General features: G+C 73.7%; 157 protein-coding genes, 7 tRNA genes, 2 pseudogenes and 1 riboswitch (1 of these 167 only partly in view). Of the genes and pseudogenes, 122 read left to right on the forward strand and 44 right to left on the reverse strand.

Annotated elements, in window-relative coordinates:
• Positions 1–165: the beginning of a hypothetical protein gene (locus ACZ4K2_RS12520; RefSeq protein WP_467473205.1), read on the reverse strand. The gene continues 195 nt to the left of window position 1, outside the view; 165 of the gene's 360 nt are visible here — the first part of the coding sequence; the start codon lies at positions 163–165; its stop codon lies beyond the left edge, outside the window.
• A 69-nt stretch (positions 166–234) separates the two neighbouring features.
• Between ACZ4K2_RS12520 and ACZ4K2_RS12525 the strand changes: the two genes are divergently transcribed.
• From ACZ4K2_RS12525 to ACZ4K2_RS12565, 9 genes are all read left to right on the forward strand, one after another.
• On the forward strand, positions 235–885 hold the full coding sequence (locus tag ACZ4K2_RS12525; protein ID WP_467473206.1) for an HAD family hydrolase: 651 nt from the start codon (positions 235–237) through the stop codon (positions 883–885).
• Between the two features lie 397 nt (positions 886–1,282).
• Entirely contained in the window at positions 1,283–2,317 is a 1,035-nt protein-coding gene (locus ACZ4K2_RS12530) for a methionine ABC transporter ATP-binding protein (RefSeq protein WP_467473208.1), read from the forward strand.
• Complete coding sequence (locus ACZ4K2_RS12535) at positions 2,314–3,051, forward strand: methionine ABC transporter permease (protein ID WP_467473209.1); 738 nt, start codon at positions 2,314–2,316, stop codon at positions 3,049–3,051. Before ACZ4K2_RS12530 ends, ACZ4K2_RS12535 begins: the two co-directional genes overlap by 4 nt.
• Positions 3,052–3,117: 66 nt before the next feature.
• A complete protein-coding gene (locus ACZ4K2_RS12540) occupies positions 3,118–3,948 on the forward strand; it encodes a MetQ/NlpA family ABC transporter substrate-binding protein (RefSeq protein WP_467473211.1) in 831 nt (276 codons plus the stop codon).
• Positions 3,949–4,131: 183 nt separating this feature from the next.
• On the forward strand, positions 4,132–4,767 hold the full coding sequence (locus ACZ4K2_RS12545; protein ID WP_467473213.1) for a GNAT family N-acetyltransferase: 636 nt from the start codon (positions 4,132–4,134) through the stop codon (positions 4,765–4,767).
• Between the two features lie 160 nt (positions 4,768–4,927).
• Positions 4,928–6,151 carry a precorrin-6y C5,15-methyltransferase (decarboxylating) subunit CbiE gene (cbiE, locus tag ACZ4K2_RS12550; protein ID WP_467473215.1) on the forward strand — a complete coding sequence of 408 codons (1,224 nt, stop codon included), beginning with the start codon at positions 4,928–4,930 and terminating at the stop codon, positions 6,149–6,151.
• 345 nt (positions 6,152–6,496) lie between these two features.
• Positions 6,497–11,014, forward strand: coding sequence for a nicotinate-nucleotide--dimethylbenzimidazole phosphoribosyltransferase (cobT, locus tag ACZ4K2_RS12555; protein WP_467473216.1), 4,518 nt, complete (start codon positions 6,497–6,499; stop codon positions 11,012–11,014).
• A 142-nt stretch (positions 11,015–11,156) separates the two neighbouring features.
• A complete protein-coding gene (gene cobA, locus ACZ4K2_RS12560) occupies positions 11,157–12,389 on the forward strand; it encodes a uroporphyrinogen-III C-methyltransferase (RefSeq protein ID WP_467473218.1) in 1,233 nt (410 codons plus the stop codon).
• A 74-nt stretch (positions 12,390–12,463) separates the two neighbouring features.
• Entirely contained in the window at positions 12,464–13,282 is an 819-nt protein-coding gene (locus tag ACZ4K2_RS12565) for a TrmH family RNA methyltransferase (RefSeq protein WP_467473220.1), read from the forward strand.
• A 30-nt stretch (positions 13,283–13,312) separates the two neighbouring features.
• Here ACZ4K2_RS12565 and ACZ4K2_RS12570 read toward each other — a convergent pair whose 3' ends face one another.
• Positions 13,313–14,710, reverse strand: a complete 1,398-nt coding sequence (locus ACZ4K2_RS12570) for a serine/threonine-protein kinase (RefSeq protein ID WP_467473222.1) — start codon at positions 14,708–14,710, stop codon at positions 13,313–13,315.
• A 603-nt stretch (positions 14,711–15,313) separates the two neighbouring features.
• Here ACZ4K2_RS12570 and ACZ4K2_RS12575 point away from each other — a divergent pair.
• The 3 genes from ACZ4K2_RS12575 to ACZ4K2_RS12585 all read left to right on the forward strand — a co-directional run bounded on the left by ACZ4K2_RS12575 (position 15,314) and on the right by ACZ4K2_RS12585 (position 17,318).
• Positions 15,314–15,490 carry a hypothetical protein gene (locus tag ACZ4K2_RS12575; RefSeq protein WP_467473223.1) on the forward strand — a complete coding sequence of 59 codons (177 nt, stop codon included), beginning with the start codon at positions 15,314–15,316 and terminating at the stop codon, positions 15,488–15,490.
• A gap of 501 nt (positions 15,491–15,991) precedes the next feature.
• Complete coding sequence (locus tag ACZ4K2_RS12580) at positions 15,992–16,936, forward strand: phosphotransferase family protein (protein ID WP_467473483.1); 945 nt, start codon at positions 15,992–15,994, stop codon at positions 16,934–16,936.
• A gap of 82 nt (positions 16,937–17,018) precedes the next feature.
• Positions 17,019–17,318: a TFIIB-type zinc ribbon-containing protein gene (locus tag ACZ4K2_RS12585; protein ID WP_467473227.1), complete on the forward strand. Its 300-nt coding sequence runs from the start codon at positions 17,019–17,021 to the stop codon at positions 17,316–17,318.
• A 51-nt stretch (positions 17,319–17,369) separates the two neighbouring features.
• On the opposite strand, the gene ACZ4K2_RS12590 is transcribed toward ACZ4K2_RS12585, so the two are convergent.
• From ACZ4K2_RS12590 to ACZ4K2_RS12610, 5 genes are all read right to left on the reverse strand, one after another.
• Positions 17,370–17,441 (reverse strand) — tRNA-Val (locus tag ACZ4K2_RS12590).
• 29 nt (positions 17,442–17,470) lie between these two features.
• Positions 17,471–17,542 (reverse strand) — tRNA-Val (locus ACZ4K2_RS12595).
• Between the two features lie 41 nt (positions 17,543–17,583).
• A tRNA-Val gene (locus ACZ4K2_RS12600) sits at positions 17,584–17,655 on the reverse strand.
• A 1-nt stretch (position 17,656) separates the two neighbouring features.
• Positions 17,657–17,730, reverse strand: a tRNA-Cys gene (locus ACZ4K2_RS12605).
• Between the two features lie 38 nt (positions 17,731–17,768).
• Positions 17,769–17,841: transfer RNA gene (locus ACZ4K2_RS12610), tRNA-Gly, on the reverse strand.
• A gap of 178 nt (positions 17,842–18,019) precedes the next feature.
• Here ACZ4K2_RS12610 and ACZ4K2_RS12615 point away from each other — a divergent pair.
• The 3 genes from ACZ4K2_RS12615 to ACZ4K2_RS12625 all read left to right on the forward strand — a co-directional run bounded on the left by ACZ4K2_RS12615 (position 18,020) and on the right by ACZ4K2_RS12625 (position 20,786).
• Complete coding sequence (locus ACZ4K2_RS12615; protein ID WP_467473229.1) at positions 18,020–19,072, forward strand: chorismate-binding protein; 1,053 nt, start codon at positions 18,020–18,022, stop codon at positions 19,070–19,072.
• Entirely contained in the window at positions 19,069–19,890 is an 822-nt protein-coding gene (locus ACZ4K2_RS12620; RefSeq protein ID WP_467473231.1) for an aminotransferase class IV, read from the forward strand. Before ACZ4K2_RS12615 ends, ACZ4K2_RS12620 begins: the two co-directional genes overlap by 4 nt.
• A 71-nt stretch (positions 19,891–19,961) precedes the next feature.
• Positions 19,962–20,786 carry a GNAT family N-acetyltransferase gene (locus ACZ4K2_RS12625; protein WP_467473232.1) on the forward strand — a complete coding sequence of 275 codons (825 nt, stop codon included), beginning with the start codon at positions 19,962–19,964 and terminating at the stop codon, positions 20,784–20,786.
• Positions 20,787–20,830: 44 nt separating this feature from the next.
• Here ACZ4K2_RS12625 and ACZ4K2_RS12630 read toward each other — a convergent pair whose 3' ends face one another.
• Positions 20,831–21,355: a DsbA family protein gene (locus tag ACZ4K2_RS12630; RefSeq protein WP_467473233.1), complete on the reverse strand. Its 525-nt coding sequence runs from the start codon at positions 21,353–21,355 to the stop codon at positions 20,831–20,833.
• 196 nt (positions 21,356–21,551) lie between these two features.
• Between ACZ4K2_RS12630 and ACZ4K2_RS12635 the strand changes: the two genes are divergently transcribed.
• Both ACZ4K2_RS12635 and ACZ4K2_RS12640 read left to right on the forward strand, forming a co-directional pair.
• Positions 21,552–22,007, forward strand: a complete 456-nt coding sequence (locus tag ACZ4K2_RS12635; protein ID WP_467473234.1) for a hypothetical protein — start codon at positions 21,552–21,554, stop codon at positions 22,005–22,007.
• 156 nt (positions 22,008–22,163) lie between these two features.
• A complete protein-coding gene (locus ACZ4K2_RS12640; RefSeq protein ID WP_467473235.1) occupies positions 22,164–22,316 on the forward strand; it encodes a hypothetical protein in 153 nt (50 codons plus the stop codon).
• Positions 22,317–22,385: 69 nt separating this feature from the next.
• On the opposite strand, the gene ACZ4K2_RS12645 is transcribed toward ACZ4K2_RS12640, so the two are convergent.
• Complete coding sequence (locus tag ACZ4K2_RS12645; protein ID WP_467473237.1) at positions 22,386–22,946, reverse strand: CGNR zinc finger domain-containing protein; 561 nt, start codon at positions 22,944–22,946, stop codon at positions 22,386–22,388.
• A gap of 338 nt (positions 22,947–23,284) precedes the next feature.
• Positions 23,285–23,698 carry an SsgA family sporulation/cell division regulator gene (locus ACZ4K2_RS12650; RefSeq protein ID WP_004002642.1) on the reverse strand — a complete coding sequence of 138 codons (414 nt, stop codon included), beginning with the start codon at positions 23,696–23,698 and terminating at the stop codon, positions 23,285–23,287.
• Between the two features lie 191 nt (positions 23,699–23,889).
• Here ACZ4K2_RS12650 and ACZ4K2_RS12655 point away from each other — a divergent pair, with 191 nt between their 5' ends.
• The 4 genes from ACZ4K2_RS12655 to ACZ4K2_RS12670 all read left to right on the forward strand — a co-directional run bounded on the left by ACZ4K2_RS12655 (position 23,890) and on the right by ACZ4K2_RS12670 (position 25,647).
• Complete coding sequence (locus tag ACZ4K2_RS12655; RefSeq protein ID WP_467473238.1) at positions 23,890–24,354, forward strand: TIGR02611 family protein; 465 nt, start codon at positions 23,890–23,892, stop codon at positions 24,352–24,354.
• 85 nt (positions 24,355–24,439) lie between these two features.
• Positions 24,440–24,511: transfer RNA gene (locus ACZ4K2_RS12660), tRNA-Val, on the forward strand.
• Positions 24,512–25,089: 578 nt separating this feature from the next.
• Complete coding sequence (locus ACZ4K2_RS12665; RefSeq protein ID WP_467473240.1) at positions 25,090–25,536, forward strand: SRPBCC family protein; 447 nt, start codon at positions 25,090–25,092, stop codon at positions 25,534–25,536.
• Between the two features lie 39 nt (positions 25,537–25,575).
• Positions 25,576–25,647 (forward strand) — tRNA-Val (locus ACZ4K2_RS12670).
• Positions 25,648–25,701: 54 nt separating this feature from the next.
• Here the strand turns inward: ACZ4K2_RS12670 and ACZ4K2_RS12675 are convergent.
• A complete protein-coding gene (locus tag ACZ4K2_RS12675; protein ID WP_467473242.1) occupies positions 25,702–26,427 on the reverse strand; it encodes an exonuclease domain-containing protein in 726 nt (241 codons plus the stop codon).
• 167 nt (positions 26,428–26,594) lie between these two features.
• Between ACZ4K2_RS12675 and ACZ4K2_RS12680 the strand changes: the two genes are divergently transcribed.
• From ACZ4K2_RS12680 to thrS, 3 genes are all read left to right on the forward strand, one after another.
• On the forward strand, positions 26,595–27,161 hold the full coding sequence (locus ACZ4K2_RS12680; RefSeq protein ID WP_467473244.1) for a DUF4365 domain-containing protein: 567 nt from the start codon (positions 26,595–26,597) through the stop codon (positions 27,159–27,161).
• A complete protein-coding gene (locus ACZ4K2_RS12685) occupies positions 27,158–28,408 on the forward strand; it encodes a hypothetical protein (protein WP_467473246.1) in 1,251 nt (416 codons plus the stop codon). The genes ACZ4K2_RS12680 and ACZ4K2_RS12685 overlap by 4 nt, the downstream gene beginning before the upstream one ends.
• A 92-nt stretch (positions 28,409–28,500) precedes the next feature.
• Positions 28,501–30,477, forward strand: coding sequence for a threonine--tRNA ligase (thrS, locus tag ACZ4K2_RS12690; protein ID WP_467473247.1), 1,977 nt, complete (start codon positions 28,501–28,503; stop codon positions 30,475–30,477).
• Positions 30,478–30,507: 30 nt separating this feature from the next.
• Here the strand turns inward: thrS and ACZ4K2_RS12695 are convergent, their stop codons facing one another.
• Positions 30,508–31,164 (reverse strand): potassium channel family protein, encoded by a 657-nt coding sequence (locus tag ACZ4K2_RS12695; RefSeq protein WP_467473249.1) that lies wholly within the window; start codon positions 31,162–31,164, stop codon positions 30,508–30,510.
• Positions 31,165–31,231: 67 nt separating this feature from the next.
• On the opposite strand from ACZ4K2_RS12695, the gene ACZ4K2_RS12700 reads away from it, so the two are divergent.
• A complete protein-coding gene (locus ACZ4K2_RS12700) occupies positions 31,232–31,795 on the forward strand; it encodes an HIT family protein (RefSeq protein WP_467473251.1) in 564 nt (187 codons plus the stop codon).
• A 99-nt stretch (positions 31,796–31,894) separates the two neighbouring features.
• Here the strand turns inward: ACZ4K2_RS12700 and ACZ4K2_RS12705 are convergent, their stop codons facing one another.
• Entirely contained in the window at positions 31,895–33,541 is a 1,647-nt protein-coding gene (locus ACZ4K2_RS12705; protein ID WP_467473252.1) for a hypothetical protein, read from the reverse strand.
• A 209-nt stretch (positions 33,542–33,750) separates the two neighbouring features.
• A complete protein-coding gene (locus ACZ4K2_RS12710) occupies positions 33,751–35,952 on the reverse strand; it encodes an elongation factor G-like protein EF-G2 (protein ID WP_467473254.1) in 2,202 nt (733 codons plus the stop codon).
• Between the two features lie 244 nt (positions 35,953–36,196).
• On the opposite strand from ACZ4K2_RS12710, the gene pgsA reads away from it, so the two are divergent.
• The 15 genes from pgsA (at position 36,197) to ACZ4K2_RS12785 (ending at position 51,652) form a co-directional block, all read left to right on the forward strand.
• Complete coding sequence (gene pgsA, locus ACZ4K2_RS12715) at positions 36,197–36,925, forward strand: phosphatidylinositol phosphate synthase (RefSeq protein ID WP_467473485.1); 729 nt, start codon at positions 36,197–36,199, stop codon at positions 36,923–36,925.
• Positions 36,922–37,830 (forward strand): phosphatidylinositol mannoside acyltransferase, encoded by a 909-nt coding sequence (locus tag ACZ4K2_RS12720; protein ID WP_467473255.1) that lies wholly within the window; start codon positions 36,922–36,924, stop codon positions 37,828–37,830. Before pgsA ends, ACZ4K2_RS12720 begins: the two co-directional genes overlap by 4 nt.
• Complete coding sequence (locus ACZ4K2_RS12725; protein ID WP_467473257.1) at positions 37,827–38,993, forward strand: glycosyltransferase family 4 protein; 1,167 nt, start codon at positions 37,827–37,829, stop codon at positions 38,991–38,993. Before ACZ4K2_RS12720 ends, ACZ4K2_RS12725 begins: the two co-directional genes overlap by 4 nt.
• Before the next feature lie 218 nt (positions 38,994–39,211).
• Positions 39,212–39,754 carry a LemA family protein gene (locus ACZ4K2_RS12730; RefSeq protein WP_467473259.1) on the forward strand — a complete coding sequence of 181 codons (543 nt, stop codon included), beginning with the start codon at positions 39,212–39,214 and terminating at the stop codon, positions 39,752–39,754.
• A gap of 115 nt (positions 39,755–39,869) precedes the next feature.
• Complete coding sequence (gene pdxS / locus ACZ4K2_RS12735) at positions 39,870–40,775, forward strand: pyridoxal 5'-phosphate synthase lyase subunit PdxS (RefSeq protein ID WP_467473261.1); 906 nt, start codon at positions 39,870–39,872, stop codon at positions 40,773–40,775.
• 43 nt (positions 40,776–40,818) lie between these two features.
• Positions 40,819–41,424: a pyridoxal 5'-phosphate synthase glutaminase subunit PdxT gene (gene pdxT, locus ACZ4K2_RS12740; protein ID WP_467473262.1), complete on the forward strand. Its 606-nt coding sequence runs from the start codon at positions 40,819–40,821 to the stop codon at positions 41,422–41,424.
• Between the two features lie 50 nt (positions 41,425–41,474).
• On the forward strand, positions 41,475–42,227 hold the full coding sequence (locus ACZ4K2_RS12745; protein WP_467473264.1) for a YebC/PmpR family DNA-binding transcriptional regulator: 753 nt from the start codon (positions 41,475–41,477) through the stop codon (positions 42,225–42,227).
• 124 nt (positions 42,228–42,351) lie between these two features.
• Complete coding sequence (gene ruvC / locus ACZ4K2_RS12750; RefSeq protein ID WP_467473266.1) at positions 42,352–42,891, forward strand: crossover junction endodeoxyribonuclease RuvC; 540 nt, start codon at positions 42,352–42,354, stop codon at positions 42,889–42,891.
• A complete protein-coding gene (ruvA, locus tag ACZ4K2_RS12755) occupies positions 42,888–43,493 on the forward strand; it encodes a Holliday junction branch migration protein RuvA (RefSeq protein ID WP_467473267.1) in 606 nt (201 codons plus the stop codon). The genes ruvC and ruvA overlap by 4 nt, the downstream gene beginning before the upstream one ends.
• A gap of 25 nt (positions 43,494–43,518) precedes the next feature.
• Complete coding sequence (ruvB, locus tag ACZ4K2_RS12760) at positions 43,519–44,613, forward strand: Holliday junction branch migration DNA helicase RuvB (protein WP_467473269.1); 1,095 nt, start codon at positions 43,519–43,521, stop codon at positions 44,611–44,613.
• 180 nt (positions 44,614–44,793) lie between these two features.
• Positions 44,794–45,306 carry a preprotein translocase subunit YajC gene (gene yajC, locus ACZ4K2_RS12765; protein ID WP_467473271.1) on the forward strand — a complete coding sequence of 171 codons (513 nt, stop codon included), beginning with the start codon at positions 44,794–44,796 and terminating at the stop codon, positions 45,304–45,306.
• A gap of 139 nt (positions 45,307–45,445) precedes the next feature.
• Positions 45,446–47,233 (forward strand): protein translocase subunit SecD, encoded by a 1,788-nt coding sequence (gene secD, locus ACZ4K2_RS12770; protein WP_467473272.1) that lies wholly within the window; start codon positions 45,446–45,448, stop codon positions 47,231–47,233.
• A 3-nt stretch (positions 47,234–47,236) separates the two neighbouring features.
• Positions 47,237–48,343, forward strand: coding sequence for a protein translocase subunit SecF (secF, locus tag ACZ4K2_RS12775; protein WP_467473273.1), 1,107 nt, complete (start codon positions 47,237–47,239; stop codon positions 48,341–48,343).
• Positions 48,340–48,879 carry an adenine phosphoribosyltransferase gene (locus ACZ4K2_RS12780; RefSeq protein WP_467473275.1) on the forward strand — a complete coding sequence of 180 codons (540 nt, stop codon included), beginning with the start codon at positions 48,340–48,342 and terminating at the stop codon, positions 48,877–48,879. Before secF ends, ACZ4K2_RS12780 begins: the two co-directional genes overlap by 4 nt.
• 238 nt (positions 48,880–49,117) lie before the next feature.
• Entirely contained in the window at positions 49,118–51,652 is a 2,535-nt protein-coding gene (locus ACZ4K2_RS12785; protein ID WP_467473277.1) for a RelA/SpoT family protein, read from the forward strand.
• A 77-nt stretch (positions 51,653–51,729) separates the two neighbouring features.
• Here ACZ4K2_RS12785 and ACZ4K2_RS12790 read toward each other — a convergent pair whose 3' ends face one another.
• Both ACZ4K2_RS12790 and ACZ4K2_RS12795 read right to left on the reverse strand, forming a co-directional pair.
• Positions 51,730–52,959 carry a DUF349 domain-containing protein gene (locus tag ACZ4K2_RS12790; RefSeq protein ID WP_467473280.1) on the reverse strand — a complete coding sequence of 410 codons (1,230 nt, stop codon included), beginning with the start codon at positions 52,957–52,959 and terminating at the stop codon, positions 51,730–51,732.
• 188 nt (positions 52,960–53,147) lie between these two features.
• Positions 53,148–53,969 (reverse strand): peptidylprolyl isomerase, encoded by an 822-nt coding sequence (locus tag ACZ4K2_RS12795; RefSeq protein WP_467473281.1) that lies wholly within the window; start codon positions 53,967–53,969, stop codon positions 53,148–53,150.
• Positions 53,970–54,150: 181 nt separating this feature from the next.
• On the opposite strand from ACZ4K2_RS12795, the gene ACZ4K2_RS12800 reads away from it, so the two are divergent.
• The 5 genes from ACZ4K2_RS12800 to rpsD all read left to right on the forward strand — a co-directional run bounded on the left by ACZ4K2_RS12800 (position 54,151) and on the right by rpsD (position 59,594).
• A complete protein-coding gene (locus ACZ4K2_RS12800) occupies positions 54,151–54,858 on the forward strand; it encodes an MBL fold metallo-hydrolase (protein WP_467473284.1) in 708 nt (235 codons plus the stop codon).
• An 11-nt stretch (positions 54,859–54,869) separates the two neighbouring features.
• Positions 54,870–56,132, forward strand: coding sequence for a histidine--tRNA ligase (gene hisS, locus ACZ4K2_RS12805; RefSeq protein ID WP_467473285.1), 1,263 nt, complete (start codon positions 54,870–54,872; stop codon positions 56,130–56,132).
• Positions 56,133–56,620: 488 nt separating this feature from the next.
• Entirely contained in the window at positions 56,621–57,277 is a 657-nt protein-coding gene (locus ACZ4K2_RS12810; protein WP_467473286.1) for a vitamin K epoxide reductase family protein, read from the forward strand.
• Between the two features lie 42 nt (positions 57,278–57,319).
• The gene (locus tag ACZ4K2_RS12815; RefSeq protein ID WP_467473288.1) at positions 57,320–58,675 is read left to right on the forward strand and encodes a replication-associated recombination protein A; all 1,356 of its coding nucleotides are present in this window, start codon (positions 57,320–57,322) and stop codon (positions 58,673–58,675) included.
• A gap of 304 nt (positions 58,676–58,979) precedes the next feature.
• Positions 58,980–59,594, forward strand: a complete 615-nt coding sequence (gene rpsD / locus ACZ4K2_RS12820; protein ID WP_030343860.1) for a 30S ribosomal protein S4 — start codon at positions 58,980–58,982, stop codon at positions 59,592–59,594.
• Between the two features lie 21 nt (positions 59,595–59,615).
• Here rpsD and ACZ4K2_RS12825 read toward each other — a convergent pair whose 3' ends face one another.
• Complete coding sequence (locus ACZ4K2_RS12825; RefSeq protein WP_467473292.1) at positions 59,616–61,841, reverse strand: ATP-binding protein; 2,226 nt, start codon at positions 61,839–61,841, stop codon at positions 59,616–59,618.
• Positions 61,842–62,004: 163 nt separating this feature from the next.
• Here ACZ4K2_RS12825 and ACZ4K2_RS12830 point away from each other — a divergent pair, with 163 nt between their 5' ends.
• From ACZ4K2_RS12830 to nusB, 13 genes are all read left to right on the forward strand, one after another.
• Positions 62,005–62,442 carry a DUF948 domain-containing protein gene (locus ACZ4K2_RS12830; protein ID WP_467473293.1) on the forward strand — a complete coding sequence of 146 codons (438 nt, stop codon included), beginning with the start codon at positions 62,005–62,007 and terminating at the stop codon, positions 62,440–62,442.
• Positions 62,443–62,458: 16 nt separating this feature from the next.
• Complete coding sequence (locus ACZ4K2_RS12835) at positions 62,459–62,809, forward strand: hypothetical protein (protein WP_467473295.1); 351 nt, start codon at positions 62,459–62,461, stop codon at positions 62,807–62,809.
• Complete coding sequence (gene alaS / locus ACZ4K2_RS12840; RefSeq protein ID WP_467473297.1) at positions 62,809–65,481, forward strand: alanine--tRNA ligase; 2,673 nt, start codon at positions 62,809–62,811, stop codon at positions 65,479–65,481. The genes ACZ4K2_RS12835 and alaS overlap by 1 nt, the downstream gene beginning before the upstream one ends.
• A 32-nt stretch (positions 65,482–65,513) precedes the next feature.
• Positions 65,514–65,978, forward strand: coding sequence for a Holliday junction resolvase RuvX (ruvX, locus tag ACZ4K2_RS12845; protein WP_467473299.1), 465 nt, complete (start codon positions 65,514–65,516; stop codon positions 65,976–65,978).
• Positions 65,979–66,100: 122 nt separating this feature from the next.
• Positions 66,101–67,741, forward strand: coding sequence for an endolytic transglycosylase MltG (gene mltG, locus ACZ4K2_RS12850; protein WP_467473301.1), 1,641 nt, complete (start codon positions 66,101–66,103; stop codon positions 67,739–67,741).
• Positions 67,722–68,561 (forward strand): shikimate dehydrogenase, encoded by an 840-nt coding sequence (locus tag ACZ4K2_RS12855; RefSeq protein ID WP_467473303.1) that lies wholly within the window; start codon positions 67,722–67,724, stop codon positions 68,559–68,561. Before mltG ends, ACZ4K2_RS12855 begins: the two co-directional genes overlap by 20 nt.
• A 165-nt stretch (positions 68,562–68,726) precedes the next feature.
• Positions 68,727–69,911: a chorismate synthase gene (gene aroC, locus ACZ4K2_RS12860; RefSeq protein WP_467473305.1), complete on the forward strand. Its 1,185-nt coding sequence runs from the start codon at positions 68,727–68,729 to the stop codon at positions 69,909–69,911.
• A 32-nt stretch (positions 69,912–69,943) separates the two neighbouring features.
• A complete protein-coding gene (locus ACZ4K2_RS12865) occupies positions 69,944–70,426 on the forward strand; it encodes a shikimate kinase (protein ID WP_467473487.1) in 483 nt (160 codons plus the stop codon).
• Positions 70,423–71,514, forward strand: a complete 1,092-nt coding sequence (gene aroB / locus ACZ4K2_RS12870; RefSeq protein WP_467473307.1) for a 3-dehydroquinate synthase — start codon at positions 70,423–70,425, stop codon at positions 71,512–71,514. The genes ACZ4K2_RS12865 and aroB overlap by 4 nt, the downstream gene beginning before the upstream one ends.
• A gap of 167 nt (positions 71,515–71,681) precedes the next feature.
• A complete protein-coding gene (locus tag ACZ4K2_RS12875; protein WP_467473309.1) occupies positions 71,682–72,563 on the forward strand; it encodes a Pro-rich N-terminal domain-containing protein in 882 nt (293 codons plus the stop codon).
• Positions 72,564–72,687: 124 nt separating this feature from the next.
• Positions 72,688–73,794 carry an aminopeptidase P family protein gene (locus ACZ4K2_RS12880; RefSeq protein ID WP_467473311.1) on the forward strand — a complete coding sequence of 369 codons (1,107 nt, stop codon included), beginning with the start codon at positions 72,688–72,690 and terminating at the stop codon, positions 73,792–73,794.
• 56 nt (positions 73,795–73,850) lie between these two features.
• Entirely contained in the window at positions 73,851–74,417 is a 567-nt protein-coding gene (gene efp / locus ACZ4K2_RS12885; RefSeq protein WP_365796417.1) for an elongation factor P, read from the forward strand.
• 2 nt (positions 74,418–74,419) lie between these two features.
• On the forward strand, positions 74,420–74,851 hold the full coding sequence (gene nusB, locus ACZ4K2_RS12890; RefSeq protein WP_467473313.1) for a transcription antitermination factor NusB: 432 nt from the start codon (positions 74,420–74,422) through the stop codon (positions 74,849–74,851).
• Between the two features lie 231 nt (positions 74,852–75,082).
• Here the strand turns inward: nusB and bldD are convergent, their stop codons facing one another.
• A complete protein-coding gene (gene bldD / locus ACZ4K2_RS12895) occupies positions 75,083–75,586 on the reverse strand; it encodes a transcriptional regulator BldD (RefSeq protein WP_014671524.1) in 504 nt (167 codons plus the stop codon).
• A 275-nt stretch (positions 75,587–75,861) separates the two neighbouring features.
• Between bldD and pyrR the strand changes: the two genes are divergently transcribed.
• The 14 genes from pyrR to ACZ4K2_RS12965 all read left to right on the forward strand — a co-directional run bounded on the left by pyrR (position 75,862) and on the right by ACZ4K2_RS12965 (position 92,490).
• On the forward strand, positions 75,862–76,443 hold the full coding sequence (pyrR, locus tag ACZ4K2_RS12900; RefSeq protein ID WP_467473315.1) for a bifunctional pyr operon transcriptional regulator/uracil phosphoribosyltransferase PyrR: 582 nt from the start codon (positions 75,862–75,864) through the stop codon (positions 76,441–76,443).
• Positions 76,444–76,532: 89 nt separating this feature from the next.
• Positions 76,533–77,513: an aspartate carbamoyltransferase catalytic subunit gene (locus ACZ4K2_RS12905; protein ID WP_467473317.1), complete on the forward strand. Its 981-nt coding sequence runs from the start codon at positions 76,533–76,535 to the stop codon at positions 77,511–77,513.
• Between the two features lie 5 nt (positions 77,514–77,518).
• Entirely contained in the window at positions 77,519–78,805 is a 1,287-nt protein-coding gene (locus ACZ4K2_RS12910) for a dihydroorotase (RefSeq protein WP_467473318.1), read from the forward strand.
• Positions 78,802–79,362, forward strand: coding sequence for a PH-like domain-containing protein (locus ACZ4K2_RS12915; RefSeq protein WP_467473320.1), 561 nt, complete (start codon positions 78,802–78,804; stop codon positions 79,360–79,362). The genes ACZ4K2_RS12910 and ACZ4K2_RS12915 overlap by 4 nt, the downstream gene beginning before the upstream one ends.
• A complete protein-coding gene (gene carA, locus ACZ4K2_RS12920; protein ID WP_467473323.1) occupies positions 79,359–80,516 on the forward strand; it encodes a glutamine-hydrolyzing carbamoyl-phosphate synthase small subunit in 1,158 nt (385 codons plus the stop codon). The genes ACZ4K2_RS12915 and carA overlap by 4 nt, the downstream gene beginning before the upstream one ends.
• Positions 80,509–83,817: a carbamoyl-phosphate synthase large subunit gene (gene carB / locus ACZ4K2_RS12925; protein WP_467473325.1), complete on the forward strand. Its 3,309-nt coding sequence runs from the start codon at positions 80,509–80,511 to the stop codon at positions 83,815–83,817. Before carA ends, carB begins: the two co-directional genes overlap by 8 nt.
• A 71-nt stretch (positions 83,818–83,888) precedes the next feature.
• Positions 83,889–84,995 carry a quinone-dependent dihydroorotate dehydrogenase gene (locus tag ACZ4K2_RS12930; RefSeq protein ID WP_467473326.1) on the forward strand — a complete coding sequence of 369 codons (1,107 nt, stop codon included), beginning with the start codon at positions 83,889–83,891 and terminating at the stop codon, positions 84,993–84,995.
• Positions 84,992–85,837, forward strand: a complete 846-nt coding sequence (gene pyrF, locus ACZ4K2_RS12935) for an orotidine-5'-phosphate decarboxylase (RefSeq protein ID WP_467473327.1) — start codon at positions 84,992–84,994, stop codon at positions 85,835–85,837. Before ACZ4K2_RS12930 ends, pyrF begins: the two co-directional genes overlap by 4 nt.
• Before the next feature lie 266 nt (positions 85,838–86,103).
• Positions 86,104–86,427 carry an integration host factor gene (locus ACZ4K2_RS12940; RefSeq protein ID WP_003977346.1) on the forward strand — a complete coding sequence of 108 codons (324 nt, stop codon included), beginning with the start codon at positions 86,104–86,106 and terminating at the stop codon, positions 86,425–86,427.
• Between the two features lie 73 nt (positions 86,428–86,500).
• Positions 86,501–87,058: a guanylate kinase gene (gene gmk, locus ACZ4K2_RS12945; protein WP_467473329.1), complete on the forward strand. Its 558-nt coding sequence runs from the start codon at positions 86,501–86,503 to the stop codon at positions 87,056–87,058.
• 53 nt (positions 87,059–87,111) lie between these two features.
• Positions 87,112–87,384 carry a DNA-directed RNA polymerase subunit omega gene (rpoZ, locus tag ACZ4K2_RS12950; RefSeq protein ID WP_003982715.1) on the forward strand — a complete coding sequence of 91 codons (273 nt, stop codon included), beginning with the start codon at positions 87,112–87,114 and terminating at the stop codon, positions 87,382–87,384.
• 126 nt (positions 87,385–87,510) lie between these two features.
• Positions 87,511–88,713, forward strand: a complete 1,203-nt coding sequence (gene coaBC / locus ACZ4K2_RS12955; RefSeq protein ID WP_467473330.1) for a bifunctional phosphopantothenoylcysteine decarboxylase/phosphopantothenate--cysteine ligase CoaBC — start codon at positions 87,511–87,513, stop codon at positions 88,711–88,713.
• 248 nt (positions 88,714–88,961) lie between these two features.
• Positions 88,962–90,170: a methionine adenosyltransferase gene (gene metK / locus ACZ4K2_RS12960; RefSeq protein ID WP_467473332.1), complete on the forward strand. Its 1,209-nt coding sequence runs from the start codon at positions 88,962–88,964 to the stop codon at positions 90,168–90,170.
• 160 nt (positions 90,171–90,330) lie between these two features.
• A complete protein-coding gene (locus ACZ4K2_RS12965) occupies positions 90,331–92,490 on the forward strand; it encodes a primosomal protein N' (RefSeq protein WP_467473333.1) in 2,160 nt (719 codons plus the stop codon).
• Positions 92,491–93,355: 865 nt separating this feature from the next.
• Here the strand turns inward: ACZ4K2_RS12965 and ACZ4K2_RS12970 are convergent.
• A complete protein-coding gene (locus ACZ4K2_RS12970; RefSeq protein WP_467473334.1) occupies positions 93,356–93,898 on the reverse strand; it encodes a hypothetical protein in 543 nt (180 codons plus the stop codon).
• 320 nt (positions 93,899–94,218) lie between these two features.
• Here ACZ4K2_RS12970 and fmt point away from each other — a divergent pair, with 320 nt between their 5' ends.
• From fmt to ACZ4K2_RS13015, 9 genes are all read left to right on the forward strand, one after another.
• Positions 94,219–95,151: a methionyl-tRNA formyltransferase gene (gene fmt / locus ACZ4K2_RS12975; RefSeq protein WP_467473336.1), complete on the forward strand. Its 933-nt coding sequence runs from the start codon at positions 94,219–94,221 to the stop codon at positions 95,149–95,151.
• 80 nt (positions 95,152–95,231) lie between these two features.
• Positions 95,232–96,650: an RsmB/NOP family class I SAM-dependent RNA methyltransferase gene (locus ACZ4K2_RS12980; RefSeq protein WP_467473337.1), complete on the forward strand. Its 1,419-nt coding sequence runs from the start codon at positions 95,232–95,234 to the stop codon at positions 96,648–96,650.
• A 127-nt stretch (positions 96,651–96,777) separates the two neighbouring features.
• A complete protein-coding gene (gene rpe, locus ACZ4K2_RS12985) occupies positions 96,778–97,464 on the forward strand; it encodes a ribulose-phosphate 3-epimerase (protein ID WP_467473338.1) in 687 nt (228 codons plus the stop codon).
• A 90-nt stretch (positions 97,465–97,554) separates the two neighbouring features.
• A complete protein-coding gene (locus tag ACZ4K2_RS12990; RefSeq protein ID WP_467473339.1) occupies positions 97,555–98,598 on the forward strand; it encodes a sugar-binding transcriptional regulator in 1,044 nt (347 codons plus the stop codon).
• A gap of 51 nt (positions 98,599–98,649) precedes the next feature.
• A complete protein-coding gene (locus tag ACZ4K2_RS12995) occupies positions 98,650–99,090 on the forward strand; it encodes a guanyl-specific ribonuclease (RefSeq protein ID WP_467473341.1) in 441 nt (146 codons plus the stop codon).
• Positions 99,087–99,416 carry a barstar family protein gene (locus ACZ4K2_RS13000; protein ID WP_467473342.1) on the forward strand — a complete coding sequence of 110 codons (330 nt, stop codon included), beginning with the start codon at positions 99,087–99,089 and terminating at the stop codon, positions 99,414–99,416. Before ACZ4K2_RS12995 ends, ACZ4K2_RS13000 begins: the two co-directional genes overlap by 4 nt.
• A gap of 132 nt (positions 99,417–99,548) precedes the next feature.
• Entirely contained in the window at positions 99,549–100,991 is a 1,443-nt protein-coding gene (locus ACZ4K2_RS13005) for a GuaB1 family IMP dehydrogenase-related protein (RefSeq protein ID WP_467473343.1), read from the forward strand.
• Positions 100,992–101,413: 422 nt separating this feature from the next.
• Positions 101,414–102,901 carry an amino acid permease gene (locus ACZ4K2_RS13010; protein ID WP_467473345.1) on the forward strand — a complete coding sequence of 496 codons (1,488 nt, stop codon included), beginning with the start codon at positions 101,414–101,416 and terminating at the stop codon, positions 102,899–102,901.
• Positions 102,902–102,928: 27 nt separating this feature from the next.
• Positions 102,929–103,381 (forward strand): Lrp/AsnC family transcriptional regulator, encoded by a 453-nt coding sequence (locus ACZ4K2_RS13015; protein WP_467473347.1) that lies wholly within the window; start codon positions 102,929–102,931, stop codon positions 103,379–103,381.
• A gap of 22 nt (positions 103,382–103,403) precedes the next feature.
• On the opposite strand, the gene ACZ4K2_RS13020 is transcribed toward ACZ4K2_RS13015, so the two are convergent.
• Complete coding sequence (locus tag ACZ4K2_RS13020) at positions 103,404–104,144, reverse strand: GntR family transcriptional regulator (RefSeq protein WP_467473349.1); 741 nt, start codon at positions 104,142–104,144, stop codon at positions 103,404–103,406.
• Positions 104,145–104,371: 227 nt separating this feature from the next.
• Here ACZ4K2_RS13020 and ACZ4K2_RS13025 point away from each other — a divergent pair.
• From ACZ4K2_RS13025 to ACZ4K2_RS13035, 3 genes and pseudogenes are all read left to right on the forward strand, one after another.
• Positions 104,372–104,773, forward strand: a pseudogene (locus tag ACZ4K2_RS13025) (hypothetical protein); the annotation flags it as partial.
• 99 nt (positions 104,774–104,872) lie between these two features.
• Positions 104,873–105,661: a carbon-nitrogen hydrolase family protein gene (locus ACZ4K2_RS13030; protein ID WP_467473351.1), complete on the forward strand. Its 789-nt coding sequence runs from the start codon at positions 104,873–104,875 to the stop codon at positions 105,659–105,661.
• Between the two features lie 49 nt (positions 105,662–105,710).
• On the forward strand, positions 105,711–107,423 hold the full coding sequence (locus ACZ4K2_RS13035; RefSeq protein WP_467473353.1) for a flavin monoamine oxidase family protein: 1,713 nt from the start codon (positions 105,711–105,713) through the stop codon (positions 107,421–107,423).
• Positions 107,424–107,459: 36 nt separating this feature from the next.
• Here ACZ4K2_RS13035 and ACZ4K2_RS13040 read toward each other — a convergent pair whose 3' ends face one another.
• The 3 genes from ACZ4K2_RS13040 to ACZ4K2_RS13050 all read right to left on the reverse strand — a co-directional run bounded on the left by ACZ4K2_RS13040 (position 107,460) and on the right by ACZ4K2_RS13050 (position 110,706).
• Positions 107,460–108,356 carry an LLM class F420-dependent oxidoreductase gene (locus tag ACZ4K2_RS13040; protein ID WP_467473355.1) on the reverse strand — a complete coding sequence of 299 codons (897 nt, stop codon included), beginning with the start codon at positions 108,354–108,356 and terminating at the stop codon, positions 107,460–107,462.
• A 133-nt stretch (positions 108,357–108,489) separates the two neighbouring features.
• Positions 108,490–109,227: a DUF5995 family protein gene (locus ACZ4K2_RS13045; RefSeq protein WP_467473357.1), complete on the reverse strand. Its 738-nt coding sequence runs from the start codon at positions 109,225–109,227 to the stop codon at positions 108,490–108,492.
• A gap of 75 nt (positions 109,228–109,302) precedes the next feature.
• Positions 109,303–110,706 (reverse strand): uracil-xanthine permease family protein, encoded by a 1,404-nt coding sequence (locus ACZ4K2_RS13050; protein ID WP_467473359.1) that lies wholly within the window; start codon positions 110,704–110,706, stop codon positions 109,303–109,305.
• A 157-nt stretch (positions 110,707–110,863) separates the two neighbouring features.
• Between ACZ4K2_RS13050 and ACZ4K2_RS13055 the strand changes: the two genes are divergently transcribed.
• Complete coding sequence (locus tag ACZ4K2_RS13055; RefSeq protein ID WP_467473361.1) at positions 110,864–111,322, forward strand: acyl-CoA thioesterase; 459 nt, start codon at positions 110,864–110,866, stop codon at positions 111,320–111,322.
• On the opposite strand, the gene ACZ4K2_RS13060 is transcribed toward ACZ4K2_RS13055, so the two are convergent.
• The gene (locus ACZ4K2_RS13060) at positions 111,282–112,496 is read right to left on the reverse strand and encodes an MFS transporter (RefSeq protein ID WP_467473363.1); all 1,215 of its coding nucleotides are present in this window, start codon (positions 112,494–112,496) and stop codon (positions 111,282–111,284) included. The genes ACZ4K2_RS13055 and ACZ4K2_RS13060 overlap by 41 nt on opposite strands.
• Positions 112,497–112,636: 140 nt before the next feature.
• Here ACZ4K2_RS13060 and ACZ4K2_RS13065 point away from each other — a divergent pair, with 140 nt between their 5' ends.
• The 10 genes from ACZ4K2_RS13065 to ACZ4K2_RS13110 all read left to right on the forward strand — a co-directional run bounded on the left by ACZ4K2_RS13065 (position 112,637) and on the right by ACZ4K2_RS13110 (position 122,459).
• Complete coding sequence (locus ACZ4K2_RS13065) at positions 112,637–113,953, forward strand: ROK family transcriptional regulator (RefSeq protein ID WP_467473365.1); 1,317 nt, start codon at positions 112,637–112,639, stop codon at positions 113,951–113,953.
• A gap of 829 nt (positions 113,954–114,782) precedes the next feature.
• Positions 114,783–114,913, forward strand: a riboswitch (FMN riboswitch).
• 163 nt (positions 114,914–115,076) lie between these two features.
• Positions 115,077–115,682 (forward strand): riboflavin synthase, encoded by a 606-nt coding sequence (locus tag ACZ4K2_RS13070; protein ID WP_467473366.1) that lies wholly within the window; start codon positions 115,077–115,079, stop codon positions 115,680–115,682.
• Entirely contained in the window at positions 115,679–116,320 is a 642-nt protein-coding gene (locus ACZ4K2_RS13075; RefSeq protein ID WP_467473368.1) for a nicotinamide mononucleotide transporter family protein, read from the forward strand. Before ACZ4K2_RS13070 ends, ACZ4K2_RS13075 begins: the two co-directional genes overlap by 4 nt.
• Positions 116,317–117,651, forward strand: a complete 1,335-nt coding sequence (locus ACZ4K2_RS13080) for a bifunctional 3,4-dihydroxy-2-butanone-4-phosphate synthase/GTP cyclohydrolase II (RefSeq protein WP_467473370.1) — start codon at positions 116,317–116,319, stop codon at positions 117,649–117,651. The genes ACZ4K2_RS13075 and ACZ4K2_RS13080 overlap by 4 nt, the downstream gene beginning before the upstream one ends.
• A gap of 48 nt (positions 117,652–117,699) precedes the next feature.
• Positions 117,700–118,185 (forward strand): 6,7-dimethyl-8-ribityllumazine synthase, encoded by a 486-nt coding sequence (gene ribH, locus ACZ4K2_RS13085; protein ID WP_467473372.1) that lies wholly within the window; start codon positions 117,700–117,702, stop codon positions 118,183–118,185.
• 34 nt (positions 118,186–118,219) lie between these two features.
• Positions 118,220–118,492, forward strand: a complete 273-nt coding sequence (locus ACZ4K2_RS13090; RefSeq protein ID WP_451648136.1) for a phosphoribosyl-ATP diphosphatase — start codon at positions 118,220–118,222, stop codon at positions 118,490–118,492.
• Positions 118,493–118,548: 56 nt separating this feature from the next.
• The gene (hisG, locus tag ACZ4K2_RS13095; protein WP_467473375.1) at positions 118,549–119,397 is read left to right on the forward strand and encodes an ATP phosphoribosyltransferase; all 849 of its coding nucleotides are present in this window, start codon (positions 118,549–118,551) and stop codon (positions 119,395–119,397) included.
• 17 nt (positions 119,398–119,414) lie between these two features.
• Positions 119,415–119,885 carry a PH domain-containing protein gene (locus ACZ4K2_RS13100; protein ID WP_467473377.1) on the forward strand — a complete coding sequence of 157 codons (471 nt, stop codon included), beginning with the start codon at positions 119,415–119,417 and terminating at the stop codon, positions 119,883–119,885.
• Positions 119,886–120,048: 163 nt separating this feature from the next.
• Positions 120,049–121,392 (forward strand): hemolysin family protein, encoded by a 1,344-nt coding sequence (locus tag ACZ4K2_RS13105; RefSeq protein ID WP_467473378.1) that lies wholly within the window; start codon positions 120,049–120,051, stop codon positions 121,390–121,392.
• Positions 121,389–122,459 carry a hemolysin family protein gene (locus ACZ4K2_RS13110; RefSeq protein ID WP_467473379.1) on the forward strand — a complete coding sequence of 357 codons (1,071 nt, stop codon included), beginning with the start codon at positions 121,389–121,391 and terminating at the stop codon, positions 122,457–122,459. The genes ACZ4K2_RS13105 and ACZ4K2_RS13110 overlap by 4 nt, the downstream gene beginning before the upstream one ends.
• A gap of 33 nt (positions 122,460–122,492) precedes the next feature.
• Here the strand turns inward: ACZ4K2_RS13110 and ACZ4K2_RS13115 are convergent, their stop codons facing one another.
• Both ACZ4K2_RS13115 and ACZ4K2_RS13120 read right to left on the reverse strand, forming a co-directional pair.
• A complete protein-coding gene (locus tag ACZ4K2_RS13115) occupies positions 122,493–124,364 on the reverse strand; it encodes an AAA family ATPase (protein ID WP_467473381.1) in 1,872 nt (623 codons plus the stop codon).
• A 458-nt stretch (positions 124,365–124,822) separates the two neighbouring features.
• Positions 124,823–125,470 carry a uridine kinase family protein gene (locus tag ACZ4K2_RS13120; RefSeq protein ID WP_467473382.1) on the reverse strand — a complete coding sequence of 216 codons (648 nt, stop codon included), beginning with the start codon at positions 125,468–125,470 and terminating at the stop codon, positions 124,823–124,825.
• Between the two features lie 230 nt (positions 125,471–125,700).
• Here ACZ4K2_RS13120 and ACZ4K2_RS13125 point away from each other — a divergent pair, with 230 nt between their 5' ends.
• The 4 genes from ACZ4K2_RS13125 to ACZ4K2_RS13140 all read left to right on the forward strand — a co-directional run bounded on the left by ACZ4K2_RS13125 (position 125,701) and on the right by ACZ4K2_RS13140 (position 130,064).
• Positions 125,701–126,657 carry a hypothetical protein gene (locus tag ACZ4K2_RS13125; protein WP_467473384.1) on the forward strand — a complete coding sequence of 319 codons (957 nt, stop codon included), beginning with the start codon at positions 125,701–125,703 and terminating at the stop codon, positions 126,655–126,657.
• A 41-nt stretch (positions 126,658–126,698) separates the two neighbouring features.
• The gene (locus tag ACZ4K2_RS13130; protein ID WP_467473385.1) at positions 126,699–128,237 is read left to right on the forward strand and encodes an amino acid permease; all 1,539 of its coding nucleotides are present in this window, start codon (positions 126,699–126,701) and stop codon (positions 128,235–128,237) included.
• Between the two features lie 208 nt (positions 128,238–128,445).
• Positions 128,446–129,810 carry a peptidase C39 family protein gene (locus ACZ4K2_RS13135; protein ID WP_467473386.1) on the forward strand — a complete coding sequence of 455 codons (1,365 nt, stop codon included), beginning with the start codon at positions 128,446–128,448 and terminating at the stop codon, positions 129,808–129,810.
• Between the two features lie 113 nt (positions 129,811–129,923).
• Positions 129,924–130,064, forward strand: coding sequence for an SCO1431 family membrane protein (locus ACZ4K2_RS13140; protein WP_467473388.1), 141 nt, complete (start codon positions 129,924–129,926; stop codon positions 130,062–130,064).
• Between the two features lie 93 nt (positions 130,065–130,157).
• On the opposite strand, the gene ACZ4K2_RS13145 is transcribed toward ACZ4K2_RS13140, so the two are convergent.
• The gene (locus tag ACZ4K2_RS13145) at positions 130,158–131,390 is read right to left on the reverse strand and encodes a glycoside hydrolase family 18 protein (RefSeq protein WP_467473389.1); all 1,233 of its coding nucleotides are present in this window, start codon (positions 131,388–131,390) and stop codon (positions 130,158–130,160) included.
• Between the two features lie 327 nt (positions 131,391–131,717).
• Here ACZ4K2_RS13145 and ACZ4K2_RS13150 point away from each other — a divergent pair, with 327 nt between their 5' ends.
• The gene (locus ACZ4K2_RS13150) at positions 131,718–132,890 is read left to right on the forward strand and encodes an acyl-CoA dehydrogenase family protein (protein ID WP_467473391.1); all 1,173 of its coding nucleotides are present in this window, start codon (positions 131,718–131,720) and stop codon (positions 132,888–132,890) included.
• Positions 132,891–133,413: 523 nt separating this feature from the next.
• On the opposite strand, the gene ACZ4K2_RS13155 is transcribed toward ACZ4K2_RS13150, so the two are convergent.
• On the reverse strand, positions 133,414–133,848 hold the full coding sequence (locus ACZ4K2_RS13155; protein WP_467473392.1) for a hypothetical protein: 435 nt from the start codon (positions 133,846–133,848) through the stop codon (positions 133,414–133,416).
• A gap of 238 nt (positions 133,849–134,086) precedes the next feature.
• Here ACZ4K2_RS13155 and ACZ4K2_RS13160 point away from each other — a divergent pair, with 238 nt between their 5' ends.
• The 4 genes from ACZ4K2_RS13160 (at position 134,087) to fxsA (ending at position 138,182) form a co-directional block, all read left to right on the forward strand.
• Complete coding sequence (locus tag ACZ4K2_RS13160; RefSeq protein ID WP_467473394.1) at positions 134,087–134,527, forward strand: Lrp/AsnC family transcriptional regulator; 441 nt, start codon at positions 134,087–134,089, stop codon at positions 134,525–134,527.
• 52 nt (positions 134,528–134,579) lie between these two features.
• Positions 134,580–136,184, forward strand: coding sequence for an amidohydrolase (locus tag ACZ4K2_RS13165; RefSeq protein WP_467473395.1), 1,605 nt, complete (start codon positions 134,580–134,582; stop codon positions 136,182–136,184).
• 556 nt (positions 136,185–136,740) lie between these two features.
• Complete coding sequence (locus tag ACZ4K2_RS13170; protein ID WP_467473397.1) at positions 136,741–137,535, forward strand: polyprenol monophosphomannose synthase; 795 nt, start codon at positions 136,741–136,743, stop codon at positions 137,533–137,535.
• 98 nt (positions 137,536–137,633) lie between these two features.
• Positions 137,634–138,182 (forward strand): FxsA family membrane protein, encoded by a 549-nt coding sequence (gene fxsA, locus ACZ4K2_RS13175; protein WP_467473399.1) that lies wholly within the window; start codon positions 137,634–137,636, stop codon positions 138,180–138,182.
• A 133-nt stretch (positions 138,183–138,315) separates the two neighbouring features.
• On the opposite strand, the gene ACZ4K2_RS13180 is transcribed toward fxsA, so the two are convergent.
• From ACZ4K2_RS13180 to yczE, 4 genes are all read right to left on the reverse strand, one after another.
• Complete coding sequence (locus ACZ4K2_RS13180) at positions 138,316–138,690, reverse strand: RNA polymerase-binding protein RbpA (RefSeq protein ID WP_003977404.1); 375 nt, start codon at positions 138,688–138,690, stop codon at positions 138,316–138,318.
• Between the two features lie 266 nt (positions 138,691–138,956).
• On the reverse strand, positions 138,957–140,303 hold the full coding sequence (locus ACZ4K2_RS13185) for an MFS transporter (protein ID WP_467473401.1): 1,347 nt from the start codon (positions 140,301–140,303) through the stop codon (positions 138,957–138,959).
• A gap of 56 nt (positions 140,304–140,359) precedes the next feature.
• The gene (locus tag ACZ4K2_RS13190) at positions 140,360–141,136 is read right to left on the reverse strand and encodes a glycerophosphodiester phosphodiesterase (RefSeq protein ID WP_467473403.1); all 777 of its coding nucleotides are present in this window, start codon (positions 141,134–141,136) and stop codon (positions 140,360–140,362) included.
• Positions 141,133–141,804, reverse strand: coding sequence for a membrane protein YczE (gene yczE / locus ACZ4K2_RS13195; protein WP_467473404.1), 672 nt, complete (start codon positions 141,802–141,804; stop codon positions 141,133–141,135). Before yczE ends, ACZ4K2_RS13190 begins: the two co-directional genes overlap by 4 nt.
• A gap of 102 nt (positions 141,805–141,906) precedes the next feature.
• Between yczE and ACZ4K2_RS13200 the strand changes: the two genes are divergently transcribed.
• Positions 141,907–143,415: an SCO1417 family PLP biosynthesis transcription factor gene (locus tag ACZ4K2_RS13200; protein ID WP_467473405.1), complete on the forward strand. Its 1,509-nt coding sequence runs from the start codon at positions 141,907–141,909 to the stop codon at positions 143,413–143,415.
• A 380-nt stretch (positions 143,416–143,795) separates the two neighbouring features.
• Here ACZ4K2_RS13200 and ACZ4K2_RS13205 read toward each other — a convergent pair whose 3' ends face one another.
• Positions 143,796–145,397: a P-loop NTPase family protein gene (locus ACZ4K2_RS13205; RefSeq protein WP_467473407.1), complete on the reverse strand. Its 1,602-nt coding sequence runs from the start codon at positions 145,395–145,397 to the stop codon at positions 143,796–143,798.
• Positions 145,398–145,437: 40 nt separating this feature from the next.
• Positions 145,438–145,632: a hypothetical protein gene (locus ACZ4K2_RS13210; RefSeq protein WP_467473409.1), complete on the reverse strand. Its 195-nt coding sequence runs from the start codon at positions 145,630–145,632 to the stop codon at positions 145,438–145,440.
• Positions 145,633–145,953: 321 nt separating this feature from the next.
• Between ACZ4K2_RS13210 and ACZ4K2_RS13215 the strand changes: the two genes are divergently transcribed.
• From ACZ4K2_RS13215 to ACZ4K2_RS13235, 5 genes and pseudogenes are all read left to right on the forward strand, one after another.
• Positions 145,954–146,346, forward strand: coding sequence for an ankyrin repeat domain-containing protein (locus ACZ4K2_RS13215; RefSeq protein ID WP_467473410.1), 393 nt, complete (start codon positions 145,954–145,956; stop codon positions 146,344–146,346).
• A gap of 300 nt (positions 146,347–146,646) precedes the next feature.
• Positions 146,647–148,065 (forward strand): HEAT repeat domain-containing protein, encoded by a 1,419-nt coding sequence (locus tag ACZ4K2_RS13220; RefSeq protein ID WP_467473412.1) that lies wholly within the window; start codon positions 146,647–146,649, stop codon positions 148,063–148,065.
• Positions 148,066–148,281: 216 nt separating this feature from the next.
• Positions 148,282–149,442, forward strand: a complete 1,161-nt coding sequence (locus tag ACZ4K2_RS13225) for a glycosyltransferase family 4 protein (protein ID WP_467473414.1) — start codon at positions 148,282–148,284, stop codon at positions 149,440–149,442.
• A complete protein-coding gene (locus ACZ4K2_RS13230; protein ID WP_467473416.1) occupies positions 149,439–150,614 on the forward strand; it encodes a glycosyltransferase in 1,176 nt (391 codons plus the stop codon). The genes ACZ4K2_RS13225 and ACZ4K2_RS13230 overlap by 4 nt, the downstream gene beginning before the upstream one ends.
• Positions 150,611–151,435: pseudogene (locus ACZ4K2_RS13235) on the forward strand (SGNH/GDSL hydrolase family protein); the annotation flags it as partial. The gene ACZ4K2_RS13230 and the pseudogene ACZ4K2_RS13235, both read left to right, overlap by 4 nt.
• A gap of 337 nt (positions 151,436–151,772) precedes the next feature.
• Here the strand turns inward: ACZ4K2_RS13235 and ACZ4K2_RS13240 are convergent.
• The 4 genes from ACZ4K2_RS13240 to ACZ4K2_RS13255 form a co-directional block, all read right to left on the reverse strand.
• Positions 151,773–152,642: a 5-oxoprolinase subunit C family protein gene (locus ACZ4K2_RS13240; RefSeq protein WP_467473418.1), complete on the reverse strand. Its 870-nt coding sequence runs from the start codon at positions 152,640–152,642 to the stop codon at positions 151,773–151,775.
• Positions 152,639–153,304 carry a 5-oxoprolinase subunit B family protein gene (locus ACZ4K2_RS13245; protein ID WP_467473419.1) on the reverse strand — a complete coding sequence of 222 codons (666 nt, stop codon included), beginning with the start codon at positions 153,302–153,304 and terminating at the stop codon, positions 152,639–152,641. The genes ACZ4K2_RS13240 and ACZ4K2_RS13245 overlap by 4 nt, the downstream gene beginning before the upstream one ends.
• Complete coding sequence (locus tag ACZ4K2_RS13250) at positions 153,301–154,059, reverse strand: LamB/YcsF family protein (RefSeq protein WP_467473421.1); 759 nt, start codon at positions 154,057–154,059, stop codon at positions 153,301–153,303. Before ACZ4K2_RS13250 ends, ACZ4K2_RS13245 begins: the two co-directional genes overlap by 4 nt.
• Before the next feature lie 193 nt (positions 154,060–154,252).
• Positions 154,253–155,575, reverse strand: a complete 1,323-nt coding sequence (locus ACZ4K2_RS13255; RefSeq protein WP_467473423.1) for an MFS transporter — start codon at positions 155,573–155,575, stop codon at positions 154,253–154,255.
• 123 nt (positions 155,576–155,698) lie between these two features.
• Here ACZ4K2_RS13255 and ACZ4K2_RS13260 point away from each other — a divergent pair, with 123 nt between their 5' ends.
• The 4 genes from ACZ4K2_RS13260 to ACZ4K2_RS13275 all read left to right on the forward strand — a co-directional run bounded on the left by ACZ4K2_RS13260 (position 155,699) and on the right by ACZ4K2_RS13275 (position 164,030).
• The gene (locus tag ACZ4K2_RS13260; protein WP_467473425.1) at positions 155,699–156,406 is read left to right on the forward strand and encodes a GntR family transcriptional regulator; all 708 of its coding nucleotides are present in this window, start codon (positions 155,699–155,701) and stop codon (positions 156,404–156,406) included.
• A 69-nt stretch (positions 156,407–156,475) separates the two neighbouring features.
• Positions 156,476–158,005, forward strand: coding sequence for a hypothetical protein (locus ACZ4K2_RS13265; protein ID WP_467473426.1), 1,530 nt, complete (start codon positions 156,476–156,478; stop codon positions 158,003–158,005).
• A 418-nt stretch (positions 158,006–158,423) separates the two neighbouring features.
• Positions 158,424–159,302 (forward strand): hypothetical protein, encoded by an 879-nt coding sequence (locus ACZ4K2_RS13270; RefSeq protein ID WP_467473428.1) that lies wholly within the window; start codon positions 158,424–158,426, stop codon positions 159,300–159,302.
• A gap of 66 nt (positions 159,303–159,368) precedes the next feature.
• The gene (locus ACZ4K2_RS13275) at positions 159,369–164,030 is read left to right on the forward strand and encodes a hypothetical protein (RefSeq protein ID WP_467473430.1); all 4,662 of its coding nucleotides are present in this window, start codon (positions 159,369–159,371) and stop codon (positions 164,028–164,030) included.
• A gap of 135 nt (positions 164,031–164,165) precedes the next feature.
• Here ACZ4K2_RS13275 and ACZ4K2_RS13280 read toward each other — a convergent pair whose 3' ends face one another.
• Together ACZ4K2_RS13280 and ACZ4K2_RS13285 are read right to left on the reverse strand one after the other, a co-directional pair.
• Complete coding sequence (locus ACZ4K2_RS13280; protein WP_467473432.1) at positions 164,166–165,002, reverse strand: IclR family transcriptional regulator; 837 nt, start codon at positions 165,000–165,002, stop codon at positions 164,166–164,168.
• A 170-nt stretch (positions 165,003–165,172) separates the two neighbouring features.
• Positions 165,173–165,709 (reverse strand): hypothetical protein, encoded by a 537-nt coding sequence (locus tag ACZ4K2_RS13285; RefSeq protein ID WP_467473434.1) that lies wholly within the window; start codon positions 165,707–165,709, stop codon positions 165,173–165,175.
• Positions 165,710–166,138: 429 nt separating this feature from the next.
• Here ACZ4K2_RS13285 and ACZ4K2_RS13290 point away from each other — a divergent pair, with 429 nt between their 5' ends.
• Genes ACZ4K2_RS13290 through ACZ4K2_RS13310 form a run of 5 tightly spaced genes read left to right on the forward strand, consistent with a single transcriptional unit; the run spans position 166,139 to position 174,037 of the window.
• A complete protein-coding gene (locus tag ACZ4K2_RS13290; protein ID WP_467473436.1) occupies positions 166,139–168,952 on the forward strand; it encodes a nitrate- and nitrite sensing domain-containing protein in 2,814 nt (937 codons plus the stop codon).
• The gene (locus ACZ4K2_RS13295; RefSeq protein WP_467473438.1) at positions 168,949–169,383 is read left to right on the forward strand and encodes a roadblock/LC7 domain-containing protein; all 435 of its coding nucleotides are present in this window, start codon (positions 168,949–168,951) and stop codon (positions 169,381–169,383) included. The genes ACZ4K2_RS13290 and ACZ4K2_RS13295 overlap by 4 nt, the downstream gene beginning before the upstream one ends.
• A 9-nt stretch (positions 169,384–169,392) precedes the next feature.
• Entirely contained in the window at positions 169,393–169,788 is a 396-nt protein-coding gene (locus ACZ4K2_RS13300; RefSeq protein WP_467473440.1) for a DUF742 domain-containing protein, read from the forward strand.
• A gap of 24 nt (positions 169,789–169,812) precedes the next feature.
• Positions 169,813–173,451, forward strand: coding sequence for a hydantoinase B/oxoprolinase family protein (locus ACZ4K2_RS13305; protein ID WP_467473442.1), 3,639 nt, complete (start codon positions 169,813–169,815; stop codon positions 173,449–173,451).
• Positions 173,432–174,037, forward strand: coding sequence for a GTP-binding protein (locus tag ACZ4K2_RS13310; RefSeq protein WP_467473444.1), 606 nt, complete (start codon positions 173,432–173,434; stop codon positions 174,035–174,037). The genes ACZ4K2_RS13305 and ACZ4K2_RS13310 overlap by 20 nt, the downstream gene beginning before the upstream one ends.
• A 117-nt stretch (positions 174,038–174,154) precedes the next feature.
• On the opposite strand, the gene ACZ4K2_RS13315 is transcribed toward ACZ4K2_RS13310, so the two are convergent.
• Complete coding sequence (locus tag ACZ4K2_RS13315) at positions 174,155–175,807, reverse strand: EAL domain-containing protein (protein ID WP_467473445.1); 1,653 nt, start codon at positions 175,805–175,807, stop codon at positions 174,155–174,157.
• A 371-nt stretch (positions 175,808–176,178) separates the two neighbouring features.
• On the opposite strand from ACZ4K2_RS13315, the gene ACZ4K2_RS13320 reads away from it, so the two are divergent.
• Positions 176,179–176,715 carry an NUDIX domain-containing protein gene (locus ACZ4K2_RS13320; protein WP_467473447.1) on the forward strand — a complete coding sequence of 179 codons (537 nt, stop codon included), beginning with the start codon at positions 176,179–176,181 and terminating at the stop codon, positions 176,713–176,715.
• A gap of 10 nt (positions 176,716–176,725) precedes the next feature.
• Here ACZ4K2_RS13320 and ACZ4K2_RS13325 read toward each other — a convergent pair whose 3' ends face one another.
• The gene (locus ACZ4K2_RS13325) at positions 176,726–179,062 is read right to left on the reverse strand and encodes a glycoside hydrolase family 31 protein (protein WP_467473449.1); all 2,337 of its coding nucleotides are present in this window, start codon (positions 179,060–179,062) and stop codon (positions 176,726–176,728) included.
• A gap of 212 nt (positions 179,063–179,274) precedes the next feature.
• Here ACZ4K2_RS13325 and ACZ4K2_RS13330 point away from each other — a divergent pair, with 212 nt between their 5' ends.
• Both ACZ4K2_RS13330 and ACZ4K2_RS13335 read left to right on the forward strand, forming a co-directional pair.
• On the forward strand, positions 179,275–181,242 hold the full coding sequence (locus tag ACZ4K2_RS13330) for an acetoacetate--CoA ligase (RefSeq protein ID WP_467473451.1): 1,968 nt from the start codon (positions 179,275–179,277) through the stop codon (positions 181,240–181,242).
• Positions 181,243–181,447: 205 nt separating this feature from the next.
• Complete coding sequence (locus tag ACZ4K2_RS13335) at positions 181,448–182,341, forward strand: hypothetical protein (protein ID WP_467473452.1); 894 nt, start codon at positions 181,448–181,450, stop codon at positions 182,339–182,341.
• Between the two features lie 99 nt (positions 182,342–182,440).
• Here ACZ4K2_RS13335 and ptsP read toward each other — a convergent pair whose 3' ends face one another.
• A complete protein-coding gene (ptsP, locus tag ACZ4K2_RS13340) occupies positions 182,441–184,111 on the reverse strand; it encodes a phosphoenolpyruvate--protein phosphotransferase (RefSeq protein ID WP_467473454.1) in 1,671 nt (556 codons plus the stop codon).
• 75 nt (positions 184,112–184,186) lie between these two features.
• The gene (locus ACZ4K2_RS13345) at positions 184,187–184,636 is read right to left on the reverse strand and encodes a PTS sugar transporter subunit IIA (RefSeq protein ID WP_467473456.1); all 450 of its coding nucleotides are present in this window, start codon (positions 184,634–184,636) and stop codon (positions 184,187–184,189) included.
• Positions 184,637–185,047 lie beyond the last annotated feature (411 nt).

Below are 185,047 nucleotides of genomic sequence, written 5' to 3' on the forward strand. Positions count from 1 at the left end.
CTGCACGAACCCGGTCACCAGCTGGACGAGGGCCAGCAGCGACACCACGGCCATGCCGATGAAGTGCCAGTCCTTCGTCGGCTGGTCACGGTGGGCGGCCCAGCCGCACCAGGCGGCGAGCAGCAGCGCGGCGACACCGGTCACCAGCGTCAGGGCATTGAGCATGCGGTGACCCTATTACGGCCGAAACGGGCGGCGGCCGCCGCCCCCGGCGTACCCCGTAGGGTCGGGAGCATGACGATCCACGCGCACGCCCTCCTGTTCGACAACGACGGCACCCTCGTCTCCTCCCTCGACTCCGTCGAGCGCTGCTGGACCCGCTGGGCCGGGGAGTACGGGATCACCGCCGAGGCGTTCGCCCGCGTGGAGCTGCACGGACGCACCGCCGTCGGGATAGTCGGCGACCTGCTGCCGGCCCGCCTGGTGCCGGAGGCGGTCGCCCGGGTCGAGCAGCTCGAGGTCGAGGACGTGGCGAACGGGGGCGTGCGCCTGCTGCCGGGCACCCGGGAGTTCCTGGACGCGCTGCCGGCCGACCGCTGGGCCGTGGTCACCTCCGCCACCCGGCGCCTGGCCGAGGCCCGTCTCGGCGCCGTCGGCATCACCCCCAAGTCGCTGGTCACGGCGGACGACGTCACCCGCGGCAAGCCCGACCCCGAGCCCTATCTGCTCGCCGCTCGCCGGCTCGGCGTGGACCCGGCCCACTGCGTGGTCTTCGAGGACGCCCCCGCCGGACTGCGCGCGGGCCGCGCGGCCGGCATGACGACCGTGGCGTTGGCCACAACCCACCCGGCGGCCGAGCTGGACGCCGACCTGGTGGTGAGGGACCTGTCGGCCTTGTCCGTACTGGCCACCGACGCCGGAGTGGAGATCGCCGTCCGGGACTGAGACCCGGACACCGTTGTCCGCGGCCGTCCAGTATGCGGACGGCGGCGTCGGGGCGGGAGCGCCGGTCTGCTTTACTGAGCGCATGACCACGACGAGCAGCCGCACCCTTGCGACCGAGGCGACCCGCACGCCCGGTGCTCGTTGTATGTGTCCGTGTCGAATGTGCGCCTTCTAGAGGGCCCCCGCACCAACCGAGCCTCGCGCCCCGAAGCGAGAGCCGCGGCCCGTCCGGCGTCCGAGTCCGGCCGTACGCGACCGAAGGCCGCCGCGCGCACACGACGTTCTCCCCGGTACCACCGCCACCCCGAGAACCGTGCCGCGTCCCTGAACGAACGCACGAAACGCACCGTGCCCGGGCACACCCACGCCCGCGCACTCGACAGTGACGGAAACCCACGTGATCACCACCTCGGGCCTGACCAAGGTCTACCGCTCCCGCGGCCGTGAGGTCACCGCCCTCGACGGCGTCGACCTCCACGTCCGCGAAGGCGAGGTCTTCGGTGTCATCGGCCAGTCCGGTGCCGGCAAGTCCTCCCTCATCCGCTGCGTCAACCTGCTGGAGCGCCCCACCTCCGGCACCGTGACCGTCGCCGGGCAGGACCTCACCGCCCTGGTCGGCCGCGGCCCGCGCGCCGGCCGGGAGCTGCGCCGGGCCCGCAGCCGGATCGGCATGGTCTTCCAGCACTTCAACCTGCTGTCCTCGCGCACCGTCCAGGACAACGTCGAGCTGCCCCTGGAGATCCTCGGCACGTCCGGCAAGGAGCGCTCCCGCAAGGCGCTGGAGCTGCTCGACCTCGTCGGCCTCGCCGACAAGGCCAAGGCCTACCCGGCCCAGCTCTCCGGCGGCCAGAAGCAGCGCGTCGGCATCGCCCGCGCCCTCGCCGGCGACCCCAAGGTGCTGCTCTCCGACGAGGCCACGAGCGCCCTCGACCCGGAGACCACCCGCTCGATCCTCCAGCTGCTGCGCGACCTGAACCGCCAGCTCGGCCTGACCGTCCTGCTCATCACCCACGAGATGGACGTCGTGAAGTCGATCTGCGACTCCGCCGCCCTCATGGAGCGGGGCCGGATCGTGGAGTCCGGCACGGTCAGCGAGCTGCTGGCCACCCCCGGCTCGGAACTGGCCGCCGCGCTGTTCCCGGTGGGCGGCGAGGCCGCCGACGCCGACCGGACCGTCGTCGACGTCACCTTCCACGGCGAGGCGGCCACCCAGCCGGTGATCTCCCAGCTCGCCCGCACCTACAACATCGACATCTCGATCCTCGGCGCCGCCATCGACACCGTCGGCGGGCTCCAGGTCGGCCGGATGCGCATCGAGCTGCCCGGCCGCTACGAGGACAACGTGGTGCCGGTCGGGTTCCTGCGCGAGCAGGGCCTGCAGATCGACGTGGTGGGCCAGGAGGCCCCGCTGGTGAAAGAAGGTGCCAAGTGACCTGGTCGGAGATGCAGCCGCTGCTGTCGCAGGCGTGTTCCGAGACGTTCAGCATGGTGCTCTGGTCCACCCTGATCGCCGTCGTCGCCGGCCTTCCGCTCGGCGTCCTCCTCGTCCTCACGGACCGGGGCGGCCTGCTCCAGAACGTGGTCGCCAACAAGGTGATCGGCCAGATCGTGAACGTCGGCCGGTCCATGCCGTTCATCATCCTGATGGTCGCCCTGATGAGCTTCACCCGCTGGGTGACCGGGACCACGATCGGCACCACCGCCGCGATCGTGCCGCTCGCCATCGGCGGCATCCCCTTCTTCGCCCGCCTGGTCGAGACGGCCGTCCGCGAGGTGGACCACGGGCTCGTCGAGGCCGTGCAGTCCATGGGCGGCAACACCTGGACGATCGTCCGCAAGGTCCTCGTCCCCGAGGCCCTGCCCTCGCTGATCGCCAGCACCACCACGACGATCATCGCCCTCATCGGCTACTCCGCCATGGCCGGCACGGTCGGCGGCGGCGGCCTCGGCGACCTCGCCGTCCGCTACGGCTACCAGCGCTTCGAGACCCAGCTGATGTGGATCACCGTGGCGATCCTCGCCGTCGTCATCTCCCTCATCCAGTTCGCCGGCGACTTCGCCGCCCGCTCCCTGCACAGCCGCGGCGGCCGGTCCGGCCCCGCCCCGAAGCTCCGCCTGCTGAAGGCGAAGGAGCCGGCGGCGGGCGACATCGGCAAGCTCGCCTGAGCACTCCCCGGATTCCCCGTTCACCCGTACACGGGGTCGCACCACCCATAAGGAAAGGCACTTTTCGTGCGTAACACCGCCAAGCTCACCACCGCCGTCCTCGCCGCCGGAGCCCTCGCCCTCGGGCTGACCGCCTGCGGCTCCGACAAGGACTCCGCCTCCACCGACACCAGCGGTCCCCTGGTCGTCGCCGCGAGCCCCACCCCGCACGCCGAGATCCTGAACTTCGTCAAGGACAAGCTGGCGAAGAAGGCGGGCCTCGACCTGGAGGTCAAGGAGTTCACCGACTACATCACGCCCAACACGGCGACCGAGGACGGCTCGGTCGGTGCGAACTACTTCCAGAACCAGCCGTACCTCGACGACTTCAACAGCAAGCGCGGCACCCACATCGTGCCCGTCGTCACGGTGCACCTGGAGCCGCTCGGCCTCTACTCCCACAAGGTCAAGAAGGCCGACGCCCTCAAGAACGGGGCGACCGTCGCCGTCCCGAACGACGCCGTCAACGAGGCCCGCGCCCTGAAGCTGCTCGCCGCCAACGGGCTCATCACCCTCAAGGACGGTGTCGGCAACGAGGCCACCCCGCAGGACATCACCAAGAACCCCAAGGACCTCAAGTTCAAGGAGGTCGAGGCGGCCCAGACCCCGCGCTCCCTGGACGACGTGGACGCGGCCGTGGTCAACGGCAACTACGCCATCTCCGCCGGTCTGAAGCCCGCCGCGGACGCCCTCGTCCTGGAGTCCCCGCAGAACAACCCCTACGGCAACTTCCTCGCCGTGAAGAAGGGCAACGAGAACGACCCGCGGGTCAAGAAGCTCGCCAAGCTCCTCACCTCGCCCGAGGTCAAGAAGTTCATCGAGGACAAGTACCAGGGCTCGGTCATCCCCTCCTTCTGATCGCACCCGGCCGGACGCACCCGGCCGGAACGCAGGACGCCCGGTGACGCACGGGGTCCGCACCCTCACGGGGCGCGGACCCCGTTGTGCGGTCGGGGGGTCCCATGCTGCATGCTGGGCAGTTCGGCAGGCCCGACGGTCCTGACGGTCTCCCAAGACATTCCGAAGGTTACGGAGCGGCGCATGACGAGCACCTTCCCCAACGTCTCCATCAGCACGGAGCGGTTGGTGCTGCGTCCCCTCGACGAGGACGACGGGCCCGCGCTGGCCGACATGATGAACGACGAGCAGGTCGTCGCCTGGACCACCGTGCCCCACCCCTACACCGGGGCCGACGCCCGCGAGTGGATCACCGGGTTCGCCCCGGCCGAACGCGCGGGGGGCCGCGGCATCGTCCTCGCGGTCACCGAGTTCCTCACCCAGCGGCTCGTGGGCGTCGTGCACCTGAAGAACACGGACTGGCGGGTCCGCTCCAGCGAGATCGCCTACGTCACCGCACCCTGGGCGCGCGGCGAGGGCTACGCCTCCGAAGCCGCCCTGGCCATCGCCCAGTGGCTCTTCCACCACCGGGGGTTCGAGCGGCTCGAACTGCGCACCGCCGCCGGCAACACCGCCTCCCAGCAGGTGGCCCAGAAGATCGGCTGCATCAGCGAGGGCGTCCTGCGCAACGCCTGGATAGCCCGCACCAGGACCGACGGCGGGACCTGGACCGAGACGCGCACGGACGTCATCGTCTGGAGCCTGCTGCCGGAGGACCTGGCCGGAGCCGGCGAGTCGCCGGCCGACACGGGTCTCAGCGCGTACTCGGACTGGAACTGAGCGAGCGGGCGAGGAACACCCGGCCGCACCAGGTACCCTCACGGAGCCCGCCCGGGCGCCTTGCCCCACCGCGCGCCCCTCCCCGCCCTCCTCCCGAAGAACCCTCCCCGCAGACCTCTTCGGCCGAGGACCCGAGCAGAACCCCAGGAGACTGACGACGATGGCCGACCGGGTCACGGTGATCGGCTGGGACGGCTCGCCGCTGACCGAAGCGGCACGATCCGCCCTGGGAGCCGCCACCCTCGTGGCCGGCGCCGCCCACCACCTGACGCTGCCCGAAGTGCCCCCGGCGGCCGAGCGCATCCGCCTCGGCAGCCTCGCCCTGGCCGCCCGGCGCATCGCCGCCCACCGCGGCACCGCCGTCGTGCTCGCCGACGGGGACCCCGGATTCTTCGGCGTCGTACGGAGCCTGCGGGCCCCCGAGTTCGGCCTGGAGGTCGAGGTCGTCCCCGCCGTCTCCGCCGTGGCCGCCGCCTTCGCCCGCGCTGGCATGCCCTGGGACGACGCCCAGGTCGTCGTCGCCCACCCGCGCACCCTGCGCCGGGCCGTGAACGTCTGCCGCGCCCACCCCAAGGTCGCCGTCCTCACCGCGCCGGGCGCCGGCCCCGCCGAGCTGGGCCTGCTGCTGGAGGGCGTCCACCGCACCTTCGTCATCTGCGAGGAACTCGGCACCGAGCGCGAGCAGGTGAGCGTCGTCACCTCCGAGAAGGCCGCCGACCACACCTGGCGCGACCCCAACGTGGTGATCGTCATCGGCGGCCCGGCCGGCCCGGCGGAGGACGGCGGCTGGTTCGCCGGGCGCGACCCCGCCGCCGGCCCGCGCGGCTGGGTGCAGCCCGACGAGACCTACGGCGCCGGACCGGACGGCGGCCTCGGCGAGGGCGAGACGGAACTGCTGCGCTCCGCCCAACTGGCCCGCCTCGGGCCCCGGGTCGGGGACCTGGTGTGGGACATCGGCTGCGGCTCCGGCGCGTTCGCCGCCGAGGCCGCGCGGGCCGGCGCGGCCGTCATCGCCGTCGACCACGACCCGGCCGCCTGCGCCCGCGCCGAAGGAGCCGCGCGCCGCTCCGGCGTCCAGCTCCAGGTCGTCCGCGGCAGCGCCCCGCACGTCCTCGAATACCTGCCCGAGCCCGACGTCGTACGGGTCGGCGGCGGGGGACCGGCCGTCGTCTCCGCGGTCGCCGACCGGCGCCCGCAGCGCATCGTCACGCACGCGATGACCCGGGACGCGGCCGAACGCGTCGGCCGCGACCTCACCGAGCACGGCTACCGCGTCCAGTGCGCCCTGCTCCAGGCCGTCGAACTCGACACCCGGGCCTGGACGGAGACCGAGCGGAGCGTCGCGTTCCTGCTCAGCGGCGTCCTTCCCGATCGCGCCCCGTGATCCGGTTGTCGTACCGCGCGCGGTAGGCTGGCCGATCGTTGCACCGCACCGGCGGCCCGAACTTCGTTCGCCAATGTCCGGAACGCGCGCCCGTTTTGGCGCGGGTGTGGTACGGCGGTGAACCGGAGGACGCGCAACGTGGCGCAGTCCACAGCGGACTGTCGCGGATCATGCTGTCGCGACGGCGGAACGGCCGGGACAATGCCACTGAATGGCTTTGTCGCCTTTTCCGGCGGGTCGTTCGTGCCGCTGGGCACGGACGCTCGTTCTTCACGGCGGGGCGGTCGGTGCGCCGTTCCGGGCGAGCTGGTCGTAGGAGCATCAACCGATGGGCGAGGGGTACGCATGACGGACACCGGCCAGGTCCCGGGCGAGGGGCAGCCGGAGAGCGCAGGCATGGTGGAGCAGCCGGGCGCCCCCGCGCACGGTGCGTACGCCTACCTCTCCGAGGCGCCCGCCGAGGACGAAGACCTGCTGCTGCCGGGTGCCCAGGGCGCGTGGGGCAACGAGGTGCCGCCACCCGCCCCGGAACCGGTGGTGGAAGCCGTGCACCAGCCCGGCCCGCACGAGACGTCCGGCCGCGACACCGGGTCCGTCGACCTCGGCGGCGTCCGCCTGCCCGACTCCGGCCCGGCCTCGGTGCCGCCGTCCCCCATCCTCTCGGCGCCGCACGACCCGACGGCCGCCGCGCAGGCACCGCGCCGCCCGCTGCACCCCGGCCCGCCGATCCCGAACGCCGCCGCGAGCCCGGTCCGCTCCCTCGCCGACCGCGGCCCCGCCGGAGCGCCGGTACGCCAGCCCGCGGTGCCCGCCCCCGCCCCCGTGCCCGAGTACCTCGACGCCCAGCCGCTGCGCGAGATGACCCCGCAGAGCGCGGCGCCCTGGGGCGCTGCCCCGGCGGTGGCTCCGGCCCCGGCTGCCGAAACGGTTGGTCCGGCCCCGGTCGCCGAGCCGGCCGACGCCGCCCAGGCCGCGATGGCGCGCCTCGCGCACCAGGCGGCGGCCGGGAGCGGGTCCGGCGACACCGGTGAGGTGCCCGTCGTGCACGGCCACGACGGGATGCAGCCGCTCCACGGCCACGACGGCGTGTACACCGCGCCCGCGGGTCAGGGCGCCGACGCCGTCCGGGAAGGACGGGTCGAGACCCCGCAGGACCAGGGCGGTACGGACACGGGCGACGCCGCCGGCGTGACGGAGGCGCCGCAGGCCGGCGAGGCCGTGACCGAGGGCGGGACCGTGTCCGAGGCATCGCGGCCCGAGGTGGCCGTGACGGAGGGCGTCGCGGTGGCCGCGGGCGAGGAGGCCGGGCAGGCGGAGGCCGAGGCCGCCCCGGTCGCGGAGTCGTCCGGCGAGGCCGGGACCGCGGCGGACGCCGAGGAGCCCGCCGCCGTGCAGGGCCCCGAGCAGCAGGCCGAGGCGGTGCCGGACGCGACCGTGACCGAGCAGACCACGGACGGCGCGCAGGCGGTACAGGTGGCGCAGGCGGCTCCGGGCACGGAGACCGCCGCCGACGCTCCGGTGGTGGTCGAGACCGCCCCGGTGGTGGCCGAAGCGGCGCAGCAGGCGACCGAGGTGGCCCAGCCGGTGGCCGAAGCGGTTCAGCCGGTGACCGAGGCCGATCAGCCGGTGCCGGTCACCGAGCCGGTTCCGGCCGCCGAGCCCGCCCCGGCCGCCGAGCCTGCCTCCGCCGCCGAGTCCGTCGAGGCGAGCGCGCCGGTCGAGGCGACTCAGCCGGTCGAGCCCGCCGTGCCCGCGGAAGTCGTGCAGCCCGCGACGGCCGTGCAGCCCGCGGAGGGCACGCAGCCCGTGGTGGCCGCGCCGCCCGCGGAAGGCGCCCAGCCCGCCCAGCCCGCGGAACAGGCGCAGGTCGCGGCAGCCGTCCACCCGGAAGGCGCCGCCCCGGCCGCCGGGCCCGGCCACCCCGCGGAGCCCGTGCAGGCCCCCGGTGCCGCCCCGGCGCAGGCGGCCGACGTGACCCCGGCCGCCGTCGCCGTCCAGGGCCCGGTCGCGTCCCCCGGGCCGGCTGCCGGCCAGGACCAGGCCCCGCCCGCCCCGGTTGCCGAGCAGCCCGCCCCTGCCGTGGAGCCCGTCCCGCAGGACACCGGCCAGGTCGCCGACGCCGCTGTCCCGGCTCACCCGGGGCAGCACGCCCCGGGCGTCGACGGTGCCGTACCGGCCGCCCGGCCCGCCGCGCAGGACCAGGAGGCCGCCGCCCCCGAGGCACCCCAGCCGCCCGCCCCCGAGGCGCCGCGGGCCGTACCGGCGGCCGTCGCCGAGGCACCGCAGGCCGAGGCCGCCGTCGGCGGCGTGGCCCAGGACACCGTGCCGGCCCAGCCCGCCGGTGCCGAGACCGGGACCGCAACCGTGGCGGCGCCCGAGCCCGCCGCGCTCCAGCCGCAGGGCCCGCAGCTCGCCGCCGCGAACGCGCCGCAGCCCGCCGATGCCCAGGCCGCGCCCGCCGTGGCCCAGCCGCAGCCCCAGCCGGCCGGCACCGACGCCCCGGCCGTCCCCGCACCGACCGCTGCTGACACCGCCCCCGCACCCGCACCGTCCCCTGACACCGCCCCCGCACCCGGCCCCGAGCCCGCCACCGAGGCGGCACCGGTCACCACCGAAGCGGCGCCGCCCGCCGGTGCGCAGCTCCCGCCGCAGGCACCGGCCGCCGCCGGTCCGGAACCCGTGACGGAGCCCGCGCAGGCCGCCGCCGAACCGCAGCCCGTGGCGGACGCGCCCCAGCCGGAGCAGGCCGTGCCCTCCGGCCCCGGCCCCCAGGCCGTGCCGCTCCAGGAGCAGCCGCTCGGGCGGTTCGTGCCGGTCGAGGGCCAGGTGCCCACCACCCCGCACCTGGCGCCCACCCCGCCGCAGCCGCTCGTGCTGCCCGCGGAGGTGTTCCCGGCGCGGGCGACGGAGGACGGGACGGTGCCGGAAACGCCCCGGGCGGAGGGTCCGCAGGGCCCGCAGGCGCAGCCGGTGCCGGTCGCCCCGGTGCCCGCGCCCCGCGAGGGCGAGCCGGCCGCCGCGCCGGACGCGGAGCCCGGTCCCGGCGTCGTCCAGCACGCGGAGGACCTCCCGACCACCGCCGCCGACCAGGAGGAGACGGCCGCCGCGCCGGAACCGCCGCGGCCCGCGGGACCGGCCGCCCCCGGGTACGCCGACGCGGAGCGCGAGGCCGTCCTGAAGGTGATGCGCGAGCGCCGGGACATCCGCAACGGCTTCCGCGCCGACCCCATCCCGCACGAGGTGCTGCTCAGGGTCCTGGAGGCGGCGCACACCGCGCCGTCCGTGGGCCACTCGCAGCCCTGGGACTTCGTCGTCATCCGGTCCGCCGAGACCCGGCGGACGATGCACGAACTGGCGGTGCGGCAGCGCGAGGCGTACGCCAAGTCGCTGCCGAAGGGCCGGGCGAAGCAGTTCAAGGAACTGAAGATCGAGGCCATCCTCGACACCCCGGTCAACATCGTCGTCACCGCCGACCCCACCCGCGGCGGCCGCCACACCCTCGGCCGTCACACCCAGCCGCAGATGGCGCCCTACTCCTCGGCGCTCGCGGTGGAGAACCTCTGGCTGGCCGCCCGCGCCGAAGGGCTCGGCGTCGGCTGGGTCAGCTTCTTCGACGAGCGGGAGATGGTCCGCGCGCTCGGCCTGCCCGAGCACCTGGAGGTCGTCGCCTACCTGTGTGTCGGGTACGTCGACGAGTTCCCGGACGAGCCCGAGCTGATGCAGGCCGGCTGGTCCAAGCGGCGCCCCCTGTCCTGGGTGGTGCACGAGGAGACGTACGGCCGCCGCGCCCTGCCCGGAGAGGAACCCCACGACCTGCTCGCCGAGACCGTCGCCCAGATCCGCCCACTCGACGCCAAGGCCCTCGGCGAAGCCTGGGAACGCCAGAAGCGCATGACCAAGCCGGCCGGTGCGCTCGGCATGCTGGAGATCATCTCCGCACAGCTGTCCGGGCTGTCCCGGCAGTGCCCGCCGCCGATCCCGGAGCCCGCGGCCGTCGCCATCTTCGCCGGCGACCACGGCGTGCACGCCCAGGGCGTCACCCCCTGGCCGCAGGAGGTCACCGCCCAGATGGTGGCCAACTTCCTCGGCGGGGGAGCCGTCTGCAACGCCTTCGCCAACCAGGTCGGCGCCGAGGTGTGCGTCGTGGACGTCGGTGTCGTCGCCGACCTCCCGGCCACCCCGGGCCTGCTGCCGCGCAAGATCCGCGGCGGCACGTCCGACATGACCGCCGGGCCCGCGATGTCCCGCGAGGAGGCCAAGGCGGCCATCGAGGTGGGCATCGAGACCGCCCGCGACCTGGTGGCGGCCGGCAACAAGGCGCTGCTCACCGGTGAGATGGGCATCGCCAACACCACCGCCTCCGCCGCGCTGATCTCCGTCTTCACCGGCGCCGACCCGGCGGAGGTGACCGGCCGCGGCACGGGCATCAACGACGAGACGCTGGCCCGCAAGACCGAGGTGGTCCGCCGCGCCCTGGAGCTCCACCAGCCGGACCCGGCCGATCCGATCGGCGTGCTCTCGGCCATCGGCGGCTTCGAGCACGCGGCCATGGTCGGCCTGCTGCTCGGCGGGGCCTCGCTGCGGACCCCGGTGATCCTGGACGGCGTCAGCGCCGGTGCCGCTGCGCTCGTCGCCCGCGCCATCGCGCCCGAGGTGCTCGCGGCCTGCATCGCCGGTCACCGCAGCGCCGAGCCCGGCCACGTGGCGGCCCTGAACAAGCTGGGCCTGCGCCCGCTGGTCGACCTCGACCTGCGCCTCGGCGAGGGCACCGGCGCGCTGCTCGCGCTGCCGCTCGTGCAGAGCGCGGCCCGGGCCATGCACGAGGTGGCGACGTTCGATTCGGCGGGAGTCACCGAGAAGTAGCCGCCGCCCGCGGGGCGGTCCGGTGCCCAGGTGCCGGACCCCCCTGCCGCCTGCTGCGTCCGCGGCATAAAATCCGCACGTCAGGGCCGCTCCGAAGGTGCGGCGCGCCCTTCTCCCACCGCTGCCCGAGGAGCCGTACCGCATGGCCGAACACCCCGCCTACCCCGTAGGCCTCCGCCTCTCCGGCCGCCGCGTGGTCGTCCTCGGCGGCGGTCAGGTGGCGCAGCGGCGTCTGCCGGCGCTCATCGCGGCGGGTGCGGACATCGTGCTCGTCTCGCCCGAGGCCACCCCGTCCGTCGAGGCCATGGCGGACACGGGTGAGATCACCTGGGTGCGGCGCGGGTACGAGGACGGCGACCTCGCCGACGCCTGGTACGCCCTCGTCGCCACCAGCGACCCCGAGGCCAACGCCCGGGCCTCCGCCGAGAGCGAGCGGCACCGCGTCTGGTGCGTCCGCGCCGACGACGCCGACCGGGCGACGGCCTGGACCCCGGCGACCGGCCACAGCGAGGGCGTCACCGTCGCCGTGCTCACCACGAACGCGCGGGGCCGCGACCCGCGCCACACCGCCGCCATCCGCGACGCGGTCGTGGCGGGCCTGCGCGACGGCACCCTGGTCGCCCCGCACCACCGCACCCGCACGCCGGGCGTGGCCCTGGTCGGCGGCGGCCCCGGCGACCCCGACCTGATCACGGTCCGCGGCCGGCGCCTCCTCGCCGAGGCGGACGTCGTCATCGCCGACCGCCTCGGCCCGCGCGACCTGCTGGCCGAACTCCCGCCGCACGTCGAGGTGATCGACGCGGCGAAGATCCCGTACGGCCGGTACATGGCCCAGGAGGCCATCAACAACGCGCTCATCGAGCACGCCAAGCAGGGCAAGGCGGTCGTCCGGCTCAAGGGCGGCGACCCGTACGTCTTCGGGCGGGGCATGGAGGAACTCCAGGCGCTCACCGAAGCCGGCATCCCGTGCACGGTCGTCCCCGGCATCTCCAGCTCCATCTCGGTGCCGGGCGCGGCCGGCATCCCGGTCACCCACCGCGGGGTCGCCCACGAGTTCACCGTGGTCAGCGGGCACGTGGCCCCTGACGACGAACGGTCCCTGGTCGACTGGCGCGCGCTGGCCGGGCTCACCGGCACCCTGGTGATCCTCATGGGCGTCGACAAGATCGGCAAGATCGCCGACACGCTCGTCGCGCACGGCAGACCGCCGCAGACCCCGGTGGCCCTGGTCCAGGAGGGGACCACCGCCGCCCAGCGCCGCGTGGACGCCACCCTGGCCACGGTCGCCGAGACGGTACGGGCCGAGGACGTGCGGCCGCCGGCGGTCATCGTCGTCGGCGAGGTCGTCCGGGTAGGCCCCGAACCCACCGCCTGATCACGCGTGACCCGGGGTGACGCGACCCCTTCCGAGCCGTTGGCACCACACCCAGGACGAGGCAGTAGCACCCCGTGGCCGATCTCATCACCGTCGAGGATCCCGACGACCCGCGCCTGAGCGACTACACCGGTCTGACCGACGTCGAACTGCGCCGCAGGCGGGAACCCGCCGAGGGCCTGTTCATCGCCGAGGGCGAGAAGGTCATCCGCAGAGCCGGGGAAGCCGGCTACGAGATGCGGTCGATGCTGCTCTCGGCCAAGTGGGTCGACGCCATGCGCGACGTCATCGACGAGAGCCCGGCCCCGGTGTACGCCGTCAGCCCCGAGCTCGCCGAACGGGTCACCGGCTACCACGTGCACCGCGGCGCCCTCGCCTCCATGCGGCGCAAGCCGCTGCCGGCGGCCGGCGAACTGCTCCGCACCGCCCGCCGGGTGGTGGTCATGGAGGCGGTGAACGACCACACCAACATCGGCGCGATCTTCCGCTCGGCGGCGGCCCTCGGCATGGACGCCGTACTCCTGTCGCCCGACTGCGCCGACCCGCTCTACCGGCGGAGCGTCAAGGTCTCCATGGGAGCGGTCTTCTCGGTGCCGTACGCCCGGCTGGAGAGCTGGCCGCGGGATCTGGAGACCGTCCGCGAGGCCGGTTTCACCCTGCTCGCGCTCACCCCGGACGACCAGGCCGTCACCCTGGACGACGCGGCCCCGCACCGGATGGACCGGGTGGCGCTGATGCTGGGCGCGGAGGGCGACGGGCTGTCCGCCCGGGCGCTGGCCGCCGCCGACGAACGGGTCCGCATCCCGATGGCCCACGGCGTCGACTCGCTCAACGTGGGGGCGGCGGCCGCGGTCGCGTTCTACGCGGTGGCCACGGGCCGGCCGGGAGCCTGACCGGCGGCCGACCCGGCGAAGGGCCGGCGCTCAGGAGCCGGTGTCGTGACCCGGCGTCGACGGCGCCTGGGCCGACGGCAGGGCGGCGCCGTCCCGCGAGGCCTCGACCGGCTGCGCCTGCCGCTGCCGCCGGACGTCGTCCCCGAGCCCGCGCGCCGGGCCCTGGCAGCCCTGGGCCAGCGCGATGCCGAGCGCCACCAGCAGCGTCACCACCACGAACACGAACAGCCGCTGCCGCAGCAGCCGGGGATTGGCCGGCCGCGGCACGCGCCCCGCCGGCCGCCGCCCGGAACCGCCGCGCGGAGCGGGCCGGCCACCACCGGAGCGCGGGCCGCCGCGCGGCACCGGAGTGGGACGCGCCCTGCCCGGCCGTGCGGCTGCGCCGCCGCGCGGGGCGGAGCCGCCACGGGACGGCACGTCGCCGCGCCCGCCCCTGGACGGCACCCCGCCCCGGGCCGGCGTGCCCCGACGCGGCGGCGGCGTACCGGGTGCGGTACGCCGCTGGGTGCGCTGCTGCTCGGGGTAGGTGTCGACGAGCCGTCCGGTGGGCCGGTCCGCCTCCGCGGCACGCGGCGCGGGCGGCCGTACGCCGTCCAGGCCCTGCGCCTCCCGGGCGGCGATCTCCTTCAGCCGCAGCGAGAGCTGCAACGTGCTGGGCCGCTCCTCGGGGTCCTTGGCCAGGCAGGCCCGGATCAGCGGGGCCAGCGCGTCCGGCACGCCGAAGAGCTGCGCCTCCTCGTGCACCACCCGGTACAGCATGACCTCGGAACTGCCGTGCCCGAAGGGCGAGTCGCCAGTCGAGGCGTACGCCAGGGTCGCGCCCAGGGAGAAGACGTCGGTGGCCGGGGTGACGGCCGCGCCGCGGACCTGCTCGGGAGCGAGGAAGCCGGGGGAGCCGACCGCGGTCCCGACGTGGGTGAGCGTGGAGGCACCGGTGGCCCAGGCGATGCCGAAGTCGATGATCCGCGGCCCCTTGGGGGACAGCAGGATGTTGGAGGGCTTCAGGTCGCGGTGGACGACACCGGCCTCGTGGACGGCGACCAGTCCCTCGGACAGGGCCGCGCCGATCGCCGCCGTGTCCGCCGCGCAGAGCGCGCCCTCGTCGGCGATCTTGTCGTGCAGGGAGGGGCCGGGCACGTACTGGGTGGCGAACCAGGGACGCTCGGCCTCCAGGTCGGCCGCGACCAGCCGGGCCGTGCAGCCGCCCCGGATGCGCCGGGCGGCGGACACCTCGCGCGCGAACCGCGAACGGAACTCCTGGTCCTCCGCCAGGTCCGGCCGGATGACCTTCAGCGCGACCCGCTGCCCCTTCTTGTCGGAGCCGAGGTAGACCACGCCCATCCCGCCCGCGCCGAGCCGTCGGTGAAGCCTGAACGAGCCGACGACGCGCGGGTCCTCGCGCCTCAGGCGCATCATCGCCATGTTCATCCCCGCTGCCCGGTCCCTTTGACGTGCCACAGCTTACGTTTCCACGGCCGCCCGCGCGCAGAGGCCGCGCCCTCTCGCCCGGTCGGATTGTGCGGGCCGCCGCACCGAGGTGAACCGCGGTCAGCAGGCCGTGCCCGACGGCGACTTCACGCCAGTGCCCACCCCAACCGGCTGGATCCGAAGGGGAATTGCACCTGGGCGGGAAGGCGGGACAGCAGGTGGCGGGTCCGGCGGCCGACCGCCGCCGACGGCCCGCGCGTGCGTCCGGCCCCCGGGCCGCGCCGCGTCCACGGGCCCCTCCCGGGCCCCCTTCCCAGTGATCGAAGTCACTCCTTCCGGTCCGCCGGACGCTTCCGAAATGACGGACACGGCGGGCGGCCCCTCCGGGATGTCCCCGATCCTCGTGTACACGTCTCCACCCAGGGGAGTAGTCCGCAGGTGGCGGCTCATCCTCCCGGAGGCCCGGCAATCGGTACGAGGGCATGACGCCGCGTGGGTGCCGCGCGCCTAGATTTGTGGTCAAGCGGCGGGTGCGCGCACTCGTCCCCCGAGCTCAGACACCCGCCGCTGCCAACGACAACCGAATCGGTCAGGAGAGGAGCCATGGCCCGGACGGCACCGGAACGCACCGCGTCCGCCACCCGTCACACGGGCCGTCGCCACCCGCTGGTGGCGACACTCATGGCCCTCCCCCTGGCGGCCCTGCTCCTGCTCGTCTTCGACGGCTGGGAGACGGTGGCCACACAAGCGTCGTCCGTGGGTGCGATGCTGGGGCGCTGAGCGGCGACCCCAGGCCCGGAAGAGCGGTCCGGGCAGGGACATCGATCCATGAAACCCCGTGGGGACGGGGGTGCGGCGGACGGCAACGATGCCGGCGCAGCTGGGGAGCTGCGCCGGCATCAGCCTTTCCGGCACCCGGGGGAGAAACCGCTGCCCGGCCGGCACCTCCGGGGCGCCCGTACACCCGCGCGGCGGCCGTCCGTCCCGTACGCCCCGCCCCGGCCGCAGGACCGCTGCACCCGCACCGCGCCACCGCCCGCACGCGCCCCCGCGTCGGCGCGAGCGGCGCGCCCACCCCCGTCCCCCGTCTCGGTCCCTGTCCCGCTCCCGTGCCCGTGGCCCCGCCTCAGTCCCCGCCCCGTACGCTCGGCCCATCACCCCACCGCTCCCGAGGCCCCCTTGACCGCAGACCCGAACGCCGACGCACCGGCACCCGCAGCCGCGCGCACCCGCCCCCGTACAGCCACCGCGACGGCAGCCACCGCGGACGCCGCGCCCCTCATCGCCGCCCTGGCCGAGGAGGCCAGGGCCGCCGCCCACCCGCACGCACCCGCCGCGCCCTGCGCCTGCCCCGGCGACGTCCTCGCCGACCGCGCCGACGCCACCGTCGTACGGCACGCCGGCGGCGTCGCCAAGGCCCATGCCCCGGGCACCGGCCCCGCGGCCCTCGCCCGCCGCGTCGCCACGGCGGCCGGCCTCCCGGACGTGTTCCTGCCCCCGCTCGCCCCCGCCCCGGCCCACCTGCTCGACCGGCTGGTGACGCGCTGGCCGTACGGCGTCCCCGTGGACCCCGGCGACCCGGACGCGGCCCCCTGGGAGTGCGCCGCCACCCTCCTCGCCCGGCTGCACCGCACCCCCGTACCGGCGGGCCTCCCCCCGATGCGCGGCCCCGAGAAGGCCGCCCGCGCGGTCGGCCGGCTCCGGGCGGCCCTGCGCGCCACCCCCCGGACGGCCGCCCGCGCGGCCGCCGGCCCCGTCCTGGCCGCCTGGGCCGCCCTCCCCGCCTGGGCGCGGGCCGCGGCGCCGATGCCCGGCCCGGCGGCCCTCTGCCACGGGGATCTGCACCTCGGCCAGCTCGTCCGGCATCCGGCCCCGGACGGGCCCTGGCGGCTGATCGACGTGGACGACCTCGGCACCGGCGCCCCGGCCTGGGACCTCGCCCGCCCCGCCGCCTGGTACGCCTGCGGACTCCTGCCGCCCGGCGAGTGGACGCGTTTCCTGACCGCGTACCGGCGGGCCGGCGGCCCCGCCGTGCCCCGGGACGGTGACCCCTGGCCCGCCCTGGACGTCCCGGCCCGCGCGCTCACCGTGCAGACGGCGGCCCGGGCGCTGGCCGGGGCGCTCGACGCCGGCCGCCGGTTGGACGAGGTGGAACAGGCCCTGGCCGACGCCTGCGCACGCATGCCCGCCGTCCCCGCCGGGAGGACGCCCGCGGATCCTGGCTAGGCTGCAACCGCCCGGGGCCGGACGGAGTCCGTATCCGGGGGAAACACGAAGCAGGACCGAACGGCGAGGAGTTGAGCCGACCATGCAGTGTCCGAAGTGCCATGCGCCGATGCACACCTACAACCGCAACGGCGTCCAGATCGAGCAGTGCAGCGGCTGCCGCGGCATCTTCCTCGACTACGGCGAGCTGGAGGCGCTGACCCGCCTGGAGAGCCAGTGGGCCCAGCCCGCCCCGCCGCCGCCCGCGCCGCCGCAGGCCTACCCGGCCGCGCCGCCCGCCCCCGCGTGGGGCGCTCCGTACGGCGGCGGGCACCACGGCGACCACGGTCACTACGGCCACCACCGCCACAAGAGTTTCGGCCGCATGCTGTTCTCCAGCTGAGCACGCGAAAGCCCCCGGCCGTTCGAGACGGCCGGGGGCTTTCCGGTGGTGTGGACGATACTGGGATTGAACCAGTGACCTCTTCCGTGTCAGGGAAGCGCTCTCCCGCTGAGCTAATCGTCCGCGGACCGTGACCCGCGAGTCACGGACAGTGCGCGATACTGGGATTGAACCAGTGACCTCTTCCGTGTCAGGGAAGCGCTCTCCCGCTGAGCTAATCGCGCGGGGTGGGACCTTCTAGAAGATCCGGGATCCGAGGATCCAGTGGACGATACTGGGATTGAACCAGTGACCTCTTCCGTGTCAGGGAAGCGCTCTCCCGCTGAGCTAATCGTCCTTGGAGGTGGAGACGGGATTTGAACCCGTGTAGACGGCTTTGCAGGCCGTTGCCTCGCCTCTCGGCCACTCCACCAGGAGTGTAGGGGATCGGGACGACCCCTTCTTCCTACGAGCGGACGACGAGGCTCGAACTCGCGACCTCAACCTTGGCAAGGTTGCGCTCTACCAACTGAGCTACGTCCGCCTGTCGTTTCGGTCCGCTTCCGCGTCCCGGCGACGTGTTGAACTCTAGCGGATTCCCGGGCCAGTACAAAAACGCGTTTGCGCAGCGTGCTGCGGTGCGTCCGGCGGACCCGGTGGTCAGGGCCCCCTCCGGGACATCACGGAGCCACCTCTCGGACACCCGACCTAGACTCGACCGTGTGCTCCACCACCCTCCCCTCGCCCGGTTCGACGACCGTGTCGCCACCGGCCTCCTCGACGTGACCAGTGATCCGGCCGCCCTGGATTCCACCGGCTTCTGGGCCGTCTGCGCGGACTTCGAGGGCCGCCTGACCTGCGCCCGCTTCGCGGACGTACGCACGGAGCCGGTGCCCGCGCCGGCGCCCGGCCGGTGGCGGGGGCCGCGGCCGGGGGACTGGACCTCCTCCCTGGACCGCGCCGCCTACACGGCGGCCGTGCGCCGCATCCGCGAGCACATCGCGGCCGGCGAGGTCTACCAGGCCAACCTCTGCCGGGTGCTCGCCGCGCCCGTCGCCGCCGACGCCGACGTGGACGCCCTGACCGCCCTGCTGGCCCGCGGCAACCCGGCGCCGTACGCCGGGACGGTCCGGCTGCCGGGGCACGGCGTGGAGATCGCCACCGCCTCGCCCGAGCTGTTCCTGCGCCGGGACGGCCGCACGGTCGAGTCGGGACCCATCAAGGGCACCGGGCGCACCGAGGCGGACCTGCTGGAGAAGGACCACGCCGAGAACGTGATGATCGTCGACCTGGTCCGCAACGACATCGGGCGGGTCTGCGCCACCGGCAGCGTGAGCGTCCCCGACCTGTGCGTCGTGGAGAAGCACCCGGGACTCGTCCACCTCGTCTCCACGGTGCGCGGGGAACTGCGCGAGGCGGCCGGCTGGCCGGAGCTGCTGGCCGCGGCCTTCCCGCCCGGCTCGGTCACCGGCGCCCCCAAGACGAGCGCCCTGCGGATCATCGGCGCGCTGGAGACGGCGCCGCGCGGACCGTACTGCGGCGGCATCGGCTGGGTGGACGCCGACCGGGGCACCGCCGAGCTGGCGGTCGGCATCCGCACCTTCTGGATCGACCGCTCCGCCGGGGGCGCGGCGACGCTGCGCTTCGGCACCGGGGCCGGCATCACCTGGGGCTCCGACCCGGCGGGGGAGTGGCGGGAGACCGAGCTGAAGGCGTCCCGGCTGCTCGCGATAGCGTCGGGGGCGTACGAGGACACCGAGGAGACGCGCACATGAGGATCTGGCTGGACGGCGGACTGCGGGACCTGGACTCCGCCCGGGTCTCCGTGCTCGACCACGGACTGACGGTCGGCGACGGGGTCTTCGAGACCGTGAAGACGACCGGCGGCGAGCCGTTCGCGCTCACCCGGCACCTGGACCGGCTGACCCGCTCGGCCCGCGGCCTCGGCCTGCCCGACCCCGACCACGACGAGGTGCGCCGGGCCTGCGCGGCCGTCCTCGCGGCCAACCCGATGCCGCTCGGCCGGCTGCGGATCACCTACACCGGCGGGCACGGCCCCCTCGGCTCCGACCGCGGCGAGCACGGCCCGACCCTCGTGGTCGCCCTCGGCGAGGCGGCCCGCCGCCCGGACTCGACCGCGGTGATCACCGTCCCGTGGACCCGCAACGAACGCGGCGCCCTCGCCGGCGTGAAGAGCACCTCGTACGCGGAGAACGTCGTCTCCCTCGCCCGCGCCCACCAACACGGCGCCTCCGAGGCGCTGTTCGGCAACACCGTCGGACGGCTCTGCGAGGGGACCGGGTCGAACGTCTTCGTCGTCCTGGACGGCGAGATCCACACCCCGCCGGTCTCCTCCGGCTGCCTGCCCGGCATCACCCGGGCCCTGGTCGTCGAGTGGACCGGCGCCAGGGAGACGGACCTCCCGCTGGACGTCCTGCGCCGCGCCGACGAGGTCTTCCTCACCTCCACCCTGCGCGACGTGCAGGCCGTCCACCGGGTCGACGACCGCGAACTGCCCGGCACCGCGGGCCCGGTGACCACCAAGGCCATGCGCGTCTTCGCCGAGCGGGCCGGGCAGGACCTCGAACCCTGAACCGGACCCGGCGCGCGGACGGGGCGGAAAAGGTGCTGACGCGACCGGCCGACGCGGGTAGAACACCTGTGATGACCACGACCCTGCGGCCGGCCGAGCCGCTCCAGCAGCACCCCGACGGGACCCGCTCCCGGCGCTTCGCGGTGTGTGTGAACAGCCGTCCCGTCGGTGAGATCCACCTCGGCACCTCGCCGAACCTCGGCGCCTCGGTGGCCCGGGTCCTCGACCTGCGGATCGCCGAGCCCGACCGGCGGCGCGGGCGCGGCACGGTGGCGGCGCTCGCCGCGGAGGAGGTCGCCCGCGGCTGGGGCTGCGCCGGCATGGAGGCCGTGGTGCCCGCCGCGGCGGCCGACGCGCTGCGGCTGTTCACCGCCCTCGGCTACACCGAGCGCAACCGCGGCATGGAGAAGCGCCTCGGCGGCACCCCGCCCGAGCTGCCCCCGGACAGCCGGGCGCGCCCCATGACCGCGGCCGAGTTCGAGGCGTGGCGGGAAGCGGAGGGCGAGCGGTACGCGCGCATGTGGATCGACCGGGGCGTCCCCGAGGCCGCGGCCCGTGCCAAGGCCCGCGCCGACCACGCGCGCCTGCTCCCGCACGGGCTCGACACCGACGGCGTGCTCTTCAGCGTGCTGGAGCACGCGGGCGACCCGGTGGGCACCCTGTGGGTGGCCCTGGAGGAGACCAGGGCCTACGTGTTCGACGTGGCGACCGACGAGGCCCGGCGCGGCCGGGGGCACGGCCGGACGCTCATGCTGCTGGCCGAACGCCAGGCCGTCGAGGCCGGCCGGCCGGTCCTCGGGCTCAACGTGTTCGCGGGCAACACCGCGGCCGAGCGGCTGTACGACTCGCTCGGCTACGAGACGGTGACCCGCTCCCTGAGCAAGCCCCTGCTCTAGGGGGTTTCGTTTGGCTCGGACCGGCCCGATCCGGACGGAAGACCCTAGGCGTCCCGGTCGGCCAGCAGCCGGTCGGCGATCTCCTCGACGCGCTCGCGCAGCCCCTCCTGGCTCTTGCCGCCGTCGAGGCGCTCACCGCCGATGACGTACGTCGGGGTGCCGGTCACGCCGATCGCCTTGCCCTCGGCCTGGTCGGCGTCGACGACCAGGATGTGCCGGCCGTCGATCAGCGCGGTGTCGAACTCCTCGGCGTCGAGGCCCAGTTCCCGGGCCACCTCGATCAGCAGGGCCTCGCCCCGGCCGTCCAGCTCCGCCACCCGCTCCAGCACGGCCTCCACGTACGGCCAGCCCGCGCCCTGCTCCAGCGCCTCCTCGGCGGCCTGCGCGGCGGCGAAGGCGTGCCGGTGCTTCTCCAGCGGGAAGTGCCGCAGCCGCAGCTCCAGCCGGTCGCCGTAGCGGGCGCGCAGGGCACGGACGTCGTCCAGGGCGGTACGGCAGTCGGGGCACTGGAGCTCGCACCAGACGTCGAGGACGGGGACGGCGGCGGGTGCGGGGGAGGAGTCGCTCATGCCCACCAGTCTTCCAGGCCGGGGACGGGCCACCCAATCGGGACCCCGCCGCCCGCCCGGAACCGGGTACGCCGCGACCCGGACCCCAGGAGGAGGCGACCCGGAGATGTCCCTGATCCGCGGGCGGGAGCGTGGCCCCGCGGGGAGCCGAGGGTGCACGATGGACACGAACGGACCGAGTCGCCAGGAGGACCGGATGATCGCCGAGACAGTCTGCTCCGCCGTGTCCGCGGCGGGCCTGGGCATCGCCGTGGTCACGGCCTACCGCCGGCGCTTCCTGGCGGCGGCCCGCATCGCGGCCTACTCGCTCGTGCCGGTCGGCCTGGTGATGACCGGGGTGGTCGGCTGGCTCTCCGACACCGCCCTGAGCCCCGTCGCCTGGGCGGGCTTCGGGGTGCTGGGCGCGGCCTGGCTCCTGTTCGCGGGTACGCGGGCGGTGGAACGCCGGCGCGCGGGGGCCGGCGGGGGGAGCAGTGCGGCCGGACGGGACGCGGTGGCGCCCGCGGCTCCGGCGCCGTCCCTCGGCGGGACCGGCCGGCCCGCGGCCCGGCCCTCCGGAGCCGCCGCACCCCAGGCCGGGGGCCGTCGGGCCGCCGGCCCGGCGGAGGACTTCAGCGACATCGAGGCCATCCTCAAGAAGCACGGCATATGACAGTCACATGACTCACTGAACCGACAGAGGTGGGCCCGCGAGCGTCCGGAATCGTTCACCGAGCGGACGAGACCTCACGGTATTCGGCGAAGTCCCGCAAGATCCGTGTGTGCCGATCGCGCGCGGAGCGCCGCGTGCGACATCATCTGCCGCGAGATGCTGGACACGACACAGAGCGAGGCCGCGCCGCCGAAGGACGAGCCGCGCGGGTGCCTCTTCGCCCTTTCCCAGCCACCGCTGATGATCTTCCTGACGGTGATCGGGTGTCTGTTCCTCATGGCTGCGCTGCACGATCTGCTGTTGCTGTGAGCCGTACACGTCCGTCCCGGCGTCACCCGCCGGGACCGACGTCGCACCGGGGCGTCTCGCGGCCGGGCCTCAGCCGGTCGCCTCCTTGCGCCGGGCCCGGTAGGCGGCGACGTGCAGCCGGTTCCCGCAGGTGCGGCTGTCGCAGTAGCGGCGCGAGCGGTTGCGGGACAGGTCCACGAAGGCGCGCCGGCAGTCCGGTGCCTCACAGCGCCGCAGCCGCTCCTGCTCCCCGGCCACCACGAAGAACGCCAGCGCCATCCCGCAGTCGGCGGCGAGGTGGTCGGCCACGGAGGCGCCCGGCGCGAAGTAGTGCACGTGCCAGTCGTAGCCGTCGTGGTCCGTGAGCCGGGGGGTGGTGCCCGCGGCGGCGATCAGCTCGTTGATCATCGTGGCGGCGGCCCGGGCGTCCGGCGCCGCGAAGATCGCGGCGAAACGCGCCCGGATCCGGCGCACCGCGGACAGGTCGAACTCCGACAGCGCGCCGACGTCGCTGATCTGGTGGTTGCGCACGAAATCCACGAGGGCCGGGAGATCGGACAGTCCGTCCGCCGCCGCGTCGTCCTCCGGCGCGGAGTTCACCAGATCCACCACGGTGTCGAGGGCGCACCGGGTGTCGTGGGTGATCAGCACGTTTCACTCCCTGGCCTGGGGGTCGGGCGGGCGCCCGCCGATGCTGGCCGATGGTAGCGACAACCGTGCCGGGCGCACCCGCCCTTGCCCCGACCTCGTCCACCCTGGAAAACGCCCCGCCGGCCCCGGCGGTTCCCGCCCCGGTGCGCCGCGCGCTGGCCGCGCGCCCGGCGGACACCCGGCGCACCCGGTCGTGCGCGCACCGCGACCGCGGAGCGCGGCACCGCGCCGCCCCGTGAGCGCTCACGGTGACGGCGTCGGCTCGTGCCGTATGCGGTTGTCTTGGCCCGAGCCGTCTCCCCGAGTGGACGGCGCCGGGCTGCTCGGGTGGCGGCGACCTAGCTCTCCGCCAGGATGTGCGAGAGCTCCTGATCCAGGTCGAAGTGCCGGTGCTCCGTGCCGGGCGGCACGGCGGCGTCGGTCCGCTTCAGGAAGGACTCCAGGGCCCGCGCCGGGGCCTCCAGCAGTGCTTCCCCCTCCGGGGAGCTGAGGGCGATGCACACGACGCCCTGGCCATGACTGCGGGATGGCCAGACGCGGACGTCGCCGGTGCCGGTGGGCCGGTGCAGCCCTTCGGCGAGGAGGTCGCGGGCGAACACCCACTCGACGGTCTCCTCGGCTCCGGTGTGGAAGGTGGCGTGCACGGCGTAGGGGTCGGCCGTGTCGTACCGCAGGCCTGCGGGGACAGGCAGGGAGGACTCGCTCGACACAACGAGGCGCAGGTGCAGCTCGCAGCTGACCGTGGTGTTCATAAGCGCCAGGGCCTTTCGCTCAGTGTGCGCTCGGGGATTCGCACGTCGGCGAAATCGACATGCCACCTACGGTGCCGTTGTAAACCCCTCTGAGGGTTTTGCGTGTGTTTACGTAACCCTTCCGGCCGAGAACTCGTACCGGATCTGAGACCATTCCGGTGACCGGATTCACTCGGGTAGGGTTTGTGCGCATGAATACGGGGAGTGACGAAGCGGGCGAGGCCGCCGTGCCGACGGACAGTGCGAAGACGAACGGGCCGGAGCCGGACCGGGAGGCCGGGCAGGGGCTCGGCTCGCGGGCGCCGGAGTTCATCAAGGCCCGCCGGGCCCTGCACGTGAGCTGGCAGGTCGGGGTCTTCGTGGTCGGCCTCGCGGTGGTGGTGGCGGGCATCATCATGCTGCCGCTGCCCGGGCCCGGCTGGGTGGTGATCTTCGGCGGCATGGCGATCTGGGCGACCGAGTTCGTCTGGGCCCAGCTCGTGCTCCGCTGGACCAAACGCAAGGTCACCGAGGCGGCCCAGCGTGCCCTCGACCCCCGGGTGCGCCGTCGCAACATCGCCCTGACCGTGACCGGACTGGTGATCATCGGCGTGCTCGCCGGGATCTACCTGTGGAAGTTCGGGCTCGTCGCGCCCTGGGGGATCAAGGACCAGTGAGGCCGCCGCGGGGCGGGCGGGCACGGACCGTCCCGCCCCTGGTCGGAGGCACCCCCTGACATGGGGTAATGTTCTTCCTGCGTCCGGGCGATTAGCTCAGTGGGAGAGCGCTTCGTTCACACCGAAGAGGTCACTGGTTCGAACCCAGTATCGCCCACCCGGACCGACGGCCCACCTGCGACCAGCAGGTGGGCCGTCGGCGTTCCCGCACCTCCCTCGGCGGTGCGCCGGAGCCCGGCCGGTGCCGGCCGGGCGCGGCGGACGCGTGGGGCGGGACCGCGCCGGTGAGCGGGGGCCGGTGGCGGTGCGTGAGCCCCGGCCGGCCGCGACGGGGGAGATCACGCCGGTGCCGGCCGGGCGCCCCGCGACCCGCCCGGTCCGGTGGCCGACAGCCGCCCGAGCCGCTCCGCGGACCCTCCGCTTCCCCTCGCCCCGCGACCCCGGGCCCGCCTCCCGAGTGCCGGAACGCCTCGCGCGACGGACGGTGACCATTGCGCACCGGAGTTCCGGACCCGGACCGCCGCCGGGGGAATCCAGGACTTTCCCCAAAGGCCCGTCACTTTCCTTTGTAAATAAGACAAGCAACCGGAATTCGCTGTCCCTTCGCGGCGCCGGCGCGGGGCCGTGGAACTGATTGCCGGTCAGTTCCGCACAAACGGAGCGCGGCCCCCCGCGCCCACCGCCGCCGGGAACCCGCCCCGGGACGCCCGCGCGCCCGCGCGGCACACTCGTCCCATGGACTGGAACCACTACCGCTTCCGCACCCTGTGGTCCCTGCCGGCCCCGCCCGCCCGGGTCTACGCGGCGCTGGAGCGGGCCGAGGACTACCCCCGGTGGTGGCCGCAGGTGCGGTCGGTGACCCGCCTCGACGCGGACACCGGCGTGATCACCATCCGGTCCGCGCTGCCCTACGGCCTCACGTCCACCGTGCGGGAGACCCGCCGGGACCCGGCCGCGGGCGTCCTGGAGGTCACCCTGTCCGGCGACATCGAGGGCTGGGCGCGCTGGACGGTCACCGCCGCCGGGCCCGGCACCCTCGCGCGCTACGACCAGGAGGTCCGCGTCAGGAAGGCACTGCTCAGACGGCTCGCCGTACCCGGACGCCCCCTCTTCCGGCTCAACCACCGCCTGATGATGCGGGCCGGACGGCGCGGACTGCGCCGCCGGCTGCGGGCGGTTTGAACGAAGGGCGCCCGGGCCTGTATTGTTCAGTGCGTTCCCGGGCGATTAGCTCAGTGGGAGAGCGCTTCGTTCACACCGAAGAGGTCACTGGTTCGAACCCAGTATCGCCCACCCGGGAGAGGCCGGTCCGCAGCAGCGGGCCGGCCTTTCGCATGCCGCCGGAGGTCACGCGGCGGCGGGCAGCTCCGGCCGCACCGGCCACTCCGTGCTGACGACCTCGTCCGAGCCGCTGCGCGCGAACCAGGCCTGGAGCCCGCGCGCCTGCGCCGCGTGCCAGTTCGCCTGGAGCGTGTGCAACTCGCCGGGCGACAGCCGCTCCAGCCGGGTCGCGAAGCGGCGGCCCAGCGCCCGTACGACATCGAGCGCGGCCAGCGCGTCCGCCCCCGCGTCATGGGCGCCGTCCAGCGCCACGCCGTAGTGCGCGCACAGGTCGGTCAGCGTGCGGCGGCCCTTGCGGTACCGGTCCAGGTGCTTGTCCAGCACCCGCGGGTCCAGCACCCGCAGCGGCACCGACTCGAACCAGCGCTCCAGCGACGACGCCCGGTGCCGGCGCAACTCCCGGTCCAGCAGCGTCAGATCGAACGGCGCGTTCATCACCACCAGGGGACGGCCCAGCGCCGCGTGCTCCGCGAGCTGCTCGGCTATCTCGTACACCACCGGAGCCGGCCAGCGCCCGTGGTGCTGGAGGTGCTCCTCCGTCAGACCGTGCACCGCCGTCGCCGCCTCCGGGACCGGCACGCCCGGGTTCACCAGCCAGCGGCTGACCCGGGGCCGGACCCCCGGGGCGTCCTGGACGACGACGGCGGCCGACACGATCCGGTCGGTCTCGACGTCCACGCCCGTCGTCTCCGTGTCGAAGGCCGCCAGCGGCCCCTCGTACCAGGTCGTCATGCCAACCCAACTCCTCGCTCACCCACGGCAGCTGACGTTCCGCCCACTGCCTGTTCGGTGATACCCGGGCCGTTTGCACGGTACGCCGGGAGGAGACAACAGGTATACGGGTCTTTGCAGTTCAGCGGCCCGCAGCGGAAGACCCCCGGTTGGGGAGGCTGTTGCCCATGGTCATCGCGCAGCCCGAGCGGGGCGGGCTGCCGCCCGGCCGTCCGGGCATCCTCCGCGGCACGCTCGCCATCACCGCCTGCATGGAGACGCTCCAGGTCGGCTATCTGCACGCGGTCGCCGCCGCGGCCGGCTGCTCGCTGTCCCAGCCCTTCCCGGACAACGGGATCGACTGGCACGTCAGCCACAGCGCGCCCGCGCACACCGTCGACGACGAGGTGACCGTCAAGGTGCAGCTGAAGGCCACCTACCAGGTCGCGCCCGCCCCGCCCGGGCGCGCCTTCTCCTTCACGCTCGACAACGAGCACCTGCGCAAGCTCGCCCGCACCCCCGTCTCGGTGCACAAGATCCTGGTCGTCATGCTCGTCCCGCGCTCCCGGGACGACTGGCTGCGGGCCGGCCACGACCGGCTCGACCTCAGGCACTGCTGCTACTGGGTCAACCTCGCCGGCCACCCCGTGACCGGCCGGCACCGGACCACCGTACGGATACCGACCGCACGCATCTTCGACGACCGGGCCCTGTGCGAGATCATGACGCGGGTCGGGACGGGAGGCACGCCATGACGAACCGTCCCCACGGCGAACCGGCCGGACCGCTCCGGCCGCGCCCCGACGGCCCGCCCTGGCCCCGGCCCCCGCTGCCCGCCCAGGTCGACCCCGCCGTGCTCGGCGCCCTGCTGCACCGGCACGGCTGGCAGCGCCGCGGGGGAGCGGCCGGACGGTACGGCCGCTGGACCCCGCCCGGCCCGGGCGGCGGCGGGACCAGCCTGCTCGTCCCCGAGAGCCGCGCCTTCCCCGACAGCGACGACCTGCTCGGCGAGGCACTCGACGCCCTCGCCCGCAGCGGCACCCCCTGCGCGCGCGAGGTGCTGATCTCCCTCGCCGTGCCCAGCGACGAGATCCGCTGGTGGCGCGACACCCCGGACGGCCCCGCCGACGCCGCCCCCTGGACCGCCGGCGACCGGCTGCGCGGCGCCGCCCGGCAGATGCTGCTCGCCGCCGCGCTCGCCACCCGCGCGCGGGCCGGCTACCACGGCGCCCGGCACCGCCGCCCCGCCGCCGCGCTGCTGGAGGACGTCCTGGTCGGCCCCGCCACCGGCGGCCGCACCGTCACCGCCTTCGCGCCCGTGCCCACCGGCCGGCCCCTCGCCGTCCGCCTCCACCAGGCCCTGCACGCCGCCCGCGAGGCCGTCGACTACCGGCGGGCCACCGGAAGGCTGGACGCCTTCGACGGCGCGGTCGAAGCCGGCGTCAGCCGCGAGCTGACCGAGGCGCTCGGCGCGCTCGTGCGCGGCACGGCGGGCGCCCGCGTCGGCGTCGCCTGGGCGCCCGCGGCCGGCGTCCCCGAGGGCTGCACGCCCTCCGCCGAACCCGTCGAGTTCTCCCCCGGCGACCTGCCCGCCCTCCGTGAGGCCGCCGCCCGCTACCTGCGGACCGAACCCTCCGTGCCGGTCCGCGTCACCGGCGCCGTCGTCCGGCTGCGCCGCTCCGGACCCGGCGGCGAGGGCACCGTGCGCCTGCGCGTCCTGGCCGGCGCGGACGTCCCGCACCTGCGCGTCACCCTCGACGAGGAGGACTACCGGGTCGCCGGCCACGCCCACCTCGTCGGCCTGCCCGTCTGCGTCCGCGGCCGGCTGGAGCGCCGGGGCGGCTTCCGCACGCTCACCGACGCCCACGGGGTGGTCCCCGTCCAGGTGGACGAGGGGGAGCGGGACCGGCTGCGCAAGGCCCTCCAGGAGAACCTCGACTTCCCCGGGGAGGCGTGCGGGGACGGGGAGCCGGCCGGGTACGGGGAGGGTGCCGGGGGATAACCGTTTCGCGGTCGGCGCCGTCGGGTCGGTACGATCGCCTGTGCGCGCGCTCCTGGTATGGCGCCGCATCCCCCTTCAGTCAGGAGAGACCGGTGTCAGACGTCCGTGTGATCATCCAGCGCGATTCCGAGCGGGAAGAACGCGTGGTGACGACGGGCACTACGGCCGCCGACCTCTTCGCGGGCGAGCGCTCGATCATCGCCGCGCGCGTGGCCGGCGAGCTGAAGGACCTCGCGTACGAGCTGTCCGACGGCGACGAGGTCGAGGGCGTCGAGATCTCGTCCGAGGACGGCCTGAACATCCTGCGCCACTCCACCGCGCACGTCATGGCGCAGGCCGTGCAGGAGCTGTTCCCCGAGGCCAAGCTCGGTATCGGCCCGCCCGTCAAGGACGGCTTCTACTACGACTTCGACGTCGAGAAGCCGTTCACGCCCGAGGATCTCAAGGCCGTCGAGAAGAAGATGCAGGAGATCCAGAAGCGCGGGCAGAAGTTCGCCCGCCGCGTGGTCACCGACGAGGCGGCCCGCGAGGAGCTGGCGGACGAGCCGTACAAGCTGGAGCTGATCGGCCTCAAGGGCTCGGCCTCCCACGACGACGGCGCGGACGTCGAGGTCGGCGCGGGCGAGCTGACCATCTACGACAACCTGGACGCCAAGACCGGCGAGCTGTGCTGGAAGGACCTCTGCCGCGGTCCGCACCTGCCCTCGACCCGGCTCATCCCGGCGTTCAAGCTGATGCGCAACGCGGCCGCCTACTGGCGCGGCAGCGAGAAGAACCCGATGCTCCAGCGCATCTACGGCACCGCCTGGCCGTCCAAGGACGAGCTGAAGGCGTACCTGGACTTCCTCGCCGAGGCCGAGAAGCGCGACCACCGCAAGCTCGGCAGCGAGCTGGACCTCTTCTCCATCCCCGAGCAGATCGGCTCCGGCCTCGCCGTCTTCCACCCCAAGGGCGGCATCGTCCGCCGGACCATGGAGGACTACTCGCGCCGCCGCCACGAGGAGGAGGGCTACGAGTTCGTCTACACCCCGCACGCCACGAAGGGGAAGCTCTTCGAGACGTCCGGGCACCTGGACTGGTACGCCGACGGCATGTACCCGCCCATGCAGCTCGACGAGGGCGTGGACTACTACCTCAAGCCCATGAACTGCCCGATGCACAACCTGATCTTCGACGCGCGCGGCCGGTCCTACCGTGAACTGCCGCTGCGCCTCTTCGAGTTCGGGACCGTGTACCGGTACGAGAAGTCGGGCGTCGTGCACGGCCTGACCCGGGCCCGCGGCTTCACGCAGGACGACGCGCACATCTACTGCACCCGTGAGCAGATGTCCGAGGAGCTGGACAAGACGCTCACCTTCGTCCTCGGCCTGCTGCGCGACTACGGCCTGACCGACTTCTACCTGGAGCTGTCCACCAAGGACCCGGAGAAGTTCGTCGGCTCCGACGAGGTCTGGGAGGAGGCGACCGAGACCCTGCGCGAGGTCGCCGAGAAGCAGGGCCTGCCCCTGGTCCCGGACCCGGGCGGCGCCGCCTTCTACGGTCCGAAGATCTCCGTCCAGGCGAAGGACGCGATCGGCCGGACCTGGCAGATGTCGACCATCCAGCTCGACTTCAACCTGCCCGAGCGCTTCAACCTGGAGTACACCGGCCCCGACGGCTCCAAGCAGCGCCCGGTCATGATCCACCGCGCGCTGTTCGGCTCCATCGAGCGGTTCTTCGCCGTCCTACTGGAGCACTACGCGGGCGCCTTCCCGGCCTGGCTGGCCCCCGTGCAGGCGATCGGCATCCCGATCGGCGACGCGCACGTGGAGTACCTGGAGAAGTTCGCGGCCGCGGCCCGCAGGCAGGGCCTGCGCGTCGAGGTGGACTCCTCCTCGGACCGCATGCAGAAGAAGATCCGCAACGCGCAGAAGCAGAAGGTGCCGTTCATGGTCATCGCCGGCGACGAGGACATGTCGAACGGCTCGGTGTCCTTCCGCTACCGCGACGGCTCCCAGGAGAACGGCATCCCGTTCGACGAGGCCATCGCCAAGATCGCGAAGGTCGTCGAGGAGCGCGCCCAGGTCTGATCCCGCCCGGACACGAGGCCCCCGGGAGGCTCAGCCGCCCGGGGGCCTCTCGTCGCCCCCGCGGGTGAAGGTGCGCACCAGCCAGGCCGAGAACGAGCCCGTCACCGCGCCGAGCAGGGCGAGGCCGCAGGCCATCATCACGATCGCGATCGTCCGGCCGAGGGGGGTCACCGGCACGACGTCGCCGTAGCCGACCGTGCTGAGGGTCGAGGCGGCCCACCACACCGCGTCGCCGAACGTGTACATGGTGGTGTAGGGCGCCCCGCGCTCCACCTGGTAGACCGTGAGGGCGCCGGTGAAGCCGAGGAGCAGCGTGGACACGCCCGCGTAGACGATCACCCGCGCGTACAGCGAGACCCGGGGCTGCCCGCGCCGGCGCTGCACCTCGTCGTACAGCGGCACGATGCGCAAGGGGCGCAGCAGCGGCAGGACCACCACGAGCGTGAGCAGCACGTGACCGGCCACGAAGCGCGCGCCCTGCCCGCTGATCCGCCAGCGCACCAGGTAGTCCGCGACGAAGACCGCCCACAGGCCGAGCATGACGAACCAGCACAGGTCGCGCCAGAAGCCGGGCAGGCCCGTGGCCAGGACCCGGGTGGCGTAGGCGGCCAGGAAGAGCAGGGCCGCCACGAAGAGGGGGAGCTCCGTGTCCCGCCCCCAGCGCGCCGCGCGGTTGTCGTCGTCCACCGGTCAAGCTTGGCCGGAGAGCGCCGCCGGGCCGCCCCGCCGACACGCCGGGCGAGGGTGACGCCATATGCTGCGTAGCATGACGAGTGAGCCGGAGCAGCAGATCGGAGTGGGGACCCAGGACGCGTTCCAGCGTCTGTGGACGCCCCACCGGATGGCCTACATCCAGGGCGAGAACAAGCCGACCGGTCCCGGGGCCGACGACGGCTGCCCCTTCTGCTCGATACCGGCCAAGTCCGACGAGGACGGCCTGGTCGTCCGGCGCGGCGAGCACGTGTACGCCGTGCTGAACCTGTACCCGTACAACGGCGGCCACCTGATGACCGTGCCGTACCGGCACGTGGCCGACTACACCGACCTGACCGCCGCGGAGACCACCGAGCTGGCGGAGCTGACGAAGCAGGCGATGACGGCCCTGCGCACCGCGTCCGGCGCGCACGGCTTCAACATCGGCATGAACCAGGGCACGGTCGCGGGCGCGGGCATCGCCGCCCACCTGCACCAGCACATCGTGCCGCGCTGGGGCGGGGACACGAACTTCATGCCGGTCGTGGGCCACACACGGGTGCTGCCGCAGTTGCTGGCGGACACCCGGAAGATGCTCGCGGAAGCCTGGCCGGCGGCGTCCTGAGCGGCTCCCCCGGCGGCCGGCGACGGGGCGGTGCCCGGCCGGCCGGGTCCCCGGCGAGCGGCAGCCCCACAGGAACCCGGGGCCGCCCGCGCCGGCCGCTCACGCGTCGTAGACGTCTGCCTTCCGCGGCGTCGGGTCCTGCACGTTGCCGCTGAGGAACGCCGAGCGGGCACCGAACTTCTCGGTGTTGACGCCGTTCTCCGCCAGCACCTTGATCGCCGCCGAGTGCACCGTGCGCAGCACCGGAGTGGCCGCGCGCAGCGCGTCGTCGGCCATGAAGCGGTGGCGCCACGGCTGGTCGGCCCAGGCGTGCCGCAGCCCGAACGGCTCGGGCAGGCCGAGCGAGCCGCCGAGCCACTTGAGCAGCGGCGGGTACCAGGTCAGCGGCGCCCGCACGGCGAGCCGGACGACCTCGTCCGCACCGACCAGCGGCAGCTTGATCGTGCGGGTCTCCCACGGCTTGAAGGACTTGGAGACCTCCTTGCTGGGCGCCGACGGCTTCGTCGTGAACAGCGGGTTCACCGGTCCCAGCGCGTGCCCGGTGACCTCGATGCGCAGGGTCTCGTGCAGCACGGTGACCGTGATCAGCATCGTGATGACCAGCTGCCCGTCCCACAGGGTCCACTGCACGCCCAGGTAGTGCCGGTCGCCGCTGCCGAACTGCTGCTTGTTGCAGATCTCCTGTATGGCGTGCGGCTTGACCTGGAACGCCTCGACGTCCGTGCCCTCGGGGCGGGACACGGATCCGGCCTTCTCACCGATCGGGGTGACGATCCAGTGCCGGATCGAGGGCTTCGGGAAGCCGCCGGTATTGAGCGGGCCGCGCTCCAGCAGGGCGAGCTGGTCGTGGATCGCGCGTATCACGTCCCAGCTGCGGAAGGGGTGGATCTCCCGGGCGGGGTCGGCGGGCACCAGGTCCTCGGCGAGCTGCCAGGAACCCCAGCGGGTGCCCATGCCGAGTATGCCCTTGGGGCCCGCGTAGAAGACGGAGTTGGACTGCTGCTCCGCGCTGAGCCGGGCCAGGGACTGGCGCAGGTCCTCGGCGGGGGTCTGGCCGGGCCCGCGCGGCACGGCCTCGGGGATCTTGGCGCCGACGCTGGTGCCGGACAGCAGCCCCTCCCAGCGGGTCCGCAGGTCCGCGGCGGCGCGCTCGCAGATCCGCTTGGCCCAGTACCAGCCGAGCACCGGGACGACGACGCTCGCCCGGGCGTACCAGGCCCAGAAGCCGCCGAACGGCATCTTGACCAGGAACAGCGCGGCGAGCAGGCCGACGCCCAGGAGGAGCACCGTGCCCAGCGTCCCCGCGCGCTTGTCGTCGCGTCTGGCCACGAAGGCGCGCAACTGGAAGACGAGCAGGAAGCAGAGCGTCCCGGGCAGGAAGAGCAGACCGCAGACGACGGTGATGGCGGTGAGGCGGTTGTCGCGCTCCCGGCGGATGTTGTTCGCGGCGAGCGCGTGCTCCACGACGACCCGCGGCTCGGTGCCGAAGGACTGGATCAGCGCGCCCCGGCCGGGGGCGAGCATCCGGTCGACCAGGGCACGGGAGAACGCCTCGCCCAGATTGGGCCGGAACAGCTTCAGCCGGCCGGCCTTCACGGTCGACTGGTGCCATTCGTTGTCGGCCTTCTTGATCTCCTCGATCGGGCTGTCCCGGTACGCCGCGGAGGCCAGCGCGGTCGTCGCCGCCTGCCCTTCGTCGCCCGAGACGGGCACCTGGGGCCCGTCCCACTCCGTTCCAACCGACATTCCCGCCCCCATCGCCGCCGGTGCCGTTCCTGCGGCCTTCCCGACTTCCCCGCTCCGCACACCTGTTGGACGGCCGCGGTGTCGACACCGGGCGGGAGCCCGGTGGTTGCGGCACGGCACGGCCAGGTGATCAGCGTATCCGCCGACACCGCCGGCATGCGGGCGGACGGCCGAACCCGCCTGCCCGCACGCCGTTGTGCGCCGGTGTACTACCCCTCGTCCCCGGCCTGTTCGCGGATGCGTTCGGCGATCTGCGCCGGCATCGCCTCGTGCCGGGCGTAGCTCCGGTCGAAGCGGGCCGTGCCGTGCGAGAGCGAGCGCAGGTCGACGGCGTACCGGCCGATCTCGAACTCGGGCACCTCGGCCCGGATCAGTGTCCGCCCGGTGCCCACCTGCTCGGTGCCGAGCAGCCGGCCGCGCCGGCTCGACAGGTCGCTCATCACCGCGCCCACGTAGTCGTCGCCGACCAGCACGGTCACCTCGGCGACCGGCTCCAGCAGGTGGATCCGCGCGTCCGCCGCGGCCTCGCGCAGGGCGAGCGCGCCCGCCGTTTGGAAGGCCGCGTCCGACGAGTCCACCGAGTGGGCCTTGCCGTCCAGCAGCGTGACCCGCACGTCCACCAGCGGATAGCCGGCCGCGACGCCCTTGGCGGCCTGCGCCCGTACGCCCTTCTCGACGGACGGGACGAACTGGCGGGGCACCGCGCCGCCGACCACCTTGTCCACGAACTCGATGCCCGAGCCGCCCGGCAGCGGCTCCACCTCGATCTCGCAGATGGCGTACTGGCCGTGACCGCCGGACTGCTTGACGTGCCGGCCGCGTCCCGTGGCGCTGTGCGCGAACGTCTCCCGCAGCGGGACCCGGTGCGGTACGACGTCGACCTGGACGCCGTACCGGCTGCGCAGCCGCTCCAGGGCGACGTCGGCGTGCGCCTCGCCGAGGCACCACAGCACCACCTGGTGGGTGTCCTGGTTCTGCTCCAGGCGCATCGTCGGGTCCTCGGCGACCAGCCGGGACAGGCCCTGGGACAGCTTGTCCTCGTCGGCCTTGCTGTGCGCGCGGATGGCCAGCGGCAGCAGCGGGTCGGGCATCCGCCAGGGCTCCATCAGGAGCGGGTCGTCCTTCGCGGACAGGGTGTCGCCGGTCTCGGCGCGGCCCAGCCTGGCCACGCACACCAGGTCGCCGGCGACGGCGTGGGGCACCGGGCGCTGCTGCTTGCCGAAGGGCATGGACAGGGCGCCGGCCTTCTCGTCGACGTCGTGGTCCTCGTGCCCGCGGTCGGCCAGGCCGTGCCCGGAGACGTGCACCGGGTGCTCCGGCCGCAGGGTGCCGGAGAAGACGCGGACCAGCGAGATCCGGCCGACGTAGGGGTCGGAGGAGGTCTTGACGACCTCGGCGACCAGCGGGCCGTCCGTGTCGCAGGGCTTCAGCTCGCGCCGCTCGCCGTCGATCGTGGTGACCCCCGGCAACGGATGCTCGAACGGGGTCGGGAAGCCGCCGGTGACCAGCTCCAGCAGCTCGACCGTGCCGAGGCCCTGCCGCGCGCCCTCGGCGGCGGGGGCGGCGGCCAGCACGGGGAAGAACGCCCCGCGCGCCACGGCCCGCTCCAGGTCCTCGACGAGGGTCCCGACGCCGACCGGTTCGCCGCCCAGGTAGCGGTCCATGAGGGTCTCGTCCTCGCTCTCCGCGATGATCCCCTCGATCAGCCGGTTGCGGGCCTCCTCGATGTCCGGCAGCTGGTCCGCGCCGGGCTCGGACTCCTTGCGCTCACCGGTCGAGTAGTCGAACAGCTTCCGCGACAGCAGTCCGACCAGCCCGGTCACGGGGGCGTGCCCGTCCGCTCCCTCGGGGCCGCGCAGCGGCAGGTACAGCGGCAGGACGGCGTCCGGGTCGTCCCCGCCGAAGGCCTCCGCGCAGATCCGGGTCATCTCCTCGAAGTCCGCGCGCGCGGCCTCCAGGTGTGTGACCACGATCGCGCGGGGCATGCCGACGGCCGCGCACTCCTCCCACACCATCCGGGTGGAGCCGTCGACGCCGTCCGCGGCCGAGACGACGAAGAGGGCCGCGTCCGCGGCCCGCAGCCCGGCCCGCAGCTCCCCGACGAAGTCGGCGTAGCCGGGGGTGTCCAGGAGGTTGACCTTGATGCCGTCCCAGGCCACCGGCACCAGGGAGAGCTGCACCGATCGCTGCTGCCGGTGCTCGATGTCGTCGTAGTCCGAGACGGTGCCGCCGTCCTCGACGCGGCCCGCCCGGTTCACCGCCCCGGCGGTCAGCGCGAGGGCCTCCACCAGGGTCGTCTTCCCCGAGCCGGAGTGGCCGACCAGCACCACGTTCCGTACGGACGCGGGACGGTCGGCCGCCAGAGCCCTGCCGGCGGCTCCGGGGTGGTGTGTCTGTGCCTTGTCGCCCATGATCCTGCCTCCCGTGCACGGTGAGGTCACTGCGGGCGCGGGACGCGCGGGACCCGCGTGCTGCGGCGGCTCCGACGACGCCCGCGGTCATTCGAGCTTTCCACTCCCGCCACGCCGCGTCCATACGAGGGGCCGCGGGCGGTGCGCACCGGATGCCGCCCGCGCCCCGCGCGCGGCGGTGCGCACCGGTGACCCGGCGCGGCCGCGGGTGCCCGCCCGTCACGCACACGCGCGCGTGGCTACGATGGGCCAGCCGGCGGCCACCAGGGCCGCGGCGACACCGACCGTCGGGAAGGCCATGCTGAACAAGTACGCGCGTGCATTCTTCACGCGTGTCCTCACACCGTTCGCCACGTTTCTGATCCGCCGGGGCGTGAGCCCCGACACGGTCACGCTGATCGGCACGGCCGGTGTGGTCGCGGGCGCTCTGGTCTTCTATCCCAGGGGCGAGTTCTTCTGGGGCACGGTGGTGATCACCCTCTTCGTCTTCTCCGACCTGGTCGACGGCAACATGGCCCGCCAGCTCGGCCGCTCCAGCCGCTGGGGCGCCTTCCTGGACTCGACCCTGGACCGGGTCGCCGACGCCGCGATCTTCGGCGGCTTCGCGCTGTGGTACGCGGGCCGGGGCGACGACGACGTCCTGTGCGCCGTCTCGATCTTCTGCCTGGCCAGCGGCCAGGTCGTGTCGTACACCAAGGCGCGCGGCGAGTCGATCGGGCTGCCGGTCGCCGTCAACGGGCTCGTCGAGCGTGCCGAGCGGCTGGTGGTCTCGCTGGTCGCGGCGGGTTTCGCGGGGCTGCACAAGTTCGGTGTGCCGGGCATCCAGTGGCTGCTGCCGATCGCGCTGTGGATCGTCGCCGCGGGCAGCCTCGTCACGCTGATCCAGCGGGTGGTCACCGTCCGCCGCGAGTCCGCCGAGGCGGAGGCCGCGGCGGCGGCCGGCGCGGGCCGGGGGAGCGAGGCGGCGCAGTGAGCGCGGCGGACCGGCTGACCGACAGCCTGTACGGCCTCGGCTGGAGCACCGTCAGGAAGCTGCCCGAGCCCGCCGCCGTGCGGCTCGGCCAGGCCGTCGCCGACCTCGCCTGGAAGCGGCGCGGCAAGGGCGTCCTGCGCCTGGAGGCCAACTACGCGCGCGTGGTGCCCGGCGCCGGCCCGGAGCGCCTCGCCGAACTGTCCCGCGCGGGCATGCGCTCGTACCTGCGCTACTGGATGGAGTCCTTCCGGCTGCCGGCCTGGAGCGCCGAACGCGTGCGGGCGGGCTTCGCCCCCAAGGACGTGCACCACCTGACGGACGGGCTGGCCGCCGGCCGGGGCGTGATCCTCGCCCTGCCGCACCTGGCCAACTGGGACCTGGCCGGCGCCTGGGTCACCACCGAGCTGCGGACGCCGTTCACGACCGTCGCCGAGCGACTGAGGCCCGAGACGCTCTACGACCGCTTCGTCGCCTACCGCGAGGGCCTCGGCATGGAGGTCCTGCCGCACAGCGGCGGCTCCGCCTTCGGCACCCTGGCACGCAGGCTGCGCGACGGCGGTCTGGTCTGCCTGGTCGCCGACCGCGACCTGTCCGCGTCCGGCGTCGAGGTCGGCTTCTTCGGCGAGACGGCCCGGATGCCGGCCGGACCGGCCCTGCTGGCGCAGCACACGGGCGCGCTGCTGCTGCCCGTCACCCTCTGGTACGACGACTCGCCCGTGATGCAGGGCCGCGTGCACCCCCCGGTCGAGGTGCCGGAGACGGGCACGCGCGCGGAGAGGACGTCCGTCATGACGCAGGCGCTGGCCGACGCCTTCGCCACCGGGATCGCCGACCACCCCGAGGACTGGCACATGCTCCAGCGCCTGTGGCTCGCCGACCTCGACCCCGCGAAGGGACCCTCGTGAGGATCGGGATCGTCTGCCCGTACTCCTGGGACGTGCCCGGCGGCGTCCAGTTCCACATCCGCGACCTCGCCGAGTACTTCATCCGGCTCGGCCACGAGGTGTCCGTCCTCGCCCCGGCCGACGACGACACGCCCCTGCCGCCGTACGTCGTCTCGGCGGGCCGCGCGGTCCCGGTGCCGTACAACGGCTCGGTGGCCCGCCTCAACTTCGGCTTCCTGTCGGCCGCGCGGGTGCGGCGCTGGCTGCACGAGGGCGGGTTCGACGTCGTCCACATCCACGAGCCGACCTCGCCCTCGCTGGGCCTGCTGACCTGCTGGGCGGCGCAGGGGCCCATCGTGGCGACCTTCCACACGTCCAACCCGCGCTCCCGGGCCATGATCGCCGCGTACGCCATCCTCCAGGCCGCGCTGGAGAAGATCAGCGCGCGGATCGCGGTCAGCGAGTACGCCCGCCGGACGCTGGTCGAGCACCTCGGCGGGGACGCGGTGGTCATCCCCAACGGCGTCGACGTGGACTTCTTCGCCAGGGCCGAGCCCAAGCCGCAGTGGCAGGGCGGCACCATCGGCTTCATCGGCCGGATCGACGAGCCCCGCAAGGGCCTGCCGGTGCTGATGAAGGCCCTGCCGGCGATCCTGGCCGCCCGGCCGGACACCCGGCTGCTGGTGGCGGGCCGCGGGGACGAGGAGGCGGCCGTGGCGGAACTCCCGGCGGCCCTGCGCGCGCGCGTGGAGTTCCTCGGCATGATCAGCGACGAGGACAAGGCCCGCCTCCTGCGCAGCGTCGACCTGTACGTCGCGCCCAACACGGGCGGGGAGAGCTTCGGCATCATCCTGGTCGAGGCGATGTCGGCGGGCGCCCCCGTGCTCGCCTCCGACCTGGACGCCTTCGTGCAGGTGCTGGACCAGGGCGGGGCCGGAGAGGTGTTCGCCAACGAGGACGCCGACGCGCTGGCCGGGGCGGCCGTGCGGCTGCTGGCGCACCCGGAGCGCCGGGCCGAGCTGCGCGAGCGCGGCAGCGCGCACGTACGGCGGTTCGACTGGTCGACGGTCGGCGCCGACATCCTGTCCGTCTACGAGACGGTGACGGCCGGCGCGGCGGCGGTCGGCGCGGACGAACGCGCGACCGGTCTTCGGGCCCGCTTCGGCCTGGCGGCCCGGGACTGACGGGTCGCCGTCCCGGCCGGAGCGCCGGGCGGCGGGCCGGTTCCGGTCAGGCGGGGGCGTTCCCGTACGGGTGATTGCGGGGCAGGCCCGCGGCAGCCGGGGCCCGGGGACGGTCGGGCCCGCCCCGCCCCACCCGTCTCCGCACGGTGGGCCGGCCGCCCCGGGACGGCCCGTGACCGGCGCCGGGGGCGTGGGCCGGCAGCCGATAGCCTTCGGCGGTGACCGCAACCCTCATCTGGATCCTCGTCGCGCTCCTGGCCGTCGGCGTGTACCTGAGCTGGACGGCCGGGCGGCTGGACCGGCTGCACGTGCGGATGGACGCCGCCCGGGCCGCGCTCGACGCCCAGTTGCTGCGGCGGGCCTCCGTGGCGCAGGAACTGGCGACCTCGGGGGTGCTGGACCCGGCCGCCTCGATAGTGCTGTACGAGGCCGCGCACGCGGCCCGGCAGGCCGAGGAGGAGCACCGGGAGGTCGCCGAGAGCGAGCTGAGCCAGGCGCTGCGGGTGGTGTTCGAGGACGCCGCGCAGGTGGAGGTCGTGCGCGAGGCCCCCGGCGGCGAGGGGGCGGCCCGCGAACTGGCCGAGGCCGTCCGCCGGGTGCCGATGGCCCGCCGCTTCCACAACGACGCCGTGGGAGCCGCCCGCAGGCTCCGTGAGCACCGCAAGGTCCGCTGGTTCCGGCTGGCCGGCCACGCCCCCTTCCCGCTGGCCTTCGAGATGGACGACGAGCCGCCGGCGGCCCTGGTGGAGAGGGCCGCCTGAACGGCGGGCGAAGCAAAACGATCCACCGGCTTTCCATTGGCCCTTGCTGTGGACTGGTCGACTCGCGTTTCCTCGGCGGTGCACCAAACCCTCTTCCCTTTCAGTGAGGTCACCCGTGTCCACCATCGACAACCAGGCTCCCGAGACCGGCACCGCGCGCGTGAAGCGCGGCATGGCCGAACAGCTCAAGGGCGGCGTGATCATGGACGTCGTCACGCCGGAGCAGGCGAAGATCGCCGAGGACGCGGGCGCCGTCGCCGTCATGGCCCTGGAGCGGGTCCCGGCGGACATCCGCAAGGACGGCGGGGTGGCCCGCATGTCCGACCCGGACATGATCGAGGGCATCATCGAGGCCGTCTCCATCCCGGTCATGGCCAAGTCCCGCATCGGCCACTTCGTCGAGGCCCAGGTGCTCCAGTCCCTCGGCGTCGACTACATCGACGAGTCCGAGGTGCTCACCCCGGCCGACGAGGTCAACCACTCCGACAAGTGGTCCTTCACCACCCCCTTCGTCTGCGGTGCGACCAACCTGGGCGAGGCCCTGCGCCGCATCGCCGAGGGCGCCGCGATGATCCGCTCCAAGGGCGAGGCCGGCACCGGCAACGTCGTCGAGGCCGTCCGCCACCTGCGCCAGATCAAGAACGAGATCGCCAGGCTGCGCGGCTTCGACAACCACGAGCTGTACGCCGCCGCCAAGGAGCTGCGCGCCCCGTACGAGCTGGTCAAGGAGGTCGCCGAGCTGGGCAAGCTCCCGGTGGTCCTCTTCTCCGCCGGTGGCGTGGCCACCCCGGCCGACGCCGCCCTGATGCGCCAGCTCGGCGCCGAGGGCGTGTTCGTCGGCTCCGGCATCTTCAAGTCCGGCGACCCGGCCAAGCGCGCCGCCGCCATCGTGAAGGCCACCACCTTCTACGACGACCCGAAGATCATCGCGGACGCGTCCCGCAACCTCGGCGAGGCCATGGTCGGCATCAACTGCGACACCCTCCCGGAGACCGAGCGCTACGCGAACCGCGGCTGGTGAACCGGCACGTCCGGCACCCCTCACCTAGGACTGCACGAAAAACATGACTGACGCACCCGTCATAGGCGTCCTGGCCCTCCAGGGCGACGTACGGGAGCACCTCATCGCCCTGGCCGCGGCGGACGCCGTGGCCAGGCCGGTGCGGCGCCCCGAGGAACTCGCCGCGGTCGACGGCCTCGTCCTGCCCGGCGGCGAGTCCACCACCATCTCCAAGCTGGCCGTCCTCTTCGGAGTGATGGAACCCCTCCGCGCGCGCGTGCGCGCCGGCATGCCCGTCTACGGCACCTGCGCCGGCATGATCATGCTCGCCGACAAGATCCTCGACCCGCGCTCGGGCCAGGAGACCATCGGCGGCATCGACATGATCGTGCGCCGCAACGCCTTCGGCCGGCAGAACGAGTCCTTCGAGGCCGCGGTCGACGTGACGGGCGTACCGGGCGATCCTGTGGAGGGCGTCTTCATCCGCGCCCCCTGGGTGGAGTCCGTGGGCGCCGGGACCGACGTGCTCGCCGAGCACGACGGCCACATCGTCGCCGTCCGCCAGGGCAACGCGCTCGCCACGTCGTTCCACCCGGAACTGACCGGCGACCACCGCGTGCACTCCCTGTTCGTCGACATGGTGCGCACCAACGGGACACGCGAGTCCTAGTAGGATCTCTGCGTTCGTTCATAGATGGGTTACGCGAAGGAGACAGGCAGATGTCCGGCCACTCTAAATGGGCCACGACGAAGCACAAGAAGGCCGTGATCGACGCCAAGCGCGGCAAACTCTTCGCGAAGCTGATCAAGAACATCGAGGTCGCTGCGCGTATGGGTGGTGTCGATCTCGAAGGCAACCCGACGCTCTACGACGCCGTCCAGAAGGCCAAGAAGCAGTCGGTTCCGAACAAGAACATCGACTCGGCCATCAAGCGCGGCGGCGGCCTCGAAGCCGGTGGTGCCGACTACGAGACGATCATGTACGAGGGCTACGGCCCCAACGGCGTCGCCGTGCTCATCGAGTGCCTCACCGACAACCGCAACCGCGCCGCCTCCGACGTCCGTGTCGCCATGACCCGCAACGGCGGCTCCATGGCCGACCCCGGCTCGGTGTCGTACCTGTTCCACCGCAAGGGCGTCGTCATCGTCCCCAAGGGCGAGCTGGCCGAGGACGACGTGCTCGGCGCCGTCCTGGACGCGGGCGCCGAGGAGGTCAACGACCTCGGCGAGTCCTTCGAGGTGCTCAGCGAGGCCACCGACCTGGTCGCGGTCCGCACCGCCCTCCAGGAGGCCGGCATCGACTACGACTCCGCCGAGGCCAACTTCGTCCCGACCATGCAGGTCGAGCTGGACGAGGAGGGCGCCAAGAAGATCTTCAAGCTCATCGACGCGCTCGAGGACAGCGACGACGTGCAGAACGTCTTCGCCAACTTCGACGTCAGCGACGAGGTCATGGAGAAGGTCGACGCGTAACGCGGACGGCTGCCGACCGGGCCGACGGGACACCCCCGTCGGCCCGTCGCGTTGTACGGCGTTGTCAGTGGCAGCCGATAGCCTGCACGAACCGGTGGACGAGCCGCCGGAGGGAGGGGCGCGCGTGCGTGTACTCGGGGTGGACCCCGGACTGACCCGGTGCGGTGTCGGCGTCGTGGAGGGGGTCGCGGGCCGTCCGCTCACCATGGTCGGCGTCGGTGTCGTGCGGACGCCCGCCGACGCGGAACTCAGCCTCCGCCTCCTCGCCGTCGAGCGGGGCATCGAGCAGTGGCTGGACGAGCACCGGCCCGAGTTCGTCGCCGTCGAGCGCGTCTTCAGCCAGCACAACGTGCGCACGGTGATGGGCACCGCCCAGGCCAGCGCCGTGGCGATGCTGTGCGCCGCCCGGCGCGGCATCCCCGTCGCCCTGCACACCCCGAGCGAGGTCAAGGCGGCCGTCACCGGCAGCGGACGCGCCGACAAGGCCCAGGTGGGCGCCATGGTGACCCGGCTGCTGCGGCTCGCCGCGCCGCCCAGGCCCGCCGACGCCGCCGACGCCCTCGCGCTCGCCATCTGCCACATCTGGCGCGCCCCCGCCCAGAACCGACTCCAGCAGGCCGTCGCCCGGCACGCAGTCCACGCAACGAAAGGCCGTACGGCATGATCGCCTTCGTCAGCGGCACGGTCGCCGCACTCGCCCCCGACGCCGCGGTCGTCGAGGTCGGCGGCGTCGGCATGGCCGTCCAGTGCACGCCGAACACGCTCTCGACGCTGCGCACCGGCCGGCCCGCCAAGCTGCACACCTCCCTCGTCGTGCGCGAGGACTCGCTCACCCTGTACGGCTTCGCCGACGACGACGAGCGCCAGGTGTTCGAGCTGCTGCAGACCGCGAGCGGCGTCGGCCCCCGCCTCGCCCAGGCCATGCTCGCCGTGCACACCCCGGACGCGCTGCGCCGCGCGGTCGCCACCGCCGACGAGAAGGCCCTCACCGCCGTCCCCGGGATCGGCAAGAAGGGCGCGCAGAAGCTGCTGCTGGAGCTGAAGGACCGGCTCGGCGAGCCCCTCGGCGCCCCCGCCGTCGGCGCACCCGTCAGCCAGGGCTGGCGCGACCAGCTGCACGCGGCCCTGATCGGCCTCGGCTACGCCACCCGCGAGGCCGACGAGGCCGTCACCGCCGTGGCCCCCCAGGCCGAGGCCGCCGGCGGCACCCCGCAGGTGGGGCAGCTGCTGAAGGCGGCCCTGCAGACCCTGAACCGCGCCCGCTGACCCCCGACACCGACGAGGCACCATCATGAACTGGGACGACACGACCGGCGCCGCGGCCGAGGAGTGGGCCGCCGACCCCGCGGGGGAGCGGCTCGTGGGCTCCGTCGCGGACCGGGAGGACCAGGCCGTCGAGGCCGCCCTGCGCCCCAAGGACCTCGGCGAGTTCATCGGCCAGGAGAAGGTCCGCGAACAGCTCGACCTGGTCCTGCGCGCCGCGCGCGCCCGGGGCGCCACCGCCGACCACGTGCTGCTCTCCGGCGCCCCCGGCCTCGGCAAGACCACCCTGTCGATGATCATCGCGGCCGAGATGGGCGCCCCCATCCGCATCACCTCGGGCCCCGCCATCCAGCACGCCGGCGACCTCGCCGCGATCCTCTCCTCCCTCCAGGAGGGCGAGGTGCTCTTCCTCGACGAGATCCACCGGATGTCCCGGCCCGCCGAGGAAATGCTGTACATGGCGATGGAGGACTTCCGCGTCGACGTCATCGTCGGCAAGGGCCCCGGCGCCACCGCGATCCCGCTGGAACTGCCGCCCTTCACCCTCGTCGGCGCCACCACCCGCGCGGGCCTCCTGCCGCCGCCGCTGCGCGACCGTTTCGGCTTCACCGCGCACATGGAGTTCTACGAGCCGCGCGAGCTGCAGCGCGTCGTGCACCGCTCGGCGGCCCTGCTCGACGTCGAGATAGCGCCGGACGGCGCCGCCGAGATCGCCGGCCGCTCCCGCGGCACGCCCCGCATCGCCAACCGCCTGCTGCGCCGCGTCCGCGACTACGCGCAGGTCAAGGCGGACGGCGTGGTCACCCGGGAGATCGCCGCCGCCGCCCTCGCCGTCTACGAGGTCGACGAGCGCGGCCTCGACCGGCTCGACCGCGCGGTCCTGAAGGCGCTGCTGAAGCTGTTCGGCGGCGGACCGGTCGGACTGTCCACCCTCGCCGTCGCGGTGGGGGAGGAGCGCGAGACGGTGGAGGAGGTCGCCGAGCCGTTCCTGGTCAGGGAGGGTCTGCTCGCCCGCACCCCGCGCGGCCGGGTCGCCACCCCCGCGGCCTGGGCGCACCTCGGCCTGACCCCGCCGGGCGCCGCGTCGGGCGGAAACGGACAACAGGACCTGTTCGGGGCGTGACGGCCGCCGCGCGGCGAGGGCGGTGGCCCGGCAGGAACGCAGGTGCCATGCTGAGCGTTGTTCCATACAAGCGGACTCGCTTAGACTCCGCCGATGCCGCCCTTCCGGGCGGCGCAGACCCGCACCCCCATACCGACAGGCCGCTCACCCGCGCGGTCGCGCGAAGGAATACTCCGTCCCGTGAATGCCTATACCCTCCTCCCGTTCATCGTTCTCATCGCGGCCATGTTCCTGATGACGCGTTCGGCCAAGAAGAAGCAGCAGCAGGCCGCCCAGATGCGGAACGAGATGCAGCCCGGTTCCGGCGTCCGCACGATCGGGGGCATGTACGCGACGGTCAAGGAGGTCAACGAGGACACGGTCCTCCTCGACGCCGGGCCGGGCGTCGACCTCCTCTTCGCCAAGAACTCCATCGGCGCCGTCCTCACCGACGACGAGTACAACCGGATCGTCCACGGCATCGAGCACGACCTGAAGTCCGACGCCGGCCTGGTCCCGGACGACGCCGCCTCCCTCACCGGGACCGACGGGCCCGCGGGCACCGCCTCCGACGACAGGATCGACCTCGGCAAGAAGGACACCGCCGAGCACGGCGAGGACGCGATCCGGGCCGCCGAGGACAAGGCCGACGCCGCCGAGGCCAAGGCGGAGGACGAGGCCAAGAGGACCGACGGCGACTCCGACACGAAGTAGCCACGCCCCGGGACGTGCGACGGCGGCATGACGGCGCCCGCGCATCCCGGGCGCGTCTGTTTCCCGCACGGGAACCCGACACCATGCCATGGCCGACCGCGCCGTCCGCGCGGGGCGGCCCGAGAGGGAGTACGAGAAGGTGGCTGCACCTAAGAGGGGCCGAAGCGCGAGCGCCCAGAGCAAGCCAGGGCGCTCGCTGGCCCTCATCCTGATCGCCATCGTGGCGCTCACCGGAGGCATGTTCCTCTCCGGGCACAAGACTCCGCGTCTCGGCATCGACCTCGCCGGTGGTACGAGCATCACGCTCAAGGCGAAGGCCGACCAGGGGTCAGCGATCAACAAGGCCAACATGGACACCGCGGTCGACATCATGAACCGCCGCGTCAACGGCCTTGGTGTCTCCGAGGCGGAGGTGCAGACCCAGGGTAACGACAACATCATCGTCAACATCCCCAAGGGCACCAACTCCAAGGAGGCCCAGGAACAGGTCGGCACCACCGCCAAGCTGTACTTCCGGCCGGTCCTGGCCCAGGAGGCCAGCATCCCCGCCGGCAGCCCCTCGCCGAGCGCGTCGCCCAGCGGCGGCTCGTCGCCGAAGCCCGGCGCGAGCCCGTCGTCCAGCGCCTCCGCCAAGGAGAAGGCGTCCTCGCCCGGCTCCTCGTCCCCCTCGGCCTCGGCCACCTCCCAGGGCCGCCCGGTCACGGACGCGCTGAAGGCCGGCTCCAGCCCCTCGCCGAGCACCTCCGCCTCCGGCAGCGGCAAGCCGTCCGCCAGCCCCTCGGCCTCCGCCGGCGGCGGCTCGGGCGCCGACGCCAAGCTCCAGGCGCAGTACGCCGCGCTGGACTGCACCAAGCCCGCGGTCCGCGCCAACGCCGGCAAGAAGGTCAAGCCCGGTGACCCGACCGTGGCCTGCGGCCAGGTCGACGGCAACTGGTACAAGTACCTGCTGGGCCCGGCCGCCGTGGACGGCACCGAGGTGAAGAAGGCCCAGGCGGTCTACGACACCCAGGGCGCCTCCGGCTGGCAGGTCCAGATGACCTTCACCAAGACCGGCGCGAACAAGTTCGCCGACATCACCGGTGAGCTGGCCCAGAAGGCGCAGCCGCAGAACGAGTTCGGCATCGTCCTGGACGGCGAGGTCGTCTCCAGCCCGTACGTGAGGCAGTCGATCACCGGCGGCCAGGCCGAGATCTCCGGCAGCTTCAAGCAGGAGGAGGCGCAGAACCTCGCCAACATGCTGTCGTACGGCGCCCTGCCGCTGTCCTTCCAGGAGCAGTCCGTCACCACCGTCACCGCCGCGCTCGGCGGCGAGCAGCTGCACGCCGGTCTGGTCGCGGGCGCGATCGGCCTCGTGCTGGTCGTGATCTACCTGGTGGTCTACTACCGCGGCCTGTCGCTCGTCGCCATGGCCTCGCTGCTGATCTCCGCCATGCTCACCTACCTGATCATGACGCTGCTCGGCCCGGCCATCGGCTTCGCGCTGAACCTGCCGGCCGTCTGCGGTGCCATCGTCGCCATCGGCATCACCGCGGACTCGTTCATCGTGTACTTCGAACGCATCCGGGACGAGATCCGCGAGGGCCGCTCGCTGCGTCCCGCCGTCGAGCGGGCCTGGCCGCGTGCCCGGCGCACCATCCTGGTCTCCGACTTCGTGTCGTTCCTCGCCGCCGCGGTGCTCTTCATCGTCACCGTGGGCAAGGTGCAGGGCTTCGCGTTCACGCTGGGTCTGACCACCCTGCTCGACGTGGTCGTCGTCTTCTTCTTCACCAAGCCGCTGATGACGCTGCTGGGCCGCCGCAGGTTCTTCGCCGACGGCCACAAGTGGTCCGGGCTCGACCCGAAGGGCCTGGGCGCCAAGCCGCCGCTGCGCCGCACCCGCCGTCCCGCCGGTCCCGCCGCCGGCCCCGTCGACCCGAAGGAGGCGTGAGCGATGACGAAACTCGGCAACCTCGGCGCCCGACTGCACCGCGGCGAGATCTCCTACGACTTCATCGGCAAGCGCAAGATCTGGTACGGCATCTCGATCCTGATCACCATCACGGCCATCGTCGGCCTGGCGGTGCGCGGCCTGAACATGGGCATCGAGTTCCAGGGCGGCGCGGTCTTCACGACGCCGACGAAGATGAGCACGTCGGTGGCCCAGGCGGAGGACTACGCCACCGAGGCCTCCGGCCACGAGGCGATCGTGCAGAAGCTGGGCAACGGCAGCCTGCGCATCCAGATCGCCGGCATCGACACCGGCCAGTCCGACCGGATCAAGCAGGAGCTGGCCAAGGACCTGAACCTCGACCCCGAGAAGCTCGCCGCCGACCTGGTCGGCCCGAGCTGGGGCGAGCAGATCGCCAACAAGGCCTGGGAGGGCCTGGCGATCTTCATGGTCCTCGTCGTGATCTACCTGGCGATCGCCTTCGAGTGGCGCATGGCCATCGCGGCCCTGATCGCGCTGATCCACGACATCACGATCACGACCGGTATCTACGCGCTGGTCGGCTTCGAGGTCACCCCGGGCACCGTCATCGGTCTGCTGACCATCCTCGGTTACTCGCTCTACGACACGGTCGTCGTCTTCGACAGCCTCAAGGAGTCGACGAAGGACATCACCAAGCAGACCCGCTTCACCTACAGCGACATCGCCAACCGGTCGATCAACGGCACCCTGGTCCGCTCCATCAACACCACGGTCGTCGCGCTGCTGCCGGTCGCCGGTCTCCTCTTCATCGGTGGCGGCTTCCTCGGCGCGGGCACCCTCAACGACATCTCGCTGTCGCTGTTCGTCGGCCTCGCGGCCGGTGCCTACTCGTCGATCTTCATCGCCACGCCGCTCGTCGCCGACCTCAAGGAGCAGGAGCCGGCGATGAAGGCCCTCACCAAGCGGGTCATGGCCAAGCGCGCCCAGGCCACCGCCAGCGAGGACCCGGCGCAGGCCCGCACCGCCGACGACGGCGACGACGACGCGGCCCCCGCCGTGGTGGGCCCGCGCGACCAGAGCGCGTCCCGCGGCCGGGGCCGCGGCCGGACCTCGGGGAAGCGCCGATGACCGACATCCAGGAGCTGCTGCTCAGCCGCATCCGCGACGTCGCCGACTACCCGGAGCCGGGCGTGACGTTCAAGGACATCACCCCGCTGCTGGCCGACCCGGTGGCCTTCACCGCCCTGACGGACGCCCTGGCGGGCATCGCGGTGAGCGCCGGGGCCACCAAGGTCGTCGGCCTGGAGGCCCGGGGCTTCATCCTGGGCGCGCCGGTCGCCGTGCGCGCCGGGATCGGCTTCATCCCGGTGCGGAAGGCCGGCAAGCTGCCGGGCGCGACGCTCGGCCAGGCGTACGAGCTGGAGTACGGATCGGCGGAGATCGAGGTGCACGCCGAGGACCTGACCTCCGGCGACCGGGTGCTGGTCGTCGACGACGTCCTCGCCACCGGGGGCACCGCGGAGGCGTCCGTGCAGCTCATCCGCAGGGCCGGCGCGGAGGTGGCCGGGGTCGCGGTCCTGATGGAGCTCGGGTTCCTGGCAGGACGGCGCAAGCTGGAGCCGGTGCTCGGCGGCGCGCCCCTGGAGGCGCTGATCACCGTCTGACCGACGGCGGGACACGGAGAACGGGCACCTGGGGAAGCTCCCCACGTGCCCGTTCTCCGTGTCCTGGCGGCCGACGACCACGTGATCGGAAGGCGGGCCCGGGAATCCCGGACCCGCCCTCCGTGTTCTGGGTACACGGTCCCCACAGCCGCCCGCAGGCGATGACCGGGCGCAGGATCGCTACCATGGGGTGCCCGGAGCCTGACCGGGGGACCCGGATCGCGCACGAGGAGCCCTCTTGCCAGACGAGGCCCAGCCACTGACCGCCGCCAAGCCCGAGCCCGCCTCGGCCGCAGCGGCGAAGCCCGCGCCGAGCGCTTCCCACGTGAAGAACGACTCCCGTGGGGCGGTCGAGCGCGCCCAGTCCGCGCCCGTCGAGAAGAGCGCCGAGTCCACGCGGCCCAAGCCCGCCCCCGCCGAGCGCCCGGCGCAGCCCCCGGTGGTGCGCCAGCCCGCGCAGCCCGCCCGCGCGGGTTCATCCAACCGCGTCCGGGCCCGCCTCGCCCGCCTCGGGGTCCAGCGCGCGAACCCGTACAACCCGGTCCTGGAGCCGCTGCTGCGGATAGTGCGCAGCAACGACCCCAAGATCGAGAACTCCACGCTGCGCCAGATCGAGCGCGCCTACCAGGTCGCCGAGCGCTGGCACCGCGGCCAGAAGCGCAAGAGCGGCGACCCGTACATCACGCATCCGCTCGCCGTCACCACCATCCTCGCCGAGCTGGGCATGGACCCGGCCACCCTGATGGCGGGGCTGCTGCACGACACCGTCGAGGACACCGAGTACGGCCTCGACCAGCTCCGCCGCGACTTCGGTGACACCGTCGCCCTCCTCGTCGACGGCGTGACCAAGCTGGACAAGGTCAAGTTCGGCGAGGCCGCGCAGGCCGAGACCGTGCGCAAGATGGTCGTCGCCATGGCCAAGGACCCCCGCGTCCTGGTCATCAAGCTCGCCGACCGCCTGCACAACATGCGCACCATGCGCTACCTCAAGCGCGAGAAGCAGGAGAAGAAGGCGCGCGAGACGCTGGAGATCTACGCCCCGCTCGCCCACCGCCTCGGCATGAACACCATCAAGTGGGAGCTTGAGGACCTCGCGTTCGCGATCCTCTACCCCAAGATGTACGACGAGATCGTACGGCTGGTGGCCGAGCGGGCGCCGAAGCGCGACGAGTACCTGGCCATAGTGACCGACGAGGTGCAGACGGACCTGCGGGCCGCCCGTATCAAGGCGACCGTCACCGGCCGCCCGAAGCACTACTACAGCGTCTACCAGAAGATGATCGTGCGGGGCCGCGACTTCGCCGAGATCTACGACCTGGTGGGCATCCGCGTCCTCGTCGACACGGTCCGCGACTGCTACGCCGCCCTCGGCACGGTGCACGCGCGATGGAACCCGGTCCCCGGCCGGTTCAAGGACTACATCGCGATGCCCAAGTTCAACATGTACCAGTCGCTGCACACGACGGTCATCGGGCCCAACGGCAAGCCGGTCGAGCTGCAGATCCGCACCTTCGACATGCACCGCCGCGCCGAGTACGGCATCGCCGCGCACTGGAAGTACAAGCAGGAGGCCGTCGCCGGTGCCTCCAAGGTGCGCACCGACGTGCCGAAGGCGTCCGGCAAGGACAAGGACGCCATCAACGACATGGCGTGGCTGCGCCAGTTGCTGGACTGGCAGAAGGAGACGGAGGACCCCGGCGAGTTCCTGGAGTCCCTGCGCTTCGACCTGTCCCGCAACGAGGTCTTCGTCTTCACCCCCAAGGGCGACGTCATAGCGCTGCCGGCCGGCGCGACCCCGGTCGACTTCGCGTACGCCGTCCACACCGAGGTCGGCCACCGCACCATAGGGGCCCGGGTCAACGGGCGGCTGGTTCCGCTCGAATCCACCCTCGACAACGGCGATCTGGTGGAGGTGTTCACCTCCAAGGCGGCCGGCGCCGGCCCGTCCCGGGACTGGCTCGGCTTCGTCAAGTCGCCGCGGGCGCGCAACAAGATCCGGGCCTGGTTCTCCAAGGAGCGCCGGGACGAGGCGATCGAGCAGGGCAAGGACGCGATCGTCCGCGCGATGCGCAAGCAGAACCTGCCGATCCAGCGGATCCTCACCGGCGACTCCCTCGTCACGCTCGCCCACGAGATGCGCTACTCGGACATCTCCGCGCTGTACGCGGCGATCGGCGAGGGGCACGTCTCCGCGCAGAACATCGTGCAGAAGCTCGTCCAGGCACTCGGCGGCGAGGAGGCCGCCACCGAGGAGATCGACGAGGAGGTCCCGCCGTCCCGCAGCCGCGGCCGCAAGCGGCGCTCCAGCGCCGACCCGGGCGTCGTCGTCAAGGGCGTCGACGACGTGTGGGTCAAGCTGGCCCGCTGCTGCACCCCGGTGCCCGGCGACCCGATCATCGGGTTCGTGACGCGCGGCAGTGGCGTGTCGGTTCACCGCCACGACTGCGTCAACGTCGACTCGCTCTCCCGCGAGCCCGAGCGCATCCTCGACGTGGAGTGGGCGCCCACCCAGTCCTCGGTCTTCCTCGTCGCCATCCAGGTGGAGGCCCTCGACCGCTCCCGGCTGCTGTCGGACGTCACCCGCGTCCTGTCCGACCAGCACGTCAACATCCTCTCGGCGGCCGTCCAGACCTCCCGCGACCGGGTCGCCACCTCCCGGTTCACCTTCGAGATGGGCGACCCCAAGCACCTCGGCCACGTCCTGAAGGCCGTGCGGGGCGTGGAGGGCGTGTACGACGTGTACCGCGTGACCTCGGGCCGCAGCAGGTCGTAGCCGCCGGGCGCGTGGGCGCGCGCGAGAGGGCCCCGTACACGCGTACGGGGCCCTCTCGCATCCGCGGGCGGGGGATCTCAGCCGCCGAACTCCTGGAGGCCCTTCAGAGCCTGGTCCAGGAGCGCCTGGCGGCCCTCGAGCTCCCGCTCCAGCTTGTCGGCCTTGGCGTTGTTGCCCTGGGCGCGCGCCTGCTCGATCTGGCCCCGCAGCTTGTCCACGGCGGCCTGGAGCTGGCCCGTCAGACCCGCGGCACGCGCGCGTGCCTCCGGGTTCGTCCGGCGCCACTCGGCCTCCTCGGCCTCCTGGAGCGCCCGCTCGACGGTCTGCATCCGGCCCTCGACCTTCGGCCGGGCGTCCCGCGGCACGTGGCCGATGGCCTCCCAGCGCTCGTTGATCGAGCGGAACGCGGCCCGCGCGGACTTCAGGTCGCCGATCGGCAGGAGCTTCTCGGCCTCCTCGGCCAGCTCCTCCTTCAGCTTCAGGTTCTCCGACTGCTCGGCGTCCCGTTCGGCGAACACCGAGCTGCGGGCGGCGAAGAACACGTCCTGGGCACCGCGGAAGCGGTTCCACAGCTCGTCCTCGTGCTCGCGCTGGGCGCGCCCCGCGGCCTTCCAGTCCGCCATCAGCTCGCGGTAACGGGCGGCCGTCGGCCCCCAGTCCGTGGAGCCCGACAGCGACTCCGCCTCCGCGACCAGCCGCTCCTTGATCCGGCGGGCGTCCTCGCGCTGCGCGTCCAGCTGCGCGAAGTGCGCCTTGCGGCGCTTGGAGAACGCCGAGCGGGCGTGCGAGAAGCGGTGCCACAGCTCGTCGTCGGACTTGCGGTCCAGGCGCGGCAGCCCCTTCCAGGTGTCCACCAGCGCCCGCAGCCGCTCACCGGCGGCCCGCCACTGGTCCGACTGCGCCAGCTGCTCGGCCTCGGTGACCAGGTCCTCCTTGGCCTTGCGGGCCTCGTCGGACTGCTTGGCCCGCTGGGCCTTGCGCTCCTCGCGGCGGGCCTCCACGGTCGCCACGAGCTTGTCCAGCCGGCCCCGCAGCGCGTCCAGGTCGCCGACCGCGTGGTGCGCCTCCACCTGCTCGCGCAGGTGGCCGATGGCGGTCTGGGCGTCCTTGGCCGACAGATCGGTCGTCCGCACGCGCTTCTCGAGGAGGCCGATCTCGACAACCAGGCCCTCGTACTTGCGCTCGAAGTAGGCAAGCGCCTCCTCGGGGGAGCCGGCCTGCCAGGAACCGACGACCTGCTCGCCGTCGGCCGTACGCACGTACACGGTCCCCGTCTCGTCGACGCGGCCCCACGGGTCGCTGCTCACAGCGCCTCCTCCACATGATGCCTGCGGGGAGCCTCAGCGCCCCCGGGCATCGTCCACAGTTTCGTCACGGCCAACATAGGCGACCAGCGGGTGACCTGTCCGCATCCAGCGCCACCGAAATTCCGCTACCCGCGGTGTTGACGTCCACGTGCGGATAGCGGCCCGGCGGGGCGGGGTCTTCGGGGACTTCAGGACTTGGTGACGGTGGCCTTGTCGATCACGACCGTCGCGTTCGGCGCACCGTCGCCGGCACCGGTGCTCTCACCGGCCGCGGCGATCTTGTCCAGCACCTTCAGGCCGGCCGCGTCGATGGTCCCGAACGGGGTGTAGCTGGGCGGGAGCTGGCTGTCCTTGAAGACGAGGAAGAACTGGCTGCCGCCGGTGTGCTTCTGGCCCGTGTTGGCCATCGCCACCGTGCCCGCCGGGTAGGTGTTGTTCTTCAGGCTCGCGTCCTTGAGGTTCTCGTCCGGGAGCGTGTAGCCGGGGCCGCCCGTGCCGGTGCCCTGGGGGTCACCGCACTGCAGGACGTAGATGCCCTGGGTGGTCAGGCGGTGGCACTTGGTGTGGTCGAAGTAGCCCTCGCGCGCGAGGAAGTCGAAGGAGTTGACCGTGTGCGGCGCCGCGGCCGTCTTCAGCGCGATGCCGATGTCCCCGCACGTCGTCGCGAGCTTCAGCGTGTACTTCGCCGACGTGTCGATCGACATCGCCGGCTCCTTCTTCCAGCTCAGCTTCTTCACCGAGCCGGCCGCCGGCTTCGCGCACGGGTCCTCGGGCTTGCTCGTCGGCGCGGCGCTCGGCGTCGTCTCCGCGTTCGCGTTCGTCTTCTTGTCGTCGTCCTTGAGCACACCGGTCGTGTACAGGGCGACACTGCCGATCACGACGACGCCGAGCACCGACGCGATCACGGAGTTGCGCAGACGGGACTTGCGCCGCGACTCGGTACGCCGCTGCTGCTGCCGCAAGAACTTCTCCCGGGCGAGCTGACGCCGCCGCTGCTCCTGGCTGACCACCGGGTTGTCTCCTATGCGTGTCGTGAGTCGGCCGGGACGCGTACGCCCTCGTGAGCCGACCGCTGCGTGTAGCCCCGTACCGTATATGGGATCGCTGAGGAAACGGCAGCGCCGGTAGGCTCTGAGAGCAGCTTGCGGCCGTCAGCAGTCCGCCACGTAGTCGACACAACGAAGGACGATCGTGCTCATTGCCGGGTTCCCCGCCGGGGCCTGGGGGACGAACTGTTATCTCGTCGCCCCCGCCGCCGGTGAGGAGTGCGTGATCATCGACCCCGGCCACCAGGCCGCCCAAGGCGTCGAGGAAGCGCTGCGGAAACATCGTCTCAAGCCCGTCGCCGTCGTCCTGACCCACGGCCACATCGACCACGTGGCCTCGGTCGTCCCCGTCTGCGGGGCGCACGGTGTACCGGCGTGGATCCACCCCGACGACCGGTACATGCTGAGCGATCCCGAGAAGGCGCTCGGCCGCTCCATCGGCATGCCGCTGATGGGCGAGCTGACCGTGGGGGAGCCGGACGACGTCAGGGAGCTGACGCACGGCGCGGGTCTGGAGCTGGCCGGACTGGAGTTCTCCGTCGCGCACGCGCCGGGCCATACCAAGGGGTCGGTGACCTTCCGGATGCCCGAGACCGCCGACGTCCCGTCGGTGTTCTTCTCGGGGGACCTGCTGTTCGCCGGCTCCATCGGACGCACCGACCTGCCGGGCGGATCCATGGAGGACATGTTGCGGTCGCTGGCCCGTGTGTGCCTGCCGCTCGACGACTCCACCGTGGTGCTGTCCGGCCACGGCCCCCAGACGACCATCGGCCAGGAGCGCGCCACCAATCCCTACCTGCGGCAGGTGGCGGCCGGCCAGGGAGCCGCCGAGGCTCCCCGACGAGGAATGTGACGAGAATTTCCGTGAGCACTTTCAAGGCCCCCAAGGGCACGTACGACCTCCTGCCGCCGGACAGCGCCAAGTTCCTCGCCGTCCGCGAGGCGATCGCCGCGCCGCTGCGCAACTCGGGCTACGGCTACATCGAGACGCCCGGTTTCGAGAACGTCGAGCTGTTCGCGCGCGGTGTCGGCGAGTCCACGGACATCGTGACCAAGGAGATGTACGTCTTCGAGACCAAGGGCGGCGACCGGCTCGCCCTGCGCCCGGAGACCACGGCACCCGTCCTGCGGGCGGTGCTGGAGGCCAACCTCCACAAGGCCGGCAACCTCCCGGTGAAGGTCTGGTACTCGGGCTCGCAGTACCGCTACGAGCGCCCCCAGAAGGGCCGTTACCGGCACTTCTCCCAGGTCGGCGCCGAGGCGATCGGCGCGGAGGACCCGGCGCTGGACGCCGAGCTGATCATCCTGGCCGACCAGGCGTACCGCGCGCTGGGCCTGCGGAACTTCCGCATCCTGCTCAACAGCCTGGGCGACAAGGAGTGCCGCCCGGTGTACCGGGCCGCGCTCCAGGACTTCCTGCGCGACCTGGACCTCGACGAGGACACCCGCGGGCGCATCGACATCAACCCGCTGCGCGTCCTGGACGACAAGCGCGAGTCGGTGCAGAAGCAGCTCACCGGCGTGCCGCTCCTGCGCGACTACCTGTGCGACGCGTGCAAGGCGTACCACGAGGAGGTGCGCGAACTGATCACCGCGGCGGGCGTGGTCTACGAGGACGACCCGAAGCTGGTGCGCGGCCTGGACTACTACACCCGCACCACTTTCGAGTTCGTGCACGACGGCCTCGGCTCGCAGTCCGCGGTGGGCGGCGGCGGCCGGTACGACGGCCTGTCCGAGATGATCGGCGGCCCCGCGCTGCCGTCCGTCGGCTGGGCCCTCGGCGTCGACCGCACGGTGCTGGCGCTGGAGGCGGAGGGCGTCGAGCTGGACCTGCCCTCGGCGACCAGCGTCTTCGCGGTCCCGCTGAGCGAGGAGGCCCGGCGCGTGCTGTTCGGCAAGGTCACCGAGCTGCGCAAGGTCGGGATCGCGGCGGACTACTCCTACGGCGCCAAGGGCCTGAAGGGCGCCATGAAGAACGCCAACCGCAGCGGGGCCCGGTACGCGCTCATCGCCGGCGAGCGCGACCTCGCCGAGGGCGTCGTCCAGCTCAAGGACATGGAGTCCGGCGAGCAGACCGCGATCGGCGTCAACGAGATCGTGGCGGAACTCGAGTCCAGGCTCGGCTGACGCACCGTACGGGCGCCGGAGTCCCCGGCGCCCCTCCCGGTGCCGGGACCGGCCCGACCCGCACCGGCTCGCGGGCCGTCAACGCGGCGGACGCCCGTTCGCCCCGCCGGGTGATCCGCGCGCGGGATCTCCACGCGCGCGTGCCCGCGCCGGACACGCGCCCTGGGACGGCGGCCTGCTCCCTCCCGTCACCTGAGGCCCGCGCCGGGGGCCCCGGCCCCCGTGGTCCCCGAGCAGGCCGGACGCCCGGCCGGGCCCGGCCGCCCCGCCCCGGCGCCGCCCGGGGCGGCCGCCCGCGCGGCCCCCGCGCACCCGTCGTACGTTCGCCCGTGCGTGCTGTCCGGAACGCGGTCCGCAGCCGGAACCCGGCGATCGGGGCCCGTCGGCGCCCTTCCCTTTATGTCCTCCGAACGGTGGACGGACGGGTCCGTGCGGCACAATGACCTCTGCCCGAAGTGGTCCAGGACTCAAGTGACGGAATCGGCGTGATGAGCAAGACGACAGTGAACGACGTCTCCGCGGAACCCGGTCCGGAGCGCGCCGCCGACGCCCCGCGCGCGGTGGGCGGCAGCCGTGCCCTCGCCATCCTGCTGGTGATCACCGGAGCGGCCGGACTGCTGGCCGCCTGGGTCATCACGATCGACAAGTTCAAGATCCTCGAGGCCAAGGTCGCGGGCACGACGTTCACCCCCGGGTGCAGCCTCAACCCGGTGGTCTCCTGCGGCAGCGTCATGCAGAGCAAGCAGGCCGCCGCCTTCGGCTTCCCGAACCCGATGCTCGGCCTGGTCTGCTACGGCATCGTGATCTGCGTCGGCATGAGCCTGCTGGCCCGCGCCCGGTTCCCGCGCTGGTACTGGCTGACCTTCAACTTCGGCTGCCTCTTCGGCGTCGCCTTCTGCACCTGGCTCCAGTTCCAGTCCCTGTACCGGATCAACGCGCTGTGCCTGTGGTGCTCGCTGGCCTGGGTCGCGACGATCACCATGTTCTGGTACGTCACCTCGTTCAACATCCGCAACGACCTCCTGCCGGCCCCGCGCTTGCTCAAGGGCTTCTTCGGCGAGTTCACCTGGGTCGTGCCCGTCCTGCACGTCGGCGTCATCGGCATGCTGGTGCTGACCCGCTGGTGGGACTTCTGGACCAGCTGACGCCCGGAAGGGATTGTCGGCGCGGTGTTCTAGGGTTTCAGGGTGGAACCCGACCTCTTCACCGCCGCAGCAGAAGAACGCCAGGAGAAGGACCCGGCAGGAAGTCCCCTGGCCGTGCGCATGCGCCCGCGCACACTCGACGAGGTCGTGGGCCAGCAGCACCTGCTGAAGCCCGGCTCGCCCCTGCGCCGCCTGGTCGGCGAGGGCTCCGGCGGCCCCGCCGGGCCCTCCTCGGTGATCCTGTGGGGCCCGCCCGGCACCGGCAAGACCACCCTGGCGTACGTCGTGTCGAAGGCGACGAACAAGCGGTTCGTGGAACTGTCCGCGATCACCGCGGGCGTCAAGGAGGTCCGCGCGGTCATCGACGGAGCCCGCCGCGCCACCGGCGGCTTCGGCAAGGAGACCGTCCTCTTCCTGGACGAGATCCACCGCTTCTCCAAGGCCCAGCAGGACTCCCTGCTGCCGGCCGTGGAGAACCGCTGGGTCACCCTGATCGCGGCCACCACGGAGAACCCGTACTTCTCGGTGATCTCCCCGCTGCTCTCCCGCTCCCTCCTGCTCACCCTCGAACCCCTCACCGACGACGACCTCCGGGGCCTGCTGAAGCGCGCCCTCGCCGACGAGCGCGGCCTGAGGAACACCGTGACCCTCCCCGAGGACACCGAGGACCACCTGCTGCGGATCGCCGGCGGCGACGCCCGCCGCGCCCTGACCGCGCTGGAGGCGGCCGCCGGAGCCGCCCTGGACCAGGGCGAGAGCGAGATCGCCCTCGGCACCCTGGAGCAGACCGTCGACCGGGCCGCGGTGAAGTACGACCGGGACGGCGACCAGCACTACGACGTCGCCAGCGCCCTCATCAAGTCCATCCGCGGCTCCGACGTCGACGCGGCCCTGCACTACCTGGCCCGCATGATCGAGGCCGGCGAGGACCCCCGCTTCATCGCCCGCCGGCTGATGATCTCCGCGAGCGAGGACATCGGCCTCGCCGACCCGAACGCGCTGCCCGTCGCCGTCGCCGCCGCCCAGGCCGTCGCCATGATCGGCTTTCCCGAGGCCGCCCTAACGCTCAGCCACGCCACCATCGCCCTGGCCCTCGCCCCCAAGTCCAACTCGGCCACCACCGCGATCGGCGCCGCCCTGGAGGACGTGCGCAAGGGCCTGGCCGGCCCGGTGCCCGCGCACCTGCGCGACGGGCACTACCAGGGCGCGGCCAAGCTCGGCCACGCCCAGGGGTACGTGTACCCGCACGACCTGCCCGAGGGCATCGCGGCCCAGCAGTACGCCCCGGACGCCCTGAAGGACCGCGAGTACTACGCGCCGGGCCGGCACGGCGCCGAGGCCAGGTACGCCGACGCCGTGGAGTGGACCCGAAGGCACCTCGGTCGCAAGCGCTCCTGAGCGCCCTGTAGACTGCTGCGCAGCGCCGAGTCCCGTGCCGTCAGAGCGGGACACATGGCCGGAAGCCCGGTCCCTCGCGGACCGGCTCCAGGAGCGTCGCGCACCGTCGAACGGTGTCGCGGGCAGCCCACCACCACCCGGGCCACCGGGACCGGTCGGTGGGCCACTCGCGTGCTGCACGTATGTGCCCAGACCAGGGAAGCGGCTGCCCGGCGGATCCCCTGCGGACCCCGACGGGTTTTCCCGGCTGCGGATGCGACCTCCCTAACCCTGGCAAGCCGGACACTACGAAAGAGAAGAAGACGTGGCGAACCAGTCCCGCCCCAAGGTCAAGAAGTCGCGTGCCCTCGGCATCGCGCTGACGCCGAAGGCCGTCAAGTACTTCGAGGCCCGCCCCTACCCGCCGGGTGAGCACGGCCGTGGCCGCAAGCAGAACTCGGATTACAAGGTCCGTCTGCTGGAGAAGCAGCGCCTGCGCGCCCAGTACGACATCTCCGAGCGCCAGCTCGTCCGCGCCTACGAGCGTGCCTCCAAGGTCCAGGGCAAGACCGGTGAGGCCCTGATCGTGGAGCTGGAGCGCCGCCTCGACGCCCTGGTCCTGCGCTCGGGCATCGCCCGCACGATCTACCAGGCCCGCCAGATGGTCGTCCACGGCCACATCCAGGTCAACGGCCAGAAGGTCGACAAGCCGTCCTTCCGCGTCCGCCCGGACGACGTCGTGCAGGTCCGCGACCGCTCCAAGGAGAAGACCCTCTTCACGATCGCCCGTGAAGGCGGCTTCGCCCCCGACGGTGAGACCCCGCGCTACCTCCAGGTGAACCTCAAGGCCCTGGCGTTCCGTCTGGACCGCGAGCCGAACCGCAAGGAGATCCCGGTGATCTGCGACGAGCAGCTCGTCGTCGAGTACTACGCCCGCTGATCCCAGCCCCGGCGCAGCACCTCAGCCCGCCGTCTCCCCGCCCTTCCGGGTGGGCGAGGCGGCGGGCTCGCATCTGCCCGCGGGCTCCCGCCGCCCCGGCTCGCCCCGCGGCCCCGCCTCCCCGCCGCCCCGGCCCACCGGGCCGCGCGGCGCCGGCGGCGCGGCCGGCCCGCCCGGCTCCCCCCGCCGCAGCGCCCGGGCCACCGCCGCGTCCCGGTCCAGCGCGGCGCCCGCCCGCACGCACTCCGCGTACCGGACGTCACCGAGCGCCCGCCGGGCCGCGCTCTCGCACCGCTCGTGCGGGGCGTTGTAGTACGCGGAACCGAACAGCGGCAGCCCCACCGAGGGCCACAGCCGCCCGGCGGCGCCCTGGAGGACCGCCGCCTCGGCCGGATCGCCCTGCGCCACCGTCACCAGGGCCAGCAGCTCGATCGACAGCACCGAGCCCAGCAGGTCGTCGAAGGCGTGCGCGTCGTCCAGGCAGTCCGCGAGCAGCACCCGCGCGCCGGCTGGGTCCCCGTCCAGCCAGGCCGCGTAGGCCAGCACGTACAGCGCGTACGACCGCGCCCACCGCTCGCCGTGCTCCTCGCACACCCGGCGCACGTCCTCGCACAGCCGCACCGCCTCCGGCACGTCCCCCCGGAACGCCCGCGCCATGGCCAGCTCCACCCGGCCCATCAGCACGTTGCTGTTCAGTTCGCCGATCTCCCGGTAGCGGTCCAGCGCCGAGCGCAGCAGCGTCTCCGCGCGGGCCACGTCGTCCGTGACCAGGGCCAGGCAGCCGGAGCGGTGCTCGGCGTACGCCAGCGCCGCCGGGTCGGCCGACCGCTCCGCCTGCTCCCGGCACGCCCGCAGCGCCCGCAGGGCCGGCACGGTGTCGCCCTGGAGGGCCGCCACGTAGCCGAGCACCCACAGCGCCTTCAGCCGGGCCCGCTCGTACTCCGAGTCCAGCGCCACGCTGCGCTCCAGCCAGCGCCGCCCCTCCGAGAGCCGGCCGCACCCCACCCAGCAGAACCACAGCGCACCCGCCAGGTGCTGCCCGAGATGCGCCTCGTCCGGCTCCGTCAGGCAGAACTCCAGCGCCGCCCGCAGGTTCGGCAGCTCCGCGTCCACGAGCGCGGCGACCTCCCGCTGCCGCGGCGAGAACCACTCCAGCTCACACCAGGTCGCCAGGCCCAGGTACCAGTCCCGGTGCCGTCTGCGCAGCCGGTCCGCGTCCCCGGTCGCCTCCAGCCAGTCGGCGCCGTAGGCCCGGACGGTGTCCAGCATCCGGTAGCGGGAGCCGGCCGCCGACTCCTCGCGGGTGAGGACCGACTGGGCGAGCAGCTCCGCCAGCACGCCCAGCGCGTCCTCGGCGGGCAGCCCCTCCCCGCCACACACGTACTCGGCCGCCTCCAGGTCGAAGCTCCCCGCGAACACCGAGAGCCGGGCCCACAGCAGCCGTTCCGCCGGCGTGCACAGCTCGTGGCTCCAGCCGATCGCCGTGCGCAGCGCCCGGTGCCGGGGGAGGGCGTCCCGGCCGCCGCCGGTCAGCAGCCGGAACCGGTCGTCGAGGCGCCGCAGCAGCTCGGCCGGGGACAGCGCCGGCAGCCGCCCGGCCGCCAGCTCCAGCGCCAGCGGGACGCCCTCCAGCCGGCGGCACACCTCGCGCACCTCGGGGCAGTCCGCCACCGGTGCCCCGTGCGCCCGGGCCCGGTCCCCGAACAGCTCCACGGCCTCGTCGGCACCGAGCGGCGCCAGCGCGAACAGCCGCTCTCCCGCCAGGCCCAGCGGGCGCCGGCCGGTGGCCAGCACGCGCAGCTCCGGCAGCTTCCGCAGCAGCTTCGCCACCAGGTCCGCGCAGGCCGCCACCAGGTGCTCGAAGCCGTCCAGCACCAGCAGGACCCGGCGGCCGGCCAGTCGCTCCAGCAGGACCTCCCGCGGCAGGCGGGCGGTGTGGTCGGTCAGCCCCAGCGCCTCCACCACCGCGTAGTCCACGAACTGCGGGTCGCGCACGCACGCCAGCTCCGCCCAGCCCCGGTCCGCCGCGGGCACGCCCCGCGCCGGGTCGCCGGCCGCCCACCGCGCGGCCACCCGCCCGGCCAGCCGGGACTTGCCGACCCCGCCCGCCCCGGTCACGGTCACCAGCCGGGCCCGGCCGAGCGCCGCGGTCAGCTCGGCCAGCTCCGCCGAGCGCCCGACGAAGGCGGTGAGTTCGAGGGGCGGATCGCCGTCCGCCCGGGAGCCGGCGCTGTGAGGACCTCGCATGGGACACGGAGCGTACTGAAGCGTGTTCGGTCCGTACAAACGCCGCCCGCGGCTCCACCGCACCTCCACCCGCGCCGGGCGGTAATCGGTACGGAGCCTCGGCCCTGGCGCGATAGGCTCGGGGCACGACTTTTCCGATGCTCAGACACGTTTCAGGGAGCGGGTGCGCACAGTGTCCGGTGGAGAGGTGGCCGGGATCCTGGTGGCCGTCTTCTGGGCGATTCTGGTCTCCTTCCTCGCCGTCGCGCTGGCGAGGCTGGCCCAGACGCTCAAGGCGACGACCAAGCTCGTCGCGGACGTGACCGACCAGGCGGTCCCGCTGCTCGCCGACGCGTCCCAGGCCGTGCGCTCCGCGCAGACCCAGATCGACCGGGTCGACGCGATCGCCACCGACGTCCAGGAGGTCACGTCGAACGCCTCCGCGCTGTCGAGCACCGTCGCCTCCACCTTCGGCGGCCCGCTGGTCAAGGTCGCCGCCTTCGGCTACGGCGTCCGCCGGGCGCTCGGCGGACGCAAGGGGGAGGACGTGCCCGTGAAGTCGCCCCGCCGTAACGTGATCGTGGGCCGCGCGGTCCCCGCCGCACGCCGCAAGCGCAAGTGAGGACTGAGACCGAGCGATGTTCCGTCGTAGCTTCTGGTTCACCTCCGGTGTCGCCGCCGGTGTCTGGGCCACCACCAAGGTCAACCGCAAGCTCAGGCAGCTCACTCCGGACAGCCTGGCCGCCACCGCGGCGAACAAGGCACTGGAGACCGGCCACCGGCTGAAGGACCGCGCGGTCGGCTTCGCGCTCGACGTCCGCGCCAACATGGCCCAGCGGGAGGCCGAGCTGGAGGAGGCCCTCGGCATCCACGAGGACCCCGGCCCCGGGCTCCCGGCGCCCCGGCGGCACGCCGCCATCGAGAACAACCGCAGCCCCCAGTACATCGAGAACACGACGTACACGTACAACCGGAATGAGGACCACTGATGGAGTCGGCCGAGATTCGCCGCCGCTGGCTGAGCTTCTTCGAGGAGCGCGGGCACACCGTCGTCCCTTCGGCGTCGCTCATCGCGGACGACCCGACTCTGCTCCTCGTCCCCGCCGGCATGGTGCCCTTCAAGCCCTACTTCCTGGGCGAGGTCAAGGCGCCGTTCCCGCGCGCCACCAGCGTGCAGAAGTGCGTGCGCACGCCCGACATCGAAGAAGTCGGCAAGACCACGCGGCACGGCACGTTCTTCCAGATGTGCGGCAACTTCTCCTTCGGCGACTACTTCAAGGAAGGCGCCATCACGTACGCCTGGGAGCTGCTCACCGCGCCCCAGGACCAGGGCGGTTACGGCCTGGAGCCGGAGCGGCTGTGGATCACCGTCTACCAGGACGACGACGAGGCCGAGCGCATCTGGCACGAGGTCGTCGGCGTGCCGAAGGAGCGCATCCAGCGCCTCGGCATGAAGGACAACTACTGGTCCATGGGCGTCCCCGGCCCGTGCGGCCCCTGCTCCGAGATCAACTACGACCGCGGCCCCGAGTTCGGCGCCGAGGGCGGTCCCGCCGTCAACGACGAGCGGTACGTGGAGATCTGGAACCTCGTCTTCATGCAGTACGAGCGGGGCGAGGGCATCGGCAAGGACAACTTCGAGATCCTCGGGGACCTGCCGAGCAAGAACATCGACACGGGCCTCGGCCTGGAGCGGCTCGCCATGATTCTGCAGGGCGTGCAGAACATGTACGAGATCGACACCTCCATGGCCGTCATCGAGAAGGCCACCGAGCTGACCGGCGTGCGCTACGGCGACGCCCACACCTCGGACGTGTCCCTCCGCGTGGTCACCGACCACATGCGCACGGCCACCATGCTCATCGGCGACGGCGTCACCCCCGGCAACGAGGGCCGCGGCTACGTGCTGCGCCGCATCATGCGCCGCGCCATCCGTAACATGCGCCTGCTCGGCGCCACCGGCCCGGTCGTCCAGGACCTGATCGACACCGTGATCGGCATGATGGGGCAGCAGTACCCGGAGCTGATCACCGAGCGCGAGCGCATCGAGAAGGTCGCCCTCGCCGAGGAGAACGCCTTCCTCAAGACGCTCAAGGCCGGCACCAACATCCTCGACACCGCCGTCACCGAGACCAAGCAGTCCGGCGGCCGGATCCTCTCCGGTGACAAGGCGTTCCTGCTCCACGACACCTGGGGCTTCCCGATCGACCTCACCCTGGAGATGGCCGCCGAGCAGGGGCTGTCCGTGGACGAGGACGGCTTCCGCCGCCTGATGAAGGAGCAGCGGGAGCGGGCCAAGGCCGACGCCCGGGCCAAGAAGACCGGCCACGCCGACATGGGCGCCTACCGCGAGATCGCCGACTCCGCCGGTGCCACCGACTTCATCGGCTACACCGACACCGAGGGCGAGTCCACCATCGTCGGCATGCTCGTCGACGGCGTCTCCTCGCCGGCCGCGTCCGAGGGCGACGAGGTCGAGGTCGTCCTCGACCGCACCCCCTTCTACGCCGAGGGCGGCGGCCAGATCGGCGACACCGGCCGGATCAAGGTCGACTCCGGTGCCGTCATCGAGATCCGCGACTGCCAGAAGCCGGTCCCGGGCGTCTACGTGCACAAGGGCGTCGTCCAGGTCGGCGAGGTCACCGTCGGCGCCAAGGCCCACGCCTCGATCGACGCCCGCCGCCGCACCGCCATCGCCCGCGCCCACTCGGCCACCCACCTGACGCACCAGGCGCTGCGCGACGCCCTCGGCCCGACGGCCGCCCAGGCCGGTTCGGAGAACCAGCCCGGCCGCTTCCGCTTCGACTTCGGCTCCCCGTCCGCCGTCCCGACGGCCGTGATGACCGACGTCGAGCAGAAGATCAACGAGGTGCTCGCCCGCGACCTGGACGTCACCGCCGAGGTCATGGGCATCGACGACGCCAGGAAGCAGGGCGCCATCGCCGAGTTCGGCGAGAAGTACGGCGAGCGGGTCCGCGTGGTCACCATCGGCGACTTCTCCAAGGAGCTGTGCGGCGGCACGCACGTGCACAACACCGCCCAGCTCGGCCTGGTGAAGCTGCTCGGCGAGTCCTCCATCGGCTCGGGTGTCCGCCGTATCGAGGCCCTCGTCGGTGTGGACGCCTACAACTTCCTCGCCCGCGAGCACACGGTCGTCGCCCAGCTCCAAGAGCTGATCAAGGGCCGGCCGGAGGAGCTGCCGGAGAAGGTCTCCGCCATGCTCGGCAAGCTGAAGGACGCCGAGAAGGAGATCGAGCGGTTCCGCGCCGAGAAGGTGCTCCAGGCCGCCGCCGGTCTCGCCGAGTCCGCCCGGGACGTGCACGGCGTGGCCGTGGTCACCGGGCAGGTCCCGGACGGCACCACGCCGGACGACCTGCGCAAGCTCGTCCTCGACGTGCGCGGCCGCATCCGCGGCGGCCGGGCCGCCGTGGTGGCGCTGTTCACCGTCAACAACGGCAAGCCGCTGACGGTCATCGCCACCAACGACGCGGCCCGCGAGCGCGGCCTCAAGGCCGGCGACCTGGTCCGGGCCGCCGCCAAGACCCTCGGCGGCGGCGGTGGCGGCAAGCCGGACGTCGCCCAGGGCGGCGGCCAGAACCCGGCCGCCGTCGGCGAGGCCGTCGAGGCCGTCGAGCGGCTCGTCGCCGAGACCGCGAAGTAGGGCGGGCGGACGGGCAGGAAGCGGCCGAGAAGATGCGCAGAGGACGCCGGCTCGCGATCGACGTCGGGGACGCCCGGATCGGGGTCGCCTCGTGCGACCCCGACGGGATCCTCGCCACCCCGGTGGAGACCGTCCCCGGCCGGGACGTCCCCGCCGCCCACCGCCGGCTGCGGCACCTGGTCGAGGAGTACGAGCCGATCGAGGTCGTCGTCGGGCTCCCCCGCTCCCTCAAGGGGAGCGAGGGCCCGGCGGCGGTCAAGGTCCGTGCCTTCGCGCAGGAGTTGGCCCGGGGCATCGCCCCGGTGCCGGTGCGCCTGGTGGACGAGCGGATGACGACCGTGACGGCCAGTCAGGGACTGCGCGCCTCGGGCGTGCGGTCGAAGAAGGGCCGCGCGGTCATCGACCAGGCGGCGGCCGTCGTCATCCTCCAGCAGGCCCTGGAATCCGAACGGGTGTCAGGTGAAGCACCCGGTGAGGGCGTCGAAGTGGTCATCTGATCGCGATACGGTAACGTTCCGCGCGATGCGCCGGTGTTCGAACAGCCGGGGCACAGCAAGAGGCGGAACGGAAGCAGGCCCACCGGCCGCGTGACCGTCGGCCTCGCGGCTCTAGGGGATCGATGACTGAGTATGGCCGGGGCCCTGGCCCCGAACCGTGGCATCCGGAGGACCCGTTGTACGGGGACGGCGGATGGGGTGGGCAGCAGGCCCCGACGGGCCCGCAGTCCCCCTACGACGGCCGGCCTCAGCAGCATCCCCACGCACCGCAGTACGGCGACTGGAACCAGGAGCAGCAGCCCGGATACGGCGCCCACCAGCAGCACCAGCAGTACGACCCGCAGTTCGCGGGCCACGCCACGCAGCAGCACCAGGGCGCCTGGGACGCGTCCGGCGGCCACGGCCAGGTGCCGTACGCCGCGGACCCCGGCGACCCGTACGGCCACCAGCCCGCCGCCTACGGCGGGGAGCAGCCCGACCTCTACGGCACCGAGGACGCCTACCCGCCGCCGGAGCCGCCCGGCCGCAGGCGCCCCGAACCGGAACCGGAACCCGCGGACGAGGAGGAGCACGCCTTCTTCGCGGGGGGCGGCGCGGACACCGGGGACGACGAGGACGGGGAGCACGAGCTCCAGAGCCGGCGCGAGCGGCGCGGCAAGGGCCGCAAGCCGGTCAAGAGCAAGAAGCGGCGCACCGGCTGCGCCTGCATGGTGGTCGTCCTGGTGTTCGGCGGCGGCCTCGGCGGCGTCGGGTACTTCGGCTACCAGTTCTACCAAAATCGTTTCGGCACGGCTCCGGACTACGCGGGCGACGGCACGAACCAGACGGTGACCGTCGAGATCCCCAAGGGCGCGGGCGGCTGGGAGATCGGCCGCCGGCTCAAGGAGGCCGGGGTCGTCAAGAGCGCCGAGGCCTTCGTCCACGCCCAGGGCCAGACGCCCGGCGGCGACGGGATCCAGGCCGGCGCCTACCTCCTGAAGAAGGAGATGTCCTCCGCCAGCGCCGTCAAGCTGATGCTGGACCCGCGCAGCCAGAACAACGTCGTGGTCACCGAGGGCGAGCGCAACTCCGGTGTCTACGCGGCCATCGACAAGCAGCTCGAACTGCCCGCGGGCACCACCAAGCAGATCGCCCGGAAGCAGTACAAGAGCCTCGGCCTGCCCGCCTGGGCGCAGAACAACAGCGACATCATGGACCCGCTGGAGGGCTTCCTCTGGCCGGCCACCTACCCGGCCGCCAAGGGCATGAAGCCCGAGGCGGTCCTGCGGCAGATGGTGACCCAGGCCAAGCAGAAGTACGCCGTCTACGGCCTCGACGACAAGGCCAGGGCGCTCGGTCTCGGCAACCCGTTCGAGCTGGTCACGGTCGCCAGCCTGGTCCAGGCCGAGGGCAAGACGCACGACGACTTCCGCAAGATGGCCGAGGTGGTCTACAACCGCCTCAAGCCCACCAACACCGAGACCAACCGCCTGCTGCAGTTCGACTCGACCTACAACTACCTGCTCGGCAAGAGCAACATCCACATCTCCGAGAAGGAGATCAACGGGAACCACAGCCCGTACAACACCTACACCCACAAGGGACTTCCGCCCGGCCCGATCGGCAACCCCGGCGAGGACGCGCTGAAGGCGACACTCAATCCGACGCACGACGGCTGGATCTACTTCGTGGCGACCGACGGCACGAACAACACCGAGTTCGCCAAGACCTATGCCGAATTCCTCCAGCTCAAGGAAAAGTTCGATGCCAGCTCGGGCAACTGACGGCCGCCGTGCCGCCGTGCTCGGTTCGCCGATCGCCCACTCCCTCTCCCCGGTGCTGCACCGTGCCGCGTACGACACGGCCGGGCTCACCGGCTGGTCGTACGACAGCTTCGACGTCGACGAGGCGGCCCTGCCCGGCTTCCTGGACGGGCTCGGCCCGGAGTGGGCCGGGCTGTCGCTGACCATGCCGCTGAAGCGGGCCGTCCTCCCGCTGCTGGACGAGGTCAGCGACACCGCCGCCGCGGTCGACGCGGTCAACACCCTGGTCTTCACCGAGGACGGACGCCGGCTCGGTGACAACACCGACGTCCCCGGCATGGTGGCCGCCCTGCGCGAGCACGGCGTCGACCAGGTGGAGAGCGCCGCCGTGCTCGGCGCCGGCGCCACCGCCTCCTCCGCGCTCGCCGCGCTCGCCCGGGTCTGCACCGGGGAGGTCGTCGCCTACGTGCGCAGCGAGACCCGCGCCGCCGAGATGCGGCGGTGGGGCGAGCGGCTCGACGTCGAGGTCCGCACCGAGGACTGGTCGCGGGCCGCCGAGGCGCTGCGCGCCCCGCTGGTGATCGCCACGACGCCGGCCGGCACGACCGACGCCCTCGCCACCGCCGTCCCCGAGCGCCCGGCCACCCTCTTCGACGTGCTCTACGACCCCTGGCCCACCGAGCTGGCGGCCCGCTGGTCCATGTTCGGCGGGGCCGTCGTGAGCGGCCTCGACCTGCTGGTCCACCAGGCCGTGCTCCAGTTCGAGCAGATGACCGGGCACGTCCCCGGCCCCCTGGACGCCATGCGGCACGCCGGCGAGAAGGCGCTCGCCGCCCGCTGACCCTCCCGCGCGCGTCCGCCTGCTGGACCGGCGGCCGGGCCCCGCCGCCGGACGTGGGAGGATCGGAGGTGGCGTAACCGGGATCGCGCACCCGGCGGCGCCGTCGCCGTACGCGAGGACGCGCGTGCGCCGGGCAGTACCGGGCGCGAGCACTGAGGAGCACCGTTGAGCAGGCTGCGTTGGCTGACCGCGGGGGAGTCCCACGGTCCCGCACTCGTCGCGACGCTGGAGGGTCTTCCCGCCGGCGTGCCGATCACCACGGAGATGGTGGCCGACCACCTGGCGCGGCGGCGGCTCGGCTACGGCCGCGGTGCGCGGATGAAGTTCGAGCGCGACGAGGTCACGTTCCTGGGCGGAGTCCGGCACGGCCTGACCCTCGGCTCCCCGGTGGCGGTCATGGTGGGCAACACCGAGTGGCCCAAGTGGGAGCAGGTCATGGCGGCCGACCCGGTCGACCCGGAGGTGCTGGCGGGTCTCGCCCGCAACGCGCCGCTGACCCGGCCCCGGCCCGGCCACGCGGACCTCGCCGGCATGCAGAAGTACGACTTCGACGAGGCCCGCCCGATCCTGGAGCGCGCCTCCGCCCGGGAGACCGCCGCCCGCGTGGCGCTGGGCGCGGTGGCCCGGTCGTACCTGAAGGAGACGACCGGCGTCGAGATCGTCTCGCACGTCGTCGAACTGTGCTCGGTGCGGGCCCCGCGGGGCGTGTACCCCACGCCGGCCGACGTGGCGAAGCTGGACGCCGACCCGCTGCGCTGCCTGGACGCGGCCGCGTCCGAGGCGATGGTCGCGGAGGTCGACCAGGCCCACAAGGACGGCGACACGCTCGGTGGCGTGGTCGAGGTGCTTGCCTACGGCGTTCCGGTCGGCCTCGGCTCGCACGTGCACTGGGACCGCAAGCTGGACGCCCGTCTCGCCGGTGCCCTGATGGGCATTCAGGCCATCAAGGGCGTCGAGATCGGTGACGGCTTCGAGCTGGCCCGGGTGCCCGGCTCCCAGGCGCACGACGAGATCGTGGGCACGCCCGAGGGTATCCGCCGCGTCTCCGGCCGCGCCGGCGGCACCGAGGGCGGCCTGTCCACCGGCGAGCTGCTGCGGGTGCGGGCCGCGATGAAGCCGATCGCGACCGTGCCGCGGGCCCTGCGGACGGTCGACGTGGCCACCGGTGAGGCCACGCAGGCCCACCACCAGCGCTCGGACGTCTCCGCGGTGCCGGCCGCCGGCATCGTCGCCGAGGCGATGGTCGCGCTGGTGCTGGCGGACGCGGTGGCGGAGAAGTTCGGCGGCGACAGCGTGGCCGAGACCCGCCGCAACGTGCGGTCGTACCTCGACAACCTGCGGATCAGGTGAGCGCGGTGCCAGCGGTCGTACTCGTCGGCCCGATGGGCGTGGGCAAGTCCACCGTGGGCCGGCTGCTGGCCGAGCGGCTGGGTGTCGGGTACCGCGACACCGACGAGGACATCGAGGCCGCCGCGGGCCGCGCCATCGCCGACATCTTCGTGGACGAGGGCGAGCCCGCCTTCCGCGCGATGGAGAAGCGGGCGGTGCGCACCGCGCTCGACGGGCACGCGGGCGTCCTCGCGCTCGGCGGCGGCGCCGTCCTCGACGCCGACACCCGGGCGCTGCTCAGCGGGCACCGGGTGGTCTACCTCTCGATGGACGTGGAGGAGGCGGTCCGGCGCACCGGCCTCAACGTGGCCCGTCCGCTGCTCGCGGTCAACCCGCGCAAGCAGTGGCGCGAGCTGATGGACGCCCGGCGGCACCTGTACGAGGCGGTCGCCACCGCCGTCGTGCCGACGGACGGCCGCAGCCCCGAAGAGGTCACCCGAGCAGTCCTGGACGCAGTGGAGTTGAAGGAAGCATGAGCGAGTCAGTCACCCGGATCCGGGTCGGCGGCACGGCGGGCACGGACGCGTACGAGGTGCTGGTCGGCCGGCAGCTCCTGGGCGAGCTGGGCGGGCTGATCGGGGAGCGGGCCAAGCGCGTCGCGGTCGTCCACCCGGAGGCCCTCGCCGAGACCGGGGAGGCGCTCCGCGCGGACCTGGCCGGGCAGGGGTACGAGGCCGTCGCCATCCAGGTGCCGAACGCGGAGGAGGCCAAGACGGCCGAGGTCGCCGCGTACTGCTGGAAGGCGCTGGGCCAGTGCGGGTTCACCCGCACCGACGTCATCGTCGGCGTCGGCGGCGGCGCCACCACGGACCTGGCCGGTTTCGTCGCCGCGACCTGGCTGCGCGGGGTCCGCTGGATCGCCGTCCCCACCACCGTGCTGGCCATGGTGGACGCGGCCGTCGGCGGCAAGACCGGGATCAACACCGCGGAGGGCAAGAACCTGGTCGGCGCCTTCCACCCGCCGGTCGGCGTCCTGTGCGACCTGGCCGCGCTGGACTCCCTGCCGGTGCACGACTACGTCTCGGGCCTGGCCGAGGTCATCAAGGCGGGGTTCATCGCCGACCCGGCGATCCTGGACCTGATCGAGGCCGACCCCGAGGCCGCCCGGACGCCGGGCGGACCGCACACGGCCGAGCTGATCGAGCGTTCGATCCGGGTCAAGGCCGAGGTCGTCTCCGCGGACCTGACGGAGTCCGGCCCGCGGGAGATCCTCAACTACGGCCACACGCTGGGCCACGCCATCGAGAAGAACGAGCGGTACAAGTGGCGGCACGGCGCCGCGGTGGCGGTCGGCATGCACTTCGCCGCCGAACTGGGCAGGCTGGCGGGCCGGCTGGACGACGCGACGGCCGACCGGCACCGCAGCGTCCTCGAAGCCGTGGGCCTGCCGCTGCACTACCGCTACGACCAGTGGCCCAAGCTGCTGGAGGCGATGCGGGTCGACAAGAAATCCCGCGGCGACCTGCTGCGCTTCGTCGTCCTGGACGGGCTGGCCAGGCCCACCGTCCTGGAGGGCCCCGACCCGGCGGTCCTGCTCGCCGCGTACGGCGAGGTCGGGCAGTAGGTTCCCGGCCGTTCCGTCCGTCCGGTTCCCCGCCCGGAACCGGGCACTCAGGGGCCGCCCCGGCCGTTTCACCGAACGACGACCGGGGACGGTACCGTTCGGTGGGCGGTGGGGGCACGCCCCCGCCGCCAGCACCACAGTGCCCGTACGAGACGGAGTGGCAACGGATGCAGCACGCAGCGGGGTCTCCGCTGCCGCCGCCCCACCAGGCGGGGCAGGGGCCGCACGCCGGCTGGGCGTCGGCGGCACACCAGCCGGGCCCGCCCCCGGGAACCCCGCGGGGGCCCGCCCCCGCACCCCCGCCGCCGGGCTTCCCGGCCCCGGCGGCCCCCGTGCCGCCGGCCCCGCAGCAGCCCCCGGCCCCCGCCGGCCCGGTGCCGCCGCCCGCGCGGTACGGCTCGGGCGCGTCCGTGCCCGACGGCACCGGGCACGTGCCGCTGCCGCCCGGCGGCCCGGTCGGCGCGCCCGCCGCCGCGGCGCCGGACCCGTCCGCCACCACCCTCGCCGTGCTCCTCATCGGCCCGGCCGGCGCGGGCAAGACCAGCGTGGCCAAGTACTGGGCGGACCACCGCCGGGTCTCCACGGCCCACATAAGCCTGGACGACGTCCGTGAATGGGTCCGCTCCGGCTTCGCCGACCCGCAGACGGGGTGGAACGACAACTCGGAGGCCCAGTACCGCCTGGCCCGCCGGACCTGCGGGTTCGCCGCCCGAAACTTCCTGGCCAACGGCATCTCCTGCATCCTGGACGACGCCGTCTTCCCGGACCGGCCGGTCGTGGGCCTCGGCGGCTGGAAGCGGCACGTGGGCCCGGGCCTGCTCCCGGTGGTGCTGCTCCCGGGCTTGGACGTCGTGCTGGAGCGCAACGCCGAACGGACCGGCAACCGCCGCCTCACCGACGAGGAGGTGGCCCGCATCCACGGCCGCATGGCCGGCTGGTACGGCTCGGGCCTGCCGATCATCGACAACTCCCAGCTCGACGTCCCGGCGACGGCCAGGGTGCTGGACGAGGTCCTGGCCAGGGCCATAGCGAGCCCGCCGAACTGGTGAGCCGGGGGAGGGCGGCCCCGCCGGGCACCGCGCCCGCCCCCGGACCCCGGCCGCAGGCCCGCCCCGGACCCCACTCGGACCCACCCAACCGGCACGAAGCGGACAAAACTCCTACGCTCGTCTCATGTCAGAGGTGTACGCGAACCGCCGATCCCGGCTGCGGGACCACGTCACCGCGGCCGGCACCGCGGCAGCGCTCGTCACCCGCCCGGCCAACGTCCGCTACCTCGCCGCCGCCGCTCCGCGGGGCTCCGTCCTGCTGCTCGGCAGCCGCGAGGACCTGCTGGTGTGCGCCGGCCCGCCGGGCGACCGCCCCCACGAAGGCAGGCCGGACGAAGGGCTGCGCCTGCACGTCCTCCCGGCGAACGACGGCGACCCCGTGGAGACGGCGGCCGGCCTCGCCGCCGCCCAGGGCGCCGACTCCCTGGCCGTCGAGGAGCACCACCTCACCGTGGCCCGGCACCGGGCCCTCGCCTCCGTCGCCCCGGGACTGCGCCTCGCCGACGTCGGCGGCGCCGTCGAGCAACTGCGGGTGGTCAAGGACGAGGAGGAGATCTCCTCCTTGCGCATCGGCGCCGAGATCGCCGACCAGGCCCTGGGCGAGCTGCTGGAGTCCATCCTGGTCGGCCGGACCGAGCGGCACCTGGCGCTGGAGCTGGAGCGGCGCCTGGTCGACCACGGCGCCGACGGCCCGGCGTTCCCCACCTCGGTGGCCACCGGGCCGCACGCCGGCCGCCGCGGGCACCGCCCCACCGACCGGCGGGTGGAGGAGGGCGACTTCCTCTCCGTCTGCCTCGGCGCCACCTACCGCGGCTACCGCTGCGAGATCGGCCGCACCTTCGTCATCGGGACCTCGCCCGCGGACTGGCAGATCGAGCTGTACGACCTGGTCTTCGCGGCCCAGCGCGCCGGCCGCGAGTTCCTCGCCCCCGGCGCCGCCTACCGGGACGTGGACCGCGTCACCCGGCACGTGCTGGACTCGGCCGGCTACGCGGAGGCGCTGCCGCCGCTGACCGGACACGGGGTCGGACTCGAAATCGACGAGGACCCTCGGCTGGCGCCCGCGGCCATGGGTAAACTGGACGCTTGCGTGCCGGTCACCGTCGAACCGGGGGTCCACCTCCCCGGCCGGGGCGGTGTCCGGATCGATGACACGCTCGTCGTGCGCCCCGAGGCGGACGGCGGACCCGAGCTACTCACCATCACGACCAAGGAGCTGCTCGCGCTCTAGCCTCGCGCTGTGCGCGTGACCCGGGGTCGTACGTCAGTCCAGGAGATTCCGCAACCGTGGCTTCCACGAACGACCTCAAGAACGGCCTGGTGCTCAAGCTCGAAGGCGGCCAGCTCTGGTCCGTCGTCGAGTTCCAGCACGTCAAGCCCGGCAAGGGCCCGGCCTTCGTGCGCACCAAGCTCAAGAACGTGCTGTCCGGCAAGGTGGTCGACAAGACCTTCAACGCCGGCGTCAAGGTCGAGACGGCCACCGTCGACAAGCGCGACATGCAGTACTCGTACAAGGACGGCGAGTACTTCGTCTTCATGGACATGGAGACGTACGACCAGCTGCACATCGACCCGAAGGCCGTCGGTGACGCCGCCAACTTCCTGATCGAGGGCTTCACCGCCGTCGTCGCCCAGCACGAGGGCGAGGTGCTCTTCGTCGAGCTGCCCGCCGCCGTCGAGCTGGTCATCGCCGAGACGGAGCCGGGCGTCCAGGGCGACCGCTCCACCGGCGGCACCAAGCCCGCCACCCTGGAGACCGGCCACCAGATCCAGGTCCCGCTCTTCATCACCACCGGTGAGAAGATCAAGGTCGACACCCGCACCAGCGACTACCTCGGCCGGGTGAACAGCTAACCGTGGCTGCCCGCAACACGGCCCGCAAGCGCGCCTTCCAGATCCTGTTCGAGGGCGACCAGCGCGGCGCCGACGTCCTGACGGTCCTCGCCGACTGGGTCCGGCTGTCCCGGTCCGACACCCGGCAGCCGCCGGTCAGCGAGTACACGATGCAGCTGGTCGAGGGGTACGCCGAGTACGCGAAGCGGATCGACGAGCTGATCGCGCAGTACGCGGTCGGCTGGACGCTCGACCGGATGCCGGTCGTGGACCGCAACCTCCTGCGGCTGGGCGCGTACGAGCTGATCTGGGTCGACGAGACCCCGGACGCCGTCGTCCTGGACGAGATGGTGCAGCTGGCCAAGGAGTTCTCGACGGACGAGTCGCCCTCGTTCGTCAACGGCCTGCTGGGGCGCCTGAAGGAGCTGAAGCCTTCGTTCCGCCGGGAGGCGTGACCGCGTCGCCGCAGGGGCGTGGGAGGAGCGGTGGGAGGGCGGCCGACGGCCGCGGCTCGCGCTGTTCCCCCCGCGCCCCTGCGGCATGTCCGTGTCCGCGGTCCGTGCCGCCTCCCGGGCCCCTGGGCCCGCGGATGTGCCGCCGGAGCCGTGGAACGCCGCCGGGGCGGCCGGAACCATACGGTTCCGGCCGCCCCGGCGGCACGTTTCTGCTGAGGCGTGAGAGGGCTGTTACGCCTCCTCGTGCGTGGCCACGGCACGGCGCGCGTCCGCGTCCAGCACACCCCAGCTGATGAGCTGCTCGGTGAGGACCGAGGGGGACTGGTCGTAGATGACGGCGAGGGTGCGCAGGTCGTCCTGGCGGATGGAGAGCACCTTGCCGTTGTAGTCACCGCGCTGCGACTGGATCGTCGCCGCGTAGCGCTGCAAGGGGCCCGCCTTCTCGGCCGGCACGGTGGCCAGCCGCTCCAGGTCCAGGACCAGCTTCGGCGGCGGCTCGGCGGCTCCGCCCGGCGTGGTGCCCGGCAGCAGCTCCTGCACCGGGACCCCATAGAAATCGGCCAGCTCGGCCAGGCGCTGCACGGTCACGGCACGGTCGCCGCGCTCGTACGAACCGACCACCACGGCCTTCCAGCGCCCCTGGGACTTCTCCTCGACACCGTGGAGGGAAAGGCCCTGCTGGGTGCGGATGGCCCGGAGCTTGGCCCCGAGCTGTTTGGCGTATTCGCTGGACATATGGCTCCCCGGACACTGTGTCGACGCGGCCGGCTGTCTTCCCGCCGCGCGGCTGGTAACTCACTGTGAGGTTACGCAGCGTGACTCTCGTGCGTCAAGCCGAATGGTCCACACCGACTCTTCCGTGCTGGACGTGGCCGGTTGGGCCAAGCGGGTGAAATAAACGGTGTCCGGGGGGTGACGGGGGGCCGTCCGGGGACCTGCTACGGTAGATGGCGCAATTCCGACGTCCTTTAAGGTCCGTCCCGTGAGGCGGAGAAGGAGGTCCGTTTCTTATGGACAAGCACGACACGACTGCGCATCCGCAGGCGTCCGACGCGCGGCCCGTTCTCGAGGGCCCCGACATCGCGCGGGTACTGACCCGCATCGCCCACGAGATCGTCGAACGCGCCAAGGGCGCCGACGACGTGGTGCTCCTCGGCATCCCGACCCGGGGCGTCTTCCTCGCCCGGCGGCTCGCCGACAAGCTGGAGCAGATCACCGACCGCAGGATCCCCGTCGGCTCGCTCGACATCACCATGTACCGCGACGACCTGCGCATGCACCCCCCGCGCGCGCTGGCCCGCACGGAGATCCCCGGAGACGGCATCGACGGCCGGCTGGTCGTCCTCGTCGACGACGTGCTCTTCTCCGGGCGCACCATCCGCGCGGCCCTGGACGCCCTGAACGACATCGGGCGCCCGCGCGCGGTGCAGCTCGCGGTCCTGGTCGACCGCGGCCACCGGGAACTGCCGATCCGCGCCGACTACGTCGGCAAGAACCTCCCCACGTCGTTGCGGGAGACGGTCAAGGTCCAGCTCGCCGAGGAGGACGGTCGCGACACCGTGCTGCTCGGCGCGAAGCCGGACGGCCACTAGCAAGCCGGGCGCCCGGCCGCTCCAGCGTGCCGTCCCGCGCCCCGGCTGCCCCAAATCTCCCGTTTGAACTGCCTTACGGAGCCTGACAGATGCAGCGTCATCTCATCTCGGCCGCCGACCTCACCCGCGACGACGCCGTCCTGATCCTCGACACCGCCGAGGAGATGGCCCGGGTGGCCGACCGGCCGATCAAGAAGCTGCCGACCCTGCGCGGCCGGACGATCGTCAACCTCTTCTTCGAGGACTCCACGCGGACGCGGATCTCCTTCGAGGCCGCCGAGAAGCGGCTGTCCGCGGACGTCATCAACTTCACCGCCAAGGGCTCGTCGGTGTCCAAGGGCGAGTCCCTGAAGGACACCGCCCAGACCCTGGAGGCCATGGGCGTCGACGCCGTCGTCATCCGGCACGGCGCCTCGGGGGCGCCGTACCGGCTCGCCAACTCCGGCTGGATCGACGCGGCCGTCATCAACGCGGGCGACGGCACCCACCAGCACCCCACCCAGGCGCTGCTGGACGCCTTCACCCTGCGCCGCCGGCTGACCGGCCGTGACGCCGGCCTCGGCCAGGACCTGTCCGGCAGGCGGGTCACCATCGTCGGGGACGTCCTGCACAGCCGGGTCGCCCGCTCCAACGTCGACCTGCTGCACACCCTCGGCGCCGAGGTCACCCTGGTCGCCCCGCCCACCCTCGTGCCCGTCGGCGTCGAGAACTGGCCCTGCTCGGTCTCGTACGACCTCGACAGCACCCTGGCCAAGTCCGACGCCGTGATGATGCTCCGCGTCCAGCGCGAGCGGATGAACGCCGCCTTCTTCCCGACCGAGCGCGAGTACTCCCGGCGCTACGGCCTCGACGGCGACCGCATGGCCCGGCTGCCCGAGCACGCCATCGTGATGCACCCCGGCCCGATGGTCCGCGGCATGGAGATCACCGCCGAGGTCGCCGACTCCGGCCGCTGCACCGCCGTCGAGCAGGTGGCCAACGGCGTGTCCATCCGGATGGCCGTCCTCTACCTCCTGCTCGGCGGCAACGAGCCCGCCCTGACCCACGCCCGCACCGACGAGGAGAAGTAAGAACCATGAGCAAGATCCTGATCCGTGGTGCGAAGGTGCTCGGCGGTGCGCCGCAGGACGTCCTGATCGACGGCGAGACCATCGCGGAGGTGGGTACCGGCCTGTCCGCCGAGGTCGTCGAGGTCGTCGAGGCCGAGGGCAGGGTGCTGCTGCCGGGCCTGGTCGACCTGCACACCCACCTGCGCGAGCCGGGCCGGGAGGACTCCGAGACCGTCCTCACCGGCACCCGCGCGGCGGCGAGCGGCGGCTACACGGCCGTCTTCGCCATGGCCAACACCTTCCCCGTCGCCGACACCGCGGGCGTGGTCGAGCAGGTCTACCGCCTCGGGCGGGAGCACGGCTACTGCGACGTGCAGCCCATCGGCGCCGTCACCGTCGGCCTGGAGGGCCGCAAGCTCGCCGAGCTGGGCGCGATGCACGAGTCCGCCGCCGGCGTCACCGTCTTCTCCGACGACGGCAAGTGCGTCGACGACGCGGTGATCATGCGTCGCGCGCTGGAGTACGTGAAGGCGTTCGGCGGAGTCGTCGCCCAGCACGCCCAGGAGCCCCGGCTCACCGAGGGCGCCCAGATGAACGAGGGCGTCGTCTCCGCCGAGCTGGGCCTGGGCGGCTGGCCGGCCGTCGCCGAGGAGTCGATCATCGCGCGGGACGTCCTGCTCGCCGAGCACGTGGACTCCCGCGTCCACATCTGCCACCTGTCCACCGCCGGCTCGGTGGAGATCGTCCGCTGGGCCAAGTCCCGCGGCATCCGGGTCACCGCCGAGGTCACCCCCCACCACCTGCTCCTCACCGACGAGCTGGTGCGCACGTACAACCCCGTCTACAAGGTCAACCCGCCGCTGCGCACCGAGCGCGACGTCATGGCGCTGCGCGAGGCGCTCGCCGACGGCACGATCGACATCGTCGCCACCGACCACGCCCCGCACCCGCACGAGGACAAGGACTGCGAGTGGGCCGCCGCCGCCATGGGGATGGTCGGCCTGGAGACGGCGCTGTCGGTGGTCCAGGAGACCATGGTCGACACGGGCCTGCTGGACTGGGCCGGCGTCGCCGACCGGATGTCCGCCCGGCCGGCGCGGATCGGGCAGGCCACCGGGCACGGACGTCCCGTCTCGGCAGGTGAGCCCGCCAACCTCACCCTGGTCGACACGGCATACCGTGGCCGGGTGGACCCCGCGGACTTCGCCTCGCGCAGCCGCAACACCCCCTACCAGGGGCGTGAGCTGCCGGGCCGTGTGACGCACACGTGGCTGCGGGGCAGGGCCACGCTCGTCGACGGGAAGCTCACGTGACACCTGTAATCCTGCTGGCCGAGGCGGAGAAGTCGGCCGAGGTCACCGACTGGGGGGCCCGGATCGGCTGGCTCGTCGGGCTGGCCCTGTTCATCGCGCTGGTCTACTGGCTGATGCGCGAGGGCTGGAAGTGGCGCGGCACCCTCCAGAGCGACCTGCCCGCGCTGCCCGCCGCGCCCGAGGAGAGCGGCCCGGTGAGACTGGGCATGAGCGGTCGCTACCACGGCTCCACCACGGCCGGGCAGTGGCTGGACCGCATCGTGGCCCACGGCCTGGGCACCCGCAGCCGGGCCGAGCTCACCCTGACCGACGAGGGCCTCCACGTCGAGCGCCCCGGAGCGGCCGACTTCTTCGTCCCCACGGCCGCCCTGCGCGGCGCCCGGCTGGACAAGGGCATCGCCGGCAAGGTCCTCACCGAGGACGGGCTGCTGGTGGTGACCTGGGCGCACGGCGGCAGACTGATCGACTCCGGCTTCCGCTCCGACCACGCGGCCGAGCACGCCGAGTGGGTCGACACCCTGAACAAGATGACCAACGACACGGAAGGCGCACGATGACGACCTCCACCAGGGGAAGCTCCTCGCAGAGGAAGACGGTGCTTCCCGCCGTACTCGTCCTGGAGGACGGCCGCACCTTCCGCGGCCGCGCCTACGGGGCCGTGGGGGAGACCTTCGGCGAGGCCGTGTTCTCCACCGGCATGACCGGCTACCAGGAGACCCTCACCGACCCGTCGTACGACCGCCAGATCGTCGTCGCGACCGCCCCGCAGATCGGCAACACCGGCTGGAACGACGAGGACGACGAGTCGGGCCGCATCTGGGTCTCCGGCTACGTCGTGCGCGACCCCGCGCGCGTGCCCTCCAACTGGCGCTCCCGGCGCTCCCTGGACGACGAGCTGGAGCGCCAGGGCGTGGTCGGCATCGCCGGCATAGACACCCGCGCCCTCACCCGCCACCTGCGCGAGCGCGGCTCGATGCGCGCCGGCATCTTCTCCGGCGAGGCGGTCGCCCCCGAGGCGGAGCTGCTGGCGCGGGTGCAGGCCCAGCCGCACATGAAGGGCGCGAGCCTCTACGAGGAGGTCGCGACCAAGGAGGCGTACGTCGTCCCCGCGGTCGGCGAGAAGCGCTTCACGGTCGCCGCCATCGACCTCGGCATCAAGGGCATGACCCCGCACCGCATGGCCGAGCGCGGCATAGAGGTCCACGTCCTGCCCGCCACCGCCACGGCCGACGAGGTCTACGCGGTGGAGCCGGACGGCGTGTTCTTCTCCAACGGCCCCGGCGACCCGGCCACCGCCGACGGCCCGGTCGCGCTGATGACCGCCGTCCTCGAGCGCCGGACCCCGCTGTTCGGCATCTGCTTCGGCAACCAGATCCTCGGCCGCGCGCTCGGTTTCGGCACCTACAAGCTGAAGTACGGCCACCGGGGCATCAACCAGCCGGTCCAGGACCGTACGACCGGCAAGGTCGAGGTCACCGCGCACAACCACGGCTTCGCCGTGGACGCGCCGCTCGACAAGGTCAGCGAGACGAAGTTCGGCCGCGCCGAGGTCTCGCACGTCTGCCTGAACGACGACGTCGTGGAGGGGCTCCAGCTGCTCGACCAGCCGGCCTTCTCCGTCCAGTACCACCCCGAAGCGGCAGCGGGCCCCCACGACGCCGCCTACCTGTTCGACCGCTTCGTTTCCCTGATGGAGGGCCAGCGTGCCTAAGCGCACCGATATCCAGTCCGTCCTGGTCATCGGCTCCGGCCCGATCGTCATCGGCCAGGCCGCCGAGTTCGACTACTCCGGCACCCAGGCGTGCCGCGTCCTCAAGGCCGAGGGCCTGCGCGTCGTCCTCGTCAACTCCAACCCGGCGACGATCATGACCGACCCGGAGATCGCCGACGCCACCTACGTCGAGCCGATCACCCCCGAGTTCGTCGAGAAGATCATCGCCAAGGAGCGCCCGGACGCCCTGCTGCCCACCCTGGGCGGCCAGACGGCCCTGAACACCGCGATCTCGCTGCACGAGAACGGCGTTCTGGAGAAGTACGGCGTCGAGCTGATCGGCGCCAAGCCCGAGGCGATCCACAAGGGCGAGGACCGCGACCTGTTCAAGGGCGTCGTGGAGGAGGTCCGCAGGAAGACCGGCCACGGCGAGTCCGCCCGCTCGGTCATCTGCCACTCCATGGACGACGTCCTCGCGGGCGTCGAGACCCTCGGCGGCTACCCGGTCGTCGTCCGCCCCTCCTTCACCATGGGCGGCGCCGGCTCCGGCTTCGCGCACGACGAGGAGGAGCTGCGCCGCATCGCCGGCCAGGGCCTGACGCTCTCCCCGACCACCGAGGTGCTCCTGGAGGAGTCCATCCTCGGCTGGAAGGAGTACGAGCTGGAGCTGATGCGCGACAAGAACGACAACGTCGTGGTCGTCTGCTCCATCGAGAACTTCGACCCGATGGGTGTGCACACCGGTGACTCGATCACCGTCGCGCCCGCGATGACGCTCACCGACCGCGAGTACCAGATCCTGCGCGACATCGGCATCGCCGTGATCCGCGAGGTCGGCGTCGACACCGGCGGCTGCAACATCCAGTTCGCGGTGGACCCCGAGGACGGCCGCGTGATCGTCATCGAGATGAACCCGCGCGTCTCCCGGTCCTCCGCGCTCGCCTCCAAGGCCACCGGCTTCCCGATCGCCAAGATCGCCGCCAAGCTGGCCGTCGGCTACACGCTGGACGAGATCCCGAACGACATCACGCAGGAGACCCCGGCCTCCTTCGAGCCCACGCTCGACTACGTGGTCGTCAAGGCCCCCCGGTTCGCCTTCGAGAAGTTCCCGCAGGCCGACTCCACGCTGACCACCACCATGAAGTCGGTCGGCGAGGCCATGGCCATCGGCCGCAACTTCCCCGAGGCCTTCCAGAAGGCGCTGCGCTCGCTGGAGAAGAAGGGCAGCCAGTTCACCTTCGTCGGCGAGCCCGGCGACAAGGAGGCGCTGCTGCGCGAGGCGGTCCGCCCCACCGACGGCCGGATCAACACCGTCATGCAGGCCATCCGGGCCGGCGCCACCCCCGAGGAGGTCTTCGCGTACACGAGGATCGACCCGTGGTTCGTGGACCAGCTCTTCCTGATCAAGGAGATCGCGGACGAGCTGGCCGAGGCGTCCGAGCTGACCGCCGGCCTGCTCGCCGAGGCCAAGCGGCACGGCTTCTCCGACCAGCAGATCGGCGAGATCCGCGGCCTGCGCGAGGACGTCGTCCGCGAGGTCCGGCACGCCCTCGGCATCCGCCCGGTCTACAAGACGGTCGACACCTGCGCCGCCGAGTTCGCCGCGAAGACGCCGTACTTCTACTCGGCCTACGACGAGGAGACCGAGGTCGCGCGCCGCGAGAAGCCGGCCGTCATCATCCTCGGCTCCGGCCCCAACCGCATCGGCCAGGGCATCGAGTTCGACTACTCCTGCGTCCACGCCTCCTTCGCGCTGTCCGACGCCGGGTACGAGACCGTGATGGTCAACTGCAACCCGGAGACCGTCTCCACCGACTACGACACCTCCGACCGGCTGTACTTCGAGCCGCTCACGCTGGAGGACGTGCTGGAGATCGTCCACGCCGAGCAGCAGGCCGGCCCGGTCGCGGGCGTGATCGTCCAGCTCGGCGGCCAGACCCCGCTCGGCCTCTCGCAGGCCCTGAAGGACAACGGCGTACCGGTCGTCGGCACGTCCCCCGAGGCCATCCACGCGGCCGAGGACCGGGGCGCGTTCGGGCGGGTCCTCGCCGAGGCGGGCCTGCCCGCGCCCAAGCACGGCACGGCCACCACCTTCGCGGAGGCCAAGGCCATCGCCGACGAGATCGGCTACCCGGTCCTGGTCCGGCCCTCGTACGTGCTCGGCGGACGCGGCATGGAGATCGTCTACGACGAGACCCGCCTCGCCGCCTACATCGCCGAGTCGACCGAGATCAGCCCCTCCCGGCCGGTCCTCGTCGACCGCTTCCTCGACGACGCGATCGAGATCGACGTCGACGCCCTCTACGACGGCGAGGAGCTGTACCTCGGCGGTGTCATGGAGCACATCGAGGAGGCCGGCATCCACTCCGGTGACTCGGCGTGCGCCCTGCCCCCGATCACCCTCGGCGGCTTCGACATCAAGCGGCTGCGCGCCTCCACCGAGGCCATCGCCAAGGGCGTCGGCGTGCGCGGCCTGATCAACATCCAGTTCGCGATGGCCGGCGACATCCTCTACGTCCTGGAGGCCAACCCGCGCGCCTCCCGCACGGTCCCCTTCACCTCGAAGGCGACCGCGGTGCCGCTCGCCAAGGCCGCCGCCCGCATCTCGCTGGGCGCGACCGTCGCCGAACTGCGCGCCGAGGGCCTGCTGCCGAAGAACGGCGACGGCGGCGAGCTGCCGCTGGACGCGCCGATCTCCGTCAAGGAGGCGGTCATGCCGTGGTCGCGGTTCCGCGACATCCAGGGCCGCGGCGTCGACACGGTCCTCGGCCCGGAGATGCGCTCCACCGGCGAGGTCATGGGCATCGACTCGGTCTTCGGCACGGCCTACGCCAAGTCGCAGGCGGGTGCCTACGGCCCGCTGCCCACCAAGGGCCGCGCCTTCATCTCTGTCGCCAACCGCGACAAGCGCTCGATGATCTTCCCGGCGCGCGAGCTGGTCGCCCACGGCTTCGAGCTGCTCGCCACCTCCGGCACCGCCGAGGTCCTCAAGCGCAACGGCATCCACGCCACCGTCGTGCGCAAGCAGTCCGAGGGCACCGGCCCGAACGGCGAGCGGACCATCGTCCAGCTCATCCACGACGGCGAGGTCGACCTCATCGTCAACACCCCGTACGGCACCGGCGGCCGCCTCGACGGCTACGACATCCGTACGGCGGCGGTGGCCCGCTCCGTGCCGTGCCTGACGACCGTCCAGGCGCTCGCCGCGGCCGTCCAGGGCATCGACGCCCTCACCCACGGGGACGTGGGCGTCCGCTCGCTCCAGGAGCACGCCGAGCACCTGACCGCGGCCCGCGACTAGCAGCCGGCCACAGAGGGGGACACCGGAACCGGTGTCCCCCTCCGCATGAGGCTTGACGAGGACAGAGAGACATGTACGAGCTTTTCTTCCGCCTGGTGTTCCGGCGGATGGACCCGGAGAAGGCCCACCACCTCGCCTTCCGCTGGATCCGCCGGGCCGTCCGGATCCCCGTGCTGCGCACCTTCGCCGCCGCCGCGCTCGCCCCCCGCTACAAGGAGCTGCGCACCGAGGCGTTCGGGCTGCGGATGCACGGCCCGTTCGGGCTCGCCGCCGGCTTCGACAAGAACGCCGTCGCGATCGACGGGATGGCGATGCTGGGCTTCGACCACGTCGAGATCGGCACGGTCACCGGCGAACCCCAGCCGGGCAACCCCCGCAAGCGGCTGTTCCGGCTGGTCGCCGACCGGGCGCTGATCAACCGCATGGGCTTCAACAACGACGGCTCGCTCACCGTGGCGGCCCGGCTGGCCACCCGCGAGCCGGTCTTCCGGACCGTCGTCGGCGTCAACATCGGCAAGACCAAGGTGGTCCCGGAGGCGGAGGCCGTCGCCGACTACGTGAAGTCCGCCGAGCGGCTCGCGCCGTACGCCGACTACCTGGTCGTGAACGTCTCCTCGCCGAACACGCCCGGCCTGCGCAACCTCCAGGCGACCGAGGCGCTGCGGCCGCTGCTGACCGCCGTGCGCGAGGCCGCCGACCGCACGGTCGCCCACCGGCGCGTCCCGCTACTGGTGAAGATCGCCCCGGACCTCGCCGACGAGGACGTCGACGCCGTCGCCGACCTCGCCGTGGAGCTGGGCCTGGACGGCATCATCGCCACCAACACCACCATCGCGCGCGAGGGGCTCGGCCTGAGGTCGGCCTCCGCGCTGGTGGGGGAGACCGGCGGCCTGTCCGGCGCCCCGCTCAAGGAGCGGTCCCTGGAGGTCCTGCGCCGCCTGTACGCGCGCGTGGGCGACCGGATCACGCTCGTGGGCGTCGGCGGCGTCGAGACCGCCGAGGACGCCTGGCAGCGGATCCTGGCCGGTGCCACGCTGGTCCAGGGCTACAGCGCCTTCGTCTACGAGGGCCCGTTCTGGTGCCGCTCCGTCCACAAGGGACTGGCCGCGCGCCTGCGCACCAGCCCGTACGCCACCCTCGCCGACGCGGTCGGCGCCGACGTGAGGAAGCCCGCATGAGCCCGCTGGAGCCCTTCGGCGCCCGGCTGCGCCGCGCCATGGACGAGCGCGGCCCGCTGTGCGTCGGCATCGACCCGCACGCCGCCCTGCTCGCCGAGTGGGGCCTGGCCGACGACGTCGCCGGTCTGGAGCGGTTCAGCCGCACGGTCGTCGAGGCCGTGGCCGGCCGGGTCGCCGTCCTGAAGCCGCAGAGCGCCTTCTTCGAGCGGTTCGGCTCCCGGGGCCTGGCCGTGCTGGAGAAGTCGGTCCAGGAGGCGCGGGCGGCCGGCGCCCTGGTCGTGATGGACGCCAAGCGCGGCGACATCGGCTCGACCATGGCCGCCTACGCCGAGTCGTTCCTGCACCCCGACGCCCCGCTGTTCTCCGACGCCCTGACCGTCTCGCCGTACCTCGGCTACGGCTCGCTCCGCCCGGCCGTCGACCTGGCCCGGGAGAGCGGGGCCGGCCTGTTCGTGCTGGCGCTGACCTCGAACCCGGAGGGCGGCGAGGTGCAGCACGCCCTCCGCGCGGACGGCAGGACCGTCGGCGCGACCATGCTGGCCCACCTGGCGGCCGAGAACGCGGGGGAGGAGCCGCTGGGCTCCTTCGGCGCGGTGGTCGGCGCCACGCTCGGCGACCTGTCCTCCTACGACCTGGACGTCAACGGACCGCTCCTCGCCCCCGGCATCGGCGCCCAGGGCGCGACCCCCGCCGATCTCCCCGGGGTGTTCGGCGCGGCCGTGCGCAACGTGGTGCCCAACGTCAGCCGGGGTGTCCTGCGTCACGGTCCCGACGTCAGCGCGCTGCGCGGGGCGGCCGAGCGGTTCGCGGAGGAGATCCGGACGGCCGTCGCGGCCTCCTGAACGCCCATCGCCTGCTCGGCTGAGCGGTGCCGCGCCAATTTGAGCGCGCGGAGTGGTGCGCGTCCCGGGCGATATGCCTGAATTGTCCGGCCTGGCAGAGGCTGACCAGGACTTTTCCGCTGTTCTCGCTGACTCTGGAGGAGTAGCCCGCTAGTCTCCGAGCAGAGGGAACGGACGAGCGTGTTGCTCGTGGCTCCCCAGGTGTGGGGCGACTAGGTTCCTCACCGGTCCGTATCCGACAGTTCGACATCCGAGGTGACGTAGGCGTGGCTCTTCCGCCCCTTACCCCTGAACAGCGCGCAGCCGCGCTCGAAAAGGCCGCCGCGGCTCGCCGGGAGCGGGCCGAGGTCAAGAATCGACTCAAGCACTCCGGCGCCTCCCTGCACGAGGTCATCAAGCAGGGCCAGGAAAACGACGTCATCGGCAAGATGAAGGTCTCGGCGCTGCTCGAGTCCCTGCCGGGCGTGGGCAAGGTCCGCGCCAAGCAGATCATGGAGCGTCTGGGCATCTCCGAGAGCCGTCGTGTGCGCGGTCTCGGATCCAACCAGATCGCCTCCCTGGAGCGTGAGTTCGGCAGCACCGGCTCCTGACTCCGGCTCCCCGCGCGAGCGGGAATCGGACGGGGCGTCCCGGGCACTCCGGGATTGCTGGAATAATCGCTGCATGAGTGAACGTCCGCGGCTGACCGTGCTCTCCGGCCCCTCGGGGGTCGGCAAGAGCACGGTCGTCGCCCATATGCGCAAGGAACACCCCGACGTCTGGCTCTCGGTGTCGGCGACCACCCGCACGCCGCGCCCCGGTGAGCAGCACGGTGTCCACTACTTCTTCGTCACCGACGAGGAGATGGACAAGCTGATCGCCAACGGCGAGCTGCTGGAGTGGGCCGAGTTCGCCGGCAACCGGTACGGCACGCCCCGCGCGGCCGTGCTGGAGCGGCTGGAGAACGGCGAGCCCGTGCTGCTGGAGATCGACCTCCAGGGGGCCCGGCAGGTCCGCGAGTCGATGACGGACGCCCAGCTCGTGTTCCTGGCCCCGCCCTCCTGGGAGGAGCTGGTGCGCAGGCTGACCGGCCGGGGGACCGAGCCGCCCGAGGTCATCGAGCGCCGCCTGGAGGCTGCGACGACGGAACTGGCGGCCGAGCCGGAGTTCGACGTCACCCTGGTGAACACCTCCGTCGAGGACGTGGCCCGCGAGCTGCTAGCCTTGATGGACATGGTGTGATCGTGACTGTGATCACGATGATCGAATCTTTTCCATCCATCGGAAGGTAGAGCGTGTCCTCTTCCATCACCGCGCCCGAGGGCATCATCAACCCGCCGATCGACGAGCTTCTCGAGGCGACCGACTCGAAGTACAGCCTCGTGATCTACGCGGCCAAGCGTGCGCGCCAGATCAACGCGTACTACTCGCAGCTCGGTGAGGGCCTCCTGGAGTACGTCGGTCCGCTCGTCGACACCCACGTGCACGAGAAGCCGCTCTCCATCGCCCTGCGCGAGATCAACGCCGGTCTGCTGACCTCCGAGGCCGTCGAGGGCCCCGCGCAGTAGTCGTTCGGATCGCGGTCGACTCATCCACGGGCCCGGCAGTCACACTGCCGGGCCCGTGGTGTGTCATGGAGTCGTACGTTTCGAGTCGTACGGTTCGCGTCGAGGTTTCGAGTCCGGGGAGACACGGTGGACAAGCCGAGGGTCGTGCTGGGGGTCAGCGGTGGCATCGCCGCCTACAAGGCCTGTGAGCTGCTGCGGAGGTTCACGGAGTCGGGCCACGACGTCCGCGTCGTGCCCACCGCCTCCGCGCTGCATTTCGTCGGCGCCGCCACCTGGTCCGCGCTCTCGGGCAACCCGGTGTCCACCGAGGTCTGGGACGGCGTCCACGAGGTGCCGCACGTCCGCATCGGCCAGCACGCCGACCTGGTGGTCGTCGCCCCGGCCACCGCGGACATGCTCGCCAAGGCCGCCCACGGCCTCGCCGACGACCTCCTCACCAACACGCTCCTCACCGCCCGCTGCCCGGTGGTCTTCGCCCCGGCGATGCACACCGAGATGTGGGAGCACCCCGCCACCCAGGAGAACGTGGCCACGCTGCGCCGCCGCGGCGCCGTGGTCGTCGAGCCCGCCGTGGGCCGCCTCACCGGCGTCGACACCGGCAAGGGCCGGCTGCCGGACCCGGGGGAGATCTTCGAGGTCTGCCGCCGGGTGCTGGCCCGCGGCACCGGCGCGCCCGACCTGGCCGGACGGCACGTCGTCGTCTCCGCCGGCGGCACCCGCGAGCCGCTCGACCCGGTCCGCTTCCTCGGCAACCGCTCCTCCGGCAAGCAGGGCTACGCCCTCGCCCGCACCGCCGCGGCCCGCGGCGCCCGGGTGACCCTCGTCTCGGCCAACGCGGGCCTGCCCGACCCGGCGGGCGTGGACGTCGTCCGGGCCGGCACGGCCGTGCAGCTGCGCGAGGCCGTCCTGAAGGCCGCGGCGGACGCCGACGCCGTGGTCATGGCCGCCGCCGTCGCCGACTTCCGGCCGGCCGCCTACGCCACCGGGAAGATCAAGAAGAAGGACGGCCGGGACCCCGACCCGATCGTCCTGGTGCGAAATCCGGACATCCTCGCGGAGATCTCCGCCGATCGGGCCCGCGCCGGACAGGTGATCGTCGGCTTCGCCGCCGAGACCGACGACGTCCTCGCCAACGGCCGCGCCAAGCTCGCCCGCAAGGGCTGCGACCTTCTCGTGGTCAACGAGGTCGGCGAGCGCAAGACCTTCGGTTCCGAGGAGAACGAGGCCGTCGTGCTGGGTGCCGACGGCAGCGAGACCCCGGTGCCGTACGGCCCCAAGGAGGCCCTCGCCGACACGGTCTGGGACCTGGTCGTGGATCGGCTGGCCTAACGCCCGGCGCGTGATCGGGTGAACCCGGTGACGGCGCGCGCCCGGCTCAAATCGGGTGTGGCGGCTCTGGCCAAGGCCGCTCGCCATTGTGCAGAATGCCCGTGCCGCAGGTCACAGCGCTCCCGAGAGGCGAGACGGTGGCCCATCGGCCGAGTGCGACCGATAAACTGTTCACGGTCGACGCCGGGCGCAGCCCCGTGTCCTCCGCAAATGATCAGCCAGCAGCCGCTGCAACCACAGGGAGCGTTGTGTCCCGTCGCCTGTTCACCTCGGAGTCCGTGACCGAGGGTCACCCCGACAAGATCGCTGACCAGATCAGCGACACCATTCTCGACGCGCTTCTGCGCGAGGACCCGACCTCCCGGGTCGCCGTGGAGACGCTCATCACCACCGGCCTGGTGCACGTGGCCGGTGAGGTGACGACGAAGGCGTACGCGGACATCGCGACCCTCGTCCGCGGCAAGATCCTGGAGATCGGCTACGACTCCTCGAAGAAGGGCTTCGACGGTGCCTCCTGCGGCGTGTCGGTGTCCATCGGCGCGCAGTCCCCGGACATCGCGCAGGGTGTCGACACGGCGTACGAGAACCGGGTCGAGGGCGACGATGACGAGCTGGACCGGCAGGGTGCGGGCGACCAGGGCCTGATGTTCGGCTACGCGTCCGACGAGACGCCGACCCTGATGCCGCTGCCGGTCTTCCTCGCGCACCGCCTGTCCAAGCGGCTCTCCGAGGTCCGCAAGAACGGCACCATCCCCTACCTGCGCCCCGACGGCAAGACGCAGGTCACCATCGAGTACGACGGCGACAAGGCCGTCCGCCTCGACACGGTGGTCGTCTCCTCCCAGCACGCCTCCGACATCGACCTGGAGTCGCTGCTCGCGCCCGACATCCGCGAGTTCGTCGTGGAGCCGGAGCTGAAGGCGCTCCTGGACGAGGGCATCAAGCTGGACACCGAGGGCTACCGCCTGCTGGTCAACCCGACCGGCCGCTTCGAGATCGGCGGCCCGATGGGTGACGCCGGCCTGACCGGCCGCAAGATCATCATCGACACCTACGGCGGCATGGCCCGCCACGGCGGCGGCGCCTTCTCCGGCAAGGACCCGTCCAAGGTGGACCGCTCGGCTGCGTACGCGATGCGCTGGGTCGCCAAGAACGTCGTGGCGGCCGGCCTGGCCTCCCGCTGCGAGGTCCAGGTCGCCTACGCCATCGGCAAGGCCGAGCCGGTCGGTCTGTTCGTGGAGACCTTCGGCACCGCCAAGGTCGACTCCGAGCGGATCGAGAAGGCGATCGACGACGTCTTCGACCTCCGCCCGGCCGCGATCATCCGCGACCTCGACCTGCTCCGCCCGATCTACGCCCAGACGGCGGCGTACGGCCACTTCGGCCGCGAGCTGCCCGACTTCACCTGGGAGCGCACGGACCGCGTGGACGCCCTGCGCGCCGCCGCGGGCCTGTAGGCACCCGACCGCTCACCGAGGCCCGGCCCCCCCCGACGCGGGAGCCGGGCCTCGGCGTGTTCCGGGCCGGTCCCGGCCGGCCTCGCGTCCGATGCCGCTACGGTCCCGGAGGGTGCGGGCCGGACCGGCGTTGTCGGTCGCGTTTGGTAAGAATGCAAGCGTGAGCAGCGAGAACGGGGCGTCCCGAGGGGACGGGGACGGCGGGGCTGAGGGGGCGCCGCCGGAGCAGCTCGCGCTCATCCGGGAGAGCGTGCGCGAGGCCAAGGTGCCCCGCGCCAAGCCGCGCACCTGGCGGGGCGCTGCGCTCGCCGGGGAACTGCCCGTCGCCCGGGTCCTGGTCGACAAGGGCGTGCTGCACCTCGACCGGTACTTCGACTACGCCGTCCCCGAGGAACTGGACGCCGAGGCGCAGCCCGGTGTGCGGGTGCGGGTGCGGTTCGGGGCCGGGCGGCACCGGGTGCGCGAGGGACGCCGGGAAGGCGGCGGACTCGTCGACGGCTTCCTCGTCGAACGGCGGGCCGAGTCCGACTACTCCGGACCCCTGGCGGCGCTCGCCCAGGTCGTGTCGCCGGAGCGGGTGCTGAGCGAGGAACTGCTCGGCCTCGTCCGGGCCGTCGCCGACCGGTACGCGGGCAGCCTCGCCGACGTCCTGCAACTGGCCGTGCCCCCGCGCAGCGCCCGCGCCGAGCGGCGGACGTCCCCCGAACCGCTGCCACCGCCGAAGGCACCCGGACCCGGCTCCTGGACGCGCTACGAGCACGGTGGCGCCTTCCTCGACGCGCTGGCCGCCGGCGGGGCGCCCAGGGCCGTGTGGAACGCGCTGCCCGGGCCGCTGTGGAGCGAGGAGCTGGCCCGGGCCGTCGCCGCCACCCTCGCGTCCGGACGCGGCGCCCTCGTCGTCGTCCCGGACGGGCGGGCCGCCGCCCGCGTGGACGCCGCGCTGACCGCGCTGCTCGGGCCCGGCCGGCACGCGCTGCTCACCGCCGACGCCGGCCCCGAGAAGCGCTACGCGCAGTGGCTGGCCGTGCGGCGCGGCTCCGTGCACGCCGTCGTCGGGACCCGGGCGGCGATGTTCGCGCCGGTGCGCGACCTCGGGCTCGTCGCCGTCTGGGACGACGGGGACGACAGCCACAGCGAGCAGCACGCCCCGCAGCCGCACGCCCGGGACGTGCTCCTGCTGCGCGCCGCGCTGGACAAGTGCGCCTTCCTGCTGGGCGGCTGGAGCTGCACCGTGGAGGCCGCACAGCTCGTGGAGAGCGGCTGGGCCCGGCCCCTGCTCGCCGGGCGGGAGCAGGTGCGGCGCACCGCGCCCCTCGTCCGGACGGTCGGGGACGAGGACCTCGCGCGCGACGAGGCCGCCCGCGCCGCCCGGCTCCCCACGCTCGCCTGGCAGGCGGCCCGGGAGGGACTGCGGCACGGCCCGGTGCTGGTGCAGGTGCCCCGGCGGGGCTACGCGCCCCGCATGGCCTGCGCGCGGTGCCGGGAGCCCGCGCGGTGCCGGCACTGCTCGGGCCCGCTCGAAGGACAGGACGGGGGCGTCCTGCGCTGCGGGTGGTGCGGGCGCGAGGAGGGCGCCTGGCACTGCCCGGAGTGCGGCGGCTTCCGGCTGCGCGCCCAGGTCGTGGGGGCCCGCCGCACCGCCGAGGAGCTGGGGCGGGCCTTCCCCGCGGTGCCGGTGCGCACCTCGGGGCGCGAGCACGTGCTGGACACCGTCCCGGACGCGCCCGCGCTGGTGGTCAGCACACCGGGCGCGGAACCGGTCGCCGAGGGCGGCTACGCGGCGGCCCTGCTGCTGGACGGCTGGGCCATGCTCGTACGACCCGATCTGCGGGCCGGTGAGGACGCGCTGCGCCGGTGGATCGCGGCCGCCGCGCTGGTCCGGCCCCAGACCGAGGGGGGCACCGTGGTCGTGGTGGCCGAGCCGACCCTGCGGCCCGTACAGGCCCTGGTGCGCTGGGACCCCGTCGGGCACGCCGTGCGGGAACTGGCCGAGCGGGCCGAACTGGGCTTTCCGCCGGTGTCCCGGATGGCGGCCGTGTCCGGGCCGCCTGCGGCCGTCGCCGAGTTCCTGGAGGCGGTCGACCTGCCGCCGGACGCCGAACTGCTGGGGCCGGTACCGCTGCCACCCCCGCCACCGGGCCGGCCGCGCAGGCCCGGGGCGCCGCCGCCCGGTGAGCACTGGGAACGCGCGCTCATCCGGGTGCCGCCCGGCAGTGGCGCGGCGCTGGCCACCGCGCTGAAGACCGCGCAGGCCGCGCGGATGGCGCGGGGGAGCGGCGAGGCGGTACGGGTGCGGGTCGACCCACCGGACATCGGCTGAGCGCCGCCGGTCGCCGTCGCTATGGGCGCTGCGGGGGTGGGCGCGTGTCCGGGGCGCGGCCCGGCAGTGGGGTGGCGCTGGCTGTCGTGCTGAGGACCGTGCGGGGCGCGCGGGGCGCGGGGGAGTGGTGAGGCGGTGCGGGTGCGGGTTGGTCCGCTGGGCACCGGCTGAGCGCCGCCGGTCGCCGTCGCCGGGTCTGCCGGGTGTGTCCGGGTGCCGTCGCTCGGTGAGCTGCGGGGGTCCGGGGTGCGGCCCGGCAGTGGGGTGGCGCTGGCTGTCGTGCTGGGGACCGTGCGGGGCGCGGGGGGAGTGGTGAGGCGGTGCGAGTGCGCGGCGATCCGCTGGGCATCGGCTGGCCGTCGTCTGTCGCCGTCGCCGGGGCAGTCGCGCGGGTTCGGGGCGTGGCCCGGCAGCGGTGCGAGGCTGACCGCCGCGCGGATGGCGCGGAGTAGGTGCGGCTGTGAGGGCGCGGGTCGGTCCGCTGGACATCGGCTGAGCGCTGCCGGGCGCCGCTTGGGAGCGGGCGCCTGTCCGGGTGCCGTCCGGAAGTGGGGTGGCGCCGGCCGCCGTGGCCAAGACCGCCGCGCATCGAACCGCCGGACACGGCCGGCGAGCTGCTGGGGCTGGTACCGCCGCCGGGTCGGCAGCAGAGGACCGGGGCGCCGGCGGCCGGCGAGTACGGGGAGGGGGCGCTCGGCCGGGGGCCGCCCGGCAGCGGTGCCGTGCCGGCCGCGCATCGATCCGCCGGACGCGGCTGACCATGGTGCCGCCTCGTGGCCATGCGGGTCCGGGGGGCCGTTGCCCGGGCCCGGGTATGCGGCTGCCCTCCCGGGTACAGGCCGGGAGGGCGGCGGTGCGGGGGCCGTCAGCCGTTGCGCGGGCTCGGGAAGGCCGTCGGCCGGGGGTCCTCGCGCAGCGTCGGGCTGCCCGCGGTCGGCTGGGTGGGCATGGAGCGGGCCGCGGGGACCGTCGGCACGGCGGGGAGCCCCGCGTTCGCGCTGAGCGTGCGGGTGCCGGACGGTTCCGGGCTCCGCTCCGTCTCCGCGGCGGCCTGGGCCGCGGCGCGGCGGGCGCCGTAGCGGCGGTGCACCGCCTGTTTGGTGACCCCGAGGGCCGAGCCCACCGCGTCCCACGAGAAGCCCAGCGAGCGGTCGAAGTCCACGGCGGCCGTGACCAGGGTTTCGACGCTGTCCCGCAGTTCCTGGGCGAGGCGCACCGTCGGGGCGGGAGCGCGTCCGTAGACGACGAAGCCCGTGGAGGGGCCGGAGCGGCGCGGACGGTAGACGTTGCCCAGTTGGGCGGTGAGCGTGCGCAGCGCGTCCACCTGCCGGCGGACCCGCTCGATGTCCCGCACCAGCAAGTGCAGGCTGGCCCGGGCCTGGGCGTCGTGGGTTGCGTGGTCGGCCATGAACAAGCCTCTCGAACCGGCGTTGAAAGGAATCGGGCCGCGCGGGCGGTCCGGTGTGGTCAACTCTTTCTTGACCAACGCGCCTGTGCTCCGCTGGTCACGGGGTGGGGGCGTACGGAAATCCGCGTACGCCGGTCGCCCGGTCGCGCGCCGTGCCCGGTGCCGGAGGCGTCCCCCCGGTCCGCTCACCGCCCGTTCCCCGGCGGCCGTCGGCCCGGTCGGCCGGGCGGTCGGCGCGGGCGCTCGCCGTCGGCGTCCGCACGCCCGTGGTCATAGACTGGTGCGCCGCCCGCCCCCGCCCGAGAGGCCCGATCCCGCCCATGAAGCTCGTCTTCGCCGGCACCCCCGAGGTCGCCGTCCCCGCCCTGGACGCCCTGCTCGCCTCCGGGCGGCACGAGGTGGCCGCCGTCGTCACGCGGCCCGACGCACCGGCCGGGCGCGGGCGCAGGATGGTCGCCTCACCCGTGGCCCAGCGGGCGGAGGAGGCCGGCATCGAGATCCTCAAGCCCGTCAAGCCGCGCGACCCGGAGTTCCTGGCGCGGCTGCGGGAGATCGCCCCGGACTGCTGCCCCGTCGTCGCCTACGGCGCCCTGCTGCCGAAGGCCGCCCTGGACATCCCGGCCCACGGCTGGGTCAACCTGCACTTCTCCCTGCTGCCCGCCTGGCGCGGCGCCGCGCCCGTGCAGCACTCCCTGATGGCGGGCGACGAGATCACGGGTGCCTCCACCTTCCTCATCGAGGAGGGGCTCGACTCGGGGCCCGTCTACGGGACCGTGACCGAGGAGATCCGCCCCACCGACACCAGCGGCGACCTGCTGACCCGGCTCGCCCTCGCCGGCGCCGGGCTGCTCGCCGCCACCATGGACGGCATCGGGGACGGCACCCTGAAGGCCGTGCCGCAGCCCGCCGAGGGCGTCACCCTCGCGCCGAAGATCACCGTCGAGGACGCCCGGGTGGATTGGGCGGCGCCCGCGCTGCGCGTCGACCGGGTGGTGCGCGGCTGCACCCCGGCCCCCGGCGCCTGGACCACCTTCCGCGGCGAGCGGCTCAAGCTCATCCAGGTCAAGCCGGTGCCCGAGCGCACGGACCTCGCCCCCGGCGCGCTCGCGGCGGGCAAGAACAGCGTGCACGTGGGCACCGGTTCGTACGCCGTCGAGCTGCTGTGGGTGCAGGCCCAGGGCAAGAAGCCGATGCGGGCCGCCGACTGGGCGCGCGGGGTGCGCATCGCCGGGACCGAGACCCTCGGCGGCTGACGCCCCGGACGACGGGGGAGGGCCCGCGCCGACGTAGGCTGGAGGCGCATCCCCCTCTTCACACCCGGAGCACCTTTTTCGTGAGCGAGCAGTCCCGGCGGCCCCGCAAGCCCGCCAAGCCCTACCGCCGTCCTCAGAAGGACCCCGTCCGCATCCTGGCCTTCGAGGCGCTGCGCGCGGTGGACGAACGGGACGCGTACGCCAACCTCGTGCTGCCCCCGCTGCTGCGCAAGGCCCGCGAGAAGGGCGACTTCGACGCCCGGGACGCCGCCCTCGCCACCGAGCTGGTGTACGGCACGCTGCGCCGCCAGGGCACCTACGACGCCGTCATCGCCGCCTGCGTCGACCGGCCGCTGCGCGAGGTCGACCCGCCGGTGCTCGACGTGCTCGCCCTCGGCGCGCACCAACTGCTCGGCACGCGCATCCCCACCCACGCCGCCGTCTCCGCCTCCGTGGAACTGGCGCGCGTGGTGCTCGGCGACGGGCGCGCGAAGTTCGTCAACGCCGTCCTCCGCAAGATCGCCCAGGACGACCTCCAGGGCTGGCTGGAGAAGGTCGCGCCGCCCTACGACGAGGACCCCGAGGACCACCTCGCCGTCGTCCACTCGCACCCCCGCTGGGTCGTCTCGGCGCTCTGGGACTCCCTCGGCGGCGGCCGGGCCGGCATCGAGGAACTGCTGGCGGCGGACAACGAACGGCCCGAGGTGACGCTCGTCGCCCGGCCCGGCCGGGCCGGTACCGGGGAACTGCTGCGCGAGGACGCCGCCGTCCCCGGCCGCTGGTCGCCGTACGCCGTGCGGCTCGCCGAGGGCGGCGAACCCGGCGCGGTCGACGCCGTCCGCGAGGGACGGGCGGGCGTGCAGGACGAGGGCAGCCAGCTGGTCGCCCTTGCGCTCGCCAACGCCCCGCTGGACGGCCCGGACCGGACGTGGCTCGACGGATGCGCCGGACCCGGCGGCAAGGCCGCGCTGCTGGCCGCCCTCGCCGCCGAGCGCGGCGCCGCGCTGCTCGCCTCCGAGAAGCAGCCGCACCGGGCCGGGCTGGTCGCGAAGGCGCTGCACGGCAACCCGGGGCCGTACCAGGTCGTCGCGGCCGACGGCACCCGCCCGCCCTGGCGGCCCGGCTCCTTCGACCGGGTGCTGGTGGACGTCCCGTGCACCGGCCTCGGCGCGCTGCGCCGCCGCCCCGAGGCCCGCTGGCGCCGCCGCCCCGAGGACCTCGACAGCTTCGGCCCGCTCCAGCGCGCCCTGCTGGGCACGGCCCTGGACTCCGTGCGGGTCGGCGGGGTCGTCGGCTACGCCACCTGCTCCCCGCACCTGGCGGAGACCCGCGCCGTCGTGTCCGACGTCCTCGAGCAGCGCCCGGACACCGACCTGATCGACGCCCGCCCCCTCCTGCCCGGCGTACCGGACCTGGGCGAGGGACCCGACATCCAGCTCTGGCCCCACCTGCACGGCACGGACGCGATGTACCTGGCCCTGATCCGCCGGACCGCCTGACGCCGACCGGACAGCGCCCCCCCGCGGGGCGCGGGAACCCCGGCGGCCGGTCCCGCCGGGGCGCCCGCCGGGACCGGACCGTGGACCGCGGCTACAGCCCGGCGCGGCGGCATGGCAGGCTTGGGGCATGGCCGCGCAGATCAACCCCAGCATCCTGTCCGCCGACTTCGCCCGCCTCGCGGACGAGGCCGAGGCGGTCCGGGGCGCCGACTGGCTCCACGTCGACGTCATGGACAACCACTTCGTCCCGAACCTCACCCTCGGCGTGCCGGTGGTGGAGTCCCTGGCCCGTGCGACGGACACCCCGCTGGACTGCCACCTGATGATCGAGGACCCCGACCGGTGGGCCCCGCAGTACGTCGAGGCGGGGGCGTCGTCCGTCACCTTCCACGTGGAGGCCGCCGCCGCCCCGGTGCGGCTCGCCCGGGAGATCCGCGCGAAGGGCGCCCGCGCCTCCATGGCGCTGAAGCCCGCCACCCCGATCGAGCCGTTCGAGGACCTGCTGCCGGAACTCGACATGCTGCTGATCATGACGGTCGAGCCCGGCTTCGGCGGACAGGCGTTCCTCGACATCATGCTGCCGAAGATCCGCCGCACCCGCGAACTGATCGGCAAGCACGGCCTCCAGCTCTGGTTGCAGGTCGACGGCGGTGTCTCGGCCTCGACGATCGAGCGGTGCGCGGACGCCGGGGCGGACGTGTTCGTCGCCGGCTCGGCCGTCTACGGGGCGGAGGACCCGGCGGAGGCGGTGCGGGCCCTGCGCGGCCGGGCGGACGCGGCCACCACCAGGGCGAGCTGGGCATGCGACCACTGAGCCACAGGCAGGTGAACGGTTAAGAGAACGCCGCCCATCAGGGCGGATCAGCCGCGCCGGATCTGCAAGGATGAACGGCGAATCCAGAGTGTGAACAGCAGTGAGGAGATCGCCGTGTCGGGTATGTCGGCGGGCCGGTCAGCCATGCGGATGGGACCCGCTGAGCTGGTGCAGGCGGCGGCCATGGCCCGCCGCTTCTACCTCGAGGGCAAGTCCAAGATCCAGATCGCGGAGGAGTTCGGCGTCAGCCGCTTCAAGGTGGCCCGGGTCCTGGAGACGGCCCTCGAACGGGATCTCGTGCGCATCGAGATCCGTGTGCCGGCCGAACTGGACGCCGAGCGCTCCGACGCGCTGCGCGCCCGGTACGGCCTGAGGCACGCCGTCGTGGTCGAGTCCCCGGCCGAGGCCGAGGAGACGCCCGACCCCGAGAACCTCGGCGAGGTCGCCGCCGATCTGCTCGGCGAGCTCGTCAACGAGGGGGACGTGCTCGGACTGGCCTGGGGCCGGTCCACCATCCACATGGCGGCGGCGCTCGACCGGCTGCCGCCGTGCACGGTGGTGCAGCTCACGGGTGTGTACGACGCCGGGACCGCCGAGCGCGGTTCGGTGGAGGCGGTCCGCAGGGCCGCCCAGGTGTCCGGCGGTGACGCGCACCCCATCTACGCGCCGATGCTGCTGCCGGACACGGGCACCGCGGTGGCGCTGCGCAACCAGACCGGGATCGCCCGGGCCTTCGAGTACTTCGACAAGGTCACGGTCGCCTGCGTCTCCATCGGCTCCTGGGAGCCCGGCATCTCGACCGTGCACGACATGCTCAGCGACGAGGAGCGCGCGCACTACGCCTCGCTCGGCGTCGCCGCCGAGATGTCCGCGCACCTCTTCGACGCCGAGGGGCGCCGGATCGGGCGGGACCTGGGGGAGCGGTGCATCACGGTCAAGGCCGACCAGCTCCGCCGCGTCCCGGAGGTCGTGGCCATCGCGGGTGGCCAGCGCAAGGCCTCCGCGATCGACGCGGTGCTCCGCTCCGGACTGGTCACCAGCCTGGTGACCGACACCTCGGCGGCCGACTACCTGATGACGACGGGCCCGACGCCGAGGCCGGCGCTCAGCCGCGCGGACCCGGACGGGATCTGATCGCGGGAGGCGGTGTCGCCGGGCCGGGACGGCCGTGGCAGCATCGGCGCCATGCTGCTGCGGCCCGTTCCTCGTGCACCCGTCCGGTCCGTCGTCCCGCGGGTGCTCGCGGGGCTGCTGGTCTGCCTCTCCGTCCTGCTGGCGGGCTGCGCGTCGCCGGCGGACACCGGGACCGCTCCGGGCACCGCCCGGTCGACCCCGGCGTGGGCCGGGGGCCTGGCCGTGGTCCCGGAGTCCCGGCTGCCCGCCGAGGCCCGCAGGACCCTGGCCCTCGTCGACCGGGGCGGCCCCTTCCCGTACGCCAGGGACGGGGTGGTGTTCGGCAACCGCGAGCGGCACCTGCCCCGACAGCGGCGCGGCTACTACCACGAGTACACGGTGCCGACGCCCGGCTCGCGCGACCGCGGGGCCCGGCGCCTCGTCACCGGCGCGGGCGGGGAGACGTACTACACCGATGACCACTACGAATCGTTCCGGGCGGTGCTGAGATGAGCGAGGACCTGACCGGCCGCCTCGTGGTCGCGCTCGACCTGGGCGGTGTCACCGACAAGGCGGGGCTGATGGACCGCGCCGCCCGCGCCCTGGCGCTGCCCGACTGGTTCGGCCGCAACTGGGACGCGCTGGCCGACTCCCTGTCCGACCCCTCCGTCTGGCCCGGGGAGGCGGCGGAGCGGGGGCTGCTCCTCGTCGTGCGGGACTGGCAGGCGTACGCGCAGGCGCGGCCGGCGGAGTGGGAGACCGCCCGGGAGGTGTTCTCGGACGCCATGGACACCCTGCCGGCGCTGACCGTCGCCCTCGCACTCGGAGGATCCTCCTAAGGCCCGTCCGGCGGGCCTGGAGGATCTGTGGGGGCGGGACGGTCGCCCCGTCATGGGACAATGAAGTACGTGCTCTTTCCCCCTGGCACACCTGTCCGGGGGTCACCTCTGATCGACTGGGATGTGCGGCACGTGCGTTTCCTCAATGACATCCAGCCCGCGTACGACCTGACGTACGACGACGTGTTCATGGTGCCGAGCCGCTCCGCGGTGGGCTCGCGCCAGGGCGTGGACCTCGCTTCGCCGGACGGCACGGGCACCACGATCCCGCTCGTCGTCGCGAACATGACCGCCATCGCCGGCCGCCGCATGGCCGAGACGGTCGCCCGCCGCGGCGGGCTCGTGGTCATCCCGCAGGACATCCCGATCGAGGTCGTCACCGACGTGGTGTCCTGGGTGAAGAGCCGGCACCTGGTGCTGGACACCCCGATCGTGCTGGCACCGCACCAGACCGTCGCCGACGCCCTGGCGCTGCTGCCCAAGCGGGCGCACAACGCCGGTGTGGTCGTGGACGAGGACGGGCGGCCCGTCGGCGTCGTCACCGACGCCGACCTGTCCGGCGTCGACCGCTTCACCCAGCTCGAACTCGTCATGTCCAAGGACCTGCTCCTGCTGGACGCGGACATCGACCCGCGCGAGGCCTTCAACACCCTCGACCACCACAACCGCCGCTACGCCCCGGCCGTCGACCGGGACGGCAGGCTCGCCGGCATCCTGACCCGCAAGAGCGCCCTGCGCGCCACGCTGTACACCCCGGCGGTCGACGCCCGGGGCCGGCTGCGGATAGCCGCCGCCGTCGGCATCAACGGCGATGTGGCGGGCAAGGCCAAGCAGCTGCTCGACGCGGGCGTGGACACGCTCGTCATCGACACCGCGCACGGCCACCAGGAGTCGATGATCAACGCGGTCCGGGTGGTGCGGGCGCTCGACCCGCAGGTGCCGATCGCGGCCGGCAACATCGTCTCCGCCGAGGGCGTCAAGGACCTGATCGAGGCGGGCGCCGACATCGTCAAGGTCGGTGTCGGACCGGGCGCCATGTGCACCACCCGCATGATGACCGGCGTGGGGCGCCCGCAGTTCTCCGCCATCCTGGAGTGCGCCGCCGAGGCGCGGAAGTACGGCAAGCACGTCTGGGCCGACGGCGGTGTCCGGCACCCGCGCGACGTCGCCATGGCCCTCGCGGCCGGCGCGTCCAACGTGATGGTCGGCTCCTGGTTCGCGGGCACCTTCGAGTCGCCGGGCGACCTCCAGCACGACGCCAAGGGGCGGGCGTACAAGGAGTCCTTCGGCATGGCGTCCGCCCGCGCCGTGCGCAACCGCACCTCCGAGGAGTCGGCGTACGACCGCGCCCGCAAGGCGCTGTTCGAGGAGGGCATCTCCACCTCCCGCATGTTCCTCGACCCGGCCCGGCCGGGCGTCGAGGACCTGATCGACTCGATCATCGCGGGCGTGCGTTCGTCCTGCACCTACGCCGGTGCCGGCTCCCTGGAGGAGTTCGCCGAGAAGGCGATCGTCGGCGTCCAGAGCGCCGCCGGCTACGCCGAGGGCAAGCCGCTGCACGCCAGCTGGAACTGATCCCCCGCCGCCCGTACCGACGGCCCCCGTCCTCCCGCAGCCTGGGAGGACGGGGGCCGTCGGCGTGTGCGCCGGGCCGCGGCCGCCCGCAATCGCGTGGCGCATACACCTTTCCCGGCGGTGGACTGCGGACGACGGCCGCCGGACCGCCGCGCAACGGTCGACAGCTCCGGCGCAACGATTTCTCGTCCGGCACGGATGGACGCAACGAAGACGCGGGTATGCGCAAGGTTGCTGCATTCCGCCCGAGAAGGCCCGCCTCATAGGGTGCTGCGCTAGGGCCTGTCGGCCCTGATACGTGGTGTGGCGGGGACCCCGCTCGGCGGGTTCCTGCCCTCGCAGGCCCGTCGGTCCCCGCCGCGGCCCGGCCGTCGTGCCGGTCCGCCACCGCGACCCCACCGGCGGCGATAAGGAGCCCACGCGTGCTCGACCAAGGCGCATCCGCGCGAAACCAGATACCGGCCGCCCCCGCGTCCCCGGGCGTCGCCGCGCGCCTGTTGCGTCGCAAGCCCGTGGAAGCCCTGGTCGCGGAGGGCGGCCAGGGCGAGGGAGGGGAGCTGAGGCGCTCCCTCGGACTGTGGCAGCTCACCATGATCAGCATCGGTGCCACGCTCGGCACCGGCATCTTCGTGGTCCTCGGCGAGGCCGTGCCCAAGGCCGGTCCCGCGGTGACCCTGGCCTTCGTCATCGCCGGCCTCACGGCGCTGTTCTCGGCCCTGTCCTACGCCGAGCTGGCGGGCAGCATCCCCGTCGCCGGCTCGTCCTACTCCTACGCGTACGCGACGCTGGGCGAGCTGGTCGCCTGGGTCTGCGGCTGGTGCCTGGTGCTGGAGTACGGCGTGTCGGTGGCCGCCGTCGCCGTCGGCTGGGGCCAGTACCTCAACGAGCTGCTCGACGGCACCGTCGGGGTCACCATCCCCTCCGCGCTGGCGTCGGCGCCGGGCGAGGGCGGGGTCATCAACCTGCCCGCCCTGATCGTCGTCCTGCTGGCGATGATGTTCCTGCTCGGCGGCGCGCGGGAGTCCGCCCGGGCCAACACGATCATGGTCTGTGTGAAGATCGCCGCCCTCGTGCTCTTCTGCGCGATCGGCTTCACGGGCTTCAAGTCCGGCAACTACCGCGACTTCATGCCGCTCGGCATGTCCGGTGTCAGCGCCGCGGGCGCCACGCTGTTCTTCTCCTACATCGGCTTCGACGCCGCCTCCACCGCCGGCGAGGAGGCGAAGGACCCCAAGCGCGACCTGCCGCGGGCGATCATGCTGTCGCTGATCATCGTCACCGCGCTCTACGTCCTCGTCGCGGGCGTCGCCGTCGGCGCGTGGAACTGGAAGCGGTTCGACGGCTCGGAGGCCGCCCTCGCCGCGATCATGAACGATGTCACCGGCCAGTCCTTCTGGGGCACGATGCTCGCGCTGGGCGCGGTCATCTCCATCGCCAGCGTGGTGCTCACGGTGCTCTACGGCCAGACCCGCATCCTCTTCGCGATGTCCCGCGACGGCCTGGTGCCGAGGGCGCTCGGCCGGATCCACCCGAAGACCGGCGCCCCCCGCCTCAACACGGTGCTCGTCTCCCTCTTCTGCGGGGTGCTCGCCGCCCTGATCCCGCTGGGCAAGCTCGTCGACGCCACCAGCATCGGCACGCTGTTCGCCTTCGGGCTGGTCAACATCGCGGTGATCGTCCTGCGGTTCAGGCGGCCGGACATGGAGCGCACGTTCCGGGTGCCGTTCGGGCCGGTGCTGCCCATGCTGGGCTTCGGGTTCTGCGCCTACAACATGTTCAGCCTCGACACCGTGACCTGGGTGGTCTTCGGATGCTGGATGGCCGCCGGGCTCGTGTTCTACTTCCTGTACGGCTATCGCCGTTCCCGTCTCGCGACCGGTCAGGTGCTCGCGGCGGCGGCAGAGAAGTGACCGAACCGAAGAAGTGAACGACCCCCTGTGCTGAACGATCTCGACGAACGCATCGTGCACGCCCTCGCCGAGGACGCCCGCCGCTCCTACGCGGACATCGGGCAGACGGTCGGCCTGTCCGCGCCCGCGGTGAAGCGGCGCGTGGACCGGCTGCGGGCCACCGGAGCCATCACCGGGTTCACCGTCCGGGTGGACCCGGCCGCGCTCGGCTGGGAGACCGAGGGATACATCGAGATCCACTGCCGGCGCAACACCTCGCCGGAGACCATCCAGCGCGGGCTGGAGCGGTACCAGGAGGTCGTGGCCGCCTCGACCGTCACCGGCGACGCGGACGCGATCGCCCAGGTCTTCGCCTCGGACATGCGCCACTTCGAGCGCGTGCTGGAGCGGATCGCGGGCGAGCCGTTCGTCGAGCGCACCAAGTCGGTCCTGGTGCTGTCCCCCCTGCTCCGCCGCTTCTCCTCCGGGGCGCCGGGGTAGGGGGCGGGGGCGTGCGCCCCGGCTACTCCGCGGTCTTGCGCGCGAGCGGGTTGTTGCCGATCGAGTTGTGCACGCTGAAGCTGACCGCGTCCGAGCGGTAGCGGTCGTCCGACCACTCCACCGGGCGGCCCTCCAGCGTCGTCGTCACGCGCCGCACCCGCAGCAGCGGGCTGGTCCGGCGCACCCCGAGCAGCTCGGCGTCCAGCGCGCCGCAGGCGACCGCGTCGATGACGTGCTCGCCGTAGGCGAAGACCAGGCCCGTGTCGTCGTACAGCCGCTGGGTGACGGACGGGCAGTCGGGCTCGATGGACTCCACCGCGGGGGAGATCCAGCCGGCGTACACCGTGCGTTCCAGCAGTACCGGCTCACCGTCCAGGCCGCGAACCCGCAGGACGTGCAATACCGGTTCGCCCGCGCTCAGTTGGAGGCGCACCGCGTCCTCGGAGGTCGCCGGGCGGTACGCCTGGGACACCACCCGGCCGGTGGCCGTACGGCCCATGGCGCGGGCCCACTGGGCGAAGCTGCGCAGTTCCGCGAAGCTCTGGCTGCGACGGCTGGCGAGCACCACGCGGCGGGCACCCTGGCGGGAACCGATCAGCCCCTCGGCGGTGAGGGCCGCCACGGCCTGGCGGACCGTGCCGCGCGAGACGCGGTAGTGGGCCGCGAGCTCCGACTCGGAGGGCAGCCGGCTGCCGACCGCGTACTCCTCGTGGCCGATCGCGCGCCGCAGCTCGTCGGCGATCTCCTCGTGTCGCGCCGTCATGCTTCCCCTCTGTGTAGGCGTCTGTGCACAGCGTGAGCAGCCTAGTCGACAGCGCGGGGCCCACCGCTCCGGCCGCAACTATGCAGGGAAACAGGGGTCGAAGTTTCGCCGGCGTTCATGAACGCGTCACCGAGGGCGGGCGTACTGGGGCCAACTTGTTCAGACAAGTCTCCCCTCCCTCGTCATGTGTCCCCCTCCGCCCGCACCGTCCTGGTGGCCGAACGCGCCACCAGGAGGTGCGGCTCGCCCGGTTCCGGGACGCGTTGCACCGGATCGAGCGGGTGCCGGGCGCGGGCGTGCCGGTCGTCCTGACCGGCGACTTCAACTGACCCTCGCACCTGGACCGGACGGACACCGCCTGGCCGGTGACCAAGGCCGCCGAGGAAGCGGGCCTGCGCGACTCCTGCCGGGAGGCCCACCCCGACCCGGCCCTCTCGCCCGGCCACACCTGGTCGCCGGTCCACCCCGTGCACGAGGACGGCAGCGGGCGGCCCGAACCGCACGACCGGATCGACTGCGTGCTGCACCGGGGCCCGTGGCCCCGTGTGCGCGGGCGTCGTGGCCCCGTGTGTGGGTGCTCCGGGGTGGTGCGCAACGAATCGCCGTTCGGGGGGCGCTGCACGCAATGAACCGCGCACCCGCGCGCAACGGCTCCTTCTTGTCCGGCCGAGCGCGCCGACCGTACCGTCTTATCGGCCCCCAACCCCCCGTACCGGTGAGGATCCCGCATGCGCACCGCCCTGCTCCAGAGCTCCGGCCGACCCGGCTCGGTCGCCGGGAACCTCAAGGTCCTCGACGAGGCCGCGGGCCGTGCCGCCGCCGCGGGCGCCGGGCTGCTGGCCGCACCCGAGATGTTCCTCACCGGGTACGCGATCGGCGACGAGATCCGCCACCTCGCCGAGCCCGCCGACGGCGACTCCGCCGACGCGATCGCCGAGACCGCCACGCGGCACGGGATCGCCATCGCCTACGGCTACCCGGAGCGCGACGGCGAGACGGTGTACAACTCGGCCCAGCTCATCTCCGCCGACGGCACCCGGCTCGCGAACTACCGCAAGACCCACCTCTTCGGCTGCTTCGAGCGCGACCAGTTCACGCCCGGCGCGCAGCAGGTCGTCCAGGCCGAGCTGAACGGCCTCACCGTGGGCCTGCTGATCTGCTACGACGTCGAGTTCCCGGAGAACGTCCGGGCTCACGCCCTGGCCGGCACCGACCTCCTCGTCGTCCCGACCGCGCAGATGCACCCGTTCCAGTTCGTCGCCGAGTCGATGATCCCGGTGCGCGCCTTCGAGAACCAGATGTACGTCGCCTACGTCAACCGGGTGGGCCGGGAAGGGGAGTTCGAGTTCGTCGGCCTCTCCGTCCTCGCCGGTCCCGACGGCGTCGCCCGGACCCGCGCCGGCCGCGCCGAGCAACTGGTGCTCGCCGACGCCGACCCCGCCCTCCTGGCCGCGTCCCGGGCGGACAACCCGTACCTGGCGGACCGCCGCCCCGGGCTGTACGGGTCCCTGATCTGAACCCCCGCCCGCCTCACCCGAGTCACCCCGCGCAAGGAGTCCGTACCCCATGACGTCCACGGTGCCCAACGCCGTCGAGCACACCGACGAGCAGCAGCCGCCGATCACCATGTTCGGCCCGGACTTCCCCTACGCCTACGACGACTTCCTCGCCCACCCGGCGGGCCTCGGCCAGATCCCGGCGACCGAGCACGGCACCGAGGTGGCGATCATCGGCGGCGGTCTGTCCGGCATCGTGGCCGCCTACGAGCTGATGAAGATGGGCCTCAAGCCCGTCGTCTACGAGGCCGACCAGATCGGCGGCCGGCTGCGCACGGTCGGCTTCGACGGCTGCGACGAGGCGCTCAACTGCGAGCTGGGCGCGATGCGCTTCCCGCCGTCCTCCACCGCCCTGCAGCACTACATCGACATGGTGGGCCTGGAGACCAGGCCCTTCCCGAACCCGCTGGCCGAGGCCACCCCCTCGACCGTCGTCGACCTCAAGGGCGAGTCGCACTACGCCGAGACCATCGCCGACCTGCCCCAGGTCTACCGGGACGTCGCCGAGGCCTGGGGCAGGTGCCTCGAAGAGGGCGCCGACTTCTCCGACATGAACCGCGCGATGCGCGAGCGGGACGTCCCGCGCATCCGGGAGATCTGGGCGAAGCTCGTCGAGAAGCTCGACAACCAGACCTTCTACGGCTTCCTCTGCGACTCCGAGGCGTTCAAGTCCTTCCGGCACCGCGAGATCTTCGGCCAGGTCGGCTTCGGCACCGGCGGCTGGGACACCGACTTCCCGAACTCCATCCTGGAGATCCTCCGCGTCGTCTACACCGAGGCCGACGACCACCACCGCGGCATCGTCGGCGGCTCCCAGCAGCTTCCGCTGCGCCTGTGGGAGCGCGAGGCGGCGAAGATCGTCCACTGGCCGTACGGCACCTCGCTGAAGTCGCTGCACGCGGACGGCGCGCCCAGGCCGGCCGTGACCCGGCTGCACCGCACCGCGGGCAACCGGATCACCGTGACGGACGCGCACGGTGACATCCGCACCTACGCGGCGGTCGTCTTCACCGCCCAGTCCTGGATGCTGCTGTCCAAGATCGCCTGTGACGACTCGCTCTTCCCGATCGACCACTGGACCGCGATCGAGCGCACCCACTACATGGAGTCCTCGAAGCTCTTCGTGCCCGTGGACCGGCCGTTCTGGCTGGACAAGGCCGTCGACGACAGGGGAAATCCGACCGGCCGGGACGTCATGTCGATGACGCTCACCGACCGCATGACCCGCGGCACCTACCTGCTGGACGACGGCCCGGACAAGCCCGCCGTGATCTGCCTGTCCTACACCTGGTGCGACGACAGCCTGAAGTGGCTGCCGCTGTCCGCGAACGAGCGGATGGAGGTCATGCTGAAGTCGCTCGGCGAGATCTACCCGAAGGTCGACATCAGGAAGCACATCATCGGCAACCCGGTGACCGTCTCCTGGGAGAACGAGCCCTACTTCATGGGCGCGTTCAAGGCCAACCTGCCCGGCCACTACCGCTACCAGCGGCGCCTGTTCACCCACTTCATGCAGGACCGGCTGCCCGAGGACAAGCGGGGCGTCTTCCTCGCCGGCGACGACATCTCCTGGACCGCCGGCTGGGCCGAGGGCGCCGTGCAGACCGCGCTGAACGCGGTCTGGGGCGTCATGCGCCACTTCGGCGGCGAGACCGACGCGACGAACCCGGGTCCGGGCGACCTTTACGACGGGATCGCGCCGGTGGAGCTGCCCGAGGACTGACCCGGGGGCCCGTGACCGGGGCGCGGGCGGCCGGCCTCAGACTCCGGCCGCCCGCGCCTTCTCGAACACCTCGGCGGCGGCGTCCGTCAGTTCGAGCGCGTCCCGCGCGTTCGTCTGGAGGTCGACGAGGATCTCGTCCATGCCGATCCCGTCGTACGCGACGAGGTCCGCAACGATCTGGTCCACGTCGCCCTGGAAGGGCCTGCGGTCCACGCCGTCGTACGGCTTGGCCCGCTGGGCGGCGTTCACCCGCAGCACGGTGCGGATCGGCCGGGTGCGGCCCCGCTCCTCGGCCAGTTCCCGAAGCCGGCGCCAGTCGGCGGCGACCCGGGCGGCGTCGAAGCCCACCGGCAGCCAGCCGTCGGCGTGGTCGACCAGCCGCCGGAAGGCCCGCGTGCCGGTCGCCGCCAGCAGGACGGGGATCGGCCGGACGGGCTTGGGCCCGACCGCGGCGGAGGCGATCCGGGCGAGCCGCCCGTCGTGGACGACCGGATCCGGGCCCCACACCGCGCGGCAGACCTCGATGACCTCGTCCAGGACCGCGCCGCGCTCCTCGAACGGCCGGACGCCCGCGGCCGCGTACTCGTCCAGGGACCAGCCGGTCCCGAAGCCCGCGAGCACCCGGCCCCCGCTCGCCGCGTCCAGCGTGGCCAGCGTCTTCGCCAGCCGGAACGGCAGGTGCAGCGGCGCCACCAGGACGCTGGAGCCCAGCTCCGCCCGCTCCGTGGCCGCCGCGGCCAGGGTGAGCGTGACCAGCGGGTCGGCCACGTGCCGGTAGGTGTCCGGCCAGGGCAGGCCCTCGATGCCGTAGAGGCCCTGGGTGGCGGGCTCGGGGAACAGCGCCCGTTCGAACACCCACAGGCTGTCGTAGCCGATGCGCTCGGCGGCGCGGGCCACCGCGGGCACGTCCCTGCCGATCGAGTACTGCCGCATCTGGGGAAGACTCAGGCCGAGCCGGGTCGCCGTCCGGTGCTCCTCCGCGATCGGGGACTGGGGGCCGCCGGGGCAGGGTACGGCCGCCCGCGGGGAGCGGTGGGGAGGCGCGCGGGGGCGGCACCCGGCCGGCTCAACCGGCCAGCGGGGTCAGCAGCATCCGGCCCGCGAAGCCCACCGCGGCGTCCAGCCGTGCGGCGAACTCCTCGGCGACGTCGGCGCAGTGCCGCAGCGCCCACAGCGCGCGGGCCGTCGCCCACGTCGCGTCCCGGGCCCGCTCCAGGCTCCAGGAGCCCAGCAGATGGGTGAGCGGGTCGGCGATCTGGAGCAGGTCCGGGCCCGGCATCAGCTCCTCGCGGATGCGTTCCTCCAGCGAGACGAGGAGGTCGCCCACGCGGTCGAACTCGTCCTCCAGGTCGGCCGGCGCGCAGCCGAGCGTGCGGCAGGCGTCGACCACGGCCAGGGCCAGGTCGTGGCCGATGTGGGCGTTGATGCCGGCCAGCGCGAACTGGAGCGGCCGGATGCCGGGGTGGCGGCGGAGCTGGAAGAGGGGCCGCCAGCAGGCGGGCGGTCGGCGGTCCGCGGCGGCCGTGTCGACCGCCGCCAGGTAGCGCTCGGCGAACCGCACGTCCAGCGCGCTCGCCGCGCGCGGGTCCGGGAACGCGCCCACCGCCAGGCACCGGCCGACCTCCTCCGTGACGGCGAGGTAGACGCGGTTGAACACTGCGACGCCGTCCCGCGCGGGCAGGGCCGCGTCGAGCGCGCGCATCCGCGCGACGACGGAGTCGACTGAGTCGGTGTCGGTGTCGGTGTCGGTGTCGGTGTCGGTGTCGACGGAGAGGGTGAGGGTGAGCTGTGCCGGCTGCGCCATGGGGGAAGGGTGGCAGCCGGCGGCCGGCCGGGGGGCCGGCCACCGGGTGCTTCGCCGGAACGGGGGAACGCCGGGCTACGACTCGGTGCGCGGCGCCTGCGTGCCCGTCCCCGCGTCGTAGGAGGACGTGCCCTCGTCCAGCAGCGGCTCCTGCTTCTTCAGGTGGGGCGGGGCGAAGGCGCGCAGCGCGTGGTAGCCGGTGATGGCGACCAGGGTGCCGAGCGCGATGCCGCTGAGCGAGAAGGTATCGGTGAACTTCATGGAGACGTTGCCGACGCCGATGATGATGCCCGCGGCGGCCGGGACCAGGTTCAGCGGGTTGCGCAGGTCCACCTTGGCGTTGATCCAGATCTGGGCGCCGAGGAGGCCGATCATGCCGTAGAGGATGACGGTGATGCCGCCGAGGACGCCGCCCGGGATCGCGGCCACGATCGCGCCGAACTTCGGGCAGACGCCGAAGAGGAGCGCGAAGCCGGCGGCGGCCCAGTAGGCGGCCGTGGAGTAGACGCGGGTGGCGGCCATCACGCCGATGTTCTCGGAGTAGGTGGTGTTGGGCGGGCCGCCCACGGCGGTCGACAGCACGGAGGCGACGCCGTCCGCGGAGATCGCCGTGCCGAGCTTGTCGTCCAGCGGGTCGCCGGTCATCTCGCCGACCGCCTTGACGTGCCCCGCGTTCTCCGCGACCAGGGCGATGACCACCGGCAGCGCGACCAGGATCGCCGACCAGTGGAACGCCGGCCCGTGGAAGTGGGGCAGCCCGATCCAGTCGGCCTTGCCGACGCCGGAGAGGTCCAGGCGCCAGTGGTCGGTGACCTTGCCGCTGCCGTCGTTGGAGTGGATCTTGCCGAAGACCCGGTCGAAGACCCAGGAGATGCCGTAGCCGAAGAGCAGGCCCAGGAAGATCGCGATGCGCGACCAGAAGCCGCGCAGGCAGACGACGGCCAGACCGGTGAAGAGCATCACCAGCAGTGCGGTCCACTGGTCCTGCGGCCAGTAGGTGGACGCGGTCACCGGGGCCAGGTTGAAGCCGATCAGCATGACGACCGCGCCGGTCACGATCGGCGGCATCGCGGCGTGGATGATCCGCGCGCCGAAGCGCTGCACGGCGAGGCCCACCAGGAACAGCACGACGCCGACGACGAGGACGGCTCCGGTGACGGTCGCGCTCGTGCCGCCCTGGGCGCGGATCACGGCGGCCACGCCCACGAACGACAGGGAGCAGCCGAGGTAGCTGGGCACCCGGCCGCGGGTGGCGAGCAGGAAGATCACGGTCGCGACACCGGACATCATGATCGCGAGGTTGGGGTCCAGGCCCATCAGCACCGGGGCGACGAAGGACGCCCCGAACATCGCGACCACGTGCTGGGCGCCCAGGCCCACGGTACGGGGCCAGGAGAGCCGTTCGTCGGGGCGTACCACCGCTCCGGGCGCGGGCGTGCGCCCGTCACCGTGCAGTTTCCAGCGCACGCCGAGGTCCATGGTGGGGTTTCGCTTTCTTACGTACGAGAGGAGGTTCCGGACCATTGTCAGGGGTAATCGGCGTGCTCCTCGCCCGCACGGTCGCCTGAGCGGTCGCTTAGTATGGTCGGGTACGGGGGTGCCGCCACCCCGCCCGCCCTGCCCAGGAGCCCCGCCCGTGACCGCCGAAGCCCCGACAGTCCCCGCCGTCTCGTACGGCCGGCTGATCCCCGTCACCGTCCACTTCGACGACCTCGACGCGCTCGGGCTGCTGCACAACGCCCGCTACCCGCTGCTGGTGGAGCGCGCCTGGACCGAGATGTGGCACGCGCACGGCGTCCGTTTCGACGGTGACTGGACGGCGGCCGGCGACGCCTGCAACGCGGTCCGCGAACTGCGCATCGGCTACGAGGCGCCGGTCACCAGTCCCGGCGCCTACGCGGTCCACCTCTGGCTGGAGCGGCTCGGCACCACCGGGCTCACCTACGGCTTCCGGTTCTGCTCGGCCGACGGCGGCGAGACCTACGCCCGGGGCACCCGGGTGCTGGTCCGGCTGGACCCGGCGACCATGCGCCCGGCGCCCTGGAGCGAGACCTTCAGGGCCGTGGGTCGGACACTGCTGCGGCCCGCGGACTGACCTCCGCGCGGCCCCCGCGCTCCGCGCTGCGCAGCACCCCCGCGAACACCGCGAGCCCGCACGCCAGCGCCGTCACGACGCAGAACGACACCATCAGGCTGGTCGCCTGGGCCACTCCGCCGATCAGGCTCGGCGCGATCAGCCCCGAGGTGTAGGTGATGGTGGCCACACCCGCGATGGCCTGGCTCGGGTTGGGGCCGGCGTGCCCGGCCGCCGCGAAGCAGAGCGGCACGACGACCGCGATCCCGAGGCCCGTCAGCGCGAATCCGCCCATCGCCACCGCCGGATGCCCGGCGAGCACGATCAGCAGCCCGCCGAGCCCGGCCAGGACGCCGCCGGCCCGGACCGTACGGACCGCGCCGAACCGGTTCACCACCGCGTCCCCGGCGATCCGGGCGACCGCCATGGTCAGCATGAACCCGGTGGTGCAGGCCGCGGCCACCCCGGCCGAGCTGTCCAGCCGGTCCCGCAGGAAGACGGCCGACCAGTCCAGGCTCGCCCCCTCGGCGAACACCGCGCAGAAGCCGACCGCGCCGATCAGCAGCGCGGAGCGCGGCGGCAGCGCGAACCGCGGGGGCGGCTCCTCGTCCTCGGCGGGCTGGAGGTCGAGCACCCCGCCGCAGGCCACCAGCCCGAGCAGGGTCAGGACGGCCGCGGCGAGGGAGAAGTGCACCCGGGCGTCCGCGCCGAGGTGTGCGGCCAGGGTCCCGGCCGCCGAGCCGACCAAGGCGCCGGCGCTCCACATGCCGTGCAGCCCCGACATGATCGACTTCCCGAGCAGCCGCTCGACCTCCACGCCGAGCGCGTTCATCGCGACGTCGGCCATGCCCGAGGTCGCGCCGTAGGCGAACATCGCCAGGCACAGGGTGAGGAGATTCGGCGCGAGGGACGGCAGCACCAGGGACAGCGTCCACAGGGCCAGCAGACCGCGCAGCGCCGTACGGCTGCCGAAACGGTGGCTGATCCGGCCCGCCAGCGGCATCGCGCACGAGGCGCCGAACGCGGTGAAGGCCAGTGCGAAGCCCAGTTGCCCGGCGCCCAGCGAGGTGTGGTCCTGGACCCACGGCACGCGCGTGGCGAACGAACCGGTCACGGCCCCGTGCACGGCGAACACGGCGGCCACCGCGTACCGGGCGCGCCGCACCCCACCGCCCGTGTGGTTCACGTCACTCATCTCCCTGTCCCTCCCCGAGGGGGTGCCCAGACCCACCTGCCCGACGCGGCCGTAAACTATCAGGAACCCTGCCTGATAGATAGACGTTCCACGCGACCGCGCGGGCCGGCCGGTCCCCGCCGATCTGGGAGGATTCCGTCATGCCCGCATCACCGAGCACCGCCCGGGCCATCAACGACCGGCTGGCCCTGCGGCTGCTGCAGCAGGAAGGCCCGCTCACGGCGGGGCGGCTGAAGCAGCTCACCGGACTGTCCCGGCCGACGATCGCCGACCTCATCGACCGGCTCACGGCCGCCGGGCTGATCACGGTGGTCGGCGAGAGCGGCGAGCAGCGCCGCGGCCCCAACGCCCGGCTCCACGGCATCGTCGCCGACCGCGCCCACCTCGCCGCGCTGGACGTGCGCACCGGGGGTGTCCTCGTCCTGGTCTCCGATCTGCTCGGCCGGGTGCTCGCCGAGGCGTCCGTGCCGATCGGCGGGGACACCGGCACCGAGGGCGCCGTGGAGCGGGCGGTGGCCGCGGTGGAGGGCGCCGTGAAGGAGGCCGGCGCCGTGGGGGCGCCCCCGCACGAGGGCGTCCGGGAGTGGGGGAGGCTGCACACCGTCGGCATCGGCGCGCCGGGCCTGATCGACCCGGCCACCGGCGACCTCAGGGACTCGGCCGGCCTGCCGGACTGGCACCGCAGTCTGGTCGCCGCGCTCCAGGACCGGCTGCCCGGCGCCCGGGTCACCGTCGAGAACGAGACCAACCTCGCCGCCCTGGCCGAGCAGCGCGAGGGCGCCGCCCGCGACCGGGACACCTTCGTGCTGCTCTGGCTGGACCACGGGGTCGGGGCCGCGGTCGTCCTTGACGGCCATCTGCGCCGGGGCGCCTCCGGCGGCACCGGCGAGATCGGCTTCCTGCCGGTCCCGGGGACGGCGGAGCTGCCCTCCGCGACCGACTGCGCCGGGGGCTTCCACTCGCTCACCGGGGCGGCGGCGGTCGTCGCGCTGGCGGCGGAGTGCGGCCTGCGGGCGCCGGGCCCGCCGGACGGGGCGGGAGCGGCGGAGGCGGTACGCCGGGCGGTGGCCGAGGCGACGGCATCGGAATCGGCACCGGGTGCGGAGCCCGGGGACGCGTCGACGGCGCGGGTGGCGGGCGCGGGGGCCGCGCTGGTGCCCGCGGTGTCCGGCGACGGTCCCGCCGCCCGCTTCCTGCGGACCCTGGCCGACCGGATCGCCGTCGGCGCGGCCTCGGTGGTGGCCGTCCTGGACCCTGGGTGCGTGGTGCTCGGCGGTGAGGTCGGCCAGGCCGGGGGAGAGGTGCTCGCCGGGCTGGTGCGCGAACGGCTGGGCCGGATGTCACCCCTGGTCACCGAGGTACGGGCGAGCAGCCTGGGCGGCACGGCGGTCCTGCGCGGCGCGTTGCTCACCGCCCGGGACCGCGCCCAGGACGAACTGTTCGCCCCGGAGCGCTGAACCCCCCGGACCCGTCGACCCCGGTCCCGGTTCCACTCCGCCCGGGTGGGGAGCGGCACGGAGCGGCCGCGCTCGGCGGGGGCCGCGCGGTCGCCGGTGTACGGACCCACCCCGGGCCACCGTTCCGGTGTCAGGGGCTTGGCGCTGGTCTTCGGCCCCGGTGGCGGCGAAGCTCCCGGCGTCCCGGTCGGGGTCACCGGTTCGGCGTCCGCGCTGCCTCGTCGGGGTCACCGGTTCGGCGTCCGCGCTGCCTCGTCGGGGTCACCGGTTCGGCGTCCGCGCTGCCTCGTCGGGGCCACCGGTCCGGCGTCCGGCAGCGGCCTTCGGGTCCCGGTGGTGGCCGTCGCCCCCGACGCGGCCGGGAGCCGGTGCGCACCGGACGCGCCGATGCCCGGTGTCGCCGTCGGCCGGTCGCGGGAGCGCGTGCATGGGGAGCCCCGGTCCGTCGCCGTCGGTCCAGCAGTGACGGCGGGGCACAGGCCGCCCGGTGTGACCCCGTACCCCCGGCGCCGGACGACGCCCCGGAAAACGTGACATCCCCCGGGGCGATCTGTTCCGGACACGCCGATCGGTGACACGGAGGACGCCATGCTGGCGACCCGGCGGCGGGCAAGGGCCGTCGTCACCGCCGCCGGGCCCGCCCGCACCCTAAAAGGACTAGACCATTGCGGTCAATGGGTGAGGCCGGTGGTCAACGCACCGGCCTGTGCCCCCGGTTGGCCCGGACCGCCGTGTGGCGCGAAATCGCCGGTACGGAGTGTGACCGAGCCCACACCGGCCGCTCGTATGGACCAGTGCCGGGCGTGGCACACTGACCCTGTACCAGAAGCAGCGCACTCCGGGGTCGGTGAAAGTCCGAACCGGCGGTTACAGTCCGCGACCCGGTCGCTTCCAGCGGCCGGTTGACCAGGTGAAATTCCTGGACCGACGGTTAAAGTCCGGATGGGAGGCAGTGCGCGGCGGGCGGGCATGCGTATTCCGTGTGCGCGCCGCCGTATCCAGGCTCGTCCGTATGCGGACGAGCCCGTTGCCGGCGACGCCTCCGGTGCGTGTCCATCCGTAGATTCTGTCGTCTTCGACAGGCCCCGGAGTCCGTGCCCCAAGAGGCAGGAGGACCCGGGAAGTGTTCACCGGAATCGTCGAAGAGCTGGGTGAGGTCACCGCCGTCGAGAACCTCGGCGACGCCTCCCGCTTCCGGCTCCGCGGCCCCGTCGTGACCGAGGGCGCGCAGCACGGCGACTCCATCGCCGTGAACGGGGTCTGTCTCACCGTCGTGGAGCACGAGGGCGACGAGTTCACCGCCGACGTCATGGCCGAGACCCTGAACCGCTCCAGCCTCGGCGCGCTGGCCGTCGGCTCCCGCGTCAACCTGGAGCGGCCCACCGCCGTCGGCGCCCGCCTCGGCGGCCACATCGTGCAGGGGCACGTGGACGGCACCGGCGAGATCCTGGCGCGCGAGCCCTCCGAGAACTGGGAGATCGTGAAGATCTCCCTGCCCGCGGCCCTCGCCCGCTACGTCGTCGAGAAGGGCTCCATCACCGTCGACGGCATCAGCCTGACCGTCGTGGACGCGAATTCCGACCACTTCACCGTCAGCCTCATCCCGACCACGCTCGCCCTCACCACGCTCGGCGTGAAGCAGGCCGGCGACCCGGTCAACCTCGAAGTGGACGTCATCGCCAAGTACGTCGAGCGGCTGCTCGGCGCCGGACGGGAGGCCGGCCGGTGAACTGGCTGAACTCCGAGGCGTTCACCCTCTTCGGCCAGCACATCATCTGGTCGGACATGGTCGGCAACACCCTCGGCCTCATCACCCTCGCCTTCGGTTGGCGCCGCTCCCTGTGGACCTGGCCGGTGCAGTTCCTCTCCGGTCTCGTCCTCTTCTCCGCCTTCTACGGCCACCTCACGGGCAGCGCCGGCAAGCAGACCGTCGTCATGGCCGTCGCCCTGTACGGCTGGTGGCAGTGGCAGCGCGGCCGGGGCGAGGCCGGCGACGGCCGGATCACCGTACGGTTCGCCAGCTGGCGCGAACGCGGCGCGATGGCCGCCGCCGCGGCCGCAGGCACCGTCGCCGTGGCCCTCCTCTTCACGGCCTACCCGAAGCTCTCCTGGGACCCCTGGCCCGACGCCTACATCTTCGTCGGCACCGTCGTCGCGATGTACGCGCAGGCCAAGGGCATGGTCGAGTTCTGGTTCGCCTGGCTGCTCGTCGACCTCGTCGGCGTCCCCCTGAACTTCGCCAACGGCTACGCCTTCTCCGGCTTCGTCTACGTCATCTACGGCGCACTCGTCCTGTGGGGCATGCGCGACTGGTGGCTGCGCTCCCGCAGGGGCCCGCAGCCCGCACTGGAAGGAGCGCCGGCATGACCTCGGCACCACCGCTGTACGGCACCCACGACACCCGACACGCCCGCGGCACCCAGGACGCCCGCGGCACCCACGACATCGGCGACCTCACCCTCGACCCGGTCGGGCGGGCCGTCGCCGACATCGCCGCGGGCCGCCCCGTGGTCGTCGTCGACGACGAGGACCGGGAGAACGAGGGCGACCTCGTCATCGCCGCCGAGAAGGCGACCCCCGAGATCGTCGCCTTCATGATGAGCGAGTGCCGCGGCCTGATCTGCGCCCCCATGGAGGGCGAGGAACTGGACCGGCTGCGGCTGCCGCAGATGGTCGAGGACAACACCGAGTCGATGGGGACCGCGTTCACGGTCTCCGTCGACGCCGCCGCCGCCCACGGCGTGAGCACCGGCATCTCGGCCGCCGACCGCGCCGCCACCCTCCGGCTCCTGGCGAGCGGCAGCGCCGCACCCGCCGACCTGGTCCGCCCCGGCCACGTCTTCCCGCTGCGGGCCCGGCCGGGCGGCGTCCTCGTCCGCAACGGACACACCGAGGCCGCCGTCGACCTCGCCCGGCTCGCGGGACTGCGCCCGGCCGGCGCCATCGTGGAGATCGCCGGCGAGGACGGGCGGATGCTCCGCCTGCCCGAGCTGGTCCCGTTCGCCCGCAGGCACGGTCTGACGATCATCTCCATCCAGGACCTGATCGCCTACCGCCGCGGCAGCGAGCCCGGCGTCCGCCGCGAGGCCGAGACCCGCCTGCCCACCCGGCACGGCACCTTCACCGCCTACGGCTACCGGTCCGCCGCCGACGGCGTCGAGCACGTCGCCCTGGTCCACGGCGACCTCGGCGACGGCGAGGACGTCCTGGTCCGCGTCCACTCCGAATGCCTCACCGGCGACGTCTTCGGCTCCCTGCGCTGCGACTGCGGCCCCCAGCTCGACACCGCGCTGCAACGCATCCAGGCCGAGGGCCGCGGTGTCGTCGTCTACCTGCGCGGCCACGAGGGACGCGGCATCGGCCTGCTGTCCAAGCTGCGCGCCTACCAGCTCCAGGAACAGGGCCACGACACCCTGGACGCCAACCTCGAACTCGGCCTGCCCGCCGACGCCCGCGACTACGGCGCCGCCGCGCGGATCCTCGCCGACCTCGGCGTGCACGGTGTACGGCTGATGACCAACAACCCCGACAAGACCGACGCCCTGCTGCGCCACGGACTGAAGGTCGCCGGCCGCGTGCCGATGCCCGTCCAGGCCGGCGAGCACAACCTCCGCTACCTGCGCACCAAGCGGGACCGGATGGGGCACGATCTGCCCTGGCTCGACACGCCCGCGGTGTCGGCCTGCGGCAACCAGTAAGCAGCCCGCGGCGACCGGCAAGCAAGCGAAGAAGCACTGAGGAGAGACGTGAGCGGCAAGGGTGCACCGGAACTGTCCGTACGCAACGTGAGCGACCTGCGGGTCGCCGTCGTCGCGGCCCAGTGGCACGAGAAGGTGATGGACGGCCTGGTGAACGGCGCCCTGCGCGCCCTGCACGACCTGGGCATCGACGAGCCCACGCTGATCCGGGTCCCCGGCAGCTTCGAACTCCCCGTGGCCGCCAAGGTCCTCGCGGGACGCGGCTACGACGCGGTCGTCGCCCTCGGCGTCGTCGTGCGCGGCGGCACCCCCCACTTCGACTACGTGTGCCAGGGCGTCACCCAGGGCCTCACCCAGGTCTCCGTGGAGACCGGCGTCCCCGTCGGCTTCGGCGTGCTCACCTGCGACACCGAGGAACAGGCCCTGGACCGCGCCGGCATCGAGGGCTCCCGCGAGGACAAGGGCCACGAGGCGGTGACGGCCGCGGTGGCGACCGCGGCCACGCTCCGCTCAGTATCTGAACCCTGGCACTGAGGGGCGGGGCGAACCGCGTAGGGTGGGCAGCACCATGTCCAAGAAGACGTTCGAGGAGCTGTTCACCGAGCTCCAGCACAAGGCCGCCCACGGCGACCCCGCCACCTCCCGCACCGCGGAACTGGTCGGCAAGGGTGTCCATGCCATCGGCAAGAAGGTCGTCGAAGAGGCCGCCGAGGTCTGGATGGCCGCCGAGTACGAGGGCACGGAAGCGGCCGCCGAGGAGATCTCGCAGCTGCTCTACCACGTCCAGGTGATGATGGTCGCCCGCGGGATCTCGCTGGACGACGTCTACGCCCACCTGTGACCCGCCCGCTGTAAGAAGCCGTACGAAACCCCCTTCACACAAAGGAAGCCGACCTCATGCTGCGCATCGCCGTGCCCAACAAGGGTTCACTGTCCGGCCCTGCGGCGGCGATGCTGCATGAGGCCGGCTACCAGCAGCGCCGCGAGTCCAAGGAACTGCGCGTCGTCGACCCGGAGAACGAGGTCGAGTTCTTCTACCTCCGCCCCCGCGACATCGCGATCTACGTCTCCTCCGGCCGCCTCGACATCGGCGTCACCGGCCGCGACCTGCTGATCGACTCCGCCGCCGACGCCGAGGAGATCCTGCCCCTCGGCTTCGCCCGCTCCACCTTCCGCTTCGCCGCCAAGCCGGGCACGGCGAACGGCATCGAGGACCTCAAGGGCCGGACGATCGCCACCTCCTACGAGGGCATCGTCGCCGGCCACCTCGCCGACAGCGGCATCGACGCCTCCGTCGTCCACCTCGACGGCGCCGTCGAGACCGCGATCGAGCTGGGCGTCGCCGAGGTCATCGCGGACGTCGTCGAGACCGGCACCAGCCTGCGCAACGCGGGCCTGGAGGTCTTCGGCGAGCCGATCATGAAGTCCGAGGCCGTCGTCGTCCGCCGCACCGGCGCCGACGCCGAGGACCCGAAGGTCCAGCAGTTCCTGCGCCGCCTCCAGGGCGTCCTGGTCGCCCGGACGTACGTGATGATGGACTACGACTGCCGGGTCGAGCAGCTGGAGAAGGCCGTCGCGCTCACCCCCGGCCTGGAGTCCCCGACCGTCTCCCCGCTGCACAACGAGGGCTGGGTCGCCGTCCGCGCCATGGTCCCGGCCAAGGAGGCGCAGCGGATCATGGACGACCTCTACGCCATCGGCGCCCGCGCCATCCTGACCACGGCCATCCACGCCTGCCGCCTGTAGAAGGGGTACGCTGCCCGATGACCGATCTGCCTGACCTGCCTGACCTGCCCGTCACCTTCCGGCCGGGACGCACCCGGGTGATCCTGCTCACCGCCGCCGTCGCGATCCTGGTGGCGATGACCGCGCTGGCGCTGCTGCTGGAGCGCATCGGCCCGGGGTCCCGGCTCAGCTTCTTCCTCACCGGAGTGGTCTGCTTCTGGGTCCTCGCCCGGCTGGCCCGGGTGAAGGTGGTCGCCGACGACTCCGGCGTCACCGTCGTCAACATCGCCGGGAAGCGGCGCCTGGCCTGGGCCGAGATCGTCCAGGTGAACCTCCGGCCGGGCGACCCCTGGGTGTTCCTCAACCTCACCGACGGCACCAGCCTGCCCGCGCTCGGCATCCAGCCGGGCATCGCCAAGGAGCGGGCCATCGCCGACGCCAAGGCCCTGCGCGCGCTCGCCGAGGCCCGTTCGGGCTCCTCCGGCCTGCCGCACGAGCCCGGAACTTGATTAATCTGGAGGCGGAGGCCGTTTCGCTGCGCCTCCGCCCCTGCGTGCCGCCCGGCGCACAGGGGCTCCTGCTACCCGAGGAGTGACTCCCTCCGGCGATGGACGGATCGTCCTGTAGTACCTGCGCCACCCCTGCCCGGCAGAGCGGGAAGCCGGTGGCAGCGTGACCCTCTCCCTGCTGCTCCTCGGAGCCGCGTTCCTGCTGATTCTCGCCAACGGATTCTTCGTGGCGGCCGAGTTCGGCCTGGTCACCGTCGAGCGCCCGGACGCCGAGAAGGCCGCCGCCGACGGCGACGCCCGCGCCCGCACGGTGGTGGAGTCGCTGAAGGAACTCTCCTTCCAGCTCTCCGGCACCCAGCTCGGCATCACCATCACCTCCCTGGTCGTCGGCATGCTCGCCGAACCGGCCCTGGCCGGGCTGCTGCGCGGCCCGTTCGCCGCACTCGGCGTCCCCGCGGGCGTCGCCTCCGGCGTCGCCGTGGTCGTCGGCATGCTGCTGGCCTCCGCGATCCAGATGGTGATCGGCGAACTCGTACCGAAGAACTGGGCGGTGTCCCGGCCGTTGCAGGTCGCGCGCTTCGTCGCCGGCCCCCAGCACCGCTTCGCGCTCCTGTTCCGGCCGGTGATCTCCGCCCTGAACACGGTCGCCAACCGGCTGGTCCGCGCGCTCGGCGTGGAACCCGCCGAGGAACTGGCCTCCGCCCGCACCCCCGGGGAGCTCGTCTCCCTGGCCCGCCACTCCGCGCTGGCCGGCGCCCTGGAGCAGGACACGGCCGACCTGTTCGTCCGCACCCTGTCCCTGGGCGAGCTGACCGCGCAGCACGTCATGACCCCGCGCGTGAAGGTCAGCGCCCTCCAGGACACGGCCACCGCCGAGGACGTCGTCAACCTCACCCGGGCCACCGGGCTGTCCCGCTTCCCCGTGTACCGGGAGAAGATCGACGAGATCGTCGGCATGGCCCACCTCAAGGACGCGCTGGCCGTCCCGGTCCACGACCGGCTGCGCACCCCGGCCGGCCGTATCGCCCGCAAGGCGCTGCTGGTCCCCGAGAGCCTGCCCGTGCAGCCCCTGCTCGCCCGGCTGCGCAGCGAGCAGCCCATCGCGGTCGTCGTCGACGAGTACGGCGGCACGGCCGGCGTCGTCACCCTGGAGGACATCGTCGAGGAACTGGTCGGCGAGGTCCGCGACGAGCACGACGCCAAGGACGTGCCCGAGCTGGCCCCCGCCCCGCCCGAGGACGGCAGGCCCGCCTGGGACGCGGACGGAAGCTGCCGCGTCGACATCCTGCAGCGGATAGGCCTCGACGTGCCCGAGGGGCCGTACGAGACCGTCGCCGGACTGGTCGCCGACCTGCTCGGCCGGATCCCGGCCCCCGGCGACCGGGCGGAACTGCCCGGCTGGCGGCTCTCGGTCCGCCAGGTCGGCCACTACCGCGCCGAACGCGTCCGCCTGGTGCGGACGGCCCCGGCGGCGAACCCGGCGAACGTGATGGAGGCCGCCCGATGAGCGTGGTCCAACTGGTCTTCGCCGCGCTGCTCGTGCTCGCCAACGGCTTCTTCGTCGGCGCCGAGTTCGCACTCGTCTCCGTCCGCCGTAGCCAGATCGAACCGCTCGGCACCGCCCGGGCCCGCCAGGTGCTGCACGGGCTCGAACGCCTCCCGCAGATGATGGCCGCCGCCCAGTTCGGCATCACCGTCTGCTCGCTGACGCTCGGCGCGGTCGCCGAGCCGACGGTCGCCCACATGCTGGAACCGGTGTTCGAGTGGGTTCACGTGCCGCAGGGCGTGGTCCACCCGCTCGGCTACGTCATCGCCCTGGCCGCCGTGGTCTTCTTCCACCTGGTCATCGGCGAGATGGTGCCGAAGAACCTCGCCATGGCCGCGCCCGAGAAGGCGGCGCTCTGGCTCAGCCCGGGACTGGTCTGGTTCGCCCGCCTGTGCCGGCCGATCACGGTGGCCCTCGGCGCCTGCGCCCAGGGCATCCTGCGGCTCTTCCGGGTCGACCCCAAGGACGAGGTGGAGGCGGTCGTCACCACCGAGCAGCTCAACCGGCTGCTGGAGGACTCCGGTGAGGCCGGCCTGCTCGGCCCCGAGGAGCGCGAGCGCCTTGAGGACGCCCTGGAACTGGGCTCCCGCCCGGTGACGGACGTCCTGCTGCGCCGGGAGTCCCTGGTCACGGTGGCCCCCTCGGTGACCCCGGGGGAGATCGTCGAGCTGACCGCCCGCACCGGCTACTCCCGCTTCCCGGTCTCCGCGACCGAGAAGGGCCCGTTCATGGGCTACCTGCACGTGAAGGACGTCCTCGACCTGGAGGACTCCGACCGGGCCGTCCCGCAGCACGTCTGGCACCCCATGGCCACGCTCCGCGCCGAACTGCCGCTCGACGACGCCCTCACCGTGATGCGCCGCGCGGCCACGCACCTGGCCCAGGTGGCGGACCCGTCCGGCCGGGTGCTCGGACTGGTGGCCCTGGAGGACGTCCTGGAGATGCTCGTAGGAGAGGTCCGGGACCCGGCGCACCGCGAGATGCCGGAGCCCAGGGTGAGCGGCGAGCCGGAGGGAGCGCTCGCCTGACCCCCGCCGGTGCGGGGGCCGCGGTCCCGCGGCCTACAGGCCCGGCGGATCCTGCGGCCCCCGCCCCGACAGCACCTCCCCGTACGCCTGCATCAGGTCGGGCAGCCGCAGGGTCGCCAGGTCCTCCCGGGACAGGGGCCCGGCGTACACCGACAGCCGCAGGTCGCGGTACGCGCAGCTCTTCTCGTACAGCGTCCGCAGGAACCGCCCGTTGCCCAGCTCGTCGATCCACCCCTGGTCGACCACGTGCCCGGCGATGGAGCGCAGCTCGTCCAGCGCCTCCTCGTCCCACAGGTCGCCGTTCTCCGCCGCCAGGACCCTGCCGATCTCGCTCAGCTCCTGCGGCCGGTACGACGGGAAGTCGACCCGGGTGGTGAAGCGGGAGGACAGGCCGGGGTTGGCGGCCAGCAGGCGGTCCATGCCCTCCGGATAGCCGGCCAGGATCACCACCAGGTGGTCCCGGTTGTCCTCGGCCCGCTTCAGCAGCACCTGGAGCGCCTCGTCGCCGTACGCGTCCCCCTTGCCGTACCCGGAGTTGGACAGCGCGTACGCCTCGTCCACGAACAGCACCCCGCCGATCGCGGAGTCGATCAGCTCGTTGGCCTTCACGGCCGTCTGCCCCAGGTACTCGCCGACCAGGTCGGCCCGCTGGGCCTCCACGAGGTGGTCGCCGCCGAGCAGGCCCAGGGCGTAGAACACCCGGCCGAGGATCCGCGCGACCGTGGTCTTGCCGGTGCCGGACGGCCCGGAGAAGACGAAGTGCCGCTTCGGCGGCTGCACGGGCAGGCCCTGCCCGGCCCGCAGCCGCGCCATGTTGAGCTGCGCCGACAACGCCTTGACCTGGCGCTTGACCGGTTCCAGCCCCACCATGCGCTCCAGTTCGGCGAGCGCCTCCGCCAGCAGGGCGGGGTCGGTCGGCCCCGCCGGGACCGGTGAGGACGGCGCCCCGGACACGCCGGTCTTGGTCCGCACCGCGGGGCCGGCCACCGACGGCAGCGGCCCGGCCGGCGGATCGGGCTCCGGCAGCCGCAGGTCCCGGCCCTCGGGACCGAACAGCGGGTCGGACCCGTCCGGGCCGTCCACCGCGTCCTGTCCCGCGCCGGCCAGGGTGATCGCGGCGAGGTCGGCCGTCTCGTCGTACCCGTCCCCCTCGGCGATGGCGGCGAGCCGGGCGGCGGTGTCCATGAAGGCCGGGTCGACCCGGTGCACCGCCCGGTACAGGGGGAGCGCGGCGGCGCTGCGGCCCGTGCCCTCGTGCGCCCGGGCCAGCCAGTAGCGCAGCTCCTTGCGCTGCGGCTGCTCGCTGCGGCACCGCATCAGCGCGGCCGCGAGCAGCGGCTCGGCCTGGCCGTACGTCTCCAGCCTGACCCGGGCCATCCCGCCGAACAGGCCGGCCTCGATGCCGAGCAGGGGATCGTTCAGCAGCGGGTCGGTGTGCCGGACCAGTTGCTCCCAGTCCTTGACCAGGTAGGCGCGGCAGGCGTGCAGGAAGCGGACCTGGGTGTCGGCGTCGACCGGGGGCAGCCCGGCCAGGGCGCGGTCCAGCTCGGGCACGTGCCGGCCGTCCAGCCAGTGCGAGGCGTGGGCCAGCAGCAGGTCACGCGGGCTCTCCAGCACCGGCTGCACCCACCAGCCGAGCCAGTACCAGGAGTTGAGGGCCCGGCGGTGCCGGGCGCGCTGTTCGCCGAAGCGCTCGCGGTGCCGGAACATCCGCAGCAGCGCGGTGGTCGTGTCGACCCTGAGCGCGTGCAGTCCGAGCCAGGCGTCGGCCATGCCCGGGTCCATCCGCACCGCGGTGCGGAACTCCTCCTCCGCCTGCGGATAGGCGCCCATCGTGTAGGCGTCCACCCCCCGCAGCCAGGCGAGGTCGGCCGGGGCCTCGGGGCCCTGCGTGCCGAAGTCCATCACGTCCCCCCACAGACCGTGTCCCCGTGGTTCACCACAGGGCAGTCGCCCGATGGCCGCCGCGGTCGAACCGCTGTGCCACCGACCGGAGTTGCCGGTGCGGAGCAGCCGCTCGAAGGTCGCGCCGAGGGCATCGTACCCGTGGGACCCGCGCGTGCCGAAGGGTGCCGCACAGGGCGTTCGGCGAGGTGGGAGCGGACGGCCTGGACGCCTGGGGACGGCTGGGGACGGCCGGGGACGGCGTTCCGTGACCCAGCGTGAGAGGTCCGGTGCGCGAAGCGCCCCGGAGCCGGGCCCGCGGGCAGAACGAAGCCCCCGGTCACGGGGGAACAACCGGGGGCTTCGGGTCGGCGGGCGGCTCCGAAAGCCGCACATTCAGAACGTAAATCCTGTACGGCCCCCCGGTCAAGCGTGGTTGGGGCGCCCGGGGGACGCGTCCCGCACGGCCCTTCACAACTTCACCACATTGCGGACGGTCCCTCACGGAGCGTCACGTCGTGCTCGGTCCCGGGGGTCGCGGCGGGCCCCGGCAGCACCTCGTACCCCTCCGGACGCTGGAGCACCAGGAGGTCGGCATGAGGGCGCGTGGGGTCCGCGGTGAAGTGCGCGCGCTCCGCCGGCACCCAGCCGTCCCAGAACTCCCGCTGCTCCGCCCCGTCCCGCCGGCGGCCCCGGGCCCACGCCTCCTCCCGGGGCAGCTCCATCCACAGCAGCCGGGCCAGGTGCGGCCGCAGCGCACGGCGGCCGGCCCCGACGCCCTCGATCAGGACGACCGGCGCGGCCGGCAGCGGGCGCGGCGGGCCGAAGGCGCGGGCCCCCCAGTCGTAGGGGGTGACGTGGGCGTTCTCGCCGCGCGCCAGCGGCTCGATCACCTGCGTGCGGAGCCGGGCGGTCCAGGCGAAGAGCTCCGCGTGGCCGGAGATGTCGTCGAGGTGGAGCACCGGGGCATCGCCCAGCGCCCGCGCCAGGTGCTCGGCGAAGGTGGACTTGCCGGAGCCCGCGTGCCCGTCGACGCCGACGAGCCGGACCGGCCCCAGCGACGGGGGGAGCCCGCGCAGCCGGGCGGCGAGGTCGTGAATGGTGATTCCCGGGGTGTGGTGACTCATGGGGGTTTCCCGCACATCAGTCTAGGGGCGGCCGTGGTGGCGGGTCCGGCGGGCGCCGCCGGATCCGAGAAAGTCGCGTATTGAATCACTTTCGGCGTCCGGCGGGGAGGGCTGTCGGACATTCCGAATCCGCTGACCGATATGTCGAATTCAGCGTTTCGGGTGTGCCCCACGCTGAGTAGGGTGCCTCTTGCGCTACGTGATGCGTCGCACGGGACTGGCAGGGGGACATGGACGCGGAGTTATTCGAAGGGCACTACGTGTGGCATCCGGCGGCCGACGACCGCGTCCTGGCGAGCGTGTGCGTCGACATACGCGCCGGGCGCTACCGGTCCGCCCGCGAGGCCCTGGCCGAGACCCGTGCCGACTCCGCCCTGCGCGCCCACCGCTCGCTGGTCCTCGCCTCCGAGGCGGCCGGCACCGACCTGGTGGAACGCTGGCTGGACGAGGAGCCCACCCCCGAGGCCGCGCTGATGTGGGCCCGGGTCGCCGTGCAGCGCGCCCTGCGGGCCGCCGACGCGCACGACGACCGCGCGGAGGCGCTGGAGCGGATAGCGCTGACCGCCTGCGACCGGGCCGCCGACGCGGCCCCCGCGGACCCCACCCCCTGGGTCGCCCGGCTCGCCATGGCCCGGCTGCACCGGTTGCGCGACCCGGCCCCGCACGGCCTGCTCACCGCCCCGCCGGGACCCTGGCGGCTGTTCGCGCACATCCTCTCCCTCGACCCCTGGCACCGCGAGGCCCACCACCGCTTCCTGTCCTGCTTCTTCACGCGGCACGGCGGCTCGGTCACCGCGGCCTGGGACGTCGCCGCCTTCCTCAGCCAGCGGGCGCCCGCCGACTCCGCCCTCCGGCTGCTGCCCCTGGTGGCCCTGGTGGAGAGCTACAACCCCACCCAACTGCTCGCCGACCGGGTCTGGGAGCAGCCGCAGTGGCGCTCCACCGCGCTGTCGATCTACCAGAACTGGCTGCCCGCCGCGGCCGGATACCGCTTCACCCCGGTGCTCGACCTCGCCTACCTCGCGCACGCGCTCGTCATGGGGCAGCGCGAGTTCGAGGCCCGGGCGGTCTTCACGGCGATGGGCCCCTACGCCTCGCGCATGCCGTGGAGCGCCTTCGGCGACCCCGCCGAGCAGCTCTCCCGGGCCCGGCGCGCCTGCGGCCTGCCCGTGCCGGGACCCGGCTGATCCCGTTCCTCCCCCCGTCCCATCGAGAGAAAGGCCGATCCGTGTCGGAACGGACGTCGACTTCCCGGGCCCACGCCCGGGCCGCGGCCCCCGTCGTGCTCGACGACGACGCCACCCTGCATGCGATGGGTTATCCGCGGAAGCTCACCCGGCGCTTCAAAACGTTCGACAATTTCGCCATCTCCTTCACCATCATCAATATCCTCTCGGGCATCTTCTCGTCCTTCGGATTCGGCCTGAACGCGGGCGGCCCCCGCATTCTCGTGTTCGGCTGGATCGGTGTGTCGGTGATGGTCCTGCTCATCGGCGCGGCCATGGCGGAAGTCGCCTCGGCCTATCCGACGAGCGGCGCCCTGTACTTCTCCGCGGGCAAACTCGCCAAGCGGCACAAAGGGGCCTGGTCCTGGTTCACGGGCTGGCTGAACTTCGTCGGCCAGATCGGCGGCACGGCCGCCACCGGATACGCGGCCGCCACGTTCATCCAGGTGTTCGTGCAGATGCAGTGGCCGGCCTACCGGCCGACCGCGCACCAGACGGTCCTGATCACGGCCCTGATCATCGTGTTGCAGGGACTCGCCAACACCTACACCGTCCAGCTCGTCGCCGTCCTGAACCGCATTTCCGTCTGGTGGCTGCTGGTGGGACTCGTCGTGATCGTGGGGGCCCTCGTGGTGATGCCCGACCAGCACCAGTCGGCGTCCTTCGTAGCGCATTTCGAGAACAACACCGGCTTCACGAACGGCCTTTACGGCGGCATGCTCGGGCTGCTGGTGACCAGTTGGACCTTCACCGGGTTCGACGGCAGCTTCCACATGTCCGAGGAAACGGTCCACGCCACGGTGAGCGCGCCCAAGGGCATCACCCGCGCCATCGGCTGGTCGGCGCTGACCGGCCTGATCCTGATGCTGGCGCTGGTCTACAGCATCGGCGACTACGCGGAGGTCGCCGGGGCCGCCGCGCCGCCCGTGCAGATCCTCATCGACGGCCTCGGCCTGCGCACCGCGAAGGTGATGCTCCTCATCGTCATCGGCGCGATGCTCTTCTGCGGGCTCGCCAACCTCACCAGCAACACCCGGCAGATCTTCGCCTTCTCGCGTGACGGCGCCATGCCCGGCTCCCGCTGGTGGCGCTCGGTGTCGCTGCGCACCCGCACGCCGGTCAAGGCGGTGTGGCTCGCGGTCGCCTGCTCGCTGGCCCTGATCGTGCCGGGCTGGTGGTCGCACACGGCGTTCACCGCCATCGTCAGCGTCAACGTGGTCGGCCTCTTCCTCGCCTACGCCGTGCCCATCTTCCTGCGGCTGCGGCTCGGCGACGCGTTCCAGCCCGGCCCCTGGCACCTCGGCCGCTGGGGCAGGCCCATCGGCTGCCTCGCGATCGTCTGGATCCTGCTCAGCAGCGTCCTGTTCATGCTGCCGCAGGCGTCGCCCATCACCGTCGACTCCTTCAACTACGCGCCGATCGCGCTCGCCGTCGTCCTGCTGATCGCCACGGTGTGGTGGTTCGCCACCGCCCGCCGGCGCTTCCAGGGCCCGGTCAGCTACGGCCGCCCGGACGAGGTCGCCGCGATGGACCTCGTCTGAGCCGGCCGCCCGGACGCGGGTGCGGGGCCGGGCACGGGTGCGGGGGAGGAGCCCCGCACCCGCGTCAGGGCCCCGCGCCCCCTTTTCAGTGGCCGAGACCAATATTCCTGGCGTGGCATGCGCCGAAGTGCTGGCAGCCAAAACCGGCCTGCTCCATAGTTGGCGCACCGGACCAGCCCACTCGGACACCCTGGGGGTCATCGCGCCCATGAGCAGAGCCCAACAGCCGTCCCGCAGAACCGTCCTGGCCGTGGCCGTCGCCGCCGCGGTGACCGGCACCGCGGCCCCCGCGGCCGCCGCCGCCCCGCATCCCGGCGCCGCCGTCCCGGGCCGGACGCAGGCCCGCCCGATCGACCAGCACGCCTGGACCACGTACCGGGACTGGCGCGGTGGGTCCGTACAGGGCGCCCGTGCCGTCTCCGGGCAGCGGCCCGGCGTCGTGATCGGCGCCCCCGCCGGCCGCACCGACTACACCGACCCGCACACCGGGACCACCGCGACCTGGGAGTACGCGACCTGGACCTCCCCCGTGCACCGGCTCGCCGTGCTCGCCACCGAGGTCGTCGCCTCCTGGAACGCGCACACCCCCGACGGCACCTGGATCCAGGTCGAGCTGACCGGCACGTACTCCGACGGCACCGCGACCCCCTGGTACGTGCTGGGCCGCTGGGCGTCCGGCGACCAGGACATCAAGCGGACCTCGGTGGACGGCCAGACCGACGGCCGGAGCACCGTCTGGACCGACACCTTCTCCGTGGACGACGCCAGCACCGGCCTGCGGCTGACGTCGTACCGGCTGCGCCTGACCCTGTACCGCCGGCCGGGCACGCACCGCACGCCGACCGTGTGGCGGCTCGGCGCGATGGGCTCCGACATCCCCGACCGGTTCACCGTCCCGGCCTCCACCCCCGGCCTCGCCCAGGAACTGGCCGTCCCGCGCTACTCGCAGGAGATCCACAAGGGCCAGTACCCCGAGTACGACGGCGGGGGCGAGGCGTGGTGCAGCCCCACCTCCTCGCAGATGGTCGTCGAGTACTGGGGCGGCCGGCTCACCCCCGGCCAACTGGCCTGGGTCGACCCCGCCTACGCCGACCCGCAGGTCTGCCACGCGGCCCGGTCCACCTACGACCACCAGTACCAGGGCTGCGGCAACTGGCCCTTCAACGCGGCCTACGCGGCGACCTTCGAGGGCCTCCAGGGCGTGGTCACCCGGCTGGCCTCCCTCACCGAGCTGGAGACGCTGATCGCGGCGGGCATCCCGGCCATAACGTCCCAGTCCTTCCTCAAGAGCGAGCTGACCGGCGCCGGGTACGGCACCTCCGGGCACCTGATGGCCGTGATCGGCTTCACCGCGGACGGCGACGTCATCGCCAACGATCCGGCCTCCCCGGGCGACGACGCGGTGCGACGGGTCTACCTGCGCCGGGAGTTCGAGAACATCTGGCTCAGGACGAAGTGGTACAACGCCTCGGGGAAGGTCGCCTCCGGCTCCGGGGGGATCTGCTACCTGTACTTCCCGGCGCGTCCGACCGCCCACCAGCGCAAGGCGCTGGCCGCCGTGGGGGTGTACTGAGCCGTTCCGCGGGTATGTGACGGAGTTCATCGCCCGCAGGACCGTCGCGGATGGCAAGGTGGACGGGTGAATGGGGGGATTCGCCTCCACGTCCTACCTTTGCGAGTAACAGTATGAGCGCACACTCGGCCACCGCCATCCGCGTCCGTACCGGCGGCCCCAAGGACGACGGCCCCGACCTCGTCGAGCACCTCATGGGCTGGGTCCTGGTCGTGGTGCTCGCGATGCTCGTGACGCAGCTCGGCCTGCTCTGACGCCCCGCGGGGGCCGGTGCGGCGCCGGCCGCACCACCACCACGCGAAGGAGCGGAGGCCGCCGGCCTCCGCTCCGTTCCGTTCCGTCAGGGGTCAGCTGATGGCCTTGATCAGCTCACCGTTCGCGGTGTCGCCGCTCAGCTCCCAGAAGAAGGTGCCGCCGAGGCCCTGCTGGTTCTTGTACGTCATCTTCGAGGCGATGGTCGCCGGGGTGTCGTAACTCCACCAGTCGCTGCCGCACTTGGCGTAGGCCGTGCCGCCCACCGTGCCGGTCGCCGGGCACTTGGCCTTGAGCACCTTGTAGTCGTCGATGCCCTGCTCGTAGGTGCCGGCCGCCGGGCCGGTGGCCGTGCCGCCGGGCGCCGCCTGCGTGACGCCGGTCCAGCCGCGGCCGTAGAAGCCGATGCCGAGCAGCAGCTTCGAGGCGGGCACGCCGAGGCCCTTGAGCTTGGCGATGGTCGCCGAGGTGTTGAAGTCCGCCTTCGGGATGCCCGCGTAGGAGGTCAGCGGCGAGTGCGGGGCGGTCGGGCCCTTGGCGTCCCAGGCACCGAAGTAGTCGTACGTCATCGGGTTGTACCAGTCGACGTACTGGGCGGCGCCCGCGTAGTCCGCCGCGTCGATCTTGCCGCCGCTGGTGGCGTCCGCCGTGATCGCGGCGGTCACCAGGTTGCCGGAGCCGAACTTGGACCGCAGGGCGGCCATCAGGTTCCGGAACGCGTCCCGCCCGCTGCTGTCGCAGGTGTTGCCGCAGGCGTTCGGGTACTCCCAGTCGATGTCGATGCCGTCGAAGACACCCGCCCACTTGGAGTTCTTCACCAGGTCGTAGCAGGACTGGGCGAAGGCCGCGGGGTTCTTCGCGGCCTCGCCGAAGCCGCCGGACCAGGTCCAGCCGCCGAAGGACCACAGGATCTTCAGGTTGGGGTGCTTCTTCTTCAGCTTGAGCAGCTGGTTGAAGTTGCCGCGCAGCGGCTGGTCCCAGGTGTCGGCGACGCCGTCGACCGACTCGGCGGCGGTGTAGGCGCGGTCGGTGGCCGCGTAGGCGTCGCCCATCGCGCACTTGCCGCCGGTGACGTTGCCGAAGGCGTAGTTGATGTGGGTCAGCTTGGCGCCGGAGCCCGAGGTCTCGACGTTCTTGGCGTAGTACTTGCGGTCGTAGGTGCCCCATTCGGTGAAGTAGCCGACGACCTTGGAACCGGCCTGGAGCTGCGGGGCGCTCGGGGCCGCCGCGGTCGCCGTGCCCGTGCCGGCCAGCAGACCGGCGCCGAGGGCGGCGGTACACGCGGCCGAGACGAGGGCCCGGACGAGGGAGCGGTGGGGAGAGTGCATGCGGGTGTCTCCTCGTGGGGGGAAGAGGGAACGCGCGCCGAATGGCATGAACGCGGTAAAGCGCTGGTCATGCACAGTAGGGAGGACTGGATCACTAGGTCAATGGTTCGGACCAATAACCGACCCGGCGGACGCCCGGCAGGATTCCTGAAGTGAGCGGTCGTTAACTGGTGACGAGAGGTCGACGATCGGGCATACTCACAGCGCATGCCGCTGGTCAGCAGCTTCCGAGACCCGGGAGCGGACGCCCTCGGCACAGCGATCAGGCGGCGCCGCCCCCACCACGGGCCAGGCCGCCGGTGTCCGAACAGGGAGGAGACCGACGCCATGTCCGACCGCGACCCGCAGCCGGTGGAGCGTCAACTGCCGACGGAGGAGGCGAGGGATCTGCTCGCCCTCGTCCGGGAGATCGCCCAGCGTGAGATCGCGCCCGGGGCCGCCGAGGAGGAGGACGCGGGGCGCTTCCCGCGCGAGGTCTTCACCCTGCTCTCCGAGTCCGGTCTGCTCGGCCTGCCGTACGCCGCCGAGTACGGCGGCGGCGACCAGCCCTACGAGGTGTACCTCCAGGTGCTGGAGGAGCTGGCCGCGGCCCGCCTCACCGTCGGCCTCGGCGTCAGCGTGCACACGCTCGCCTCCTACGCGCTCGCCACCTACGGCGCCAAGCGGCAGCAGGTCGAGCACCTGCCCGCCATGCTGGGCGGCGGCCTGCTCGGCGCGTACTGCCTGTCCGAGCCGTCCTCCGGCTCCGACGCGGCCTCGCTGCGGACCAAGGCCGTCCGCGAGGGCGACTCCTGGGTCATCGACGGCACCAAGGCGTGGATCACGCACGGCGGCATCGCCGACTTCTACACCGTGATGGCCCGCACCGGCGAGGACGGCCCGCGCGGGATCACCGCCTTCCTCGTGCCCGGCGACGCGCCCGGCCTCAGCGGAGCGGTGCCCGAGAAGAAGATGGGCATGAAGGGCTCACCCACCGCGCAGGTCCACTTCGACGGCGTGCGCGTCCCCGACGAGCGGCGCATCGGCGAGGAGGGCCAGGGCTTCACCATCGCCCTGTCCGCGCTCGACTCCGGCCGGCTCGGCATCGCGGCCTGCGCCGTCGGCCTCGCCCAGGCCGCCCTGGACGAGGCGGTCCGCTACGCCACCGGGCGCCGCCAGTTCGGCCGGCCCGTCGCCGACTTCCAGGGCCTGCGCTTCATGCTCGCCGACATGGCCACCCAGATCGAGGCGGGCCGGGCCCTGTACCTGGCCGCGGCCCGGCTGCGGGACGCCGGCAGGCCCTTCGCCAAGCAGGCCGCCATGGCCAAGCTGCACTGCACCGACGCGGCCATGAAGGTCACCACGGACGCGGTGCAGATACTGGGCGGCTACGGCTACACCGCCGACTTCCCGGCCGAGCGCTACATGCGCGAGGCCAAGGTCCTGCAGATCGTCGAGGGCACCAACCAGATCCAGCGGATGGTCATCGCCCGCCACGTGGCGGGACCGGAAGGCCGCTGAACCGACCCGTCAGGACCGTCGGGGCCGCCAGCCTGATCCACTCCGGGTCGTGGCGGCCCGGCAGGGTGCGCCCCCGGTCGGCCCAGACCCGCATGAGATCGCGGTAGATCGGCGGGTCCTGCGGCGCGGGCGGCGCGACCGGGTCCGCCGGGCGCGGGACGAAGATGCGGCGCCGGCGCCCGGTCGCCGGGTACATGGCGGTCATGCCCGGCCAACGCGACGGCGCCCCCGCGGGTCACCCCCTTGCGGAATCGGGCGTCAGTCCACACGGTCCGCCCCTGGCCTGCCCCGCGAGCTGATTTACCGTCAGTGGACCGTCGTACAGGGAGTGTTCGCGGCCGGCGACCGTCCCGTACCGCCCGACGCGTACCCCGCCCGCCAGGTGCCGCTCATGCCGCGCGCCGCCTGCCGGCAGGTGTATCGCGGGGAGGCCGCCGTCCCGGCGGACCCGGGCACGTTCGTCCCGCACCACGGCAGTCTGCGCGCCATGGTGCAGGGGACGTGACGGGAGTGGTACGGCTGCTCAGGCGGCTTCGCGGCGCATCACCGGCACGCGCATCGGGCGCGAGCCCGGGCCGCCGACGTGCGAGAAGGGCTGCATCCGCCAGTCCAGGCCCTGGGGGAGCGTCAGCAGCAGGGCCGTGTCCTGCTCCTGCGGTTCGAAGGACTCGTCGGCGGGACGGGCGTCGGCCGCCGAGCGGCCCGTGCCCGCGCACACCGTGAGCCCGAACGGGTTCCACGGCGAGGCGCACAGGGCGTGCTCCGGCAGGATCTCCTCGTCCGCCAGCAGCGCGATCGGCTGCGCACAGTCCGGGCAGATCACCCGGTACATCTCGAAGGTGTCGTAGGCGTCCGGCTCGTCGTCGAAGAGGTCGGGATCGACGCCCTCCGGCTGCGGCTCGGCGACCGGCTGCTGCCGTGCGGACGCGGATCGACCAGGGCGTTGGGTGCTCTGCATGGGATTCTCCCCCTAAGGCTGGGCCGTAAAGGCACTGCGCGGCCTCGACCACAGCAAGCACTTCCCGTCCGCCCTCGGCGGTAATCACGAACACATCACGGAGAGGCCGCCAAAACCGTGTGGTCTTCGTCACATGTCACGGCCGTGTGTCGGACCGGCTGTTCTTTCCACCGAACCTGGAATGACCTGCGCCTCCCAGGTATCCGTGGAGATCAGCGGCACTGTAGGTTGTGGCGCCATGGAGGAGCTGGACCGTCAGATCGTGCAGCTGCTCGTCAAGGACGGGCGGATGAGCTACACAGACCTGGGCAAGGCCACGGGCCTGTCCACGTCGGCCGTGCACCAGCGGGTGCGCCGGCTCGAACAGCGTGGCGTCATCCGCGGGTACGCCGCGGTCGTCGACCCCGAGGCGGTCGGGCTGCCCATGACCGCGTTCATCTCGGTGAAACCGTTCGATCCCAGCGCCCCCGACGACATCGCGGAACGCCTCGCCGGCGTCCCCGAGATCGAGGCGTGCCACAGCGTGGCCGGCGACGAGAACTACATCCTCAAGGTGCGCGTGGCCACCCCGCACGAACTGGAGGAACTGCTGACCCGGGTGCGCTCGCTGGCCGGCGTGTCCACCCGGACCACCGTGGTGCTGTCCACGCCGTACGAGGCGCGCCCCCCGCGGATCTGAACCCGGGCGCCCCGGTGCCCGGCGCGCCCCCCGCGCGCGAGAGACTGTGCTCATGAGTGAGCAGTCCGCCGAACCCCAGACCATCCTCCTGCGCCGCGGGGAGGTGCACAGCCCCGCGGACCCCTTCGCCACCGCGATGGTGGTGGAGCGCGGCCAGGTCGCCTGGGTCGGCTCCGAGGGCGCGGCCGACGCCTTCGCCGACGGCGTGGACGAGGTGGTCGACCTGGACGGCGCCCTGGTCACCCCGGCCTTCACCGACGCCCATGTGCACACCACCGCCACGGGCCTCGCCCTCACCGGCCTCGACCTGTCCGGCGCCCCGTCCCTGGACGCGGCCCTCGCGCGGATCCGCGAGTTCGCCGCCGCCCGCCCCGCCGACCGGGTCCTGCTGGGGCACGGCTGGGACACCGCCCGCTGGCCCGGCGGCCGGCCGCCGGCCCGCGCCGAGCTGGACGAGGCCACCGGCGGACGCCCGCTGTACCTGTCCCGCATCGACGTCCATTCGGCGGTCGTCACCACCGCCCTGCTGGACCTGGTCCCCGGCGACGTCCCCCGGGACGACGCCCCGCTCACCCGGGACGCCCACCACGCCGTCCGCGAGGCCGCACTCGCCGCCGTCACCCCGGCGCAGCGCGCCGAGGCCCAGCGCGCCGCCCTGGACCACGCCGCCTCCCTCGGCATCGGCACCGTGCACGAGTGCGGCGGCCCGCGGATCTCCTCCGAGGAGGACTTCACCGCCCTGCTGCGGCTGGCCGCCGGGACGCCGGGACCGCGCGTGGTCGGCTACTGGGCCGAGCAGGACACCGGGAAGGCCCGCGAACTGGGCGCGGTGGGCGCCGCGGGCGACCTCTTCGCCGACGGCGCGCTCGGGTCGCACACCGCCTGCCTGCACGAGCCGTACGCCGACGCGGGCCACACCGGCACCGCCTACCTGGACGCCGGCGCGGTGGCCGCCCATGTCGTCGCCTGCACCGAGGCGGGCCTGCAGGCCGGCTTCCACGCCATCGGCGACGCGGCCGTGTCCGCGGTGGTCGAGGGGGTGCGCGCCGCCGCCGAGAAGGCCGGCCTCGCCCGGATCCGCGCCGCCCGGCACCGTGTCGAGCACGCCGAGATGCTCACCCCCGAGACCGTCGCCGGCTTCGCCGAACTGGGCCTGATCGCCTCCGTCCAGCCGGCCTTCGACGCCCTGTGGGGCGGCGAGAACGGCATGTACGCCCAGCGGCTGGGCGCCGCGCGGGCGCGCACCCTCAACCCGTTCGCCGCGCTGCTGCGCTCCGGCGTACCGCTCGCGTTCGGCTCCGACAGCCCGGTCACCCCGCTCGACCCGTGGGGCACGGTCCGCGCCGCCGCCTTCCACCGCACGCCCGAGCACCGCATCTCGGTCCGCGCCGCGTTCACCGCGCACACCCGCGGCGGCTGGCGGGCCGTCGGCCGTGACGACGCGGGCGTCCTGGTCCCCGGCGCGCCCGCCGACTACGCCGTCTGGCGCACGGACGAGCTGGTCGTGCAGGCGCCCGACGACCGGGTGGCCCGCTGGTCCACCGACCCGCGTTCGGGCACGCCCGGCCTGCCCGACCTCTCCCCGGGCCGTGACCTGCCGGTCTGCCTGCGGACCGTGGTGGGGGGACGGACGGTGTACGTACGGCCGGGGGAGTGATCTCCCGGGGCGGCGTGCCGGACGGCCGCCGCCGCGGCCCCGCCGCCCGACCTGCGCATCCTCCCCGCGGCCCCCGCTCAGGGTGGTGTCCGGCCAGCTCAGGGGAGTGTTGACAGTCTGCGGCCGGGGGCCGGTAGGTTCGTCCGAGTCCACCACCGGACGCCCGACCGGGGAGCGTTCACACGACTCGTCGCAGCGCCGCTGGGTCGGGGACGGTGTGCCGCACCGGGGCACCGTCGCCAGGATCCAGGCTCAGCGCCCGCGCCGACGGGGGAGCGCTCCACCCGGTCGGCCAGGTGTGACCCGGGTGGGGCCCGTGCGCTCAGTAGACAACGGCTTTCGGTCGACCCGCAGCCAGCGGGTCCCAGGTCGGCCCGAAGGGCGCCGGGCCCCCATCCGCCGTGGTGCCGGGCTGCCGGGGGACGGCGGAAACCGGCCGAAAGGCACAGCCTTACCCTGTTCTCGGGGAATCGACACCACCATCACGGGCGATGTCACGTCTTCCCAGGCGGCGGCCACTATGGTGGACCCCTGTGTACGACATGAAGGGGCAGCAGTGAACGACGGCGACGGGACCCTCGCGGACAAGGCCCACGGGAGGCAGTTCGGCCCGCTCGGCACGGCCTTGGTGATCATTCCGACCTACAACGAGGCGGAGAACATCAAGACGATCGCCGGCCGGGTGCGCAGGGCCGTCCCCGAGGCGCACGTACTGATCGCGGACGACAACAGCCCCGACGGCACCGGCAAGCTCGCCGACGAGCTGGCCGCCGAGGACGACCACATCAAGGTGCTGCACCGCAAGGGCAAGGAAGGCCTCGGCGCCGCCTACCTCGCGGGCTTCCGCTGGGGCCTGGAGCGGGACTACGGCGTGCTCATCGAGATGGACGCCGACGGCTCCCACCAGCCCGAGGAACTGCCCCGGCTGCTCACCGCCCTGAAGGGCGCCGACCTGGTCCTGGGCTCGCGCTGGGTGCCCGGCGGCCGCGTGGTGAACTGGCCGAAGTCCCGCGAGTTCCTCTCCCGCGGCGGCTCCACCTACTCGCGGCTCATGCTCGACGTGCCGCTCCGGGACGTCACGGGCGGTTACCGGGCCTTCCGCCGCGAGACCCTGGAGGGCCTCGGCCTCGGCGAGGTCGCCTCCCAGGGCTACTGCTTCCAGGTCGACCTGGCCCGCCGTGCCGTCAAGGCCGGCTACCACGTCGTCGAGGTCCCGATCACCTTCGTCGAGCGCGAACTGGGCGACTCCAAGATGAGCAAGGACATCGTCGTGGAGGCCCTGTGGCGGATCACGGCCTGGGGCGTCGGGGAGCGGGTAGGCAAGATCACCGGCAAGGAGAAGCAGGGCTGAGGCCCGCGCCGGGACCCCGGGGACGCGCGCGAGCGTGCGCGGCCCCGGCCGGCCACCCGCTTATCCCGCGCTGAGCCGTGCCCAGGCACACTGGAAGCATGACGACTGGCGCTCCGACCTCTCCGCACCCCGCCCGCCGCCCTTCCCGGCTGCGCAGGTACCTGCCGCTGGGCATCGCCGTGTGGCTGGTGCTGGAGATCTGGCTGCTGACCCTGGTCGCGGGCGCGGCGGGCGGTCTCACGGTGTTCCTGCTGCTCGTGGCGGGCGTCGTGGCCGGTGCCGTGGTGATCAAGCGGGCGGGCCGCCGCGCCTTCCAGAACCTGAACGAGGCACTCCAGCGGGGCGGCTCGCCGGCCCGCGGCGGCGGCAACGGCCTGACGATGCTCGCCGGTCTGCTGCTGATGATCCCCGGCCTGCTCTCGGACGCGGCCGGTCTGCTCCTGCTGCTCCCGCCGGTCCAGAAGGCGGTGAGCCGCTTCGCGGAGAACGCCCTGGAGCGCGGTCTGCGCAAGGTCGCGCCGGGCGGCCTGGGCGACGCGTTCCAGCAGGCCCGGATGCACCGGCCCGACGGCAAGGTGGTGCAGGGCGAGGTCATCCGGGAGGACCGCCCGGGCGCGGGGGAGCAGCGGCCTCCGCTGATGCGCTGAGCGCGTGGTACCGGAAGGACCGGGCGGGCGCCGGGGACCGGCTCACCCGGCCGGCCGGGACCCGGACAGCACGAGACCGCGGGCGCCGTACGTGGAGACGTACGGCGCCCGCGGTCATGCGTGCTGTTACGCGTTATGCGCTCTTGCGGCTGTCCCTGGGGTGGACCGCGATGTTCATCGCACCCGAGCGCAGAACCGCCAGGCGCTCCTCGAGGACCTCTTCGAGCTCCTCGCGGGTGCGCCGTTCCATCAGCATGTCCCAGTGGGTACGCGCGGGCTTGGCCTTCTTCTCCTCAGGGCCGTCGCCGTCCACCAGAAGTGCCTGGGCCCCGCAGACCTTGCACTCCCACTCCGGCGGGATCTCCGCCTCGACCGAGAAGGGCATCTCGAAGCGGTGCCCCTTCTCACATGCGTACTCCACGGCCTGGCGCGGAGCCAGGTCGATGCCGCGGTCCGTCTCGTAGCTGGTCACCACGAGGCGCGTACCGCGAAGAGCTCGCTCACTCATGAATCGTGCCTCCCGGGCTTGTCGCCCACAGGACAGGTGTCGCTGTCGTCGTCATCCGGTCAACGTCCGGTCGGCGGTAAAGATTCCCGTTCCGGGTCAAGCGTCGCCGTCGTAGCCGCCCCTTGTTCTACCCACAGGCGCCCGGTTTGTCACATCTGCTAGCAGATGTCACCCAGCGTCTCGGCATCTTTGCCGCGCAGTAACGGTACGCCTGGCAGGCCAAAGGGTTACACTACCGCCCTTTCACGCCGAGTGCTAAATCGGCGCTAGATCTTCTCCGGAACCGGGTTCCCCGCCTCGCCGATCGCACGCCGTACGGGTACCCGCGCCAGCAGGACGAATCCGACGACGAAGAAGACCACCAGCGAGACGATCGCCGAGCGGTAGCTCCCGGTGAGCTGGTAGGTCACGCCGAACAGCAGCGGGCCGAGCCAGCTCATCCCGCGGTCGCTCATCTCGTACGCGGAGAAGTACTCGGCCTCCTTGCCCGGCGGCACCAGGTGCGAGAACAGCGAGCGGGACAGCGCTTGGCTGCCGCCGAGGACCAGCCCGATCCCGGCGGCCAGGACGAAGAAGAACACCGGCGCCCCGGCCGGCAGGAAGTAGCCCGCCGCCAGCGTGACCGTCCACGCCACCAGCGAGCCGAGGACCGTGCGCTGCGCGCCGTACGTCCGCGCCAGCCGGCCCATCGCCAGCGCCCCGGCCACGGCCAGCACCTGCACCAGCAGCACGGCCACGATGAGCGTCGACTGCCCGAGCCCCAGCTCCTCGGAGCCGTAGACCGACGCCTGGGAGATCACCGTCTGGATGCCGTCGTTGTAGACGAGGTACGCCAGCAGGAAGCCCAGCGTCAGCGGGTGCCGGCGCATGTCCCGGACCGTCGCCGCGAGCTGCCGCGGCCCGGGGGCCGTGGTGTGCTCCGCGCGCGTGCGGCGGTCGCGCAGCCGGCGCAGCGGCACGAGGGTGAAGGCGCCCCACCACAGACCGGCCGAGGCCAGGCAGACGCGGACCGCGGCGGTCTCGGAGAGGCCGAAGGAGTCGTGCGCCGAGTACAGGACCAGGTTGCCGACGAGGACCAGGGCGCCCGCCGCGTAGCCGAGGGCCCAGCCCCGCGAGGAGACCGCGTCGCGTTCCTCCGCCGGCGCGATCTGCGGCAGGTAGGAGTTGTAGAGCATCATCCCGACGGACTGCGCCGCGTTGGCCACCACCAGCAGCAGACCGCCCAGCAGGTACCGGTCGCCGTCCAGGAAGAACATGCCCGTGGTGGCCGCCGCGCCGGTGTAGGCCGCCGCGGCGAGCAGCGGCTTCTTGCGGCCCGTGCGGTCGGCCGCGGCGCCCGCCAGCGGCATCAGGACGACCGCGAGGACCACCGACAGGGACACCGAGTAGGCGAAGAAGGAGCCCGCGCGCACCGGTATGCCCAGCGGGTGCACGTAGCCGTCGCCGTCCGCGGCCCGTTCGGCGACCGCGGTGAGGTACGGGCCGAGGAACACCGTCAGGACGCTCGTCGAGTACACGGAGCACGCCCAGTCGTAGACGTACCAGCCGTGCTGCTCGCGCCTGCGGCCGGCGCTCTCGTCCGCCGCCCCCGTCCGCACGGTGTCGGTGCCCACCCGTGCCCTCGCTTCCCCGCGGTCCCGCGAAGGCCCGGGGCGGGGCGCCCGGCCGGTCAGACCCAGACCCCGCGCTCCTCCATGACCTCGCGCAACGTGTCGATGTGGTCGGTCATGATGCCATCGACGCCGAGGTCCAGGAGCCGGTGCATCCGCTGCGGCTCGTTGACGGTCCACACGTGGACGTGCAGCCCGCGCGCGTGGGCGGCGCGGACGAAGCGCTGGTCGACCACGGGCACGCCCGACTGGGCCTCCGGCACCTGCGCGGCCACCGCCGACCGGCGCACCGAGGCCGGCAGCCCCCAGGAGCGCAGCCGCAGGCTCAGCACCCCCCGCGTCCCGAACGACGTGGCCAGCCGCGGCCCGGCCAGCCGCTGCGCCCGCAGCACCCGCGCCTCGGAGAACGAGCCCACGCAGACCCGGTCCCAGGCGCCGGTGCGCTCGATCAGCTCCAGCAGGGGGCGCAGCGCCGGCTCCGCCTTGATGTCGACGTTCCAGCGCACCCCGGGGAAGGCGTCGAGCAGCTCTTCGAACAGCGGCACCGGTTCCCGGCCGGCCACGCGCGCGTGCGCGATCTCCGCCCACGGCAGCTCGGCGATCCGGCCTTCGCCGTCGGTGACCCGGTCGAGGGTCGCGTCGTGGAAGGCGACCAGCCGCCCGTCGGCCGAGGCGTGCACGTCGGTCTCGATGTACCGGTAGCCCGTCTCCACCGCGCGCCGGAACTGCGCCACGGTGTTCTCCAGACCGTCGGCCGCGCCGCCCCGGTGGGCGAAGGGGATCGGCCCGGGGTGGTCCAGGTACGGGTGGCGCGGAGTCGGTCTCGTGAGGCTCACGGACGCAGTATGACCCGCTCGGGTGACGGGCCGGCAACGGCCGTGCCGCCCGCCGGTGCCGGCCGGTCGGCGAACACCCGCAGGAAGAGCTGGGCCAGCGGGCCGATGGCCACGGCGTACAGCACGGTGCCCACCCCGATGGTGCCGCCCAGGACGAAACCGGTGACCACCACGGCCACCTCGACCACCGTCCGCATCAGCCGGATCGACCGGCCGGTGCGCCGGTGCAGCCCCGTCATCAGGCCGTCGCGCGGGCCCGGGCCGAAGCGCGCCGCGATGTACAGTCCGGTCGCCACGCCGTTCAGCACGATGCCCGCGAGCAGCAGCGGCACCCGCACGGCCAGGGAGCGCGGGTCCGGCAGGAGGGCGAGCGTGCCGTCCATGGCGAGGCCGACCACGAAGACGTTGGAGACCGTGCCGAGTCCGGGCCGCTGGCGCAGCGGGACCCACAGGAGCAGCACCGCCGCGCCCACGACGATCGACACGACGCCGATGCTCATCCCGGTCAGCTCCGCGAGCCCCTGGTGCAGCACGTTCCACGGCTCCAGGCCCAGCCCCGCCGCCACGAGCAGTGCGGAACTCGCCCCGTACAGCGCGAGTCCGGCGTACAGCCGGAGCAGCCGGGTGCCTGGAGAACGGCCGGAATCGGACGCGTCGGAAGCGGACACGGGATACCCCCCTGGGTGGTGGCGGTGGCCTGACGCATGACACTCTGTGGCTTGGGTTGTATAGCCATCCATGGCCAATCCGGGGAAGGTGGACTGATCTTCATGGCGCAGTGGACCTCGGCGGTGGGGGCCGCGCAGCTCGCCCGGCTCCTCACGTCCCAGCAGGACCGTCCGGCCGGCCCCGGCACCCGCCGGCCCCCCGCCTACCGCGCGCTCGCCGACGGCATCCGGCTGCTCGTGCTGGAGGGCCGGGTCCCGGTGGCCGCGCGGCTGCCCGCCGAGCGCGAACTGGCCCTGGCCCTGTCCGTCAGCCGGACCACCGTCGCGGCGGCCTACGAGGCGCTGCGCGGCGAGGGCTTTCTGGAGTCCCGGCGCGGCGCGGGGAGCTGGACCGCCGTGCCCGCCGGCAACCCGATCCCGGCCCGCGGCCTGGAACCGCTGCCCCCGGAGGCCCTCGGCTCGGTGATCGACCTGGGCTGCGCCTCGCTCCCGGCCCCCGAACCGTGGCTGACCCGGGCCGTGCAGGGCGCCCTGGAGGAGCTGCCGCCGTACGCCCACACGCACGGCGACTACCCGGCCGGGCTGCCCGCCCTGCGCTCGATGATCGCCGAGCGCTACACCGCGCGGGGCATCCCGACCATGCCCGAGCAGATCATGGTGACGACCGGCGCGATGGGCGCCATCGACGCGATCTGCCACCTCTTCGCCGGCCGCGGCGAGCGCATCGCCGTGGAATCGCCGTCCTACGCCAACATCCTGCAACTGATGCGCGAGGCGGGCGCCCGGCTGGTCCCGGTGGCGATGGCCGAGGGCCTGTCCGGCTGGGACCTGGACCGCTGGCGCCAGGTGCTGCGCGAGGCCGCGCCCCGCATCGCCTATGTGGTCGCCGACTTCCACAATCCCACCGGGGCGCTCGCCGACGAGGACCAGCGGCGCCGGCTGGTGGACGCGGCCCGCTCGGCCGGCACGGTCCTCGTCGCCGACGAGACCATGACCGAGCTCTGGCTCGACGACGGCTTCGGGGACGGCGGCATGCCCCGCCCGGTGTGCGGCTTCGACCCGGCCGGCTCCACGGTGATCACGGTCGGCTCCGCCAGCAAGGCGTTCTGGGCGGGGATGCGGATCGGCTGGGTGCGGGCGGCGCCGGACATCGTCCGCAGCCTGGTCGCCGCGCGGGCCTACGCCGACCTGGGCACGCCGGTGCTGGAGCAGCTCGCGGTGCACTGGCTCTTCAGCACCGGCGGCTGGGAGCAGGCGGTGCAACTGCGCCGGGTGCAGGCCCGGGAGAACCGAGACGCCCTGGTGGTCGCGCTCCGCAGGGAACTGCCCGACTGGGAGTTCGAGGTTCCCCAGGGCGGCCTGACCCTCTGGGTGCGGGCGGGCGGCCTCTCGGGTTCCCGCCTCGCGGAAGCGGGGGAGCGGGTGGGCGTCCGGGTGCCGTCCGGGCCCCGCTTCGGCGTCGACGGCGCGTTCGAGGGGTACGTGCGGCTCCCGTTCACGGTCGGGGGAGCGGTGGCGGACGAGGCGGCGACCCGCCTGGCCGCCGCGGCGCGACTGGTGGAGTCGGGAGCGACGGGCGGCGCGGAGGCCCCGCGCACGTTCGTGGCGTAGGGGAGGGGCCGTGTGACAGCGGGCTCGCGTGGTGGCGGGGCGGTTGCGCGGGCGCGGGTTCGCGGGGCGGGTCCGGCCGGGGGCCTCGCCCCCTGCACGACGTCCCTGTGTCATCACCGTCCCCGCGCCCCTCGCCGCCCCCGCCCGGAGCCGTCCGTCCTCGGCGTGCGCGTCCCGGCCGGGGCCGCCCGGGGTCCCGCGTGACGGGCCGGCACTCTGCCCGGCCCCCCCCGCTGTGGTGCCGTGGTCCGCCCGGTGCCGGTCGGTCGCCGGGACCACCGCGGGCCGGGCCCGTCGGACGTACGCCCCGTTCCAAGCAGTTGTCTCCTGAGGACGGCGGCGGACGCGGCTCGCCCGGGGGCGCAGGGACCGCGGCCCCGTCAGCCCTCGGCCGGCACCGGCTCCGGGGTCTTCTCCAGCACCGGCCCGGGCGGCGCCGGTGCCGGCTCCGCCCGTACGGCACCGGCCCGCGCCGGCAGCAGCTCCAGCACCGCCTGCCGGTCGGCGTCACTCGTGGCGTCGTCGTACGGGTCGGGGGTGCGCGGCACCTGGAGGCGGTGCACCGGGCCGGAGCCCAGCCGGGCGTACCCCCGCCCGGGCGGCACGTGGGCCGGCGGCGTCGTGTGCGGTGGCACCCCGAGCACCGCCTGCACCTGCTGGGGCGAGGCGACGCCGAGCACGACACGCGCGCGCGTGTGCTGCCGTACCGCGTCGCCCAGCGCCTCCGCCCCGTCGAACTGCTCGGCGACGACCACCGTCACGTTCGCGGCGCGCCCGTGCCGCAGCGGCACCTGGAGCAGGGTCTGCGGGTCCTTGCGGCCGTCCGCCGCCGCGAGGTGCGCGAAGACGCCGGGCCGGTCCAGCAGGACCCACAGCGGACGCCGGGTGTCCACCGGCGGCGGGTCGCCCGCCTGCCGGGCCAGGTTGATCGCGATCAGCCGCCGCTCCGTCTCCTGCGCGGCCCACTCCAGGCTGGCCAGCGCCCCGGCGAGCGCGCACTCCACGGCCAGCACGCCCTCCCGGCCGGTCAGGCAGGCGTACTCGCCGGTCCCGCCGCCGTCGACGATCAGCACGTCGCCGTACTGGAGTGCCTGCAGCGCCATGGAGCGCAGCAGCGTGGACGTGCCGCTGCCGGGGTGGCCCACGGCCAGCAGATGAGGCTCGGTGGAGCGGATGCCGGTGCGCCAGACGACCGGCGGGACGTCGATGTGCTCCTCCCCGTAGGAGAGGGGGAGCGTGCGCGGCACCTCGCTGGGGTCGGTGAACCCGAGGACCGTCTCGCCGGGCGCGGTGACGAACCGCTGGGCGGGGACGTCGGCGGCCAGCGGGGGGAGGGCGGTGAGGGTGAGCCGGTTGCCCTCCTCGTCCCAGTCGAAGCGGTACTCGCGGCTCCGCCCGGCCTTCGCGGTGAGCAACTGCTCGATCCGGGCGCGGGCGGTGGGCTCGCCGTCCGCGAAGTACGCCGGGTAGCGGATCACGAGCTGCCCGACGCGCCCGGCGTCGTCGAACTCGTGGGCCGTGAACGCCTTCTCCCACTCCCCGCCGTGCGTGTACAGCGGCGCCGGGTCCTCGGCGCCGGAGAAGTACGGCACCAGGGCCTCGTACAGCCCCTGGAGCCGTTCGGCCCGGGCGTCCGCCCCCTCGGGGGCCGGCGGGGTGCGGTCGCGGCCGTGCCAGGCCGCCGCCGCCATCAGCGTCATGACGGCGAGCAGCGGCCCGTACGGCACGAGGGCCACGACCAGGACCGCGGAGGCCGCCAGGAACAGCAGCGGCCCCCGCTTGTCCTTGGGGGTCTGTGCCCATCTGCGCCGGCCGGCCGAGGCCAGCAGGCGCAGCCCGCGCGAGACGGTGATGAGCGGCTGGAGGACGTCGGTGGCGCTGTCGGCCGCCGTCCGGGCCAGCTCCCTGCTCCGGGCGATCTGTGTCCGGGCGAGCTGGGCGCTGTCCTTGCTCAGGATGCGGGGGAGGGGGCGCCGGGCCACTGCGGTCTCCTGTCGGGTGCGTGCGGGTGGGACGGGCGGGTCAGAACTTCAGGCCGCCCAGGAGACTGGCCAGACTCTCGCCGCCGGCCTTGATGCTCGGGGCGATGGCCGTGCTCGACAGGTAGAAGCCGAACAGGGCGGTGACCGTGGCGTGCGAGCCCTTCAGCCCGTCCTTGCGGAAGAAGAGGAAGACGACGGTGCCGAGCAGGAACACGCCGGACAGGGAGAGGATCATTTCGGGCCTCCTGGTGTCGAAGGTGGGGGGCAGTCACCATGAGTTCTTCCAGGATCACAGGATGTATCCATACGATTAAAGGTGCAACTGGGTGAAAACCTGCTGTTTTCCCCCACTCGGAGGAGTCGGCGGCACCCCGGCTGACCTGTGCCGTCGGCCGCGGCGGCGCCCGCTGCCGATCTTTGCCGCGGGCGCCTCGGCTCATGTGCCGCGGAAGCCAGTACGCTGGCGATTCACTCGTACGGCCGCGGTCCGTCGCTGCCGTACGCTCACCCAGTTCCCAAGCAGTCCCCGAACGCGCAAGGAGAGGCGGTCCGGCCGATGAGCGAAGCCCCCGACCCCGAGGTCGTGGAGCTGGCGACCAAGATCTTCGATCTGGCCCGGCAGGGGCAGACCGAGGCGCTCGTGGCGTACGTCGACGCGGGTGTCCCGGCCGGCCTCACCAACGACCGGGGCGACTCCCTCGTGATGCTCGCCGCCTACCACGGCCACGCCGACGCGGTGCGCGCGCTGCTCGCGCGCGGCGCCGCCGCCGACCAGATCAACGACCGGGGCCAGACCCCGCTCGCGGGTGCCGTCTTCAAGGGCGAGACGGACGTCATCAGGGCACTGCTGGAGGGCGGCGCCGACCCTTCCCTGGGCACCCCGTCGGCCGTCGACACGGCCCGCATGTTCGGCAAGACGGACCTGCTGGAACTGTTCGGCGCACACTGATGCGAGTGTCCTGACCAGCTACGACACGGAAAACGGGGGAGGCGGTAAAGGGCCGCCGGAAATACGGTCGCGGCAGCACACAGCGCGGGTCATCATGACGTCGTGATTCACGGACGCGATGGCCGGGCAGGTGTTGCCGCACCGCGCGGGCCGTGATGCGGTCCGCATGGGCCACCGACGAGAGGCAGAGAGAGATGGTCTACAGCAAGCAAGAGACGGCGGGCGCTCCGACGTTGTGTCACGCGGCCAGGTAATGCATGGTCCCCGGTTGCGTCGACGCTTGATGTGAGGCTGTTTCCCATGTTCGATCCGGTCATAGCGCCGAGCGGTACGTTGCTCGGCCTGCTCCAGCGCGGCCGTGGCGACGGCACACTGCACGCGCTCACCGCCCCGCGCGCCGAAGCGCTCGCGGCCCTCGACCACTGTGTGCTGCGCGACCCCCGCCACGACTGGCAGGTGGAGAACCGCTCCCTCTACTACGCCCGGCTCTACACCGACCTGAACGGCGAGCTGGACGCCATCGAGGCACACCTCTTCGACCCCGAGGACATCGTCGACGGCGACGAGTCCCGGACCGGCCTGGCCCTCGCGGTCCTCGGGCACCTCGCCTCCTACGGCCGGCGGGACGCCCTCGGACTGCTGCGCAGGTACGCCGCCCACGGCTCCAACTGGGCGTGGGCGCTGGACGAGCTGGCCCTGCGGGACGACGACGCGGGCCTGCGCGCCCTCGCCGCGCCCGTCCTGGCCCGCTTCACCACCGACGCCGAGGGCGAGGCCGAGCTGGCCGCGGCCGTACGCGACGCCTTCGAGCCGCGGCCGTGGCGGCTGTGGGCCGAGGACCCGCGCGCGGCGATCGCCACGCGGGTGCGTGCCGCCCAGGAGGCCGGCTGCTTCGACCGCTGGCAGCGGCAGCTCAGGCCCACGGGCCCCCGCCCCGGCTGGAGCGTCGGCGCGGTCTTCGAGTGGGCCCAGCAGGGCATGGACCGCGGCGCGGCCCTCCACGTGCCCGCCGCCCGCTGCCTGGCCGCCGTGGCCGGTCCCGAGGACCGGCCCGAGATCCTCCGGGCCGCCCGGGCCGGCATCGACGGGGCCCGCTGCACCGCCCTGCGCTACCTCGCCGACGGCAACGACCCCGACGCCCTCGGGCTCATCGAGGCCGCGGTCTCCGACGGGACGACTCCCGTCGTGGAGGCCGCCGTCGACGCCTTCGAGCGGATGCGCAGCGTCGCCGCCGTCGACCGGGCCCGCGGGTGGGCCCGGCGCCCCGACGCCCTCGGCGCCGCCGCCGGCCGCATGCTCGCCTGCCGGGGCGGCGCCGGGGACCGCGACCTCGTCCTCGCCGCCCTGCGCGAGGCGGTACGCGGCGAGGGCCCGGACGCGCCCACCCTGTGGACCCTCGTGGACGGCACCGGACGCCTCGGCATCGCCTGCGCGGCCCCCGTCCTGCGCCACATCTACCGCGAGACGGCCTCCTCCCACCTGCGCGGGCGGGCCGCCCGCGCGCTGGCCGCCACCGACCCCTCCTTCGCCGCCGGCTTCGCCGTCGAGTGCCTGTGGGACTGCGAGGAGACCACCCGCGAGATCGCCGCCCGGCACGCCGAGACCGGCGACGCCCGGGTCGTGGAGCGCCTGCGCCGCCTGGCCGCCGATCCGGCCGAGGAGGACGAGGTGCAGACGGCGGTGCGCAGCCGGTTCGGACCCGACGCGACGCTCGGCTGAGCCCGCGCCGGCCGGCCCCGCACCGGCCGGGCCCCCTCGCGCGAACCCTCCCGGGCGGACGTCCGCCCGGCAGGTGAACACCGGATGACCCGCAGGTCAGGCGGCCGTGACGGCAGCCTGACCTGCTCGGGTGCGCAGTGCAACGCTCATGGGACGTTCCCCGCGCGGAAAGATCCAAGTTGACGCGGGCACGTCCAGCACGGCGACAACACCCGTATGCGTGTCGTCATCGTGACCGAATCCTTTCCCCCCGATGTGAACGGCGTGGCCCACTGCGCGCTCCAGACCGCCCGGCACCTCGTAGATCGCGGTCACCACCCGCTCGTCGTCGCCCCAGCGCCCGCCCCCGCGTCCCCGGCCTCGCTCAGGCCGGGAGGCACCGGTGCCGCCGCGGATCCGGACGCCCCGTGCCCGGTCGTCCGCGTCCCCTCCCTCCCGCTCCCCGGCTACCCCCAGGTCCGCGTCGCCCTGCCCAGCCGGCGCCTGCCCGCGGCCCTCGTCGCACACCGCCCCGACGTGGTCCACCTGGCCAGCCCCTTCGTCCTCGGCGTCCGCGGCATGGCCGCCGCCGCCCGGCTCGGCGTCCCGGCCGTCGCCGTCTACCAGACCGACCTGGCCGGGTACGCCCGCACCTACATGGGCGCCGGGGAGGCCGCCGCCTGGCGGCGGATCCGCTCCGTGCACGCCGCCGCCGACCGCACCCTGGCCCCGTCCAGCGCCGCCCGGTCCGACCTGGAGGCGCACGGCGTACCGCGGGTGCGGCTGTGGCCGCGGGGCGTGGACACCGTACGTTTTCGGCCAGAACGCCGTGACGAGGCGCTCCGGCGCACGCTCGCCCCGAACGGTGAGGTCATCGTCGGCTACGTCGGCCGGCTCGCCCCCGAGAAGCACGTCGAACTCCTCTCCGGGGTGTGCGCACTGCCCGGCGTACGGGTCGTGGTCGTGGGCGACGGACCCAGCCGGGCGTACCTGGCCGAGGCCCTGCCCGGCGCCGTCTTCCTGGGCCGCCGGACCGGCGACGAACTGGCCCGGATCTTCGCCTCGCTGGACGTGTTCGCGCACACCGGCCCCTTCGAGACCTTCTGCCAGACCGTCCAGGAGGCCATGGCCAGCGGTGTCCCGGCCGTCGCGCCGGCCGTCGGGGGGCCGCTCGACCTGGTCGCCCACGGCCGCACCGGGCTGCTGGTCCCGCCGCGCGACCCGGTCGCCGTCCGGGAGGCGCTGCGCGCCCTGGCCGCCGATCCCGCCCGGCGGGCCGCGTACGGCGCCGCCGCCCGCACCACGGTCGAGGGCCGCACCTGGGCCGCCGTCGGCGACCGGCTGATCGCCCACTACGACGACGTCCTCACGGCCCGGAAAACGGTGGTGGCGGCATGAGCGGCCGGTCCCTGCGCATCGTGCGCCTCGCCAACTTCGTCGCCCCCGCGTCCGGCGGCCTGCGCACCGCCCTGCGCGAACTCGGCAAGGGCTACCGGGCCGCGGGCCACGAACCCGTCCTGATCGTGCCCGGCGACCGCCACACCGACCGCGACACCGAACAGGGCCGCGTCATCACCCTGCCCGGCCCGCCGCTGCCCGGCACCGGCGGCTACCGCGTCCTCACCGACCGGCGGCGCGTGGCCGCCCTCCTGGAGGAGCTGGCCCCGGACCGCCTGGAGGTCTCCGACCGCACCACCCTGCGCTGGACCGGCCGCTGGGCCCGCCGCGCGCGCGTGCCCGCCGTGATGGTCTCCCACGAGACCGCCGACGGCGTGCTGCGCACCTGGGGCGTGCCCGAGCGGCTCGCCCGGCGCGCCGCCGACTCCCTCAACACCCGCACCGCGCACGTCTACGCGCGCGTGGTGTGCACCACCGAGTTCGCCGAGCGCGAGTTCGTGCGCATCGGCGCCCGCAACGTCGTCCGCGCCCCGCTCGGCGTCGACCTGACCGAACGCCACCCCGGCCTGCGCGACCCGGGCCTGCGCGCGCACCACGCCCGAGCGGGCGAGACACTGCTCGTCACGGCCTCCCGGCTGTCGGTGGAGAAGCGCCCCGGCACCGCCCTGGACGCCCTGGAGGCGCTGCTGCGCCGACGGCACCGGGCGGTGCTCGTGGTCGCCGGGGACGGGCCGCTGCGCGCCCGGCTGGAACAACGCGCGCGCGACCGCGGTCTCCCGGTGACCTTCCTGGGGCACGTCTCCGACCGGGCCGCGCTCGGCGCGTTGCAGGCGTCCGCCGACGTGTGCCTCGCGCCCGGCCCCGCCGAGACCTTCGGGCTGGCCGCACTGGAGGCCATGGCGTGCGGCACGCCCGTGGTGGCGAGCGCCTCCTCGGCCCTGCCCGAGATCATCGGCTCCGCCGGGGCCACCGCGGCCGGCACCGGAGAGGCGTTCGCGGACGCCGTGGAGCGGCTCCTGGCCCGGGGCGAGACCGAGCGGCGCGACACGGCCCGCGCGCGTGCGGAGTGCTTCGGCTGGGGAACGGCCGTCGAGGCGTTCCTGGCGGCCCACGACGCGGAGGTCCTGCGCCGCACCGGCCCCCGCCCCGCGGCGCCGGGGGCCGCGGCATGAGACCGCTGCGCTTCGTCGCCCTCGGGGACCCGCTGACCGAGGGCGTGGGCGACCCGGCCGGGGCCGGCCGCCGGGGCTGGGCCGCACTGCTCGCGCCCACCCTCGCGGCCGACGGCGAGCGGGTGCGGTTCACCAACCTCGCGGTCAGCGGGGCGCGGTCCCGGGACGTGCGGGAACGGCAGGCACCGGCCGCCCTCGGGCTCCGCCCCGCCCTGGTGTCCGTGGTCGTCGGGGTCAACGACACCCTGCGCCGCGCCTTCGACATCCGGACCGTGGCCGCCGACCTCGACCACGTCTACGCGGCCTTCACCCGCCACGGCGCCACCCTGCCCACCGCCTGCCTGCCCGGCCCCGGCGCGATGCTCGGGCTCCCGGCCGCCCTGGCCCCTCCACCGGCCCGCCGCCGGGCGGTCAACGAGGCCGTGCACGTCCTCTCCGGGAGCCACGGCGCCGTCCACCTGCACGCGGCGGCCGGTGCCTGGGTCACCGATCGGACCCTGCGGAGCGCGGACCGGCTGCACCCGGGCGAGCGCGGCCACCGGCAGCTCGCCGTCCGCTGCCACGCGATGCTCACCGAAGCGGGCCGGGCGACGGGCCGGCCGCCGTCCCCCGAGCCGGAGTTCCCCCCGCCGATCCGCGCCGCGAACCTGTGGTGGCCGGCCACGGCCGGCACCGGCTGGGTGCTGCGCCACTGCGACGATCTGCTCCCGCAACTGCTACGCCTCGCCGCCGACGAACTGTGCCACCGCCGCGCGCGGGGCACCGGCACGCGCCCGGACCTGCGCGCGTCGGCCGAGGCCGCCGCGGCCCTGGCGGCCCTGCCGAGGCCCTCCGGCGGACGCGCGCGGGCGCCGGCGGAGGCGGCCGGGTCCGTCCCGGGCCGGCGGGGGGCGGGCCGGCGGCGGGCGGGTGGCCGCGGGGGGCGGGGCGGTCGGGTAGCCGCTCCTGTCCCGTGCCGGTTCGGGGGTGCCGGGATGCCGGGGCGCGATGATCCGGCGGGGGCGTGCTGGTCAGCGTGTGGCTGTGGCTGTGGCTGTGGGTGTGGGGGTGCCGGGCCGGTGAGCGGCCGGGCGGGCCGTAAGGGTGTGCGGGCCCGTCCGGCCGGGGGGTACGGCGTGGCCGTGGGGGTGCCGGACGCGGTCGGCCGGGCGGTCGGGTTCAGCGGCGCCGTACCGGGATGAACCGGACCGGGGTGCCCGGCGGGGCCTGCGCCGCGGCGGGCAGGTCGGCGGCGCGGACCACCGCGACCACCGGGTAGCCGCCGGTGGTCGGATGGTCCGCCAGGAACACCACGGGGTGCCCGTCCGGCGGTACCTGCACCGCGCCCAGGACCATGCCCTCGCTGGGGAGTTCGCCGGGCCGGGCGCGCTCCAGGGCGGGGCCCTCGGTGCGCAGCCCGACGCGGTTGCTCGCCGCGGCTACCCGGTACGCGCGCGTGGTGAGGTCGCCGAGCGCCCGTGCCGTGAACCAGTCGGCGCGCGGCCCCAGCGTGACCCGCAGCACCAGCTCGGCGGGCGGACGCGGCTGCGGCACGCCGTCCACGCGCGCGGGAGGACCGGCCGGGTCGCCCAGCGGCAGCAGCACACCGTCCACCAGCGGGGGCGGACCCAGGCCGGACAGCAGGTCCGTGGCGCGGCTGCCGAGGACCGGCTCCACGGCGACGCCCCCGGAGACGGCCACGTAGCCTCGTACGCCCGCCGTGGCGGCACCCACCTCCAGCAGTTCGCCCGCGGGCACCACGACCGGGGCGCCCCACGCGGCCGGCCTGCCCCCCACGGTCACCGAGGCGGGCGCGCCGCCGACCGCGACGGTCACCGTGTCAAGCGGGCGCAGCGCACAGCCGTCGAGGGTCGTCTCCAGCACGGCGGCGTCCGGCGGATTGCCGACGAGCCGGTTCACCAGCGCCGCGGCGGGCGGGTCGAGCGCCCCGGAACGCGGTACGCCCAGGTGCGCGTGTCCCGGCCGTCCGCGGTCCTGCACGGTGGTCAGGAGCCCGGCGCGCACGACGGTGAGCACGCGGCCGGTCATGCGCCCTCCACCGGCCGTTCCGCCCGGTCCGTCACCGGCCGCTCCGCCCGGTCCGCCACCGGCACGAACCGTACGCGCGCCCCCGGGACCAGCAGCGTGGCCGGTACGCGCGCGTGGTCCCAGAGCACCGCGTCCGTCGTGCCTATGAGCTGCCAGCCGCCGGGGGAGGAGCGCGGGTACACCCCGGTGTACGGCCCGGCCAGCGCCACGGCACCGGCGGGGACCGCGGTGCGCGGGGTGGCGCGGCGCGGGACGGCGTAGCGCTCCGGCAGCCCGGTGAGATAGCCGAAGCCGGGGGCGAAGCCGCAGAAGGCCACCGTGAACCCGGTACCGGAGTGGATGCGGGCCGCCTCGCGCTCGCTCACCCCCCAGTGTCCGGCGACCACCGCGAGGTCCGGGCCGTCGTACCGCACGGGCAGCTCGATCGGCTCACCCGCGCGCGGGGGTGCCTCGGGCAGCCGTGCGCCGGTCAGTTCCGCCGCCCGGCGGACCGGGTCGTCGAGGCCGTCGAGCAGCACCGTGCGGGCCGCCGGGACGATCTCGCGGACGGCGAGGACGCCCGCCGCCCGCCGCCGCAGCAACTCCGCGTGCAGGGCCCGCGCCTCCTGCCCGGAGTCCACCTCGACGAGCAGCGCGTCGTCGCCCACCGGCAGCGCCCTCATGCGAACGCCTCGACCCGCACGCCCGCCGCCACCAGCCGTTCGCGCACCCGCCGGGCCAGCCCCACCGCGCCGGGCGTGTCGCCGTGCAGGCACAGCGAACGGGCGCGCACCCGGATCCGCGCGCCGGACCACGCGGTGACCGTGCCGGAGCGCGCGAGGCCGACGGAGCGGTCCACGACGGTGTCCGGGTCGGTCACCACGGCGCCCTCCCGGCCGCGCGGCACCAGCGTGCCGTCGTCGGTGTAGGCGCGGTCCGCGAAGGCCTCCGTGACGGTCGGCAGCCCCGCCTGCGCCGCCAGCTCCAGCAGCCGCGAGCCCGGCAGGCCCAGCACCGGCAGCGAGGCGTCGGCCAGGCGTACGCCCTCGATCACCGCGCGGGCCTGCTCCGCGTCGCGCACCACCCGGTTGTACAGCGCGCCGTGCGGCTTGACGTACGCCACGCGCGCTCCCGCCGCCCGCGCGAACACCTCCAGGGCCCCGATCTGGTAGGCCACTTCGGCCGCCAGCTCGTCGGGCGGCACGTCCATCGCGCGCCGCCCGAACCCGGCCAGGTCCCGGTAGGAGACCTGCGCGCCGATCGTCACCCCGCGCGCGGCGGCCAGTTCACAGACCCGGCGCATGGTGGCCGCGTCCCCGGCGTGGAAGCCGCAGGCCACGTTGGCGCTGGTGACGACGGACAGCAGCTCCTCGTCGTCGGTCAGCCGCCAGCGGCCGAAACCCTCGCCGAGGTCGGCGTTCAGATCGATCGCGGTCATGGTGTCCTCGTGTCTCCGGTTCTCGTGCGGACTGGGGCGGACTGTGGTGGACAGGCGTGGATTGGGGCGGATTGGAGTGGTCCGGGGCGGATGGTGTCCCGGGGCCGCTGCCGATCCTCCGCAGGCGGTCGGTGTGCTGCGCGCGGGAGCCGGCCGGGACCGTCCGGGGCGTGCGGGAGCGGGTGCCGGCGGGTCACGCCAGTTCCCTGCCGCGCGTCTCCGGCAGCCCGAGCAGGGCCAGCGCGGCGAGCCCGTAGCCGACGGCGCCGAAGACCAGCGCGCCGCCCACGCCCCAGCCGTCCGCGAGGAAGCCCACCAGGGTCGGGAACACCGCGCCCACCGCGCGCCCGGTGTTGTACGTGAACCCCTGCCCCGTGCCGCGCACCGCCGCCGGGTACAGCTCGCTCAGGTAGGAGCCGAAGCCGCTGAAGACGGCCGACATGCAGAAGCCGAGCGGGAAGCCGAGCACCAGCAGCAGGGTGTCGGCGCCGTGCGGGAGGTTCGCGTACACCAGGACGCACAGCGCCGACAGCAGTGCGAACAGCCAGATGTTGGCGCGCCGGCCGAGCCGGTCGGTGAGGTGGCCGCCGGTCAGGTAGCCGAGGAAGGCGCCGGAGATCAGGAAGGCCAGGTAGCCGCCGGTGCCGACGACGGACAGCCCGCGCTCGGCCTTGAGGTACGTCGGCAGCCAGGTCGCCAGGGTGTAGTAGCCGCCCTGCACGCCCGTGGAGAGCAGGCTCGCGAAGACCGTGGTGCGCAGCAGGCCCGGGGCGCCGTCCCGGCCCGGCCGGAAGACGGCCGTGAACGAGCCGCGCCGCGGGTCCTGTTCGCGGGCCGCCGTGGCCGAGGGGGCGTCGTGCACCCGGCGGCGCAGCCACACCACGAGCAGCGCCGGCAGCGCCCCGGTCCAGAACATGACCCGCCAGGCCAGGTCGTCGCCGGCGAAGGAGAAGACCAGCGTGTAGACGATCGCCGCCAGTCCCCAGCCGACCGCCCAGGCGCTCTGCACGGCGCCGAGCGTCCGGCCCCGGTGGCGCGCGCCCGCGTACTCGGCGACCAGGATCGCGCCGACCGCCCACTCGCCGCCGAAGCCGAGCCCCTGGAGGGCGCGGAAGACCAGCAGCGTCTCGTAGTTGGGCGCGAAACCGCAGGCGACGGTGAAGACGGCGTAGGTCAGCACCGTGATCATCAGGGCCCGTACCCGGCCCACCCGGTCCGCTACCACGCCCGCGGCGGCGCCGCCGACCGCCGAGACCACCAGCGTGACGGTGGTGAACAGGCCCGTGCGGCCGCTGTCGAGGCCGAAGTGCGCGGCGAGCGCCACCATGCTCAGCGGCAGCGTGAAGTAGTCGTACGAATCCAGGGCATATCCGCCGAAAGCTCCGGCGAACGCGCGCCGGCCGCGCGGGCCGAGGGTGCGCAGCCAGCCGAACGCGCCGTCCTCGGCGGACCGTTCGCCCGGTGCCGTCCGCACGCCGGTGGCGGGCGCGGGCCGGGGCGGTGGGGTCGTGCTCATGGGCACCTCGCAGGGGACGGAGGGTGCTGGGAAGTGAGCCGTGCGGAGCACCGTAGAGGATCGTTCAACGATCCTTCAATACCCACGTTGTCTCGTCCTGGTGTCTGCGATTGAATTCCGGGCATGGCAGAGCAGCTGACGGAACTGGCCGGCGACCGGGTCCTCCTGAGCCGGACCAGCACCGCGGAACGGGTCTCGGACATCCTCAGGAGCCGCATCTCCGAGGGCTACTTCCCGCCCGGCACCCGGCTGTCGGAGGACAGCATCGGCGGCGCGCTCGGCGTCTCCCGCAACACCCTGCGCGAGGCGTTCCGGCTGCTCACCCACGAACGCCTGCTGGTCCACGAGCTCAACCGGGGCGTGTTCGTCCGGGTCCTGACCGTCGAGGACGTCGAGGACATCTACCGCACGCGCTCCCTCGTCGAGTGCGCCGTCCTCCGCGGCCTGGGCGAGCCGCCGTACCGGCTGGGAGGGCTGATCACGGCCGTCGAGGAAGGGCACGCCGCGGCCGCGGCGAGCGACTGGAAAGCGCTGGGCACCGCCAACATCCACTTCCACCGGGCACTGGTCGCCATGGCCGGCAGCGAGCGCACCGACGAACTGATGCGCAGCGTCTTCGCCGAGCTGCGGCTCGCCTTCCACGTCGTCGACGACCCGCGCCGGCTGCACGAGCCGTACCTCGCCCGCAACGGCCGCATCCTCGAAGCCCTCCAGGCCGGGAACCGGCACGGGGCCGAGCGGATGCTGGAGACCTACTTCGCCGACTCCCTGGAACGGGTGGTCGAGGTGTACCGGCGCCGGGTGGGGGAGGACGGGACCGGCGCTTCTTGAGCGTCTGTGACGGCCGTCGCTTCTGCGCCGTTTGGGTTGTTGTCAGACTGAGGACCTAATCTGTGCACCGTGACTTCGCCTGCATCGACGGACCGTGTTCCGCCCCAGCTCAGCGCGGGGCCGCGCCCGGCTCCGGGTCCGGCCGCCGACGAGGGGCTGGCGCGCAGGCTGCGCGCGCTCGCCTGCACCGCGCCGCTGCACGACCTGGACGCCCGCAAGGCCAACCTGGCCGGCGCGTACTCGGTGTACGGGATGGCGGAGGTGGCGCTGGCCGCCATCGACCTGGTCACGCTGAACATGGACTTCGACACGGGCGCCGACCACGAGCAGATCGTGGCCCGGCTCGTCCCGCGCGTCACCGCCCAGGCCCCGCACCGGCCCGCCGCCGAACACGAGCGCGTGGCCCGCTGGGTCCTGGAGAACCTGATCAACGTCGGCAGCGTCGACCGCGGATTCCGCGCCGTCTACGGCACCTTCGCGCCGGACGGCACGTACGTCCGCCGCGACTACGACTTCAAGCTCGTCGAGGAGGTTCCCGGCCCCGGCGGCACGGTGTACCTGCGCACCACCGACGAGGCGGTCAACGTCCTGGTCGGCGCCCTCGACACGGACGTCACCAGCGCCCAGATCGCCGCCGAGGTCAAGCTGGAGGTGCTGGTCAGCCGCGGCCGGCTCGCCGACGCCCAGCTCGCCGCCGAGCAGGCCCGCTACCGCACCGTGCAGTACTCGGAGTCGCTGCGCCGCGCCCTGGACGCCACCCGGCGCAACGTCCGCGCGGTCGACTGGCTCAACGCCGTCCCCGACATGATCGCGGAGGCGCTGGACCACGTGGCCGAGCGCTACCGCCACGAGAACGCCATCCTCACCAACATCCGCAAGGCCCGCGACGAGACCGAGGACGCCGGGAACAAGCGCCGCGCCGCCGAACTCGTCGACATCGTCAAGGACTGCATCCGGCGCCACACCCAGCTCCAGTCGCGCCTGCTGGAGGCGGGCCCGCTGTTCCGCGCCGAACAGGACCGGCAGGCCTTCGCCACCCCGGCCGCGACCTCCGGTATAGACCTCTACGGCCACCTCCTCGCCCCCGTCCTGCCGCTGCCCCTGGAGCAGGCCGGCCGGGTCACGGACGCGTTCTTCGCGCGCGGCACGGGACTGCGCACCCCGGTCTCCGTCCGCGTTGTGGACCTCGTCGACATCCTGCTGACGCCCCCCGTGGAGCGCGAGCACCTGGGCGCGGAGATGCCCGAGCCCGACCTGATCGCGACGCCGGACGACAGCCGGTTCAGCGAGGAGCAGCTCGCCGCGGCGACCGAACTGCTCGACCTGCCCGCGGACGCGCCGCGGCGGCTGTCGGGGCTGCTCGCCGAGGCCCGGCGGACCGGTGACCCCGACCTGGCCTACCTGGTCGCCCTGCTGGCGGTCCACGCGGCCAGCCCCGCCGTCGGCACGGCCTACCGGCAGGGCGAGGAGAAGCTGCTGTTCGCCGTGGACGACGGGACCGAGCTGGACGACCCCGAGTTCGGCGGCGCGGACCTGATCGTGGGCACCGCGCTGCTGGACGCGGCCGGCATGGCGGCGGACCGGACGGAGGCCGCCTGATGCCCCGCGGCGGCCGGGTGCCGTACACCGGGCGCGCACCCGCCACGCCCGGCCGCGCACCCGTCACATCTGGGCTTGCGCCCGCCACGCCCGGCCGCGCACCTGCCGCGTCCGGCCTAGTGTCCGTCGCGTCCGGCCGCGTGCCCGCTGTGCCCGGGCACGTGTCCGCCGCAGTCGGCCGCGAGCCCGCCATCCCCGGGTCCCCGCCCGCCGTACCCGGCAGCGTGTCCGCCGCATCCGGGCGCGCGCCCGCCACGCCCGGCCGCGCACCCGTCACATCCGGGTTTGCGCCCGCCACACCCTGCCGCGCACCCGCCGCACACTGCCGCGTCCCGCGGCGCGGCGGCCCGCCGAGACCCGGCCGCGCCCTCCGGGGCGCCGCCCCCGCACCGAGTTCCGAAACCGAGGAGTTGTGTCCGTGAGCGAGCCCGTCGAGTGGAGTGAGGCGGAACCCCCCGCCCCGTCGGCGCCCACCGCCGTCACCCCCGCCGACGCCGCGGACGCGGCGCGGCTCGTCGCCTTCGGCCTCCAGCCCAAGCTGGCGCCCGCCCGCGACCAGGAGTACACGGAGCTGCTGCGCCGCCACCGCGACGACCCGGCGTTCGCCCGGCTCGCCGACGCCGTCGCCGCCGGCCTCGGGCTCGTCGTGCTGGAGGTGTCCCCGCGCGCGGGCATGGCCGTGACCGCCGCCGAGGACTCCGTCTTCGCCGTCCGCATGGGCGACTACGCGCGTCGCGCCGCCGCCGACTCCGGCGACCGCTTCCTGCACGGACTCGCCCACCTCGCCGCCGCCGCGCTGGCGTTCCCGCGTCCCGAGGACCTGTCCGACGACTCCTACATCGGCCGGGTCACCGTCAACGGCGTCGACGCCTTCGTCCGGCAGGCGTGCCGCCGCCTGGAGGAGCGCGCCGCCGAGCAGGGCGAGAACACCGACCCGGCCACCGACGCCCCCGGCCTGGAGGCCGCCTGGCGGGTCTGGGCCCGGCGCAGCGCCACCGGGGCCACCAAGGACGCCCGCCGCCCGGCCGCCTCCACCACCGGCATCGTGGCGAAGGCACTGGCCTTCCTCACCGACTCGGGCTTCCTCCAGCGCACCGGCGACGACAACGGCGGCACGTACCGCACCACCGCCCGCTACCAGCTCCAGGTCCGCGACATGGCCGGCAGCGCCGCCCTGGCCGAACTGCTGGAGCTGGGCGTCGTCCCGGTCACCGACGGCACCGCCGGCCTGCTGCCCCCCGAGGACACCGACGACCTCGACCTGGTGGCCGACGCCGGGCTGCCCTTCCACTCCTGACGCCCGAAGCCGGCGCAGCCCCGCACCCGAACCACCGCACCCCTCACCGACTTACGAGAGTCCGCCATGTACGAGCTGTCCCGGGTCCGCCTCTACTCCATCGGCCCCGCCGGTGCGCGCTACGCCGACACCGTGCTTGACCTGCGGGGTGTCGGCCGGCCCGTGCCCGACCCGGCGCCCACCCAGGCGGAGTTCTTCCAGGACGAGCCGTCCGGTCCGCCGCGCCGGCCCGCGCCCGCGGGCGTGCTGTTCCTGGAGAACGGCGGCGGCAAGTCCGTCCTGCTCAAGCTCATCTTCTCGGTGATGCTGCCCGGCCACCGCAACACCCTGGGCGGCGCCAGCTCCGGCGTGCTGCGCAAGTTCCTGCTCGCCGACGACTGCGGCCACGTGGCCCTGGAGTGGCAGCACGTGCAGACCGGCGAGTGCGTGGTCGTCGGCAAGGCCAGCGAGTGGCGCGGACGCCAGGTCTCCAACGACCCGCGCAAGTTCGCCGAGGCCTGGTACTCCTTCCGGCCCGGCCCCGGGCTCAGCCTGGACAACCTGCCCGTCGCCGAGGCCACCGCCGTACGGCCGCCCGCCGAGGGCACGTCCGGGGCGCAGGGCCGCCGCCGCACCATGAAGGGCTTCCGCGACGCCCTGACGGAGGCCGGGAAGGCGTACCCGCACCTGGAGGTGCACTGGGAGGAGATCCACGACCGGTGGATCGAGCACCTCGGCGACCTCGGCCTCGACCCCGAACTCTTCCGCTACCAGCGCGAGATGAACGCCGACGAGGGCGAGGCGGCCGGCCTCTTCGCGGTCAAGAAGGACGCCGACTTCACCGACCTGCTGTTGCGCGCGGTCACCGACACCCGTGACACCGACGGCCTCGCCGACCTCGTCGGCGGCTTCGGCGACAAGCTGGGCCGGCGCGCCGAGCTGATCGCCGAACGGGACTTCACCGCCGGCTCGGTCGACCTGCTCGGCCGGATCGTAGAGGCGGCCGAAGCGCGCGCACGCGCGCGTGACGTCCACGCGGGAGCCGAGCGCCGCACCCGCACGCTGGCCCGGCGGCTGTCCGCGCGGGCCGTGCGGGAGCGGGTCCGGGCCGCCGACCTCGCCCAGCGGGTCACGGCCGCCGCGTACGCCGTCACGCACTCCGAGGGCGCCCGCGAGCGCAGCGCCCTCGTCGCCGCCGAACTCGCCTACCGGCACGCCTCGCTGGCGCTCGCCGCCGCCGAGAAGTCCGCCGCCGCGCAGAAGCGCGAACTGGCCGACGCCCGCACCCTGCACGCCGCCTGGCAGGCCGCCGAGGCCGTGCTGCGCCACCGCGCCGCCGCCGACCGCGTCGCGCGCGTCTCCGCCGCCATCCAGGAGGCCGAGCGGGACGCGGCCCCCGCACTCGCCGCGCGCGCCAAGGCCGCCGTGGACCTGGTACGTGCCCTGCACGCCGCCGCCGAGCGCGCCGACGCCCTCGCCAACGAGGAGGAGGAGCGCTCCGCCGCGCTCCAGGAGGCCGGCGACGCCGCCCACCGGGACGCCACCTCCGCCGCCACCGAGGCGCAGCGGGCCCGCAGCGAGATCGGGCACCTGCGCCAGCGGCTCACCGAGGTCGAGCAGGAGACCGCCGAGGCGGTCCGCGCGGGCTGGCTGGACGACAGCACCCCGGACGCCGACCCGGCGCGGGCCGCCCTCGCCGCCAGCGACGCCGAGAAGACCGCGGTCGCCGCCTGGGACACCGCCCGCGAAGCCGCCCGCAAGGCCGCCGAGCACGCGCGCGAGGCGGCCTCCGCCGAGTCCCGCGCCGAGCTGACGGCGGCCCGCGCGGCCGACGCGGCCGGCGCCGCCGAACGGGCGCACACCGCGGAACGGCGCCTCGCCGAGGCGCTGGCTACCGAGGAACGGCTCGCGGAGCTGCTGAGCCTGCCGGGCGCGGCCGGCGCGGCCCGCGTCCCCGGCCCCCGGACGGGCGCGGACGACGCCGCCCCGGCCCCCGAACCGCCGAGGACCGTCGGCGAGGGAGCCCTCGGGCCCGAGGAACTCGACCGCTTCGCCGACGAGTTGCGCGCACTCCTCGACGACGCCGTGTCGAGCGCCGAACGCCACCTGTTCGACCTGCGCACGGCCGCCGCCGACGACTCCCGGATCCTCGGTGCCCTCGGTGACGGCGGGCTGCTGCCGCCCGGCCCGGACGTCCTGGCCACCGTCGAGTTCCTGGGCGAGCACGGCATCCCGGCCCTGCCCGGCTGGCGCTACCTCGCCCAGGCCGTCGACCCCGCCGACCACGCGCGCGTGCTCGCCGCCCGCCCCGAACTCGTCGACGGCGTCATCATCACCGACCCGGCCACGCACGCGCGTGCCCGCGAGGCACTCGGCGACGCCGCCCTGCTGCCCCGCTCGGCCGTCGCCGTCGGCACCGCCGCCGCGCTGCTCGCCCCGCCCCCCGCCGCGGACACCGCCCCCGGCGACGTGTTCCTCGTACCGCCGAACCCGGCCATGCACGACGAGCACGCCGCCGACGAGGAACGGCAGGCACTGCGCGCGCGGGCCACCGAGCGCGACGAGGAGATCCGCGCCCTCGCCGCCCGCCTCGGCAAGGACCGCGAACTGGCCGCGCGGCTCGCCTCCTGGCGCACCGGCTGCCCCGCCGGCCGCCTCGTCGAGCTGGCCCGGGCCGCCGAGGAGGCCCGCGCGTTCGCCGAGGAGACCGAGGCCGAACTCGCCGAGGCGCGCACCGCCCGCGCGGAGGCCGACGAGGTCGCGGCCGAGGCCGTACAGGTCCGCGACGAGCGCCAGGAGGCCGCCCAGAGGGCCCGGCGCGCCGCCGACGCCCTCGCCGGCCTCGCCTTCCGGCTCCGCGAGCGCGCCGGCTGGCAGGTGAAGCTCCGCGAACTGGCCGACGAGGCCGCCGAGTCCGAGACCCGCGCCCAGGTCTGCCTGGAGCGCGCCCGCGCCGCCGACGAGGACCGCCGTGCCGCCCAGCGCGCCGCCGACGACGCCCGCCGCACCGCCCGCGCCCTGCGCGCCGAGCGCGCCGAGATCGCCGGCGCCCCCGAAGAGCTGCCCGTCGAGGACACGGACACCCCGAAGGCGGCCCTGCCCGCCCTCCGCGAGGCCTACCGTGCCGCGTCCCAGGTGTACGAGAAGGTCGGCGTCGGCGCCGACCTGCGCGCCGAGCAGGCCCGCGCGGAGAGCGACGAGAGCGCCGCCCGCGCCGATCTGGACCGGCTCAGCAACAAGGTCCGCACCCGGGCCGAGCAGCTGCTCCAGTCGACCGACGGCTCCGACGGGCCGTCCCGGCAGGCCGCCGCCGCGCGCGCGGAGGAGCTGGTGCAACTCCTGGAGACCCGCGTGTCGACCGCGAGCGAGCAGCTCGGCCGGCTGCGCGGCGAGGCCGAGCGGCACGCGCCCGAGGACGGCGAGGAGCACACCGGGCTGCCCGGGGAACTCGTCCCGCGCGACGCCGAGCACGCCCAGTCGCTGCTGCGCGCCGCCACCACCGAACTCGCCACCCGCACCGGCGCGCTGGCGGAGGCCCGCGCGGCACACGCCGAGCTGCTGGACGCCCACCGCGCCGCCGAGGACGCGGCCGGCGGCTTCGACGAGATCGCCGCGATGCTCCGCGACCTGCTGCGCGAGCACGCCCCCGAGGAGGAGCAGGAGGAGCCGGAGCCGTACCCCGGCACCCTGGAGGAGGCCCGGCACTCCGCCGCCGAGGCCCGCCGCTCGCTGCGCGGCTGCGCCGCCGACCTGTCCGCCGCCGAGTCGGCCGTGCGCGAGGCGAGCGACGTCCTCGTCCGGCACGCCAACTCCACGCGCTACGAGCAGGTCCGCACCCCCGCCCGGCAGCAGATCCGCGAGCTGCCCGCCGCCGCGCTGCCCGAGCACGCCCAGAAGTGGGCCGACGCCTTCGCCCCCCGGCTGCGCGTCCTGACGGACGAGCTGGCCCAGCTGGAACGCAACCGCGACTCGATCGTGGACCGGCTGCGCGGTCTCGTGGAGTCCTCCCTGGCGACCCTGCGGTCCGCCCAGCGGCTCTCCCGGCTGCCGGAGGGGCTCGGCGAGTGGTCCGGGCAGGAGTTCCTGCGCATCCGCTTCGACGAACCCGACCAGGCCACGCTCACCGAACGGCTCGGCGAGGTCGTCGACGAGGCCACGCGCGCGGCCGTCCGGAAGAACTCCGACCTGCGCCGCGACGGCATGTCCCTGCTGCTGCGCGGGGTCGCCGCGGCGCTGCAGCCCAGGGGCGTGGCCGTCGAGATCCTCAAGCCCGACGCCGTCCTGCGCGCCGAGCGCGTCCCCGTCGGCCAGATGGGCGACGTGTTCTCGGGCGGCCAGCTGCTCACCGCCGCCATCGCCCTGTACTGCACGATGGCCGCGCTGCGGTCGAACGACCGGGGCCGGGACAAGCAGCGGCACGCCGGCACGCTCTTCCTGGACAACCCGATCGGCCGCGCCAACGCCACGTACCTGCTGGAGCTCCAGCGGGCCGTGTCCGACGCGCTGGGCGTCCAGCTGCTCTACACCACGGGCCTGTTCGACACCACCGCCCTGGCCGAGTTCCCGCTGGTCATCCGGTTGCGCAACGACGCCGACCTCAGGGCGGGCCTGAAGTACATCAGTGTGGAGGAGCACCTGCGGCCCGGTCTGCCCCAGCAGCCCCGGGACGGGGAGGCGGTGCGCAGCGAGATCACGGCGACGCGGATGTTCAGGAAGCCGGCGCCCGCACCGGCGACACCCGCCGGCTGATCAGCGGGCGGGCCGGTCACCGGCCCACCGCCGCCGCGCAGCACACGGGGGTGCGCGGCGGCGGAACGATCGGGCCGGGCCCGCCGGGGCGGAGTGCTCCCGGCGGGCCCGGCCGGTCTCGGCGGGGCCGTCCGGTCAGAAGCCGTACCCCATGCGCCGGGACAGCTCGGCGCCCGCCGCGACCATCCGCCCGGCGACCTCCGGCAGCCGGCCGGCGTCGAGCCGGTACACCGGCCCCGAGACGCTGATCGCCGCGATCACCTGGCCGTCGTGCGCGCGCACCGGAGCCGCGACGGCCGCGAGTCCCGGTTCCAGCTCCTCGACCGTCACGCCGTACCCCTGCCGGACCACGGCCTCCAGTTCGGTGCGCAGCCTCGCCGCGCCGGTGACCGTACGATCCGTGAACCGCGGCAGCGGCCGCGCCAGCAGCCCCTCGCGCAGGGGCGGCGCCATGTGCGCGAGGAACACCTTGCCGCTGGAGGTGGCGTGCAGCGGGGTGCGCCTGCCCAGCCAGTTCTGCGCGGACACCGCCGCGGTGCCGCGGGCCTGCATGATGTTGACCGCCGCGTCCTCGTCGAACACGGCGATGTTGACCGTCTCGCCGAGCTCGTCGGCGACCTCCCGGCAGACCGGGACGCCCTCCTGGGAGATGTCGAGACGCACCGCCGCCGCCCCCGCCAGGCGCAGGACGCCGGCCCCCAGGCAGTACGTGCCGCGGTCCTTGGCCCGGGCCACCAGCCCGCGGTTCTCCAGGGCGCCGAGCAGCCGGAACGCCGTGGACTTGTGGACGTCCAGTTCCCGGGCGATCTCGGTGACGCCCGCCTCGCCGCGGCGGGCCAGGATCTCCAGCACGCTCACGGCCCGGTCCACCGACTGCACGGCGCCGGCCGCCCCGCGGCCGCTGCGCCGGCCGGCGGCCTCCGGGCTCCCCGCGGTCGCCGCCTGGTCGGACTGCCTCTGCGTGCGGGCCATGGCTCCACTCTCACCACCTGTGCGCCCGGTCCGGTCGGATCCGGGCCGCGTCCGCGGGAGACCCCTGACACGACGGCCGTCCCGCGGGCGCTGTTGCGCACAGTGCCGAGTCGTGCGCCATGCGAGACGTCATGGTATCCAGGCGCCCCGGTCCCGCGGGGGCGCGGGGCTCAGGGGTGCGACAGCTGACCGGCGCCGCCCCGGCGGCGTATCGGTTCCTGCTCCGGCAGCGACGCCCGCTCCCCGCTACGGCGGGCCCGCCGCTCCCGGCGGAGGGACCGGGCCGTGCTGCTCGGCTCGGACACCACGCCGTACCGCTGGCGCCACACCTGGCGGGTCACCCACACGTCGACCACGGTCCAGGTGGCCGCCACGGTGCTCGCCACCCCGCTGATCACCATCGGGAACGCCAGCCAGGAGCCGGCCAGCGTGCACAGGAACGCCACCATCGCCTGGATCAGCGTCACCGCGATCACCAGGACGGCTCTCACCGCCGCCGCGCGCACCGGGTCGGGCATCGGATGCCGGCGCGCGGGCTCCTCGACCCACAACGGCGCAGAGCCCTGCCGCTGTTCGTCACCCGTCCGCTCGCCGGAACCCCTCGGTCCCGGGAAGCCGCGCTCCGGCGCCGCCCCGTCCCCCCGCACCCGCGCGCGCCCCGCCGCACCCCACTCGGACGCCTCATGCTGCTCAGCCGTGCCCGTCACCGTGTCACTCCCCACCGCCAGCAGACCGATCGCCCCCGGTATCCGAAGACCCGGTTCCCGAAGACTCCGACTCCCCAGTGGCTGCCCGGCTTGCGCTGCTTTACGCCGCCAGGGTGTGTCATGCGGCTCCTGTGGCCCGCTCCGCCCCCCACACCCATGGAGAAGGACGAACGAGACCGCGTGAAGATTCCCCGGCGGCGAAAACCGGCCAACCACCCTTCAATGAGAGCGCCCGCGCACCGCCCAGCACGCCCGGATTGCGGTGGCAATCTCCTCTCATGGCCGGACAACTCGTCATCTCTCGCCGCCGGTGCGGAAGTTCACGCTCCGGACATGCCTTCGAGTTACCTGTGAGGCGGTAGTAGGCTCGCGCCGTTTGTTGACGGACATGAGCACCCCCGGCCGGCGGGGGTCGAGCTGGGGGAGGCCATGCGCTTTCGCGGGAAGTCCATCCGCCGGAAGATCGTGGCGCTGCTTCTCGTGCCGCTGGTTTCCCTGACCGCCATCTGGGGCTTCGCCACGCTGCTCACGGGGCGCGAGGCCGCCCGGCTGTTCCACGTGTCCGACGCCGTCGAGAACATCGGCTACCCCGTCGAGGACACGGTCCGGGTCCTGCAGCAGGAGCGCCGCCAGACCCTCGTCTACCTCGCCGACCCGCGGGCCTCCGACGCCCTCGCGGCGCTGCGCCGCACCCGCACCGCCACCGACCGTGAGATCACCACGATCCGCGGCAACGCCCGGAGCCACCGGGACCGGCTGGACGGCGACGACCGCGACCACCTGACCGCCGTCCTGGACGCCCTGGACGGCCTCCGCTCCCTGCGCCGCAGCGTCGAGGAGGGCACGGTCACCCGCGCCCAGGCCTACGACCTCTACAACCGCCTCGTGGACCCCTGCTACGCGCTGCTCGCGGCCCTCGACGGCATCGACGCCGTCGAGGCCGACAAGCAGGCCCGCGCCCTGGTCAACGTCACCCGCGCCCGCGAACTGCTCTCCCGCGAGGACGCCCTGCTCGGCTCCTCCCTCGTCGTCGGCCGGCTCACCCACGACGAGACCCGCGACATCTCCGACCTCGTCGCCCAGCGCACCCTCCTGTACGACATCAGCCTCCCGCTGCTGCCCGCCACCGAACGCGAACGCTACGAACGCTTCTGGAGGAACGCCACCACGGCCCCGCTGCGGGTGGCCGAGCGGGCGGCCATCGCCACGGACTCCGGCACCCCCCGCGGTGTCACCGCCAAGAGCTGGGACTCCGCCGCGGCGACCGCGCTGGCCGAACTCGGCGACCTGGACGACCAGGTGGGCGACCGCTTCCAGGACCGGATGCGCCCCGTCGCTCTGGGCGTCATCCTGCAGGCGGCCGTCGCGGGCCTCCTCGGTCTCGTCGCGCTCCTCGTCTCCATCGTCCTGTCCGTCCGGATCGGCCGCGCGCTCATCCGCGACCTGCGCCAGCTCCGGATGGAGGCGCACGAGGCGTCCGGCGTCCGGCTGCCCAGCGTGATGCGCCGGCTGTCCGCGGGCGAACAGGTCGACGTCGAGACCGAGGTGCCGCGCCTGGAGTACGACAAGAACGAGATCGGCGAGGTCGGCCAGGCCCTCAACACCCTCCAGCGCGCCGCCGTCGAGGCCGCCGTCAAGCAGGCCGAACTGCGCTCCGGCGTATCCGAGGTCTTCGTCAACCTCGCCCGCCGCAGCCAGGTCCTGCTGCACAAGCAGCTCACCCTGCTCGACAGCATGGAGCGCCGCACCGAGGACACCGACGAACTCGCCGACCTGTTCCGACTGGACCACCTCACCACCCGCATGCGCCGCCACGCCGAGGGCCTGGTGATCCTCTCCGGTGCCGCGCCCTCCCGGCAGTGGCGCAGGCCCGTGCAGCTGATGGACATCGTCCGCGCAGCCGTCGCCGAGGTCGAGGACTACGAGCGCATCGAGGTCCGCCGGCTGCCGCGGGTCGCCGTCACCGGGCCCGCCGTCGCCGACCTCACCCACCTCGTGGCCGAACTCCTGGAGAACGCCACGGTCTTCTCGCCCCCGCACACGGCCGTGCAGGTCATCGGGGAGCGGGTCGCCAACGGCTTCACCCTGGAGATCCACGACAGAGGACTCGGCATGACCGCCGAGGCCCTCCTGGACGCCAACCTGCGGCTCGCCGAGACCCCCGAGTTCGAACTGTCCGACACCGACCGGCTGGGCCTGTTCGTGGTCAGCCGCCTCGCCCAGCGCCAGAACGTCCGCGTCTCCCTCCAGCCCTCGCCGTACGGCGGCACCACCGCCGTGGTGTTCATCCCCGACGCGCTGCTGACCGACGACGTCCCGGACACCAACGGCATCGGCTTCCGGCTCGACCGGACCCACCAGGCCACCGGCGCCGAACCGGCACCGGGCCGCGCCGCCGGACGGACCCCGGCACCGCTGCAACTGCCCGGACTGCCGACCTCCCTGCTGGACGGCCCCGTGGAACTCGAAGCGCCCGTCGACCTCGACGCGCTGGACGGCTTCCCCGGTGCCCTCGGCGACGAGGACAGCGAGCGCGGCGGCCTGTTCCGGCCCCGCCGCCCCCGCCCGGCGGGCGACGAGCGGGCGGCCACGCCGGCCGACGGGCCGGCCCCCGACCCGGCCGCCGCCCGCGACGCCCTGCCGCTGACGCGGCGCCGGGCGCCCAAGCTGGTCAGCTCCCACGGCAAACCCGTCACCGACCAGCGGCCCCGGCGCGGCGAACCGGAGCGGGGACCCGCCGCCGCGGCGCAGCGGCCCGACGACCCGGACGGACCGGCCCCGCTGCCCGCCCGCCGCCGCGCCGCGGGCACCCGGCGCCCCGCCGGGCTCACCGACCGCGCCGGGAACCGCGACACCACCGCGGACGCCCAGGAGACCACCGCGGCCCCCGGTGCCCCGGCGCTGCCCCGGCGTACCCGGACCCAGGCCCCCGCCGCCGGCCCCGCGGACACCGCACCGCCCCACGGTGGGAGCCCCGCACCCACCGGTGAGGCGGCCCCGCAGGCCGGAGCCGGGGCGCTGCCCCGGCGCGTACGCCAGGCCAGCCTGGCTCCCCAGCTCAAACGGGACACCGAACGGCGCACCGACCGCGCCGCCGAGCCCGCCGACCGCGACGCCGACGAGGTCCGCAGCCGTATGGCCTCGCTCCAGCGCGGCTGGCAGCGCGGCCGGGAGGAGAACGCCGCGGACGACGGCGCCCAAGACGGCACAGCACCAGGAACGACTAAGGGGGACGGTCGATGACCGCACCGAAGGCCACCCGCCACACACCGACCAGCCAGGGGGAGCTGAACTGGCTCCTCGACGAGCTCGTCGACCGGGTCGCCAGCATCCGCAAGGCGGTCATCCTGTCCGGCGACGGACTGGCGACGGGCGTGTCCAAGGACCTCACCAGGGAGGACAGCGAGCACCTGGCCGCCGTGGCGTCCGGCTTCCACAGCCTTGCCAAGGGCGTCGGGCGCCACTTCGACGCCGGCAGCGTGCGGCAGACGGTGGTCGAGCTCGACGGCGCCTTCCTCTTCGTCACCGCCGCCGGTGACGGGAGCTGTCTCGCCGTCCTGTCCGACGCCGACTCCGACGTCGGACAGGTCGCCTACGAGATGACGCTCCTCGTCAAGCGGGTCGGCGCGCATCTGGGCACCGCCCCGCGCACCGATCTGCCCGCAGGCGGGTAGTGGGATGACATGAGCGGAGACGGTCAGGCAGGAAGCCACTGGTTCGACGACGAGGCCGGACCGGTCGTCCGGCCATACGCCATGACACGTGGCCGCACCACGAGTGCGGCCCAGCACCGCCTCGATCTGATCGCCGTGGTCGTCACGGAGCCCGGAGCCGACGACCCCGAATCGGACCCGACGCTGTCCCCCGAGCACGTGGACATCGTCGGGCTGTGCCGGGACGAACCGCAGTCGGTCGCCGAACTCGCCGCTGACCTCGACCTGCCCATCGGCGTGGTCCGCGTCCTCATCGGCGACCTGGTGCACGCCGAACTCGTCCACGTGAACCGGCCGGTGCCCCCGGCGGAACTCCCGGACGAGAGTATTCTGCGCGACGTGATCAACGGCCTCCGGGCGCTGTGACCGGCGCGGAAGCGAGGTGGTGAGGTGACTGGCTGGCAGTTCTGGGTCGACCGGGGCGGCACCTTCACCGACATCGTCGCGCGCCGTCCGGACGGCCGGCTGCTCACACACAAACTGCTGTCCGACAACCCGGCCCGGTACGCCGACGCCGCCGTGGCCGGGGTGCGCGAACTCCTCGGCGACTCCACGGACCCCGTCGAGTCCGTCCGGATGGGCACCACGGTCGCCACCAACGCCCTGCTGGAACGCACGGGCGAGCGCACCCTCCTCGTCGTCACCCGCGGCTTCCGCGACGCCCTGCGCATCGCCTACCAGAACCGCCCCCGCATCTTCGCCCGCCGCATCGAACTGCCCGAGCCGCTCCACGAGCGGGTCGTGGAGGTCGACGAACGCCTCGCCGCCGACGGCACCGTCCTGCACGCCCCCGACCTGGACGCCCTGGCCGGCCCGCTGCGGGAGGCGTACGACGACGGGATCCGCGCGGTCGCCGTCGCCTGCCTGCACAGTCACGCCCACCCGGGACACGAGCGCGCCGTCGGCGACCTCGCCGCCCGCGTCGGCTTCCCGCAGATCTCGCTGTCCAGCGAGGTCAGCCCGCTGATGAAGTTCGTCCCGCGCGGGGACACCGCCGTCGTCGACGCCTACCTCTCGCCCGTGCTGCGCCGCTACGTCCGGCACGTCGCCGACGAGCTGCGGGGCACCCGGCTGCTGTTCATGCAGTCCAACGGCGGGCTGACGGAGGCGGGGCGGTTCCGCGGCAAGGACGCCGTCCTCTCCGGACCCGCCGGCGGCATCGTCGGCATGGCCCGTATGTCGCAGCGCGCCGGCTTCGACCGCGTCATCGGCTTCGACATGGGCGGCACCTCCACCGACGTCTCGCACTTCGCCGGCGCCTACGAGCGCGTGTTCACCACGCAGCTCGCGGGCGTCCGGCTGCGCGCCCCCATGCTGGACATCCACACCGTCGCCGCCGGCGGCGGCTCCGTCCTGCACTTCGACGGCGCCCGCTACCGGGTCGGCCCCGACTCGGCCGGTGCCGACCCCGGCCCCGCCTGCTACCGCGCCGGCGGCCCCCTCACCGTCACCGACGCCAACGTGATGCTCGGCCGCGTCCAGCCCGCCCACTTCCCCGCCGTCTTCGGCCCCGGCGGCGACCAGCCGCTGGACGCCGCCCTCGTCCGGGAGCGGTTCACCGCGCTCGCGCGCGAGATCCACGACCGCACCGGCGACGACCGCACCCCCGAGCAGGTGGCCGAGGGCTACCTCCGGATCGCCGTCGCCGGCATCGCCAACGCCGTCAAGCGGATCTCCGTCCAGAAGGGCCACGACGTCACCCGCTACGCGCTCACCACCTTCGGCGGGGCCGGCGGCCAGCACGCGTGCCGGGTCGCGGACGCGCTCGGCATCCGCACCGTCCTCGTGCCCCCCATGGCCGGTGTGCTCTCGGCGCTCGGCATCGGACTCGCCGACACCACCGCCATGCGCGAGCAGTCGGTGGAGGCACCCCTGGAAGCCGCCGCGATGCCCGGCGTCCGCAGGACGGCCGCGGACCTGGAGGCCGCCGCGCGGGCCGAACTCCACGCCGAGGACGTCCCGCCGGACCGCGTCCGGATCACCCGCCGCGCCCAGCTCCGCTACGACGGCACCGACACCGCCCTCACCGTCCAACTGGCCGGACCCGACGCCATGCGCCGGGCCTTCGAGGAACGTCATCGCGCCACGTACTCCTTCACGCTCAACCGGCCCGTCGTCGTGGAAGCCCTCTCCGTCGAAGCCACCGGCATCACCGCACCCCCCGACCTCTCCGCCCTCGCCCCGTACGAGGGCCGCGCCCAGACCCCCGGCGCCGTCCGCCTCCACACCGGCGGCGCCTGGCACGAGGTGCCCCTCCACCGCCGGGAGGCCCTTCCTCCCGGCGAGTCCGTCACCGGCCCCGCGGTCATCACCGAGGCCGGTGCCACGACCGTCGTGGACGACGGCTGGCGGGCCACCGCGAACGACGACGGGCATCTGCTGATGGAACGCGCGTCGACTACGCAGAGTTCCCGAGCGGACACGGACGTCGATCCGGTCCTGCTGGAGGTCTTCAACAACCTCTTCATGTCGATCGCCGAGCAGATGGGCGCACGGCTGGAGGCCACGGCGCAGTCCGTCAACATCAAGGAGCGCCTGGACTTCTCCTGCGCCCTGTTCGACCCGGACGGGAACCTGGTGGCCAACGCCCCCCACATCCCCGTCCACCTGGGCTCCATGGGCACCAGCGTCAAAGAGGTGATCCGCCGCCGCGGCTCCGCCATGCGGCCGGGCGACGCCTACGCCGTCAACGACCCGTACCACGGCGGCACCCACCTGCCGGACGTCACCGTGATCACGCCCGTCTTCGCCGAGGACCGGACCACGGACACCCGGAGCGAGCCACGGGTCCTCTTCCACGTCGCCTCACGCGGCCACCACGCCGAGATCGGCGGCATCACCCCCGGCTCGATGCCGGCCCGCAGCCGCACCATCGAGGAGGAGGGCGTCCTCTTCGACGACTGGCTCCTCACGGAGAACGGCCGCTTCCGCGAGGAGGAGACCCGCCGGCTGCTCACCGGGGCGCCGTACCCGTCCCGCGCCCCGGAGACCAACCTGGCCGACCTGCGCGCCCAGATCGGCGCCAACCGCAAGGGCGTCGACGAGGTCCGGCACATGATCGAGACGTACGGCCTCGACGTCGTCCAGGCCTACATGCGGCACGTCCAGGACAACGCCGAGGAGGCCGTCCGCCGCGTGGTCGACGCCCTGGACGACGGCGCGTACGCCTACGAGACCGACTCCGGCGCCGTCATCCGGGTCGCGGTCCGCGTCGACCGCGCCGCACGCCGGGCGGCCATCGACTTCACCGGCACCTCCGCCCGGCTCGCCACCAACTTCAACGCCCCCGCCGCGGTCGTGAACGCGGCCGTCCTGTACGTCTTCCGCACCCTGGTCGCCGACGACATCCCGCTCAACGACGGCTGCCTGCGCCCCCTGGACATCACCGTGCCGCCCGGTTCGATGCTCGCCCCCGAGCCGCCCGCCGCCGTCGTCGCCGGCAACGTCGAGACCTCGCAGGCCATCACCGGCGCCCTCTACGCCGCCCTCGGCGTGCAGGCCGAAGGTTCCGGCACCATGAACAACGTCACCTTCGGCAACGACCGGCACCAGTACTACGAGACCGTCGCCTCCGGATCCGGCGCCGGCGACGGCTTTCCCGGCGCCGACGTCGTCCAGACCCACATGACCAACTCCCGGCTCACCGACCCGGAGATCCTGGAGTGGCGGCTGCCGGTCCGGCTGGAGGACTTCGCCGTCCGGCGGGGGAGCGGCGGCCCGGGCCGGTGGCGCGGCGGCGACGGCGCCGTGCGCCGCATCCGGTTCCTGGAGCCGATGACCGTCTCCACGCTCTCCCAGCACCGCCGCGTGCCGCCCTACGGCATGGCCGGCGGCGGACCCGGTGCGCTCGGCGCCAACCGGGTGGAGCGCGCCGACGGCACCGTCACCGACCTCGGCGCCAGCGGCAGCGCGGACGTCGGCGCCGACGACGTACTCGTCATCGAAACCCCCGGTGGCGGCGGCTACGGCCGACCGTCGCCGGACCCCCATCAAGCAGGAGAAGAGAAAGATGATCCTCGGGCGTTCTGAGCGCGGCAAGCCTCCGGTGGAGCCCGTCACGCTCAAGATCCTGGTGGCCGGCGGCTTCGGCGTGGGCAAGACGACCCTCGTCGGCGCGGTCAGCGAGATCAGGCCGCTGCGCACCGAGGAGCTGCTCAGCGAGGCCGGGCGGCCCGTCGACGACACCAGCGGCGTGGAGGCCAAGCACACCACCACGGTGGCCATGGACTTCGGCCGCATCACGGTCCGCGAGGACCTGGTGCTCTACCTCTTCGGCACGCCCGGGCAGGAGCGGTTCTGGTTCATGTGGGACGAGCTGTCGGAGGGCGCCCTCGGCGCCGTCGTGCTCGCCGACACGCGGCGCCTGGAGGACTGCTTCGCGGCCGTCGACTACTTCGAGCGGCGGTCCATCCCGTTCCTCGTCGGCGTCAACTGCTTCGAGGGCTCGGCCCGCTACCCCACCGAGACGGTCCGCCAGGCCCTCGACCTGGACGACGGCGTGCCCGTCCTGCTGACCGACGCCCGGGACCGGGAGTCCGTCAAGGATGTCCTCATCGGCCTCGTCCGGCACGCGATGGCGTACGCGGCCGAACGCCGCGCGGCCGCCATCGGCTGACCCTCCGGGACCGAGCGCCCGCGGGTGCGCGGTCCCCGGCCGGCGGTGCCCGGGGGCGCCCGGCCGGTCCCCACCCGGGACGCGCGGCGCGGCGGACCCGGGCGGCGGGGCCCGCGCTCACCACCCGGGTTCGGCGGCCGCGTACCAGGTCCGCTCGGGCGCCGGTCCCGGCCCGCCGCGCCGGACCTCGTGCCCGGGGAGCCCGGCCCGCCCGAGCACCCAGCTCGCGCCGCTCAGCGCCTTGGCCGCCTTCTTCAGCGGAGCGAGCTGCGCGGCGGCCTGACGGTGGTCCCGCACGCTGCCCGGCCCGCACACGACGGTCGCCAGGGACAGCGTGACCGGCCGCCCGCCCGCCGCCCAGGAGGCGTCCAGCACGGTCGTCACCAGGGGGCCGAGCGCCTCCTCGTCGGCCAGCACCAGGAAGTCGTCCCCGCCGATGTGCCCCACGCGCGCGTGCCCCGCGACCGCCTGCCGGAGCGCGCCGCCCACGGCGCGGATCAGCTCGTCGCCCGCGGCGAACCCGGCCCCGTCGTTGACCTGCTTGAAGTGGTCGATGTCCAGCCAGCTGAGCGCGAACGGCCGGCCCGTGGAGATCCGCCGGTCCACCTCGTCCACGATCGCGTCCGAACCGGGCAGCCGGGTCAGCGGGTTGAGCCCGGCCGCCTCCTCGACCCGGCTCTCGGCCAGCGCCCGCACCAGGTCCGCCAGCCGTACGACGCCCACGCACCGGCCGTGTCCGTCGACCACCGCCACGTCGTCCGAGGTCCGGTCCCGGCCGCCGACCGCCACCACGTCCAGGACCTCCCAGGCCGTCGCGTCGACGCCGACCGTGCGGGGCGGGTCGCCCAGTTTGAGGGCCGGCCGGTCGGCGTACAGGGCGTGCCCGTAGCGGCCGGACATCGACAGCAGGAAGCGTGACCGGTGCACCGACCGGACGGGCCGGCCGGACGGGTCCACGAGCAGCACCCCGGAGACGTCCCAGGACCCGGTCAGCAGCGCCCGCACCTGCCCGGCCGAGGCGGTCAGCGGCAGCACGGCGGCGGGCCGCACGAATTCCCGCACCGACGGCCCGGAGCGGGGCACGGTCTCGGTGGCGGGGGTCAGGGGCGGAACGTACACGTCCGCCACGGGGATCCGGGCCGGCGGCGCGAACAGCTCGCCCTGGGCCAGCTGCGTGCCGGCCGCCACTGCCGCCGCGCACTGCGGCTCGGTCTCCACGCCCTCCACCGCGACCAGGGCGCCCAGTTCCTCGCCCAGCGTCCGCATCGCCCGCACGGCGGCCGGCCGAGTCAGCAGCGAGGCGTCCAGCTTGACGATGTCGGGGGAGAGGTCGGTGAGCAGGCGCAGCGGCACGTCGCCCTCCCCGATGCCGTCCGCGCTGATCCGGAAGCCCTGGGCGCGCAGCGAGGCGACCGCCTCCAGCAGGGCCCGCTGCGGTACGTGCGTGTAGGGCGGGACGATGTCGAGGGTCACCTCCCAGGGCAGGCGGCCCGCCGCCCGCACGGCGTCGTGCAGCGGCGTGAGACCGCCGAGGTCGGCGAGCGTGGCCGCGAACACGTTCAGGTGCAGCGGCAGCAGCGTCTCCTGGCGCGCCGCCGCGCGGAGCGCCAGGACGGCGAGCCTGCCGTCGAGTTCCGGGTCCCGGCGGGCCTCGGCGAGCACGTCGCCGGACTCCGGGCGGGCGAGCGTCTCCAGGGCGGCGACCGCGCCCGTCCTCAGGTTGACCACCGGCTGGAAGGCGAAGCGCAGAGTATCCGTCCAGGAGCTCACGGGAAGCATGATGGCCCCGCCCGCGTGCGCCCAGGCGCAGTTCATGAGACGTTCACGCAGGATTCCCGGGTGATCACACAGCGTGGCGCCCTCCGGTCTCGGGACGTACCCGGCGCTGCGTCAGGTAAGTGCCATGGGCAACCGTGAACAAGCAGGTCGATCCGGTGAACCGAACGCCCGCGGATGGCGTCGTGGTACAGGAGGGGCGGTCGGGATCGACGGGGGTGATTCCGGCCGCCCCGTTCCCGTGCGTGCGCTCCCGGCCGTCCCGTGCCGTTTCGTGTGTCCCATGCCGTTTCGTGTCGTCTTATGACATTTCGTGTCGTCTTGTGCCAGGACCAGCCCCTCCTCTGATCGGATACAGTCCGCGCGTGTCCGAAACTCAGCACCCAACTGCCAACTCCGCGGCGGCCTCCTACTGTTCGCGTTGCGGAGCGCCTTATGGAGAAGGCGTCACCGGCTGGCCGCGCACCTGCCCGTCCTGCGGAACCGTCGCCTACCGCAACCCACTGCCGGTCGCCATCGCCCTCCAGCCCGTGTACGACGCCAAGGGCACGGCCCTGGTCGTCATCACCCGCACCATCGACCCCGCGCGCGGCGGCACGGCCCTGCCCGGCGGCTACATCGACGATCGCGAGGACTGGAAACAGGCCGTCGTGCGCGAACTCAGGGAGGAGACCGGCATCGACGCCGCGGCCCGCGACGTCCGGCTCGTCGACGCCATGAGCTCACCCGACGGCCACCTGCTGCTGTTCGGCGCGCTCCCGGAGCGCCCGGCCGACGGGCTGCCGCCCTCCGGTCCCACGGACGAGACGGAGGGCCGGCGACTGCTGCGCAGGCCCGAGGAACTCGCCTTCCCGCTGCACACGGTGGCCGTCAAGGCGTGGTTCGAGGGCCGCTACGTGTGAGCGGGGCGGCTCAGCGGAGCCCCCGCACCCGCACCGGGTGGGGCGGCTCCACGCCGTCCTCCCCCTCCCGGGTGACCACCACCCGGCCCCCGTGCCGGCGGGCGACGTAACGCTCGACCTCCGGCTCCTCCCACCCGTCGCCCGCGTCCGGCACCACCGGACCGCCCCCGGTCCGGCCGCGCGCGGGCGCCCACACCTCCAGCTCCAGCCCGCCGCCGGCGCCGCGCACGGGCAGCACCGCCCCCGCGCGCGCGAACACCGGCGTCCGCGACAGCGGCGCGTCCACGACGACCCGGGCCGGCCCCTCGTGGGCCTCCTCCGTCACCGTGTCGTACCAGCGGCCCCGCGGCAGCCGCACCTCCCGCCGGACGGCGCCCGGCTCCAGCACCGGAGCCACCAGCAGGCCGTCGCCCAGCAGGAACGCGTCCCCGCAGTCGCGCAGCGCCCGGTCCTCCGGCGTCCCCCACCACAGCGGCCGCACACAGGGCGCGCCGGTACGGCGGGCCAGGTGTGCCAGCGTCACGAAGTACGGCAGCAGCCGCCGGCGTTCGAGCAGCACCGCGCGCGCGTGCTCCAGCACCCCGCCCCCGAACTCCCAGGGCGCCCCGCCCCCCGCACGCGCGCGCGTGCGGAACAGCGGCAGGTACGCACCCAGTTGCAGCCACCGCAGGTACAGCTCCGCCGACGCACCGCCGTCGGCACCGCCCACGTCCGGACCCGAGTACGGCACCCCGCACAGCCCGAGCCCCAGCACCAGGGACAGCGACGCCCGCAGCCCCGGCCAGCCCGTCGCCACGTCACCCGACCAGGCACCCCCGTACCGCTGGAGCCCCGCCCAGCCCGAACGGGAGAACACGAAGGGCCGCTCCCCGGGCACCAGCTCGCGCAGGCCCTCGCCGGCCGCCCGGGCCATGCACAGCGCGTACACGTTGTGCGCCTCCCGGTGGTCGCCGCCGCGCCCCTCCAGCGCGTGCCGGGCCGAACGCGGCAGCGTCGGCTCCCCGAACGCGCCCGGCGACGTCGGCTCGTCCATGTCGTGCCGGAACCCCGCGAACCCCTGCCTCAGCCGCTCCGCGTACAGCCCGCCCCACCACGCGCGCACGCGCGCGTCCGTGAAGTCCGGGAAGACCGACTCGCCGGCCCGTCCGACACCCCGCACCACACGGCCCCGCGGATCGCGCACGAACGCGTCCACGGCCGAACCGCTCTCGAACACGGCGTCGCCCGCGGCCGCCCGCACCCCCGGGCCGACGGCCGACACCAGCCGGATCCCGTCCCGGCGCAGCTCGTCCGCCAGCACCGGCAGCTTCGGGAAGCGCTCCTCGTCGACGGTGAACACCCGGTGGCCGTCGTCCAGGTGCACCGCGTCCAGCGGCAGCCCGCGCTCCTGGTGCCCCGTGACGGCCCGGCGCACCTCCTCCTCGTCGCCGAAGCCCCCGGCGTGCTGGTGCCCCAGGGCCCACGCGGGCGGCAGCGCCGGCGCCCCGGTCAGCGAGGCCCACGTCTGCAGCACGCGCGCGGGTGTGCCCACCACCACCCAGCAGCGCAGCGGACCGCCGTCCACCCGCACCTCGCAGCGCCCCGCCCGGTCGTGCCCGGAACCGGCCCCCTCCTCGCCCTCCCGCAGCTCCACCGTGCCGTCCCAGGTGGTGTCGTGGAACACCAGGTGCGTGCCCGCGTCCGCCACCACCAGCTGCACCGGCATCGTCAGGTGCAGCGGATCCGTGCCGGGCCCGAACGCGTGCCCCGGATCGGTGTTCCACAGCCGGTACCCGCCGTCCGGCAGCCGGGGACCGCACGCCCGGCCGCCCAGACCGAAGAACCGGGCGTCCGCCGCCACCTCCGACCGCTGCATCCACCGCGCCGCGCCCCCGTCGACCGGCTCCCACCAGCGCGGCGGCAGATCCCGCCGCAACATCACCCCGCCCGGCGTGCACACCCGCACCGCGCCGTGCCGCGACACGGCGACCGTCGCGCGCTCGGCCACCACCCGCCAGCCGCCGTCCTTGTCCGGCTCAAGCACCGCCCGCGGATCCGGCTCGGGACCATCGCCCGCCAGCGCGTACGACGGCAGCGCACCCGCCCCGTCCCACCCCCAGAACACCGCCCCGTTCACGGCGACGACGACACGCAGCTCGGAACGGGCGAACCGGATCAGGCCACCGCCCGGACCCGGCTCCGCCCCCTGCACCTGCCCCGGCACCCGGGCCCGCTCGGCGCCCCGCGGCGGCAGCCCCGCCGCGTCGATACGCCTCCTGCGCCACGCCGCCCGTACGGTGCGCAACCCCCGCGCCGCTCTCCCCGAACCGACCACACTCACCGAACGCACCAGGCCACGACCGTCCATGCTGCTCACCCTGCCACCGAGCACCCCACGCGCGTGTGTCGTTCAACTGCCGTTCACCCGTGCCGCAACCACATCTCCATGCCATCGACTATGTGGGGCGCGCCCTGGTGTAGAAGTCGATCACATGGCATCGTCCCTGTCAGCCGCGTCACGCGCACATCCCAGCCCGTGCGCGGACCGACGCCCACGACGCGTACAGCCGGGAGCCTCCCATGTCGACCGCGAACCCCCAGCCGCTCTGGCAGCCCGATCCCGAGCGGATCGCCCAGGCCCGCATCACCCAGTTCCAGGCATGGGCCGCCGAACACCACGGCGCCCCGGCCGAGGGCGGCTACCCGGCCCTGCACCGGTGGTCCGTCGACCGGCTGGACACCTTCTGGAAGGCCGTCACCGAGTGGTTCGACGTCCGCTTCTCGACGCCGTACACGCGCGTGCTCGGTGACCGCGCCATGCCGGGCGCCCAGTGGTTCCCCGGCGCCACCCTCAACTACGCCGAGCACGCCCTGCGCGCCGCGGCCGACCGCGCCGGCGAACCCGCCCTGCTGTACGTGGACGAGACCCACGACCCGCGCCCGGTGACCTGGTCCGACCTGCGCCGCCAGGTCGGCTCCCTCGCCGCAGAGCTGCGCGCCCTCGGCGTGCGCCCCGGCGACCGGATCAGCGGCTACCTCCCCAACATCCCGCAGGCCGTCGTCGCCCTCCTCGCCACCGCCGCCGTCGGCGCCGTCTGGACCTCCTGCGCCCCCGACTTCGGCGCCCGCAGCGTCCTGGACCGCTTCCAGCAGGTCGAACCCGTCGTCCTGTTCACCGTCGACGGCTACCGCTACGGCGGCAAGGAGCACGACCGCCGCGCGGTCGTCGCCGAGCTGCGCCGCGAACTGCCCACCCTGCGCGCCGTCGTCCACGTCCCGCTGCTCGGCACCGAAGCCCCCGAGGGCACCCTGGAGTGGTCGGCGCTGACGTCCGGGAACGCCGAGCCGGTCTTCGAGCAGGTCCCCTTCGACCACCCGCTGTGGGTGCTGTACTCCTCCGGCACCACCGGACTGCCCAAGGCGATCGTCCAGTCGCAGGGCGGCATCCTGGTCGAACACCTCAAGCAGCTCGGCCTGCACTGCGACCTCGGCCCCGAGGACCGCTTCTTCTGGTACACCTCGACCGGCTGGATGATGTGGAACTTCCTCGTCTCCGGCCTGCTGACGGGCACCACGATCGTCCTGTACGACGGCAGTCCGGGCCACCCCGACACGGGCGCCCAGTGGCGGATCGCCGAACGCACCGGCGCCACCCTCTACGGCACCTCCGCCGCCTACGTCATGGCCTGCCGCAAGGCCGGCGTCCACCCCGGCCGCGACCACGACCTCTCCGCGGTCAAGTGCGTCGCCACCACCGGCTCACCGCTGCCGCCCGACGGGTTCCGCTGGCTGCACGACGAGGTCCGCGACGACCTGTGGATCGCCTCCGTCAGCGGCGGCACCGACGTCTGCTCCTGCTTCGCCGGCGCCGTACCCACCCTGCCCGTGTACACCGGCGAACTCCAGGCCCCCGGCCTCGGCACCGACCTCCAGTCCTGGGGCCCCGGCGGAGAGCCCCTCGTCGACGAGGTCGGCGAACTGGTGGTCACCAACCCCATGCCGTCCATGCCGATCCACTTCTGGAACGACCCCGACGGCAGCCGCTACCACGACAGCTACTTCGACACCTACCCCGCCGTCTGGCGCCACGGGGACTGGATCACCCTCACCGCACGCGGCACCGTGATCATCCACGGCCGCTCCGACTCCACCCTCAACCGGCAGGGCGTACGGATGGGCTCGGCCGACATCTACGAGGTCGTCGAACGCCTCCCCGAGATCAGGGAATCCCTCGTCCTCGGCATCGAACAGCCCGACGGCGGCTACTGGATGCCCCTGTTCGTCCACCTCGCACCGGGCAGCACCCTGGACGCGGCACTGCTGGACCGCGTGAAGCGGGCCATCCGCGAACAGCTCTCCCCCCGCCACGTCCCCGACGAGATCATCGAGGTACCCGGCATCCCGCACACCCTCACCGGCAAGCGCATCGAGGTCCCGGTCAAGCGCCTCCTGCAGGGCACCCCCCTGGAGAAGGCGGTCAACCCCGGTTCCGTCGACGACCTCGCCCTGCTCGGCTTCTACGAGGAACTCGCGCGCAAGCGCGCCTGAACCCAGGAAGGTCACCCTCCGCACCGGGCCCCGGGCCCCTCGCCCCGCACCGGCGACGCCCGGGAAACCCGGTGCGCGATCGGCCGCAAGCGCACGACCTGCGCATACGCCGCCGCATCCCCCTCCGCGCCCGCCGTCCGCCGGCCGTTGTCAGTGCCACCGGTTACGGTGAGTGAGCATTGATCGACCGCGCACTGGGGGAAAAATGGCGCACACCGACCACCAGACCCTGCGACGCGTCCTGCGCCGCGAGATCGCCGGCACCATCGGCGTACTCACCGACGACCACGACTTCCGCGCCATGCGGCGCTACCGCACCTTCGCCTTCGACGACCACGCGGCCTACCTCCGGCACCTGGAGACCGTCCTGCGGGCCCGCGCCGCACAGGGCACCCACACCACGCTCGCCCTGTTCGACCCCGAGGACTACGCCGCGTTTTGCGCCCACACCGGCCTCGACCCGGACGCGCCGGCCAGCCGCACCCGCTTCACCGCCGAACTGGCCACCACCGGCCCCACCGTCCCCTACGACGGCCGTCCGCTCGCCGACCTGCTGCCCGCCCTCGTCGACGAAGCCGTCCGCCAGGCCACCTGGGAGTACGCCACCGTCCTCCTCACCCGCCTGGGCCCCTGCCCGACCTGCGGCGAGGACATCGGCAGGGCGGCCTTCACCCGCGCCTCCGGGCTCCTGGTCCGCATCCTCGACACCGCCCCGCCCGGCGAGCGGCACCTCGTCTGCACCGTCTCCGCACCACCGGAAACCCTCGCCTCCGCCCTGCACGGCGACCAGGACCCGCACGGCGCGACCCGCCTGGACGAGGCCGAGGCCCTCGAGTTCACCGGAGTGCTCGCTCTCGGCCTCGCCACCCGCAGCCCCGGCGGCCTGGTCATCCGTATCAGCACCCCCGGCGCGGCCGACCGTGTCTACGGCTGGCGACTGCGCGGCGGCGCCCTCGAACCACTGACCGCGTCCGAGGTGTTCGACGCCTACTGCACCGACGCCGATACCGGCGACCTCATCCCACCCGAGTCCGGCGTCGACTACGGCGTGCCCCCCGACCTCGGGGACGAGGGCGGGGCGACGGACCACCGCCACTGAAGCCGGCGCCATCCGGCAGGGAACGCACGAGGGGCGCCCCGCCCGCAGGCAGGACGCCCCTCGCCCCGGCACCGGAGACACCGGAGCCGGCCGGTACGGCTACTCGCCGGACAGCACCGCCTGAGCCGCGCTGCGCGCCTCCTCGGCACTGTCCGCCGCACGGGCCGCCGCCGCGGCCCGCTCGCACTGCGCCAGCGTGTACTTCGCCAGCGTGGCGCGGACGTACGGAATGGACGCCGCACCCATGGACAGGGAGGTGACCCCCAGGCCGGTCAGCACACACGCCAGCAGCGGGTCGGACGCGGCCTCGCCGCACACGCCGCAGCTCTTGCCCTCGGCCTTGGCCGCCTCGGCGGACAGCGCGACCAGGTCGAGCAGCGCCGGCTGCCACGGGTCCTGCAGCCGCGACACCGCACCCACCTGCCGGTCCGCGGCGAACGTGTACTGCGCGAGGTCGTTGGTCCCCAGCGACAGGAACTCGACCTCCTGGAGGATCGACCGCGCCCGCAGCGCGGCCGACGGGATCTCGACCATCGCGCCGAACTTGGCCCGCAGCCCCGCCGCACGGCAGGCGTCCGCGAACGCCTTCGCGTCCTGGCGGTCCGCCACCATGGGCGCCATCACTTCCAGGTAGACGGGCAGCCCCTCGGCGGCCTTGGCCAGCGCCGTCAGCTGCGTCCGCAGCACCTCGGGGTGGTCCAGCAGCGTCCGCAGGCCACGCACGCCCAGCGCGGGGTTCGGCTCGTCCGCCGGGGTGAGGAACTCCAGCGGCTTGTCCGCGCCGGCGTCCAGCACCCGCACGACCACCCGACCCTCGGGGAACGCCTCCAGCACCTGCCGGTAGGCCTCCACCTGCTTCTCCTCGGAAGGAGCGCTCTTGCTGTCGTCCAGGAAGAGGAACTCGGTACGGAAGAGACCGACACCCTCGGCGCCCGCCTCCACCGCGGCCGGTACGTCCACCGGGCCGCCCACGTTGGCCAGCAGCGGCATCTTGTGCCCGTCCGCGGTCGCCCCCGGCCCCGTCGCGGCGGCCAGCGCGGCCTTCCGCTCGGCGGCCGCGGCCCGAAGCTGCGCCTTCTTCTCCTCGCCCGGGTTGACGAAGACGTCACCCGTGCTGCCGTCCACGGCGACGAACGTACCCTCGGCCAGCTCACCGGCGCCCGGCAGCGCCACGACGGCCGGCACGCCCAGCGCCCGCGCCAGGATGGCACTGTGGCTGGTCGGGCCGCCCTCCTCGGTCACGAAACCGAGCACCAGCGACGGGTCGAGCAGCGCCGTGTCGGCGGGAGCGAGGTCCCGGGCCACGAGCACGTAGGGCTGGTCGCTGTCCGGGACACCGGGCATCGGAACGCCCAGCAGCCGCGCGACGATGCGGTTGCGCACGTCGTCGAGGTCGGCCACGCGCCCCGCGAGGTACTCGCCGGCACCGGCCAGCAGCTCCCGGTACGCAGCGAAGGCGTCGTACACGGCGCGCTCGGCGGTGCTGCCGACGGCGATCCGCCGGTCCACGTCCGCCATCAGTTCGGGGTCCTGCGCCATCATGGCCTGCGCTTCCAGCACGGCCTGCGCCTCACCGCCCGCCAGGTTGCCGCGCGCCGTCAGGTCGGCGGCCACGGCGTCCACGGCCTGGCGGGCGCGCCCCTGCTCCCGCTCGGCGTCCTCGGTGGGGATCTGCTTGGCCGGCGGCTCCAGCACCGCGGTGCCCATGTGCCGAACCTCGCCGATCGCCACGCCATGGCTCACGCCGACGCCTCGCAGCGTTGTCTCCATCTCACCCGTCTCCGATACTGCGGCGGGTCCCGCCGCGATGGTTGTCCTGTTCGCCGTCCCGCGACGGCACTGCCGTCAGTTCCAGGAGAAGAGGCTGTCGCCGGCCTTCACGTCACCGCTGTCACGGAGGTCGGAGAGGGCCTCGGCGGTGGCTTCGAGCGCGACGACGGGGCACACCGGGGACTTGCCGGCGGCCTCGACGGCGGCGGGGTTCCAGCGCACCACGGCCTGGCCGCGGGTCACGGTGTCCCCCTTGTTGACGAGCAGCTGGAAGCCCTCGCCGTTGAGCTGGACGGTGTCGATGCCGAGGTGCGTGAGCACGCCGTGCCCGCTCTCGTCGACCACGACGAACGCGTGGGGGTGGAGGGAGACGATGACGCCGTCCACGGGCGACACCGCCTCGGAGGCCTCACGCACGGGGTCGATCGCGGTACCCGGGCCGACCATGGCCCCGGAGAAGACGGGGTCCGGCACTGCGGCCAGTCCGATGGCCCGTCCGGCGAGCGGGGACGTCACGGTGGTCATGGGAAGCCTCCCAGGAGTGGAGCTGCAGGTAGGGCCGTCACTGCCTGTCCCTGACGGCACGCTGGGCAGCAGGGTATGTCAAAGGAAGTGGCGGTTCCGTACGGAACCTACCAGCAGGTGGTCTAGACCACCAACCCCGTCGATTTGCACGGCTCCGAGGCCGCGTGTACTGTCGTACTCCTGCTCGGGACGGAGCGACGTGAAAGCGCGCTCGCTGAGCAGAAACCAAACTAGTCAGATCCTAACTCGGGTCGCTTTCGCATGTCTGCGAGACGGTGGTCAGGGAGACGGAAAAAGGCTGATAGAGTTTGGAACGCCGAAGGGAAGCCCGGAGGAAAGCCCGAGAGGGTGAGTACAAAGGAAGCGACCGTTCCTTGAGAACTCAACAGCGTGCCAAAAATCAACGCCAGA

It is taken from the genome of Streptomyces sp. NPDC025833, assembly GCF_055558055.1.

What these genes read in the sequence shown, in the direction of transcription:
- ACZ4K2_RS12525 (WP_467473206.1), top strand. Translation starts at nt 235, where the DNA reads ATGACGATCCACGCGCACGCCCTCCTGTTCGACAACGACGGCACCCTC.
- ACZ4K2_RS12545 (WP_467473213.1), top strand. Translation starts at nt 4,132, where the DNA reads ATGACGAGCACCTTCCCCAACGTCTCCATCAGCACGGAGCGGTTGGTG.
- cbiE (WP_467473215.1), top strand. Translation starts at nt 4,928, where the DNA reads ATGGCCGACCGGGTCACGGTGATCGGCTGGGACGGCTCGCCGCTGACC.
- cobT (WP_467473216.1), top strand. Translation starts at nt 6,497, where the DNA reads ATGACGGACACCGGCCAGGTCCCGGGCGAGGGGCAGCCGGAGAGCGCA.
- cobA (WP_467473218.1), top strand. Translation starts at nt 11,157, where the DNA reads ATGGCCGAACACCCCGCCTACCCCGTAGGCCTCCGCCTCTCCGGCCGC.
- ACZ4K2_RS12570 (WP_467473222.1), bottom strand. Translation starts at nt 14,710, where the DNA reads ATGAACATGGCGATGATGCGCCTGAGGCGCGAGGACCCGCGCGTCGTC.
- ACZ4K2_RS12575 (WP_467473223.1), top strand. Translation starts at nt 15,314, where the DNA reads ATGGCCCGGACGGCACCGGAACGCACCGCGTCCGCCACCCGTCACACG.
- ACZ4K2_RS12585 (WP_467473227.1), top strand. Translation starts at nt 17,019, where the DNA reads ATGCAGTGTCCGAAGTGCCATGCGCCGATGCACACCTACAACCGCAAC.
- ACZ4K2_RS12620 (WP_467473231.1), top strand. Translation starts at nt 19,069, where the DNA reads ATGAGGATCTGGCTGGACGGCGGACTGCGGGACCTGGACTCCGCCCGG.
- ACZ4K2_RS12625 (WP_467473232.1), top strand. Translation starts at nt 19,962, where the DNA reads ATGACCACGACCCTGCGGCCGGCCGAGCCGCTCCAGCAGCACCCCGAC.
- ACZ4K2_RS12630 (WP_467473233.1), bottom strand. Translation starts at nt 21,355, where the DNA reads ATGAGCGACTCCTCCCCCGCACCCGCCGCCGTCCCCGTCCTCGACGTC.
- ACZ4K2_RS12635 (WP_467473234.1), top strand. Translation starts at nt 21,552, where the DNA reads ATGATCGCCGAGACAGTCTGCTCCGCCGTGTCCGCGGCGGGCCTGGGC.
- ACZ4K2_RS12640 (WP_467473235.1), top strand. Translation starts at nt 22,164, where the DNA reads ATGCTGGACACGACACAGAGCGAGGCCGCGCCGCCGAAGGACGAGCCG.
- ACZ4K2_RS12650 (WP_004002642.1), bottom strand. Translation starts at nt 23,698, where the DNA reads ATGAACACCACGGTCAGCTGCGAGCTGCACCTGCGCCTCGTTGTGTCG.
- ACZ4K2_RS12655 (WP_467473238.1), top strand. Translation starts at nt 23,890, where the DNA reads ATGAATACGGGGAGTGACGAAGCGGGCGAGGCCGCCGTGCCGACGGAC.
- ACZ4K2_RS12665 (WP_467473240.1), top strand. Translation starts at nt 25,090, where the DNA reads ATGGACTGGAACCACTACCGCTTCCGCACCCTGTGGTCCCTGCCGGCC.
- ACZ4K2_RS12675 (WP_467473242.1), bottom strand. Translation starts at nt 26,427, where the DNA reads ATGACGACCTGGTACGAGGGGCCGCTGGCGGCCTTCGACACGGAGACG.
- ACZ4K2_RS12680 (WP_467473244.1), top strand. Translation starts at nt 26,595, where the DNA reads ATGGTCATCGCGCAGCCCGAGCGGGGCGGGCTGCCGCCCGGCCGTCCG.
- ACZ4K2_RS12685 (WP_467473246.1), top strand. Translation starts at nt 27,158, where the DNA reads ATGACGAACCGTCCCCACGGCGAACCGGCCGGACCGCTCCGGCCGCGC.
- ACZ4K2_RS12700 (WP_467473251.1), top strand. Translation starts at nt 31,232, where the DNA reads ATGCTGCGTAGCATGACGAGTGAGCCGGAGCAGCAGATCGGAGTGGGG.
- ACZ4K2_RS12705 (WP_467473252.1), bottom strand. Translation starts at nt 33,541, where the DNA reads ATGTCGGTTGGAACGGAGTGGGACGGGCCCCAGGTGCCCGTCTCGGGC.
- ACZ4K2_RS12710 (WP_467473254.1), bottom strand. Translation starts at nt 35,952, where the DNA reads ATGGGCGACAAGGCACAGACACACCACCCCGGAGCCGCCGGCAGGGCT.
- pgsA (WP_467473485.1), top strand. Translation starts at nt 36,197, where the DNA reads ATGGGCCAGCCGGCGGCCACCAGGGCCGCGGCGACACCGACCGTCGGG.
- pdxT (WP_467473262.1), top strand. Translation starts at nt 40,819, where the DNA reads ATGACTGACGCACCCGTCATAGGCGTCCTGGCCCTCCAGGGCGACGTA.
- ACZ4K2_RS12745 (WP_467473264.1), top strand. Translation starts at nt 41,475, where the DNA reads ATGTCCGGCCACTCTAAATGGGCCACGACGAAGCACAAGAAGGCCGTG.
- ruvA (WP_467473267.1), top strand. Translation starts at nt 42,888, where the DNA reads ATGATCGCCTTCGTCAGCGGCACGGTCGCCGCACTCGCCCCCGACGCC.
- ruvB (WP_467473269.1), top strand. Translation starts at nt 43,519, where the DNA reads ATGAACTGGGACGACACGACCGGCGCCGCGGCCGAGGAGTGGGCCGCC.
- secF (WP_467473273.1), top strand. Translation starts at nt 47,237, where the DNA reads ATGACGAAACTCGGCAACCTCGGCGCCCGACTGCACCGCGGCGAGATC.
- ACZ4K2_RS12780 (WP_467473275.1), top strand. Translation starts at nt 48,340, where the DNA reads ATGACCGACATCCAGGAGCTGCTGCTCAGCCGCATCCGCGACGTCGCC.
- ACZ4K2_RS12810 (WP_467473286.1), top strand. Translation starts at nt 56,621, where the DNA reads ATGAGCAAGACGACAGTGAACGACGTCTCCGCGGAACCCGGTCCGGAG.
- ACZ4K2_RS12825 (WP_467473292.1), bottom strand. Translation starts at nt 61,841, where the DNA reads ATGCGAGGTCCTCACAGCGCCGGCTCCCGGGCGGACGGCGATCCGCCC.
- ACZ4K2_RS12835 (WP_467473295.1), top strand. Translation starts at nt 62,459, where the DNA reads ATGTTCCGTCGTAGCTTCTGGTTCACCTCCGGTGTCGCCGCCGGTGTC.
- alaS (WP_467473297.1), top strand. Translation starts at nt 62,809, where the DNA reads ATGGAGTCGGCCGAGATTCGCCGCCGCTGGCTGAGCTTCTTCGAGGAG.
- ruvX (WP_467473299.1), top strand. Translation starts at nt 65,514, where the DNA reads ATGCGCAGAGGACGCCGGCTCGCGATCGACGTCGGGGACGCCCGGATC.
- mltG (WP_467473301.1), top strand. Translation starts at nt 66,101, where the DNA reads ATGACTGAGTATGGCCGGGGCCCTGGCCCCGAACCGTGGCATCCGGAG.
- ACZ4K2_RS12855 (WP_467473303.1), top strand. Translation starts at nt 67,722, where the DNA reads ATGCCAGCTCGGGCAACTGACGGCCGCCGTGCCGCCGTGCTCGGTTCG.
- ACZ4K2_RS12865 (WP_467473487.1), top strand. Translation starts at nt 69,944, where the DNA reads ATGGGCGTGGGCAAGTCCACCGTGGGCCGGCTGCTGGCCGAGCGGCTG.
- aroB (WP_467473307.1), top strand. Translation starts at nt 70,423, where the DNA reads ATGAGCGAGTCAGTCACCCGGATCCGGGTCGGCGGCACGGCGGGCACG.
- ACZ4K2_RS12875 (WP_467473309.1), top strand. Translation starts at nt 71,682, where the DNA reads ATGCAGCACGCAGCGGGGTCTCCGCTGCCGCCGCCCCACCAGGCGGGG.
- ACZ4K2_RS12880 (WP_467473311.1), top strand. Translation starts at nt 72,688, where the DNA reads ATGTCAGAGGTGTACGCGAACCGCCGATCCCGGCTGCGGGACCACGTC.
- bldD (WP_014671524.1), bottom strand. Translation starts at nt 75,586, where the DNA reads ATGTCCAGCGAATACGCCAAACAGCTCGGGGCCAAGCTCCGGGCCATC.
- pyrR (WP_467473315.1), top strand. Translation starts at nt 75,862, where the DNA reads ATGGACAAGCACGACACGACTGCGCATCCGCAGGCGTCCGACGCGCGG.
- ACZ4K2_RS12905 (WP_467473317.1), top strand. Translation starts at nt 76,533, where the DNA reads ATGCAGCGTCATCTCATCTCGGCCGCCGACCTCACCCGCGACGACGCC.
- ACZ4K2_RS12910 (WP_467473318.1), top strand. Translation starts at nt 77,519, where the DNA reads ATGAGCAAGATCCTGATCCGTGGTGCGAAGGTGCTCGGCGGTGCGCCG.
- carA (WP_467473323.1), top strand. Translation starts at nt 79,359, where the DNA reads ATGACGACCTCCACCAGGGGAAGCTCCTCGCAGAGGAAGACGGTGCTT.
- ACZ4K2_RS12930 (WP_467473326.1), top strand. Translation starts at nt 83,889, where the DNA reads ATGTACGAGCTTTTCTTCCGCCTGGTGTTCCGGCGGATGGACCCGGAG.
- pyrF (WP_467473327.1), top strand. Translation starts at nt 84,992, where the DNA reads ATGAGCCCGCTGGAGCCCTTCGGCGCCCGGCTGCGCCGCGCCATGGAC.
- gmk (WP_467473329.1), top strand. Translation starts at nt 86,501, where the DNA reads ATGAGTGAACGTCCGCGGCTGACCGTGCTCTCCGGCCCCTCGGGGGTC.
- ACZ4K2_RS12970 (WP_467473334.1), bottom strand. Translation starts at nt 93,898, where the DNA reads ATGGCCGACCACGCAACCCACGACGCCCAGGCCCGGGCCAGCCTGCAC.
- fmt (WP_467473336.1), top strand. Translation starts at nt 94,219, where the DNA reads ATGAAGCTCGTCTTCGCCGGCACCCCCGAGGTCGCCGTCCCCGCCCTG.
- rpe (WP_467473338.1), top strand. Translation starts at nt 96,778, where the DNA reads ATGGCCGCGCAGATCAACCCCAGCATCCTGTCCGCCGACTTCGCCCGC.
- ACZ4K2_RS12995 (WP_467473341.1), top strand. Translation starts at nt 98,650, where the DNA reads ATGCTGCTGCGGCCCGTTCCTCGTGCACCCGTCCGGTCCGTCGTCCCG.
- ACZ4K2_RS13000 (WP_467473342.1), top strand. Translation starts at nt 99,087, where the DNA reads ATGAGCGAGGACCTGACCGGCCGCCTCGTGGTCGCGCTCGACCTGGGC.
- ACZ4K2_RS13020 (WP_467473349.1), bottom strand. Translation starts at nt 104,144, where the DNA reads ATGACGGCGCGACACGAGGAGATCGCCGACGAGCTGCGGCGCGCGATC.
- ACZ4K2_RS13030 (WP_467473351.1), top strand. Translation starts at nt 104,873, where the DNA reads ATGCGCACCGCCCTGCTCCAGAGCTCCGGCCGACCCGGCTCGGTCGCC.
- ACZ4K2_RS13035 (WP_467473353.1), top strand. Translation starts at nt 105,711, where the DNA reads ATGACGTCCACGGTGCCCAACGCCGTCGAGCACACCGACGAGCAGCAG.
- ACZ4K2_RS13040 (WP_467473355.1), bottom strand. Translation starts at nt 108,356, where the DNA reads ATGCGGCAGTACTCGATCGGCAGGGACGTGCCCGCGGTGGCCCGCGCC.
- ACZ4K2_RS13045 (WP_467473357.1), bottom strand. Translation starts at nt 109,227, where the DNA reads ATGGCGCAGCCGGCACAGCTCACCCTCACCCTCTCCGTCGACACCGAC.
- ACZ4K2_RS13050 (WP_467473359.1), bottom strand. Translation starts at nt 110,706, where the DNA reads ATGGACCTCGGCGTGCGCTGGAAACTGCACGGTGACGGGCGCACGCCC.
- ACZ4K2_RS13060 (WP_467473363.1), bottom strand. Translation starts at nt 112,496, where the DNA reads ATGAGTGACGTGAACCACACGGGCGGTGGGGTGCGGCGCGCCCGGTAC.
- ACZ4K2_RS13065 (WP_467473365.1), top strand. Translation starts at nt 112,637, where the DNA reads ATGCCCGCATCACCGAGCACCGCCCGGGCCATCAACGACCGGCTGGCC.
- ACZ4K2_RS13080 (WP_467473370.1), top strand. Translation starts at nt 116,317, where the DNA reads ATGACCTCGGCACCACCGCTGTACGGCACCCACGACACCCGACACGCC.
- ACZ4K2_RS13090 (WP_451648136.1), top strand. Translation starts at nt 118,220, where the DNA reads ATGTCCAAGAAGACGTTCGAGGAGCTGTTCACCGAGCTCCAGCACAAG.
- hisG (WP_467473375.1), top strand. Translation starts at nt 118,549, where the DNA reads ATGCTGCGCATCGCCGTGCCCAACAAGGGTTCACTGTCCGGCCCTGCG.
- ACZ4K2_RS13100 (WP_467473377.1), top strand. Translation starts at nt 119,415, where the DNA reads ATGACCGATCTGCCTGACCTGCCTGACCTGCCCGTCACCTTCCGGCCG.
- ACZ4K2_RS13110 (WP_467473379.1), top strand. Translation starts at nt 121,389, where the DNA reads ATGAGCGTGGTCCAACTGGTCTTCGCCGCGCTGCTCGTGCTCGCCAAC.
- ACZ4K2_RS13115 (WP_467473381.1), bottom strand. Translation starts at nt 124,364, where the DNA reads ATGGACTTCGGCACGCAGGGCCCCGAGGCCCCGGCCGACCTCGCCTGG.
- ACZ4K2_RS13120 (WP_467473382.1), bottom strand. Translation starts at nt 125,470, where the DNA reads ATGAGTCACCACACCCCGGGAATCACCATTCACGACCTCGCCGCCCGG.
- ACZ4K2_RS13125 (WP_467473384.1), top strand. Translation starts at nt 125,701, where the DNA reads ATGGACGCGGAGTTATTCGAAGGGCACTACGTGTGGCATCCGGCGGCC.
- ACZ4K2_RS13135 (WP_467473386.1), top strand. Translation starts at nt 128,446, where the DNA reads ATGAGCAGAGCCCAACAGCCGTCCCGCAGAACCGTCCTGGCCGTGGCC.
- ACZ4K2_RS13140 (WP_467473388.1), top strand. Translation starts at nt 129,924, where the DNA reads ATGAGCGCACACTCGGCCACCGCCATCCGCGTCCGTACCGGCGGCCCC.
- ACZ4K2_RS13145 (WP_467473389.1), bottom strand. Translation starts at nt 131,390, where the DNA reads ATGCACTCTCCCCACCGCTCCCTCGTCCGGGCCCTCGTCTCGGCCGCG.
- ACZ4K2_RS13150 (WP_467473391.1), top strand. Translation starts at nt 131,718, where the DNA reads ATGTCCGACCGCGACCCGCAGCCGGTGGAGCGTCAACTGCCGACGGAG.
- ACZ4K2_RS13155 (WP_467473392.1), bottom strand. Translation starts at nt 133,848, where the DNA reads ATGCAGAGCACCCAACGCCCTGGTCGATCCGCGTCCGCACGGCAGCAG.
- ACZ4K2_RS13160 (WP_467473394.1), top strand. Translation starts at nt 134,087, where the DNA reads ATGGAGGAGCTGGACCGTCAGATCGTGCAGCTGCTCGTCAAGGACGGG.
- ACZ4K2_RS13165 (WP_467473395.1), top strand. Translation starts at nt 134,580, where the DNA reads ATGAGTGAGCAGTCCGCCGAACCCCAGACCATCCTCCTGCGCCGCGGG.
- fxsA (WP_467473399.1), top strand. Translation starts at nt 137,634, where the DNA reads ATGACGACTGGCGCTCCGACCTCTCCGCACCCCGCCCGCCGCCCTTCC.
- ACZ4K2_RS13180 (WP_003977404.1), bottom strand. Translation starts at nt 138,690, where the DNA reads ATGAGTGAGCGAGCTCTTCGCGGTACGCGCCTCGTGGTGACCAGCTAC.
- ACZ4K2_RS13200 (WP_467473405.1), top strand. Translation starts at nt 141,907, where the DNA reads ATGGCGCAGTGGACCTCGGCGGTGGGGGCCGCGCAGCTCGCCCGGCTC.
- ACZ4K2_RS13210 (WP_467473409.1), bottom strand. Translation starts at nt 145,632, where the DNA reads ATGATCCTCTCCCTGTCCGGCGTGTTCCTGCTCGGCACCGTCGTCTTC.
- ACZ4K2_RS13215 (WP_467473410.1), top strand. Translation starts at nt 145,954, where the DNA reads ATGAGCGAAGCCCCCGACCCCGAGGTCGTGGAGCTGGCGACCAAGATC.
- ACZ4K2_RS13220 (WP_467473412.1), top strand. Translation starts at nt 146,647, where the DNA reads ATGTTCGATCCGGTCATAGCGCCGAGCGGTACGTTGCTCGGCCTGCTC.
- ACZ4K2_RS13225 (WP_467473414.1), top strand. Translation starts at nt 148,282, where the DNA reads ATGCGTGTCGTCATCGTGACCGAATCCTTTCCCCCCGATGTGAACGGC.
- ACZ4K2_RS13230 (WP_467473416.1), top strand. Translation starts at nt 149,439, where the DNA reads ATGAGCGGCCGGTCCCTGCGCATCGTGCGCCTCGCCAACTTCGTCGCC.
- ACZ4K2_RS13240 (WP_467473418.1), bottom strand. Translation starts at nt 152,642, where the DNA reads ATGACCGGCCGCGTGCTCACCGTCGTGCGCGCCGGGCTCCTGACCACC.
- ACZ4K2_RS13245 (WP_467473419.1), bottom strand. Translation starts at nt 153,304, where the DNA reads ATGAGGGCGCTGCCGGTGGGCGACGACGCGCTGCTCGTCGAGGTGGAC.
- ACZ4K2_RS13250 (WP_467473421.1), bottom strand. Translation starts at nt 154,059, where the DNA reads ATGACCGCGATCGATCTGAACGCCGACCTCGGCGAGGGTTTCGGCCGC.
- ACZ4K2_RS13255 (WP_467473423.1), bottom strand. Translation starts at nt 155,575, where the DNA reads ATGAGCACGACCCCACCGCCCCGGCCCGCGCCCGCCACCGGCGTGCGG.
- ACZ4K2_RS13260 (WP_467473425.1), top strand. Translation starts at nt 155,699, where the DNA reads ATGGCAGAGCAGCTGACGGAACTGGCCGGCGACCGGGTCCTCCTGAGC.
- ACZ4K2_RS13275 (WP_467473430.1), top strand. Translation starts at nt 159,369, where the DNA reads ATGTACGAGCTGTCCCGGGTCCGCCTCTACTCCATCGGCCCCGCCGGT.
- ACZ4K2_RS13280 (WP_467473432.1), bottom strand. Translation starts at nt 165,002, where the DNA reads ATGGCCCGCACGCAGAGGCAGTCCGACCAGGCGGCGACCGCGGGGAGC.
- ACZ4K2_RS13290 (WP_467473436.1), top strand. Translation starts at nt 166,139, where the DNA reads ATGCGCTTTCGCGGGAAGTCCATCCGCCGGAAGATCGTGGCGCTGCTT.
- ACZ4K2_RS13295 (WP_467473438.1), top strand. Translation starts at nt 168,949, where the DNA reads ATGACCGCACCGAAGGCCACCCGCCACACACCGACCAGCCAGGGGGAG.
- ACZ4K2_RS13300 (WP_467473440.1), top strand. Translation starts at nt 169,393, where the DNA reads ATGAGCGGAGACGGTCAGGCAGGAAGCCACTGGTTCGACGACGAGGCC.
- ACZ4K2_RS13310 (WP_467473444.1), top strand. Translation starts at nt 173,432, where the DNA reads ATGATCCTCGGGCGTTCTGAGCGCGGCAAGCCTCCGGTGGAGCCCGTC.
- ACZ4K2_RS13325 (WP_467473449.1), bottom strand. Translation starts at nt 179,062, where the DNA reads ATGGACGGTCGTGGCCTGGTGCGTTCGGTGAGTGTGGTCGGTTCGGGG.
- ACZ4K2_RS13330 (WP_467473451.1), top strand. Translation starts at nt 179,275, where the DNA reads ATGTCGACCGCGAACCCCCAGCCGCTCTGGCAGCCCGATCCCGAGCGG.
- ACZ4K2_RS13335 (WP_467473452.1), top strand. Translation starts at nt 181,448, where the DNA reads ATGGCGCACACCGACCACCAGACCCTGCGACGCGTCCTGCGCCGCGAG.
- ptsP (WP_467473454.1), bottom strand. Translation starts at nt 184,111, where the DNA reads ATGGAGACAACGCTGCGAGGCGTCGGCGTGAGCCATGGCGTGGCGATC.
- ACZ4K2_RS13345 (WP_467473456.1), bottom strand. Translation starts at nt 184,636, where the DNA reads ATGACCACCGTGACGTCCCCGCTCGCCGGACGGGCCATCGGACTGGCC.